At 39.0% G+C, this 230686-nt stretch carries 204 protein-coding genes and 33 pseudogenes (2 of these 237 running past the window's edge); 190 read left to right on the top strand and 47 right to left on the bottom strand.

Annotation, left to right across the window (positions count from 1 at the left end):
• Both QNH10_RS20260 and QNH10_RS20255 read left to right on the top strand, forming a co-directional pair.
• Nucleotides 1–524 carry the 3' portion of a C40 family peptidase gene (locus tag QNH10_RS20260; RefSeq protein WP_283733020.1) on the top strand. The gene continues 508 nt to the left of window position 1, outside the view, so the window shows 524 of its 1032 coding nt (coding positions 509–1032); its start codon lies off the left edge, out of view; its stop codon occupies nucleotides 522–524.
• A 302-nt stretch (nucleotides 525–826) separates the two neighbouring features.
• Nucleotides 827–2872: an S-layer homology domain-containing protein gene (locus QNH10_RS20255; RefSeq protein ID WP_283733019.1), complete on the top strand. Its 2046-nt coding sequence runs from the start codon at nucleotides 827–829 to the stop codon at nucleotides 2870–2872.
• Between the two features lie 386 nt (nucleotides 2873–3258).
• On the opposite strand, the gene murJ is transcribed toward QNH10_RS20255, so the two are convergent.
• From murJ to QNH10_RS20925, 4 genes are all read right to left on the bottom strand, one after another.
• Entirely contained in the window at nucleotides 3259–4770 is a 1512-nt protein-coding gene (gene murJ / locus QNH10_RS20250; RefSeq protein WP_283733018.1) for a murein biosynthesis integral membrane protein MurJ, read from the bottom strand.
• Between the two features lie 679 nt (nucleotides 4771–5449).
• Nucleotides 5450–6628, bottom strand: coding sequence for a glycosyltransferase family 4 protein (locus tag QNH10_RS20245; protein WP_283733017.1), 1179 nt, complete (start codon nucleotides 6626–6628; stop codon nucleotides 5450–5452).
• Nucleotides 6629–6715: 87 nt separating this feature from the next.
• Complete coding sequence (locus QNH10_RS20930) at nucleotides 6716–7435, bottom strand: polysaccharide pyruvyl transferase family protein (protein ID WP_347177940.1); 720 nt, start codon at nucleotides 7433–7435, stop codon at nucleotides 6716–6718.
• Nucleotides 7335–7751 (bottom strand): polysaccharide pyruvyl transferase family protein, encoded by a 417-nt coding sequence (locus QNH10_RS20925; protein ID WP_347177939.1) that lies wholly within the window; start codon nucleotides 7749–7751, stop codon nucleotides 7335–7337. The genes QNH10_RS20930 and QNH10_RS20925 overlap by 101 nt, the downstream gene beginning before the upstream one ends.
• Before the next feature lie 392 nt (nucleotides 7752–8143).
• On the opposite strand from QNH10_RS20925, the gene QNH10_RS20235 reads away from it, so the two are divergent.
• The 41 genes and pseudogenes from QNH10_RS20235 (at nucleotide 8144) to QNH10_RS20035 (ending at nucleotide 65128) form a co-directional block, all read left to right on the top strand.
• Nucleotides 8144–8863: a WecB/TagA/CpsF family glycosyltransferase gene (locus tag QNH10_RS20235; RefSeq protein WP_283733016.1), complete on the top strand. Its 720-nt coding sequence runs from the start codon at nucleotides 8144–8146 to the stop codon at nucleotides 8861–8863.
• A gap of 21 nt (nucleotides 8864–8884) precedes the next feature.
• Entirely contained in the window at nucleotides 8885–10174 is a 1290-nt protein-coding gene (locus tag QNH10_RS20230; protein WP_283733015.1) for a nucleotide sugar dehydrogenase, read from the top strand.
• 321 nt (nucleotides 10175–10495) lie between these two features.
• On the top strand, nucleotides 10496–13348 hold the full coding sequence (locus QNH10_RS20225) for an S-layer homology domain-containing protein (RefSeq protein ID WP_283733014.1): 2853 nt from the start codon (nucleotides 10496–10498) through the stop codon (nucleotides 13346–13348).
• Nucleotides 13349–13480: 132 nt separating this feature from the next.
• Nucleotides 13481–13801, top strand: a complete 321-nt coding sequence (locus QNH10_RS20220) for a hypothetical protein (RefSeq protein ID WP_283733013.1) — start codon at nucleotides 13481–13483, stop codon at nucleotides 13799–13801.
• A 298-nt stretch (nucleotides 13802–14099) separates the two neighbouring features.
• A pseudogene (locus QNH10_RS20215) lies at nucleotides 14100–14384 on the top strand (endonuclease); the annotation flags it as partial.
• A 240-nt stretch (nucleotides 14385–14624) separates the two neighbouring features.
• The gene (locus QNH10_RS20210; protein WP_283733012.1) at nucleotides 14625–18611 is read left to right on the top strand and encodes a S8 family serine peptidase; all 3987 of its coding nucleotides are present in this window, start codon (nucleotides 14625–14627) and stop codon (nucleotides 18609–18611) included.
• 390 nt (nucleotides 18612–19001) lie between these two features.
• Nucleotides 19002–19777 (top strand): annotated as a pseudogene (locus QNH10_RS20205) (S8 family serine peptidase); the annotation flags it as partial.
• Between the two features lie 235 nt (nucleotides 19778–20012).
• A complete protein-coding gene (locus QNH10_RS20200) occupies nucleotides 20013–20726 on the top strand; it encodes a PA domain-containing protein (protein ID WP_283733010.1) in 714 nt (237 codons plus the stop codon).
• On the top strand, nucleotides 20615–22906 hold the full coding sequence (locus QNH10_RS20195) for an S-layer homology domain-containing protein (protein WP_283734706.1): 2292 nt from the start codon (nucleotides 20615–20617) through the stop codon (nucleotides 22904–22906). Before QNH10_RS20200 ends, QNH10_RS20195 begins: the two co-directional genes overlap by 112 nt.
• A 295-nt stretch (nucleotides 22907–23201) precedes the next feature.
• Complete coding sequence (locus QNH10_RS20190) at nucleotides 23202–29027, top strand: carboxypeptidase regulatory-like domain-containing protein (RefSeq protein WP_283733009.1); 5826 nt, start codon at nucleotides 23202–23204, stop codon at nucleotides 29025–29027.
• Nucleotides 29028–29029: 2 nt separating this feature from the next.
• The gene (locus QNH10_RS20185) at nucleotides 29030–31375 is read left to right on the top strand and encodes an S-layer homology domain-containing protein (RefSeq protein ID WP_283733008.1); all 2346 of its coding nucleotides are present in this window, start codon (nucleotides 29030–29032) and stop codon (nucleotides 31373–31375) included.
• Nucleotides 31376–31755: 380 nt separating this feature from the next.
• A complete protein-coding gene (locus QNH10_RS20180) occupies nucleotides 31756–31992 on the top strand; it encodes a hypothetical protein (protein WP_283733007.1) in 237 nt (78 codons plus the stop codon).
• Nucleotides 31982–33715, top strand: a complete 1734-nt coding sequence (locus QNH10_RS20175) for an S-layer homology domain-containing protein (protein ID WP_283733006.1) — start codon at nucleotides 31982–31984, stop codon at nucleotides 33713–33715. The genes QNH10_RS20180 and QNH10_RS20175 overlap by 11 nt, the downstream gene beginning before the upstream one ends.
• A 107-nt stretch (nucleotides 33716–33822) precedes the next feature.
• Nucleotides 33823–35268, top strand: coding sequence for an S-layer homology domain-containing protein (locus QNH10_RS20170; RefSeq protein ID WP_283733005.1), 1446 nt, complete (start codon nucleotides 33823–33825; stop codon nucleotides 35266–35268).
• 84 nt (nucleotides 35269–35352) lie between these two features.
• Nucleotides 35353–35505, top strand: coding sequence for a hypothetical protein (locus QNH10_RS20165; protein WP_283733004.1), 153 nt, complete (start codon nucleotides 35353–35355; stop codon nucleotides 35503–35505).
• Nucleotides 35506–35570: 65 nt separating this feature from the next.
• Nucleotides 35571–37061, top strand: a complete 1491-nt coding sequence (locus QNH10_RS20160) for a DUF4855 domain-containing protein (protein WP_283733003.1) — start codon at nucleotides 35571–35573, stop codon at nucleotides 37059–37061.
• Nucleotides 37062–37199: 138 nt separating this feature from the next.
• Nucleotides 37200–38651 (top strand): O-antigen ligase family protein, encoded by a 1452-nt coding sequence (locus QNH10_RS20155; RefSeq protein ID WP_283733002.1) that lies wholly within the window; start codon nucleotides 37200–37202, stop codon nucleotides 38649–38651.
• Between the two features lie 368 nt (nucleotides 38652–39019).
• The gene (locus QNH10_RS20150) at nucleotides 39020–40042 is read left to right on the top strand and encodes a hypothetical protein (protein ID WP_283733001.1); all 1023 of its coding nucleotides are present in this window, start codon (nucleotides 39020–39022) and stop codon (nucleotides 40040–40042) included.
• Nucleotides 40036–41808 carry an S-layer homology domain-containing protein gene (locus QNH10_RS20145; protein ID WP_283733000.1) on the top strand — a complete coding sequence of 591 codons (1773 nt, stop codon included), beginning with the start codon at nucleotides 40036–40038 and terminating at the stop codon, nucleotides 41806–41808. Before QNH10_RS20150 ends, QNH10_RS20145 begins: the two co-directional genes overlap by 7 nt.
• 399 nt (nucleotides 41809–42207) lie before the next feature.
• The gene (locus tag QNH10_RS20140; RefSeq protein ID WP_283732999.1) at nucleotides 42208–42978 is read left to right on the top strand and encodes a hypothetical protein; all 771 of its coding nucleotides are present in this window, start codon (nucleotides 42208–42210) and stop codon (nucleotides 42976–42978) included.
• 115 nt (nucleotides 42979–43093) lie between these two features.
• Complete coding sequence (locus QNH10_RS20135; RefSeq protein ID WP_283732998.1) at nucleotides 43094–43837, top strand: YveK family protein; 744 nt, start codon at nucleotides 43094–43096, stop codon at nucleotides 43835–43837.
• A complete protein-coding gene (locus QNH10_RS20130; protein WP_283732997.1) occupies nucleotides 43827–44534 on the top strand; it encodes a CpsD/CapB family tyrosine-protein kinase in 708 nt (235 codons plus the stop codon). Before QNH10_RS20135 ends, QNH10_RS20130 begins: the two co-directional genes overlap by 11 nt.
• A 59-nt stretch (nucleotides 44535–44593) precedes the next feature.
• The gene (locus tag QNH10_RS20125) at nucleotides 44594–45358 is read left to right on the top strand and encodes a tyrosine-protein phosphatase (protein WP_283734705.1); all 765 of its coding nucleotides are present in this window, start codon (nucleotides 44594–44596) and stop codon (nucleotides 45356–45358) included.
• A gap of 166 nt (nucleotides 45359–45524) precedes the next feature.
• Nucleotides 45525–47362 (top strand): annotated as a pseudogene (locus QNH10_RS20120) (polysaccharide biosynthesis protein).
• Nucleotides 47363–47396: 34 nt separating this feature from the next.
• Nucleotides 47397–48753: pseudogene (locus QNH10_RS20115) on the top strand (glucose-6-phosphate isomerase).
• 44 nt (nucleotides 48754–48797) lie between these two features.
• Nucleotides 48798–50515, top strand: a pseudogene (locus QNH10_RS20110) (phospho-sugar mutase).
• A gap of 13 nt (nucleotides 50516–50528) precedes the next feature.
• Nucleotides 50529–51414, top strand: a pseudogene (gene galU / locus QNH10_RS20105) (UTP--glucose-1-phosphate uridylyltransferase GalU).
• 144 nt (nucleotides 51415–51558) lie between these two features.
• On the top strand, nucleotides 51559–52203 hold the full coding sequence (locus tag QNH10_RS20100; RefSeq protein ID WP_283732996.1) for a sugar transferase: 645 nt from the start codon (nucleotides 51559–51561) through the stop codon (nucleotides 52201–52203).
• Nucleotides 52200–53063: an NAD-dependent epimerase/dehydratase family protein gene (locus QNH10_RS20095; RefSeq protein WP_283732995.1), complete on the top strand. Its 864-nt coding sequence runs from the start codon at nucleotides 52200–52202 to the stop codon at nucleotides 53061–53063. The genes QNH10_RS20100 and QNH10_RS20095 overlap by 4 nt, the downstream gene beginning before the upstream one ends.
• On the top strand, nucleotides 53060–53896 hold the full coding sequence (locus tag QNH10_RS20090; protein ID WP_283732994.1) for a glycosyltransferase: 837 nt from the start codon (nucleotides 53060–53062) through the stop codon (nucleotides 53894–53896). The genes QNH10_RS20095 and QNH10_RS20090 overlap by 4 nt, the downstream gene beginning before the upstream one ends.
• 208 nt (nucleotides 53897–54104) lie before the next feature.
• On the top strand, nucleotides 54105–55163 hold the full coding sequence (locus QNH10_RS20085) for a sugar-transfer associated ATP-grasp domain-containing protein (RefSeq protein WP_283732993.1): 1059 nt from the start codon (nucleotides 54105–54107) through the stop codon (nucleotides 55161–55163).
• Between the two features lie 102 nt (nucleotides 55164–55265).
• Nucleotides 55266–56159, top strand: coding sequence for an ATP-grasp fold amidoligase family protein (locus tag QNH10_RS20080; RefSeq protein ID WP_283732992.1), 894 nt, complete (start codon nucleotides 55266–55268; stop codon nucleotides 56157–56159).
• A 20-nt stretch (nucleotides 56160–56179) separates the two neighbouring features.
• Complete coding sequence (locus tag QNH10_RS20075) at nucleotides 56180–57313, top strand: glycosyltransferase (RefSeq protein ID WP_283732991.1); 1134 nt, start codon at nucleotides 56180–56182, stop codon at nucleotides 57311–57313.
• Nucleotides 57314–57346: 33 nt separating this feature from the next.
• The gene (locus tag QNH10_RS20070; protein ID WP_283732990.1) at nucleotides 57347–57622 is read left to right on the top strand and encodes a glycosyltransferase; all 276 of its coding nucleotides are present in this window, start codon (nucleotides 57347–57349) and stop codon (nucleotides 57620–57622) included.
• Nucleotides 57601–58421 (top strand): annotated as a pseudogene (locus tag QNH10_RS20065) (glycosyltransferase). The gene QNH10_RS20070 and the pseudogene QNH10_RS20065 overlap by 22 nt, the downstream one beginning before the upstream one ends.
• A gap of 169 nt (nucleotides 58422–58590) precedes the next feature.
• On the top strand, nucleotides 58591–58908 hold the full coding sequence (locus tag QNH10_RS21340) for an EpsG family protein (RefSeq protein WP_430541076.1): 318 nt from the start codon (nucleotides 58591–58593) through the stop codon (nucleotides 58906–58908).
• A 4-nt stretch (nucleotides 58909–58912) separates the two neighbouring features.
• Entirely contained in the window at nucleotides 58913–59653 is a 741-nt protein-coding gene (locus QNH10_RS20055) for an EpsG family protein (RefSeq protein WP_347178076.1), read from the top strand.
• A gap of 184 nt (nucleotides 59654–59837) precedes the next feature.
• Nucleotides 59838–60749, top strand: a complete 912-nt coding sequence (locus tag QNH10_RS20050; RefSeq protein WP_283732988.1) for an ATP-grasp fold amidoligase family protein — start codon at nucleotides 59838–59840, stop codon at nucleotides 60747–60749.
• Between the two features lie 285 nt (nucleotides 60750–61034).
• Complete coding sequence (locus QNH10_RS20045) at nucleotides 61035–62507, top strand: lipopolysaccharide biosynthesis protein (RefSeq protein ID WP_283732987.1); 1473 nt, start codon at nucleotides 61035–61037, stop codon at nucleotides 62505–62507.
• A gap of 418 nt (nucleotides 62508–62925) precedes the next feature.
• Nucleotides 62926–63942 (top strand): annotated as a pseudogene (locus QNH10_RS20040) (NAD-dependent epimerase/dehydratase family protein).
• A 20-nt stretch (nucleotides 63943–63962) separates the two neighbouring features.
• Nucleotides 63963–65128, top strand: a pseudogene (locus QNH10_RS20035) (nucleotide sugar dehydrogenase).
• 188 nt (nucleotides 65129–65316) lie between these two features.
• Here the strand turns inward: QNH10_RS20035 and QNH10_RS20030 are convergent.
• A complete protein-coding gene (locus QNH10_RS20030) occupies nucleotides 65317–65916 on the bottom strand; it encodes a hypothetical protein (RefSeq protein WP_283732986.1) in 600 nt (199 codons plus the stop codon).
• Between the two features lie 175 nt (nucleotides 65917–66091).
• Here QNH10_RS20030 and QNH10_RS20025 point away from each other — a divergent pair, with 175 nt between their 5' ends.
• The 3 genes from QNH10_RS20025 (at nucleotide 66092) to QNH10_RS20015 (ending at nucleotide 68064) form a co-directional block, all read left to right on the top strand.
• Nucleotides 66092–67021 carry a Mu transposase domain-containing protein gene (locus QNH10_RS20025; RefSeq protein ID WP_283732985.1) on the top strand — a complete coding sequence of 310 codons (930 nt, stop codon included), beginning with the start codon at nucleotides 66092–66094 and terminating at the stop codon, nucleotides 67019–67021.
• Nucleotides 67022–67094: 73 nt separating this feature from the next.
• Entirely contained in the window at nucleotides 67095–67850 is a 756-nt protein-coding gene (istB, locus tag QNH10_RS20020; protein WP_283732984.1) for an IS21-like element helper ATPase IstB, read from the top strand.
• A 1-nt stretch (nucleotide 67851) separates the two neighbouring features.
• Nucleotides 67852–68064: a hypothetical protein gene (locus tag QNH10_RS20015; RefSeq protein WP_283732983.1), complete on the top strand. Its 213-nt coding sequence runs from the start codon at nucleotides 67852–67854 to the stop codon at nucleotides 68062–68064.
• Nucleotides 68065–68398: 334 nt separating this feature from the next.
• Here the strand turns inward: QNH10_RS20015 and tnpC are convergent.
• Nucleotides 68399–69094: pseudogene (gene tnpC / locus QNH10_RS20010) on the bottom strand (IS66 family transposase); the annotation flags it as partial.
• 144 nt (nucleotides 69095–69238) lie between these two features.
• Between tnpC and QNH10_RS20005 the strand changes: the two are divergent.
• The 25 genes and pseudogenes from QNH10_RS20005 (at nucleotide 69239) to QNH10_RS19885 (ending at nucleotide 94291) form a co-directional block, all read left to right on the top strand.
• Nucleotides 69239–69787 carry a hypothetical protein gene (locus QNH10_RS20005; RefSeq protein WP_283732981.1) on the top strand — a complete coding sequence of 183 codons (549 nt, stop codon included), beginning with the start codon at nucleotides 69239–69241 and terminating at the stop codon, nucleotides 69785–69787.
• The gene (locus QNH10_RS20000; protein WP_283732980.1) at nucleotides 69784–70143 is read left to right on the top strand and encodes a hypothetical protein; all 360 of its coding nucleotides are present in this window, start codon (nucleotides 69784–69786) and stop codon (nucleotides 70141–70143) included. Before QNH10_RS20005 ends, QNH10_RS20000 begins: the two co-directional genes overlap by 4 nt.
• 231 nt (nucleotides 70144–70374) lie before the next feature.
• The gene (locus QNH10_RS19995; RefSeq protein ID WP_283732979.1) at nucleotides 70375–71154 is read left to right on the top strand and encodes a YveK family protein; all 780 of its coding nucleotides are present in this window, start codon (nucleotides 70375–70377) and stop codon (nucleotides 71152–71154) included.
• The gene (locus QNH10_RS19990) at nucleotides 71111–71752 is read left to right on the top strand and encodes a CpsD/CapB family tyrosine-protein kinase (RefSeq protein ID WP_347177938.1); all 642 of its coding nucleotides are present in this window, start codon (nucleotides 71111–71113) and stop codon (nucleotides 71750–71752) included. The genes QNH10_RS19995 and QNH10_RS19990 overlap by 44 nt, the downstream gene beginning before the upstream one ends.
• 341 nt (nucleotides 71753–72093) lie before the next feature.
• A pseudogene (locus QNH10_RS19985) lies at nucleotides 72094–73919 on the top strand (polysaccharide biosynthesis protein).
• Nucleotides 73920–73940: 21 nt separating this feature from the next.
• Nucleotides 73941–75297 (top strand): annotated as a pseudogene (locus QNH10_RS19980) (glucose-6-phosphate isomerase).
• 30 nt (nucleotides 75298–75327) lie between these two features.
• Nucleotides 75328–77045: pseudogene (locus QNH10_RS19975) on the top strand (phospho-sugar mutase).
• A gap of 13 nt (nucleotides 77046–77058) precedes the next feature.
• Nucleotides 77059–77946, top strand: a complete 888-nt coding sequence (galU, locus tag QNH10_RS19970; protein WP_283732978.1) for a UTP--glucose-1-phosphate uridylyltransferase GalU — start codon at nucleotides 77059–77061, stop codon at nucleotides 77944–77946.
• Between the two features lie 103 nt (nucleotides 77947–78049).
• A pseudogene (locus QNH10_RS19965) lies at nucleotides 78050–79263 on the top strand (DegT/DnrJ/EryC1/StrS family aminotransferase).
• A 46-nt stretch (nucleotides 79264–79309) separates the two neighbouring features.
• Nucleotides 79310–80056, top strand: coding sequence for a sugar transferase (locus QNH10_RS19960; RefSeq protein WP_283732977.1), 747 nt, complete (start codon nucleotides 79310–79312; stop codon nucleotides 80054–80056).
• Nucleotides 80057–80075: 19 nt separating this feature from the next.
• Nucleotides 80076–80501: a glycosyltransferase gene (locus QNH10_RS19955; RefSeq protein WP_283732976.1), complete on the top strand. Its 426-nt coding sequence runs from the start codon at nucleotides 80076–80078 to the stop codon at nucleotides 80499–80501.
• A gap of 37 nt (nucleotides 80502–80538) precedes the next feature.
• Entirely contained in the window at nucleotides 80539–81210 is a 672-nt protein-coding gene (locus QNH10_RS19950) for a glycosyltransferase (RefSeq protein ID WP_283732975.1), read from the top strand.
• A gap of 60 nt (nucleotides 81211–81270) precedes the next feature.
• Nucleotides 81271–82398, top strand: a complete 1128-nt coding sequence (locus tag QNH10_RS19945) for a glycosyltransferase family 1 protein (RefSeq protein WP_283732974.1) — start codon at nucleotides 81271–81273, stop codon at nucleotides 82396–82398.
• A complete protein-coding gene (locus tag QNH10_RS19940; protein ID WP_283732973.1) occupies nucleotides 82395–83492 on the top strand; it encodes a glycosyltransferase in 1098 nt (365 codons plus the stop codon). Before QNH10_RS19945 ends, QNH10_RS19940 begins: the two co-directional genes overlap by 4 nt.
• Before the next feature lie 678 nt (nucleotides 83493–84170).
• Nucleotides 84171–84782, top strand: coding sequence for an O-antigen ligase family protein (locus QNH10_RS19935; protein WP_283732972.1), 612 nt, complete (start codon nucleotides 84171–84173; stop codon nucleotides 84780–84782).
• Nucleotides 84783–84789: 7 nt separating this feature from the next.
• Nucleotides 84790–85347 carry a hypothetical protein gene (locus QNH10_RS19930; RefSeq protein WP_283732971.1) on the top strand — a complete coding sequence of 186 codons (558 nt, stop codon included), beginning with the start codon at nucleotides 84790–84792 and terminating at the stop codon, nucleotides 85345–85347.
• A complete protein-coding gene (locus QNH10_RS19925) occupies nucleotides 85334–86344 on the top strand; it encodes a hypothetical protein (protein ID WP_283732970.1) in 1011 nt (336 codons plus the stop codon). Before QNH10_RS19930 ends, QNH10_RS19925 begins: the two co-directional genes overlap by 14 nt.
• Nucleotides 86320–87045: a hypothetical protein gene (locus QNH10_RS19920; RefSeq protein ID WP_283732969.1), complete on the top strand. Its 726-nt coding sequence runs from the start codon at nucleotides 86320–86322 to the stop codon at nucleotides 87043–87045. The genes QNH10_RS19925 and QNH10_RS19920 overlap by 25 nt, the downstream gene beginning before the upstream one ends.
• Nucleotides 87046–87089: 44 nt before the next feature.
• Nucleotides 87090–87503, top strand: a complete 414-nt coding sequence (locus tag QNH10_RS19915; protein ID WP_283732968.1) for an oligosaccharide flippase family protein — start codon at nucleotides 87090–87092, stop codon at nucleotides 87501–87503.
• An 85-nt stretch (nucleotides 87504–87588) separates the two neighbouring features.
• On the top strand, nucleotides 87589–88566 hold the full coding sequence (locus QNH10_RS19910) for an oligosaccharide flippase family protein (protein ID WP_283732967.1): 978 nt from the start codon (nucleotides 87589–87591) through the stop codon (nucleotides 88564–88566).
• Nucleotides 88567–88936: 370 nt separating this feature from the next.
• Nucleotides 88937–89455, top strand: a complete 519-nt coding sequence (locus tag QNH10_RS19905) for a ParB N-terminal domain-containing protein (RefSeq protein WP_283732966.1) — start codon at nucleotides 88937–88939, stop codon at nucleotides 89453–89455.
• A gap of 107 nt (nucleotides 89456–89562) precedes the next feature.
• Nucleotides 89563–90581: pseudogene (galE, locus tag QNH10_RS19900) on the top strand (UDP-glucose 4-epimerase GalE).
• Between the two features lie 149 nt (nucleotides 90582–90730).
• A complete protein-coding gene (locus QNH10_RS19895) occupies nucleotides 90731–91786 on the top strand; it encodes a GDP-mannose 4,6-dehydratase (RefSeq protein ID WP_283732965.1) in 1056 nt (351 codons plus the stop codon).
• 2 nt (nucleotides 91787–91788) lie between these two features.
• Nucleotides 91789–92953, top strand: a pseudogene (locus QNH10_RS19890) (nucleotide sugar dehydrogenase).
• Nucleotides 92954–93079: 126 nt separating this feature from the next.
• Nucleotides 93080–94291, top strand: a complete 1212-nt coding sequence (locus tag QNH10_RS19885; protein WP_283732964.1) for a nucleotidyltransferase domain-containing protein — start codon at nucleotides 93080–93082, stop codon at nucleotides 94289–94291.
• A 141-nt stretch (nucleotides 94292–94432) separates the two neighbouring features.
• Here QNH10_RS19885 and QNH10_RS19880 read toward each other — a convergent pair whose 3' ends face one another.
• The 3 genes from QNH10_RS19880 to QNH10_RS21335 form a co-directional block, all read right to left on the bottom strand.
• On the bottom strand, nucleotides 94433–94693 hold the full coding sequence (locus tag QNH10_RS19880; protein WP_283732963.1) for a hypothetical protein: 261 nt from the start codon (nucleotides 94691–94693) through the stop codon (nucleotides 94433–94435).
• 276 nt (nucleotides 94694–94969) lie between these two features.
• Nucleotides 94970–95179 carry a hypothetical protein gene (locus QNH10_RS19875; RefSeq protein ID WP_283732962.1) on the bottom strand — a complete coding sequence of 70 codons (210 nt, stop codon included), beginning with the start codon at nucleotides 95177–95179 and terminating at the stop codon, nucleotides 94970–94972.
• 23 nt (nucleotides 95180–95202) lie between these two features.
• A complete protein-coding gene (locus QNH10_RS21335) occupies nucleotides 95203–95367 on the bottom strand; it encodes a helix-turn-helix domain-containing protein (protein ID WP_430541075.1) in 165 nt (54 codons plus the stop codon).
• A 476-nt stretch (nucleotides 95368–95843) separates the two neighbouring features.
• Here QNH10_RS21335 and QNH10_RS19870 point away from each other — a divergent pair.
• The 8 genes and pseudogenes from QNH10_RS19870 (at nucleotide 95844) to QNH10_RS19835 (ending at nucleotide 102589) form a co-directional block, all read left to right on the top strand.
• A pseudogene (locus tag QNH10_RS19870) lies at nucleotides 95844–97779 on the top strand (asparagine synthase-related protein).
• A 16-nt stretch (nucleotides 97780–97795) separates the two neighbouring features.
• A complete protein-coding gene (locus QNH10_RS19865) occupies nucleotides 97796–97927 on the top strand; it encodes a paeninodin family lasso peptide (RefSeq protein WP_283732961.1) in 132 nt (43 codons plus the stop codon).
• Nucleotides 97928–98081: 154 nt separating this feature from the next.
• Nucleotides 98082–99050 carry an HPr kinase/phosphorylase gene (locus QNH10_RS19860; RefSeq protein ID WP_283734702.1) on the top strand — a complete coding sequence of 323 codons (969 nt, stop codon included), beginning with the start codon at nucleotides 98082–98084 and terminating at the stop codon, nucleotides 99048–99050.
• A complete protein-coding gene (locus QNH10_RS19855; RefSeq protein WP_283732960.1) occupies nucleotides 99010–99300 on the top strand; it encodes a lasso peptide biosynthesis PqqD family chaperone in 291 nt (96 codons plus the stop codon). The genes QNH10_RS19860 and QNH10_RS19855 overlap by 41 nt, the downstream gene beginning before the upstream one ends.
• Nucleotides 99301–99313: 13 nt before the next feature.
• Entirely contained in the window at nucleotides 99314–99769 is a 456-nt protein-coding gene (locus QNH10_RS19850; RefSeq protein ID WP_283732959.1) for a lasso peptide biosynthesis B2 protein, read from the top strand.
• 29 nt (nucleotides 99770–99798) lie between these two features.
• Nucleotides 99799–101596: pseudogene (locus QNH10_RS19845) on the top strand (ABC transporter ATP-binding protein).
• Nucleotides 101597–101627: 31 nt separating this feature from the next.
• Complete coding sequence (locus QNH10_RS19840) at nucleotides 101628–102212, top strand: LCP family protein (protein ID WP_283732957.1); 585 nt, start codon at nucleotides 101628–101630, stop codon at nucleotides 102210–102212.
• Nucleotides 102170–102589, top strand: coding sequence for an LCP family protein (locus QNH10_RS19835; protein WP_488199572.1), 420 nt, complete (start codon nucleotides 102170–102172; stop codon nucleotides 102587–102589). The genes QNH10_RS19840 and QNH10_RS19835 overlap by 43 nt, the downstream gene beginning before the upstream one ends.
• Nucleotides 102590–103158: 569 nt before the next feature.
• Here QNH10_RS19835 and QNH10_RS19830 read toward each other — a convergent pair.
• Genes QNH10_RS19830 through QNH10_RS19820 form a run of 3 tightly spaced genes read right to left on the bottom strand, consistent with a single transcriptional unit; the run spans nucleotide 103159 to nucleotide 105278 of the window.
• A complete protein-coding gene (locus QNH10_RS19830; protein WP_283732955.1) occupies nucleotides 103159–103587 on the bottom strand; it encodes a hypothetical protein in 429 nt (142 codons plus the stop codon).
• Entirely contained in the window at nucleotides 103584–104678 is a 1095-nt protein-coding gene (locus QNH10_RS19825) for a hypothetical protein (RefSeq protein ID WP_283732954.1), read from the bottom strand. The genes QNH10_RS19830 and QNH10_RS19825 overlap by 4 nt, the downstream gene beginning before the upstream one ends.
• Before the next feature lie 3 nt (nucleotides 104679–104681).
• Nucleotides 104682–105278 (bottom strand): hypothetical protein, encoded by a 597-nt coding sequence (locus tag QNH10_RS19820; protein WP_283732953.1) that lies wholly within the window; start codon nucleotides 105276–105278, stop codon nucleotides 104682–104684.
• 407 nt (nucleotides 105279–105685) lie between these two features.
• Here QNH10_RS19820 and QNH10_RS19815 point away from each other — a divergent pair, with 407 nt between their 5' ends.
• A complete protein-coding gene (locus QNH10_RS19815; RefSeq protein ID WP_283732952.1) occupies nucleotides 105686–105937 on the top strand; it encodes a hypothetical protein in 252 nt (83 codons plus the stop codon).
• 331 nt (nucleotides 105938–106268) lie between these two features.
• On the opposite strand, the gene QNH10_RS19810 is transcribed toward QNH10_RS19815, so the two are convergent.
• Nucleotides 106269–106397: a hypothetical protein gene (locus tag QNH10_RS19810; protein WP_283732951.1), complete on the bottom strand. Its 129-nt coding sequence runs from the start codon at nucleotides 106395–106397 to the stop codon at nucleotides 106269–106271.
• 976 nt (nucleotides 106398–107373) lie between these two features.
• Between QNH10_RS19810 and QNH10_RS19805 the strand changes: the two genes are divergently transcribed.
• The 8 genes and pseudogenes from QNH10_RS19805 (at nucleotide 107374) to QNH10_RS19770 (ending at nucleotide 112705) form a co-directional block, all read left to right on the top strand.
• Nucleotides 107374–107775, top strand: a complete 402-nt coding sequence (locus QNH10_RS19805; RefSeq protein ID WP_283732950.1) for a DUF6220 domain-containing protein — start codon at nucleotides 107374–107376, stop codon at nucleotides 107773–107775.
• 15 nt (nucleotides 107776–107790) lie between these two features.
• Nucleotides 107791–107973, top strand: coding sequence for a DUF5957 family protein (locus QNH10_RS19800; protein WP_283732949.1), 183 nt, complete (start codon nucleotides 107791–107793; stop codon nucleotides 107971–107973).
• A gap of 14 nt (nucleotides 107974–107987) precedes the next feature.
• Nucleotides 107988–109052, top strand: coding sequence for an ABC transporter permease (locus QNH10_RS19795; protein ID WP_283732948.1), 1065 nt, complete (start codon nucleotides 107988–107990; stop codon nucleotides 109050–109052).
• Nucleotides 109052–109736 (top strand): annotated as a pseudogene (locus tag QNH10_RS19790) (ABC transporter ATP-binding protein). Before QNH10_RS19795 ends, QNH10_RS19790 begins: the two are co-directional and overlap by 1 nt.
• Nucleotides 109737–109849: 113 nt before the next feature.
• A complete protein-coding gene (locus QNH10_RS19785) occupies nucleotides 109850–110932 on the top strand; it encodes a sensor histidine kinase (RefSeq protein WP_283732947.1) in 1083 nt (360 codons plus the stop codon).
• A 5-nt stretch (nucleotides 110933–110937) separates the two neighbouring features.
• Nucleotides 110938–111624 (top strand): response regulator transcription factor, encoded by a 687-nt coding sequence (locus QNH10_RS19780; RefSeq protein ID WP_283732946.1) that lies wholly within the window; start codon nucleotides 110938–110940, stop codon nucleotides 111622–111624.
• A gap of 451 nt (nucleotides 111625–112075) precedes the next feature.
• Nucleotides 112076–112354 carry a hypothetical protein gene (locus QNH10_RS19775; protein ID WP_283732945.1) on the top strand — a complete coding sequence of 93 codons (279 nt, stop codon included), beginning with the start codon at nucleotides 112076–112078 and terminating at the stop codon, nucleotides 112352–112354.
• An 87-nt stretch (nucleotides 112355–112441) separates the two neighbouring features.
• Nucleotides 112442–112705, top strand: a complete 264-nt coding sequence (locus QNH10_RS19770; protein WP_283732944.1) for a hypothetical protein — start codon at nucleotides 112442–112444, stop codon at nucleotides 112703–112705.
• A 510-nt stretch (nucleotides 112706–113215) separates the two neighbouring features.
• Here QNH10_RS19770 and QNH10_RS19765 read toward each other — a convergent pair.
• Nucleotides 113216–113764 (bottom strand): DUF3892 domain-containing protein, encoded by a 549-nt coding sequence (locus QNH10_RS19765; RefSeq protein ID WP_283732943.1) that lies wholly within the window; start codon nucleotides 113762–113764, stop codon nucleotides 113216–113218.
• 409 nt (nucleotides 113765–114173) lie between these two features.
• On the opposite strand from QNH10_RS19765, the pseudogene QNH10_RS19760 reads away from it, so the two are divergent.
• The 4 genes and pseudogenes from QNH10_RS19760 to QNH10_RS19745 all read left to right on the top strand — a co-directional run.
• Nucleotides 114174–114305 (top strand): annotated as a pseudogene (locus tag QNH10_RS19760) (UDP-glucose 6-dehydrogenase); the annotation flags it as partial.
• Nucleotides 114306–114820: 515 nt separating this feature from the next.
• Complete coding sequence (gene resA, locus QNH10_RS19755; protein WP_283732942.1) at nucleotides 114821–115582, top strand: thiol-disulfide oxidoreductase ResA; 762 nt, start codon at nucleotides 114821–114823, stop codon at nucleotides 115580–115582.
• Nucleotides 115583–116385: 803 nt separating this feature from the next.
• The gene (locus tag QNH10_RS19750) at nucleotides 116386–117201 is read left to right on the top strand and encodes a hypothetical protein (protein ID WP_283732941.1); all 816 of its coding nucleotides are present in this window, start codon (nucleotides 116386–116388) and stop codon (nucleotides 117199–117201) included.
• Between the two features lie 34 nt (nucleotides 117202–117235).
• Nucleotides 117236–117874, top strand: coding sequence for a hypothetical protein (locus tag QNH10_RS19745; protein WP_283732940.1), 639 nt, complete (start codon nucleotides 117236–117238; stop codon nucleotides 117872–117874).
• A gap of 150 nt (nucleotides 117875–118024) precedes the next feature.
• On the opposite strand, the gene QNH10_RS19740 is transcribed toward QNH10_RS19745, so the two are convergent.
• Nucleotides 118025–118576, bottom strand: a complete 552-nt coding sequence (locus QNH10_RS19740; protein WP_283732939.1) for a DUF7686 domain-containing protein — start codon at nucleotides 118574–118576, stop codon at nucleotides 118025–118027.
• Nucleotides 118577–118827: 251 nt separating this feature from the next.
• On the opposite strand from QNH10_RS19740, the gene QNH10_RS19735 reads away from it, so the two are divergent.
• The 10 genes from QNH10_RS19735 to QNH10_RS19695 all read left to right on the top strand — a co-directional run bounded on the left by QNH10_RS19735 (nucleotide 118828) and on the right by QNH10_RS19695 (nucleotide 124937).
• Complete coding sequence (locus tag QNH10_RS19735; RefSeq protein ID WP_283732938.1) at nucleotides 118828–119382, top strand: DUF3990 domain-containing protein; 555 nt, start codon at nucleotides 118828–118830, stop codon at nucleotides 119380–119382.
• On the top strand, nucleotides 119376–119627 hold the full coding sequence (locus QNH10_RS19730) for a hypothetical protein (RefSeq protein WP_283732937.1): 252 nt from the start codon (nucleotides 119376–119378) through the stop codon (nucleotides 119625–119627). The genes QNH10_RS19735 and QNH10_RS19730 overlap by 7 nt, the downstream gene beginning before the upstream one ends.
• 178 nt (nucleotides 119628–119805) lie before the next feature.
• On the top strand, nucleotides 119806–119976 hold the full coding sequence (locus QNH10_RS19725) for a hypothetical protein (protein ID WP_283732936.1): 171 nt from the start codon (nucleotides 119806–119808) through the stop codon (nucleotides 119974–119976).
• Between the two features lie 273 nt (nucleotides 119977–120249).
• A complete protein-coding gene (locus QNH10_RS19720; RefSeq protein WP_283732935.1) occupies nucleotides 120250–120459 on the top strand; it encodes a hypothetical protein in 210 nt (69 codons plus the stop codon).
• 79 nt (nucleotides 120460–120538) lie between these two features.
• Nucleotides 120539–120769, top strand: a complete 231-nt coding sequence (locus tag QNH10_RS19715) for a DUF6429 family protein (RefSeq protein WP_283732934.1) — start codon at nucleotides 120539–120541, stop codon at nucleotides 120767–120769.
• A 1241-nt stretch (nucleotides 120770–122010) separates the two neighbouring features.
• The gene (locus QNH10_RS19710) at nucleotides 122011–122172 is read left to right on the top strand and encodes a hypothetical protein (RefSeq protein ID WP_283732933.1); all 162 of its coding nucleotides are present in this window, start codon (nucleotides 122011–122013) and stop codon (nucleotides 122170–122172) included.
• 12 nt (nucleotides 122173–122184) lie between these two features.
• Entirely contained in the window at nucleotides 122185–122742 is a 558-nt protein-coding gene (locus QNH10_RS19705) for a transposase (protein ID WP_283732932.1), read from the top strand.
• A complete protein-coding gene (locus QNH10_RS21330; RefSeq protein WP_381426375.1) occupies nucleotides 122693–122965 on the top strand; it encodes a DUF4160 domain-containing protein in 273 nt (90 codons plus the stop codon). Before QNH10_RS19705 ends, QNH10_RS21330 begins: the two co-directional genes overlap by 50 nt.
• A gap of 87 nt (nucleotides 122966–123052) precedes the next feature.
• Nucleotides 123053–123379, top strand: coding sequence for a DUF2442 domain-containing protein (locus tag QNH10_RS19700; RefSeq protein WP_283732931.1), 327 nt, complete (start codon nucleotides 123053–123055; stop codon nucleotides 123377–123379).
• Nucleotides 123380–123659: 280 nt separating this feature from the next.
• Entirely contained in the window at nucleotides 123660–124937 is a 1278-nt protein-coding gene (locus QNH10_RS19695) for an IS4 family transposase (protein WP_283732930.1), read from the top strand.
• Between the two features lie 160 nt (nucleotides 124938–125097).
• On the opposite strand, the gene QNH10_RS19690 is transcribed toward QNH10_RS19695, so the two are convergent.
• Nucleotides 125098–125709: a hypothetical protein gene (locus QNH10_RS19690; RefSeq protein ID WP_283732929.1), complete on the bottom strand. Its 612-nt coding sequence runs from the start codon at nucleotides 125707–125709 to the stop codon at nucleotides 125098–125100.
• Between the two features lie 681 nt (nucleotides 125710–126390).
• Between QNH10_RS19690 and QNH10_RS19685 the strand changes: the two genes are divergently transcribed.
• A complete protein-coding gene (locus QNH10_RS19685) occupies nucleotides 126391–126636 on the top strand; it encodes a DUF6429 family protein (protein ID WP_283732928.1) in 246 nt (81 codons plus the stop codon).
• A gap of 35 nt (nucleotides 126637–126671) precedes the next feature.
• On the opposite strand, the gene QNH10_RS19680 is transcribed toward QNH10_RS19685, so the two are convergent.
• Nucleotides 126672–127070 carry a hypothetical protein gene (locus tag QNH10_RS19680; RefSeq protein ID WP_283732927.1) on the bottom strand — a complete coding sequence of 133 codons (399 nt, stop codon included), beginning with the start codon at nucleotides 127068–127070 and terminating at the stop codon, nucleotides 126672–126674.
• Between the two features lie 180 nt (nucleotides 127071–127250).
• Between QNH10_RS19680 and QNH10_RS19675 the strand changes: the two genes are divergently transcribed.
• The 6 genes from QNH10_RS19675 to QNH10_RS19650 all read left to right on the top strand — a co-directional run bounded on the left by QNH10_RS19675 (nucleotide 127251) and on the right by QNH10_RS19650 (nucleotide 131369).
• Entirely contained in the window at nucleotides 127251–127493 is a 243-nt protein-coding gene (locus tag QNH10_RS19675; RefSeq protein WP_283732926.1) for a hypothetical protein, read from the top strand.
• 14 nt (nucleotides 127494–127507) lie between these two features.
• The gene (locus QNH10_RS19670; protein ID WP_283732925.1) at nucleotides 127508–127738 is read left to right on the top strand and encodes a DUF6429 family protein; all 231 of its coding nucleotides are present in this window, start codon (nucleotides 127508–127510) and stop codon (nucleotides 127736–127738) included.
• Between the two features lie 294 nt (nucleotides 127739–128032).
• Nucleotides 128033–128551 carry a YfbU family protein gene (locus QNH10_RS19665; RefSeq protein ID WP_283732924.1) on the top strand — a complete coding sequence of 173 codons (519 nt, stop codon included), beginning with the start codon at nucleotides 128033–128035 and terminating at the stop codon, nucleotides 128549–128551.
• Between the two features lie 184 nt (nucleotides 128552–128735).
• Nucleotides 128736–129299: a GNAT family N-acetyltransferase gene (locus QNH10_RS19660; protein WP_283732923.1), complete on the top strand. Its 564-nt coding sequence runs from the start codon at nucleotides 128736–128738 to the stop codon at nucleotides 129297–129299.
• Between the two features lie 673 nt (nucleotides 129300–129972).
• Entirely contained in the window at nucleotides 129973–130542 is a 570-nt protein-coding gene (locus QNH10_RS19655; RefSeq protein WP_283732922.1) for a helix-turn-helix domain-containing protein, read from the top strand.
• Nucleotides 130443–131369 carry an IS3 family transposase gene (locus tag QNH10_RS19650; protein ID WP_283734701.1) on the top strand — a complete coding sequence of 309 codons (927 nt, stop codon included), beginning with the start codon at nucleotides 130443–130445 and terminating at the stop codon, nucleotides 131367–131369. Before QNH10_RS19655 ends, QNH10_RS19650 begins: the two co-directional genes overlap by 100 nt.
• A 161-nt stretch (nucleotides 131370–131530) precedes the next feature.
• Here QNH10_RS19650 and QNH10_RS19645 read toward each other — a convergent pair whose 3' ends face one another.
• Nucleotides 131531–132052 (bottom strand): competence protein ComK, encoded by a 522-nt coding sequence (locus QNH10_RS19645; protein ID WP_283732921.1) that lies wholly within the window; start codon nucleotides 132050–132052, stop codon nucleotides 131531–131533.
• 250 nt (nucleotides 132053–132302) lie between these two features.
• On the opposite strand from QNH10_RS19645, the gene QNH10_RS19640 reads away from it, so the two are divergent.
• The 4 genes from QNH10_RS19640 (at nucleotide 132303) to QNH10_RS19625 (ending at nucleotide 135047) form a co-directional block, all read left to right on the top strand.
• The gene (locus tag QNH10_RS19640) at nucleotides 132303–132497 is read left to right on the top strand and encodes a sigma factor (protein ID WP_283732920.1); all 195 of its coding nucleotides are present in this window, start codon (nucleotides 132303–132305) and stop codon (nucleotides 132495–132497) included.
• On the top strand, nucleotides 132494–132637 hold the full coding sequence (locus QNH10_RS19635) for a hypothetical protein (protein WP_283732919.1): 144 nt from the start codon (nucleotides 132494–132496) through the stop codon (nucleotides 132635–132637). Before QNH10_RS19640 ends, QNH10_RS19635 begins: the two co-directional genes overlap by 4 nt.
• A 561-nt stretch (nucleotides 132638–133198) precedes the next feature.
• Entirely contained in the window at nucleotides 133199–134122 is a 924-nt protein-coding gene (locus QNH10_RS19630) for a hypothetical protein (RefSeq protein WP_283732918.1), read from the top strand.
• Between the two features lie 460 nt (nucleotides 134123–134582).
• A complete protein-coding gene (locus QNH10_RS19625) occupies nucleotides 134583–135047 on the top strand; it encodes a zinc-ribbon domain-containing protein (RefSeq protein ID WP_283732917.1) in 465 nt (154 codons plus the stop codon).
• 421 nt (nucleotides 135048–135468) lie between these two features.
• On the opposite strand, the gene QNH10_RS19620 is transcribed toward QNH10_RS19625, so the two are convergent.
• The 11 genes and pseudogenes from QNH10_RS19620 to nikC form a co-directional block, all read right to left on the bottom strand.
• Nucleotides 135469–135921, bottom strand: a complete 453-nt coding sequence (locus tag QNH10_RS19620; RefSeq protein ID WP_283732916.1) for a hypothetical protein — start codon at nucleotides 135919–135921, stop codon at nucleotides 135469–135471.
• A 65-nt stretch (nucleotides 135922–135986) separates the two neighbouring features.
• Nucleotides 135987–136151, bottom strand: a complete 165-nt coding sequence (locus tag QNH10_RS19615) for a hypothetical protein (protein ID WP_283732915.1) — start codon at nucleotides 136149–136151, stop codon at nucleotides 135987–135989.
• Entirely contained in the window at nucleotides 136129–137373 is a 1245-nt protein-coding gene (locus tag QNH10_RS19610; protein WP_283732914.1) for a hypothetical protein, read from the bottom strand. The genes QNH10_RS19615 and QNH10_RS19610 overlap by 23 nt, the downstream gene beginning before the upstream one ends.
• On the bottom strand, nucleotides 137363–137548 hold the full coding sequence (locus QNH10_RS19605; RefSeq protein WP_283732913.1) for a helix-turn-helix domain-containing protein: 186 nt from the start codon (nucleotides 137546–137548) through the stop codon (nucleotides 137363–137365). The genes QNH10_RS19610 and QNH10_RS19605 overlap by 11 nt, the downstream gene beginning before the upstream one ends.
• Nucleotides 137545–138066: a response regulator transcription factor gene (locus QNH10_RS19600; protein WP_283732912.1), complete on the bottom strand. Its 522-nt coding sequence runs from the start codon at nucleotides 138064–138066 to the stop codon at nucleotides 137545–137547. The genes QNH10_RS19605 and QNH10_RS19600 overlap by 4 nt, the downstream gene beginning before the upstream one ends.
• A gap of 17 nt (nucleotides 138067–138083) precedes the next feature.
• Nucleotides 138084–138830, bottom strand: a complete 747-nt coding sequence (locus tag QNH10_RS19595; RefSeq protein WP_283732911.1) for a sensor histidine kinase — start codon at nucleotides 138828–138830, stop codon at nucleotides 138084–138086.
• A gap of 159 nt (nucleotides 138831–138989) precedes the next feature.
• Nucleotides 138990–139985: an ABC transporter ATP-binding protein gene (locus QNH10_RS19590; protein ID WP_283732910.1), complete on the bottom strand. Its 996-nt coding sequence runs from the start codon at nucleotides 139983–139985 to the stop codon at nucleotides 138990–138992.
• Nucleotides 139969–140990, bottom strand: a pseudogene (locus QNH10_RS19585) (ABC transporter ATP-binding protein). Before QNH10_RS19585 ends, QNH10_RS19590 begins: the two are co-directional and overlap by 17 nt.
• A gap of 19 nt (nucleotides 140991–141009) precedes the next feature.
• Nucleotides 141010–141629, bottom strand: a pseudogene (locus QNH10_RS19580) (ABC transporter permease).
• Between the two features lie 54 nt (nucleotides 141630–141683).
• Nucleotides 141684–141929 (bottom strand): annotated as a pseudogene (locus tag QNH10_RS21325) (ABC transporter permease); the annotation flags it as partial.
• Nucleotides 141930–141941: 12 nt separating this feature from the next.
• Nucleotides 141942–142831 (bottom strand): annotated as a pseudogene (nikC, locus tag QNH10_RS19575) (nickel transporter permease).
• A 181-nt stretch (nucleotides 142832–143012) separates the two neighbouring features.
• On the opposite strand from nikC, the pseudogene QNH10_RS19570 reads away from it, so the two are divergent.
• From QNH10_RS19570 to QNH10_RS19470, 20 genes and pseudogenes are all read left to right on the top strand, one after another.
• Nucleotides 143013–144094: pseudogene (locus QNH10_RS19570) on the top strand (M24 family metallopeptidase).
• A pseudogene (locus QNH10_RS19560) lies at nucleotides 144091–145643 on the top strand (glutathione ABC transporter substrate-binding protein). The pseudogenes QNH10_RS19570 and QNH10_RS19560 overlap by 4 nt, the downstream one beginning before the upstream one ends.
• Nucleotides 145644–146356: 713 nt before the next feature.
• Nucleotides 146357–147355, top strand: coding sequence for a LacI family DNA-binding transcriptional regulator (locus QNH10_RS19555; RefSeq protein WP_283732908.1), 999 nt, complete (start codon nucleotides 146357–146359; stop codon nucleotides 147353–147355).
• A gap of 58 nt (nucleotides 147356–147413) precedes the next feature.
• The gene (locus QNH10_RS19550) at nucleotides 147414–148184 is read left to right on the top strand and encodes an SDR family NAD(P)-dependent oxidoreductase (RefSeq protein WP_283732907.1); all 771 of its coding nucleotides are present in this window, start codon (nucleotides 147414–147416) and stop codon (nucleotides 148182–148184) included.
• 100 nt (nucleotides 148185–148284) lie between these two features.
• Nucleotides 148285–149421 carry an iron-containing alcohol dehydrogenase gene (locus QNH10_RS19545; RefSeq protein ID WP_283732906.1) on the top strand — a complete coding sequence of 379 codons (1137 nt, stop codon included), beginning with the start codon at nucleotides 148285–148287 and terminating at the stop codon, nucleotides 149419–149421.
• A 15-nt stretch (nucleotides 149422–149436) separates the two neighbouring features.
• Nucleotides 149437–150859, top strand: a pseudogene (locus QNH10_RS19540) (aldehyde dehydrogenase family protein).
• 361 nt (nucleotides 150860–151220) lie between these two features.
• Nucleotides 151221–152206 (top strand): annotated as a pseudogene (locus tag QNH10_RS19535) (2-hydroxyacid dehydrogenase).
• 148 nt (nucleotides 152207–152354) lie between these two features.
• The gene (locus tag QNH10_RS19530) at nucleotides 152355–152990 is read left to right on the top strand and encodes an MBL fold metallo-hydrolase (protein ID WP_283732905.1); all 636 of its coding nucleotides are present in this window, start codon (nucleotides 152355–152357) and stop codon (nucleotides 152988–152990) included.
• Between the two features lie 171 nt (nucleotides 152991–153161).
• A complete protein-coding gene (locus tag QNH10_RS19525) occupies nucleotides 153162–153974 on the top strand; it encodes an SDR family NAD(P)-dependent oxidoreductase (RefSeq protein WP_283732904.1) in 813 nt (270 codons plus the stop codon).
• A gap of 111 nt (nucleotides 153975–154085) precedes the next feature.
• On the top strand, nucleotides 154086–155111 hold the full coding sequence (locus tag QNH10_RS19520; RefSeq protein ID WP_283732903.1) for a TRAP transporter substrate-binding protein: 1026 nt from the start codon (nucleotides 154086–154088) through the stop codon (nucleotides 155109–155111).
• Between the two features lie 209 nt (nucleotides 155112–155320).
• Nucleotides 155321–155869: a TRAP transporter small permease gene (locus tag QNH10_RS19515; protein WP_283732902.1), complete on the top strand. Its 549-nt coding sequence runs from the start codon at nucleotides 155321–155323 to the stop codon at nucleotides 155867–155869.
• 22 nt (nucleotides 155870–155891) lie between these two features.
• Nucleotides 155892–157172: a TRAP transporter large permease gene (locus tag QNH10_RS19510; protein WP_283732901.1), complete on the top strand. Its 1281-nt coding sequence runs from the start codon at nucleotides 155892–155894 to the stop codon at nucleotides 157170–157172.
• A gap of 148 nt (nucleotides 157173–157320) precedes the next feature.
• Nucleotides 157321–157974 (top strand): aspartate/glutamate racemase family protein, encoded by a 654-nt coding sequence (locus QNH10_RS19505; RefSeq protein WP_283732900.1) that lies wholly within the window; start codon nucleotides 157321–157323, stop codon nucleotides 157972–157974.
• A gap of 180 nt (nucleotides 157975–158154) precedes the next feature.
• On the top strand, nucleotides 158155–158298 hold the full coding sequence (locus tag QNH10_RS19500; RefSeq protein WP_283732899.1) for a GntR family transcriptional regulator: 144 nt from the start codon (nucleotides 158155–158157) through the stop codon (nucleotides 158296–158298).
• Nucleotides 158270–158548, top strand: coding sequence for an FCD domain-containing protein (locus QNH10_RS19495; RefSeq protein WP_283732898.1), 279 nt, complete (start codon nucleotides 158270–158272; stop codon nucleotides 158546–158548). Before QNH10_RS19500 ends, QNH10_RS19495 begins: the two co-directional genes overlap by 29 nt.
• A gap of 72 nt (nucleotides 158549–158620) precedes the next feature.
• Nucleotides 158621–159075: pseudogene (locus QNH10_RS21320) on the top strand (NAD(P)-dependent oxidoreductase); the annotation flags it as partial.
• Entirely contained in the window at nucleotides 159055–159549 is a 495-nt protein-coding gene (locus QNH10_RS19485) for an NAD(P)-dependent oxidoreductase (RefSeq protein WP_430541133.1), read from the top strand. The pseudogene QNH10_RS21320 and the gene QNH10_RS19485, both read left to right, overlap by 21 nt.
• Nucleotides 159550–159665: 116 nt before the next feature.
• Nucleotides 159666–160898, top strand: coding sequence for a 3-oxo-tetronate kinase (otnK, locus tag QNH10_RS19480; protein WP_283732896.1), 1233 nt, complete (start codon nucleotides 159666–159668; stop codon nucleotides 160896–160898).
• Between the two features lie 17 nt (nucleotides 160899–160915).
• Nucleotides 160916–161500: a class II aldolase/adducin family protein gene (locus QNH10_RS19475; protein ID WP_283732895.1), complete on the top strand. Its 585-nt coding sequence runs from the start codon at nucleotides 160916–160918 to the stop codon at nucleotides 161498–161500.
• Nucleotides 161501–161554: 54 nt separating this feature from the next.
• Nucleotides 161555–162040 carry an aspartate/glutamate racemase family protein gene (locus QNH10_RS19470; protein WP_283732894.1) on the top strand — a complete coding sequence of 162 codons (486 nt, stop codon included), beginning with the start codon at nucleotides 161555–161557 and terminating at the stop codon, nucleotides 162038–162040.
• Nucleotides 162041–162650: 610 nt separating this feature from the next.
• Here the strand turns inward: QNH10_RS19470 and QNH10_RS19465 are convergent.
• Nucleotides 162651–162872 carry a DUF3997 domain-containing protein gene (locus QNH10_RS19465; protein WP_283732893.1) on the bottom strand — a complete coding sequence of 74 codons (222 nt, stop codon included), beginning with the start codon at nucleotides 162870–162872 and terminating at the stop codon, nucleotides 162651–162653.
• Nucleotides 162873–163720: 848 nt separating this feature from the next.
• Here QNH10_RS19465 and QNH10_RS20920 point away from each other — a divergent pair.
• Both QNH10_RS20920 and QNH10_RS20915 read left to right on the top strand, forming a co-directional pair.
• A complete protein-coding gene (locus QNH10_RS20920; RefSeq protein ID WP_347177936.1) occupies nucleotides 163721–164044 on the top strand; it encodes a GNAT family N-acetyltransferase in 324 nt (107 codons plus the stop codon).
• Entirely contained in the window at nucleotides 163990–164283 is a 294-nt protein-coding gene (locus tag QNH10_RS20915) for a GNAT family N-acetyltransferase (RefSeq protein ID WP_347177935.1), read from the top strand. The genes QNH10_RS20920 and QNH10_RS20915 overlap by 55 nt, the downstream gene beginning before the upstream one ends.
• 138 nt (nucleotides 164284–164421) lie before the next feature.
• Here the strand turns inward: QNH10_RS20915 and QNH10_RS19455 are convergent, their stop codons facing one another.
• The 4 genes from QNH10_RS19455 to QNH10_RS19440 form a co-directional block, all read right to left on the bottom strand.
• Nucleotides 164422–164883 (bottom strand): hypothetical protein, encoded by a 462-nt coding sequence (locus QNH10_RS19455; protein ID WP_283732892.1) that lies wholly within the window; start codon nucleotides 164881–164883, stop codon nucleotides 164422–164424.
• Nucleotides 164884–164934: 51 nt separating this feature from the next.
• Nucleotides 164935–165540, bottom strand: a complete 606-nt coding sequence (locus QNH10_RS19450; RefSeq protein ID WP_283732891.1) for a hypothetical protein — start codon at nucleotides 165538–165540, stop codon at nucleotides 164935–164937.
• Nucleotides 165537–165890: a hypothetical protein gene (locus QNH10_RS19445; protein WP_283732890.1), complete on the bottom strand. Its 354-nt coding sequence runs from the start codon at nucleotides 165888–165890 to the stop codon at nucleotides 165537–165539. The genes QNH10_RS19450 and QNH10_RS19445 overlap by 4 nt, the downstream gene beginning before the upstream one ends.
• Before the next feature lie 75 nt (nucleotides 165891–165965).
• Entirely contained in the window at nucleotides 165966–167468 is a 1503-nt protein-coding gene (locus QNH10_RS19440) for an S-layer homology domain-containing protein (protein ID WP_283732889.1), read from the bottom strand.
• A 401-nt stretch (nucleotides 167469–167869) separates the two neighbouring features.
• Here QNH10_RS19440 and QNH10_RS19435 point away from each other — a divergent pair, with 401 nt between their 5' ends.
• From QNH10_RS19435 to QNH10_RS19410, 6 genes are all read left to right on the top strand, one after another.
• On the top strand, nucleotides 167870–168628 hold the full coding sequence (locus tag QNH10_RS19435; protein WP_283732888.1) for an IclR family transcriptional regulator: 759 nt from the start codon (nucleotides 167870–167872) through the stop codon (nucleotides 168626–168628).
• Nucleotides 168629–168644: 16 nt separating this feature from the next.
• The gene (locus tag QNH10_RS19430; RefSeq protein ID WP_283732887.1) at nucleotides 168645–169631 is read left to right on the top strand and encodes a tripartite tricarboxylate transporter substrate binding protein; all 987 of its coding nucleotides are present in this window, start codon (nucleotides 168645–168647) and stop codon (nucleotides 169629–169631) included.
• 117 nt (nucleotides 169632–169748) lie between these two features.
• Complete coding sequence (locus tag QNH10_RS19425; protein WP_283732886.1) at nucleotides 169749–170192, top strand: tripartite tricarboxylate transporter TctB family protein; 444 nt, start codon at nucleotides 169749–169751, stop codon at nucleotides 170190–170192.
• A gap of 14 nt (nucleotides 170193–170206) precedes the next feature.
• On the top strand, nucleotides 170207–171706 hold the full coding sequence (locus tag QNH10_RS19420) for a tripartite tricarboxylate transporter permease (RefSeq protein ID WP_283732885.1): 1500 nt from the start codon (nucleotides 170207–170209) through the stop codon (nucleotides 171704–171706).
• 20 nt (nucleotides 171707–171726) lie between these two features.
• Nucleotides 171727–172686, top strand: coding sequence for a sugar kinase (locus QNH10_RS19415; RefSeq protein WP_283732884.1), 960 nt, complete (start codon nucleotides 171727–171729; stop codon nucleotides 172684–172686).
• A 12-nt stretch (nucleotides 172687–172698) separates the two neighbouring features.
• Nucleotides 172699–173349 carry a bifunctional 4-hydroxy-2-oxoglutarate aldolase/2-dehydro-3-deoxy-phosphogluconate aldolase gene (locus QNH10_RS19410; RefSeq protein WP_381428232.1) on the top strand — a complete coding sequence of 217 codons (651 nt, stop codon included), beginning with the start codon at nucleotides 172699–172701 and terminating at the stop codon, nucleotides 173347–173349.
• Here QNH10_RS19410 and QNH10_RS19405 read toward each other — a convergent pair.
• Nucleotides 173342–173632, bottom strand: coding sequence for a hypothetical protein (locus QNH10_RS19405; protein ID WP_283732882.1), 291 nt, complete (start codon nucleotides 173630–173632; stop codon nucleotides 173342–173344). The genes QNH10_RS19410 and QNH10_RS19405 overlap by 8 nt on opposite strands.
• 189 nt (nucleotides 173633–173821) lie before the next feature.
• Here QNH10_RS19405 and QNH10_RS19400 point away from each other — a divergent pair, with 189 nt between their 5' ends.
• Complete coding sequence (locus QNH10_RS19400) at nucleotides 173822–175048, top strand: hypothetical protein (RefSeq protein ID WP_283732881.1); 1227 nt, start codon at nucleotides 173822–173824, stop codon at nucleotides 175046–175048.
• Nucleotides 175049–175397: 349 nt separating this feature from the next.
• Here the strand turns inward: QNH10_RS19400 and QNH10_RS19395 are convergent, their stop codons facing one another.
• Nucleotides 175398–175925: a hypothetical protein gene (locus tag QNH10_RS19395; protein WP_283732880.1), complete on the bottom strand. Its 528-nt coding sequence runs from the start codon at nucleotides 175923–175925 to the stop codon at nucleotides 175398–175400.
• A gap of 15 nt (nucleotides 175926–175940) precedes the next feature.
• Nucleotides 175941–177338 (bottom strand): TcaA 3rd/4th domain-containing protein, encoded by a 1398-nt coding sequence (locus QNH10_RS19390; protein ID WP_283732879.1) that lies wholly within the window; start codon nucleotides 177336–177338, stop codon nucleotides 175941–175943.
• 608 nt (nucleotides 177339–177946) lie between these two features.
• Between QNH10_RS19390 and QNH10_RS19385 the strand changes: the two genes are divergently transcribed.
• From QNH10_RS19385 to QNH10_RS19345, 9 genes and pseudogenes are all read left to right on the top strand, one after another.
• The gene (locus QNH10_RS19385) at nucleotides 177947–178069 is read left to right on the top strand and encodes a hypothetical protein (protein WP_283732878.1); all 123 of its coding nucleotides are present in this window, start codon (nucleotides 177947–177949) and stop codon (nucleotides 178067–178069) included.
• Nucleotides 178070–178172: 103 nt separating this feature from the next.
• Nucleotides 178173–179102 (top strand): hypothetical protein, encoded by a 930-nt coding sequence (locus tag QNH10_RS19380; RefSeq protein ID WP_283732877.1) that lies wholly within the window; start codon nucleotides 178173–178175, stop codon nucleotides 179100–179102.
• Nucleotides 179103–179829: 727 nt separating this feature from the next.
• A pseudogene (locus QNH10_RS19375) lies at nucleotides 179830–180569 on the top strand (SDR family NAD(P)-dependent oxidoreductase).
• Between the two features lie 25 nt (nucleotides 180570–180594).
• Nucleotides 180595–181332 (top strand): SDR family NAD(P)-dependent oxidoreductase, encoded by a 738-nt coding sequence (locus QNH10_RS19370; RefSeq protein ID WP_283732876.1) that lies wholly within the window; start codon nucleotides 180595–180597, stop codon nucleotides 181330–181332.
• A 294-nt stretch (nucleotides 181333–181626) separates the two neighbouring features.
• Nucleotides 181627–182187: an NADPH-dependent FMN reductase gene (locus QNH10_RS19365; RefSeq protein WP_283732875.1), complete on the top strand. Its 561-nt coding sequence runs from the start codon at nucleotides 181627–181629 to the stop codon at nucleotides 182185–182187.
• A 184-nt stretch (nucleotides 182188–182371) separates the two neighbouring features.
• The gene (locus tag QNH10_RS19360) at nucleotides 182372–184267 is read left to right on the top strand and encodes a DUF2628 domain-containing protein (protein ID WP_283732874.1); all 1896 of its coding nucleotides are present in this window, start codon (nucleotides 182372–182374) and stop codon (nucleotides 184265–184267) included.
• A 276-nt stretch (nucleotides 184268–184543) separates the two neighbouring features.
• Nucleotides 184544–185008 (top strand): DinB family protein, encoded by a 465-nt coding sequence (locus QNH10_RS19355; protein WP_283732873.1) that lies wholly within the window; start codon nucleotides 184544–184546, stop codon nucleotides 185006–185008.
• 53 nt (nucleotides 185009–185061) lie between these two features.
• Complete coding sequence (locus QNH10_RS19350; RefSeq protein ID WP_283732872.1) at nucleotides 185062–185769, top strand: DUF4386 domain-containing protein; 708 nt, start codon at nucleotides 185062–185064, stop codon at nucleotides 185767–185769.
• A 165-nt stretch (nucleotides 185770–185934) separates the two neighbouring features.
• On the top strand, nucleotides 185935–186318 hold the full coding sequence (locus QNH10_RS19345; RefSeq protein WP_283732871.1) for a VOC family protein: 384 nt from the start codon (nucleotides 185935–185937) through the stop codon (nucleotides 186316–186318).
• 87 nt (nucleotides 186319–186405) lie between these two features.
• Here the strand turns inward: QNH10_RS19345 and QNH10_RS19340 are convergent, their stop codons facing one another.
• A complete protein-coding gene (locus QNH10_RS19340) occupies nucleotides 186406–186801 on the bottom strand; it encodes a VOC family protein (RefSeq protein ID WP_283732870.1) in 396 nt (131 codons plus the stop codon).
• Nucleotides 186802–187115: 314 nt separating this feature from the next.
• On the opposite strand from QNH10_RS19340, the gene QNH10_RS19335 reads away from it, so the two are divergent.
• Nucleotides 187116–188012: an HNH endonuclease gene (locus QNH10_RS19335; protein ID WP_283732869.1), complete on the top strand. Its 897-nt coding sequence runs from the start codon at nucleotides 187116–187118 to the stop codon at nucleotides 188010–188012.
• A gap of 337 nt (nucleotides 188013–188349) precedes the next feature.
• Here the strand turns inward: QNH10_RS19335 and QNH10_RS19330 are convergent, their stop codons facing one another.
• Together QNH10_RS19330 and QNH10_RS19325 are read right to left on the bottom strand one after the other, a co-directional pair.
• On the bottom strand, nucleotides 188350–188772 hold the full coding sequence (locus QNH10_RS19330; protein WP_283732868.1) for a hypothetical protein: 423 nt from the start codon (nucleotides 188770–188772) through the stop codon (nucleotides 188350–188352).
• A gap of 339 nt (nucleotides 188773–189111) precedes the next feature.
• Entirely contained in the window at nucleotides 189112–189738 is a 627-nt protein-coding gene (locus QNH10_RS19325; protein WP_283732867.1) for an MjaI family restriction endonuclease, read from the bottom strand.
• Nucleotides 189739–189976: 238 nt separating this feature from the next.
• On the opposite strand from QNH10_RS19325, the gene QNH10_RS19320 reads away from it, so the two are divergent.
• Both QNH10_RS19320 and QNH10_RS19315 read left to right on the top strand, forming a co-directional pair.
• Entirely contained in the window at nucleotides 189977–191233 is a 1257-nt protein-coding gene (locus QNH10_RS19320; RefSeq protein WP_283732866.1) for an IS4 family transposase, read from the top strand.
• A gap of 413 nt (nucleotides 191234–191646) precedes the next feature.
• Nucleotides 191647–191988 carry a winged helix-turn-helix domain-containing protein gene (locus QNH10_RS19315; protein ID WP_283732865.1) on the top strand — a complete coding sequence of 114 codons (342 nt, stop codon included), beginning with the start codon at nucleotides 191647–191649 and terminating at the stop codon, nucleotides 191986–191988.
• A 40-nt stretch (nucleotides 191989–192028) separates the two neighbouring features.
• Here the strand turns inward: QNH10_RS19315 and QNH10_RS19310 are convergent, their stop codons facing one another.
• Complete coding sequence (locus QNH10_RS19310; protein WP_283732864.1) at nucleotides 192029–193129, bottom strand: hypothetical protein; 1101 nt, start codon at nucleotides 193127–193129, stop codon at nucleotides 192029–192031.
• A gap of 116 nt (nucleotides 193130–193245) precedes the next feature.
• Here QNH10_RS19310 and QNH10_RS19305 point away from each other — a divergent pair, with 116 nt between their 5' ends.
• From QNH10_RS19305 to QNH10_RS19285, 5 genes are read left to right on the top strand one after another with little or no spacing between them, the layout of a single operon-like run.
• The gene (locus tag QNH10_RS19305) at nucleotides 193246–194451 is read left to right on the top strand and encodes a hypothetical protein (protein ID WP_283732863.1); all 1206 of its coding nucleotides are present in this window, start codon (nucleotides 193246–193248) and stop codon (nucleotides 194449–194451) included.
• The gene (locus QNH10_RS19300) at nucleotides 194340–194738 is read left to right on the top strand and encodes an AAA family ATPase (protein ID WP_347178074.1); all 399 of its coding nucleotides are present in this window, start codon (nucleotides 194340–194342) and stop codon (nucleotides 194736–194738) included. The genes QNH10_RS19305 and QNH10_RS19300 overlap by 112 nt, the downstream gene beginning before the upstream one ends.
• Nucleotides 194723–195085, top strand: coding sequence for a hypothetical protein (locus QNH10_RS19295; RefSeq protein WP_283732862.1), 363 nt, complete (start codon nucleotides 194723–194725; stop codon nucleotides 195083–195085). Before QNH10_RS19300 ends, QNH10_RS19295 begins: the two co-directional genes overlap by 16 nt.
• A gap of 15 nt (nucleotides 195086–195100) precedes the next feature.
• Nucleotides 195101–195994, top strand: coding sequence for a hypothetical protein (locus QNH10_RS19290; protein ID WP_283732861.1), 894 nt, complete (start codon nucleotides 195101–195103; stop codon nucleotides 195992–195994).
• Between the two features lie 34 nt (nucleotides 195995–196028).
• Entirely contained in the window at nucleotides 196029–196313 is a 285-nt protein-coding gene (locus QNH10_RS19285; RefSeq protein WP_283732860.1) for a hypothetical protein, read from the top strand.
• Between the two features lie 301 nt (nucleotides 196314–196614).
• Here QNH10_RS19285 and QNH10_RS19280 read toward each other — a convergent pair whose 3' ends face one another.
• Entirely contained in the window at nucleotides 196615–197172 is a 558-nt protein-coding gene (locus QNH10_RS19280) for a hypothetical protein (protein ID WP_283732859.1), read from the bottom strand.
• 65 nt (nucleotides 197173–197237) lie between these two features.
• Here QNH10_RS19280 and QNH10_RS19275 point away from each other — a divergent pair.
• From QNH10_RS19275 to murQ, 13 genes and pseudogenes are all read left to right on the top strand, one after another.
• A pseudogene (locus QNH10_RS19275) lies at nucleotides 197238–197404 on the top strand (aldehyde dehydrogenase family protein); the annotation flags it as partial.
• Between the two features lie 328 nt (nucleotides 197405–197732).
• Nucleotides 197733–198722: a tripartite tricarboxylate transporter substrate binding protein gene (locus tag QNH10_RS19270; protein WP_283732858.1), complete on the top strand. Its 990-nt coding sequence runs from the start codon at nucleotides 197733–197735 to the stop codon at nucleotides 198720–198722.
• A gap of 60 nt (nucleotides 198723–198782) precedes the next feature.
• Entirely contained in the window at nucleotides 198783–199235 is a 453-nt protein-coding gene (locus tag QNH10_RS19265; RefSeq protein ID WP_283732857.1) for a tripartite tricarboxylate transporter TctB family protein, read from the top strand.
• 61 nt (nucleotides 199236–199296) lie between these two features.
• A pseudogene (locus tag QNH10_RS19255) lies at nucleotides 199297–200780 on the top strand (tripartite tricarboxylate transporter permease).
• A 103-nt stretch (nucleotides 200781–200883) separates the two neighbouring features.
• Nucleotides 200884–201576: a FadR/GntR family transcriptional regulator gene (locus tag QNH10_RS19250; RefSeq protein WP_283732854.1), complete on the top strand. Its 693-nt coding sequence runs from the start codon at nucleotides 200884–200886 to the stop codon at nucleotides 201574–201576.
• A gap of 140 nt (nucleotides 201577–201716) precedes the next feature.
• A complete protein-coding gene (locus tag QNH10_RS19245) occupies nucleotides 201717–202283 on the top strand; it encodes an aspartate/glutamate racemase family protein (protein WP_283732853.1) in 567 nt (188 codons plus the stop codon).
• A 65-nt stretch (nucleotides 202284–202348) separates the two neighbouring features.
• On the top strand, nucleotides 202349–203098 hold the full coding sequence (locus tag QNH10_RS19240) for an NAD(P)-dependent oxidoreductase (RefSeq protein ID WP_283732852.1): 750 nt from the start codon (nucleotides 202349–202351) through the stop codon (nucleotides 203096–203098).
• Nucleotides 203083–203250: a hypothetical protein gene (locus QNH10_RS19235; protein WP_430541074.1), complete on the top strand. Its 168-nt coding sequence runs from the start codon at nucleotides 203083–203085 to the stop codon at nucleotides 203248–203250. The genes QNH10_RS19240 and QNH10_RS19235 overlap by 16 nt, the downstream gene beginning before the upstream one ends.
• A gap of 32 nt (nucleotides 203251–203282) precedes the next feature.
• A complete protein-coding gene (locus tag QNH10_RS19230) occupies nucleotides 203283–203477 on the top strand; it encodes a four-carbon acid sugar kinase family protein (RefSeq protein ID WP_283732850.1) in 195 nt (64 codons plus the stop codon).
• A 724-nt stretch (nucleotides 203478–204201) separates the two neighbouring features.
• Nucleotides 204202–205017, top strand: coding sequence for a hypothetical protein (locus tag QNH10_RS19225; RefSeq protein ID WP_283732849.1), 816 nt, complete (start codon nucleotides 204202–204204; stop codon nucleotides 205015–205017).
• Nucleotides 205018–205036: 19 nt separating this feature from the next.
• Nucleotides 205037–206032 (top strand): hypothetical protein, encoded by a 996-nt coding sequence (locus QNH10_RS19220; protein ID WP_283732848.1) that lies wholly within the window; start codon nucleotides 205037–205039, stop codon nucleotides 206030–206032.
• 35 nt (nucleotides 206033–206067) lie between these two features.
• Nucleotides 206068–206556 carry a tropomyosin gene (locus QNH10_RS19215; protein ID WP_283732847.1) on the top strand — a complete coding sequence of 163 codons (489 nt, stop codon included), beginning with the start codon at nucleotides 206068–206070 and terminating at the stop codon, nucleotides 206554–206556.
• A gap of 11 nt (nucleotides 206557–206567) precedes the next feature.
• A complete protein-coding gene (gene murQ, locus QNH10_RS19210) occupies nucleotides 206568–207476 on the top strand; it encodes an N-acetylmuramic acid 6-phosphate etherase (RefSeq protein ID WP_283732846.1) in 909 nt (302 codons plus the stop codon).
• A 224-nt stretch (nucleotides 207477–207700) separates the two neighbouring features.
• Here murQ and QNH10_RS19205 read toward each other — a convergent pair whose 3' ends face one another.
• Nucleotides 207701–208342: a metal-dependent hydrolase gene (locus QNH10_RS19205; protein WP_283732845.1), complete on the bottom strand. Its 642-nt coding sequence runs from the start codon at nucleotides 208340–208342 to the stop codon at nucleotides 207701–207703.
• A gap of 483 nt (nucleotides 208343–208825) precedes the next feature.
• On the opposite strand from QNH10_RS19205, the gene QNH10_RS19200 reads away from it, so the two are divergent.
• The 5 genes from QNH10_RS19200 (at nucleotide 208826) to QNH10_RS19180 (ending at nucleotide 215848) form a co-directional block, all read left to right on the top strand.
• Entirely contained in the window at nucleotides 208826–210106 is a 1281-nt protein-coding gene (locus QNH10_RS19200) for an OFA family MFS transporter (RefSeq protein WP_283732844.1), read from the top strand.
• Nucleotides 210107–210202: 96 nt separating this feature from the next.
• On the top strand, nucleotides 210203–210844 hold the full coding sequence (locus QNH10_RS19195) for a VTT domain-containing protein (protein WP_381426415.1): 642 nt from the start codon (nucleotides 210203–210205) through the stop codon (nucleotides 210842–210844).
• A gap of 446 nt (nucleotides 210845–211290) precedes the next feature.
• Nucleotides 211291–211656 carry a hypothetical protein gene (locus tag QNH10_RS19190; RefSeq protein ID WP_283732842.1) on the top strand — a complete coding sequence of 122 codons (366 nt, stop codon included), beginning with the start codon at nucleotides 211291–211293 and terminating at the stop codon, nucleotides 211654–211656.
• On the top strand, nucleotides 211653–214106 hold the full coding sequence (locus QNH10_RS19185) for a beta-glucosidase (protein WP_347177934.1): 2454 nt from the start codon (nucleotides 211653–211655) through the stop codon (nucleotides 214104–214106). Before QNH10_RS19190 ends, QNH10_RS19185 begins: the two co-directional genes overlap by 4 nt.
• A gap of 200 nt (nucleotides 214107–214306) precedes the next feature.
• Nucleotides 214307–215848 carry a right-handed parallel beta-helix repeat-containing protein gene (locus QNH10_RS19180; protein WP_283732841.1) on the top strand — a complete coding sequence of 514 codons (1542 nt, stop codon included), beginning with the start codon at nucleotides 214307–214309 and terminating at the stop codon, nucleotides 215846–215848.
• 168 nt (nucleotides 215849–216016) lie between these two features.
• Here QNH10_RS19180 and QNH10_RS19175 read toward each other — a convergent pair whose 3' ends face one another.
• Both QNH10_RS19175 and QNH10_RS19170 read right to left on the bottom strand, forming a co-directional pair.
• Entirely contained in the window at nucleotides 216017–216709 is a 693-nt protein-coding gene (locus QNH10_RS19175) for an LrgB family protein (RefSeq protein WP_283732840.1), read from the bottom strand.
• Nucleotides 216679–217083, bottom strand: coding sequence for a CidA/LrgA family holin-like protein (locus QNH10_RS19170; protein WP_283732839.1), 405 nt, complete (start codon nucleotides 217081–217083; stop codon nucleotides 216679–216681). Before QNH10_RS19170 ends, QNH10_RS19175 begins: the two co-directional genes overlap by 31 nt.
• Nucleotides 217084–217414: 331 nt before the next feature.
• On the opposite strand from QNH10_RS19170, the gene QNH10_RS19165 reads away from it, so the two are divergent.
• Both QNH10_RS19165 and QNH10_RS19160 read left to right on the top strand, forming a co-directional pair.
• A complete protein-coding gene (locus QNH10_RS19165; protein WP_283732838.1) occupies nucleotides 217415–217957 on the top strand; it encodes an EamA family transporter in 543 nt (180 codons plus the stop codon).
• Entirely contained in the window at nucleotides 217849–218310 is a 462-nt protein-coding gene (locus tag QNH10_RS19160; RefSeq protein ID WP_283734697.1) for an EamA family transporter, read from the top strand. Before QNH10_RS19165 ends, QNH10_RS19160 begins: the two co-directional genes overlap by 109 nt.
• A gap of 38 nt (nucleotides 218311–218348) precedes the next feature.
• Here QNH10_RS19160 and QNH10_RS19155 read toward each other — a convergent pair whose 3' ends face one another.
• Nucleotides 218349–219377, bottom strand: coding sequence for an AI-2E family transporter (locus tag QNH10_RS19155; protein WP_283732837.1), 1029 nt, complete (start codon nucleotides 219375–219377; stop codon nucleotides 218349–218351).
• A 515-nt stretch (nucleotides 219378–219892) separates the two neighbouring features.
• Between QNH10_RS19155 and QNH10_RS19150 the strand changes: the two genes are divergently transcribed.
• The 6 genes from QNH10_RS19150 to QNH10_RS20910 all read left to right on the top strand — a co-directional run bounded on the left by QNH10_RS19150 (nucleotide 219893) and on the right by QNH10_RS20910 (nucleotide 225044).
• Nucleotides 219893–222259, top strand: coding sequence for a bifunctional 2',3'-cyclic-nucleotide 2'-phosphodiesterase/3'-nucleotidase (locus QNH10_RS19150; RefSeq protein WP_283734696.1), 2367 nt, complete (start codon nucleotides 219893–219895; stop codon nucleotides 222257–222259).
• Between the two features lie 124 nt (nucleotides 222260–222383).
• Nucleotides 222384–222536: a hypothetical protein gene (locus QNH10_RS19145; protein WP_283732836.1), complete on the top strand. Its 153-nt coding sequence runs from the start codon at nucleotides 222384–222386 to the stop codon at nucleotides 222534–222536.
• 64 nt (nucleotides 222537–222600) lie between these two features.
• Nucleotides 222601–223713 (top strand): RNA-guided endonuclease TnpB family protein, encoded by a 1113-nt coding sequence (locus tag QNH10_RS19140; RefSeq protein ID WP_283732835.1) that lies wholly within the window; start codon nucleotides 222601–222603, stop codon nucleotides 223711–223713.
• Nucleotides 223714–223817: 104 nt separating this feature from the next.
• Entirely contained in the window at nucleotides 223818–224213 is a 396-nt protein-coding gene (locus tag QNH10_RS19135) for an ABC transporter permease subunit (protein ID WP_283732834.1), read from the top strand.
• 57 nt (nucleotides 224214–224270) lie between these two features.
• Nucleotides 224271–224840, top strand: a complete 570-nt coding sequence (locus QNH10_RS19130; RefSeq protein ID WP_317940287.1) for an HAD-IIA family hydrolase — start codon at nucleotides 224271–224273, stop codon at nucleotides 224838–224840.
• Nucleotides 224841–224843: 3 nt separating this feature from the next.
• Nucleotides 224844–225044 (top strand): HAD hydrolase-like protein, encoded by a 201-nt coding sequence (locus tag QNH10_RS20910; RefSeq protein ID WP_317940286.1) that lies wholly within the window; start codon nucleotides 224844–224846, stop codon nucleotides 225042–225044.
• Here the strand turns inward: QNH10_RS20910 and QNH10_RS19125 are convergent.
• Entirely contained in the window at nucleotides 225039–225485 is a 447-nt protein-coding gene (locus tag QNH10_RS19125) for a glycerol-3-phosphate responsive antiterminator (RefSeq protein WP_283732833.1), read from the bottom strand. The two genes, QNH10_RS20910 and QNH10_RS19125, sit on opposite strands and share 6 nt — an antisense overlap.
• Nucleotides 225486–225575: 90 nt before the next feature.
• Here QNH10_RS19125 and QNH10_RS19120 point away from each other — a divergent pair, with 90 nt between their 5' ends.
• From QNH10_RS19120 to QNH10_RS19095, 5 genes and pseudogenes are all read left to right on the top strand, one after another.
• On the top strand, nucleotides 225576–225746 hold the full coding sequence (locus tag QNH10_RS19120) for a hypothetical protein (protein WP_283732832.1): 171 nt from the start codon (nucleotides 225576–225578) through the stop codon (nucleotides 225744–225746).
• A 30-nt stretch (nucleotides 225747–225776) separates the two neighbouring features.
• Complete coding sequence (locus QNH10_RS19115) at nucleotides 225777–227417, top strand: glycerol-3-phosphate dehydrogenase/oxidase (RefSeq protein WP_283732831.1); 1641 nt, start codon at nucleotides 225777–225779, stop codon at nucleotides 227415–227417.
• A gap of 260 nt (nucleotides 227418–227677) precedes the next feature.
• Nucleotides 227678–228621 (top strand): annotated as a pseudogene (locus QNH10_RS21315) (sugar-binding transcriptional regulator).
• A 14-nt stretch (nucleotides 228622–228635) separates the two neighbouring features.
• On the top strand, nucleotides 228636–230201 hold the full coding sequence (locus QNH10_RS19100; protein WP_283732828.1) for an FGGY-family carbohydrate kinase: 1566 nt from the start codon (nucleotides 228636–228638) through the stop codon (nucleotides 230199–230201).
• Nucleotides 230186–230686, top strand: the 5' portion of a protein-coding gene (locus tag QNH10_RS19095; protein WP_283732827.1) for a 2-hydroxyacid dehydrogenase. The gene runs 552 nt beyond the window's last position; 501 of the gene's 1053 nt are visible here — the first part of the coding sequence; it begins with the start codon at nucleotides 230186–230188; the stop codon falls past the right edge of the window. The genes QNH10_RS19100 and QNH10_RS19095 overlap by 16 nt, the downstream gene beginning before the upstream one ends.

Raw genomic sequence — 230686 nt, 5'->3', positions numbered from 1 at the left:
ACGCAAAGCACCCTGCCTACAATGCTATTCTGGATTTAAGCAGTTCGGGCATCATCAACGGTTTTCCGAATGACGAATTCAAACCGGAAGAAACAATCACACGTGGACAAGCAGCAGCCATGCTAAATCGTGTTTTAAAGCTAACACCGATGAATGATGAAATTGTTTTTAACGATGTCGATAAAAATCATCAATTCGCAGTCCATATTGCAGCAATGAATGAAGCGGACATTTTAAGAGGATATGAGAACGGAAACTTCGGCCTGAACGATAATCTAACGCGCACACAGTTAGCCGTCATCGTCGACCGCGCTTTCAACCTACAAGAGAAAGCAAAAGGACAAGTTCACATCTCATCGCTCTACAACGACATCCCGTCAACGTACTGGGCCATGAACTCAATAAACGCCCTAAAACAGTTAGATAAAACAGGCGTCTTCCAAACGCCAACATACGAATTCACCAAAATCGTCACAAGAGCCGAATTCGCAGCAGCTGTCTACAGCGCGGTCAACACAAATTAATAAAATCTTATTCAAACTCCGTCTCATAGACCGATATAATAATAGAAATTTGGATTTAAGTGCGGACTTAGGATTGAAGTGGAAGGCGGCGACTCCTGCGAAAGCCGTTACGAAGCACGGCTTTTGCGAGTAAAAGCGCAGCGTTACGAGCAGGGAGTAGTTAGCGGATGCCTTAATTTCTGCAAAACCACGCAGAAATACGGCAAATCAAACTCTACGTGGTTCGATTGGTTGAAGCCGTGCCCGCGGAAAGCGTCCGCCTGAAACGGAAATCCGGTAAATAGCTTTTTAGGGGGAAGTAAATGAAACGCAAACTAACAGCGATGATCGTCATCCTGATGCTACTACTACAACTAACACCCTCAGTCTCCCATGCGGACGAACTGACAGGTTTGACATTGGAAAAAGAACTCCGTGAATTGGTCGCAATGGGAATCATCAAAGGCTTCTCAGACGGCAAAATCTATCCAAAATCCGACGTAAGCCGAGGAGACTTTGCCGCATTCTTAGCAAGAACAATGAAACTATCAGCAGAAATACCAGAATTCACCGACGTGAATCCATCTTCAGCTATCGCAGGTGAAATCGGGGCCATCCAAAAAAGCGGAATTATGAAAGGCACATTGGACGGCAGATTCATGCCTGAGAAATTAATGACGAGGGAAGAAATGGCCGTTACTGCGGCCCGCGCAATCGCCTACATTGGCATTTCAGTCGATGCACAGGAAATCGTTCTGACAGATGAATCCATATTCGCATCTACGGAAGGGGTTAACGCAGCGAAAATCGTATTTGCAGCGGGCATCATGAACGGAACGAAAGTCGACCCGACACGCACAATCATCACATTCGACCCGGCAGGACTTTCGAAAAGGGACCAAGTGGCGGCAGTACTTAGCCGATTTCTCGCATTCAGGGCGAAGCATGAACTGCCTGAAATAGATCCGGAAGAGCCAACAGAACCGGAAAAACCAACTCCGCCTGTAGGCGCAGCGGATAAATTCCAACTTGCTATCGTTGAAAATAAAGCAATGAAGCTGTTAGACAAGAAATACGATACGTACGCTGAAGCGGTCAAAGCATTTACTACCAGTCCGATAGCAGAAGGTATCTATAGGGGCAAAGAGTTACTACGCATTAAAAGCGGCATGGCATTTGCCCAAGGTCCTTTAAACAATGCTACAGTCATCTATTCAAGCCCAACATTCGCTACACAACTCACATACATCGAGGCGGGGCGTGAAATGGGCATTCTTGAATACGCGGAAAACTATGTAAAAGTACAAGTAGGGGACACAGTCGGCTATGTGAAACATAACCAAATTGATTTCGTACCCGTTTCTATCTCAGAATCCAAAGACTACTATATTGGTAACAGCGCGGGTGAGCTGCTGCATTATACGTACAACTACCTGACTCACGCTTACGGGGCATACAGCATCGGCCCAGTTCCCGAATTCATGAAGATAGGGACACGCTACTATTCAAGAGATGGCGTCCATTTCCTTGATGGCGCAGGTAAAGCAGTCGGTACGCATCATCCATACTTCCAGTTCCAGTCCATCCGTTCGAAAACAGAGTATACTGCCGAAGAAATGGATGCTTTCATCCTTCAGATTATTGCTGAAAAGGAAAGCACTGGACTACCGAAATACGCTGGAGCAACCGCCAATTCAAAGATTATTGGTCTTGGCTCCTACATTAAGGAAATGGAAGAGTACTACCGAGTTAACGGACTTTTCATCCTATCAGCCGCCATGCACGAAAGTGACTTCGGTATGAGTAAAAACGCATTTGATAAAAACAATCTTTTCGGCATCAAAGTATTCGACAGCACACCTGAAGCAGGGGAGAAATACGCAACCCCTGAACGTAGTATCGAAGCATTCGTATTGGAATATGCCAATAAAAACTACGGCATTCCAGGACGTCCTTACGCGAAAGGCGCAGTGCCTGGTAATAAAACCGTCGGCTTCAACGTCCATTACGCATCCGATCCGACATGGGGAGCAAAAATTTCCGGACATATGTGGAGAACGGACAAAGCGATGGGCAGCAAAGACTTCAACAGATACCGACTTGCCAGAACAAACGTAAAAACATCTTTGAACGTCCGAACTGAACCAGCAGTGTCACCTGAAACACTACTCTTCACATACTCCGAACGCGACCTTGGCCGCAGCGGCGAAAGCGGCTACCCAGTAGCCATCGTCGAACAACAACAAGGCGCAGACGGCTACATCTGGTACAAAGTCTTCGCCGACTCCGTCACCCACGACAAATCCGGCCAACACATCGAATTCGGCTGGATCCGCGGTGACCTCGTCACAGACTTGAATACGAAATAACAAAAAAGTAGAGGGCAAGTCCCTCTACTTTTTCTATTTCAATTAAATAAACCTTTAACACGCGCTCAAGAATGGTGGTAACGCGCTCAAGAAGCATAGCTCTACGCCCAAGAAATCGCCCCTAAAATTAAAACCATTTAGATTGTAAAATGCATTAATCGCGAGTAGGAAAAGCTTAGGTAAAGCAAACTGTCCACGTCCATAGCAAAATTGAAAATCGGACGGAATAAACTTGAATCACGCATAAATCCCAAAACTCACGCATAAAGCCGCCGAATCACGCATAAACTCAAAAACTCACGCATAAAGCCGCCGAATCACGCATAAACTCAAACACCCACGCATAAACCGCAGGATTCACGCATAACCGAAACTTTACCCTCGCCTTACCCGCGCCTCAACATCCCCACAAATCGGTTAAACCCTTCTCGATACATAACCCGGATCATCACCGCATAAACAACCGCCCCAATCGGCACAAGCACTGCCAACTGATAAAGCGAATACCAATCCCCGGCATGCAACAAAACCTTCGCTCCCCACACAACAAGCCCCATCACAACCGCAGGCCCCACAACACGAGAACTCATCCGCGCAAAACGCTTCAACTCGGCTGCCCCCAAATCCTTATAAACTACCATCATTGAGACAGTAAAATAATAAACACTGACAACCGAAGCTGAAATCGCAAGTGCTGGATACCCATACTTATCGACCAATAGCCAGTTCAAGAAGAAATTCACCGCAATCGTTGTCACACTAATCCGGAATACAACCGCCGTCTTGCCCCTCGAATACATCGATTTAGACAAAATAAGCTGCATCCCCTGGAACACAATAATCGGCAAATAAAGCAGCAACGTGACATAAGTATTCGCAGTATCAGCCGCCGTAAATTTCCCTCGTTCATAAATGAATGACACAACCGCATCCCCAACGACTAACAATCCAACTGCAATCGGCAGCAGTGTCACCAACGAAATCTCCATTCCGCGGAATACAGTATCCTTGAATTTATCCAACTGCTCCGTCTGCTCGCTCATCAACGTAAAAATGATCGCGGCAAGCGTCGTAGCATAAATCGCATTCGGAATACTTACGATCAACGACGAGAAATTCAAATATGTAACAGCTGCCTCCTCAGTCCCAGAAGCAAAATATCGGTTCACAAACATATTCACCTGACCGACAACCGAATTCAATAGCGATGGAATGATCAGTACCAAAAACGCCTTTGCAAACGTTTTTTCCATATTGAATACCGGTCGCCACTTATAATCGGAGCGGGCAAGTGCAACAACCTGCACAATAACACCCATCACTGTTCCGGTAATAAACCCGTAAACAAGCGAATAAATGCCCCACACATCACTGAAAAGAATCGCAAAAACTGCCGCCATCAACGTCGCCAACAACTTCGACATTTGTGAAGGAACAAAAATCCTTCGCGACTGCAAATACGAATCAAGCAATCCACTTAACGCAATCATCGTCATGAACGCGAAAAACAATCGTGTCATCTCAACAGCAAGCATCTTCGTTTCAAAAACTGCCTTCTGATAAATAAACGGTACAAACCAATCCGCAAAAAACCATCCGAACAAGCTCACAATCACGAATAATAAAACCGTCCAATTTAAAAGCGCATTCGCATTCCGGTCACTATGATCCGGATTACCCGCACGGCTCTTCACATACATCGGCAAAAACACATTATTAAAGCCTGTCGAAATCATCGCCACCATCAGCGTAATAAACCCGAACGCCAAAACATAAGCATCCGTCTCATGCGACGCTCCAAACTCCTTCGCAACAATCGACTCACGAATAAAGCCCGACACCTTCAAAACAAGAGCAAGCAACGTCGTCCACAAAGCCGCCTTCTTCAATTTGCTCATAACCTCATCCACCTAACCCGCGCTAACGCCCACAAAAGACGCAGCACTTTATGTAAATTTCCACTCAAATACGCATAAACGGTCTTAGTCACGCATAATTTCTACAATTCACGCATAAACACCAAAACTTACGCATAAATCGCCCTAAAAACGCATAAACTCCCCAAATCCAGCAAAACGCCTTCGAAAAACCCTAATTTGTCAATACCATTAGGCGCGATAGGGAAATAGGGGAGCACCATAAACTCCCACGGCACACTTATTCCATCCAGCCTACTACATAACGGGAAGTCCCCGCCATTCTATGGGAACTCGCAATGCTTTCATGGGAACTTCAACGCATTCTATGGGAGATCTTCGACCTCCTTGGGGAAATCATCTCCCTTGAATCAAAAAAAATGCCCCCAACCCGGGCTGGAGGGCACTAAATATCTTTATCTCTAATCTTTAAAATCCCTTAACTTAAAAAGCAGGATAGCATGCACCAGCATACCCGTTGATTGAAGCGAAAGGCGGCGACTCCTGTGGGATTCAGCGCGAATGGTGAGACCCCGCAGGAAAAGCCGTAACGAAGAACGGCTTTTGCGACCAAAAGCGAAGCGTTGGGAGCACCTCCGAGGAGGCTCACCCGCGCCCCACGGAAAGCGTCCGCCTGTAGTGCAAATCAACACCGTATAACTTACTTTTTACCCAACGCCTTCAAATAAATCCCCTCATACTTCTCCGCAGCAGCAAAATGCGAATAATCCGCAACAATCTTTGCCCGCGCCGCATCAGCCAACTGCTGCGCATAAACAGGATCCCCTAACAACCGAATCATCGCATTAGACAAATCCTCAACATTTTGCTCCTCAACAAGCAAACCGTCCACGCCGTGCTCGACAATCTCCTTCAATCCACCAACCGCACAAGCAATCAGAGGAGCACCAGATCCCATCGCCTCAAGCGCAGAAATCGACGTCGCTTCCTCGACACCCGCTGAATAGATCGACGGAACAAGAGCAACATTCGCCAATGCATAATACTCCAGGATATCCGAATGATCAACCGCGCCAACCAACGTAACACGATCCGAAATGCCAAGCTCCTTCGCCTTCGCTTCCATCTGATCCTTCATCTCACCAGTTCCCGCGAACACAACTCGCGCCTTAGGGAACTTTTCAAGAACCGCAGGCAGTGACAAAATCGGATAAATAACACCATTCTTCTTAGTCAAACGACGCGGAACGAAGAAGATCATATCGTCCTTCGCAAAGCCATACTTCTCCCGGAATTCATCCCGACGCTCTACCTCAGGCTTAAACGTCTCAACATCGATGAAATTCTTAATCATATTCCCAACGACGCCGGCTTCCTTCTCAATATAATCCTTAATCCGCGTATCAACCGTAATCACTTCGCGCGTCGACTTATACGACTGACGCTCTGCTTCCATCAGTTCGTCCGCTTCAACAGACCCCTCAAGAACAGTACCTTTCGAAATCCCTTCGAAAGTCAAATAACCATGAACCGTACTGACTACAGGTACATCCGATTCAAGCGCGGCAAGCGTCGTATAAGCATCTTGCGCGTTAATCAAATCATAACCGCCGCCCTTAACCTTCTCCTTTATCAACGACTCCAACTCGTCCCTCCGTCGATTCAACGTCCAGACATACCCGGAACCTTTCTTCATCTTATTCAAAACAAAAGCCGGTCCACGGACAATCCCATCACGCTTCCACTTAGGTACGTCCGAAAAAGAAACGATATCGACAGAATGTCCTCGTGACTCAAGTCCAGACTTCAATGTTGTCAAATGGACTGATAATCCTCCTAAATGGGGATAATCATATGCAGTAGCTAATAATATTTTCAATTCAACGTCCTCCATTCAAAAAACGCTCACGTAATAAATCGACATTGCGCAACGCTTCTCGGCGCAATTCGTCAACATTCGGCGCAATCATCTCTTTCGTCTTTGCACCATTGTCAAGCACGTAAATCGCATTTTCAAGCAGCGCCTCTTCGTGAAATCCCCAAGAGGGAAAGAGCGGTCCCACATTCCGGAGCGCTTCAAAAAGCTTTCGACTTTCTGGTCATAGCTCAAACCGATGTGCGGAACATTCGAAAGCGCTGCAAATATCAATGCATGCAAGCGTAAAGCAATCGTCAATTCAGTCTTCGAGATGAAGTTATAGAACTCATTCGGTGTAAATGAATCACCTAACAAACGAGTCTTACTTGGATTCTTCATCTTCGCCATCACTTTTTTCGACACATTCGTATCATAAGGCGGCTCCATCGGAACGAAAACAGGCAAGACACCACGCTGTTCAATCAGCTCGTCCAACACCCATGCAAGCTTTTCGATATATTCATCTTCATGATCAAACCAAGGACGAGGGGCAACCGCGACTAAGCGCTCATCACCTTTCAAACCAAGTGAAGCATATGCCACATGATCTTCCGTAGGTTTGAAAGCGAACACGATATCAGCAGTAACAACCGTCTCAGGCTTTGTCACTTTCAAATTTTTAAGGTACTTTTTCGAATACTCGTCCCTTACGGTAACGAAATCAGCCTTATTGGCAAGCGCTCGCATAAGGAACTTGCCCCAACGGCTCGTAACCGGGCCAATTCCTTGTGAAAAGAACATGACTTTGGTTCCGCATAGCTTCGCCAACAAAACAATCAGCAAATAATAAGGTAGCGGGCCAAATAAAAAACTTCGTCGGATATGTATCCTGCAGCAAACCGCCGCCACCGGATATCAATAGATCCGCCTTACGCAGTGCAGCAACCTTTTCCTTATTCTCATGTCGCCAGCCACGGTAAACCGATTCGACTCCATGCTCCTTCGAAGTCTTATCAGGAGAGAGCGAAAATACCGTAATATCCGGATTATCAAGCTCAGCACGCAAATTATCAACAATCGCTTTCAAAATGGCCTCATCACCCGTATTACCAAGACCATAAAAGCCCGAAATAACTATTTTCAATACATATCCTCCTCAAAACAAAAGCTTCCACGAAGCCGTGAAAGCATAGTTATAGATAAATTAAAGTCGACTTTTTATATGTGACGAAATCATAACGAAAATGTTGCCGTCATCTCTTAAATGAAGAGTAATATCCGTTGCTTGAAGTGTAAGGCGGCGACTCCAGCGGGAACAGCGCGAGCTGAAGACCCTGGACTGAGCGCAGCGAGGGAAGCGGCTGAAGCCGTGCCCGCGGAAAGCGTCCGCCTGGAACGTAAAGCAACAGTTTATGCAAACAAAGTCGTATATTGCTTATTATTACTTATGATATCATCGTTCCCGTTTGCTATGCAACCACTACGGGATTCTGCTATACTTATACAGTTAAAAGCGAACGAATCGAGGGTCAGTCCATGAAAGAAACTTACCTTGGCGTCCACGTGTCGCCACTTACATATGAAGGAATCATCAACGAAATAAAACCCCGGATGACAGCGGGCCAACAATCGACAATCATCGCCGTCAACCCGGAAAAAGTCATGGCCGCGCAAAAAAATCCCGAAGTGAAGCAACTTATTAACGGGTCAACGTTTCAAATACCAGACGGTGTAGGTATACTACTTGCATCAAAGATGAAGAATGGAAAAATCCATTCCCGCGTAACCGGCGTCGACATGATGGCAAGACTGCTTAAATTCGCAGCAGACGAAAATCACCCCATCTATTTATATGGTGCTAAGAATGAAGTTGTCCAAAAAGCCGCCGAAAATATAAAACAACAAAATCCCGGAATCACCATTGCAGGAATCACGGATGGGTACGAACAGGATGAAGCTGCACTCATCCTACGCATAAATGAAAGTGGTGCTGAAATCATCTTCGTCGCCCTCGGTAGCCCAAAACAAGAACTTTGGATAAAACGAAACATGGACAACCTGAAGAACGTCTTAGTATTTCAAGGGGTCGGTGGAAGCTTCGATGTATTTTCTGGCACAGTCAAACGGGCACCAGCCCTCTTCAGAAATACGGGTACCGAATGGCTTTACAGACTGGCGAGCGATCCAAAACGGATAAAGCGCCAAATGAACTTGCCGCTCTTCCTCATGAACATCCTATTTAATAGAAGAAACTAAAAAAAGTAAGGAGTCACTAAAATGAAAAAGTCAATTTGCATCGTCGGTTTAGGATACATCGGATTACCAACATCAGTTATGTTTGCGAACCACGGACATAAAGTACACGGTGTTGATGTCAATGAAAGCGTTGTGGAAAGCATCCGAAACAAAAAGCTTCATATAGAAGAAAACGGTCTTCAAGAACGATTGGACGCAGCAATCGACTCGAACTCACTAACTGTTTCCACTACACCGGTAAAAGCAGACGTATTCATCCTTGCAGTTCCTTCACCGATCAGAGAAGACAAAACAGCGAACCTTGAATACATTCGTAGCGCATCCAAAGCGATAGCTCCATTTATTGAAAAGGGAAACCTTGTCATTCTTGAGTCAACAGTTCCACCAAGAACAGTTCAAGATGTCGTCATTCCTGAACTCATTCCGTCTGGTCTCGAAATCGGCACGGATCTCTTCGTCTCCCATTCACCTGAACGGGTAATTCCTGGTCGCGTTTTCGAAGAACTGATCACAAATGATCGCATCATCGGAGGCATCAATGAAGAATCAGCTAAAATGACTTCAGAATTATACCGTTCATTTGTCAAAGGCCAAATGCATGAAACAGACGATACAACTGCAGAACTCGTGAAAGTAATGGAGAACACTTACCGTGACGTCAATATCGCATTGGCAAACGAACTGGCAAAACTATGCGCAACAATCGGCGTGAACGTTTGGGAAGCGATCCGACTTGCAAACTTCCACCCGCGCGTCAATATCCATCAGCCAGGACCAGGAGTAGGCGGACATTGCATCGCAGTAGATCCTTGGTTCCTTGTTGAATTAAACCCGGAAATCGCAAAAATCATCAATCTATCACGTACTACGAATGATGGAATGCCTGCCTATACAGCAAATCTACTAACAACAATCCTCCAGGCAAAAGGTATTGAAACGCATTATGCAAAAGTGGCGGCCCTTGGCCTTTCATTCAAAGGAAATATCGATGACATGAGGGAAAGTCCGTCCATCGATGTCGTTGAGGAGCTTCAAAAGAAAGCATTGAATGTAGTAGCATTCGATCCACATATTAAAAAGAACAATCTTGAAGTTCAAACACAAAATATGGAAGAAGCATTGCAAGGCGCAGTAGCCGCTATCATCCTTACAAGCCACGATGAATTCAAGAATCTCGATCCAATCCAAATTGCCGGTATAATGGAAAATAAGATCATTATTGATACTAAGCAATGCATTGATCGAAAAAAATGGCAAGCAGCAGGATTTGAAGTGTATGTTTTGGGAGATTCCAAGAATAACCCGTTTTAAAAATCCTAAAGGCGGGTAAAGCCTTTAGGAATGGCTAAAAATAGTAATTGTTCAGAAGATATATCTAATATATCTTGAAATATTATTTTAGTTTGCTATACTTGTTAAAGAGCTGACGTGCCGTACTTCGTATTTTAATATATTTATACTTTCAACGGCTTCAATTCTACTATCATTTAATAGTAAAATTGAACCCAATTGAAAATTTAAGTAGATTAATATACGTATTGTTGGTATAATTCATATTGAATCTTGTACATAACGAGGTTCACTATGAGAGCTTCAATTAAAAGCATTATACAATAGGGAGGAATTCTACACATGGCTCATCAACCAAAAGCCTACAAAAAGTTTGTTGCAACTGCAGCAACAGCAACACTAGTTGCATCCGCAATCGCACCAGTCGCTTCAGCTGCTGCTGAAACGAAATCTTTCACAGATGTAAGCAGTGCTTACGCTGACGCTGTAAACTACCTTGTAGCACAAGACATCACTTCAGGTAAAACAGCAACAACTTTCGGTACTACTGAAAACATCACTCGTGGAGATGCAGCAGTATTCATCGCACGCGCTCTTAAACTTGATGTTGATAACGCGAAAGACCAAGGTTTCACAGACCTTAACAGCCGTGTTAAAAACGCAGTTAACGCAGTAGTAGCTGCTGAAATTGCTGGCGGTAAATCAGCAACTTCATTTGCTCCAGAAGCAAACATCACTCGTCAAGAAATGGCGAAAATGCTTGCTAACGCTTATGGCCTAACTGCAAAAGAAAATGCTAACTTCACAGACGTGAACAGCAACTGGATCGGATACGTTTCTGCTCTTAAAGAAGCTGGAATCACTCTTGGTAAAACAGACACAACTTTCGCTCCAACAGCTAACCTAACACGTGGAGAGTTCGCTCTATTCATGTTCCGTGCTGAAGGTGCTCCAGCAGCAGTAGGCGAAGTTGCATTGGCTTCTGTTAAAGCTACTTCTGCTAAAACAATTGAAGTAACGTTCAACCAAGCTGTTGATACAGAAAAAGCAAAAGTTGAATTGCTACGCGGTACATTCAAACAAAACGCTACACTTGAATGGGCAGATGACAAAAAATCTGTTAAGTTAATCGGCGCTGGAAACTTCCAAGCTGCTGACTACACTGTAAATGTTACTGGTTTAGGTGAAAAAACTTTAACTGGTTCTGTGAAAATCGAAGCTCAAAGAGTAGCATCTATCCAAATTTTGGATGACGTTGCCGTCGTATCTAAAGCTATGGTTGATGGTAAATTCACTGATACTACTGTAGCTACAGTTGGTTATTCTGTAAAAGACCAATATGGTGTAGATATGAATGCTACATTGAAAACAAATGATGATGCTAACATTACATTAAAAGATGGCGTAGTTACTATTTCCTCTGCACTTGTTAAAGGAAAAACTGTTGGAGATTTAGTACCTGTTGTAATTATTGACACAGCTACAGGAATCTCAACTACAAAAACCGTAAAACTTTCAGCAGAATCAACAGTATCTGATATTTCTGTTGCGGGCGTTTATAATGAAAAAGGCGAAGTTGTTGAATTGAGTGACAAATCTGATGCCTCAAAAGCATTTATTGTTCTTGACTTGAAAGATCAATATGGTAATGCTATCACTGATGCCGCAAAAGCTTCAGGAATAGTTGTTACAAATACTAATACTTCTAACATTGAATTAGAAACCGTAACAGTAGATCAAGTTAAAAAAGTTGTTATCAAAAGTGAAAAAATTGGTGATAAAAACAAACTTGTTATTGGCTTCGATTCAATTAAAAAAGCTGGAAATACTGATGTGTTATTAATTTCGACAACAAATGGTAAGTCAGCAACATACACAGTGAAGGTAGCAGAAACTTCAACAACTGATGTAATTACAGTTGGACAGCCGGAAGTGGCAGTTGTAGGTGAAGATACTTTAATTCCAGTAACAGTAACTGATAAAACTGGCAATGTAATTACAGATGTTAAGTTATTATCAGATGCTAATAAAGGAATTAAACTTGGCGATAAAACTGTAGATGTGAAGAAGTTGTCTGTTAAGGACGGTCAAGTTTACCTAACTCATAAATTTGATTCAAAAGGCACACAAGCATTAGTATTCACTACTTCAACTTACAAAGTAGCTACAATTACAATTGATGTAAAAGCTGCTGCTGAAGCTCAAGCAATCCGTGGATTACAAGAGCCTTTAGTTATTAAATCAGGTGCGGATAACGCTGTTACTGTAACTGCTGTAGATCACTTAGTTATCGAAGACCAATATGGTCGCGTTATGAAAAATGCTAAGGATGCAGTTACTGTTGAGTTAGTAGGTAAATCTGATGTTGTAAGTGTTGATGAAGACACTAACAAAGTAACAGGTCTTAAAAATGGTACTGCGACACTTAAAGTTCAATTGAAATCTGATACTAAAGGTGATTCCGCAGTAGAAGTAAAAGTACGTGTAACTGACGGTACTGAATACAGCGACTACGAAATTGTTACAATTGGTAAAGTTCAAGCTGCTGGTACAGAAGAAGATGCTGGACCAAAAGCATTCACTGTTAACGGTTTGTTGAATGGTGGAAAAGTTGCTCTTGATCCGAGCGAATTTACTGTTAAATTGACAGGCGGTAATTTTGAGCAAAACGAAGTAAATGTTAACAAAGGTAAATTCACTATTGATAAAGATGACTTGAGCAAAAACTCTTCTAGTAAGCCTATTGATACAGAATTTACTTTACGTGTGACAGTTAACGCAACAGGTAAAGTACTTGAACAAAAATTCGTAGTATCTCCTGCTAACAAATTAGTAGAAGACTTCTTCTTCACTGCTTCTTCTCCTAGCACTACCTATGCTAATGCAAAAGGTATTACAGAGGCGATTGTTAAAGGCGGAACATACGCAATTGGAGAGAAAATTGTTGTAGATGATGCGGAAACGGCTCTAAATGTTGCAACAGTTGACCAATACGGCAACAAAAAAGTTGTTGCTGCTACAACTGCAAGCATCTTAACAATTGTTCCTGAAAAAGCAGGCAGTGTTGTAATTTCTGGTAACGGTACGTATAATGCAACAGCTGTTCTTGCTGAAGGAGTTAATGAAGCTGTAATAACTGTTAAAGTTAAAGTTGGAACAGCTACTAAAGAATTGAAAGTTACTTTGAAAAAATAATTAGCAATTGCTAATTAGGCTAACGAAGTCACTTAACAACAATCTATTTTTAAAATAGTATTGAAGTTTATATGAAAAAAGCTCCTGAATCGAGAAATCGATCCAGGGGCTTTTTCAATTTCAGGCTGAGTATTGATCGAAAGTTTAGTGTTCCTTAGAAACACCGAAACCTATAATAGAGTATATACGCTTGCCATAGTTCCCACCTACAGTACTTTACACCAGGTGCAGTTTCTCATTAAATATTCCCAGCACAAAAATCACTTTATAAATATCACAACCGCTTCAAATAACTTAGAGAACTTCTCGAATTATACAAAAACGACTTCTGCCGATAAAGCGAGAAAACTTGCTCGCGCTTTTGCAGTGGAGATGCAGAACCCTGAATTTATAGGGGTAATTGAAGTCCAAGATAATAACGATCCAGACGCTGGAGATACAAAAGCGGAGTAGAGTTATGAAAGACTGATTTAAGCAATTGTGGACGCTGGCAGAGTCAAATATAACTATGTGAAAATAGCCCCAGTAAACGGCAGGGATGGCGGACGACTGGGAGCGAAGATCCATGTCGGATTCCTTTACAAACCTGAACGTGTAACGTTGACCTAAGGCATTCCTCATGGGGATGCAACACTGCAGACGACCCACCTGTCATTTCGGGTGGTGTCCAGTTTACAGGTGCATTTGCAGAACTCCTCGATAAAGGTTTTTAACAACAGAAGTTACAGTGAAACCTGTAGCAGCAAATGGAGGTGACGTCGCAAGAATGCTCTTTTACATGGCAACCCGTTATGAAAAAGGTGACAAAGTCGACTTGGAGTTGAATGAAAGTCTAAACAACGGAAAAAATCCATGCCGGGAAAATTATCCATTCTTCTTGAATGGCATCTTCTCATCCAGTAGGTGAATTTGAAATAAATCGAAACAATGTTATCCATGAAATACAAGGTAACCGCAATCCTTCATTGATCATCCGGATTGGGTTAATTTAATTTGGAAGAAACAAGGCAATTCCTATCAAAAGATTGCTTCTTAATAAATATAGATTAATAGAATGAACTTTAAGGGAGCTTATTAAAAGTTCTCTTTTTTTATTAGCAGGAATTAATTCCTAATTACAATTACCAAGTAAATAATTTAATACTTTATTCAATCAAAGCATACTTTTTTACCTACTCTGTAATTTAACTCTCCCAAAATACCGAATTATATGATATATTCATAGAGACACGCTATTAATACAATTGCGTGAAAAAAGGTAAAAGGGGAGATGAGCTTGAAAAAGCGGGGTATTCTGAAGGCTTTAAGTAGTCTTTTAGCTTTCGTTCTTGTTCTGTCGCTGATGATGCCGTTTTCGGTGAGTGCATCGGCAGACCAAACAAAACCGTTCAAACCGAACACACAAAGCGAAAGCATTATGCAAATGAAAGCCGCGATTGCCGAGCAATTGAATCTGGCAAATGGCGGCCCGAAACTGCATAAGGATTTACAAGGACTTTCAGGTGATGAAGTAGTTGATGTTATTGTCAATCTATCTGAAGTACCTGTAGGACTCCAAAAAGGTATTAATGAGCTGTCTGGAAAGAAGTTTTCCTCAGCTGAATCATTGGCAGTACAAAAGAAAGTTAATGTACAGCAGCTTGATGTCAAAAAGGAAATGAAAGCACTTGAAATTTCCTATGAAGAAGGCTTCACATATGATACAGTACTAAACGGTTTTTCGGCTAAGATTAAAGCATCCGATATTCAAAAGTTACTACAAGTTCAAGGAGTAACTCTTGTTGAACCAGACGCTACTGTTTACGCATATGAAGATGTAGAAGCAAGTGGACAAGTTGAAGCAGCAATGAACACAAGTATTGACCACTTGGGAATCGAAGCTCTTTGGGCGGAAGGTTTTGAAGGACAAGGTATAAAAGTTGCAGTTCTTGACACTGGAATAGATGCTGATCACCCAGAATTTGAAGGCATCTACAAGGGTGGTAAAAACTTCGTTCCGCACACAGGAACCGACTATACACGCCCGCGTGCTGACGACGATGCATCTGAAACATCGCCGGCCGAGCGACCGAATCATAGAGATGAAGTAAACGATTCTGGTCGTACATTTTGGACTGATCACGGTACGCACGTTGCTGGAACCATAGCAGCAATCGGAAAAAACGAATATGGCGTTAAGGGAATAGCACCTAAAGTTGATCTTTATATGTACCGCGTTCTTGGTGCTTACGGTAGTGGATCGAATGCTGGAGTCATCGCGGCAATTGATTATGCTGTAAAACAAGAAATGGATGTCATTAACCTATCATTAGGTGGTGGTGTCAACACTGAAACTGCCAGTGATTCCTATGCGATAAACAACGCGATGCTTGCTGGAACAATTGCTGTTGTTGCAACGGGTAACTCCGGTCCGGGTCGTGGATCGATGGGAACGCCTGCAACAGCGAGACTTGGTATTGCTGTTGGTAACACGACGAATCCGGAATTATCGGCTGTCAAAGCTGAAGTAACGAACGGTGATTTCGAATTCTCCAAAGACGTGAAATTCTTCTTCACGCCACTTGGAATAGATCTTAAACAAGAATTGTCAGAGGAATTGGGTATCGTAGCAATTCCTAATGTAGGTAAAGAATCAGACTATGATGGGTTAGATGTCGAAGGAAAAGTTGTCCATGTTTCTCGTGGAGAAATCACATTCATGGATAAAATAAAATTTGCTACGGAAAAAGGCGCCAAAGCGATCATTATCTACAATACAAAAGATCATGCAGATGGAAACGATAATCCTATGTCAGGTGTAGGTGGCGGCGAGGTTTTCACTGTTGATATCCCTTCATTTAACTTCTCTTACAATGATGGGAAGGCAATCAAGGATGGTTTGGAAAACGGGGAAGGAAAAATCACATTCGATGTAGATAACATTGTTTGGACTGCTGGAGACGAAGTCAACAACTCTAGTTCACGTGGTCCATCCACTCCGAACTTTGATATCAAGCCAGATGTCACTGCACCAGGAACGAACATCTTGTCATCCGTACCGATGTATAAAGCGGACTACCCGGATGCTGAGTATGACAAAGCGTACGATCGCTTCACAGGAACATCAATGGCAGCTCCACATATTGCGGGGATTGTTGCATTGATTAAACAAGCAAACCCTGAATGGAGCCCATTCGATGTCAAGGTTGCGCTTTCTAACACAGCGAAGATTCTTGACACGGACAAGTACGATGTATTTGCACAAGGAGCGGGGCGTGTAAACGCTTATGCTGCTGCGCATCCTGAAATCCTTGCATATGCAATCGACGAGGCATTGCTTGTTGAAACAGGAGAAGTCGTTGAAAACTTGAAAGGTACAGTCACTTTCGGTCCTCAATCCCTTGAAGAAGGGGATATATCTGTTGAAAAGCAAATACTGGTTAAAGATGTTGCAGGAAACGGCGGGAAATATACTGTAACAGTCGATTATACAAAAGAGTTTGGCGATGCAGAAATCACAATAGATAATCCAACATTTACATTAGACGGCGAAATGATGTTAACAGTTACATTGACAGCATCCGCAGCAAGCACGAAAGCCGGCGATGAAATCCTTGGTTACATCTATATTACAGGTGGCGACACTACTATTTCCTTGCCATTCGCAGCCGATTTTGGCGGGGAAGTTGCAATTGAAATTCAAGATATGCGAATTACAGAAACAGATTTGAGCTTCAACGGCGATGGCGTGAAGGACGAAGCGATGCTTTACTTCACAATCACAGGCGATGTTGGCGAAAACTACCTTGAAATTTGGGATATGATGAATCCTGAAGGTGGCGTATTTGAGGATGGTTACATCGGCTACCTGCACGCGGGCGGTGCGCTTAAAGCCGGCTCATATGAATTAGCAATCAAAGGAAGCTATAGACCTTGGGATGGTTCTCCTGCAACAACGATTCCGGACGGTCTTTACACCATCGACTACAATGCATTGTCGGCATCCGGCAAAATCAGTGACTATGTCGGACCAGTTGTTGTAAAATCGACAGCAGGGACAATTGAAGGTTTCGTTGAGGGTACAACTGTCACTGGACAAGTTGATGATGCATATATAGGATATCAAGAAAAGTTGGTTTCTTACGGAATGGGTTATGACATTAATACAAAACTAAAAGCTTCATATGTAGTTTCCAAAGATGGTGTTGCTACAGATTCTGGTCCAATCACTTTAGAACAAGACGGGACATTCACTTTCGAATTACCGGAATTTGACGAAGAAAATGAAATACTTGTTATTAGATACGAGGATGCTGCAGGCAACAAGGCTCAGAGTGTAGTGGGGGGAGATCTTTTCGTGGACGATGCCCAATTGACACTCTACTCTGGCTCTGAGAAACAATTGAAAGTAACAGCAAAAATATTGCAACCTGACGGTACAGCTGTAGTGAATGATGTTACCGAAGCAGCCATTTATTCCTCAGGTGACGAGAAAGTTGTAAAAGTTAAAGAGGGACTATTAAGGGCAGTTGCATTCGGGGAAACTGATATTACAATAACGTATGGCGACAACGGACCGGTTATTGTAACTGTGAATGTAATAAACTCCGAAGTTATTGTTCCAAGTCCAGAAGCGCCAGCCCCTGAAGAGGAAAAGCCAGAGGTTGAAACACCAGAAGGCGAAAAACCAGATGGTGAAACTCCTGAAGGAGAAACACCAACAGTTCCAGATTTCAAGGACACTGCCAACACATTTGCTGCAAATGAAATCAATGCACTTGTAGCAAAAGGCATCCTTCAAGGAAAAACTGAAACTGAGTTTGCACCAAATGCACAAATCACACGTGCGGAATTCGCAGTATTGCTTGCTCGCGCTCTTGACCTTCCATTGGAAGAGTACGAAGGTAAATTCGGGGACGTGAACACAAGCAAGAAATGGGCATTTGCAGGAGTTGAAGCAGCAGCTCGCGCTGGAATCATCAACGGAACTGCAAATGGTAGCTTTAACCCAGACGCACCGATCAAACGCGAAGAAATCGCTGCGATGATCATCCGTGCAATCGAGTACCAAAACAAAGAGAAACTTGCAGGCCTTGAGGCACCAGCTAACTTTGGAGACCACGGATCGATCGGAACTTTCGCAATCGACTCCGTCTACAAAGCAGCATCACTTGGTGTCATCCAAGGAAACAACGGCAATTTCGTACCGAAGAACAATGCAACACGTGCAGAAGCAGCAGTTATGCTTTACCGCGCATTGGAAGTATTGGGATTGTTAGATTAATAGCACTATAAAAAGAGGAGCCCTCGGGTTCCTCTTTTTAAATGCGCGACTATTCAAGTGTTTCAAAGCAAGTATACCAGAAGTACTTTAATGGTTTACTAAAATATCACTGTAATATACCCAAACCTATTAAAAAATGATATATTATTATAGTCATATAAACCTTAATAATGCGATAAGTTGAAACACTCATGAGCTACAAGCAAGAAAGTAACATCATAGAAAGAGTAACGAGGTGAGGGTCTTGGTAAAGAAACAGTTTATAAAAATCTCTAAGAGTATAATAGCTTTTATTTTGGTTCTGTCCATGTTGACGCCGTTTTCATCAATCGTCAACGCAGAAGAAACTAGTCCGTTAAAACAACAACAAATAGCGAAAGCATAGTACAAATGAAAGCCGCTATTGCTGAACAGTTAAACTTGGCAAACAGCGGACCAGTTATACATAAGGACTTAAGTGATCTATCGGGAGATGAACAAATCTCTGTCATCGTTCATCTATCAGAAACGCCTGCAGGGCTACAAAAAGGTATTAATGAATTGGCAGGGAAAAGCTTCACTGCCACACAAGAAACAAAAGCGCTTCAAAAAGTAAAAGCACAACAAAACCATGTCAAAAAGGAAATGAAAGCTCTACAAGTCTCCTTTGAAGAGGGTTATTCATTCGACACTGTCCTTAACGGCTTTGCAGCAAAAGTAAAAGCTGACGATCTTCAAATACTTCTCCAAGTCGAAGGTGTCAAATTAATTGAACCCGATGCAACTGTTTATGCTTTCGAAGATGAAGAAAATGTAATTCCAGCAGATGGTCAAGTTGACGCATTCATGGACACAAGCGTTGATTTCCTTGGTATCGAAAAGCTCTGGGCGGAAGGCTATGAAGGGCAAGGTATCAAGGTTGCCGTCCTCGATACGGGAATCGACGCCGACCATCCCGACTTCAAAGGCATTTATAAAGGAGGCAAAAACTTCGTCCCGCATATCGGTAACGACTATACACGCCCGCGTGCTGACGACGATGCTTCCGAAACATCACCGCTTGATCGTCCAGCAAATCGTCCTATATTCAATAGCAGTGGAAACACATTTTATACTTCACACGGCACGCATGTTGCGGGATTATTGCCGCAATCGGCAACAATGAATATGGCCTGAAAGGAATTGCGCCAAAAGTTGACCTCTATGCATACCGCGTCCTTGGTGCGTACGGCAGCGGTTCTATGTCGGTATCATTAAAGCGATCGACACGGCAGTTGCCGAAAAAATGGATATCATTAACCTGTCGCTTGGCGGCGGCGCAAACACTGAAACGGACGCTGCATCATTTGCCATTAATAATGCGATGCTTGCAGGAACTACTCAGTAATTGCAACAGGGAACACTGGCCCTGACCGCGGAACGATGGGTACGCCATCCACATCCCGCCTCGGCATCGCAGTCGGGAACACGACAAATCCTGAAGCGCATTACGATGGAGAAGTGAATATCAACACTAACAGTTACAACCTGACCAAAAATTTAAACTTGATGGGAACACCATATGGCAAAGACATAGCTACTCAACTTGATGGTGTATTTGACATTGTCGCAGTACCTGGACTTGGTGAAACAAAGGACTATGAAAATCTTGATGTAAAAGGAAAAGTAGCCCTTGTCTCACGTGGCCAGGCCCCGTTCGTCGACAAAATTCAAGCTGCGAAAGACAATGGTGCGGTTGCTATCATCATCCATAACCATAAAGGCGGCTCAAACGCACCCGGCATATCAAAAACATTCCTTGGCGATGATTTTGACTTCATCCCCGCATTCGATATGTCCCAAACGGACGGCGAAGAAATCCGTGCGGCACTTAGCGAATCGGAAGGCACTATTACATTCGGTTCATTCAATAAAACATATATCGCAGGCGACGAAGTGAACAACTCAAGTTCACGTGGTCCTTCAACTCCGAACTTCGACATAAAGCCTGACGTAAGCGCACCGGGACAAATATTATGTCTACAATCCCGATGTACAAAGCGGATAACCCGGATGCGAGTTACGAAAGGGCGTATGCCCGTAAAACGGGAACATCGATGGCTACCCCGCATATTGCGGGAATCGCAGCACTTATGAAACAGGCAAATCCTGATTGGAATGCTTTCGATGTGAAAGTCGCACTTTCCAACACTGCGAAACTATTAGATACGAAAAAGTATGATGTGTTCTCTCAAGGGGCAGGGCGTGTAAATGCTTATGCGGCCGCGCATCCAACCATTCTTGCTTATGCAATAGACGAAGCGGTGCTTGATGAATCAAATAAGATCGTTGAGAACCTAAAGGGAACAGTAACTTTCGGTCCTCAATCACTTGGAACAGATTTGAAAGTTACAAAACAAATTCTTGTTAAAGATATGAAGGGGAATGGCGGGGAGTATGACGTTACAGTAAATGTAACGAAATCGTTTGGCGACGCTAAAATTACCATCGATCAACCGAACTTCACGCTCGAAGACCAGCAACTCTTAAATATCACGCTGACTGCCTCTGCAAATACAAAGGCAAAAATTGGTGATGAACTGTTGGGCTATATCCACATTAAAAGTGGAGATGTAGAGGTGTCATTGCCATTTGCGGCAGACTTCAGTGGAGAAATTCCTGTTGAGCTGAAAGACATGAGCATATCGGAAACCGATCTCAACTTCAGCGGTGACGGTGTAAAAGACGAGGCAACGCTCTACTTCACCATCACGGGCGATGTTGATGCAAACTACTTGGAAATTTACGATATCATGAACCCTGATGGTGGCGAATTTGGTGATGGTTTCATCGGCTTCATGCACGCAAGTCCGTCACTTGACGCAGGCCAGTATGCATTTAAGATTAACGGAACCTATTCTCCATGGGATGATTCAGGAAAAACGATTATTCCAGATGGTCTTTACACATTCGATTTCACAGCAAAACCGAAATCCGGTATTCCGGCTGAAATTAATGACTACGTAGGACCAATTTTTATAAAGTCCACAAAACCCGTTGTCGAAGGTGTATTTAATGAAGGAACTCTAATCGGTAAAGTGACAGATAAGTATATTGAATTTAACGAGGCGTTGGCTCAATATGGACTTGACTATGATTTGAATGAAAAGCTGCATGCCTCTTATATAGTTTCGATAAACGGTGAAAACGCCAATAAATTACCGATTGTATTGGAACAGGATGGTACATTCAATATCAATATTGACTCGGAAGACTTCGACAATATTAGCAACTCTGCGAAAGTGACTATAATGATTGACGACGCAGCAGGTAATTCTTCTGAAACAGTCCTTTTTGAAAGAGATGCTCTTGGAGTAAAACTATCGGTAACTCCAACTGAGTTGAAATTGGTAGAAACACACCAGGCAAAGCTCACAGTAACAGAAACAACAATTACATCAGATGAAAAGACAACCGTGAAAGATGTAACAACGGAAGCGAAATACAAAGTAGCCGACGAAAGCATCATTACTGTTTCTGAAGGTACAGTCAAGGCAAATAAAGCTGGCAAAACAACAATTACAGTCAGCTACGGAAATTCTGAACCTGTAACAATCGATGTCCAAGTGGACAAGGCACCTGTTATTGTAGTTCCGGGACCTTCAATACCGCCAATCGTGATTCCTCCGGCGCCGGGCGGAGGAACACCTGAGGCCGGGAAGCCTTCTCAAGAGAAACCTGCTGAAGAGAAGCCGAAAGAAGAAAAACCAACGACACCACCAGCCTTCACGGATATTGCCAATACATTTGCCGCAAAGGAAATCAATGTATTAGCGGCAAAAGGCATAGTCCAAGGTAAGACGGCGACAGAATTTGGTGCGAACGCACAGATCTCCCGCGCTGAATTCGCGGTATTGCTTGCTCGTGCACTTGACCTTTCATTGAAAGAATATGAAGGTAAATTTAGTGACGTGAATACAAGCAAGAAATGGGCATTCGCAGGTGTTGAAGCTGCAGCTCGTGCAGGTATAGTGAACGGTACAGCAGACGGAAAATTCAACCCAGACGCGCCGATTAAGCGTGAAGAAATCGCAACAATGATTATGCGTGCAATCGATTATCGTGACAAAGCGAAACTAGCTAACGTTGAAAAGTTAGGTAACTTTGGCGACCATGGTTCAATTGGATCATTCGCCATCGAATCAGTTTACAAAGCAGCCGCAATCGGGATCATCAAAGGAAATAATGGATACTTCAATCCTAAAAACAATGCAACCCGTGCGGAAGCGGCAGTTATGCTTTACCGTGCACTAAATGTTTTGCAATTAATAGATTGATAGTGACGAAAAAAAAGGAGCCTTCGGGTTCCTTTTTTTATTACAATGAATCATTAGTACTTCCTGATGAAAGCTCCGAATTTCACACAAAATCCCATAACTCGAAGTAAATATAGGTTTAATTACCTTTTTAATTACATTATTTTTCATATTTTATTCCATTAATTAATTGCGACGTAATATTTTACCTATTTTTTGAGCCAATTCTCCCAAAGTATCAGACTTTATGATATATTCATAGAGACGCTCTATTTATACAATAGTGTGATCAATCAATTTAAAAGGGGAGATGGGGTTGAAAACGCGGGACTTTAGGAAGGCGCTAAATAGTCTATTAGCCTTCGTGCTTGTTCTGTCAATGATGATGCCGTTTTCGGCAAGTGCATCAGCAAAACAAGTAAAACCGTTCAAACCGAACACACAAAGCGAAAGTACCATGCAAATGATTGAAGGGTCCATTAATGGCACTATGGTCACTGGCCAAGTCGATGGTGAGATCACGTACTCCGTTAACTACGAATCACTACGGCTTGAACTCGGAGAAGGGCGGCAATTGACTGTAACTGAAACGACGACAAAGCCAGATGGCACTACAGTGGAGAAGGATGTAACAGCAGACGCAACATTTGCCTCAGCTGACAATACAGTTGCTATTGTATATGAAGGCTTTGTAACATCTGTTTATGCTGGAAAAACGTATATTACAGTTGATTATGGCGATTTCACTACTCTGGTGAACATTGAAGTAACGAGTCCTTCCCACGTAAACATGCATGAAATAAATATCGATGCTAACTCAGATGAAAGAATTATCAACTCTGGAAGAGGCATCCTATTAAGCAAAGTGCGTGATGGACAATATGGTAGATCTATAGACATGTCATGGTCTATAAGTAGTGAAGGAATTCATAAATTGAGTTTCCCTGCAGATTCTATTCAGCCGAATGACGAGTACAAGGTTATTTATTGGATTGAATATGAAGAAGACGGTGAGACCAACACTTATTATAATGAGATGGTTGTAAAAGGTGACGAACTATTGGAGGTCACTGGTAAAACCATCCCATCTGACGAGGATTTATTGAAAACAGCACTTAGTTCGGAAAATAGCGGTCTGGGTATCTATGAAATGCGATTCATACCGGTAGATAGAGAACAATGGAGTGATAACTACAACATACTTTATGTATCAAATGGATTGTTAGTCTCTGAAAACCCAATAATTTTGCAATATGTGATAGAAGGGGAAAAAGACGAAACAAAACATTTCCTTAATGGAAAGGTCACAATCGGTAAACCGATTGACTATGACACACTTTTGGCAGATTCTTCAAAGGTGGAGTTTGATGGAACTTATAATTGGGGTTATTTGAATTTGAAAAACTCCGATATTACTTTCCTTATTAACGAAGGTGAAAATGCAGCAATTCAACTGTCGAATGGAACTTATAATTTAAGTTTTTCAAATAACGCGAATTGGGATGGTGTGTTTGTAATTGATAGTGATCAAACAATACAAATTCCAACAGCGCCAACAAAATTAGAGTTTACAAGTCTAAACACAAATACGAATCATTTTTTGTGGGTGAATTATGAACTCACTTTAGGATCCGGTCAATTTAGGATGAGTGGAATTCCGGTGAACCCAATTGAGTTTGAACTATTCAACGGCTCGGAAAAAGTTTTTGAATGGTCCGACGAATATTTTCATTCATCAATCGAAATTGATGCTTCAACATGGAAAAGTGGTACTTACACAGTAAAGGCAACTTATCTTACCGAAGAAGGAAACGAGCTATCTGCAGAAGAATCATTTGTATTTGATTCGGGAGTTCAAGAATTAAAAGGAACTGTTTTTACTGCTGAAAACTCAAAAGGTGAACTACTACAATCAGGAATTGTCACTTTGTATGAAAAAACAGGTGAAAAAGAAAATCGTTATTACAATCGAGTAATTTCAAAAGAAATCAAATCAGTTAATGGTGTATATGAGGCATTCATTCCGGATGCTTATATTTTGGATGGCTTGAGCTATTACATGACAGTCGTAGATCATACTTCCAAAACAATGTATGCAAAAGAATTTACTGGTCAAGCGGATAAGAATTACCACTTCAGTGCAACCGACCTTGTGGAAATGAAAGTGGATACTGGATTCTTTAATACTGATTCAGTGAATTTCATGCTACTTGGAATGGATAACTCAACAAGTGTATCAGTGAATCTATTCGAATTTGGGTGGCATGTATCCAAGGATGCAAAATTCCTCGTTAACTGGGTTGGAACAAATGCAAACAATGAAAAATACAAATGGTTTGGATTTGTAAATGGGGATAATGAATTCTCATTGGATTTAACAAATGTGGATTGGCAATTATTAAAGCCATCTTCAAAATATGAGAATGCAAGTCTCTCCCTGTACCCATATGGGGAAACTTATTCCAAGCTATATGTTAGCGAAAAGATCATAGGCAATCCTTCTACCTATCTAACGGTAAGGGACGGAGATACGACTTATAAAGGACCAGTTCCTTATGGGAAAGATAAAAAAGAACAGGGGATTGAATTTACTACGTACGACGGTTACGCGTATACCAATTCAAATTCGACTATAGTCTTCACATACTTCGAAAATGACTATGGCCAATTGGATATTATAGGTGAAAACTCATTCACTTATGAAATTTACGATGAAAACGACAAACGTATCGGCGAACCGATTTTAACGCATTATTTCGATTCATTTGCATTAACGGAGCCGTTGAAAAAAGGCATCTATAAGATTAAATTGGTTGAAAGCACAGTTAATAAAGAAATCGTATCCCTCTCAATGGATTCATTCATTTACGTGGATGGGCAAGAAAAGCCATTGGCTATTCCGGTAGAGTTGGATACAAAATACGGTAAGTTCCAACCTCGACAAATGACTATTCAAAATGACGACTTGGACAGTCATGAGTACGGAAGAACATTCAACTTGAACTTGAACTTCTATGATATGCAATTTACTATGCCATATGGTTTGGAGTTGAATCCGGATTCACAGTATAAAATTTTACTGACTGGAACACTGCAAAATAATTTAGGTGTTATTGATATCCAAGCAATGAAAGGTGAGCAATTGCTGAACAGCAGTAAATCTAACCCATTGCAACTATCTGAAGACCTGAAGTCAATTAAAATTACGCATAATTTAAACCCGACAACTATTCAACGTGCGGAACTGAACTTTGGACTTGCTACAGATGGATACTCTCCATTTAGCCCAATACGTGTTAGTGGAAAAGAATCATTCCAAGTATTGGCGTCTCCGAACAACTATCATGGCCGCATAATAGTAGTTGACAATTCACAAAATGCAACGGTGTTAAACGTACCTAAAACAACTATTGCAGATAATATGGGAATCGAAGTCGATGGAAAAGACTTGGCTAAAGTTACTATTAAAGATATGAAGATTTCTGGATACGAGTACTATCCAAATAGATTCTCCCTTCATAGCGAGTCGGATTGGGTTTCATCCATGTCCCAACAAAAGGGGCAATACAGTCCACTAAGGTATTACATTGCTTCAAATGAGGAAAATGATACACCTTGGAGCTATAGTGTCGTTAAATTTGTCGATCTTAATGAAGACAAAGAATTCATTTTCGACAAAAAAGCAATATCAGGAAACATTTTCAATTTCCAATTAGACAAGATTGGAAATAAAAATTACTATTTACAAGCTTTTGTTTCACTCCACTCCGGTGACTTCCAAATAACTAACATTTACCGAGCGTTGGAGAATAATCCACAAATGATGTCGGCTGAAGCATCGGAAGATCCAATCAGGGATTATATTGGAGAATTCAGTGGAGAATACGATGTGCCTGTGGAGTATACAGTAAAAGATCATACAGGCAAGACAGTATGGCAAATGACAGGATCAATCAACGACCGAGAATTTGCCATTAATAAAGAGCTTATTGCAGGAACATACACATTTGAAGTGCATATCCCGACAGCTTTACGTCAATCCATTACTCTTAAAGAGGAATTTACAGTTACGGGAGAAAACACGCCATTCGTACAAATCCATACTCCGCAATCAGGTTTAATCACAAATGCAGAAAGCATTACAGTAATTGGTAAAGCAAATGCGGATGTAGAAGTAACATTGGAATTGCAAAAAGATGGTAAAAAAGTGAGTGGCACGGTTGTCGCGGCCGATTCAGAAGGTGCATACACGCATACATTCCATCCAGAAACTGATGGAGAGTATACGATTGTCGCATCCAATGAAGATGCTACAACAAGCGTTGTTGTAACAATCGACCGTACACCTCCTGAAAAAGCAAGTAATATTCAAATCACAAAAGAAGCAGGAAAACTAATTGTAACTTGGACAGGTGCAGAAGACGCTGTTTCCTATAAAGTTGAAGTTGCTGAAAACGATGGAGAGTTCACAGTTCTTAGCGAATCACAAAAGGGAACAACAGCAGTCATCTCGAACATTAAACCAGGCACAACGTATAAGGTGAAAATCACTTCATCAGATGCAGCTAAAAACACAAGCGTTTCAGATGTAGCCAGTTTCACTGTGGATGCATTCACTGCAACAGAAATTACACTTAAAGACGGTCGAAATGCAGATAAGCTGCTTTCAATCGGTGACGAGCTGGCTGTAACAGTGGATGGCTCTTATGAAGAAGGATTCACGGCGGTAGCGAATGTCTATGTAGACGGCAAAGCACACGAAGTGGTACTTTCTTACAATGAAACGTCTAAATTGTATGAAGGCATATTCATCGTAAAAGAAGGCCAGAAAGTCATTGAAAAAGTGACAGGTCAAATCTTGAATGGTGAAGAGAAAACCGAAGAAATTTCAAATGAACTTAATTGGTCTGTCGGTTCTACAGTTAAAGGACTTGTAAAGGACGGGCAACCTGTAGAGGATGCAACAGTTCGTCTTGTTTCGAATAAAACGTACACAGTGAAGACAGATGCTAATGGAGCTTTCGAGGTTAAAGGGCTTCCTTCAGGCAAGTACAAAATTTCAGTGCTTGTAAATGGAAATACTTATGCTCAACAAGATCTTGAAGTAGGTCAATCCAAGATTGTCGCTGCTCCAGATTACAAAGTACCTGCATTTACGGATGCTTCCATTACAATTTTCGATAAAGTTACTGACAAGCCTGTAACTGATGTACTGTCTGCGAGATTAACAGGTCCAAAAGGATATATTGTATTTGGATCTACAGTGAATGGTAAATTCACAACGAATAACGGGCAATCGGTATTAAAAGATTTGGAAACAGGCGAGTACAAATTGACAGTCTATGGTCAAGGTACTTACCTAACAACAACTGCATCAATCAATTTGGTGAAAGGGACGACGGATTATAAATTCGAAGTCGACAAGCTTACAATCGATGAAAAGACATTGACGATTAAATTTAATGCCGATGTCGAAAAAATTGATTCTATTTATTTGTATAGCTATTCAACTTATCAAAAACATGGTTACACCGGGGTTGGTAACTACTACAAGTACAATGTTAAGCCTGAAAATGGTGCAATTGTATTTGAAAATGTTGCTGCTGCGGATGACTACTGGTTAGACATCTATGCTGAAGGATTTATGTCCTATCATCAAAATGTTGTAGTGGCGGATAATCCCGAAATTAAAATCAATTTGGAGCAAGGACGTGTCATTACTGGTAAAGTAACGGATAGCCAAGGCCAGCCGGTAGCGAATGCGTACGTCTATGCTTACGGTGGATATACGAATGCGTACGCAGAAACAGATGCGACTGGTGAATACAAGCTGAGTGGCCTATCGAAAACAGATGATATTTGGATTGATGTCTATTCACAGCTTTACTTGTCTCATCAGGAAACAATTGTAGTTGGTGATGATGAAGTCGAGAAAAACATTCAATTGGCAAAAGCTGTAATGATGACTGGAAAAGTCGTCGACCCTAATGGCGATCCACTGGCGAATGTTTCAATTTCGGCAGATGGTCAAACAACTTATGGTTGGGGTCGTACTGCTACGGATGGAAGTTTTGCAGTAACTGGTTTGAAGACACTGAGACCTACAATCTATCATTCTATTCTTACGGTTATCCGACTGTAACAATGGAAGGTAAGCAACCTAGCGATGTCGGAGAAGTAACGCTCCAAGCGAAGGGTGACGGAGATTTCGATGGTGACGGAAACTATCTTGCGGTTTCCAAAACTTCTGTCGTCTCTGGTGAAGAAGTCCAGTTCACGCTTGTCTATAAGAATAATGGAACTCAAAAGGCTGAGGATGTCCCTGTGACATTAACAATCCCTACAGGACTCAAGTTAATAGAAGAAACTGTTTCCCTGAATGGAAAATCAGTCAAATCTGATGGCAATAAAGTGGTTATTCCTGAAGTAGCTGCTGGAGAATCCGGTAGGATCACATTCAGTGCAACAGTTGGGGATGTTGAAGCTTCTTCCTTAACCGTAACTGCAAAAGTGACTGAAAAAGGATCAATCCTTTCGTCTACAACATCAGTCGTATTCGTAACACTTGAAGCACCAGCGCTTACGGGTGTAAAAAATATCAAGGTTTACGGTAATGCTAAATATGGTTCAAAAGTAGAACTGTTTGCAGGCAATAAAAAAGTCGGTGAAACAAAGGTCGACGGCAAATGGTGGTTCATCGATGTAGAATTGCCGGTAGCTGACTCTAAGGCGAAAGAAACATTCATACTGTCCGCAAAAGTAACTGACGGTCAGCAAACGACGATGTCCAAGCAACCGGTAACAGTCACTTATCAGCCAGACGTTCCGAAAATGACTGATGTAACAGTCCATGCAGGTTGGAATGGCGATGTAAAACTGAACCCTTATACGGGCGTTGCGACATTTGCAATTGTCGAGCATACACCACTCGATACGACAGTGAAATTCGATATGGATGTGGATTCAGCGAAAATCAGCTTCCTTGGAAAAGAGTATGACCTTGTCAAAGGTACAGATAACACATTCACATTTGACGGTAGCCTGCTTGGTCGTTGGACGTCATACGGTGAGCAATTGCTGGAAATCACGTTCAAAAAAGATGATGTGGAAATCACGCTTCCATTGATGAACATTATCGTCTTGATTGACCCATCTGGTTACGTATTCGAAGGCAGCATGGACAACAGACTTGAAGGAGTTCGTGCAGTTGTCGAAATGCAAGTTGGAGATGACGATGATACAGAGTGGGTACAATGGGATGCGGCAAAATATGGCCAAGTCAACCCACAAATCACTGACGAAGAAGGTCGTTACGGCTGGGATGTCATCGCAGGAAAATGGCGCGTCATCTTCACGAAAGATGGTTATGAGCCATACATTTCACGTATCATGGACGTTCCTCCTCCGGAAACGGAATTGAATGTTCCGATGGTGAGAATTTCGGATCCTGTAATTGTTACAACAGAAGTAACGGGAGACGATCTGACGATTGAATTCGATCGATTGATGAATACAGCTGACAAAGCGACACTTATCCAGCTGTTCGAAGAGGGCAGCGATACACCAATCGAGGGAACTGTTGAAACGATTGATCTAACAGGTTACAAGTCAATTGAAACACCAGATGATAAAAAAGATGGTCACGGCGGAAAAGATAACAACGATGAAGATGGATTCTTCGTTACAGATGACTCGAAGAAACTATCGAAAACGTTTAAATTTGTTCCAAGATCAAAATTGAAAGCTGGAACAACTTACCGCCTTGTTGTTAGTGAAGATATTGAAGATAGTTCAGGAAAGATATTAGGTGCAGATAAGGAATTAACGTTCACAACGGCGAAATCCGATGGCGGAACACCTGGAGGAGGCGGAGTATACATTCCACCAACACCACCAGTAGATCCGAAACCAGAAAAGCCGGAGCCGATCATTCCAGACTTCAAGGATATTAAAAACACATTTGCTGCAAAAGAAATCAATGCACTAGCAGCAAAAGGCATCATCCAAGGTAAGACGGAAACTGAGTTTGCTCCGAATGCACAAATCACTCGAGCGGAATTCGCAGTATTGCTTGCGCGCGCGCTTGACCTTCCATTAAAAGAGTATGAAGGGAAGTTCGGTGACGTGAACAAGAGCAAGAAATGGGCATACGCAGGAGTTGAAGCTGCAGCACGTGCTGGTATCGTTAATGGTACAACTAACGGGAAGTTCAACCCAGACGCGCCGATTAAGCGTGAAGAGATTGCAACAATGATTATGCGTGCGATTCTTTACCAAGACAAAGCAAAGCTTGAAGGCATCGAATTGCCTGCACACTTCAACGACCACGGTTCGATTGGATCATTCGCCATCGAATCAGTCTACAAGGCAGCAGCAATCGGCGTTATCAAAGGTAATACCGACAACTTCATGCCGAAAAACAATGCAACACGCGCAGAAGCGGCAGTCATGCTTTACCGTGCACTGGATGTATTGCGATTGATTGATTGAAAGTGGAGTTGGTCTATTTTAGTGAATAATAAAATAGCTCATTTACGTATAGTAGATAGTTTGGTAGATTATATTTAAGATCTTTTCTGAAGGTTTTACCATAGGAAAAGTACCGGGGGGTGTGCGGAAACACATCACCCGGTCCCATTAAAATCTAAACCCACCCTATCTGCTTGTACTTTGATAGGGTGGGTTTTCATATACTCGTTAGGTGAAGTTATGAAGTAGTTTCAGTATAATAACTTTTTGTGATTATATTTCCAGGAAAGAAGAAAAATGTAAAACCTATTTCGACAAAAAGTTCCAATTGGCTTGTCTTAAATTGTGTTTTATATTAGACTATTAAATATGTAGTAAAAAATATATAGTGGGGTGAAGGAATGACAACGAAAAATACTAGCTCTAAAGTTCTAAAAGCAACAATGATTGGTGCAGTAGCATTGACACCGGTCCTTGCGGTAGGTGCTACTGCAAATGCAGCAGACTCTAAACCATTAGGTGCGGCGGCACAGAAAAAAGTCAATGACTTAATTAGCAATTTGAATAAAGCATTTGACAAGTTAAAATCTAAAGATGCAAACGCAGAAGTGTTGTTGAGAGGCGCACTTGGAAATTAAAAAACAACTTGCAGCAGGGGATTTCACTAAGGATATACTAAATTATCCAAACGATGAAAGCTCCATAAAAGTAGTAAATGCATTATTGGAATTCTTGGCTAATTCAACAACTGCGGTCGAAATGGGAGATGCTTTCGACACATTAACAGAAACTGTATCTGATGCAGATTTAAAAGCGGCTTTCGACCAAGAATCATATAAAGGCGATTTGCGTGATTTATTTGTTGAATACTTAGTTGATGTACAAACTAAAGTATTGTCAACTATGGACACGACAAAAGGATCACAGGCTGATAATTTTATTGATGCTTTATTTGGCGTATACCATGCAAACACTGATTACACTCCTATTAAGGATGGAGTTAATTATGCTGTTAAAAAGCTTCAAGTTGGACTTGCGTTAAATGAGATTGTTTCATCTGAAGAAATCACACAAGCTCACAAAGATGCTTTTAAAGCATTGGCCAAAGAATACAAAACTGTTCTAACTCCTCCTGAAGTAATTACACCTCCGGGAGTAGTAATCCCACCAACACCACCAACAACTGGCGACAATGCAGTTGAGGTTGATGGTTCAACTATCGGCAGCAACCCACAAGCTACTATCGATGCAATCGAGAAAGCAGATAAAGTTGATCAATTAGTTGTTAAAGTACAAGCTGGCACAACAGTTGCTGACATCCCTGCAACAATCTTGAACGCACTTTCCAAGAAAAACAGCAATGCTGTAGTTGTGCTACAATTCGGCGATGTTGCATATGAATTGCCGGCTAACGCATTTGACCTTGCTGCAATTGCAAAAGACTTGGATGTTGCTTCTGCTGAACTGAAACTTAATGTATCAGTTACAAAAGTGGACAACCCACTTGCGGGCAAAGCAGCATACAAAGTACTTGCAGACGCATTTGACTTCAACGTTTCAGTTGTTGCACCAGGCGGTAAGTCACAAGTATTGAACGTATTCCCAACACCAATTAAGCGTTCAGTACCTGCTGCTTCAGAACTAAACCCACTTACAACAGTTGGTGTAACAGTTGATGCAAACGGTAACGTAACTGCAGTACCGACATACGTAACGGAAGGTAAAAAGTCAGCAAACCTATACCGTTCAACAAACTCTGTTTATACATTGATTGAACACTCTAAATCATTTACTGACATCACTGCAGGTACAAGCTGGGCTGAAGAGTACGTTAATCCATTGGCTTCCCGCATGGTAGTCAACGGTGTAACAGCTACTGAGTATGCTCCTACTAAGGTGATCACTCGTGGTGAGTTTGCAGCAATCCTATCTCGCGGACTTGGTATCGTAGCGATGGATAAATCTGCAAATGTCTTCGCAGACGTATCTACAAGCCAAGCATTCAACAAAAACGGCGAAATCGCTGCAGTTGTTGAAGCTGGAATCGTAGCTGGTTTCACTGACGGTTCATTCCGTCCGTACGAAGAAATCACTCGCGACCAAGCGGCAATCATGATCAGCCGTGCAATCGACTATGTTGGTGCTGACAAAGTGACATTCGACACGAAGAAAGCATTGACAGCATTCAAAGATAACAAGGAAATCGGTGCAGCATCACGTAAACACGTTGAGCGCGTTTACCAAGCAGGCCTACTTGACGGCTACCTTGATGACACATTCCGTCCGAACGCTGACGCTAACCGTGCACAAATGGCGAAAATCATTTACAACTTCCTTGCAGAAATCAAATTCATTAACTAATTATGAAACTATCAAGCCCTTCAAAGCGTCTAAGCTTTGGAGGGCTTTTCCTATCTCTTTCAAACAGTACAATATTATAGTAGTCTAATATGAAGGAGGGAAACATAATGAAAAAAATAATAGTATTTATCGCAGCAGCCACTCTTTTCGTTACAGGCGGTGTAAATTCTGCCAAAGCGGAAGGTTTTACGGATGTAAGCGCCACCTACCAATTCTATGAACATATTAATTATTTAGCAGGCCAAGGGGTTATCAAAGGGAAGGAAGGAAACCGTTTCGCACCCGACGATGTAGTAACACGGGCGGAGGCGGCAGTCATGATTGCCAGAGCGTTGGATTTACCGACTGAAAAAAGGGCAACTATCTTTCCAGATGTCAGCAGCCAAAGCTTCGCATCAGGTGCAATCCAATCTGCCAATGATGAAGGGATCATCAAAGGCTATACAGACGGCAATTTTAAGCCTGATGAAACCGTAACAAGAGGGGAAATGGCAATCTTCCTTACAAGGGCATTCAAATTGACCGAGGAAGAACCGATGACATTCACAGATGTGCCGGTCAGCTCTGCGGGATATGCATACATACCCAAAATCATCGCCGCTGGAGTGACACAAGGCTATTCGGAAACTACTTTCGCACCGAATAATCCAGTCACGCGTGCACAATTCTCTGCATTCCTTGCACGTGCAACAAACGAAAACTTGCGCTTGACGGTGCATGCTTGCGGCTACAATCCGGCAAGCAAAGTGAACCCGGATCGCCAAACGTTAAATTGCCTCGTGACAAAAGCAGCAAGAAATGCGAATGTTCCACCTGAAATTGCAAAGGCTATTGTAGAAGTCGAAAGCGGCTGGAAACATTTCCTAAGCAACGGCGAACCGCTTATTAGTGAAGACAACGGAATCGGGCTTATGCAATTAACGAACAGAACTGAGTTCGACACTGAGCGCCTTAAATACGATATTGCTTACAATATCGAATCGGGTATTAAGGTCCTATCAGACAATTTCGTGAGGACAGATCTTCCTATTATCGGCACCAACGACCGCAACGTCCTTGAACATTGGTACTTTGCAGTCATGGCCTATAACGGAACAAAACCAATGAACAGTCCTTTTTACCAGGCGACAGGCGAAAGAAACCTGAAAGCTTACCAGGAAAAAGTCTATAGCAAACTGAGCAATGGCTTCGTCGCAACGAATATCAAATCCATCAACATGTCGATCGACGACTTCACATACGATGGCACAACAACAAGCAACATTGAATTCAATAAAAAAGCCTTCACAATGACAGGCGACAACACAATATCAGCAGAACTTCTCAAAGAAGGCTCAGTTGTAAACTACACCGGAAAAGGCCTTAGATCCAAGCCAAGCTCCGGCACTGACTCAATCCTAACAGAAGTTACCAAAGGCTCATTCACAATAATCGGTGGACCAGTCTACGACATGGACGCCAATTCACCCAACCAGTACATCTGGTACCCGGTAAAGACAACACTTAATGGCAAAGTAAAAACTGGCTTCATTGCGGCACCATATATCCAATAAACCTAACATCACCAAGGGGGAAGTCGATGGCTCCATCGCAATCGATTTCCCCTTGAATTTTTGCAACAAGAAGGAGAACGTGGAATGAATAAACGTTTACTGCAACTCTGCTTCGTCATCACCATCATATGCCTATCCATCATCGGGACATCAACAGCACATGCATCCACATTCAAGGACGTTTCCTACAAATACTGGGCCTACGAGATATTCAATTTGCAGCACAACATAATGTAATCCGTGGATTTTCCGACGGCAATTTCAGACCCGGCTACGACATCAAACGTAAAGACGCAGCAGTCATGCTGACTAGAGTCCTTGATCTCTACGAACTAAACAGTGAACCGACACCAGTCGAAGACCTATTACCAACTTCACCCGGCTACAAGGAAATCATGATTGCACTTGAAAACAATTGGCTTTCACTTGACAAAGGTTACTTCCATCCAGACGAACCACTAACACGTGACGAAATGTCGAAAATGCTCGCAACTGCCTATGGATACGAAGGAAAGGGCGGCAGTCAATTCGTAGATGTGCCTTATGAGGATCCTTATTTCCTTTACATCGACGCCATTGCATTCGAAGAAGTGACAACAGGTTATAAAGACGGGACATTCCGTCCGGGTGAAACCGTGACTCGCGCCCAATTCAGCGCTTTCCTGAACAGGGTATACCAGAAGCCTGTCGCTTACGAAGTGAGAAACGAAGGAGAACTTGTTGAGATCGTGCGGAATGTCGATGACGCGATTGAACTTGCCCTTTATTATCCAAAGGGGACAGTACATCCCCAAAGTAATAAATTCAATAAATACCCACAAACGATCGCCGCTGCAGATAAAACCAATCTCAACAGCGGAGTACTCATTTACAACGGTTTCAATGAAACGGAGAATTTCTCACCTTACTTTTTCAGACAATACCTAAAAACGAAGCCAGTAAACAGTGGTCAAATAGACATGTTCGACACATTCGTTATCCTTGGTCTACGCTATAATGAAAGTGGTGATCAATTCGTAGATGGACCATCGAACCATGCAAACTACTCTGACTGGAGAACCTATATCGAAAGAACCTTCGCTCAAGACGGAGCGATTAATAACCTGAACATGACGGCTGGCTTTGTGAATAGGAATGTTGATGTATATATCGCAATCCCCTATCCAAAGAGAAATGAGCCTATCATTAATTTTAGTGGGGATAGTGTTGGAAGCGACGTCTACGCCCGATACGATCTTGTCAATTGGTATGTAAACGAAGTCATGCAACGCTTCGATAACGGTAAATATGACAATTTGAACTTCAAAGGTTTCTATTGGCTAAGTGAAACAGTCCGTACAGTCGACGATGAAGTCATCATCTCATCCATTTCAAGCATCTTGAAGAAGAATGACAAGTTCTTCATCTACTCACCACACGCAACATCTACAAATTTCTATAAATGGAAAGACTACGGCTTCGACGCCGCATTCCTCCAACCTAATGCATTCAGATCAACCATCAACAACAAAGAAGAACGGCTGCACCGCGCATTCCTGAACGCTCAAATATACGGCACAGGAATTACAATAGAAATCGATTCCTACCATATGGACAAAGCCGAACAAGGTGTTGAAGCATTCGACCTCTACATGGATATGTCAAAACGCTATGGCTTAGATGAAAAAGGCATGATGTTCTACCAAGGAGTAAACATGGTCGAACGAATGGCAACATTTAATCATCCTGTATACAAACGTTGGTATGAGCAGTTGACAGAAACGTTTTTTAATAAAGAAGAAGTGAAGAATTGAGGAGCGGTTTACCGCTCCTTTTTGATGAATCCTTTCCCAGTCCGAATCGTCCACATAATTATGAAATAAACCTGCCGATACATACTAACGCTATGTTATACTATTTAAATGTGAAACAACTACAGAAAGGGTCATTCCATGAATCTTAACCTTAGAGAAATGGCTGTGCCGATCATTGGGGTTCTACTCATCGCTGTGGCGCTCGTCATTCCGAATACTATGATTGCCTATGGCATCTCACTTGTTCTCGCAATCGCTGCATTGTTCAGGCCGAAACAGGCCATTTTATTTTTGCTTATCTACTTCCCGCTTCGCTCATTCCTGATCGAATTAAGCCCAGGATTAAAACTTGTTGGTGATTTAATCATCGTCTTCACTTTCCTTCGCGTACTTTGGGATGCTCGGAAAGACTGGAAGTCGATTTTCCGTTTCGAACTATTCGAATGGGCATTTATCGCATTCATCTTAATGGGAACCGTTTCGGCATTCCTATCAGGCGTCGTCCTAACGGCAATCATTTTCCAAATCCGCGCATTCGTAATCATGTTCCTTCTACTATATATCGTTAAACGATTGGACATTACGAAACGGGATATTATGAATTTCCTTGCTGTGACTTTATTTGTTACGGTTGTCCTTATCATCCAAGGAATCGTCGAAAAGCTATCTGCCCGTTCACTCCTCATGCCGGATCAATGGGTGAACCGTCAGCTTTCGAAAAATAACGCAAGCCGTATTTACGGCCTTGTAAACAACCCGAACGTGTTCGCCGTCTATTTAACGATTTCCGGCATTCTTATTTATTACTTAAAGACGTTGCTTCCGAAGTCGAAGCTTCAATGGTTGCTTAATATCGTTCTTGTAGTGCTTGCAGGTACATGGATTCTTACGTATAGCCGTGGAACATGGATTGCCTTCATCATTGGAATTGTCATCTACTTCCTGTTCACAAGGAATTGGAAGTTCGTCCTGAAAGCAGGACTTGTCGCTGCATTGGGCTTCGCGCTTATTACTGTACCGGTGACAAAGGCAGCACAATGGATCAGTTCGAACACTGAAATCGGTGAAATCGTACGGACAGGTGCACCTGAACCTAATGAAACTTTCGCCATTGAAACGACACGCATTAAAGAGACATTCCAGTCAGATACGTTTGAAAAGAGTAAGACAACTGGACGTTTGTTCATTGTATATAAAGGATTCGAGATCTTTAAAGACTATCCGGTAATCGGAACGGGCTTTGGAACGTTCGGGGATTCTGCTTCGAAAGTGTACTCGTCGCCATACTATAGCCAATACGACATCCGTTTCAATATCTATTCGGACAACCAGTACATCCAGGTCATTACTCAAAATGGTGTTGTAGGCGTATTGCTATTCGCCGTCTTCCTATTAGGCATGTTAGTCGTGTTCTGGAAGAGACGTAAGCAATCGGATAAAGCCATTCCGATGTTAGCTTTACTCATAAGCGTCTACTGGTGCGGGTTTATCTACAATATCTGGGAAGACAAGACGTTCACGATGTACTTCTACATTCTGACAGCTGTCTTCTTGGCTTATACTTCAAAGAAAAATACGCGTTTGCAATAAATAGAACAGCCCCTTTCCGAGTTTGTACTTGGAAAGGGGCGTTTTTTTGTTTAATGAACCCTAATTTGTCAAAAGCACTTCTCGCGACAGGAAAATATATTGCAAGATTGCATACCCGCGATCCATATGTCCCTCCAAATACACATATTCTGACCGAAATGCGCATAAATCCCATAACAAGCTTATAAATGCTTTGAAACACTCATATATCCCTCCAATTACGCATAAAGCGCTTGAATCACGCATAACTGCCCGCTGGGCTTTCTTTTTTTAGTAGTCTATTAGAACGAAAAGCTCCCATAACTATACAAATAAAATAATAAGAGATTATAATAAACATACATCAAATAACAAAGGGGAATGAATCATTGCATAAACGTAAACAACTGTCGAAACTCAGCACCCTACTCCTTGTGATCTTTCTATTAATACCAAATTTTGCATTTGCAGAAACATCAGATACTACCGCAGAAACAAAAGCGGTGGCACCTATTACAGAATCTACAAAAATCTCACAAGGTGTCCACTATGAATATACGAACACAACCATAAATAACGATCCACAAGCATTTAGCCAGTTAGTCGTTGACTTGAATGACCCATTCACAACAGTCGACGTCAGTTACCCGACGCCGCTTAACAAACTTGCAACTACTACAAGCCAAGCAAATGCCTACACAGCATTAGGCCAGCAAGTAGCAGGAGCTATTAACGGCTCGTTCTTCTGGTCATCCGACCAAGGCTATTTACCAATGTATCTCATCGCTTACCGCGATAGACTTATGAATGCCGGCATCATCGCATCCGGAAGAGACCAGTACGTCAACCAACCGATCGCATTTGGTATTGACAGCACTGGCAAAGGAAAGATAGATTCATATAACTTGAGTCTATCATTCAATCATAATGGACAAGAGTATCCGATCACATCGACGGACAAGCACCGTTCGAATGACAACTTGATCCTTTATACACCTCTCTATCCTAAACCGACTACAGAAACAAACGCCCTTGGCATTGAGCTTGTCCTTGAAGGTGTTACAGGCGGAACAGAACTTAACTTTGGTGAAACAGTAACAGGTAAAGTAACGCAAATTCGGGAACACAACAACCCGACAGCATCTACTATCCCTAAGGACGGCTTCGTTCTGTCTGCTCATGGTGAAGCGATGCAACTCATCAAAGACATCGGAATCGGAGAGACAATCTCCATCACAGCAGATATCGATGACAAGTGGAAAGGCGCATCATTCATGCTTACGTCCGGTCCGGAACTTGTCAAAGACGGCAAAGTAAACCTTGGCATCGATCCGAACAGTGATCGTGCAACAGAACGTGCGCCCGTACGGCGATTGCAATCGATAAAACAGGAACGAAAGTATTCATGGTGACGGTGGACGGAAGACAATCTGGTTATAGCCGTGGACAAAGCTTGAAGGAATTTGCTGAATACCTTGTCTCAATTGGCGCTCACCAAGCGCTTAACTTGGATGGCGGGGGCTCCACGACGATGGCTGTTCGTAAGCCTGGTGACTTTAACGTCTCGCTTTTCAATAAACCATCCGATGGCAGAGAACGTTCTGTCTCCACTGCGCTTTTTGCGGTATCAAATGCACCTGTAGGAACGCCTACAACAGTTGGTGCACATCTGTCAAAACCTGGAGTCTATTTAAAAGGGACGAAAGGTTCCGTTTTGGTAGATTACGTTATGGACAACTATTACAACCCGGTTACTTTCGATAAAGCAGCTGTTAAAATAGCATCTCCACAAGGTCTTATCGCAGTGAACGGCCTTGAATTTACGGCTCAAAAAGCAGGAGCTGGCGCAATTACTGCTGAGTTCAGTGGTGCGACAGCGAATATACCATTTGAAGTCGTTGACAGCATTCATACAGTTCAGCCATCAAGCCCGTCATTCGAGGTTAGAAAAGATGGACAAACGACATTAACTGTCAAAGCATTCGATGCTAAAAACAGAGAAGTCATCTTTGACCCTACACTTGTTAAATGGAGTGCTCCTGCAAGTATCGGCACAATCACAGCTTCAGGTGTCTTCACAGCAGCTTCAAAAGAAGGTACAGGCTCTGTAACAGCAACATTAGGTGGCAAAACGATCTCCATCCCAGTAACAATAACAGGTGATTACTCCAGTGTAGATAAAATGGAATTCCTAAATAACTGGACATCTACAACAACGAACGGCAAAGCAACACTTTCAATGAATAGCGACAAAGAGCCGGCGTTTGAAGGCGTTGGCTCCCTAAAATTAACATATGATTTCACTGGAACAACAGGCACTTCAGCTGCGTATATCGAAGCGAAGACACCTGTAAGCCTATCAGGTACTCCGGTTAAGATTTCCGCTCGTGTATATGGGGATGCCGGGGATACATGGCTGCGTGGACGTATCCAAGATGCCCAAGGTAAGGAATACACAGTCGACTTCACGCCTGAAAACGGCTTGAAATGGCTTGGCTGGAACTATGTGACGGCTACTATCCCTGCAGGGGCAACTGGTAATCTAACACTTAAACAAATCTATATCGCACAACCGACAGACAGCCTGAAAACGAAGGGCAGCATCAGAATTGATGACTTGAAAGCGGTATTCGCGAACAACTACAAAGAAGCACTTTTCAAAGACACTGGACTGACGTTCCGTGCGGAAGGTGAAATTACTTCCCTGGTCAATGATGGGGTTATTGCAGGCTTCGCGGACGGCAACTTCGGTCCATATGAAGAATTGACAAGACAGCAAGCGGCAATCCTTTTGGCAAGAGCACTTAAACTTCCACTCGACAATGTAACAGATCCGGGCTTTGAAGACATGGCGCCGACAATGACGTTCTATAAAGAAGTGGCGGCTGTCGCGAATTATGGAATCATCAATGGGAAGGAAAAAGGTAAGAAATTCGACCCGAACGGTAAACTGACTCGTGCAGAAATGGCAGCGATCCTTCAACGAGGATTCAAGCTACAGCTCTCTGAGAAAGATTACTTCACGGACAGCAATGGCAGCTTCGCGAAAGATGCAATCAATTCTTTGGCATTTAACAATATTACCCAAGGTATTGGTGGTGGGAAGTACGGACCTGCGCAAAACATTAGTAGAGCTGATTTCTCGGTGTTCTTACATCGAACAATGGCAATAAAGTAATAGAAAAATAGTCTTTGAGATTGCAGAAAATTATGGTACACTATCTATGTAGAGTTTTTCCTTTTACACTATAGAATCTTAATGGCCTTGGTTGATGGTGCGGCAAAAAATCTGTGAAGATCCCTTCTTCGCGGATTTTTTTGCGTTTTAAACGAAAAGCGAAAGGCGCTTGCTCAGATGCGACAGGCATAAGGCGAAGATGCGGAGTGGCGGTTTTTGCCACATAGCAACTTTGACTTATGACCCGAGCATCTAGCGCCTGTAGCTGGACACGACAATATTCATATAGAAAACTATATTTCTACTACATTCGACTTTTTATATCAAACTTCCAGTTCACTTCCTTTTTCATTCATGGTAGACTTATAGATATATGGATTTTACGAAAAGGAGTAAATTATGAAAAAAAAGCTGATTATCTCATTGTCTGCACTCTTAGTCATTGCACTTTGCGTGGGGGGCTATCTTTTATACATAATGAAATTCAAAGAATACGATATTGCGGACGAATCGGTTGCTGAAATCATAGAAGATCCGTTCGAAATCGAATTACCAGACGGTACAATTATTACCTTGGATGACAGCGGAGAAGACATAGTCCAAAAAGATTCCAATAAAGAATCCGGTAAAGAAGATGGACAAGCGTCATCCGATTCGACTGATGAATCAGAAGATGGTGGATCCATCCCTGTAAGCGGGAAAGGACAATCATCCAAAACACCAACTAATACATCTAACAACAAGCCAAACTCAAACACTGGATCGACTTCAACTTCCAAACCAAATACCGGTTCTTTAACTGCGGGGCCTGGAGCTAAAGTGACAGTGGCATCCATAAAAGAAAAATATAACCCTGCTTTCGCAGCTTTAGAAGGGCAAGCTGAAGATAAGTTGAATGCGCTTATTGGAAGAGCTAAAAACGAGTACTCGACAAAGAAGAATAATGGCGAGAAAATCGATTATGGCTATTTCTACAATAAGTACATGAGCGCTGCTACAGAACTGGAAGGCAGAACGGACAGCGTCTTCAATGGCGTTCTGAAAGCTATAGAAAAAGATCTTGAGAAAAATGGGTATGACAAGTCATACGCAAAGAGCTTTAAAAATGAATACGACGCACAAAAGAAAATTCGTAAAGAAAGCTTAATGAAAAAAGCGGTAGGAAGATAAATAGAAAGAGAAATCCGTCCTACACTAACTAAGAACGGATTTTTCTTTTAATGAAATCTGCCATTCCCGTTATGCTATATTACCTATCAACCTATTAAAAAGGAGACCGACCTTCATGGAAGAGACAATCAGCCTACAAGATTTGTTCAGAACGTTAAAGAAAAGATTCGTTTTGATCATCTCTCTAACAATCATCGCCATGGGCATCGCGGCAGTCGCAAGCTATTACTTCATGACGCCAATCTACCAGGCATCGACACAAATCTTGGTCAATCAAAAAAATGAACAAACAAGCCAGTTCAACACACAAGAAATTCAAATGAACCTTCAGCTTATAAACACATACAATGTGATCATCACAAGCCCTGCAATCCTATCAAAAGTGATTGAGAATTTGGATCTTGACATTACACCAGCACAACTTAAAACTCAATTAACGGTTAACAGTGCGCAAAACTCGCAAGTCGTCAATTTGACTGTACAAGACACGGAGCATTTTAGAGCAGTGGACATCGCAAATACGACAGCAGAAGTTTTTCAAGAAGAAATCCAAAAGCTGATGAACGTCGATAATGTCAATATCCTTTCACCAGCCGTCAATGTAGAATTTCCGTCTCCGGTTAAACCACAGAAACTCTTAAACATTGCAATCGCAGCAGTTGTCGGATTGATGCTTGGAGTAGGAATTGCATTCCTATTAGAGTATCTTGATACAACAGTTAAAACTGAACAGGACATTGAAGATTTAGTCGGTCTGCCGATCTTAGGTATCGTCAGCAAGTTTCCAAATGACGTTATGCAAAATACCTCAAAAAAACCTCTTGCAGATAGAAAGAAGGAGAAAGCACATGTTAATTAAACGTAAAAAGAAAGTCCTTCAAAAAGCTGCAAGAACCCTTATTGCACATAATGACCCAAGATCAGTAAACTCCGAGCAGTTCAGAACGATACGTACAGGTATCGACTTTTCAATGCCAGATAAAGAGCTTGAAACACTTCTCATCACATCCGCAGCACCGAGTGAAGGGAAATCGACTGTCGCAGCGAACATTGCTGTCGTTTATGCCCAAAACGGTAAGAAAGTATTGTTAGTCGATGCCGATTTAAGAAAGCCGACTGTTCATTATACTTTTTCCCTAGTGAATAATGTTGGATTAACGAATTTGCTGGCGAAAAATACGACTCTTCAAGTAGCTGTTAAGAAGAGTGAAGTAGAAGGGCTGGATATCCTTACATGCGGTTCTATCCCACCGAACCCTGCCGAGCTCTTAGGGTCAAAATCCATGGACAACGTGATAGAGATGCTGAAAGAACATTACGACCTTGTCATCTTTGATGCTCCACCACTTCTATCCGTGACAGATGGTCAAATCTTAGGGCAGAAATGCGACGGCATCATCTTGGTAGTAAGTGCCGGCTCCACTGAAAAAGAAAATATAGTCAAAGCGAAAGAAGCATTGGCGTTGACGAAAACAACGATTCTTGGTGTGGTGCTAAACAACTTCACCCTTACGAAGGATCATTATTACTACAACTATTATGGAGCGGAAGAGTAAAGGACGATTAATCCTTCTACTCTTTTTTCCATATTGGAGGTCGATTTCCAGTGATTGATATGCATACCCATATTTTGCACGGGGTAGATGATGGCCCTGATAATCTTGAAGGTTCCATGAAGATCATACATAGTGCAGTAAATGAAGGAATCACTGAAATGATAGCAACGCCCCATACATATAACCCGCATTTTCATGTGACTGCGCAGGAAACTTCAAGCCAAGTGCACATATTAAGGGAACTGCTGAAGCAAGAAGGTATTCCAATTACAATCCACACAGGTCAGGAAGTACGCCTGCACGACACGATTATTGAAAATTATAAAGCGGGCGAAATTCTGACGCTTGCCGAATCCAATTATTTGCTACTTGAATTGCCGTCACAGACAGTTCCATCCTATACGGTAAAAGTCATCGAACAATTAACCGAAATCGGTATTATCCCGATTATTGCCCACCCGGAAAGGAACAAGGCCATCGCAGAAAAACCGGAACGTCTTCAAAGACTTATCCGTCATGGGGCATATGCTCAAATCACTGCAGGAAGCCTTTCAGGTCACTTCGGCAAAGGGGTGCAAGATCTTTCGTTACGGCTAATAGAAGCGAACTGCATCCATACGTATGGTTCGGATGTACATAATATGGAGACAAGACCGTTGGAATACGAGAAAGGCCTTGGCGTGCTGGAGAAGAAGAAGCAGTTGGAAATGATTGATATTCTTTTGGAAAATAACGAAAGAATCATAGCTAATAAGCCTTTGACTCAGTTTGAGTTTGTGGAAGTTAGGAAAAAGAGTTGGTGGAAAATAGGTATGAAGGCATAGCGAGACGAGTGTGAAAGAGTTTTTTGTCAATATTACTCAAAATATTGTTGATAATGTAGTATATTGTCAGAAAAAAGCATAGTATTTAAGCTGGGAACTGGTATAATAGTAATTATTATTAAGGAATAATAGTTTATAAGAATAACTAAAGAGGGACGTGAGTCGCATATCTGTTAAGAATAGGTTGACAATGTTATTTTTAGTGGACTCCTTTATAGTCTTTTTTTCGATTTTCATAGGGTATTTTATCCTAAGTCCTTCAAGCAATCTATTTGCAAATAAAGTCCTGCTAATCAGTGTAGTGGCAATACAGATTGCACACCACTTCTTTGCTTGGTTTTTTGGTTTGTATAGGAAGGCTTGGACATACGCATCAATTGGTGAATTGAAGTTGATATTCAAGGCAGTTACAGTCGCGATTATGGTTGTTGCTTTGGTCCAATTATTTGTTGCCCAAGACATTTACTTCAGGGCATTAGCGATCACTTGGATGTTACATATTTTGCTGATTGGAGGTTCAAGGCTGTCGTGGCGGCTGTACCGTGATACGGTTAATCAGAAACAGAATATAGAAGCGAAACGAACGATGATTGTTGGGGCTGGACAAGCCGGCAGCATGATTGTACGTCAAATTCTACAAAATCCTGATTATGGGATGACCCCGTCATTTTCGTTGATGATGACCGGAAGAAACAAGGACTTGAGATTTATGGTGTGAAGGTTAGTGGTGGAACTAAATATATCCAAGCAATCGCGGAAGACAATGGTATCGAAAAAATCATTATCGCCATTCCATCAATGGACAAACAAGAACAAGCAGAGCTCTTGAAACGTTGTGTAGATACTGGGATAAAGACACAAAAAATCCCGCGCATCGAAGACATTATGACGGGTAAGGTCTCTGTTACTGATATGCAGGACGTCAGAATCGAAGACTTGTTAGGGCGAGATGAAATACAACTTGATATGGAAGCAATAGCGAATAAGCTGACGGGCAAAACGATTATGATTACAGGAGCTGGCGGCTCGATTGGATCGGAAATTTGCCGACAAGTGAATCGGTTTACACCGAAGAAACTTATTTTGTTAGGGCATGGTGAGAACTCGATATACTTAATAGAACGTGAGCTTCGTGAAATAGTTTCGTCTGAAACTGAAATTGTTCCGGTTATCGCGGATGTACAAGACCGACAACGGATCTTTGATATCGTATCGGAGCATCAGCCGGATGTAATTTACCATGCTGCGGCTCATAAGCATGTACCGTTAATGGAAGCTAATCCGATGGAAGCTGTGAAGAATAATATATTTGGTACGAAGAATGTTGCGGAAGCGGCGGATATGTTTGGAGTTCCGCATTTTGTTTTAGTGTCGACGGATAAAGCGGTAAATCCTCCGAATGTGATGGGTGCGACGAAGCGTTTTGCGGAAATGATTGTTCAGAATCTGGCGAAGAACAGTGAAACGAAATTTGCGGCAGTTCGGTTTGGGAATGTTTTAGGGTCCCGTGGTAGTGTTGTACCTTTGTTTAGGAAGCAAATTGCGGCTGGTGGGCCGGTTACTGTTACGGATCCGGAAATGACACGTTACTTCATGACCATTCCTGAAGCATCTAGACTCGTCATTCAAGCAGGGACACTTGCACGCGGCGGCGAAGTGTTCGTTCTTGATATGGGCGAACCCGTTAAGATTGTTGACTTGGCCAAAAACCTTATTAACCTATCGGGCTATAACGAAAATGATATTAAAATAGAATTTAGCGGTATCAGACCTGGTGAAAAATTGTTTGAAGAGTTGTTAAATGAGAATGAACGGCAGAGTGAGTATGTCTTTCCGAAGATTTATGTTGGGAAGGCAACTCCGATATCTGAGTTGGAGCAAGAGTATGTCTTGGACAGGTTGTTAGGTATGGATACAGAGGAATTAAGGACTACCTTGGTTGGGTTGGCGAATCGGAAATTTTTGCAGGAAAATATTGAAACTGTGGTAAGAATGACAGACTAATCATATAGACATAGGTAATATTCTTGGAGGTGAAGTGTTGGCGCATATTACATTTGATTATTCGAAGGCAAGTGGGCATTTCGGGCATTATAAAGTTTCTTTTTTGGAGCATTCGGTTCAATCAATTCATAACCAAATGCATAGTGAAACAAGCGAACACAACAATTATTTAGGTTGGATTGACTTGCCTGAAATGTACGAACGGGAAGAGTTTGAACATATCAAGAAAACAGCAATAAGAATACGAGAGAATAGTGATATACTTGTAGTTGTTGGAATCGGCGGATCTACTTAGGAGCAAGGGCTGCAATCGAGATGCTGAACCATAGTTTCTATAATATGTTGTCGAAAGAGAAAAGAGGCAATCCACAAATCGTTTTTGTTGGACATAATCTTAGCTCAACTTATATGACGCATGTGATGGACCTTCTTGAAGGCAAGAATTTCTCTATCAATGTTATATCGAAATCCGGAACAACAACAGAGCCGGCTATTGCGTTCCGTATCTTCCGTAAACTCCTTGAAGAGAAATATGGCAAGGAAGAAGCGAGGAAACGCATCTTTGCTACAACGGATAAGGAAAAGGGCGCATTGAAACAGTTAGCTGACAGGGAAGGGTATGACACTTTCGTAATACCTGATAATATTGGCGGGCGTTATTCTGTTTTAACGGCGGTCGGTCTATTGCCGATTGCAGTGAGCGGGATTAGTATTAATGAAATCATGGCAGGCGCATTACGAGCGCAACGGGAACTAAATAATCCGGTTCTTGATGAAAATGCTGCCTATCAGTATGCTGTCATTCGTAACATCCTTTTCCAAAAAGGAATGGCTATAGAAATGTTTGTCACGTACGAACCGGGTATGCATTATCTGGCAGAGTGGTGGAAGCAGCTATTTGGTGAGAGTGAAGGGAAGGATCGTAGAGGATTTTTCCAGCGTCTGCGAACTTTACAACTGACTTGCATTCATTCGGTCAGTATATCCAGGAAGGTCAGCGTAATCTTTTTGAAACGATTGTTAAAGTGAAGAATCCGCTTGATGATATCGTAATTGAAGAAGATGAGGAAAATATTGATGGATTGAACTATCTCACAGGAAAAACGGTAGATGTAGTAAACAGCAAGGCGTTCGAAGGGGCGCTTGAGGCCCATGCGGATGGAGAAGTCCCAGGACTTGTTTTTGAAATACCGTCAATGGATGCTTATACATTTGGCTATCTCGTTTACTTCTTTGAAAAAGCTTGTGCGATGAGTGCGTATCTATTTGGTGTCAACCCGTTTGATCAGCCAGGTGTGGAATTATACAAACGAAATATGTTCACATTACTGGACAAGCCTGGTTATGAAAAAGAAGAAATAGCAGAGGTCTTGGAAACTGCAGGAAATTAATAATAATTATTTGACATAAGTTATTCGAGAAAGGATGTCGCAGCATGACGTGGAGAACGAGTTTGGATCAATGGCTCTCACAGCTAACAGATGAGGATTTGGTCAAACAGGATATATATAATATGACTGATGAAAAACAGCTGGAAGATTGTTTTTATAAGGAGCTGGAATTCGGTACAGGCGGCATGCGCGGCATTATCGGACCTGGTACGAATCGTATTAATATTATACGGTGAGGAAGGTGGCATTCGGCCTTTCTCAATACATAAAAGAACAAGGTGAAGAAGCGATGGCGCGCGGGATTGCCATTGCTTATGATTCGAGGCATATGTCGAAGGAGTTTGCGTTGGAAGTTGCGAAGACGGTAGGTGGTGAAGGCATTCAAGTTTATTTGTTTGAGGACTTGCGACCTACTCCATTACTTTCCTTTGCGGTACGTTATATGTACGCCTTTGCAGGAGTTATGATTACGGCAAGCCATAATCCACCGGAATATAACGGATTGAAGGTTTATGGGCAGGATGGTGCGCAATTGCCTCCTGAGGATGCAGATGTTGTTCTTGGATTTATGAAGAGCGCTGGTACCAGGCTGATTACCGAGGTTGCGGGTGAAAGGGAACTATTGGCTAATAGAATACTTGTTTATATTGGGGAAAAGATTGATATGGCATATAAGCAAGCGTTGCAAGCAATTCAGTTGAATGAGGAGAAGCCAGAAAGGGATTTGTCGATTATTTTTACTCCTTTGCATGGAACTGGGAATATACCTGTACGCGAAGGACTTGAAAACTTTGGTTTTACCAATGTGACTGTTGTAAAGGAACAGGAAAATCCGGATCCTAATTTTTCTACAGTGAAATCACCAAATCCGGAAGAGTCCGCAGCGTTTGAGATTGCTATAGAGTATGGGTTGCGAGTGGATGCGGATGTCTTGCTTGCGACTGATCCTGATGCAGATCGACTTGGAGTCGCGGTCAAAAATGATTCAGGTGAGTATGTCGTTTTGACGGGTAATCAAATTGGTGCTTTGATGCTTCACTTTTTACTGGAGCAGAAAGAGAAGAATGGATGGCTACCACGGAATGGGGTAGTCATGAAGACGATTGTTACTTCGGAGTTAGGCCGTGCGATTGCTTCATCGTTTGGTGTGGAAACAATAGATACTCTTACGGGTTTTAAGTTTATCGCAGAGAAGATCAATGAATTCGAAGAGACTAAAGAGAAGAGTTTCCTTTTTGGTTATGAGGAGAGCTATGGATATTTGCTTGGTAATTTTGTTCGGGATAAAGATTCGGTTCAATCAGCTGTTTTTGTAGCTGAAGTGGCAGCTTATTACAAGTCACAGGGCAAATCGCTATACGATGGTTTACAGGAATTATATAAGAAGTTTGGTTATTACAAAGAAATTACATGTTCTATCACGTTGGAAGGTAAGGATGGAGCAGAACAAATTGATGCGATTGTGGAAGGGTTCAGAAATGAACAGCCTTCGGCATTAAATGACATTAGTGTTACAAACGTAGAGGACTATGCGAAAAATGAATCGTTGGATATATTGTCAGGTACTAAAACAAGTTTAGATTTACCGATATCTAATGTGCTTAAGTATAAACTTGAAGATGGATCATGGGTTTGTATTCGCCCTTCTGGCACCGAACCAAAATGTAAGTTTTATTTTGCGGTGAAGGGTGAAAGTGTGGAAGATGCTAATATAAAACTCGCTGCATTGCAGGACGTTGTCCTGCATGGAGTTAAATCATAAGGAGGAAGTAAATATGTATAAAAAGGTGCGTAAAGCTATTATACCGGCAGCTGGATTAGGGACACGTTTTTTACCGGTTACTAAGGCGATGCCAAAAGAAATGTTGCCGATTGTTGATAAGCCAACCATTCAATATATTGTCGAAGAGGCGATTGCATCAGGTATAGAAGATATAATTATTGTTACTGGAAAAGGTAAAAGAGCGATTGAGGATCATTTTGATAATAATTTTGAGTTGGAAGAAAATCTAATACAAAAAGAGAAATATGATATTTTGGAGAAGGTTAGACAGTCTTCGAATGTAGATATCCATTATATTCGTCAGAAGGAGCCAAAAGGACTTGGACATGCAGTTTGGTGTGCGCGGAAGTTCATTGGTGATGAGCCTTTTGCTGTTTTGCTTGGTGATGATATTGTACAAAGTGAAACACCTGGATTGAAGCAGTTGATTGAGCAGTATGATGATGACTCATGCTTCGGTAATTGGTGTGCAGACTGTTGCGGATGACGAGACGGATAGGTATGGGATTGTTGAACCTTCGGCTCAAATTGGTAGAAGGTATGCCGTGGAGAACTTTGTTGAGAAGCCGGCATTGGGAACAGCGCCCTCTAATCTTGCGATTATGGGCAGGTATGTGTTAACTCCGGAAATCTTTATGCTATTAGAAAAGCAGGAAAAGGGCGCAGGTGGTGAGATCCAGTTAACTGATGCCATTCAGCAGTTGAATCAGATTCAACGGGTGTTTGCTTACGATTTTGAGGGTAAGCGGTATGATGTTGGGGAGAAATTAGGGTTTATTACAACGACGATTGAGTTTGCTTTGCAGAATAAGGACATTAGTGCTCAATTGTTGGAGTATATGGCTGAGATAGTGGAAAAGAGTAAAGTGGGAAATTAATTTTTCCAATAAACCACGTAGTCTTTTCATCGGGAAATTTCAACTTTCTGACATAGGTTGCACAGTGCTTCACCTACAATATAAATGTTTCAATTAAGTCACCTAAACTACTAAAGAACATGTTTTGAGGAGTGAATCCGTATTATGTTTATGAAGGTTAAAAGATTGATTGACATTATTCTTTCTTTAGTTGGGCTTATTGTCTTATCGCCTATTTTAGTAATCCTAATTATTGCTATTAAGATTGATTCAAAAGGGCCAGTTCTATTTAAACAAAAGCGAGTTGGAATAAACAAGACACATTTCTATATATTAAAATTCCGAACTATGAAAATAGATGCACCGATTGATACTCCGACCCATTTATTAGACAAACCTGAACAGTATATTACTAGAATGGGAAAATTCTTAAGGAAGACTTCACTTGATGAACTCCCACAGATTTGGAACATACTTGTCGGTCAAATGAGTATTATCGGTCCAAGACCTGCATTGTGGAACCAATATGATTTAATAGCGGAAAGAGAGAAATATCATGCAAATGCTATAAGGCCGGGCTTAACAGGGTGGGCTCAAATAAATGGTAGAGATGAAGTTCCAATTGAAATAAAATCTAAATTCGATGGTGAATACGTCGAAAAGATGGGCCCGTGGATGGATATAAAATGCTTCTTCGCCACAATAATTAGTGTGTTTAAAAGTAAAGGTGTTTTAGAAGGTGGGACAGGTGCGATTGGAAAAACAAGATCTTCTGTAGGTTCAGTGACTGGAGAGAATTTCTCAAAATGAAAAAAGTACTGATTACTGGGAAAAACAGCTACGTAGGTAATTCATTAGAAAAATGGTTGTTGAATGATCCCAAGAAGTATTCCATTGATAAAATTAGTATGCGTGAAGATGATTGGATGAATACGGATTTTTCCCTATATGATGTTGTTGTTCATGTTGCCGGAATCGCCCATGTATCCACAGATCCAAATTTGGAAGAAAAGTATTATAAAGTAAACCGTGATTTAACTATAGAAGTTGCAAGGAAAGCAAAAAGTGAAGGCGTAAAGCACTTTTTATTCTTAAGTAGCATTATTGTGTATGGTGAAAATATATCTAACGGTGTAATAACTAAGGATACTGTACCTACACCTAGTAACTTTTACGGCTATAGTAAGTTGCAGGCAGAACAAGAAATTGTAACTTTAAATGATTATAATTTTAAGGTTGTTATTATAAGACCACCGATGATTTATGGCAAGGAATCTAAAGGCAATTATCCCAAATTAGCAATGGTTGCTAAAAGGTTTCCAGTTTTCCCGATTTTCGAAAATCAACGTAGTATGTTACATATAGACAATCTTTGTGAATTTATGAAGCTTATGATTGAGAATGAAGAAAACGGATTTTTTTTCCCGCAAAACAGTGAATATGTAAAAACTAGTGAAATGGTTAAAATGATAGCTATGTTTCACGGGAGGAAAGTTAAGTTTACAAAAAAAATAAATCCAATTATTAGAGTAATCATGAAGAAGTCAAATATTATTAATAAAGTATTTGGTAATTTAGTATACGACAAAAGTATGAGTAGTTATAAAGAAAACTACCAAATTAGGAGTTTAAGTGAATCAATAAAACTGACAGAAGGTAGTGACCAATGATGGATAGAAAATATAGTGTATTAATGTCAGTTTATCATAAAGAAAACCCTTCTTTTTTAAAAGCGAGTATAGACAGTATGATAAAACAAACACTTAAGCCAAACGACTTCGTTATTGTCAAGGACGGTAAATTAACTAAGGATTTAGATGAAATCATTAATGAATATAATGAAAGGGAACCAGACTTATTTAATATAGTGTCACTTGAGAAGAATATAGGCTTAGGGCGGGCATTAGATGAAGGATTGAAGTATTGTAAAAATGAATTAGTGGCCCGTATGGATAGTGATGATATATCTCTGCCAGCAAGATGTATGACTCAAGTTGAACTATTTATGAGCAATCCAAAGTTAAGTATTGTTGGTACAATAATAGATGAATTCCATGATTCACCAGATAATATTGTATCTTCAAGAGTTGTGCCAACAACGCATGATGATATTGTGAAATTTATAAAAAGAAGAAGCCCATTTAACCACCCAACAGTTATGTTTAAAAAATCTGAAGTAATTCGTTGTGGTGGTTATGGAAATTTTAGAAGAAAACAAGATTTGGACTTGTTTTCCAGAATGATAAACAATGATTGTAAAAGTGCGAATATTGATATTCCACTTCTGCTTTTTAGATCGAATGAGGGTAATTTTAAAAGAAGAAAAAGTTGGTCTTATTGTAAAAGTTATATTGAAGTTGAATACGCAATATGGAAAAGAGGACATTGCACTTTATTTGATTTAATTTATGTGGTAATTGGTCAATTTATAATGTACCTATCACCAATGTGGTTTTTGAAAATTCTTTCTAATAAATATTTGAGAAAAGAATATAGTAAATAACTATCAACTATAAACATTTTTTTATTTGACAAGAACAATGAAAAGGAACATTGGGGAACAGTTTATCCAAAGTAGGCGATTTTTCTTAAGTCCTATCAACTATTAAAGCTTGTTTTTTTATATGAATTCAAACTCACCTTTTATATTAGAGGAGATTATTATGAGGAAATCCTATAGGGAATTTATTATCCACTTAGAAAGGTGGATTTTGAAGATTGATGTTTTTAAGACATGGATTCTTGAATGGATCAATATTTATAAGAAAAGGAAGTTGTATTCACAAGTACAATTAACCCATGAACAGAAAAATGCGATTGATAAGGTTTGGAAACGTATATACGGTAAAAAGGTTTCTAAAAAATGGCATAGGCTTTATCAAAGCTATGCAGGGGTATATAATAAATACTATTTCCCAGAGATAATTTATTCCACAAAGTTAGAACCTCTTTTTAGTCCACCACATTTGGCTAAAGTATTGGAAGATAAAGCATTGACAGAAATACTTTTTTTTGAAAGCTCGATTAAAGTCCCAAAAACATTTGTTGTTAATAGTAGTGGAGTTTTTTATGATAGTAAACGGATTGTTAAAAACAGAAAAGACATAATTGAAAGTCTCCGGAATATTGGTAAAGTAGTAATTAAAGCCACAATTGGTTCCAATTCTGGTCGGGGAGTTGCTATGTTAGATATTGTTAATGGAGTAGATTTAATATCAGGTAAGACTCTTGAACAGATAATGGATAAATTCAAAACGAATTATATAATTCAAGAGCGTATGAAAGCCCATCCAAAATATGCCTCACTTTACGACAAGTCTATTAACACAATTCGTGTAATTACTTATATACTGGATGGAGTTATTTACAATGCTCCTTTGTCCATGAGAATTGGAAGATCCGGTAATGAAGTTGACAATATTCATGCAGGTGGAATAGTAATTGGTTTTAATGACAAGGGTATATTAAATAAAGAAGCATATAGCGAGATGCAGGAAAGATTCCGTCAGCATCCGGATAGTGGGATTAAATTTGAAGGATATGTTATCCCATATGTCAAGGATATCATTAAGGTAGCAAAGGAAAGTCATTCTAGGATTCCGCATATTAAAATGATTTCTTGGGACTTTATGGTGAATGAAAGTTCAGAAATTATATTAATTGAAGTGAATTTAAGATCCCAGAGTATTTGGTTCCCTCAAATGGTAAATGGCGAAAGTTTCTTTGGCAAAAACACAGAAAAAATAATTGAAATAATTTCAAAAAAATAATTGCTTTTAAAGTAATTACTTATTGAAAAGTACAACATAGAAGATATCCAACAGAACTCGAACGAATGTTGTCCGCTTAATAAAATTACTGAGGGGTATAAAATGAGTTTAAAAAAATATATTAAGCCTTCTTTTTTAAGAAGGATATACGGAATCCTTGATCTATTACCTGATGAGATAGTACTCAAACTTCAATATCGGGTGGCACTTGGCAGAAGGTTAAATATAAAGAATCCAGAACGATTCACGGAGAAGATACAGTGGTATAAAATGAATTACCGAATCCCGCTAATGACACAGTGTGCAGACAAATATAGGATGAGAGACTATGTCTTACAAAAAGGTTTTTCTGAATATCTTCCTACATTGTATCAAGTTTGCGATAAGTTTGAAGAGATTGAATTTATGAGTTTGCCTGAGAGTTTTGCAATAAAGTGTAATAATGGGTCGGGGACTAATATATTTATTGAAGATAAATCAAACATGGATATTTCATTCATTAAGAATACAATAAATTCTTGGTCAAAGGTTAACACATTAAGTATAGGAAGGGAATGGGCCTATAAGGATATTCCACAGAAGATTGTTATTGAAGAATTGCTTGATTCTAATGACAACGAAGACGGTAGTTTAAATGATTATAAAATCCTTTGCTTTAATAAGAAAGCTAAACTAGGATGGGTGGATACTACAAGACATGTTGATCATAGAAGGAATTTTTATGATTTGGAGTGGAATCAACTACAAGTTGTAAGTGATTGTCCAACAACTGAAAATACAATATCGAAACCATATGGGTTTGAAAAGATGATAGAAATAGCAGAGTGTTTCGCAGCTGATTTCCCATTTGTTAGAGTAGATTTTTATAGTGTAAATGGTAAAGTATATATAGGGGAAATTACGTTTTACCCGTGGAGTGGATGTGTTCAATTTACACCAGACAAGTTTGATTATGAATTGGGTAAATCGTTTAATCTTCCACCTATAACAAATTAATAAGAAGGTGATGTAAAGATATGAATGGTGAAAGGGTAAATCGAAATTTAAAGTGTTTACTGTTGGTTCCGAGAATGGGAGGTGGAGGGGCTGAACGTGTTTTAGCAACATTGGCAAATGAACTTAGCCAAAGAGGTTATGACATTGTTATTCTTACTCTTACATCAAATGAATCTTTTTATCAATTAGATCCAAAAGTGAAAATAATTGGGGCAGGGTACAAAATAAACCGTAGCAACAAATTATATGCGTTTTTAAATATTGCTGGTTATGGGGTTAAAAGTTTGTTCTTTGTAAAAAATTACATAAAAGAATGGAAGCCAGATATAATATTATCCTTTTTAACGCATACAAACATAATAGCCTTAATGGCACATTTGTTCAATCCACGGATTCCCCTTATCATATCGGAACGTACTGAGCCAAAGGTAAGAAAACTCCCTTTACGAATGGTCACTAAATATTTATATCCGACCGCAAATTGTATAGTGTGTCAAAGTAAAAAGGTTACCGAATTTTTCCCGAAATATGCTAATAAAAAAATGCGGGTTATACCCAATCCAATCAATTTAGGATGTATAGTCCGTGATGATCCAATAGTTCGAAGAAAAGCCATTATAGGTGTTGGCCGGTTATTTCCAGAAAAGAACTTCTCGCTATTGATTGAAAGTTTTAATGATTTGAAGGATGAATTTCCGGAACATGTATTAGAGATATACGGGGATGGGTACCTTAGAAATGAGTTGCAAGAGAAAATCAATCTTTTAGGATTACGAAATCGTGCCTTTTTAATGGGGCTTAAAAAGGATGTAATGAAATACGTTTATGATGCTGAGTTATTTGTTATGCCATCGAATTACGAAGGATTTCCTAATGCATTGGTCGAAGCTATGTCCTCAGGGGTTCCGGTTATTTCAACGGACTTTTCTACAGGTATTGCACGAGAACTGATAAAAGAAGAAAATGGCATCTTAGTTCCAGTTGATGACAAAGAACACATGAGAAACGCTATTAGAAGAATTTTGTCAGATAATAATTTGCGTAATAGCATGAGTAGGAAAAACCGCGAAATTCTGGATGTCCTTTCAGCTGATAAAATAGTCGACATGTGGATACATATTTTTGATGAATTACTTATGGAAAATAAAGTGTAATACTGTTTATCATATATAGGTTGGTGGATTAATTTGAAGACTATAGTATTTGTAATACCAAAATTAGGTGGTGGTGGAGCGGAAAGGGTTATTTCTACACTTGTCCGTCACATTGATAAAAAAAAGTTCAAAGTTCATTTAATAATTGTTCATGATGGTGGAGATTACCAAACTGACTTACCAGTAGATGTTAATCTAATAAAGTTACCTGTATCACAGGTGAGATATGCTATACCATCTTTATACTTAGAAATAAGAAGAATTAAACCTGACATTGTTTTCTCGTCATTCGCGGTTTTTCAGCCCTAATCGCACTTTTTAAAACATTTTTACCAAGAAAAACCAAACTCGTTATTAGAGAAAACAATACGCCGAGTGAATCGATCTCCGAAAGCAAATACCCCCTTGTATGGAAGATTGTTTATAATACAATCTTTAAAAAAGTGGACAAAATTATATGTCAATCAGATTATATGGTCGAGGATTTCAAAAATGAATTCGGTTTTGATGAGAGTAAGTTAATCAGGATTTACAATCCCGTCGATATCGAAATGGTAAGACAAATGAGCATGCAAGACCCATCTCCTTTTGGTAAGGAAGGCTACAAGAATGTTGTTGTTGTTGGAAAGATGATGCCTCAAAAAGGTATTGATATCCTATTAAACTCAGTTGCAAAAAACAAAAATAAATTAAAGAATGTTAAGATTTGGATATTGGGAAATGGAAAGTACTTCAGGGATTATGTTAAGTTATCGGAAAACCTGGGTATTACTAATTATGTTAATTTTGTTGGCCGCCAAGCAAACCCGTTCATTTGGATGAAAAACGCTGATCTTTTTTACTACCATCGAGGTATGAAGGTCTTCCGAACGTAGTATTGGAAGCAATTGCTTGTGGTTGTCCTGTGGTTAGCACAAGTCATCCTGGAGGAACTAAAGAAATTATGGAGTTAACAGGTAATATTCAAGGTGTTGTTGAAGAACTAACATGGGACAACAGCTGGTTTAATCAAAATAAAATAAAAGTAACTGAACTTGAAAATGTATTTGGCGTTAAAAGTATATTAATGCAATATGAAGACCTTCTTTATAATTTGAAAAATGTATAACTATTTAAGGTTAAAACATTCAGTGTTATTTAATTATTCCTTAATAATGAATATGCGTTTATAACTGTAATAATATAATATATAAAAAGTTGGCCCTAAAGAGAAGACCGTTTTTTCTAGTGATATACTTAATTCGATAATCTGCAGTGCATAGGAGAAAGAGATTATTATGTTTATATATATATTGAATTTAGTCATGATTTTTTTGTGGGCTCTATTTATAACTACTACAATTAAAAAAAACAAAGATCTTATTTTTATAATATTAATCTCTACTCAATTAATTTTATTGTCCTTATTAAGGGATTTAAATGTTGGGGCGGATACTGCAGTTTATGTAAATAGGTTTCATATAATAGCACAGACAGCTTGGGAAAGGATATTTCAACTTTCTGATATAGTTGATTTTGAAATTGGGTTTATAATTTTAAATAAATTAATAGGAATCGTATGGGAAAACGAAAGTTTTTTTTTTAGCGGTCACTAGTTCAATTATCATTTTAAGTATTTCGAAATACATATATAAAAACTCAAAAATAGTATGGTTAAGCTTTGTTATATTTATTGCTTTTGGTTTTTGGGGTATGTCCTTAAATACTCTTAGACAGTTTATTGCAATTGCATTAATACTCCCCTCAATAAAGTATATAAAAAGTAGGGATTTGATTAAATTTGTTATTCATATTCTGATAGCATCTTTTTTTCATATATCCGCACTTTCTTTTTTGATTATTTACCCTTTATTTAAAATGAAAATAAACAAGTTCTATATTACTTTAGTAATTTGTATTGGTGTTGCAGTAAATTTGTTTTCAACCAAAATTATTTATTTCCTTATGGGGATATTTGGATACCATCTTTACGTTGGTAGGGTGGGAAATGGAAGTGGAACAGGAATGCTTTTAATGCTTTCTCTAATTGCAATTGCTGCACTGCTTTATAGGCGTTCAGCCATTAGAAATGGTGAAGATTACGATTTATATATCCATATTTTAATTGTTTCTATTTTATTAAATATATTAGCTTTAGATTTTAATTTAGCAGGCAGGGCGATGATTTACTTCACGATACACTGTATAATATTAATACCAAATATTATATATACGATTAAACCGAAAATGGATAGATCAGTAGGTATTTATATTGTACTTTTAGGAGCGATGTTTTATTATTTAATAATTTTAACTACAGATGTTGGCTCTGTTGTACCTTATCAAATAATGAGTCGTTAAAAGGATCGGTAGATATGTGATGGGATTTGCTGTGTAAATAAACAGTGAAAAGTCGTTAAGTAAAGCAAAGCGTTTGACGTTGAACAGTCCATTTGATAAAGCTGGTGTAGTTCAAATGCCTCATAAAATAGACTACTAATAGTTTGTTAGTTAGCACTATATTAAAGAAACAAGGAGAATATAAATGGAGTTTTATGAGAAAGTTAAAAAGGTGATTTCAAATCCCTTTTTGATAATTCCTTATATAGCATCGAAGAATGATTTTAAATGGGTTCCAGAAAAAATATATATTAAATTATTATATCGCGCAAGAGTTGGTAAGAGATTGAATATTGATGATCCGAAGACATTCAATGAAAAACTGCAATGGTTAAAACTTAATGATAGGAAACCGCATTATACAAAGTTAGTGGATAAATTTGAAGTCAGAGAATATATCTCTGAAAAAATAGGTGAAAAATATCTAATTCCATTGATAGGGATTTGGGATAACTTTGACGATATCGAGTTTTCGGAATTACCTAATGAATTTGTGCTGAAATGTACTCACGACTCCGGTAGCGTCTTTATTTGCACTAATAAAAGTAATTTCAATATTGAGAAGGTAAAACTTAGAATTAATAAAGCACTTAAAAGAAACTACTATTATCATACCAGGGAGTGGCCTTATAAGAATGTGAAACCAAGAATAGTTTGTGAGAGTTATATTGCAGATGCAGATATAGCACCTGATGATTATAAAGTAATATGTTTTAATGGTAAGGCTAAGCTTGTCCAACTGCACACCGATAGGCATGAAAATCATAAGCAGGATTTTTATGATTTAAATTGGAACAAAACAACAATTTCTCAAGGAATGCCATGTTCAGATAAAGTACATAAAAAACCTAAACAGTTTGAAGAAATGATAAAGTTATCCGAAAGACTAGCAAGTAACACATATCAAGTTAGAATAGATTGGTTTATTGTTCGTGACAGGCTTTATTTTGGCGAAATTACATTTTTTGATGGTTCTGGATTTATACCTTTCGATAAAGAAGAAGATGATTACTTACTCGGTAGTTGGATTAAAATACCTGGAAAGAATTCCGAATAAGAAAGGTAAATTAACTGTCGGGTAAAGGCATTTTGATTATTTAATCCTCTTTTAGTGTCATCAGCTTTAGGACAAAAAAACGAAAAGGTTATCCAGTTCTTGGTGAATTTATTCATTGAACTTCTATAGGTAGTAAAGCAGTTTAACTTAGCTTGTTATGAAATTGTAAAAAAAATCTATAAAGATGTTGGCGTTGAATTTTTTTTGCACTTGGAATACGAGCGATAGCGGGACCGTTTTATTTGACTTATAGAAAAATAATATAAATTTGATGGAGTTTTGACTTTGAATAATGCAATCCTGAAAAATAAAATGTTGAATGCGGCAAAATGGTCTTCAATTACAGAAATTACTGTAAAAATAATTGCACCCTTTACAAATATGGTATTAGCCAGAATACTTGCACCGGAGGCTTTTGGTATTGTTGCAACTGTTACTATGATTACAAGCTTTGCGGATATGTTTACAGATGCAGGTTTTCAAAAATACTTAGTTCAACATGAGTTTAGAGATAATAAAGAAAAGTATAAAAATGCAAATGTGGCTTTTTTAACCAATCTATTTTTATCTTTTTTAATATGGGGTATTATCGTTTCCTTTAGTGAGCGGATTGCTATCCTAATTGGCAATCCAGGTTTAGGAATTGTGATTTCAGTTTCTTGCTTACAATTGCCAATAACTGCATTTTCAAGTATACAGATGGCTCTTTATAGACGCGAATTTGATTTTAAGACCCTTTTTTTAGTAAGAGTAATTTCTATCTTCATACCCGTTTTGATTACTATTCCACTTGCGCTTTTGGGTTTTAGTTACTGGTCTTTGATTATCGGCAACATTTTTATGACTTTATCAAATGCAATATTTTTAACAATTAAGTCCAAGTGGAAACCGAAATTATTTTTCAGGCTTAAGATCTTGAAAGAAATGTTGTCATTTAGTATATGGTCACTTATTGAAGCGATCTCCATTTGGCTAACAATTTGGATTGATACCTTTATTATAGCTAGTGCTTTAAGTGAACATTACCTGGGAATATATAAAACTTCAACAACAATGGTTAATGCCCTTATGGCCACCGTTACAGCTTCGATAGTACCGGTTTTGTTTTCTACACTATCCCGGTTGCAAAATAATAACGAAGAGTTTAACAAGACATTTTTCCAAATGCAAAGGTTGGTATCTATTTTAGTTTTCCCGATGGGGGTTGGTGTATTTTTATTTAGTGATTTAGCAACTCGAATTTTATTGGGAAGTCAATGGACAGAGGCAGGGAGAGTAATAGGTATATGGGCATTGACCAGTGCAATTGTTATTGTGTTAAGTCATTTTTGTAGTGAGGTGTTTAGAGCAAAAGGAAAACCAAGGTTATCTTTTTTAGCTCAAATGCTGCATTTAATAGTTTTAGTTCCAGTCTGTATTATTAGTTCGAAATTCGGATTTTGGGCGTTGGTTTATGCACGTTCTTGGGTAAGATTGCAGGGGGTTTTAGTTGATTTTCTATTAATGTATTTCGTTATAAAGTTTCCGATATTTAAATCTATTACAAATATACTTCCGACCGCGACCGCTGCACTACTTATGGGTGTATTTGGTTATATTCTAAAGCAATTGAATGACAGTGTAGTGTGGGACTCTTTATCAATTTCTTTTTGTATATTTTTTTACTTTGGAATACTATACATATACCCAGTTACACGAAAGGAAATAAATGTAGTTATGAATAAGTTATTCCCGTCTCGATTTAGGAAGTCTAGTTAATTATTTTTAATATTAATATTATACATTTTTATTTAAAGTGTTTTTAGTGTTTTATATAATACGTTGATACTATTGGTTTTATCATTAGTTTTTGATTTTTTTATGCTTTTAATATTAGATGAATAGGAAAAAATAATCTAATCATTACACTCACCGATCATAAGGCTAAGGAAATTTGAATGGCCATAATATCTATTGATTTTCTCAATCTCCATTTTGTGCATGGAACGTTTGAAATGTTTACCTATTCATTAGGAGACTTGCAATAGAGATAAAATGGGAAGCCTATCATGAGATGCTTCTGGCTTATAATTGGATTGTTATTTCTTCTTCATTTATGTATAAAAGTATAATGTTAATAAAAGCCGAAATAAATCATATTTGCTTTACCAATAAAATTGTCAAGGAGATGAAACATATGAACACTAAACTGAATGATTGTACATATCTAGTCACTGGTTCGGCTGGTTTTATAGGCTTTTATTTAACTAAAAGACTACTTCAAAATGGGGTTCGTGTAATAGGCATTGATAATGTAAACGATTATTATGATTTGAACCTTAAAAAATCTCGTTTGGAACTACTTATGCAATATGATGGTTTCAAGTTCATTGAAGGCGATATTTCTGATAAGAACATGATAATGAAGACTTTTGAAAAGTACCGGCCCAAATTGTGGTAAACCTGGCAGCACAGGCAGGAGTTAGGTATTCGATAGAGAATCCGGATGTCTACATACAAAGTAATATCATTGGCTTCTATAATATCCTTGAAGCTTGCAGACATTTTCCAGTAGATCACCTAATTTATGCTTCATCCAGTTCTGTATATGGCGCGAATAAAAAAGTTCCATTTGAAGAGACGGATTTTGTAGACAGCCCTGTATCACTTTATGCCGCTACGAAAAAGTCCAATGAATTAATGGCCCATACATATAGCCATCTGTATAAAATACCTGCTACAGGCCTCCGTTTCTTACCGTTTACGGACCAATGGGTCGACCAGATATGGCATACTTTGGATTTGCGGACAAGTATTTTTCAGGAGAATCGATTAAAATCTTTAATAATGGTGATTTTAAAAATGATCTATACCGTGACTTCACCTATATCGATGATATTGTCGCTGGCATTGAAGGATTGATTGGCCATCCGCCTACTGAAACTGTTCCACACAAAGTTTACAATATTGGCAACAATAGTCCTGAAAAATTGATGACGTTTATAGAAACATTGGAGCAATGCTTAAGTAATGCTACGGGTAGAGAGGTTGTCTTCAAAAGGAATTTGAACCAATTAAGCCAGGAGATGTTCCTGCGACTTATGCTTCCACTGATTTATTGCAAGAGGCAATTGGCTTTAAACCGGAAACACCGATTGCTGAAGGCTTGCAGAAGTTTGCCGATTGGTATGTTGATTATTACAACGTTAAGTGAGAAAGAAGGAAGTGGAATAGATGAAAATCACTATTGCAGGCACAGGCTATGTCGGTCTTTCCAATGCAGTCCTGTTAGCTCAACATAATGAGGTCATTGCTTATGATATTGTACAAGAAAAAGTAGATTTGATTAATAGCGGGCAATCGCCTATTCAGGATAAGGAGATTGAGTCTTATCTTGCTACGAAAGAATTGAACTTGTCTGCTACAACGGATGCTCAAGAAGCATTTCAGGAAGCGGAGTTTGTTATTATTTCTACACCGACGAACTATGATCCGGAGCGAAATTATTTTGATACAAGTTCAGTGGAAGCGGTTATTGATGCAGTGCAATCGATTAACCCTGATACAGTCATGGTGATTAAGTCGACTATACCTGTTGGTTACACGGAATCAGTACGTCAGCGTTTTAATACGGATAATATTCTGTTCTCCCAGAGTTTCTTCGGGAGGGTCGAGCTCTCTATGATAATCTTTATCCATCAAGAGTCATTGTAGGGGAGCAGTCTAAACGTGCTCGGAAGTTTGCGGATTTGTTGGTGCAGGGGGCTAATAAAGAGGATGTCCCTGTCTTGTTTACGAATTCTACAGAGGCAGAAGCGATTAAGCTATTTGCTAATACATATTTGGCAATGCGGGTGTCGTTCTTTAATGAGTTGGATAGCTATGCGGAAGTGAAAGGGTTGAATGCCCAACAGATTATTGAAGGAATTGGGTTGGATCCTCGAATAGGGGGGCACTATAATAATCCTTCATTTGGTTATGGGGGGTATTGCCTACCTAAGGATACGAAGCAGCTATTGGCCAACTTTGAAGGCGTGCCGAATGCGATTATTAAGGCGATTGTAGACTCGAATGATACGAGGAAGGATCATATCGCTGATATGATTATGGAACGAAAGCCGAAAGTGGTTGGGATTTATCGTTTAACGATGAAGACTGATTCGGATAACTTTAGACAGTCGGCCATACAGGGTGTTATGCAGCGGTTGCAGGATGCTGGGGTAGAGTTGGTTGTTTATGAACCGGCGCTGGAGGATGCTGAGTTCGTTGGATGTAGGGTTTTTCGGGAGTTTGAGGAGTTTAAGGAGATTAGTGAAGTGATTGTGGCTAATCGCTTGTCGGAAGAGTTGGATGGTGTGAAAGAGAAAGTTTATACAAGGGATTTATTTGCTAGAGATTAAGTACTAAATAGCCTCAGCCATTGGCTGGGCTATTTTTTTTATTGTACCTTTGATTACGGCCAACGGAATGTACCACCTCTGCCATCTTTTTTACCACCGAATGACAACAAATGTACCAGAAAACGTCACGCGTTTACCACTACATACCTTTGTATACTTAATGGGCACACCAACAGGTGTGACATTTTTTATACGGAGGTATTTTTGGACATTCCCTCAAAGTAATGGAAGGCGTTCTCATGCATTCGTATAAGATCATTTGCACGAAATGGTCGGTCGAGCCACTCTACATACTTATATCTTGAATGGGCTAGTATAAACCCAATAAAGTATAGGCGTATGTAAGTCCCATCCAGCTTGGGAACCTTTGTCTGCCCGAAATCCACCTGAATCTGCTGCCCCATTGGAAGTTCAGGTACTGCACTAAACTCTCTTTCAGAAATCACTTTTGGAATGTGGTAGGACTCCCGCAACTCATTCACGTAATTCCTCACAGTCCCCTCAGAGACAGAGCTAAATTCTAATTTTTCCTCCAACCAATCAAATACCTGGGCTCCTGAAAGGTCAGGGTGTTCCTTTAGCCATTCAAGGATTTTTTCCCGAAAGGGATCAAGCTTTTTACCTCTGCTTTGTAGAGAGATGGCAAACAGGTAAAATTCATCTGGAGTCATTTTCCCGTATTCTATCACCCTATTTCTTGAAATCTTTAATTTCTTGGCAATCGCACTATTAGAAAATCCTTCTTTGCGAAGCCTATGAATCTCGTTGTAGGTTATCAACTTTTCCACTTCCTGTTCCTCACTTTCCATAGACTATTTCAAGTATATAGATTGTGAGATATTTAAGGTAAACTGTTGAATCTTATTTATCGATTTCTGTTTAACCTTATTTGTGGAAAACTGTTGATTATAGTTTAACGTTTACACTTGTAGCCAACTTTCTTACGCAGAGGCAACCTTATCAATGAATTTGCATTCATGGATAACTGCCCATAACAATGCGTATGCGTATTTTGGAGGCTCTACGCAGATAATAGTGCCGGACAATCTGAAAGCGAGTGTGACTAAACATACATCCAAGGAATTGGTCTTGAATTCAACCTACAGAGAAATGGCAGACCATTATAATACTGTGGTGATGCCCGCCCGGGTTCGATCTCCTAAGGACAAGTCTAGTGTTGAGGGAGCCGTTGGTGCCATTTCCACATGGATTATTGCAGCTTTACGAAATACGCACTGCTTTAGTATCGATGAATTAAACGAAGAAGTATGGAGGAAGTTGGAGGAATTCAATCGACGTCCCTTTACCCGCAAAAAAGGGTCTCGTCTGTCGGCATTTGAGGAAGAGGAGAAATTTGCGCTTTCTCCTCTCCCATCCACGCCATATCAAATATCCGTATGGAAAACGGCTAAGGTGCGCCCTGACTATCACATATCCGTCGAAAGCATGTTTTATTCCGTTCCATATGAATATATAAACCGCGATGTTGAAGTAAGGCTTTCAGACAGCCTCATTGAGATTTATTTTAATCATATGCGGGTCGCTACTCATAAACGATTATATGGGAAGTACGGTCAGTTATCCACCGTACGCGATCATATGCCAGATAATCATAAGCTATATGTTGATCAAACGCCAGACGCTGCAATTGAGTGGGCTGAAAACATAGGACCGTCCACCTTGAAAGTGGTTCGATATATCTTGGATGCATCGACGAATGAAAAACAAGGATTACAGTCCATATTCTCATTGAAAAAATCGGAGCGTAGCTACACGAAATATGAAATAGAACGTGCGTGTAAAATGATCGCATCCATGACAAATAGACCTACGGTCAAAAGTATACAAACTATCCCAAGAACAATAAAAAGAATGATGCCGAGCAGGAACTGAAACGTAAGACAGAAATCAGCAAGAATAACTATGGCTTCACACGTGGGGCTTCATATTACGGGGGTAAAGATAAATGATGAACGAACAGACGCTGTCCAAATTACATGAAATGAAATTAAGTGGAATGGCAGAAGCCTACCAGGAACAGGCAAGAAACAAAGATTTCCAGAAGATGAGTTTTGAAGACCGCTTTTCACTTCTAGTCGATCTGGAACATTCTCGACGTAAAAGCAATAAGCTTCAACGCTTGATCAAAACAGCAACTTTTTTAAACCCAAGTGCTAGTATTGAAGACATAGAATATCACGAAGATCGAAAAACTAATAAAGACTTGATCTTGAAGCTCGCAAGCGGTGCCTATATTCTCGACAGTCACAATATCATATTGAAGGGACCCACTGGGTCCGGCAAGTCATATTTGGCCAGTGCATTCGGCATATCTGCCTGCCGTCAATTTCACACTGTTAAATACATCCGTCTACCGGAGTTACTTGATGAATTGACACTTGCGAAATTAGCCGCGGATGGGAGCTATCGCAAATTGATTAAGAAATATACGAATGTCGATCTTCTTATCTTAGATGAATGGCTACTGACCGATTTAACAACAGATGAGGCCGCAATCCTACTTGAAATCACTGAAGCACGCCATAAGGCAGCTTCAACTATCTTCTGTTCACAGATCGATCCTAGCGGATGGCATTTAAAATTGGGGAATGAAACGATTGCGGAGGCAATTTTAGACCGTATTATCCATGACTCCTATCAGATTCTCATAGATGGAGATGTTTCAATGCGAGAGCGCCATGGGTTAGGCGTGGAAGGTTGATATGGTTGTACTAACAAAAAAGGATCTTCGAAAAATGGAGGAAAACTATTACTGGTCTGGTTACAAAAGTTGGTACCCCTTCCCGAAAGAGCTGAAGAAGAAACTCTTGGAGGTCTATGGAGAAGAACCTTTCCCTTACAGCTATTTTGAGCAGGATATATATGAAGGCAGCAGAAAAATATTCATAGAGTACTCTGAGAACAAAAATAAATAAATAATCGAAGCCAAGCCCCTACAATTCAGCAATTCTGTAGGGGTTTTTAATTCATTGGTAAACACCTTGGCACTCTGTGGTAAATTCTTTGGCGTTTAGTGGTAAAAAAGATGTCACGAGTGGTAAAATCGGGTGGCCGTAATCATACCTTGACTGGAAATTGGGACTTTTTAATATTTAGTACAGTCATTGCAAAAATTTTCATAAAGTTTTCTGTAGGTGTGTTTGTTGAATGACTGTAAGCCCGAAATATAAAAAATCACACCTTTACGGCGTGCATCACGAATAGCCCTGACATTCGATTATTTTTTTCGAATGTAGGGCTATCTTTGCTTCCGCATGAAAGCAGGATGTTTTTTGACCATGGAAGAAAGTCGTCCAATATCTCTGGCATCTGCTGAAAATTCAGGTTCGGCAAATCCGTCAACAGCTTTTTGAGATAGGCATAGAAATCAACCCCCTGAATTTTAGCCGTTTCTGCGAGGCTTAAACAAATGGCGTTCGCTTGCGCGCCCGCTTCACTGACCGAGAATAGCCAATTTCTTCGACCAATCACATTGGGGCGGATGGCATTTTCAGCGGGATTATTATCGATTTCAATTCGGCCGTCATTTAAGAAAGCCTTCAATCCTTCCCCACGGTTCAGCGTGTAGTCCGCTGCAGTGGCAAGCGCACTTTTCCCATAGAAGGGGGACTGTTCCACCCATTGAAGGAATTCCTCAACAATCGGCTTCGAATACTTTCTTCTCATTTTTCGCCGTTTGCCGGGAGGCAAATGTTTGAACTTCCGTTCAAGCCGGTAAAGCTTATCGCAATATTCTACGCCAATCCGACCATTCTTGCTGTCAGCTTTAAGCCAGTATCGGCGTACATGCGCATAGCAGTTGGCAAAAGTAACGCCCTCCAGATTGCCATAAGCAGAATAGCCATCGCAAATGATGATTCCTTTGAAGCCGTGTGTGAAGTTTTTCAATACTTCACGGGAACGCGATAGGGAACTTTAAAAAAGGACCATTTCAGGTCCTTGTGTGTAGTGCAAAATAGAAGTACAGAGTTTTGAAAAGGAAAAGTACATAACGTTGCAACTTAAGTTTCAATAAAAAAGGCTTGCCAGCCTTCCAATATTTCTCTACTGTAATTGGTGTCGAATCAAATGCAGTGGAGGTTGAAAGGAATGCTGGCAATGCCTGAAATCAATTGTATCAAATTAATGAGGAATCAGAAATCCTTATCCATAAATAAAATATCAAAAACACTAGGAATTAATTGGAGAACAGCAAAAAAGTATGCCGATGGAGATCAGCTCCCCGTAGAAAATAAAAAGAAGAAATCTGGAATGATGTACGACGAACAATGGGGAGAAATTGTAGGAGATTGGCTTTGGAAAGATCTTAAACTTAAGAAGAAAGATAGAAGAACTAACAAGGGCATATTTACTGCACTTCAGAAGATGGGCTTCAAGGGGTCCTATCGGACCGTCTCATACTTTATTAAAGAGTGGCGTGAAGGAAAAGAAGATATCGAGGAAGAAACTAAGGATAAAAACTCAGAGCGTTTAATTCATCCTCCCGCCGAAGCACAATTGGATTTTGGTTTAATGGGGGCCGTTAAAGATGGAATGTATGTTGACATCCATTGTTTAGTTATGACTCTACCTTTTAGTAATAGCGCATATGCAATTCCCTTACCAGGGAAAACCAAGAATGTCTTCTACATGGAATGAAAGTGATATTTAAGCAATTGGGTGGAGTCCCTAAAAAAATTCGTATCGACAATATGAAGACTGCCGTAGTCAAACCAAGAAATAAGCATGAAGAGGCTGTTTTTATAGACGAATTCCTTCAATTTGCAAATCATTATGGATTTAAACCACAAGCGTGCAATCCCTATGCAGGTAATGAAAAAGGAAATGTAGAAAATAAAGTTGGCTACGTTCGTTACAATTTTATAACTCCTGCGCCTGTCATAAAAGATTTAAATCACTTTACCCAATTACTTGAACAGCAGCTGAAGGAAGACCGACAACGCATTCATTATAAAAAACATGCGTTGTTTGATTGGGGGCTTACGAATGACTAATAGAAAGGGTGGAATATGGTGTACAAGGATTATTTGAAAGAAGTTTTTAGCCCCCTCGGCGAAATATTAATACAGCCATAGCAAACCACCTAACACCAATAAGTAAATCCTCCTACAATATATTAACTATTAAAATATATCGAATTAGTACAAAATTATTAGAATATTTTCAATAGCATGTGCTATAATGTGAGTTATCTGAAGATAGTTATAAAGGGGGAGATGGATTTTATGGTAGAAACTGTAAGTCTTCAGGATTTATTCAAGACGTTGAAAAAGAGGACTTTACTCATTTTTCTAACGACACTGTTAGCTGTAACAGCAGCGGGGGTCATCAGTTACCAACTATTAACACCGGTTTATCAGGCATCGACACAAATCCTTGTCAATCAGCAAAAGGGTGTGCAGAACCAGTTCAATACGCAGGATATACAAACCAATCTTCAGCTGATCAATACGTACAATGTCATCATTAAAAGCCCGGCGATTTTGTCCAAGGTGATTGAGGACTTGGATCTTTCAACGACGCTTGCGACATTGAATGGAAAAATCACGGTGAACAGCGCGCAAAATTCTCAAGTTGTTAACGTGAGTGTGCAAGATTCTAGTCCGAACATGGCGGTCGAAATTGCTAATACGACGGCGGAGGTTTTTCGGGTAGAAATCCAGAAATTGATGAATGTTGATAATGTCACTATCCTTTCACCTGCCGTATTGTCAAACAACCCGTCGCCAATAAAGCCCGATCCGTTCCTCAATATGGCGATTGCAGCGGTCATTGGTCTCATGCTTGGTGTCGGGATTGCCTTCCTACTTGAGTACTTGGATACAACATTGAAAACTGAACAGGATGTTGAGGAACTATTGGGCTTGCCCATTATAGGCCTTGTCAGCAAGATTACAGTTAAAGACATGCCCGACGATAAGAAAAAAACAAAACGAAAAAGAAGGAAGAGGGGTGACGGTCTTGTTCAGAAAAAGGAAACGGCAAATGTTAGCCACCTCACGTAAATTAGTGACAAGCGTCAATCCAAAATCATTTATCTCGGAGCAATTCCGCACAATCCGTACGAACATCAATTTCTCAACGCCTGACAAAGAGTTGAAGACATTATTGTTCACCTCCTCTTCACCCGGAGAAGGAAAATCAACAAGTGCTGCGAATGTCGCAATCGTCTTTGCGCAAGAAGGGAAGAAGGTGTTGCTTGTCGACGCAGATATGCGAAAACCGACGATGCACTTCACTTTCAAGACATCGAACAGTATAGGTTTATCCAACTTGCTGACTAAACAATTTTCACTTGAGGAAGTAACAAGAATCACAAATATTGAAAACCTGTATTTAATCACATGCGGACAGATTCCACCTAATCCCGCCGAGTTAATCAGTTCGAGTTCGATGGAAGCATTAATTGAAGAGCTTGCGTTAATGTACGATATAGTCATATTCGATGCTCCGCCACTACTTTCAGTGGCAGACGCACAAATCCTATCGAATAAATGTGACGGGACAATCCTTGTGATCAATTCCGTACCACGGAAAAAGAAAGTGCAATTAAGGCGAAAGAATCTCTTATATCGGCTAAAGCGAACATACTTGGAATTCTAATGAACAATTTTGTGTTAGAGAAGGAAAATTCCTATTACCAATATTATGGGACAGAGTGAAGGGGCATTTAGCCCTTTTACTCTTTTTTTATTTTAAAGAATAAAATCTACAAATTCATTCAAAAATAGCCAAAATGATTTAAAAAATCATGAGAAATATAGGAGAAAAGGAATGTTTCTGGTAGGCAAAACCGACATTTCGCCAAAAAATTCACTTCTTACGCGAAAAATGCACTAAATTGACTGAAAATAGTGTTATCTTTTTAATGACAGATTAGTATAATAGTAATTGTTGAGTAGTAGTTATAGACTGGTCCAATCATTAAGGAGGATGTGAGAGGTATTTCAATTAAGAACAGATTGACAGTGCTCTTTTTCGTAGACTCTACTATTGTCTTGTTTTCGTTATACATTGGGTATTATATCCTGAGTCCTACGATCAATCTATTTGCAAACAAATTGCTAATTGTTAGTGTCTTAACGATTCAAATTGCACATCACTTATTTGCATGGTATTTCGGATTATATCGAAAGGCATGGATGTATGCCTCAATAGGTGAGTTGAAGTCAATTTGCAAAGCCGTATCGTTGACGATTGTGGTAGTAGCATTGGTACAACTGATTATCGCCCAGAATATTAATTATAGGGCACTTGCAATTACATGGATGCTACATATTCTACTCATTGGTGGATCGCGTCTTTCATGGCGGATTTATCGGGATACGTTCCTTCATTATGAAGACTCGGCTGCAAAACGAACGATGATAATCGGGGCTGGACAAGCCGGATGTATGATTGTTAGACAAATCCATCAGAATCCCGATTGCGGTATAAGGCCGATTCTTTTCCTCGACGATGATACGAAAAAGCGTGGTCTTGAGATTTACGGTGTAAAAATAGTGGGAGATACGAAGAATATCCCAGCATTCGTAAAAGACAATGAAATTGAAAAAATCATTATTGCAATGCCTTCCGTTAGTAGGCAGCGGATGGCGGAGTTAGTAAAAATATGTATGGACACAGGTGCGAGAACCCAAACGATTCCTCGCATCGAGGATATCATGACGGGAAAAGTGTCCGTCACTGATATCCATGATGTCAAAATCGAGGATTTACTTGGACGCGATGAAGTGCAACTTGACATGGAAGCAATCGCGAACAAGTTGACAGGCAAGACAATCATGATCACAGGAGCGGGCGGCTCCATCGGATCAGAAATTTGCCGTCAAGTTAATCGGTTTACACCAAAAAAGCTTATTTTGCTTGGACATGGTGAAAATTCGATCTACTTAATAGAACGTGAACTAAGAGAAAAAGTTTCACCCGAGACTGAACTCGTTCCAGTTATCGCGGATGTCCAAGATCGACAACGCATCTTCGACATTGTATCCGAGCACCAACCGGACGTGATTTACCATGCGGCAGCGCATAAACACGTCCCACTTATGGAAGCTAACCCGATGGAAGCAGTGAAGAACAATATATTCGGTACGAAAAATGTGGCAGAGGCCGCCAACATGTTCGGCGTCCCACATTTCGTCCTCGTTTCGACAGATAAAGCGGTGAATCCACCGAATGTAATGGGCGCTACGAAGCGTTTTGCAGAAATGGTCGTTCAAAACATCGCAAAGAACAGCAAAACAAAATTTGCGGCCGTTCGTTTTGGCAATGTGTTGGGATCAAGAGGAAGCGTCGTTCCTCTTTTCAAGAAACAGATTGCAGCAGGTGGTCCAGTGACGGTGACGGATCCGAAATGACCCGCTATTTTATGACAATTCCTGAGGCATCCAGACTTGTCATTCAAGCAGGGACACTGGCACGCGGCGGTGAGGTGTTTGTCCTTGACATGGGCGAACCAGTAAAGATTGTAGATTTGGCTAAAAACCTCATCCACCTTTCAGGTTACAACGAAAATGAAATTAAGATCGAATTCAGTGGAATCAGACCTGGCGAGAAGTTGTACGAGGAATTATTGGATGAAAGTGAACGGCAGAGCGAATATGTATTTCCGAAGATTTATATCGGGAAGGCAACACCCATTAGTGAGCTTGAGCAACAGGATGTGTTGGACAGGCTACTTGATATGAAAGTCGATGAGTTGAGGGAGACGCTTGTGGGATTAGCGAATCGAAAAGTTGTTGAGCCTCAAATGGGGATGACAGTTTAAGAATAATAGACAGGATGTGAATTGTTGGCACATATTACTTTTGACTATTCGAAGGCGAGCCAGTATTTTTGGCCATTATAAAGTATCTTTTTTAGAACATTCCGTACGCTCGATTCATGAACAAATCCACAGTGAGTCAAGCACCCATCGTGATTACCTCGGATGGGTTGACCTACCAGAAAATCATGACTGTGATGAATTCAAAAACATTCAACATACTGCCGCAAGAATAAGAGAAACCAGTGATATTTTGCTTGTAATCGGAATCGGTGGATCCTATCTTGGTGCGCGTGCTGCAATCGAAATGTTGAACCATAGTTTCTATAATTTATTGTCAGAGGGGAAGAGGGGGAACCCCCAAGTGATTTTCGTCGGCCATAACTTGAGTTCGACTTATATGTCACATGTCATCGAGTTGCTTGAGGGCAAAGACTTCTCCATCAATGTCATTTCGAAGTCAGGGACGACGACCGAACCGGCAATCGCATTCCGGATTTTCCGTAAGCTGCTTGAAGTGAAATATGGAAAAGAAGAATCGAAGAGCCGGATTTTCGCAACGACTGATATGCGGAACGGAGAGTTGAAAGCGCTTTCAGATAAAGAAGGGTACACAACCTTCGTCATTCCAAACAATATAGGTGGGCGATACTCTGTCTTGACGGCTGTCGGACTCCTTCCGATTGCGGTTAGTGGTATCAATATCGATGAAATCATGGAAGGTGCATTGCGCGCCCAGCTTGAATTGAATAACCCGATGCTTGAGAAGAATGCCGCTTACCAATACGCGGTTATTCGCAACATCCTATTTCAAAAAGGGATGGCAATTGAAATGTTTGTCACGTATGAACCGGGGCTGCATTATCTCGCGGAATGGTGGAAACAGTTATTTGGCGAAAGTGAAGGGAAGGACCGAAGAGGAATCTTCCCTGCATCCGGTAATTTTTCGACGGACTTGCATTCGTTCGGCCAATATATCCAGGAAGGTCAACGGAATCTTTTCGAAACAATAGTAAAAGTGATAGAGCCAAACTGCGATATCCGCATTGATAAAGATGAAGACGATATCGATGGGCTGAATTATCTTGCAGGGAGAACAGTTGACGACGTGAATAGCAAAGCGTTTGAAGGGGCGCTAAAAGCCCACGTAGATGGCGGCGTGCCTGGTCTCGTATTTGAAATCCCTCGAATGGAAGCTTACACATTTGGTTATCTTGTTTACTTCTTCGAAAAAGCATGCGCAATGAGTGCCTACCTATTCGGCGTAAACCCGTTCGATCAGCCGGGTGTCGAGCAGTATAAGACGAATATGTTTAAGTTGTTAAATAAACCAGGATATGAAACGGAAGTGGTTGTGGGGGCTGAAAGCCGTAACTTATAGTCAACTATCCAACAGAAAGGATCTACTGACATGCAATGGAAACGAAGGCGGGATCAATGGCTAAAACAATTGCCTGAAAGTGATTCGTTAAAAATTGAACTATATAGTAACCTATCAAATGCAAAATTGATGGAAGATTGTTTTTATAAAGAACTGGAGTTTGGGACTGGCGGTATGCGTGGACTAATGGGACCGGGAACTAACCGATTGAACATTTACACAGTGAGAAAGGCAGCATACGGCCTTTCCATGTTCATAAAAGATCAAGGTGAACAAGCGATGTCAAGAGGAATCGTCATTGCATACGATTCAAGGTATATGTCCCGTGAATTTGCACTTGAGATTGCGAAGACAATTGGGCATCAAGGCATCCAAGTATATTTATATGAGGACTTGCGCCCAACGCCATTATTATCATTCGCAGTCAGACACTTACGAACATTTGCGGGAGTGATGATTACCGCGAGCCATAACCCACCTCAATATAATGGGTTGAAAGTGTATGGGGAAGACGGGGCCCAATTACCTCCGGAAGACGCAGATATCGTAGTCGACTATGTGAAGCAAGCCGAGTCGGAATTCCTTATTGAAGTAGCGGATCATGAACAACTTGTGGAAGAAGGGCTTCTTACTTATATCGGAGATGAAGTTGACCAGTCATATATAAATGCGCTACAGACGATTCAACTTAATACGACTGCTGATAAAGGAGATCTTTCGATTGTATTTACTGCGCTTCACGGAACGGGGACATTCCCGCACAACAGGCATTTTCCGCGTTCGGTTTTACAGATGTGGTATTTGTTGAAGAACAATGCATACCGGATCCCAATTTCACTACAGTTAAATCTCCTAATCCGGAAGAAGCAGCTGCATTCGAATTAGCCATTCAATATGGAAAAAAGAATCATTCGGATCTTTTATTGGCTACTGATCCCGATGCAGATCGTTTGGGCGTCGCTGTGAAGGACGGGAAGGGAGAATACATTCTCCTTTCAGGCAACCAAATTGGCGCAATCATGATCAATTATTTGTTAGAACAGAGGCTAAATGCAGGTACATTGCCAAGGAACGGTGTCGTCATGAAAACAATCGTCACGACGGAATTGGCTCGGGCAATTGCTGAAAAATATATGCTTGAAACGTTGGATACGTTAACCGGATTCAAATTCATCGCAGAAAAGATTAAAGAGTTTGGAGAATCAAAAGAACATACATTCCTTTTCGGCTTCGAGGAAAGTTACGGCTTCCTTGTAAGTGATTTCGTCCGGGATAAAGATGCTATACAAGCGGCAGTTTTAATCGCGGAGGCGGCAGCCTTTTATAAATCACAAGGAAAATCGTTGCTGAAAATAATAACCAAGCTATATGAGGAGTTTGGCTATTATATAGAAGAAACTCGTTCAGTTACATTTGAAGGAAAAGAAGGCACTGAACAGATTGACCGGATAATGGGCAGTTTTAGAGAAAGCTTTCCATTAATATTAGGCGGCATCCGAGTTGAGATGATTGAAGATTACAAAATTGGAATAGCTACTGAACTACCTTCGGGCATGAAAAGCCAGATTGAATTGCCAGAAGCCGATGTCCTAAAATACAAGCTTGAAGACGGTTCATGGGTATGTATTCGGCCTTCAGGAACAGAACCAAAATGTAAATTCTACTTTGCAGCAAAGGGTAAAACTGAGGAAGAGGCTAAAGAAAGGCTTGCTGACTTGGAAGATGCCATCCTGCAAGGGGTTAAGTAATAAGGGGGAATAAATGATGAACAAAAAAGTGCGTAAAGCGATCATTCCGGCAGCTGGTCTTGGAACACGTTTCCTGCCTGCAACGAAAGCAATGCCGAAAGAAATGCTACCTATCGTTGATAAGCCGACAATCCAATATATTGTTGAGGAAGCGATTGCATCTGGTATCGAAGATATCATCATCGTAACCGGAAAAGGTAAACGTGCAATTGAAGATCACTTTGACAACAATTTTGAACTGGAAGAGAACCTTATCCAAAAAGAGAAATTCGATATCCTTGAAAAGGTGAGACAATCATCCAACGTAGACATCCATTACATTCGCCAAAAAGAACCAAAGGGGCTTGGTCACGCAGTTTGGTGTGCAAGGAAATTCATTGGAGATGAACCGTTTGCTGTTCTACTTGGTGACGATATTGTAACTGCTGACACGCCTGGACTTAAACAACTAATTGAACAATATGAAGAAACACACGCATCTGTTATAGGTGTTCAAACGGTTTCAGATGAAGAAACAGATCGCTACGGAATTATTGAACCATCCAGTCAAATCGGTAGAAGATATGCAGTGGAAAACTTTGTAGAGAAACCGGCTTTAGGAACTGCCCCTTCGAATCTCGCAATTATGGGTAGATACGTGCTTACTCCCGAAATCTTTAAGTATTTAGGAGAACATGAAAAAGGCGCAGGCGGAGAGATCCAGTTAACAGATGCAATCCAAAAATTAAATCAAGTCCAACGCGTATTCGCTTATGATTTTGAAGGAAAGCGGTTTGATGTTGGTGAAAAGTTAGGGTTTATAACAACGACTATTGAATTTGCATTGCTGAATGAGGAAATGCGGGGGCAGTTGTTGGAGTATATGGCCGAGAAAGTGAAGGAAAGTACAGTGAAGATATAAATTTCATTTTTTTTGGTGGGTCTTTTATATGCTTTGTTTTTTCTGATTAGCCCAAGATATTTAATGCTTTAAAACTAAAACCAAATAAAGCGAGGGTATGAACATGATTGAAACTAAATTAAGAGTTATTCCTTTCTCCCCACCAGATATTACAGATATGGAAATTGAAGAGGTAACAAAAGCATTAAAATCAGGTTGGATTACAACCGGATATAGAACGAAAGAATTCGAAAAAAGAATAGCGGATTATGTAGGTACGAATAAAGCCATATGTTTAAATTCTGCAACTGCTGCAATGGAACTGACTCTTCGAATCTTAGGGATTGGACCAGGTGATGAGGTGATTACTTCAGCCTATACCTATACGGCCTCCGCTTCCGTTATCGAACATGTTGGGGCAAAAATTATCTTGGTCGATACAGCTCCAGATTCTTTTGAAATGGATTATTCAAAATTAGCCGCTGCAATTACTGAGAAGACGAAAGCAATCATCCCTGTTGATATAGCCGGGAAGATGTGTGATTACGATACTTTATATGAGATTGTCGAAAGCAAAAGAGATCTGTTTTATCCTAAAAACGAAATTCAACGCATATATAATAGGGTCATTATTATGGCTGATGCTGCACACTCTTTTGGCGGAGAGCGAAAAGGAATGAAAAGTGGGCAAGTTGCCGATTTTACTTGTTTTTCTTTTCACGCAGTAAAGAATCTCACAACAGCAGAGGGGGAGCAGTTGTATGGCGTAATGACCGTAATGTAGATGATGAATGGCTTTATAAGCAATACATGTTGTATAGCCTTCATGGACAATCGAAAGATGCGCTAGCAAAAACACAAAAAGGTGCATGGGAATATGACATTGTGTACACCGCCTACAAATGTAATATGACGGATATTATGTCGAGTATTGGTTTAATGCAACTGGATAGATATGAAGAAATGTTAGAGAGGCGTAAGGAAATTATTGAAATGTACGATAAAGCACTTTTGCCGTTAGGTATTCAAAGTCTACAGCATTATGGTGAGGACTTTTCTTCTTCAGGTCATCTTTATTTAATAAGAATCCCTGAAATCATTGAAGAAAAAAGAAATGATATTGTTATTGAAATGGCAGAAGCCGGAGTTTCCTGTAATGTCCACTATAAGCCATTGCCTATGTTTACAGCATATAAGAATTTAGGGTTTGATATTAGGGATTATCCGAATGCTTACAAACAGTATGCAAATGGAATTTCGCTTCCGCTTCATACTTTGTTGAGTGATGAGGATGTGGAGTATGTGATCAAGAATTTCATTTCCATAATTGAAGATTAAGGAAGGTAATGGTTGCTGAATAGAATAGCAGAGGGGGGAAGCAAAATTGGTTTTTAGGAAATGGAATGACTTACCGGATATCTTGCAAAACGATAAGGTTAAAAAGTATTATGACGTTTTAGATGAAAAAAGATTTGATTTATTCATTAAAAGGATTTTTGATTTTACTGTTGCTGTTTTTTTGCTTATTATCCTATCCCCTCTATTTATAATAATAAGCATTGCAATAAAATTAGACTCAAAAGGTCCTGTAATGTTTCGTCAAATAAGAGTCACTCAGTATTGTAATCAATTCAAAATCTGGAAATTCAGAACAATGGTAAACAATGCTGACATAATAGGGACACAAGTAACTACCAAAAATGATGTTAGGGTTACAAATGTTGGTAGGTTGTTAAGAAAGTCCAGGTTAGATGAGATTCCACAACTAATAAATATTATTTTAGGCGATATGAGCTTTGTCGGAACAAGGCCTGAGGTAGTAAAATACGTTGAAATGTATACAGATGAGATGAAAGCTACTTTATTACTTCCAGCAGGTGTAACTTCAAAGGCTAGTATTCTGTATAAGAACGAAGAAAGTCTAATGGCTAACGTCAATAACGCTGATGATATTTATATCAATGAGGTATTACCTCAAAAAATGAAATATAACCTTAGAAGTATATTGAGTTTCAGTATCTTTAGCGAGATTAAGACTATGATCGAAACGGTAATATCAGTAATAAAAAAAGATGGCAGTTCCGATTTAGTTGTTAAGGTTGAGTCGAGTAGGAATTCGAAGCCTATATAAATATCATATTGGAGGGCATATGGGGAACGTTGGAAAATTAATAGCATTGTTTACAAACCATGATGATGATGTGTATTGCTTTAGGAAAGAACTAATTGAAGGGTTAATTGACGAGGGATACGAATTATTAATCTCTTGCCCAAATGGGGAAAAACTAGAATTAATGAAAGATATAAGGTTTAAATATATTGACACACAGATTGATCGAAGGGGAACTAATGTTATTACTGATTTTAAATTGTTTGTTAATTATTATAAACTACTTAAAAAGCACAGACCTGACGTGATTTTAACTTATACTGCCAAGCCTAATATATATGCTGGCATAGCGGCGTCGGTACTAAAAATTCCATATATAAGTAATGTTACCGGTTTGGGTAGTGTTATAAAAAAGAAAGGTTTTACGAAACGGTTTATTCTCTATTTGTTTTTAAAAATCATTTAAGAAATCTAGTTGCGTCTTCTTTCAGAATCAGGAAAACATGAAACTTGCTAAAGAAAGTAATTTAGTTACAGGGAAATGTGAACTAATTCCAGGATCGGGTGTTAATATCACCCCATTTCCTCTACAACCTTTTCCAAGTAATGAGGAAAAAATAGTTTTCAATTATATTGGAAGAGTATTAAAGGACAAAGGGATAGATGACTATATTGAAGCAGCAAAAATAATCAAGAAAAAATACGAGTATACAGAGTTCAATATCATAGGCTTTATTGAACCAACAGAAATGTCTTACAAAAAAGTACTTCAGGAACTGCAGGAAGAAAGTATTATTAATTACCATGGAAGTCAAAGAGATGTAAAGCCTTTCATTAAACGATCCCATTGTACCATTCATCCTTCGACATACGGGGAGGGTATGTCAAATGTTCTACTGGAAAGTGCATCTTCTGGTAGACCAATAATAACTACCGATGTTTCAGGTTGTAAAGAAACTGTTGAGGATGGTATCACGGGATATGTGTATAAAGCTGGTGAGATGGAAGATTTAGTTTCGAAAATTGAACTGTTCATAAAGCTAAATAATGAAGAGAGAAAGAAAATGGGTGCCCTTGGAAGAAGTAGGGTTAAGAATTCATTCTCACGAGATATAGTCGTAAATGCTTATGTTAAAGAAATAGATAATCTGTTGAAGGGAAGTAGTAGTGGATAGTCTGCGACGAGTTTTAACAGAGTATATCATAATAATTAGATGGAAAGAAGAAGATTAGATATGGAAACAAAACCTGTTAGAATACTCCATGTTTTAGGCGAATTGAATCGTGGGGGAGCTGAAACTATGGTTATGAACCTGTATAGATCGATAGACCGTAATAGATTACAATTTGATTTCATAATTCATGGAGATGGTGTATATGATTATACCCAAGAAATTCTTTCGTTAGGGGGACGCATTTATAAAGTAAAGCGATATAACGGAAAAAATCATATTGGCTATGTGAAAGCGTGGAAATCATTTTTCGGAAAATATCCTGAATATAAGATTATTCACGGTCATGTCAGGAGTACAGCATCTATTTATTTGAGCTTAGCAAAAAAAAATGGATTACTAACAATATCACACAGTCATAGTACTTCATCGGGGATTGGCTTGTCATCGGTGGTAAAAAACTTATTGCAATACCCAATTAGATATATTGCTGACTATTTTTTTGCTTGTTCAAATTCAGCGGGAATTTGGTTGTTTGGAAAAAAGACATCTAAAAAGGATAACTTTTTTGTTATCAATAATGCGATTAATACAAAAGAATTCATAATTGATTTTGAAAAAAGAAAGATGAAGAGAAAAGAGTTGGGAGTAAGCGAGAAGTTTGTAATTGGACATGTAGGGAGATTCGGTACAGAGAAAAATCATGAATTTTTAATTGATATATTTAATGAAGTATATCTTCGAAACAGGAATTCTGTATTAGTACTAGTTGGTGATGGAGAACAAAAACAACGAATACAGCAAAAGGTTAAAAAATTAGACTTGTCAAGTAATGTAATTTTTACAGGTGTTCGTTCTGACATACCCGATTTACTACGAGCAATGGATGTATTTGTTTTTCCTTCGTTATTTGAAGGTTTACCTGTTACCTTAGTTGAAGCTCAAGCTTCCGGACTACCATGTATTGTATCAAATAATATTACAGAGGAAATTAAGATAACATCATTAATAAAAAGTATATCCCTTAATAACGATGCCGGATATTGGGCCGAAAATATATTGAAATTTGCTAAGTCTAAAAAGAGAGGGAATACTTATTCTGATATAGTGAATTCAAATTATGATATCTCATTATCTGCTATAAGTTATCAAAATTTCATGCTGAATAAGTACGAGGAGTTGAAGGTATGAAACGGAAAATCGCTTTTCTAATTCCTTCTTTAAGGGGGGGCGGAGCGGAACGAGTAACAGTAAATATTATTAGAAATTTGGATCCAAATAAATTCGATATAAAATTGATTTTGTTGAAAAAAGAAGGACCATATTTACGTGATTTGCCTGAAAATATAGAAGTGGTCGACTTAAATACTACAAGAGTTAGAAATTCTTTGATTCCCCTAATAAAAGTATTAAATATAATTAGGCCTGACGTGATTTTCTCAACTATGGGGCACCTAAATATAGCCGTTTTAGCTATTAAGTATTTTATCAAAGGGAATCCGAAAATTATTGTTAGGGAAGCCAACACACCCTCCAAAGATATTAGAAGAAATAAAAAAATGTTTACTTTCTTATATAAGTATTTATATCCAAAAGCTGATTTAATAATAGCACAATGTGATGAAATGAAAAATGACATCATGCATTTTTCAAATGTTAAAGGAGAAAATATTCAATATATATATAATCCATTAGACATAAATAACATAAGGGAAATGTCAGTGGGAATAAGTCCATACTACGGTAAAATGGTTAATTTTCTTTCAGTAGGAAGGCTTACTCAACAAAAAGGATTTGATACGCTAATAAATGCCTTTACTATAGTTTCTAAAAATATCCCAAATGCTCACCTAACTATATTGGGAGAGGGTGAATTGAAAAGTACTCTACAAACTCAAGTTAATGTGTTAGGAATGAGGGAAAAGGTTTCGTTTGTTGGGTTTAAAAACAACCCATATCCCTATTACAAGAATGCGGATGTATTTGTTCTCTGGTCAAGATGGGAAGGTTTTCCTAATACATTATTAGAAGCACTAGCATGTGGTGTGAAAGTAGTTTCGACAAATTGTAAAAGTGGACCATATGAAATTTTAGGAGGAAATGAGTATGGGAATCTTTCTGAAGAGGGCGACTACAAATCTTTAGCGAAGGAAATGATTGCATCCCATATTGAAGTAAATAAAACAGGGAATAGGGCGGACGTTTTTGATATAAAACATATTATTAAGAAATACGAATCTATTTTTTTAACCGGAGGAAATTTTGCACTTAAAAATAATGAATAATTTAACTGCGGCTGCACGGTTTACTGATCCTTCTGGCTGGATACTCATGATTTTAAGGAATAATATTATTTTGGTAAGGAATGGAGTCAGTTATGAATGAAATTAGATTAGATAAAATCATTGATTCTATAATATTCTTTTATATTCTTAGTATCTATATATTTACATACCAGGAGGGGTTAAATGTAATTAGTAATGGGATAGCCGTGTTATTGCTTGCATTAATATGGGCGGCTTTCTTATTGAATAAGAAAAGATTGAGGTTTAAGTTTTACTTATTGGTGTATTTATTATTCATTTTCTCTTGTTTATTCTCGGCTTTCTATGCTATTAACCAGGGTACTGCTATTACTAAATTCACAACAATTTTTCTTGTTTTCACGCTAATGTTTTCGCTAATTAACTACTTGGATTCACAAGTGAAAATAAAAAGGATTTCGGGCTAGCTTTGTTTACTCGGGTGTAATTGCAAGTATCTATATTTTATCCAACACCGACTTTACACAAATAACCAGGTCAGGTAGTGAACTTGGTAATGAAAATTCGGTAGGTATTATTTTAGGTATTAGTGCTGTTCTTTGTTTTTATTTTATTTTAATTGAGAAAAGGAAAGTACATTTATTCTTTTTTCCAATTCTTTTTTTAGTAATTTTGCTAACGGGCTATAGAACAGCTTTATTGTTTACATTAATTAATATTATTTTATTTCTTTATTTTACAAATCAAAATAATGTTTTAGGGAAAATTAAGTTCATAACTATAGGTGTTACCTTTACATTAATTAGCTTCTATTTAGTATTCAATATTCCATTTCTTTATGATGTTATGGGGAGTCGTATTGGAAACATTTCTACTTTTATAGGCGAAGGATCAACTACTGAAGGATCTATAAATAACAGGGCCTATATGGTAAAGTTTGGACTTGAAATGTTTAGGGACAATCCTTTATTTGGTTATGGTATAGATAATTACAGGTATTTATTGGGTGAATCCTTAATCGGAAGAATAACCTATTCACATAACAACTTTATAGAGCTATTAGTAGGTGTTGGATTGGTTGGCACTATTTTATTTTACCTTGTACAAATAATAGTAATAAAAGATTTATATAAGGCTTCTAAACATAGTAATAATAAACCCTTAAATTTTGTTTTTATGGTATTTATAATAACCTATATGGTTTTATCGGTTTCACAAATATATTATTTTAGTAAACATTTTAGCATCATTCTTGTCATTGGTGCGATTCTTGGGAAAATGGTCGATAACTTAGATTTTAAGAAAGGATAGATTATCCATGTTATTAATTTCAGATGTAATTTATGAAGAAGAAGTATCTTTTTTAAAGAAATCAAAAAAGCTATTTGATGAATGGAATAATAAAAATATTAACTACTGTCATTGGAAAAGCAATGAACATTTACATGAGGGGTTAAACGGTATAACCGATGTAGATGTTTTAGTTTCCTCTGATGATAGACTTAGTTGTGAAAGTATACTAACGAATGAGGGGTACAAGAAATTTATTTCCCAGTCGGGTTCTAAATATAACAATGTGGATGAATGGTTAGGGTTTGATGAAGATACCGGGAAACTAATTCACATACATTTGCATTATGAGTTAATAACTGGAACAAAGTATTTAAAAGAATACTCTTTTCCCTGGTGCAGCTTAGCTTTGGATACCCGCATTTTAGATTTGGATACTAATGTTTATGTTATTTCACCTAATTTAGAACTAATATTATTATATTCACGTATAGTTCTTAAGTCTGCTGAAAACAGAAGAATTATTGTCTCTGATGACTATCTAAAGGAAATCGAGTACCTAAAAAAAAAGAATGGATCCAACTAAGGTAAAATACTTGTGCTTAAGTTTATTTAACAAACATGGAGAAAAAATATTTGAATTAATTAACAAAGAGATTCTAACGAATAAAGATGCTATTATATTGCGTGAAATTATACAAAAAGAATTATCCCATTGTAAAAAAATGAATGGATTATTAGTATTTCTACACCATAAGTACTTTAAATATACAATAAGAATGAAAAAGATACTCAATTTATATTTTGGTTCTTTATACATTTTAAAGAAGGTAGTGGGAAATGAAGGTTTTTCGGTTTGTTTTATTGGGGCTGATGGTTCAGGGAAAAGTACGCTTAGCAAAGATATACAAAAATGGTTGTCATGGAAAATAGATTCAAAAAGTTTTTATCTTGGCAGTGGAGACCAATATAACAGTCTTTTAAAAGTGATGAAAAAGAATTTTCAACGGTTGCGTAAACCCGTAGAAAATAATGTGGATAAGGCTGAGAAGGATAGATTTAATAATAAGAATACTGGATCTATTAGATCGTCGGGTAAGATAAGTTTAATTAAATATATTTTCACCGTTGCGTATTCCTTTGAATTGTTAAGGATAGCTAAAACTAAACTGAAAACCCTGAAAAAAATAAATAAGTATCAAAAAAAAGGTGGAATTGCCATACTTGATCGTTTCCCACAAGTGGAGTTTGAAGGAATATATGACGGGCCAAAGATAGGATATATTTATAAAGATTATTTAAGGTTACCATTAATGAATTATTTAGCGAGTAAAGAAAAAAAGATTTTAGCAAACGCGATTAAATATTCACCCACTATTGTTTTCAAGTTGAATTTACCACCTAATGTCTCAATAAAAAGAAAGCCGGATCACAATTTAGAGGAGATTAAAGTGAAAGCTGAAATCACAAAAAAACTAAGTTTTACGGAGTCAGCAGTTTATAATATCGATGCCACTCAACTATATGATAACGAGTTGCTGGAGGTAAAAAGACAATTATGGGAAAAAATAAGTGTCCACTAATAATAGAGTTTAACGGCTTACCTGGAAGTGGGAAATCAACTTTATCAAATAGATTACTTAATAAGCTTCAAATAATGGGAATAAAAGCCGAGCAATCTGATTACTTTATTAATAGTTTAAATGCAGGGAAATATACTAAGTATCTAAGATTGTTTAAATATGGTGGTGTTAAGGTTCCTATATATCTATTGTCTTTCTTAATTTCGATAAAACCAATTAGTATAGCAAGAATTAAGTATATAAAAAGTATTTATTTATTTTATCTAATATACAAAAAGTACAGTATTAATGGTGATTATGATGCTATCGTTGTGGATCAGGGAATAATACAAGCGATTGTATCATCAGTGTACCTCGACAAAATGGATGCAGGGAAACTGGCCGAATTATTGAATAAATTAAACTTGAAAGAACTGAATTATTTAGTTGTGGATTGTATATCGGATGAACTAATGTCAAGCAAAAGAATTAACAGTCGAAAACTGGAACAAGGAAGGTTTGACTTCATGGAGATAGATTGCTTAAGAAAAAACCTGGAAATACAATCCAGTATTTTTGCAGAAGTTCGTTCCTGTTTAAATATTAAAGATATTGACCGTGTTGGATTGGATATGCGTACCCCAATAAATACAAATACAAATATTTTATATGAGATTGTTATCAAAAGAATTAGCAACAAAACAAATACTGCAATAGGATGATGAATAAATGGTACTATGAATTCCTTATAAGGTGTGAATTATAGTTGAAAAAAAATGAATCGTTAACTCATAGTACATTTAAAGGTTTATTTTGGATGTTTTGCGGAACTGGTTCGCAAGCCATACTACAATTTTTAGTTATGATATTACTAGCAAGGCTTTTATCTCCGTCAGACTTCGGGATAGTGAATGCTGCAATGGTTGTTATTTCATTTACAACAGTATTTTCAATGATTGGAGTAGGTCCGGCTTTAATCCAGCGTCCAAAATTAACTGATTCGCATATTCGAAGTGGCTTCACACTTACGATACTTTTAAGTATATTCTTTACAACCCTGTTATATTTTAGTTCATCTAGTATTGCTGTTTTTTTTAGAATGAATGATTTAAAAATCATTCTGCAGACTATGTCTTTGGTTTTTTTACTCAAAGGATTTTCCGTTGTGCTGAGTCACTAATACAACGAAAAATGAAATTCAAATTGTTTATAGTATTGAGGTAATTTCATATATAGCGTATGGATCTATAGGATCATTATGTGCAATGGTCGGTTTGGGATATTGGGCGCTAGTGTATGCAGTTTTAGGTCAGAATATTACAAAAACCATCCTTTTGTTTACTTTTGAAAGACACAATATGAAACCCCAAATTCACTGGGATTCTGTTAAAGAATTGCTATTCTTTGGGGGAGGATTTACAATTGCCCGGCTAAGTAATCAATTTGCTTTACAGGCAGACAATCTTGTAGTTGGTAGATGGCTTGGTTCATATTCCTTAGGTTTATACGGTAGAGCCTATCAATTAATGATAATGCCGGCAAATTTATTTGGACAAGTGATGGATAAAGTGCTATTTCCTGCCATGGCTCGTATTCAAAAAGAGCAGAACCAATTGTCATTGGCTTATCGTATCGGGATTACAGCAGTAAGTTTTGTTACAATCCCTGTTGGTATCTTTATTTGTTTATTATCAAGGGATATCGTTATTATCCTGTTTGGGAAAGACTGGCTCAGCCTAGTCCCTGCGTTACAAGTATTAGCGGTTGGTTTAGTTTTTCGAACCAGTTATAAGATAAGTGATTCTTTGGTGCGAGCAACAGGTGCTGTATATCGCAGAGCTTGGAGGCAAATTATATATGCATTAGCTGTATTTAGTGGAGCTTGGATTGGACAACATTGGGGAATTATTGGTGTTTCATATGGAGTACTATTTGCAATTATTATTAACTATTGTTTAATGACTCACCTAAGTATGCAATTTATCAACCTATCAGTTAAGGATATTTTGCAATCACATGTCCCAGGGTTGTTATTAGGTATGTTAGCGGTTATAAGTGTTTGGTTGATTGATTGGATTTCTATTGAGGTATCCATCTTAAGGATCTTTTTGTCAGGGATTCTATTTATCACCATTGTATCTATTCTGATTAGAATAAATACTGGTAGGATACTTGGTAAAGAAATGATATGGATAATGGATCAAGTGGTCGACATGATAAAATCCAGAAGGTTAAAAAAGTGATACAAGAAAGCATTTACTAACTAAATATGCAAGGTGCTTCCAAAAATAATAAGAAATAGTGAAAGTAACTATTTAAAGGCTGAATCAACCGGAGATTATATTGGAAGAGTCACTTTTACTTTTAAATTTGAGGGTAATAAATTGTGAAGCGTCTTACCGTATTTAAGGCCAAGTTGTTATTAAAAAGAATTTTATTGAAAGTAAGCCCTAAAAGTGTTTACAACAAATTGTATTAAATCTCGTGTATTTATAGGTATAAATCTATAGCCGATAGTGAAAAGATTATTTGGATTAAAGTAGATGAAATACAATGGAGAATTGTTGATGAAGAAAACAAAAAAGTATACTTTAGCAAAATTATGAGGGGGGATTGGGATGGGATGTTAGTTCGGTAATTGGCACGAAATACTCTTCAATAATACAACATTTTGAGAATAAGGTTGCATGGGAAGATACTATGCTATTTAACAAATACAAAGAACGATTAATGAAAGAAAAGAAAATAAAAGGTTGTACAAGCATCAATGCCTTAAGAAGAAAATATGAAGAAGAAGTAGATGTGTTATTTAATAGAATAAAAAAGGAAGGTTTTTTATTGCCAACAGCCAATAATTCAAATATAGATGTTATTCATGTCTACATTGATAGGAATGGGAATTACCTTTACACAGCTAATGGTAATCATAGATTAGCTTTTGCCAAAGTTTTAGGTATAGAAAAAATACCGGTAAAAGTTAGGGCTAGGCACACAAATTGGGAAGAGATTCGTGAAGACATTTGGACAATGAGTAAGTATGAAGTAAAAAGGTTAGATAGGAAGCTTATTGAACACCCTGACTTAGAAGACATTATTAAGTATAAAATGTTAAAGGAAGGAAGCATTACTTAAGAAATTATTACTAATTGGTATTCCTTCTTGCGTACCGAACTTTTAAGAGGGGTGTAGGAATTGATCTACTATTTTCTATATTTATTTAAACGGGGGATATCATTCAAATGAATATCCTAGTCACAGGTGGGGCTGGATATATTGGCTCACATACTTCTATAGCCTTAATTGAATCGGGATACAACGTAATAATTGCTGATAATCTTTGCAACAGTAGTCGAAAGACTGTTGAGCAGATAATGAAGATAACAAATAAGGAATTGACCTTTTTCCAAATTGACGTAACGGATCCTGAATCAGTTGAGACGATTTTTGAAAATTGCGAAATTGACAGTGTGATTCATTTTGCTGGACTAAAAGCAGTGGGAGAATCTGTAGTAAATCCTTTAGCCTATTATTATAATAATATTGTAAGCACGCTGGTTCTTGTTAATGCTTGCCGGAAATATGACGTGAATCGATTTGTCTTTAGTTCTTCAGCAACGGTATACGGTAATAATAAAATTCCTTTTACAGAGTCAATGGATCTTTTATCAACGACGAATCCATATGGCGAAACGAAAGCAATGAGTGAACGTATTTTAACTGACATTGCCAAAGCAAACCCAGACTTTTCAGTTACACTTCTAAGGTACTTTAACCCCGTGGGGGCCCATGAAAGTGGATTAATAGGCGATGACCCTAATGGAATACCGACTAACCTTATGCCATATATAACTCAAGTAGTAAAAGGTAAACTTAAAGAATTACAAGTTTTTGGGAATGATTATCCTACATCGGACGGGACGGGCATTCGTGATTATATCCACGTGGTAGATCTTGCTGCTGGGCATGTAGCTGCATTAGAAAACCTATCAGAAGGAGTTCATGTCTATAACTTGGGTACCGGAAAGGGTATAGTGTTTTGGAGTTAGTAAAAGCCTTTGAGGAAGCTAATGATATTCGGGTTCCATACAAAATCGTAGAACGGAGACACGGAGATATTGCCGAGTGCTTTGCTGACGTTACAAAAGCGAAACGAGAACTTGGCTGGGCAACAAAACGGGATATAAAATCAATGTGTCAGGATTCTTGGAGATTCGCGAATAGGTACAAAGATAAAGTAGCTTTACGAAACGGTAACTAAGTGTAATTGAATATAAAGTAAGTGGAAAGCAAATCATTTTAGATTATGATAAGCATACTGCACGATTTAATAACTGAATATTCTTAATGTTATGGAGATATATTAAGACTCATCTTGGCGTCACAAAATAAAAATCAGGAGTTGAAACTATGAACTTCCCCCAATTGCCCAAATCAACGACATACCTAATCACCGGTACAGCAGGTTTTATAGGTTTTTATTTATCTAAACAATTACTTCAAAATGGTTTGCATGTAATAGGTGTTGATAATATAAATGACTATTATGATGTGAATCTTAAATATTCCCGTTTGGAACAACTTAAACAATATGAAAACTTCACGTTCATTAATGGGGATATTTCCGACAAAAATATGATAATAGAAACGTTTGAAAAATACAAGCCTAAAATCGTGGTAAACCTGGCGGCGCAAGCTGGTGTAAGATATTCGATTGAGAACCCGGATGTCTATATTCAAAGCAATCTTATTGGCTTTTATTATATCCTTGAGGCTTGCAGGCATTATCCGGTGGATCATTTGATCTATGCTTCATCTAGTTCTGTATACGGAGCCAATAAAAAGGTTCCTTTTGAGGAGACAGACTTTGTAGATAGCCCCGTATCCCTTTATGCGGCAACAAAGAAATCTAATGAGTTAATGGCCCATACCTATAGTCACTTGTATAAAATTCCTTCAACGGGGTTGCGTTTCTTTACTGTTTATGGTCCGATGGGACGGCCGGATATGGCTTATTTCGGATTTGCAGATAAGTATTTTGCTGGAGAACCGATAAAGATTTTTAATAATGGCGATTTTGAGAATGACTTGTACCGCGATTTTACTTATGTTGATGATATTGTTACTGGAATCGAGCGCTTGATACACCATCCACCTACTGACGAGGTTCCCCACAAGGTCTATAATATCGGAAACAACAATCCTGAAAAGTTGATGACATTCATCGAGACATTGGAACGCTGTTTGAGCAACGCTATGGGTAAGCAGGTTGTTTTTAAGAAAGAATTTGAACCAATTAAATTAGGGGATGTGCCTGCGACTTATGCTTCTACGGATGCTTTGCAACAAATGGTAGGATTCAAACCAGGGACACCGATTGAAGAAGGATTGCAGAGATTTGCTGATTGGTATGTAGATTACTATAAAGTGAAAGAAATCAACACCCTAACGCAAGGAAGTGTTTGAATATGAAAATAACAGTTGCGGAACCGGTTATGTAGGGCTATCGAATGCAGTGTTATTATCTCAACACAATGAAGTAATTGCTTATGATATTGTTCAGGAAAAAGTAGATATGATCAACAAACGGAAATCACCGATACAAGATTCAGAGATTGAGGAATTTTTTGCGGAAAAGAAATTGAATTTAACTGCAACGACGGATGCCGAATTTGCGTTTCAAAATGCACAGTTTGTGATCATCTCAACTCCGACGAATTATGATCCGGAGAAAAATGCTTTTGATACGAGTACGGTTGAGGCAGTGATTTCAACTGTGTTGTCAATTAATCCTGATGCCGTGATGGTGATTAAGTCAACGATACCGGTCGGTTATACAGAAGCGGCGAGGAAGAAGTTTAGCACAGAGAATATTGTTTTTTCCCAGAATTTCTGCGTGAGGGCCGTGCGCTGTATGATAATTTATATCCTTCCCGAATAATTGTTGGGGAGCAGTCAGAGAGGGCAAAGATTTTTGCGGGTTTGTTAGTTGAGGGTGCTGTAAAGGAAGATATTCCAGTTTTATTTACAAATTCAACGGAAGCGGAAGCTACCAAGCTGTTTGCAAATACGTATTTGGCTATGCGGGTTGCCTTCTTTAATGAGTTGGATACTTATGCTGAAGTGAAAGGATTGAACACGCAACAGATTGTGAATGGGATTGGCTTGGATCCTCGGATTGGGGAGCATTATAATAATCCTTCTTTTGGATATGGGGGGTACTGCCTACCGAAGGATACAAGGCAGCTACTGGCTAATTTTGAGGATGTGCCGAATGATATTATTGGGGCAATTGTCAGATCGAATAGTACGAGGAAGGATCATATTGCTGATATGATTTTGAGGTACAACCCGAAGGTAGTTGGGATCTATCGACTAACTATGAAGACTGGTTCGGATAATTTTAGACAATCGGCTATTCAGGGCGTTATGAAACGAATTCGGGCAGTTGGGGTTGAGGTTTTAGTATATGAGCCGGAGATCGATGGTGAGAAGTTTGATGGATTTAGGGTTATTAGTGATTTAAATAAGTTTAAAATCTTGAGTGATGTTATAATAGCGAACCGATTATCTGATGATATTAGGGATACGAAGGCAAAAGTTTATACTCGGGATTTGTTTGGGAGGGATTGATCTACTTACTTGAATTTAGGTCCAATTTGGTGCCCCGAATAAAGGATCTGCATCTAAGAGAAAGATGCAGATCCTTTTATTCATATAGTTAATGGATTGTGGAATACGACGGAACAGGAGAAATATATGATGGATACTAAGTTTCAAATTGACCATTCATGCATGTCAAATGAATTGAAATTATTACTTCAAATTATGCATACAGAGAACATAGGATACGTTGTGACGTACAAAGATGATTTACTTTCGGAAGTTGATTGGGAGTTGTTCCTTGCGTTAGCAAGGCATCATCGAATCTTTCCATTACTTCATGCAAAACTAAGCAAAATGGATGGAACGTTAATTCCATCACACGTGCTCCATGCCTTGAATCAGGATTACAAAGAAAATACGTTTCAAATGCTAAAATTAAGTGGTGAAATGGAACGGATTAGCTTGTTGTTAAGAGAAAATGGGATTCGGTCCCTATTCTTAAAAGGTCCTGTAATTGCAAATGCAATTTTTGGTGATATTTCTCTCAGATTCTCTAAGGATTTGGATATACTAATTCCCAAATCTGATTTTGATAGAACAGAAGAAATATTAGTAGACAATGGGTATAAGAAAGAAGATATCTGTGTACTATCTAAATTGGAGAGATGGAAAAGTCATCATGTCATTTATTATCATCCCGTAAGGAATGTAGAAATTGAAATTCATTGGAGACTTTATGATCGTCCTTCGAAGGAACCTAATTTTGATGAATTATGGGAGCGGAAAAGGATAAGTGAACTGACAAGCAACCCTGTCCATTTCTTAGGTGAAAAAGATCTATTTGTTTACCTTGTTCGCCATGGGGCAAAGCATGGATGGTTCCGTCTTCGGTGGTTAGCCGATATTGATCAATTGATAAGTAATGGGACAATTCCATTAGAAGCGAGAGAGCAACGTCGTTTAATGGGGCAAGTATACCTTTTATCTTCTCAGCTATTCAAAACCAAAATTCCTGAGGAGTTATTACCATTAACAACAAAAAGAGGGGCAAGGAAATTTGCGAAAGCGGTAGTGTTTTACCTAATGAAAAATGATGTCTTGGATGTTAATCAAACACACACTGAAAAAGTGGATAGTAAAGCTAAAATTATTCTTAAATTAAGGCTGTTATATTGTCAATATACATTTAAGTCCAATATACAAAAAGCTATTTTTTTATTGTTGTTATTCCAACCGAATTATTTGGATATAGAGACACTAAAATTACCGAAGAATCTTTATTTCTTATACTATCCGTTAAAACCTTTTATATGGCTATGGAGGAATTCCGTCGGGGGTGTGAAAACTAAGAAAATAATTCAATGAACGAAAAATATAGGAACAGTAGTCACAATGATAGATTAGTTACACCCAATAACGTTGAAAGGCATGTGCTCGGTAATTACACCGGACACATGCTATTTGATTTTTACAAATACAGAAAAACTGCACCTTGTATTGTTAGCTTTATCTAACAACTTCCGGGCAGCTTAATGCCGAATAATAAAGATCTTCATGTTCATATGTTAGCGGAATAATTTCTCCATTATCGTTTACAAAAACCATTTTATCATGATCTATTCTTCCGGTAATAATCGAGAGGAAATGTGTCCTATCTTGGGACATTGGCATTGTAAAATGAATAATATCATGAATATGCGTAGATAAATCATGATAATTTGTAAAAACGTAATAGTCGTTCATCATATAAGCCTTTATTACCATCACCTACTTTTATCAAATATAAAGCTTTCCGTTTGCTTGAATATAGATTTATATTGCTTTTAATAATCGTTTTTGAGCGGTATCTGAGTAGTGGTAATAGTCTGTTACTATAATTAAACTATAACTTCTGTACTTTTTCAACAATACTTTATACCTATTAATAATGTATGGGAAATAGATTAGATTAATGGTCTTTAGTATTTCGACAATAGGTATTTTCACACTTAAAAAACCTTTCCTGTACATTGAAAGTCCTCAACCATGTACAAAAAAGGTTTTTTATTTCCCCTTTAAATCAGAAAAAGTTTGTAGAAAAGCTACTAACGCTGTTTTATCGGCTTTTTTAAGTTCTCGACCTTGGAAGGTTACTGGCATCATCATAATATTCTCTAATGCAAATTGTTTGTCCGAATTAACGTATTCAACAAAATGACTTTCCTCCTGCGACCCTTTCATTCCAGTATGTTCCGGTAAAAATCCAGCAAGCATTAGCAACTCATTCACGTCCGCGTCTAAAGGGGGGCGAGAGAATGAATGGATTCCCTTGAAGGATTGTATCTCCCTTTTTCCAAAGAAGCGATAAATGAATAGCTTAAGTTGGACTGAGTCGCTAAACTTCGTAAGGTTAACCCTTTATTCTCCCGTAATTTACGTATACGAATTCCGAATTTGTTCATATAATCACTCACCTATTTTTATCTATTAGATTGCCATACAAAACAAGAAGGATGCTGTGCAGTGTAACTCTACAAATATAATAACCTAAATTGGCGAATAATAGTAGGACAAAACATCAGATAATGAGGAAAATTGTCAAATTAAGTCGTATGACCTATTTGGAGGTTTTTTAGTGTGTTTATCACTCATAAACCATGCGAAAAGTCATGAATGTGTGTTGACAAAATAAACAAAAAGAGGTATCATGTGTTGTACAGCGAAACAAATGGCGTTGATCGAAAGAGGAAATATAGTATTTCTTTTTTGGGAAAGATGTTTTGAAAGACGACACACTGGACATGCTTGGAAAGAATGGTTAATCAAATGGAAAGAGTAATGTTCTTAGGTTTCTATACATATCTTTTAACTATAATTGGACAAACAACTTTGGATAGTTTGGAACTGCGAGTTGTGAAGACAAGGGGGAGGAGGAATTATGAGTGCCATAGCAGGAATTTATCAATTAAATGGTGAGCCGGTGAAAATCGAGTATGGTCATGATGTGATGAAGGTCTTGAGGAGATATCCAGCGGATAAAGTTCAAACATGGCACTCAGATAATGTTTTTCTTGGTTGCCATGCACAGTGGATCACCCCCGAATCGGTCGGTGAGCAACTTCCGTTTTACGACTATGAAAGACAGTGTGCAATCACGGCAGATGCAATCATTGATAACAGGAAAGAGTTATTTGAAAAACTGCAAATTGAACCTGCGCATCAAAAACATATTACGGATAGTGAATTGATTTTGCGAGCTTACTATAAATGGAATGTTGATGCTCCGAAGTTTTTAGTTGGTGATTTCGCATTTATGATTTGGGATCGGAAACATCAGAGGTTATTTGGTGCAAGGGATTTCTCGGCAGTCGTACGCTGTATTACTACAGCGACAATGAAAAGTTTACTTTCTGTACAGTTATTGAGCCTTTGTTCTCTTTTCCTTTTATAGAAAAGAAGCCGAATGAAGATTGGTTGGCAGAGTATTTGGCAATTCCGGGGATGGTTGATTGGTAGATGCATCTTCCACGCCTTATAGGAATATAAGACAAGTACCTCCTTCACATAGCATTTTAATAGAAAAGAATAACGTTACGATGAGAAGATATTCTTTTATTATGCAAGGAAAAAGGCTGAAACTAAATAATGATGAATATGTTGAAGCATTTCAAGGTGTCTTTCATGAGTCTGTGTCCTCCCGTTTAAGGACGCATCGAAATGTTGGGTCGCATTTGAGTGGGGGACTGGATTCGGGGGCGGTTGTTGGATTTGCAGCAAAGCATTTACAAGTGGAAAACAAACAACTTCATTCATTTAGCATGATCCCAGCCAGTGATTTTGTTGACTTTTCACCAAACTATTTATTGGCAGATGAATCACCCTATATACAGTCCACTGCGAAATACGTAGGAGGTATAACCGAACATTATTGTAACTTTGACGGGAAAGATTCCTATTCAGAGATTGATGAATTTCTAGACATGTTGGAAATGCCTTATAAGTTTTTCGAGAATTCTTTTTGGCTCAGAGGGATATTTGAAAAAGCTCAAGAAAATGGCGTTGGTGTTTTGCTTAGTGGCGGTCGAGGGAACTTCTCGATTTCTTGGGGGGATGCCTATGAGTACTATGCTCTCCTATTAAAACAACTCAAATGGATTCGTTTATATCGTGAATTAACTAACTTTAATAATAGGGTCGGTGGGTCTAGAAAACGCAAACTGCGTATTATTACAAAGATTGGTTTTCCGATGATTAGTCAGGCACTTTCAGAAGGTACTGAATTTACACTGCCGACGTTGATTAATCCTTCGTTTGCAGCAAAGACTGATGTGTTTACAAGGCTAAACGAAGCTGGTATTAGTCATTTGGGAATGTACTCCAAAACCGATATTTTTGGGATAAGAAAAAAACATTTTGAAGATGTTTTTCATTGGAATGCGAGTAATACAGTATCGACAAAACTTTCGCTGCATACATCAGTATGGGAGCGTGATCCTACTAATGATATTCGAGTAATTCGCTTCTGCTTGTCATTGCCGGAAGAGCAATATGTACAAAATGGATTGGATCGTGCGCTTATTCGGAGGGCAACTCAAAACTACTTGCCGGATAATGTACGTTTAAATCAGAGGATTCATGGTGTTCAAGGAGCGGATTGGGTACACCGAATGATGCCACATTGGGATAGGTTCACTGATGAGCTCGTGGAAATGGGTAATGACGAGCATGCGAATAATGTTTTCCATCCTGAGGTTATTAGATTGGCAATAGAAAAGGCAAAACAACCACCCAAACCAGAGTTTTCAATAGATCCACATTATAAAGTTTTAATGCGCAGTCTAATTGTCTATCGATTTATGAAAAGATTCACTTGAAGGAGGTGATATACATATGAAAATGGAATGGAAAAAACCTGAATTGGAAGTTCTTGATGTGAATCAAACAATGCTTGGAAGAGGTGGACAATTCACGGATAAAGCTTTTGATGCGAAAACTCCTATTAGTGAAATCACTACAAGCTGACCAGTGTGGGACATCGTTTATAAGAAATCGGTGTATTGAAAAATAATAATTGCCCCCCTTTATTGTGGAATTAAAAGGGGGTTCGCCTTTAATGCTGGAAGAAATATATAGGGCATTAATCGTTCAGCAAGAAGAAGGGTGCTGTCTAATAAATATGCTAAAGAATTTTAAAAAAACAACTTACAAAGCATTTGGGTTAACAATTTCCAGTGATATTTTCCTTCGCGAATTACCTTTAATAAGTATAAATGAAAATGAAACTGATGTAGTGATTGAAAAATCTGAGGACTCTACATTCCTGGTTGAATTAGATCTAAAAGATGTCTATATCAGTGAGGAAGATAAGGTCATATTTCGTGTGCCTGAAGTCGGGGTTTTCTTGATACATGATGGTAAAAGAATTGTCTTTAGGAAGTATGAGGGGGCCGATGAAGATCAAATACGACTCTTTCTGTTAGGAACATGTATGGGTGCAATTTTATTACAACGAAAAATCCTTCCTCTTCATGGAAGTGCAATAGTTATAGATGGAAAGGCTTATGCCATTGTGGGTGAATCTGGCGCGGGGAAATCTACTCTTGCTTCCGCTTTTTTACAAAGGGGCTATCAATTGTTGAGCGATGATGTGATACCGGTTACCTTAGATCGGGCGAATACGCCAATTGTTACACCCGCTTATCCCCAGCAGAAACTATGGCTGGAAAGCCTGCAGCATTTCGGAATGGAGTCTTCCAATTTTGAGCCGCTCTTTGTTAGGGAAACAAAATTTGCCATTCCAGTAGAGTCACAGTTTGCTACCGAACCTCTTCCGCTTGCGGGGATATTTGAATTGGTGAAAGGGGGCTTTGAGGAGATTGCCATTCACCCAATCGAAAAGATGGAACGTTTTTTTACATTGTATTCCCATACGTACCGCAATTTTTTCATGCACGGTTCCGGTCTGATGGAATGGCATTTCGACATGTCTTCTAAAATGATGAATAAACTGCAATTCCAACGAATTTGTCGCCCGATTACTCATTTTACAGCAAATGAGTTAGTCGACCTTATCTTAACAACCCTAAGAGCGGAGGAGAACAGAGATGATCAAAACACAGATAGAGTTAAAGAATTCAGTATTTAATCGAAATCAAGGAAATATTGTTAGTGATATGGATGGGGAAACAGTGATGTTAAGTATTGAAAGCGGGAAATATTATAATCTTGGAAATTTAGGCGGAGTGATTTGGGATCTAATGGGTGAGCCTATATCATTTGAGAAATTGATTGAAAACCTATTATCAAACTATGACGTTGAACAATCGGAGTGTGAAGCACAAGTTAGTGCCTTTTTGAAGCAATTGCTTGGAGAAGGCTTGATAATCGCGAATTAGGTGGAGGGCCACAATGCGTATATTAAAACGCGTCCGTACGTTTTTGAGATTAAATTGGGAGAGCAAAATGCTTCTGTTGGAGGCGTACTTGCAATTGGCAAGAGGGCGGTATTTGAAGAGCATTCCGTTTTCAAAAGTGGCTTCCGGCCTTGGTGATGAAATGAAAGAGACCTCTTTTTCTCCTACTGCTTCAAATAATGCAGAGTTGGCACGAGTATCGAAAGCCATTCATCTCATGAGCCGCTATACATTGTGGGAAAGCCAATGTCTTGTCAAAGCGATTGCCGGGATGAAAATGCTTGAGAAACGAAATATCAGTAGCACCCTTTACTTAGGTACCGCAAAAGACACGGATGGAAAAATGGTCGCGCATGCTTGGTTACGTAGTGGTCCCTATTATGTATCGGGTGCTGAAGTGATGGACAGGTTCACGGTTGTTGCGAAGTTTGCTAAAGAAATGAAACATTGAAACACGGCTGTCGAATGGAGGATTTGGTCTTGAAGCATTTCTTGCACTTTACAAAGCAAATACATGGCTACTCTGGAAAAATACTATATATCAATCTGATTTGTATGATGTTAATCGGCCTATAGATAGTGCAAGTATTTTTTTGGTGATTCCTTTAATTGGATTGACAGGAATTATGGATCTAAATACGGACGGTCTTTCGTTTTTAAATTGGATGACGGACGTGTTTACGGGAATCCGAAAACGGCTAGCCTACTGATCATATTGGGAATCTACGTCCTTTTGATGGTTGGACAAGGTGTATTCAAACGTAGTCAAACAATTTTAGGCGCTAAAATCCAACAAGGGTTCATTCGAAAACTAAAAGAGGATACGTATAAGGGTTTGCTTCATGCGAATTGGGGATTTTACCTTAAGAAGAGGAAATCCGACATTATTAATATAATGACGAATGAAATGTATAACGTTAGTGCAGGCATTTATTTATTTCTGCAGTTTATGTCTTCGATTATTCTTACTTTCATTCAAATCGCGATAGCGTTTTATCTATCTGTAAAGATGACAAGTTTCATATTGTTTTTCGGACTCATACTTATTCTTTTTTCGAAAAAGTTTATACGAAAATCCCATTCGTTAGGTAAAGAAACATTTGGGTTGACGGAGACATACATGGCGGACGTCACGGATCACTTGAATGGGATGAAGGATATCAAAAGTAATTCGTTGGAGGAAAACCATTTACGGAAGTTTTTCTCACTTACCGAAAAGATGGAGAAAAATCGAATCAAATTAGTGACTGTCAATTCGACCTCACAAATGCTCTTTAAAATGGTTTCAGCTATACTCATTGCCGCTTTTATATTCTTTTCGATTGAAATGGTGCAAGCTCAAACGGCGCAAGTCATGTTGGTCGTCATTATTTTCGCCAAGCTATGGCCAAGGATTACAGGCATTCAATCCAATCTGGAGCAACTTGGATCCACGATGCCATCACTAAAAGCACTACTGGATTTGCAAAATGAATGTGCGGATTCAAGGGAGTTGCAAAGTCTGGAAGTTAACGATGTGAAGCCGATAGTGATGAAATTTGGATTGAATTGCCTGAATGTTCACTTTAAATATGATTCGCAAAAGGATACGTATGCGCTCCGGAAAGTGGATGTGCATATTCCATTTAATCGGATGACCGCGATAGTAGGGGCATCTGGGGCTGGAAAGAGTACATTAATTGACTTGCTAATGGGCCTAAACAAAGCGGATCGAGGGATGGTAACTATTGATAATGAACCGCTCACAAATGAGAATGTAACTTCGTTGAGGAGATCAATCAGTTATATTCCGCAGGACCCATTTTTGTTCAACGCAACGGTTAGGGAGAATTTGCTGATCATTGACCCGGATGCAACAGAAGATAGGATTTGGGAGGCCTTAGAATTTGCGGCAGCAGCGGAATTCATAAGAAAGCTTCCGCAAGGTCTTGATACACGTATAGGAGACCGGGGAATCCGACTGTCCGGTGGGGAAAGGCAGCGTCTTGTATTGGCCCGGGCTATTTTACGGCAACCATCTATTCTCATATTAGATGAAGCGACGAGTGCATTGGATGTGGAAAATGAAGCGAAAATCCAGGAGGCAATCGAAAGGTTAAAAGGAAAGATGACGATTATCGTAATTGCCCACCGCTTATCAACGATTCGTAATGCGGATCAAATAGTGGTAATGGACGCTGGAGAAATCATTCAAACCGGTGATTATAACCGATTGGCGAAAGAAAAGGAGGGGGTATTTGGAAACTTACTTGATATCCAAATGCAAACCATTGCTTAATGAATAAAAAAACGGGGGGAGGAGGCCATTCATGAAAAGGGGCTTAAAAATACTGATAATTTTTTCTCTGGTATTTTTAGCTATTATTGCGTCTGGCGCATTATATTGGCATGTCCAGTATAAGAGCGGATTAGCTGTCGCGACTGAAGATTTTGCCCAGATTGAATTGTTAGTGCCCCAAACAACATTTAAGCCATTCGAAGGTGTGAAGTCGGAAGATGATGATGTCTTGAATATTCTTTTGGTAGGAAGCGACGCCCGTGATAATGAAGTCGGAAGATCGGATGCGTTAATGATCCTTCATTATAATCAGTCAAAAAATGATTTGAAGTTAGTATCCATCATGCGCGACACATACGTCGATATACCGGAACACGGAAAACAAAAGATAAATGCCGCATTCGCTTTCGGCGGACCGGAGCTTGTCCGGGAAACATTAAAGCAAAACTTTGACATCGACATTCAATACTACGCAACCGTCAACTTATCCGGCTTTTCAAAGATAATGGATGTCGTTGCTCCTGACGGGATAGAAATCGACGTATCCCAGTCGATTCCTTATAGGGGGGCAAAATTCAACCTGGTAAACAACTTTTACATGGGGATGAGTTATTAGGATATGTCCGTTTCCGTAATGACAATCAAAATGACTTTGGTCGTGTGAAAAGGCAACAAGAAGTCATATCAAGAGTGAAGGAACAGGCTGTCGGCATGCATACACTTGTAAATTTCCCGAAGATACTTGGCATGGCAGACCCTTATATCGACACGAATATGAGCAAGAAAAAAATCTTCCAAATCGGGGAGGGAATATTTCGCGGGAAATCCGAAATGCAGACATTACGGATCCCACTTGAAGATTCCTATGAGCATAAACGCGTGGCAGCAGGAGCTGTTCTTAGTATTGATTTTGAGAAAAATAAACAGGCGCTGCAGGAGTTCCTATCACCCAATTTCAATGAAGAAATCGAAGAGGAAGCTGGGGAGCAGTAAAGCGTGACTTGTACTTTAGGTACTACTATAAATGACATAAAGGTGGAACCGGTTAAAAGAATAATAATGTGAGGAGAAAGCTTATGAGAAAATTATTCGGGAGATTGGTGTGTAAGCTAACGGGGTATCATCGCATTGGTTACTATTCTAGTTCATGTAGTCGTTGCGGCTATGTACGAAGGGGAGCACGTGAGCAGGTTAGGTTATAGGAGGTTGGAAGGAATTTAGGTTGCAAGGTTCTTGTTGAATTCCGAGTTGCCCAGGAACCTTGCACTCTAAATTGGATGGGGTATATCAATTTGCGCCCTTACTACAGTCATGGTGATTGTAGTTGGGGTGTTTTTGTTGCGAGCTGCGTTTGTTTGAATGCTCCGTTTGTTAAGGTACCTGTACATGGTTGAATTCAGTTTATTCACTATAATTGTATAAATGTAGAATTTAAAATATCTTTGATCGCAAGGAAATGTAATTTATTTATGACAACAGTTTATGAATATCAAGAGATGAATTGACAGGGAGGCAATCCATTTTTCAATTTCCTTAATTGTAATGTGTGTAAATCATACTTTTTATAAGTATCCTACTTGGTTCACACCAATGACGCCTCTTCGTAATAATGTAATCCCAAGAGTTTCGTAGGCAAATTGTTCATATTCAAAGGTGTGAAATTCAAAAGTAGAAGTTTCAAATAATTCTAATTGCGTTTGTTCGTATTCAAACGTAGATAATCCAATCTCATTTAGTAACTCATGTGGCATCTGATAATCTTGGTCGACGATACCAAACATGGTGAATCCAGAATCAATACAGAATGAGATATACGTTTTATATGAAGCGGTATAAGCAAAAGATCCGATGCTGGATCCGATAAAACTCCCTAACATAAATCCGAATACTGGGATTGCAATAAAACTTTGAGTAATGCCCCCAACAATTAGAGAACCTGCAGATACATACATGCCCCTAACCAAGTTGTCAATGAGTTCTCCTCTTGTCATTTTTTGTTGGCGACTAAAAATGAATTCTTCATCACATCTAAAACTATTACTGTGACAACACCAATTACAGCGGGATTGACAGATTTTAATGCTTCGCCCCATAATCCTGCTTTACAGGCAGTTGTCAGTGCGGCAGAGATTGTACCACGAACGAACCCTTCTGATCCACCTTCCAAAGCAGCAAACCCTATTTTTTGAAATTGTTTTTCATCTAGTTCTCCAGTTTTAATTAAGTAGTCGATTGCTCTATATATTTCTGGGGCGGCCTTTAAGACGATGGATATAGTTGCTGCAGTTAGGCCTGCTTTAAAAGCTTGCTCCATAACATATTTGTATTTTACGAGTTCTTCTGTAGCAAAACCGTGTTCGCCAGAGTCAAATTCACCTTTTTTGGCTAACCGCGCAAGTAATTCTGACTCTTCTCTTGAGAGAGGGGTGGATTCTGTTCCTTGCGGTGTTTCTATTTTATCTTTTAACATCTTTAACGTATCTTCATACCGTTTAACTTGGTCAGGTCTGATGATGCTTTCCTTAGCGATTTTACTCTCAAGCCAGTTAATTGCTTCTTGCATTTGATCCTTTGGAATGACCCGTACTTGCCCAGAATATATAGGGTCATTTAGGAGTTGTATGTCATCGTAACCTCGTACTTTCATAAACTCCTCTAATGAATCAAATGGCTTGCCTACATTGAGCGACCTAACTTTGTATTTGACATACCGTTCAAAGATACTTTCAGCTTGGGCTTTAGCACTCTTTATCCCAGTCTGGTAGTATTTCAAACCATATTCGGTTCCATTACTATCGATAACGTCAGCGGATGCAAAATCATGACTTCTATCCACTGTTGTTCGGACCGATTTTCCTTTTAAAACGGCATCAATATTATGCGTACCTGAATGCCAAAATTCTGCGACATCGCCTTGTAAATTGGAGGTGTTTGTTTCAAAGCCTTGGAACCGATTGATTTCCGATTGAAATTTTTCAATTTCACTACTAATTGAAGAAATATATTCATTGCCAGCATGAGCGCCTACAAACGCTGAGGCATTTTTCCCAAAGAAGTCGTATCCCTTTTTAAAAGAATCCATGTATTAATCCTCCAAAAATGGAGTTAATGCATTCATATAGAAATGGTACACGCCAGTGTGGTATTGTTGTTTCATTATTTTTTTCTTTGCCTTCATGCTTGATACAATACTGAAAATGGCAACTGGGTATACATAAGGTAATAATAAGGCGAAGCCTTTCACTATATTTGGGGTTGCGTGTAATAGGTTGAGCTCTACTTTTTCTTTAAATTCTCTTTGTTGCTGTTCACAAAAAGTAGTGAAACTGTCATACTCTTCCTTTTTGAGTAATCTATCTTCAATATAAATTACACCCTGATTCCCAAGCCATCCATAATGAATTCCATGCTCATTGAATTTCTCTGAGACATTCGGAATTACTGATTTTGCAGATTTGCTACTACCAATAAATAAAATATTCTGGTCAGAAGAGATATTCGCCTCATTCGCAAGAAAGTGCTTTTCCTCCCAAACACTGGCTATAACAGAACCATCCTTACTTCCAATAACTTCGTTTTCACTATCATCTTTGGCACTAATAAGCTGAGATAATAGATTTGCATATACCTTCGTTTTGTTATCACATACAATAAGTAGCTTCTTTTTTTCTTCTTTAAACATTTATTTAATCCTCCCATAGAACTCAGTTCATTTGTTGTATACTTCATTCTACCAAACTATCGTCAGAGTCATTTGATTTTTTAAAGCTATTTTAAATATTGTTTACCACCTGGTGTATTTCGCAATTGAAAACTGAGCAATTTGTCAAATTACCTCGAGTACCAGGTACTCATTGAATTCGGAATTGTTCCAGAACCCGGTACCGCTTTTAGCTTGCAGGTCGTCCGGTTAATTAGTTGCGGAAATGGAGAAGGGGAATGGAATATTCAGAAATCTATGATATAATTTAGAAAACTGGATTGGATATCAACGAATTTTAAGGATATAAAAGCATATAATAAGAAGAATCAGTTAGCAGTATTAACGGATGAAGCTGCACAGCATTTAGAACTATTGGAGGTGATAAAATGTTAAATACAAATAATACAAGCAGACTTCGCTATGAAGTTGATTTAATGGTTCAGCATATCACTACGGAATTGATAAATGAGTTTGGTAAAAGCAAAGAAGAAGCGATGAGAATAATTAAAGACTCTGACGTGGAGGATTCTTTAAGTAAAGATAAAATGGGTTTTCATGAATCCCCCTATAATTGGGCAATCAGCATATTAACTGATCAAAATGATTATGAAGCATTGGAAAAACATTTTTATCAATAGGAAAGGAGAGACCATGTTAAAATTGGTTATATCTCCTTTCCTTTTTTAAATCCAAGATTTAGCATATCCAGGTTCTCATTGAATTCTGAATTGTCCTGGAAACCAAGTCAACTCATTATGCCGCTGCTTAATGTCCAATGCTACCTATATTACCTGTCCCAATTCTGACGGATTGAGTGTCTAAATTCGGGCGGACTCTATTAACCTAATGATGAAAAAGAGAAGAGCTTACTGATTGTCCAGAAGGTTTTTTCTCCTCTTTTCGCATCGATTTTGAATCTGACGTATGACAAGCAGTTCGGCAGGTGGCACTAGAAGTATACATACAAATTCATTCATCCCACTCATAGTCATCATTTTCTTTATCGCCGTATCTTTCAACAATCTTTTTTAAATCTACAAATGCTTGGTTAAATTCAAGAATTTTATACGGTGTTATTGACTCTCCTTTGCTTATCATCGCATTAATGGCCCACTTTCTCTTTCTTATACCCGATACGAAAGCAATCTATATCCTCTTTTGCTTCAAGCAAAAAATTATTGGTATTTTTCAGCTTCTTATTATTAAACCAGTTCCCAAACCCCAGTGTGTCTTTAACACTTCTAGTAGTTACTCTAATGGGCTTTCCATCTCTTTGAAGGATTGTTTCTATAGCCTTCTTTGCAAGTGTCAGACATTCCATATCCCATTGTTCCCAATCAATGAAATCCGCACTCCTTTTTCTGGTTTGTTTCTTGGCGTAACCTTTTCATACCAATTACGATCATGTCTAAATATCCATTTGTGAAGACCCTTGGGACATTGGATGCTTCAATTCTTCTCTCTGTCCCCTTTTCTCCATTCAGGAAACCAACCAATCTCCATTAGGGAAGTTGAAAGTATCCATGAAATAAAAGCTATTCATCTGCAAAAAGTCGGTATCCACCCAATCTCACTCCCACACCTACCCCAAATCCTTGCAGCTCTAAGCCCCCCTTTTTCCACCCTGAATTGTATTGAGCATTCTATCAACATTAAATAGATTTTACCTACGAGGGAAAAAAATTAAGAGATAAGCAAGAGAAAGAAGCAACAATTATATAAATTAGAAAAATGAATAAAGAAGAAATATGTCACCCAATTCAAATCCCTTATTATGATTCAACTTAGGAACGGAACTCGCATTTTCAATTTTCACCTTTTGTCAAACCGTTTATCCACAACAGTGAAATAATTAGTTTCTTTCCAACTTCAAATCTACGTAACTTACATACATAATAGCCAAGAACCACAATTCAATTCCATTATTATATCGGGATAGAAACTGGCAATGGTAATAAAAGTTTCAGTTGATACTAAGATTTAATAATTATTTAAGAATTTTATAAGAAGTAATTTAGAATGCCCTTGTATTATGAATTTGTAAACACGATTTGAAATACAGGAGGTGAACAAATTGGAAGTAAATAATAGTAGAATTCGTGTTGGAAGAATCATTTTTTTCATCTTAACAATTCTTTTTACCCTATGTATTTTTGTACAGTTTTATCTAGGAGGAAAAGCAATTTTTGAGTATCCAGTTTATTGGTCAAAGCATATTAAGTTTGTTCATTTGTTTGGATTTAATTTACCAGTATTAATGCTTATCTTCGCTATATTAGGTTCCTTACCACGTTGGGCTTATTGGCAGTTAAGTGGAATTTTTCTTTCAATTTATTTGATGTATTTTACCGCAAATATTAGGTCTGTATTACCATGGGTGGGATCTATACATCCGGTAGTTGGCATTCTGCTTTTTGTCCTATCATTTTTATTACTTTCAAAATCATGGAAATTAATTTTTCGCAAGAATCTATGAAAGGAAGATTGATGAATGAAACTATTATTAGGCATATTAGCGGGAATATTTGGCGGCTTTATTCTCGGAATCATCTTATCTGAGTTCATTGGTATATTGGGAATGCTTATATTCCAGAAACCAATAGGCATCAAATTTTTACCATTTTATACTGCCATCCTTTGTACATTAGTCGTGCTGATTTATAATAAAAAATAAGGAGTAGAGTAAATATGTTTTTAGCATTTAAAGAGATGAAACAATCAAAATTACGATACACGTTAATTAGTGTCATCACAATTGCAGTCTTGTTTTTAGTGTTTTTCGTCACAGGATTAGCCAATGGATTGGGCTTCAGTGATAGTTCTGCCATTAAAAATATTCAAGCAGATTATATTGTGCTGAACAAAGAGGCTGATGGTGCCATTATAAAATCGAATTTAACCTTGAAAGACGTGGAAAATATTAGTGAACAGCTGGAACAAAACGCTACACCATTAGCTATTAACATGTCCACTTTAGAAAGAGAGAATGAAAAAGATGTGGATGTTGTTTATTTTTCAGTGAATGCTAATCAATATTCAGATTTAGAAATAGTAAAAGGAAAAGACTTTAGTGGGCTAAACAAAAATGAAGTAATTGCTGATGAAAGTATTCAAATATTTGGAATCAAATTAAATGATGAGATTACAGACAAGAATACAGGCAAAAAAATCGTTATTGCTGGTTTTACGAAAGATCATACTTATTCGATGATGCCTGTTGTCTATGCAGATTTTGAACTGGGTATGAATGCTTTATATCAAGATAAACTTTCTTATAATGCAGTTGTTTATACAGGTGATAAAGCCCCTATAACTGGGTACGATACAATGGAATCTAATGAAGCGGTAAAGACTATACCCGGGTACAAGGAAACACAAGGTTCATTAACGATGATTGTTGTCTTTCTATTTATCATCTCTGCTTTTGTTTCAACAGTATTTTTTTACGTTATTACATTACAAAAAACAAATCAATTTGGGATTTTAAAGGCAATAGGAGCAACTACATCTTATATTGCAAAGGGGATTATTATTCAAGTTACGTTGATTACAATGATTGGTGTCGTATTTAGTAGTTTATTCGTTTACGGTATGACTCAAGTAATCCCAGAAGGAGTGCCTTTTAGAACTTCACCTACTTTAGTATTAAGTACAGCGGCGTTATTTTTAGTTTTAAATTTATTAGGTTCGTTATTATCTGTCAATAAAGTTGCAAAAGTTGATGCACTAGAAGCAATTGGGAGGGTTGAATAATGGCAAAGGAAATATTGAGACTTGAGCATATTCAAAAAAGATTTGGTGACGGTGATTCGTCTATCACTATATTGAAAGACATTTCATTAACATTAAAAAAAGGAGAGTTTATTGCCATCGTTGGACCATCGGGTTCTGGTAAAAGTACACTTTTATCCATTATTGGTGCATTATTATCACCAAGCAGTGGAAATGTGATACCTAGATCAAGAGAATATAGCAGCCTATAAACCGTCTAAGTTAACTTCTGTAAGAAAGAACAAAATAGGATTTATTTTTCAATCATCCAACTTAGTATCTTATTTAACAGTTAAGGAACAATTAATGTTAATAAGTGATATTTCTAAAACAGGCAAAAAAGAAAATGTGAAAAAGGCTACTGATTTAATAAATCATTTGGGGCTAAGTCATAGATCAAAGTCTTATCCTGCTAAGTTATCTGGTGGGGAAAAGCAAAGGGTTGCTATTGCAAGGGCATTTATGAATGATCCTGATATCGTATTGGCAGATGAGCCGACTGCTAGTTTAGATTCGGAACGTGGAAAACAGGTTGTTGAAATGATATCTCATGAAGTAAAGACAAGGAATAAAGCAGCAATTATGGTGACACACGATGAAAGAATATTGCACCTCTGTGATCGGGTCTTGCGTATAGAAGATGGACAGATATTTGAAAAGATATAATTTAGTCAAATTGTGAGGGGCTGTTGATTTTGGCAGTCCCATTTGTTTCATTAAACGAGTCATTATGTCATGATTAAAAATAGCATAGCGAATTTCGCTAATGGGGGTGAGTGGTGTTGTCTATAAAAAAACGATTGATTTTATCCAATATAGGAATGATTATTATTCCAATTACTGGATTCTTACTAGCGGAAATAGTTTTGGGTTATTTACTCTTTTACGTTTTTAGAGGTAATTTACAAGATTCGGGCATGGGGTTGTTTTTAAGTTATCGTTTTATTGCTATGGTTTTTATTATCATCATAACAAATGGCCTACTAACTTATTATGTGTCAAAAAGCATCATATCTCCAATCAAGGAGCTATCTGTTGCTGCAAAGAAAATCAGTAATGGTAATTTGGAATACAGCATCAAGTCTGATCAAAAGGATGAATTAGGCGAGCTAACCAATACATTTGAAGCGATGCGTATAAAACTAAAAGAAGCCCAGTCCGCCCAACTTCAATATGAGCAAAACCGACAAGAGCTGATTGCAAGTATTTCTCATGATTTGAAAACACCACTGACATCCATCAAAGGTTATATAAAAGGCATTCAAGATGGCGTGGCTAATACTCCGGAAAAGTTAGAGCGATATATGGACACGATATATAAGACAGCAAATCATATGGATGGACTGATTGATGATTTGTTTTTATTCTCTAAGTTGGATTTACAACAAACCCCTTTTTACATCGAAGAAGTGAATTTATATACGTTTTTTGTTGATTTTGTTGAGGAATTATCGTTTGAATTGGCAAAAGAGCAAGGTTCAATAATTCTTTTGGCCAACAAGGAAGATTCCTATTTAGTAAAAGCAGACAGAGAAAAATTGCGACGTGTTGTAACAAACATTACCCAAAACAATTTGAAATATATGAATAAAAAACATAAGGAAATCCAAGTCCGTTTATCAGCTGGAATAGATGAAGTAACTGTAGAAATTAAAGATAATGGTAGTGGCATCGAAAAAAAAGATATCCCTTATATTTTCAATAGTTTTTATCGAACAGATCTTTCAAGAAATTCTTCTACAGGTGGGAGTGGACTTGGATTATCCATCGTTAAAAAGATTATTAATGAACATGGTGGCAATGTTTGGGTTGATAGTAAATTAGATGCGGGTACAAGTATTTATTTTAATATGAAAAGGTGATGTAAATGCAAAGAATTTTAATCATAGAAGATGAGATGAATATTGCAGTATTGGAACAGGATTATTTAGAGGTTAATGGGTTTGAAAGTGATATTGCAACAACCGGTGAAGAAGGTCTAAGACTCGCCACAACTAATTTATATAATCTTATTCTTTTAGATTTAATGCTTCCTGGGATGGATGGTTTCGAAATATGCAAAAAACTCAGGGAAACATTAGTCATACCTATCCTAATGGTAACAGCCCGAAAAGAAGACATAGATAAAATTCGGGGCTTTGACCGAGGTGCCGACGATTATATTTTGAAGCCGTTTAACCCCAATGAATTAGTTGCTAGGGTAAAAGCTCATATATCAAGATATGACCGCCTAATGAACCGTAAACATAAACAAAATGACATTCAAGCTGGGGGGCTACTTATACAAAGTGACTCAAGGCGTGTGTTTGTAAATGATGAAGAGAAAACACTTACTGCCAAGGAGTTTGATCTTTTAAAATTTTTAGCCACAAATCCAAACATCGTTTTTACCAAAGAACATTTGATGGAGCGAATCTGGGGCTATGATTCAATTGGGGATGTAAATACAGTTACCGTTCATATAAGGAAGATTAGGGAAAAGATTGAAAGGGACCCATCGAATCCACAATTTGTCGAAACAATTTGGGGAGTGGGTTATAGATTTAAAAAATGAGGGATGGATTAAACTTGAATGTCCACCCCTTAAACCCTTTATTTCCTCACCACATATCACTCTTACAGAATGGTATCCTCATGAAAAAATGAACCCCTATTCTATTCACTAATTCCGTTAAAGCCCCCGTTAGCTATATTCCTCCAACGCTTCCAAAATTAATTTTCTTACTTCTTTGTTGCTTCCGCCAAACCCCGCATACAATTGAATTTTATACGGTGTTAATTTCTGGTACCAGGTTCTCGTTGAATTCTGAATTGTCCCAGAACCTGAGTCAATTCATTATGCCGCTGCTTAATGTCCAATGCTGCCGATATTAATTTCGAGTACCAGGTTCTCATTGAATTCTGAATTGTTTTAGAACCTGGTACCTTTCACTATCTGACGTATGACAAGCAGTTCGGCAGGTGGCACTAGAAGTATACTTACAATTTTGGGTACCAGGTTCTCATTGAATTCGGAATTGTTCCAGAACCTGGTACCTTTTCTGGTTCAAAAAGCTCAGTACAAAGGAAAGACAGAACTTACATATACTCTCCAAAATCGTCCCAAAAGAGAAAAGACAGCAATTAGCTTTAAAGGGCATGAGATCGAGGAGGGCTTTGAAATTTCGGTTGTTACAATTACTTTAGAAAACGTTAAAAAAGACTTAATGCAACCTCTCTTCCCAGATGACTTAAGAGAACAAATGTTGAAGATAGCAAAGTCCAAACAAAACAATAATGATTGAATAAGTTACTAATAGGGTATAAAATGCAACATAATAGTTAAACTGTAACTTAGACGTACAAATATACATATTTAGGGGTGAAAAAGAATGGTATCATCTACATTGGGGGTTAGTGCTATGGTTGGCAATAAACCTGTATACACACAAGACTATGAGTTTTTGGATAGTGATCAGAAATACGTTGTAAAGAACGTACCTTGTAAAGTTTTTAATAATAACTTTGAAGAGCCAGTTTTTAGTGCTAAAGTTTCCATGAAAGTAGCCACTCTAATTGACCTTATGAGATCTCGTGAAATTGACGTAAATGAACTCGACTATCAAGACTTTGCACATATAGAAGTTTCTTTGTAACAACTAAGAGAGTCCTCATTTGAGGGCCCTTTTTCATAGATTTCGGATACCAGGTTCTCATTGAATTCGGAATTGTTCCCGAACCCTGGTACCGTTTTTAATTTTAAATACTTTTGTTGAAGGAGTTCCACTTTAAAGAAGCACTTATTAAGACATACATCATAACAACCGCTCCTGGCGCGAAAGCTAAGAAAACTAATAAAGATTCGGAAACACCCGCTCATTGGTAAAATGTGAATAAGTATCATTGTAGTAAACTTGGGTTAAATACATACAACTTATATAAGCGGACAGAAGTGTTTTGTATTGTGATTTACTAATTAATTTTATATGATTCTGTACTTCCAATTTATTTAAAGAGTCTAATGAAAAAAGGCCGATGAGTAAGACGATAAAGGAAATGACAGCTAATATTGTTACAATATGGCTTGAAATAAATATTAATATAGATATTAATACAATACCTATTATAATAATAAAGAATAAATTTTTCATAACATATAAATCCCCCTAAGAATTTAAATTATTTGACGGGTCTCCGTCCGGATTCGTTCTTATGTATCCTCCGCCATCTTCTTTTGATAAATTGATGTCAGTATTACCGTCTCCGTCCCTGTAATAGCCCTCAACAACAGTTCCATCACCTCGAGTGTAGCCACTTACATCGTGTGGATTAACGAAATGGCTGTTTACTATATCGTCTTCCCCTACACTGATTCCAAGATCAGCACTCTCACCAAAAATTATATCACCCATTAATGCGTCAATAGCTAAAGTAAAAGGAATTAATATAATGGCGAATCTTAGTATGAATAAAGGTATGTACCTAATAGTACGGTTCCAAATTAGTAGATTGAGCCATAAAAGGTTCCAAACCGTTGAAATCCACCCATCTAAATTCATAATTAAAGTGAAAGCTAATGTAGTAAATACTATGCTGATGATTAAACCTAATCTATTAACACTCCATATTTTTGCAAAATCTTCTATTATCTTTGTAGCTCGATAAAATTTAAATATTATACCCAATACAATTAATATTGATATGCCAGCAAACATCTTGTGTCACCTCTTTTTCTTTGTTAGTTCCTAACATTTTTCTATACTATCAAAATCTTACCATAAAAGTCCCAACCTTAAATTATATTATTTTTCTAAATTCTTCGGGTACCAGCGTATAATGTAATATAAGTCAAGCCATCTAATTCAAGAAAAATGGCCGCACGAAACCAAAGCTTTCAAAGTTATTTTTTAAAAACTTCACCATCACAGAACGTTATAGGCGCGTGTTTCCGCGACGCGAAAGGATCTTGCGTTTCATCCTGCAGGGATACAGCCTATTCAATATAAACTCGTGATCGTTTCACGTATGATTTTCGGGTAACAGGTTCTCATTGAATTCGGAATTGTTCCGGAAACTGGTAGCCTACACTAAACTTATTGCTGTCATGGTGATTAAGTCTACTATGTTGGCTACACGGAATCGGTACGTCAGCGTTTTAAGACGGATAATATCCTTTTCTCTCCTGAGTTTCTTCGGGAGGGACGAGCTATCTATGATAATCTTTATCCGTCAAGAGTTATTGTAGGGAGCGTAAGCGTCAAATAGCCCCCAACTTACAATAGATGGGGGCTTGTATTATCATTTTGATAACTTATTAAAAACTATGCATGTAACGGGCAACGTAATTTCAAGTACCAGGTTCTCGTTGAATTCAGAATTGTTCCGGAACCTGGTACCGTTTTTTCTTAAAAAAGTTGCGGGCTTTTCAGATGGATCCGGATGCCTATCTAGAAAAAGCACAAGCAGCGTTATCATTCGAACTCAAGAAGAATTCCAATTAATTTCGGTACCAGGTTCTCGTTGAATTCTGAATTGTTCCAGAACCTGGTACCGTTTTTTACGTAACCCGATCGAAACGAAGAGGCCAATGGTCGTAGCAATGGATTACTACCCGTTTCATACCGTTTGTAATACTATGGACAGAAATTAATTTTTTTTTGTTCTATGGTAAAATAAAGCAAAGTGCCAACGTAAGGGCATTTTGCTTTATTTTGTTTAATTGATAGTGTTATATTTTTAAAGTTGTGTTTTTTAAAAAAGGGGGAGATTCGATGGAAGCACAAAATAGAGAAACCATCATTATTCAAAATCAATCAAATGGTGCAGCCACAACGGCATTGGTATTAGGAATTATCGGATTTATTGTAGGCTTAATACCCTATTTAGGCTGGTTTATGGCACCTGTTTGGTTACTCGCAGTTATTTTCGGATTAATAGGGATGAGAAAGAAATACAAAAGAGGCACGGCGATTATCGGACTTATATTTGGGTTACTAGGTGCAGCATATAAAATTGGTTTTTGGATTGTAGCTGCAGGGGGTATTCTAGCTGCCTCTTACACGCTTTCGGGCGGAACTGACGATGCAGATAGTGGAACTGTAAATTCTACTGAAGTAAAAGTCGGTGATGTCGCTCCCGATTTTACCCTTACGGATATCGACGGGAATCAACATCGTTTATCTGATTATAATGGCAAAGCTGTGTATCTGTATTTTTGGGGAACTTGGGCTGCGCCCAGCAAAAGTGAGATGCCTGATCTTAATAAACAATACCACCAATTTAAAGACCAGGGCGTTCAAGTTTTTGCTGTTAATATTGGACAATCGGAGTCTGCTGTCAATGAATTTGCCAGCAACTACAAGCTGGATTTCCCGATAATGATCGATACGGGCCGAGAAGTCATGGACTTATATAATATAGTCCCACTTCCGACGACGGTCTTGATTAACCCAGACGGAATAATTGTGGACATTGTTACAGGCCAATTAACAGAAAAGACGATTAAAGAACATATGAATGAAATAAAACCTTGATAAGAAATACCGAAGACATTTGTTCTTCATCGTATGGACTAAATACACCTCAGCAACTCTAAGTTCGGTGCCTGGCACCAACACAATTCAGATTACTTCTTTGCTATAGCTTCGTAGAGAGGAATCTCTGCGGGGCTTTTTCTGTGCGCCAGGCATGCGCTATAACTTGGTGGTGAAAGTCCACTACAGGCTTGGCAGTAGGAACTGTTAGCTGAAGGCAAGGGTGTCCACCGCCATCGCAGCACTATAGCAATCCATACAAAGCGGCTGTCCGTCGAACTGTACGCGCACCGGGCCGATTCCACAAATTGTACATTCCATCCAAATCACTCCGTTTTTATCTTCATCTTATCACATGACTTAGAGTGGATATAGGATACCAGGTTCACATTGAATTCGGAATTGTTTTAGAACCTGGTACCTGTTTTCACCTTCGGAATCTAGTTTGACGGTGGAGGAGCGGGATAGGGTAATAGGGGTTGTTAGTGGGGGTTTGTGTGGGCAGGGTGTTGTTGGAGATATGGGAATAGAATAGGATGATTTTGCCTCAGCTTTTATAGCTGGGGTTTTTCTTGGGGCCTGCTGTCATACTATTCGAATTTTCGATTCATTAAAAGATTAATACTTCGCGGAGCCAGCGCCGAAGAGTATCAATAGAAGTTTTATTCCCCTATCTTCCAAGACCCGCTATGGGCGAATGGCTAATTCTTACCTGAACGAATCCCCCTCGTTATATGCTGTTGATTAAAACGCTTATGCTTGTTAAGATTGTTATAGTATTTCCAAATATAGGGGGAATTGGAATGAAGGGAACATTCAGTTTAATAATGTCACTTGCTTTGGTAATTTCTATGTTTACGGTATCGGTTTTTGCAGAAGAATACACAACCGAAAAGAATGAACAAAGTTTGCAGAAAGGGACAGATTCAGGTTTAGAGACAACTTTTGAAGAGATTGTATATGAAGCAGCAGGAATAGTAAAAGATTTTTCTAAAAAGACTGTAACGACAGGGGTACATACAGTTATTAGGATACCTTACTACCAAGATGGTTTAACATATATCCCAACTTTCACTTTAGTTCACAGAACTAAAACAGGGAAAGATATAAGCCTTATTGAAATCGGGCCTAAACAATTCGATAGAGAGACTGGGGAATATCATGTAATCTTTAAAAACCCAGGATTCAAACTAGGAGAAGAGTATCAGATTTACCTTTCAAAAGCGGATAGCTCTGTGAATGAGCTTTCTTTGGAAGAGCGATATTTTCAAGGAGATAATTTAATTTATAACACTACAAAACTCAAAGTAGGTAACTATGCTTCCTTTAAAGTACGTAAAGTAGAATACAGCGAAGGAGAGTATAGTGAGATAGGGGTATTAGACCTACAACCATCTGAGTATTTCCCAATAAGAGGTGATTTGATAACTGATAGTTCCAAAATTGCTATCAAACTTCAGAATGAAGCAGGAGTACCTTTAAAGAACGAAAAAGTTATATTAAAGTTTACAAATGACAAAAAGATGTCAGTAACATCCGACAATACAGGTATTGCGTGGGTAGACAAAAAGGATATAACCCAAGAATTCCAAATATACTCTGAAACAAGAGACGGTTGACAATAATGGGGAAGCGATTTTCAGAGATCCGGGGATGACATTAGGAACAATGGAATTTACGGTTCTATTTAAAGGTAAAGAAAAGGAACAGCTTACGTACAATGATTATCAGGAGAATCAATATTGGTCACAAGACATGTTATGGTCTATAGAAAAAGGCTATATACGGGGGTATAATAACACGACACACCCGACAAACGGGATTATTATGACGATTGGTAACTGGTTAGACCCACAAGGGAACCTGACTGAAGCTCAGATGCTAACTATTTTATTGAGACATTCAAAACCGCAGGAACTAAACACAACAAAACCCACACAACCAAACTACTTTGCATCTGTCCCGTATCAAATAGCTGAAAAGTACAAAATACCAGTAAAAGGTTCGCTTACAAATAAAGCGCTTGCCGACCAAGTAGTGACAAGGGGCGACTTAGCAAGAGCGATGGCTTCACTCCACTATGGTAAGTCGGTATCTTTACAAGAAGCGGTCAAATTCATGTATGATGCCAACATCTCATCAGGTTTAGTAGTAAACGGCAAATCACCGAAAACTTATCAATCTTATGGGGTAAACGACCCATTAAAGCGAGCTCACATCGTATCTTTCGTAAAACGCTACGATGACTTTTTAAACAGTGGAGGGCAAGTACAAAATCCATCCAATCCGTAGTTCAAAAATCATTTCGGGTACCAGGTTCTCATTGAATTCGGAATTGTTCCAGGACCTGGTACCTTTCAATTTTCTCCTCTTTCGCATCGATTTTGAATCTGACGTATGACAAGCAGTTCGGCAGGTTGCACTAGAAGTATACATACAATTTCATTCCTCCCACTCATCCGCCAAATCCTTCATTTCGATCTTCACCTGAAAGCCTTCAAATGCCTGCAAAAGACGGCCGACTTCTTTCCATGTATATGGTTTGCCGTCTATGATGACGAGCGGTGCTTCGCTGTTAGTTTCACTATAGGACAGCACGCCTTTCAAGTGATCGCCTTTGACAGTGATGTACGGCTCGCCACTTGGATACTCTCCTGTTTCGAGATAAGTCTTCGACAGCCCCCGTTTGGTCTTTTCTTTGAGTTGGTTGAACAGTGTATGTTGATCGGCAACTAACTCTCCATCCACTGCAAATTCATAGCAGTGCTCCCATCGTTCGCGGGCTGTCAGCAAAATTCCTGTACCCATGATCCGGCGTTCGACTTCAAAAATTCGATGAATACCATTTTCATCGTCCACGGAAAATGTTGTGGGTAGTTTGGGAAGGTCCACCCCGAACTCCTCCGCCATTGCAGCATTATAGCAATCCATACAAAACGGCTGTCCGTCGAACTGTACGCGCACCGGGGCGATTCCACAAATTGTACATTCCATCCAAATCACTCCGTTTTATCTTCATCTTATCACAAGGTCTTTGATTCACTAATCATAGTTTTAACAAGCAAATCTAAAGTTACTTTCAAAATAAGTATTTCGGGTTCTCATTGAACTCGGAATTTTCCTGTGCCCTGTACCGATTTTAGCATGTTGGTCGTCCGGTTAAATAGTTGCGTAAATGGAGAAGAGAAATGAAATATTCAGAAACTCATGATATAATTTAGAAAACTGGAATGGAGTCAATATGATTGTTAATTAATTATGATCCTAATTTACCCTTATATCATGGGACGATAGATTTATACTCTGATAGCGTTATTAAACATGGGGTGAAGATATTTCCAAGGAAAAAAGGCGGAGTTGATTTTGGACCAGGTTTTTACTTGACAAGTAATTTTGTACAAGCCGAGAATTGGGCAAAACGGCGTACAGAAAAACCGATTCCTATTAAATCAATTCTGGAATTGTCTAGTATAACAATCGGTGATTTTCTCGGCATGAAAAAGGATTTTCAACCCACTGTTCTCAAGTTTAGGATTAAGGATGCTGCCGAATGGGAAGAGTTAAACTATAAGGTATTCGGGGCTGAAGATTCGGTGTGGAAAGAATTTGTATGGAATATGCGCCAAGGGAATCAAGATCCCGTAAAATCTAAAGATTGGATTTATGGCCCTGTTGCTGACGGTGGTTTATTGTCAACGAATTTTAAGGATATAAAAGCATATCATAATAAGAATCAGTTAGCGGTATTAACGGATGAAGATGCACAGCAGTTAGAACTATTGGAGGTGATAAAATGTTAAATACAAATAATACAAATAAACTTCGCTATGAAGTTGATTTAATGGTTCAGCATATCACTACGGAATTGATAAATGAGTTTGGTAAAAGCAAAGAGGAAGCGATGCGAATAATTATAGACTCTCACGTGGAGGATTCTTTAATTAAAGATAAACTGGGTTTTCATGAATCCCCCTATAATTGGGCACTCAGCATATTAACTGATCAAAATGATTATGAAGCGTTGGAAAAACATTTTTATCAATAGGAAAGGAGAGGCCATGTGAAATATGGTTATATCTCCTTTCCTTTTTTGATACCGGTTTCTGAACTTCAAGTACCAGGTTCTCATTAAATTCGGAATTGTTCCGGAACCTAACACCTTTTTACTACTGAATACGAAATTGGACAAGAACCGAAAAAGAAAAGTCTTCGACAGCCCCCGTTTGGAAGCGAGTCAGATCTTTCGTGATAAAGTGAAATATGCTTCGTTCCGAGAGCGATTAATCCAACAGGAAATGGATATCGGAAACTATGATGAGGTCATCAGGTTGGCTTTCGATGGTGAAAGAATGGATAGGGATTATTTAGGTTTGTTGACGGGTTGGATAAAATAGCGCTACGATGCGTACAAGAAATTTAATTCACCGAATGTGCAATCGAAGTTAGGACGCGAATTGCTCATGGAAGGGCATTTTGAATATTATTGGGACTTGAAAGAACTTGCTATGGAAGATTACACAGTATTTTACAACCAATTGAAACGGGAATTAGAGGTTGGAAATAGAAGTATGTACCTCTAACTTATTGAGGCTGAAAAAGATGTTGATGCTTTACTTTCATACGTAAGAGCAAATCCTTCGCAGATCGAGAAGTACTTGGAGTACATAGTGGTTTCTCATAAAGATGAAGCCTCCCTCTTATTTAAAAGCCATATAAAAACAATGGCGGATGCTACTTCCAACAGAAATCGGTATAGGGATGTGTTAGGACGATTCCGTAAGATTGCTGGTCGAGAAGACGAAATGCTTTTGTTGGATGAGTTGAAAGTAACATACCATAGACGCCCCGCCTTTATGGATGAATTAAGCAAGTTTTAACTTCGTGGGATGTCTGCCCATACAACCTCCCTCATAAGTCTGATTACTTATCAAGAGATTACTGAAAGGGGCTATTTTTATGGAGAAACAGATCAAGGAATTGACATTATTGCTGCTTTATTTGACATCATGGGAAGAGGATGAATATCCAGACGGGATAAGAAGGAGCTGGAAAAGCTATCCTTTTGACGCGTTGGATGCATTGTCCGAGGAAGATTGGTTACGAAGAAGCAAGCGCTCCAAATCCGTCTATTTGACCGATACAGGAATAAAAGAGGCTGAAGCATTGATGAAGAAATATAGATTATAGAAGAATTTTGATGCCAGGTTCTCATTGAATTCGGAATTGTTCCGAAACTGGTTTCGTCTTTAAAAAATCCTATTCCAATGACTGTAAATGAGAAAAAAAGCCTTCTAACCGCTGTCGGTTAGAAGGCTTTTGCCATATCAGGAAACAAAATTGAATCGAATATAAAAAAGTATTCAACACATTGTGTATTAGTAGTTAATCTATAAGTTACAACGTGGGTTGAACTAACTTAATGAAAAATAACCCTATTAAAAAATAGGAGTATAAGAGTACAATAGGAATGGTTCCTGCAAGTCTGGTATGGTTCTAAGTCACATCCCGGCCTTAATTGTATTCGGGATTGTTCTTATTACCTTTTTAAATGTTTTTTATTATTTAAGCGACAAGTTTAAGTTTGGCCGGATGATTTGTTTTCTGGAACTAAAGGAACATAGAACCTTCTGCCATAATATCTTAAACACAATAGAAAACTGTGTATACGTTTGTGGTATAAACTCACCAGTAGCACCAATAATGAAAATCAATAGATCCATTTTTATCATATCCTCTCTAAGCTATCTTTCCAAACATAGAGCGACAGAACTTCTAAATAAATAGTACCCTAAAATCCTTTCTGCCCAACTTCTTAAATTAGCCCCCCTTCACCTTTAAGATAATCAAAAAGAGATCCAATCCTTTCTGAAATTGATGTTTTATAACCATCATCGTATCTGTCCTTAAAGTAAACCTCATATTTGTCCCGTATCTCGACAGTCAATATTTTCATATTCTCAATCTCGCCGCTTGATAAAAAATAATATAAGATAAGTAAATACATTTGTTCATACATATCGCTTTCCTATCATTCTATTCAAGCTAATGGTTGTCTTATGTTTCTAAAGGAATTTAGGATACCAGGTTCTCGCTGAATTCCGAATTGCTCCATAATACGGTGCCGTTTTTACCGTTTTTAATATGAAAAAGATTCCGGGGCGAATTACGCTTATGGAATCTTTTTTTGATGCTAAGTTCAGAATGAATATGGAAAAATACAAAAAACCTTCTACCCAAAAAAGAAATTTTGCATAACCCTCATTTAATTCAATAAACCGCATGTTTATTGGATTTGTCGTTAATTTTGAATCTGTCGATATAAATAATTATTCCCCAAAACCCCTCAAATCCTCATTATTCTCCTTTTTAGAAAGTTTACGTAAAAGTCAGTTTACTGTATGGTGTGGGAAAAGATATGGGGTGAGGTTGTGGGCTATGTATTGAGCGTTGGGCTGGAGGGGATGAAAGGGCATAGAGTGATGGTGGAGGCGAATGTACGGGATGAGAAAGAGGCTTGTGTTATTATCGGATTGCCGGATGCTCCGATGAAAGAATCGAAGGACCGGATATTGATGGTTGTTGGTGGCTAATAAGAAGAGGGATTGGCATCCGAACGGCTTTTATCACATCATTGTCCGGGCAACAATCGACAGAACATATTCAATACTGAACGAGATATGTATGAATATTTTAGGAACCTGAACTTTGTAAATAGCAAATACCCATTCGAATTGTATGCGTATTGTATCATGTCCAACCACGTCCACTTGCTGATGCGTTCACCTATCGTTCCACTTGGGAAAATCATGATGCGTCTTAATCGTCGGTACAGTGACTATTACCGTAAAAAATACAACTATGTTGGTCAAATCTATCAAAACAGGTATTACTCAAAAGAGATTGTCGATCCAATTGGTTTATTGAATGTTGGATCGTATATACATAGGAACCCGATTGAAACGAAAGAGCCGATGGTTGATTCGATGGAACAATATCGCTACTCATCTTATCAATATTATTTTTATGAACAGAAAAGCCCCCATGCGTTTTTGGATCTGAAGTTATTGCCGTCCTTATTGCCTGTTGGTTGGGAAAAGACGGGGAGGGAGTATGCGAGGTATTGTAGGGAAAGGGGGGAGGAGTTGTCAGAGTCTCGCTGAATTTTTGTCATATACTAGAAGGTGGTGTATGTTGTTGCCTAGAATAAGTAAATTTGGTGGCATTATAATAGTGCTATATTACAACGATCATGACCCGCCACATTTTCATATTGTTGGGGAGTATAAAACGAGAATTGAAATTGCAACTGGGCAATACCTAAAGGGGGATAGCCCACTACCTTCAAGTAAGGAAAAAGATGTGATAAAGTGGCTGGAAAAATAGCGAGATGATATTATGAAAGGGTGGAACGATTGCCGTGATGGGAAAGCACCCAACAAAATTCCACCACTCTACTGAGGAGGTGTTAAAATGGTTTTAGTCAAATCGGTAAAACCACTTCCTGACGGCTGGCTATATATCACCTTTGACAACGAAGAACAGAAAATTGTTGATATTAAGCCTCATATGAAAGGTATACTGGAAAAACTTAAGGACTCTGAGTTCTTTAAACAGGTGTTTGTTGACCCGGAGCTTGAAACAGTTAGCTGGCCAGAAGAACTTGACCTCGACCCGGACAATTTTTACAAGCAAGGTATTAACATAGGTGTAATTGAAAATTTATCTAAGATCTTGTCTAAAGAAAAATTGGCCGGAAAGATAAAGTTTGATGAAAATAATCATCGAGAAAAAGCATAATTATTTTATGGCTTGGGAGTCCTTTGTGTGCTGAAAGGGCTTTTTTGTTGGGTACCGGGCTCTTAGTAAACTTAGAATGAATTTCAAGTGCTAGGTTCTCATTGAATTCTGAATTGTTCCAGAACCTGGTACCGTTCACTGGCGTTGCATAGCTGTAAAAAATAGTAAAATAGCATAATAACTTGAAATTGAAAACTTGCAGAAAAACAAAAAAGCTCCTAATGTAGGTAAGGAAACGACGACTAAATCAGTTCCCTACACTATCAAAAGGAGCACTCTCATGAAAAGTGTAAACCAGAATTTAGTCTTTCGTCAACTATTATCAAATTTACCCGAAAATATTTTAGCATGTCCGATAATGAACTACGATGCAAAAAAGATTACTGATTTCTCGATTGTGAAAGTCTTTATCATGGCAAATGTTGCGCAGTGGAAAAGCCACCGCCAAATTGAGGCTGGGATTCAAGCAGAGCCAGAATTCCAAAAAGAAATTGAAACGGATTTCATTAGTCACTCCCAAATTAGTCGGCGACTTATTCAATTAAATACAGCACATTTAGTGGAACTTTTCTCTCGTTTGGCTGTACTATTTTGGCGGATAAAGGGCGATACCAAAGGTTTAAATGCGAATGTCGGACCAATTCGTATCATCGATGGTACCTATGTGAAACTGCCTTCAGATGCATTAAGTTGGACTGCAGTTTCCAAAGATTCCGCCGGAATCAAGTTACATGTCCGGATCGTTGTGGCATCAGCCAATAGCGTTTATCCCGAAAAAATGATTCCATCCACAGGAAATGTAGCGGACTCAGATGCAGTAAACCACATTATTGATGCGGATGGCGCTTTATACATCATGGATCGTGGCTATGCGCACAAAACGAAGATGGGCGGATGGATGGAAAGGAAAGTTCATTTCCTTGTTCGTGCAGGGAAGAATTTCAGTATGGAAACTTTGAAATCCTACGCACCAACCCAGGAAAACGTGTTGAGAAATGAATTGGTATCCATCTTGACTAGGGAAGAGCCTCTTCGATATATCGAGTTCGTTGATGACAAAGGAACACACTTTCATCTTCTAACAAATCGTTTGGATTTGTCTGAGGAAGAAATCATGGAAGCCTATAGAAACCGTTGTTATATCGAGCTTTTCTTCAAGTGGTTGAAGCAACATGTTAAGATAGATCATCTATTCAGCAAATCGCCTATAGGCATCTGGAACCAAATGTATATTGCGTTAATTACAGTCGCATTGACTGAAATTATGCGGCTTATCCATTTGCCGAAAAGGACCCTTTGGACCCTTTTCAGTAATTTAAAACCGTATCTTTTCAAATCGATAAGAAAGATTTTAAGCTACCTAAATCGAAAGAAAAGGAAGAGTAAAGGGCGTCAGAAAGTGCCTAAAACAAAGGAAAAATTACTTCAATATGGAGACGTTGCAATTGCCAGCCCAATAGATAAAGACCATTTCATTGAAAAAGAAGAAGAAAAAGGCATTAGAAAAGAACAAGAAACAACAACCAATAAAATAGTAAAAAAATGGGAACTGGTTTAGCTTAGGCTCCTGTTCCCTTTTTTAATTTTAGTTCGAAGACCAATATGGTAAAAAAAGTAATAAATGGAAGTCTTTGTATTCCACGCAACACCAGTGGGTACCGTTCACTGTGAACACATTCTTGACAAAAGATCATTAGCATTGAATTCGTATCGAATAACTATTCTAAAGTGATACCCGCACTTGCACTACCAAAAAAACTATTGGTTAAATCACCAGCTCCTGTTGCGCTAGCCGAGAACACCATTACTAATAGATCACCAGCTTCCACTAGGACTGGTGGAGTAACGATCTTAAGTGCTCTAGCAATAGTTCCCATAGCTATTGGGACTATATCAACAAATGCGTTTGTTGGGGTGAATACATTACTACCTTTAGCTGCACGGTAAACTTGTGCTCTAACTGTAACTGTTCCTGCAAGCGGCACGAAAATTGACACTGTAGTGAAGGCTGCAGAAATCGCTGTAATACTACCTGCTCGTGTTACAGAAAAAGCTTCTGTTATTAGATTTGAGGGAATATCACCGTCTGGAAGGGCCAATGTAAAATTCGAGTTACCAAATCCTATCTCATATAACTCGCCACTCACTCCTGCAGCGGTTGTTGTTAAAAAAACCCCTGTAACGCCGGAAGCGAATGGGATCATGGGTAATGAACCTGTGTTAACTGTTGGTGCGGGAATATTTTCTACGTCAATCGCTTCAAAAGGCCCAAGTGTGCCTTTTTTATTAAATTTTAAACAACCGCAATTTATATGATTATTGCTACACATTTTTACACCTCCTTTTTTTCAGTTTATTCAAGGACGGTAAGCATTAAAGGGCAATCATCTTTAAGTCGCAGTCAATTGAAAGTCTATTGATAAAATACACCTCGCAAGTATGGGTCAACTGCACGAAGAAAAAAAGACGCCTTACTAAGGGCATTGAAAAAGTTTATAAAGTAGTAGAGGGGACGTCCAATAAGTCTCCAAGTTATTGTTATTGTCACGGATTTTATACTTATCATATTTGCCGCAATACTATTTCATTTTGAAGACCTCCGAAACGGATAAAATCCACGGTATTGATTTTTATGCCTAACTACAGAAACTGTTGGAGGAACTTCCAAACCTGAACTTCCAGCAGGGTCCGACTCTACTCGACGACTACCTGCCATGATACAAAAACATCCGTCTCTCTTGAGAAAAAAAGTTAGCCTTACGACTCGATGAAAAAATTCGAACATCATTTAGGGTACCAGGTTCTCATTGGACTCGGAATTGTTCCGGAACCTGGTACCTTTTATAATTCAGCCTCATTGCTGCCTCTTTTTTAAATGGACCCGACATAATTTCAAGTACCAGGTTCTCATTGAATTCTAAATTGTTCCAGAACCTGGTATGGTACAGTTCACTCGGCCTCCCTCATATGTCTAACCACCCGCCAAGAGATTACTGAAAGGGGCTATTTTTATGGATAAACAAATCAAGGAATTGACATTATTGCTGCTTTATTTGACATCATGGGAAGAGGATGAATTTCCCGATGGGATGAGAAGGAGCTGGAAAGGCTATCCTTTTGACGCGTTGGATGCATTGTCCGAGGAAGATTGGTTACGAGGAAGCAAGCGCTCCAAATCCGTCTATTTGACGGATACAGGAATAAAAGAGGCTGAAGCGTTGATGAAGAAATATAATTTGATACCAGGTTCTCATTGAATTCGGAATTGATTTAGAACCTGGTACCGTTTTTTTTATTTCTGAACTATCTTCTGATGGTCATAACAATAGATCTTCCCTTTGAATCTATCGTTTGATAAACAATACGCTTTAACCTTATCTGAAACAGGTTTATTACAAACTAAACAAGTAGAGCTTGTGATAGTCTTTTTTTCTGAAACATGTGTAATTAATAGACGGTTATGATCCTCTCTCGCTTTTGGATCAGTAATATTTCCTTTTGAAAAGGCGTTGAAAATTGTTAAAATGTCACTTTCAGAGAGCAGAGGTTCTTTATGATGAATTTTCAACACCGAGACTTTCCGATGGATAAACTCTGATAACTCGATGTCATAAACAATAATTTCGTTAGATGCGATTTTACGATAATCTAAGTCGACTTTAAATGTGCTGCGTTTTGTAAAAGATACCATGGAAATAATTTCGGTACCAGGTTCTCATTGAATTCGGAATTGTTCCAGAACCTGGCACCTTTTTTTATTGAATTCGGAATCGTTCCGGAACCTGTTACTTTAAAAAACATCAGCTTAAATCCAGTGCTTCTTTCTTTCTTTTTAAAAAAATTTATACTTACCCTAATAGGGGTGATTCGGATGGACAAAGAACTGATGGATTTCTTAACAATGATGAAAAATAACATGGAAAAGGGTTTTGCAGATGTGAAAAAGCAACTTTCAGAAGTAAATAGAAAGTTGGATGTTTTAGAAGGACGGGTAACCCGTGGCTTCGATGAAACAGCTACTCTTTTTGAATCAGCAGATTGTCGGTACCAGATTCTCATTGAACTCCGAATTGTTCTGGACCCTGGTACCATTTTTTTACCAAGGGATTACTGAAAGGGGCTAATTTTATGGAGAAAAAGATTAAGGAATTGACATTATTGCTGCTTTATTTGACATCATGGGAAGAGGATGAATATCCGGATGGGTTGAGAAGGAGCTGGAAAGGCTATCCTTTTTACGCGATGGATGCATTGTCCGAGGAAGATTGGTTACGTAGAAGCAAGCGCTCCAAATCCGTCTATTTGACGGATGCAGGAATAAAAGAGGCTGAAGCGTTGATGAAGAAATATAATTTATAGAATAACCACGATCGATTTTGCAGTAATTTTACTTCCCGGAATTTCGGTACCATGTTCTCATTGAATTCGGAATTGCTCCAGAACCTGGTACCTTTCACAACGTAACCCTAAAGGGAACAAATATCAGAGGAACACTTACGTTTATGGGGTATTCGGAAACAAAAGATGCACCAGATAGTGGGCTATTGATAATGAGGATGGAGTTTAAGTTCTAATCCGGGTTAGTCATTTGCACCATAGTATGCAGGAGGATTTTCACCTTTTTTGGCGAAGTATATCAGATAGGGAGTGAAAATGATGAAATTGACGAAATTTGAAAGATTAATGCTGTCGAATCAATTTAAAATTTTAGAGGGGCTTTATCCAAAAGAGAAAAAGAACTACGAATTAAATCGAAAAGCTTTAGAGGAAGGGTATAGCCTTCATTATAACGGTGCATTTGAAAGTTTAAGCCCAGTTGAATTGACCGAAGATGAGTGCCGGGAAGTATTGGACATACTTAGCATGTACCGCGCACTAACCTACTCATTTGAAAAGTTAGAGGATAAAAGTGGAATAACTATGGAATCAATAAAATTTAATGGTTTCAGTGAGAATGATGAGGAAGAAAGTAAAAGATTATCTTACACTCATTATTTCATTATGGATTTGAACAGATTCGAAGAATTAAAATATGGCGAGGAGTGGGCTTTTTTCAATAGCTTCATACCAATGTTGGATTCCTATAGACGCATGCTGTCCGCCTGGACTACAGTAAACAGAAAACAAGAATTAAATCGTGATGAAATAATCCGTATTGTGGAAGAACGATAAAATGAATCTTGCCATTGGGATATGATTTCGGTACCAGGCTCTCACTGAGTTCGGAATTGCCTTAGAACCGTTTTATAGAAACGTTATAGCAGCATCGGTATTTAAGAAACGACCCAATGCGTAAAACATTGGGTTGTTTTTTTGATATAGTAAAAGGACAAATGACCAAAAGGAGATTTTGAAATTGAGTATCCAAATTAGACCCGCCTTACCGACAGATGCGGATAAAGTCGTCCCGCTAATTGTCGATGCAATTGGTGACATCGCCAATCGGCTAACAGGGGCAACTGAGGTAGAAATGGTTACAGATAGATTACGTGAGCTATTCATGCGAAATGACAACCGGCACTCCTATCTGTATACATATATTGCGGAGATTAACGCAGACATGGTGGGCATTATCGTCTTGTATCCAGGTGATGATGCTCCTGTCCTTGATCGTAATTTGACGAATTGGCTGATGGAAAAAGGTGCCCTAAATCCTGAAATCGATGCAGAATCATTACCGGGGGAATTGTATATCGACACCGTTTGTATCTCTCCAACTTTTCGTGGCAAAGGAATCGGAACTCAATTATTCATTTTCGTAGAAGAACTTGCGAAGCAGCAAGGTTACACCCGATTAGCCTTAAATGTCGAAACACAAAAAGATCCAGCAATCCGGCTTTACAAACGACTTGGCTACGAAATTGTTTCTCCCTGGACAATCATCGGCGAACCATTCCATCATATGGTGAAACATATCTGATTGGGTCTTATGCACTCAATGAATTCGAGGTTCTCCTTGAACCTGGGACCATTCACTATCAATATTCAGTAGGTACGAACCGGCAAAACGACATAGATATTAGCTTCAATTCCACTGTTTATAGGATGGAAATAATAAAACTTTTGAATTTAAGTTTTACCAGTGTCCTGATTGCCGGCTCACCGTTGCATTGATCTCCCTGTAGCTTCCTCAATCATCTTAAATCTCAATTTTGCACCCCCATATACCTATGAGTACCAGAGTTCTCATTGAATTCGGAGTGTTTGGGAACTTGGTACACTTATCCGCGCTCAAGAACACGTTATCCACGCTCAAGAAAATGGTCTTGCGCTCAAGAATTTCGAGTACCAAATCCATATATGTTTACTACTGCCATTTTAGACAGGCATCTCCATCGAAGCGAAGTAATCTAATACTGTCCGATCCAAGTCATCGTATGAAATATAGACAGACCCTATTTACCTAAAGGGTGGTCAAGCTAATTGTGGAAAATTGATCAATTCTACTTGACCGTTACAGTGTGAGGAAATTTGTTATTAGAAAGTTGATTTATTGGAGAATTATAACGTAAAAAGGCATTACAGACATACGTGGACTGTGAAGTGCACCCCAAAAGTTAGAGTCAAAAATCTAACTTTCGGGGTGTTTTATTATGGTTAAATATACAGATGATTTTAAGGCGATGGTGGTGCGGGAATATCTCGAAGGAACAATTGGATATGAGAGATTGGCGAAAAAACATGGTGTAAAGTCAAATAGACAGGTTAGGGATTGGGTAAACGCATATAAGAAGTTTGGTATGGAGGGATTGGTTCGTAAGAAAAGGGACGCGATTTATTCTGTTCAATTCAAGTTGGATGTATTAAACTTTATGAAAAGGACAGGCGCTTCACTGGCAGATACCGCTCTTCACTTCGGATTGACGAACACTCCGATGGTCGCTGTTTGGAAGAAGAAATTCCTCAATGGCGGTGCGGAAGCCCTGGACAATCCGAAAGGACGGCCGGTCATGTCTGATAAAGCGAAGAATGTTAAGAAGAACCAGAAGCCAACACAAGAGAATGAAATGACGCGTGAACAGAAACTAGAACGGGAAAATGAACTCCTCCGTTTGGAGGTGGAATACCTAAAAAAGTTGCGAGCTTTTCAGATGGATCCGGACGGCTATCTCGAAAAGCACAAGCAGCGTTATCATTCGAACTCAAAGAAGAATTCACACTGAAGGATGTGCTTCTAATTGTCGGAATTCCTGAGTCATCTTATCACTATCATGTAAAACAAATGAAACGGGAGAATCCCAACGAAGAGTTGGAGGAAACGATTCAAACCATTTTTGATAAGAACAATGAAAACTATGGATATCGCAGGATTCAACTTGAATTGAAGAATCGTGGTATCATAGTCAATCATAAAAAGGTGCAGCGCATTATGCGAAAGTTAGGATTAAAAGGCAGTAAGTTCACCAGAAAATCTCGTCGCTACAGTTCGTACAAGGGAAATATCGGCAAAGTGGCGAAAAACCGTATTCACCGCCGTTTCAAGACTACAATCCCGTATCAGAAGCTGACTACGGATATTACAGAATTCAAGTGTTCAGATGGCCTAAAACTCTATCTTAGTCCAATGATGGATATGTATAATGGGGAGATTCTTTCGTTTGGCATCGGTATGCGTCCGACGCTCGACTTTGTGATGAAACCTTTGGAGGAAGCCCTTGAAATCGTAAAGAACGCAAAATATCGGACTACCATCCATTCAGATCAAGGCTGGCACTATCAGCACGGAAAATGGGTTGCGACCTTAAAAACACATAAAGTGTTCCAGAGCATGTCTCGGAAGGGAAACTGTCTGGATAACGCCCCAATGGAAAATTTCTTTGGATTACTTAAGCAGGAGATGTATTATGGCGAACCACTGCGCACATACGAGGAACTTAAACGTGATATCGAGGCTTACATTCAGTATTACAACAACAAACGGATCAAACAGAAACTGGCTGGTATGAGTCCGGTTCAATACCGTCTTCACACCAGCCAATTAGCTGCGTAATATAAAACTCTAACTTTTAGGGGTCACATCACTGTAATGCCTTTTTTATATCTGTAATTACTTGATGTTGGGTATTTTTGTTGTCGGAGAAGAAAGAATTGGGGTCTCATATGATCTGTGTTTAACTACTTTTGTAATCTCCTCAAATCATGATGTAATGTTTAATCGGTGGATTCGGTATCATATTTTGTGTGTTCTTCCTTCACGCCGAACAAAGACTGTTCGGATATGTATTGGTTTTTGGAATATTGAACATGGCTGAGTAGCGTATGTAGACGCGTTTTCTGTTTAGTGACTGTGTAAAGAGATACCGGTACGTTAATGGTAATTTCATTGTTAAAGGTAAGTAATGTGTTCTTACTGTCCAGTCGTTTTGCATCGAAGAAGTGACTGAAAATCCAGATGCAATCGGGATTTTTTGAACCATTCGTTGGAAACACACCCACTTCATCAGAGATAAGAAATGGCGTTTTCTGACGGTACTTTAGAAGTTCCTTGGCTGCCTCCTTTCGCCCGGCTTTTGATGAGTGATGACGTAGGCATGCTTTGTTCAGTAAATCGATAGGTTTTAGTGTTGAAAAGTAGATTCCGTCCATTGTAATAATTTTGGAAAAGTACTTTCCTGAATGAACAGATTTCAAAGCTAAAGTTCGACTAATGAATAGAGAAATTTCGTCCTTCATGCAATATCCTCCTTTATAATCACTTCACATTCTATTTTATATCATTGTTTCTTAAAATAATAGTCTAAAAATAACGAAAAAACATATTTGTTTTAAAAATTGACTACAAAAGGTCATCTTTCTCCTACTCATATGCCATGTATAGTAAGCCAAACGTCATAAATGCGCATTGGTGTCTATAGTTCGTTCCCTCTATGATGAAATTACCCGGGAATAAACTGAATCGTGCACGATCGGAAAGGTCAACCAAGTGTTGAATTTTGAAGACGTGTTAGTTAAGTATGAAACAATGATTTTTGCATGTATGCGTCAATTGAATATTTATCGCGATTATGAGCAATTCCGGCAAACAGGTAGGGTGGCTCTCTGGCTTGCGTGGGAACGATTTGAATATGAAAAAGGGGATTTCGCACCGTTCGCTTATCGGTACATCCGGGTGCGATGATGGATGAAATGAAGAGGGCAAACCGCTTTGAGCAGCGTTTCATGCCAATTGAGGATGAGATTTTGACAAAATTAATCGAGGTAGATGACGCAGGAGACAAAGGGGAAGTGAACGTCTTCGATATGCGGTTGAATCGTTAACTGAAGATGATAGGAAATTGTTGCAATGGCTGTTGATAATGAGTAGGGAAAGAACAGGTGTTGAAATTGAATATAGTGGTTTGATATATCGGGATATTATTGAGGATGATAAAAAAACAAGTTTCACGATAACTATTAAGTAGTTTAAATTTAGGTGTTTCCGGACAGCGTTTCTTGACATTCCCGGATTAGATGCAATACCTCTTTGTGATCGTCCTTCAACCACTTTTTAATATTTTATACGATTGTTTTGAGCCATGTCGATTATCCTTTTATCTTCCCTGATAATTGGAAATCGCGTGGCTCATTTTATATGTTGGACCTATCCTTATTTTTCAAGATGTATAGTGTTTCTATTAGTTAATTACATAAAAGAAGTTATGAAGAAATTTAAATATTTTAGTTTGTATAACTTTGTAGCTTATTATCTGATAAAGTATTAGAATTTAACTGGTAGACTTTATAATTATTGGAAGATAGGGGAACGGCATATGGCATTGGCATTATTTTTCATATTTTTCCTACTATGGTGTGTGTCATTCGTTATGAATATAGTAGGACTTGTTAAACCGAAGTTGGTTTTGTATTGGGGCAGTCAAGAAAAAGAAAACTCGAGGAAAGGTCTTCCTTTACTATGGGGTATCGTCTTTTGTATTTTTCATTGTATTCATGGTCTCCTTAGGTACCTATGGAGCTTCGCTTCCTGACCCAACACCAAGTGAGGTGGCAGCTGCTCAGGCAGAACAAAAAGCCAAGAAGGAAGAGAAAGCTAAGAAAGAGGCTGAAGAGAAAGCGGAAAAAGAAGCCAAGGAAAAGGCTAAGAAAGAAGCCAAAGAAAAGGCAAAGCAAGAAGAAAAAGAAGCCGCAGAAAACGCGAAAGCAAAAGAAAAGGCTGAAGAAGCAGTAACAGAAAAGGAGAAGGCTGAATCCAAAGTTAGGAAGGAAGCAGAAGAAAAGGCTAAGAAAGAGGCCAAAGAAAAGGCGAAGCGAGAAGAAAAAGAAGCTGCAGAAAATGCGAAAGCAAATGAAAAGGCCGAAAAAGAAGCCCAAGCTAAAAAAGCAGCAGTAGAAAAAGCAGAAAAAGAAGCTCAAGCGAAGAAAGAAGCTGCAGAAAACGCTGCTTTAGCCGAAGAGAAATTTAAAACATCGGCTGTAGAAATAGATTATATCGAATTGGCAAGAGATCCTGACTCTTTTATAGGAACAAAAGTGTTGTTACATGCCAAGGTTATGCAAAATTTAGAGGATGGAAAAAAACTTACCCTTCTATTAAACGTAACGGATGTAGGATATGGTATTTGGGATGATACTATTTTAGTAAATTACACGATGACCGAAAAAGATAAAAGAATACTCGAAGATGATATCATTTTTTTATGGGGAACAGTTAAAGGATTGAGAACATACGGATCCATATTAGGAGAGCGAATTACCGTTCCGGAAGTGGACGGCGCCTACGTGGATATTCTATGGAACGATAAATAATAGTGTCAAGTACCAGGTTCTCATTGAATTCGGAATTGTTTTAGAACCTGGTACCTTTTCCAATTTATGAAGAATCCGGGGGGGTTACCCGTCTATTCTATAGTTGATGATGGGTTTATTACCAGACAACCCTGATTAGCTTTGAAGGATCTGATTATGAGGTTCAAATAGAAAATCATCCTTTTAAATACTGTTAACGGATGGATAGTCGGTGAGTTTCAGTATTTGTAAATCGAGTAAGGGCAAGTAATTAGCACCGACCTCTCGCACCACAGCGGTTGGTTTATTTTATAAATACTGGTGTTAAATTGGCATGCACAAGCACCGATACTAATAATTCGTACATAAGCAGTTAAAAATCGTACTGAGTCGTTGTCATAAATTGTCTGGTCATGGAAGGGGATGTATGTGAAGATAGTACCTATTATTAAACTAATTAATATGAGTTTGGGAGACTATTATGATAACAACCTATTGCACTAATTGCGGAGAAGAAGTAATTGCTAACTCGAATTTTTGTGGTAATTGTGGTAAACCAATTAAAGTAATAACAGACATTAATGATTCAAAAACTAAGCCGAAAACAAAGTCCAGATTATTGAAACAAGAAAAGCGCAAATTACTTTATGTTTTGCTTATTGTGTTTGGTGTTTTTATTATAGCTTTTTATTTAAATAATACGCCATCTAATGCAGTTGGAAAATACATGAAGTATGCGCGTGTATCAAATACTGGGGAAGCAATGAAGTACTTGAGTGTTGATGCAGATATTAGTTCGATTGAAGTTACACTAAGAAATGCAAGATACTATACACGAAATGAAATTAGATATGAGATTGATTCATTTACAATTATTTCCGAAGAGAGAGAGATGGGAACAAGGCAACAGTTCTTACACATGCTACTTACGAAAATGGTGGAGTAAAAAAAACCAAATACACTTTATCCAAAATAGAGGGAAAGTGGAAAATTACTGGTATCGAACGATTAAATTAAATTTAGGTAAAGTTAGTCACAAGTTGAACATGGATAAAAAAATGAATAGAAATTGGCATGCGAGGGCGATTACCATATAATCATGGGCAACAACCGACAATATCTTTTGCGGAAAAGAAGAAATGGATGAATACCTTTGATGAAGCAAGGGATATTCTTGGTTTAAAAAATCATTCTTATCAATAATCATCATCTAAAAAACCCAACCTTTAATTTAAAAATTAAGGGTTGGGTTAGTTTTTGGGTACCAGGCTCTCATTGAATTCGGAATTGTTTTAGAACCTTTTTTCTTTCCTACACAGGCACCTTTAAAAACGACAGGAAACTGCTTTTCCATTCAACACATCACTTTAGGCGAGTGAGTATGCAAGTTGTATGCTAATTTCTTTTAGTTGATCATTTCCTAAATCTGTAGGTGATTCTTCAATGGTCCAGTTTTTTGAGAGAATCTGATTCAGCGTTGTTAATTCTGTTTTTGTAACTTTTAACTGTTCCATGCCCTTGTCTGTCAAAGTATAATCTTCTTCAGCTATTTTTTTGAATTTCATTTCCAAAAGGGATTGTAGCCCTCTTATGGTAATGAATTTAACTTTATATCCATCCGTAAGAATAGATTTGAATGCACTTTTATCTTGATTGTAAAGTGCGATTAAATCATCATAATTATAATTCTTATTGATGGATTCCCAAGCACTTTTATTCTCTTTCTCAAGTTGGGTCAACAATTCCTGATTTGAAATGCCATTGCTTCGGATTGTTTCAATCATATACGCTTCCATTAATGTAACTTTATTAATGCCCATCGTGAACCCTCCAGTGTTAATGTAATTGGTGCGCCTCTCAAAAACGATTTTACAGGCATTGCCACTCAGTGCCCTTTTGAAATCTCTACAAACTCAGATTGTTGTAATCGGTATTTATCTGTCTCGTTTTGTTCTTCCATGGATTTAGGATACCATGTTCTCATTGAATTCGGAACTGTTCCAAAACCTGGTGCCGTTTTTAACTTTTTAGGCAGCCCCTCTTTCTCCATCCAACCAAATACCATCCCCCACGACAATCACCGTACCAACAAAACAAACTAAAATATGCAGTGGCGCGTGTCCAAGGCCCATAAGAATCCACCCGAATACCGCCATGCAACCGGCAATGATAAATGGAGGCACTCCAATTTTTATTTTCGATAAAAAGACCAATAGTATTACGGGCGCAACCGCTGCAAAAAAGGTTCCGAAGACGAAAAATAACTCCAATAGAGTAATTTGGGTTAAATGCAACGTAAACGGGACTCCGATAATGACTAAAATCGCGATGGCTTCCTTTATGTACGTTGCCTTTGCCTGAAGATCAGATGCAATCTTGAAAAGTGTCGTTACTTGACTTGAGAGGGATAGTAAAAATAGGAATAAAAATATCAAAGTCAACATAATACGAATGACTTCATTATCGTAGTTGGTAAATATTCCTGTGAACATCGTAATGGTTGTGTCGAACTTTCTGTTTTGAATGGCAGATAGTGTAATCATTGTAAAGGAAAGCGGAATCGTACTTAAAATAATTCCGCTAGTGAATAGCCCGATTTTTAACTTTTTTTTATCACTGAATAAAAGAATATCCCATGTTTTTCGATCCGAGAGTAGATGACCCAAAATGGCAAGCATAAAAGAGACGATTAATGTTGGTAACATACTTTTACCCATATAAATGATATATGGATGATAAAGGCGAACGCCTTGATAAACTGATTCTGTTCCTTTAATAAAGTATCCGTTAACTAACAGCATAATAATGGTAAGAAACAACAAGCCAACCTTAATCGTATCAATTTTTTCTGTGTAGCCCAATCGGATAAGAAAGTGGCTTGAAAAACCGGCTAATAGGAAGAATCCACAACCAATTGGAAAAGGGATATTGAATACATAAAGTACAATTGCTGCGGAATATGAAAGAATGACTAAACTTGCAAGTGTGCCGACAAATAAGACAATGTTAAATAGCCTGCGGGCACTCGTAGACAATTTCAATTCCAAAATATAATTAAAGGAGTGGTTGAAATGATTTTCGCGGACAATCAAAATAATAGGAACTAATAGTGTAAATGCTAATACAACCGCAATCGAGAAACTAATTGGGCCAACTATACCATAGGGAATGAAGCTTGATGGGGCGGTAAAAATGGCATTGCCCAACGCCCACCTAGATACAATAGATATCGCTAACAATCCCATACCGAAAGACAAATATCTAGTTTGCATAAAGCGTCATCTCTCTGAATTGTTTTGGGGTTATCTGTTCCTTCTTTTTAAACTGTGTTGAAAAGTAATGCAAACTGTTGAATCCGATTTGTTCCGCGATTTCAGAGATATTTTCATTTGTTGATGTCAATAGATATTTCGCCTTTTCAATTCGATAATCATTCAAGTAATTCATAATGGACGTCTAGCCTCATCACTGAACTTCCGGCTTAAATACGAGGGGCTTACATGGATCCCTTCGGCAATATCATTTAACGAGATTCGACTCCTGTAATTTTCTTGGATGTACGTAATGGCTGCATTCACAACACGGGAGTAGTTCCTTAAAAAGGTGTCGGGCGTTAACTTTAAAACAACGTCTATTAGTTCAGATTCGATAATGGGCTTCGTTAAATATTCTTTAACGCCAATTTGAATGGCTTTTTGTGCAAAGGAAAAGTCTTGGTGAGCGGATAAAATGACCACTTGCGTATGAGGTTGTTTAGAGATAATATCTTTGGCAAGTTCCAACCCGGATTTACCCGGCATTTCAATATCTAAAAACGCCAAATGTAAATAGGTTGAGTTCATAAAGGACTTTGCTTGTATACTGTCATTTGCTAAAAAAAGATTCCAAGACGGAAAAGCAGGTTTTAATATAAACTCCAATTGTTCGATGACAATCGGTTCATCATCCACGCATAATATATTCAATGCCGTCAATTCCTTTCTTAGTGAGACTTCGGAATTTGGATTCGAATAGATGTCTCCCCGCTTCTTCCCTTTACCAATTCCATTAAGCTGTTCGTAAAAAGCAAGTCCAAACGTTGTTTCAAGTTAAGTAAGCCATGTCCATTCTCCATAGCTTTTTCGAGACTGAGATGTTCAAACCCTAACCCATTATCCGTTATCGTAATAGAGAAATGGTCGTTCTCATTTTTGGTTTCAAGTTGTAACAAAAGTTGTCCTACTTTCTTCTCCAATCCATGTTTGAACGCGTTCTCTGTCAATGTTTGAATGAGATACGGGGGTATTAAGTAATCCAATGTGCTTGCATCAATTGACCATTCAATCGTTAAGCGATTGGAAAAGCGTAAACCTTGTATTCGTAAATAGGATTTTGTATATTCAATTTCGCTATGTAAAGGGATGAGTGGATCTTTATTCTGATACTTGAATTTCAATAATAGTGAAAGTGATTCCAATGACTTGATGAGCGTATCAAGGCGGTTTAAGCGGGCTAAACCGATTAATAAGGAAATCGTATTGAAAAGAAAATGAGGGTGTATTTGCTGATTCAACTGCATATAAGTACTTTGCTGCAGTGAATTTGTCAGTTCCATTTCCCTTTTTTCATGGGATAGGTCCGAGATTTGTTTCTCGAAGGAGATGACCATTAGCAATAGGAGCAATGCCGCCATTGTAACGAAAACGGACATAATGGAAAGAAATGAAAAGGTTTCGGATGAAATGATCATTTTTTGCTCATCCTTTCAAATGCTAGGTAAGTATAGTAAAAACATAGTGGGTAGATAGTAATAGTTTGATTGTTTAGAACCTTTAAAGTAGTATAGCATAATTCGAAATAAAAAAAGAGCAAAGATGAATATCTTTGCCCTTAAAAATGATAGTCGATTTTACATGAAGTCCGAACTAAAATGGCATGCGGATTGGTGGTCGGTAGCGATTTCGAGTAAAGGTGGTTCCGTAGTTCTACAAATTTCCTGTGCAAATGGGCACCTTGTTTGAAAGCGGCAACCTGTAGGCGGGTCGATAGGGGAGGGAATATCTCCTTGAAGAATGATGCGCTCCCGTTTTAATGCCCGATTTGTTTCAGGGATTGCTGACAGTAAAGCCCTTGTATACGGATGATTGGGTTTGTCGAATAACGTTTTTTTAGATGCGGTTTCAACAATTTTTCCAAGGTACATGACAATTATTCTGTCCGATATATGGCGAACAACGGCCAAATCATGCGAGATGAATAAATACGTAAGACCGTAAACTTTTTGCAGATGTTTAAGCAAATTTAATACTTGGGCCTGTACAGAAACATCCAAGGCAGAAACTGCTTCGTCACAAATGATTAATTTTGGTTCAACTGCCAACGCACGTGCAATTCCAATTCGCTGGCGTTGTCCGCCGCTAAATTCATGTGGATACCGGTCAATATGTTCTTTTCGCATCCCTACTTGCTCCAATAATTCGATTGCTCTCTCTTTTCGTTCATTCTTCGGAACAACATTTAAAAGCCTCATTGCTTCCTCAAGTGTTTCCCCAATTTTTTGTCTCGGATTTAGTGAGGCGTATGGATCTTGGAAAATGGCTTGTATATCTTTTCGAATGAGACGCATCTCTTTTTTACTTTTTCGTAACAAATTTGAATTTCGGAACAGTACTTCTCCATCTGTAGCCATCTCCAACCGTAAAATCGACCGGCCTGTCGTTGATTTCCCACACCCGGATTCCCCGACAAGGCTTACTGTTTCACCCTCGTTGATTTTAAAGCTAATGCCATCCACGGCTTTTACATGATTGACGGTTCTTCCGAATATGCCCCCTTTTATGGGGAAGTATTGTTTTAAGTTGTTTACTTCAAGAAGGACGTTGTCTTCATCATACAGGTATGTCAATTTTCATAGCCTCCTCACGTGATGAATGATCATATCTGTCCGAATACATCCAACATCTTATTTTATCGTCATTTTCCACTAGTAAAGGCGGTGCTTCCTGTATGCATAGTTCTTTCGCGAAAGGGCAACGTGGTGCAAAATTACACCCAACGGGAAGGTCTGTCGGACTTGGTACCGTACCTAAAATCGTTTCCAGCTCGTCCACGTCTTCGTGGATCGTTGGGATGCTTTTCAGTAAGCCTTGTGTATAAGGATGCTTTGGATTATTGAACAATGTGTCGACGTCTGTATGCTCCACAACTTGTCCACAATACATGACAACAACTTCATCACAAGTTTCCGCTACAACCCCTAAATCATGGGTGATGAGCATGACAGCCAATCCAAGATTATTCTGTAATTCTTTTAGTAAAGATAAAATTTGTGCTTGAATCGTTACATCAAGAGCTGTCGTAGGCTCATCGGCAATGAGTAGTTCGGGATTACAAGCAATTGCCATCGCAATCATACTCGTTGCCTCATGCCTCCACTTAATTCGTGCGGCTCTTGTTTTGCCCGTTTTTCGGGTGAAGGGATGCCGACTAATTTTAGCATTTCAATTGCTTTTGCCCATGCTTGTTTCCGAGGGAGTTTTTCGTGAATCCGGTATGCTTCAGCGATTTGTTCACCTACTGAAAAAACAGGATTGAGTGATGTCATTGGTTCTTGGAAGATCATTGAGATTTTATTCCCCCGGATTTTCCGCATGCTTTCTTCGGACTTTTGAAGGAGGTCATCTCCGTGCAGCAATATTTGTCCGTCCACAACTTTTCCGGCAGTTGGATCTACAAGGCGCATGATGGACAGGGAAGTTACGCTTTTTCCACTTCCAGACTCCCCGACGATTCCGATCGTTTGTCCCTTCCGTAAGTCAAAATCCACTCCATCTACCGCTTTTATAACTTGCGAACCCGAAAAGAAATGTGTTTTCAAGTTCCGTACTTGCAAAACGATCTCGTTACCCATTGCCCTACCTCCTTTTTGATTAATTCAAATCAACCTTTTTATTGAGCATCCGATAGGAAATGTCGACGACTAAATTGACTAAGACGAAAATAACGGAAACAAATAAAATCGTCCCTTGCACTAACGGAATATCACGTGACCGGATGGCGTCAATGATGAGACGGCCGACTCCGTTTATGGCAAATACTGATTCGATGAGGACAGTTCCCCTAACAATGCCCCGAATTGCAACCCTACGACTGTGACGACTGGAATAAGTGCATTTTTTAGCGCATGTTTATAAATAATAATGCTCCGCTTAACCCCTTTGGCCTTCGCCGTTCGGATATAATCTTGGTTTAAAACGTCCAACATACTGGAACGTGTCATCCTCGCTACAATTGCTGCGCCACCGATTCCAAGCGCAATTGACGGCAATACGACATGCTTGAATGTCCCCCATCCAGCGACCGGAAACCATCCAAACCCGACAGAGAAATAAATGATTAAGAGAAGTCCGAGCCAAAAACTTGGAAGGGAAACGCCAATCAGTGCAATGATCATGAGCCCCAAGTCGATGAAGGAGTTTTGTTTATTCGCTGCCGTGATGCCGATGAAAATCCCAAGGATGATCGTGATTAATATACTCCAAAATGCCAATTCGATTGTTATAGGCAGCCGTACTAAGATTTCCTCCAATACGGGTCTGCCCGTGCGAAGGGAAATGCCCAAATCCCCCTGTACGATCTTGCCAACATAGTCGACGTATTGGACGATGACGGACCGATCCAATCCAAGTTCGCTGCGAATACTATTGATTTTCTCATCACTGGCCCCTTCGCCTGCAATTAAGAGCGCAGGATCACCCGGTACCATTTGCATAATGAGAAATACAACGAGGCTGACGCCCAAAAGTACTGGAATGATTTGGATGAACCTTCTTAAGATAAATATGATCATACAATCCCCTCCTTATCGTTTCATTTTAGGATCCAACACATCTCGTAGGCCATCGCCAAAAATATTGAATGCCAATACGATGATTGCGATTGCCATGCCGGGGTAGAGCGCGAGGTGTGGTGCTGTCATGATGAAATCCCGCCCTTTGCTTAACATTGCCCCCATTCGGGTGAAGGTGGCTGCGCTCCCATTCCTAAAAATGAAAGCCCGGCAACCGAAAGGATAGAGGTAGCTAATCGCAACGTCCCTTGTACGATAATCGGACTGAGAATGTTCGGCAGTATATGTCTAAAAATGATTGTTGAATCATGAGCCCCTAATACTTTTACCGCATCGATGTATTCGCTTTTTTTGATGTCTAGCGTAGAGCCTCTCACAATCCTTGCGAACGTAGGGATGGAAAAGATTCCGACTGCAATAACGACATTAATGAGGTTTGGTCCTAAGGCACTTACGATTGCCAACGCCAACAATAGCCCTGGAAACGCTAATAGAACATCGACAAATCGCATGATGACCGTGTCAATCATTTTGCCGTAGTAACCTGAGATCAGGCCTAAAATAATTCCGAAAAATGCTCCGATAAAAACAGAAAGAAAGCCGACCCCTAACGAAATTCTTGCGCCATAAAGAATTCTGGTGAAAACATCCCGCCCTTTGTCGTCGGTTCCCATGAAATGTTCAAATGAAGGCGGTTTTAGCTTATCTTGAAGCATGACCTCATATGGGTCGTAGGGGGCAATGACTGGCGCAAATAGTGCAATGAGAATGTACAAAAGTACGACGATGCCACCAAATAAAGACATTTTATTGGCGAGCAGTCTTCTTAAAATGGTCGCTCCCTTGTCTGGTTTTATTTTGGCTTCTTTTTCAGTTAACGTTATCCCAATTGGCGATTTCATTTGATCACTCCTTGGCTTTAATTTCGATAAACTTACCTTAACAAAAATCCGATGAATATTTAATTGAATATTGCGAAATGGTAAAAATCCAGTAAACAATGAACAATATTTTATAAACATGCCATCTGATATTTTTCTATAATTGAGGTAGAAATAAGAGAAAAGGGGTTGGTAAAGATGAATGAGCGTCTCTAAATTGACGGATAGGTTGATAGGTAGAGAGTGGCAAGGGGTAATCATTTATTCACCAGAGAACAGATACTACTTTTCAAAGTATCGTGGGACGGCGGGGATGTTAGTTATCCAATCGGGTAGTCAAAAACTGATTACAGATTTTCGCTATGTAGACCAAGCCAAGGCCCAAGCTTCAGACTTTGACGTATTGCAACATCAACAAAACATGGTAGAGCTAGTTTGCGATCAATTTTCACATCTGAAGCGTGGAGTGGTGGGGCTCGAATTTGGCGCTGTACCTGTCGAAATCTATTTGGAGCTGAAAGAAAGGCTCCCGCAAATTGAATTTGTAGATTGCAGTGAAGTTACAAATGCAATTCGTTCGATTAAGGACGAGGAAGAAATCGAAAGTATCGCAAAAGGAATTGAAATTTGCGATCAGGCGTTTGCACATATTTTGACCTTCATCGAACCAGGAAAAACAGAGAAAGAAATCGGGCTTGAGCTTGAATTATTCATGAAAAAAGCGGGGGCGGAAGGAATTAAGGCAAATCACGTGATCGCCTCGGGTCCTCGTGCCAGTTTGCCCCATGGACAGGCAACCGACAGAGTACTCGAAGTAGGGACTTTCTCAAAATGGATTATGGGGCAATCGTTAACGGGTACATTTCGGATTTTACCCGTACAGTTGTATTGGGACCTCCAACTGAAAAGCAACTAAAAATCTATTCGATTGTTAGGAAAGCCCAGGAAGAAAGCTTGAAAATCATTGGTCCAGGCGTAAGATGCTGCGATGTTGACGATGTTGGACGAAGTATCATTGCGGACGCAGGGTACGGTCCTAATTTTGGCCATAGTTTAGGGCATTCATTAGGCTTATTTATCCATGAAAGTCCGGCCCTACGCTTAACCGATCAAACGATTTTACAACCGGGCATGGTCATTACAGTAGAACCAGGAATTTATATTCCGGGCTGGGGTGGCGTGCGTATTGAAGATCTACTCGTCATTACGGAAGATGGGTATCGAAATTTAACAACTTCCACTAAAGATTTGCAAATTATCAATGTAAGGGAGGAAGTTCATTGAAAAAGAATAGTTTGCTTGTCATAATTATCGGGCTTGTATTGGTGTTAAGCGCATGTATGAGTGGAAATGCGGGTGACACAGGCAAAAGCGAAGGCGGCGGAAAGTCCAGCGAAACAAAGGATCTGATTGTCGCGACTTTATCGGACGCAACGAAGTTAGACCCACATTTGGGGACGGACATCCCTTCAGCAAATATTTACCATGGAAGAATCTATGAAGGACTTGTCTATCAAGATAAAAACATGGAAATTCAGCCATTGTTAGCAACATCATGGGAGAAACTTGACGATTTAACTTGGGAATTTACACTTAGGGAAAATGTTAAATTCCATGATGGCACAGATTTTACTGCAGAAGCTGTAAAACGAACGATTGAACGTGTATTAGATGAAAAGACAGCATCCGCACGCGCAAATCTTTTTGAAATGATTACGGAAGTTAAAGTGATTAACGACCATAAAGTACAGTTAATAACTGAATATCCGTATGCTCCATTGTTGGCGAACCTATCGCATTACGCTTCAGGAATTATCAGTCCAACTGCAATTGACTCAGGAAAAGAAATCGCGCAAAATCCAGTTGGTACAGGACCATACAAATTGGCAAACTGGAAAATCGGACAAGAGATTAAGTTAGAACAATTCGATAAGTACTGGGGCAAACAATCGGGACTAAAAACAATTACATTTAAAGTGATTCCGGAAGATTCAACGCGAGTGGCAATGGTTGAAACGGGGAGGCCCACATTGCAGACCCGGTTCCAGTGACAGAAGTTGACCGTATCACGAATAGCGATTCGATGAAGTTAGTTCGAAGTGACTCATTAGGCAATGACTATATCGGATTCAACTTAAATAAGGAACCATTCAACAATGTCAAAGTGAGACAGGCAATCAGCTACGCCATCGACACGGAATCAATCATTTCAGGCGTCTATAATAACGTCGGCACATTGGCCACCTCAACAATGGGACCAGCCATTTGGGGATTCAATGACAAGCTGAAAGGCTATTCATACGACCTTGAAAAAGCAAAAGCATTGATGGCCGAAGCAGGCTATAAAGATGGATTCAAAACAACAATCTGGACAAACGACAACAAAGCAAGAATGGACGTCGCAGAAGTCGTCCAGTCCCAACTGAAAGGGCTTGGCATAGACCTTGAGATTAAAGTTGTGGAATGGGGCGCCTACCTCGAAGGCACTGGAAAAGGGGAACACGACATGTTCATCTTAGGCTGGTCCAACATGACCGGCGACGCGGATTACAACCAATACTTCCTGTTCCATTCCGCTGCCCATGGCAATACAGGGAACCGCGCATTTTACAGCAACCCTAAGGTCGATGATCTGATCAACAAAGGACGCCAAGAAACAGATCCTGAAAAACGCCTCGCCATTTACGCAGAAGCACAAGAAATAGAAATGAACGACGCACCGATGATTTTCTTTAGGAATAGTGAATATATCTCAGCAATCGGGAAAAATGTTCAAGGATTCTGGATCCATCCGTCGGGTGTTTATATGTTGGATGATGTGACGGTGAAGTGAGTAAATAAAGTCGAATGAAAACAGCGATTTATTTCCTTTTTAAGAGGGAATGGGTCGCTGTTTTGCTAAAAATAGTCATAGGTATGAACCGGCAAAACGACATAAATATTAGCTTCAATTCCACCGTTGATAGGATGGAAATAATAAAAAAAGTGATGTTCGTTTGCTTTATGCCCCTAATTCAATTGATCCATAGGCTTTTTTTATTTCTGCCTCCCAATAATTTTTATTAACACATTTAAAAATGAAAGATTATAGAATTATCCCACTAAGATTGCTAAATGCTGAACGCACATGTACAATAAACAACAAATACGTGCTATTACTATCCATATAAGAAAGGGGGTTCCCAAGATAAAGTAACAAAAGCGTAATAAATCGTTAAACACAGGTGCAATCGGCTTCGTGCTATAATTGGAATCCTTTTTATTTAATTCCTGTATTTGGGATGAATACATAGTAAATAATTCAGAAGTTGTCGCATTAAATGTTGTAGAAGGGCCGCTGGGCGTGGGATATGTCATAAGGGAAAATTAGGAGGTAGCAATAATCTTCAAACAGCGAACCTATTCATTTGAAGATTTTTTATACAAATATTATTGAAATCGTTTTCAATGTGAGAGATAATAAAGTGGAAATCAGGAGCTATTATATTATTTTTTTTACAAAAATAATTGAAATCGTTTTCAAAGAAGGAGGAATATATCCAACAAATGAAAAATAAAGTGACAATCAAGGACGTAGCGAAGTATGCAGGGGTTTCGCCTTCAACTGTTTCACGGGTCCTTAATAATTATCTCCATATTAAGCCAGACAAAAGACAAAAGGTAGAAGAAGCAATTAAGGAACTTAATTTTGAGCCTAATGAGATTGCCAGAAGTTTGATAACAAACAAATCAAAGACAATTGGCTTAGTAGTTGACGATATTTCAAATCCCTTTTTCTCAGAAACTTCCAAGGTAATCATATTGAAAGCTAGGCAATTAGGTTATGAAATTCTTATCTATGACACTAGTGGAGAAGAAGACTTAAAGAAAACGTTGAAGTTTTTATTGAGTAGAAATTTATCAGGTATCATTGTTGGTTCAGTGAGTAGGTACGATCAGAACTTTGAGGAATTAGTAGGTGAGAGTATTCCAGTAGTGTATTTTAATCGAAAACCAGAGAAATCAAATTTTTTCTCTGTCACGATGGATAATAAAAAAGGTTCTAAAATGACCATTAGTCACCTAATTCAAAAGGGTCATTCCAGGATAGCATTTATTGGAGGACCATTTGAATACTCTACTTATTACGATCGCTACTTAGGATATTATGAATCTATAAACGAATTCGGTCTAACCATCGATGAAGAATTGATCTTAAAAGGAAAACCCACAAATGATTATATCCAAAATTTTGTAACAAGAATTCTTAGTAAACCAGATAGACCGACAGCAATTGTTGCTTCAACGGATCAGATTGCTATTACAGTTTTAGATGCTATCGAAAAGAATAATTTCAGGGTTCCAAATGATGTTGCTGTAATAGGTTTCGATAATATCCAGGTTTCTAGTAATCCCTATATTGGATTAACAACAATCTCTCAGCAGAAAAGTAAAATGGCGGAATTAGCATTGAATACATTGATACTTTTGATTGAAAAGAATCTAAAAGAGACTCCTGAAGATGTGGTAATATCGCCCAAGTTGATCACTAGAAAAACAACCTAACAAACTGGTTTATTAGTTTTTGTGAAATGAGTAAACAAGAAAGAAAGGAAAGTGGAGAATGGAATTTCTTACAGAACTATTTGGATTAAATGGTAAAGTTGCCATTGTCACTGGTTCGAGTAGAGGTATAGGTAAAGAGGTAGCCATATCTTTAGCTAAAGCTGGAGCAGACATAGCTTTGATTGCTAGAAATGAAGAGGATTTAAATGAAGTTGCTCGTGAAATCGAGAAACATGGAAGAAAAGCACTCAGTGTTCCAATGGACTTACTAAATATTAATGAGATGGAAGATAAAATAAAAAAAATCCATACGCATTTCGGGAAAATCGATATATTAGTAAATAATGCTGGTATTAATATTCCTAAACCTGCTTTAGAAGTAACGGAGGAAGACTGGGATAAAGTATTAGACATTAATCTGAAAAGTGTTTTCTTTCTATGTAAAACAGTAGCTAAATATATGATTCCAAATAATGAGGGTAAAATCATCAATATGTCTTCGCAGATGGCCTTTGTCGGTTATTATAAACGAGCTGCTTATAGTTCCAGTAAAGGTGGATTATTACAACTTACTAAAAGTTTAGCAATCGAATGGTCAAAATATAATATCAATGTGAATTCGATTGCACCGACATTTATAGAGACTCCAATGACAAAACCGATGTTTGAAGACAAGGCGTTCCTAGAAGAAGTTTTAAACAGAATTCCACTGGGGAGATTAGGGAAAATAGAAGATTTATTCGGAGCTGTAATTTATCTATCTTCATCGTCTTCTGATATGGTAACAGGTCATACAGTAATGGTTGATGGTGGATGGACAGTTTGGTAATCCAAAATTAGATTAATAGGAGTGATGACAATGATAGGAGCATTAAATTATAAAACAGTAGCAAAAACTCACGATTTTAGAATGCCTGAAAATGTAAAAATTGGTCGCAATTCTTTTTTTTTCGATTCATGAAGATATTAGAAATCTAAATCCTACCAAAATTATTTTTGTAAGTGATAAGGGTTTAAAGAATGCTGGAGTAGTTGAAGAGGTTATTAATGAGTTAAGTATTCATAATATCCCAATTGAAGAATTCACAAATATTGTTGGTGAACCAGATTTTGAAATTGTTCAAGAAGCCATTGATTTCATACAGAAACATCATGGTGATCTTGTGATTGGACTAGGTGGTGGCAGTGCATTAGATGTCGCCAAAGCCTCTGCAGCATTAGTTAATAAGGAGCCTATTATTGTTGAGAAGATCTTAGCTGGAGAAGCGGTTCCTGAAGCAAAAGGGGTAACCTGTATTTTAGTTCCTACGACTTCAGGTACAGGGTCAGAAGTTACCATGAATGCCATATTTGGGGACCATAAAAATGATGTAAAAAGGGGGATTGTAAGTCCATATTATTTGCCTGATATTGCAATTATAGACCCGGTACTAACTGTAAGTTGTCCGCCAATGGTAAGTGCTGCATCGGGAGTAGATGCCTTTACACATGCCATTGAATCTTATGTTTCTAAGAAAGCTACTCCTTTAACGAAAATGTATGCTGAAGCTGCGATGAAACGATTCTCCAAAAATATTTCTAAAGTTGTTTTTAATGGAAGTGACCTAGATGCAAGAGAGGAAATGAGTTGGGTTAGTTTCTTAGCGGGAGTATCGCTTGCTAATGCAGGGGTTGGTGCAGTTCATGCTTTGGCTTATCCACTTGGTGGAAAGTATAACATTGCTCATGGAGTAGCAAATGCATTGTTGCTACCTTATGTATTTAACGTAACAGGAAAAACATGTATCGATGAAATGGTACAAATTGCAGACTTCTTACATTTAGGAGACTTTAGAGATGAGCCACATCAAGCGCAAAATGCCGTTGTTGATTATCTGTACGGGTTATTAGAAGCTTTAAATCTACCAAAAAGCTTAAAAGAATTACATGTGGTTGAAGATGATCTTAGGAATCTAGCAATTGAAGCATCGAAAGTGAGTCGTTTACTGGACAATACACCGTTTAAATTAAACATGGAGTCTATTCATGAGATTTACCAAAATGCTTATGATGGAACATTAAACTAAGGGAGGATGAAATAGATGAAAAAAAAGCTATATATTGGTGGCAACTGGGTGGAGACAAGTGAATATTATGAGTTGCGCTCCCCTTATAGTCAAGAAGTTATCGCTGAAGTACCATTAGCAGACAAGACTCACGTGGAAGAGGCTATTCGTGCTGCGAGTGAAAATGTACATGTGATGAGAACTATGCCTGCCCATGAAAGAGCTGATATCCTATTACGAGTAGCCACTCTATTAGAAGAGAATCTTGAGGAAGCTGTTAGAATACTAGTGTTTAGAAAATGCCAAGCCTATTAAAGCTGCAAGGGCAGAAATTGGTAGAACAGTACAGACATATCGATTTGCTTCAGAAGAGGCCAAGAGACTATATGGAGAAACTATTCCAATGGATGCGGCTATCGGTTCTGAAGAAAAATTTGGATTTACCGTTAGAGAACCATTAGGGGTTATTGCAGCAATTACGCCATTTAATTTTCCTTATAATTTAGCTGCACATAAACTTGGTCCTGCCATTGCAGCAGGGAATACAATTGTTTTAAAACCAGCTAGTCAAACACCATTAAGCTCTTTGTTTATTGCTGAGTTATTCGAAAAAGCTGGATTACCGAAGGGTGTACTTAATGTCATTACAGGTAGTGGGGCAGTTATAGGGGATTTACTAGTAACAGATGAAAGAGTTAAGATGGTAACCTTTACAGGTAGTTTAGAAGTCGGACAGAGAATTAAGAAATTAGCAGGATTAAAACGGGTTACATTAGAATTAGGTTCCAATTCACCCGTTATTATTGATAAAGTTCAAGATTTAGATAGAGCGGTCAACAAATGTGTTATGGGATCATTTGCTTATTCTGGACAAGTATGTATCTCTGTTCAACGAATTTATGTTCATGAAGATATATACGATGCCTTCTTAGAAAAGTTTACCCAAGTAGCACAAACATTGAAAATCGGAGATCCGTTAAATGAAGGCACAGATATTTCAGCTTTAATTCATCCAAATGAAATTACAAGAATACAGGAATGGATTGAAGAAGCAGAAAGTGAAGGAGCAACAAAGGTTTTGGGTGGCGATTTATTCAATGAAACTATACTCTCGCCTACTATTTTAACAAATGTACCCCATCATGTATCTTTATGTACATTAGAGGCATTTGCTCCAGTTGTGTTTGTTAATAAATTTAAAGATATTGATGAGGCGATTAAAGATGCAAACAACTCCCAATACGGGCTACAGGCTGGTATTTTTACAGATTCTATCCAAACGGCACTAAAAGCAGTAAAAGAAATTGAATCCGGTGGTATTAATGTAAATGATGTACCTACTTTTAGAGTGGATCATATGCCATATGGCGGTGTGAAAAATAGTGGTACAGGTAAAGAAGGTATAAAATATTCTACGGAAGAAATGACGGAGATAAAATTTATTTCATTCTCATCTTAAAAGTAAGAATAATAGACTGCTAAACAACCTTTTATTGGTGATAGAAATCTAAAAATTTAAAACATCAGTTGACTTAATAATTCATATGATGTATATTCTGGGTATCAAAATATTCCATTTAGGTAATATAATTTCAACATTTAATATTTACTAAATGCAGTATCACAAAGAAATGCCCTTTGGATTTACAAGTAATTATTGAAGTAATATAACTTCTGTACTCTGTTACTTATTTTTTTTACCAGGATTGAAATCGATTTCAAAGGGCGATTAGTTTAGAGGGTATATGCAGTAGGTAACCTTACTCTCTTTTTTTACAAGACTTGAAAACGCTTACTATCTAAGGGGTTAGGAGGGAACTATGAAAAAAAAGGTTATTTTATATAGAGCAATAGCAGATGATCTTTTACAAATCTTAAAAGAACAATTTGAAGTGAAGTATCATTTGTTTGCTTCTGAAATGACCCCTGAGTTTTATAAGGATTTAGAAAGTGCAGAGGGGTTAATAGGTAACAAGTTAAGTATAGACCGTACTTTACTAAAAAAAGCACCGAATTTAAAAATAGTAACTAACATTTCGGCGGGGTATGACAATTTAGATTTAAATGCCCTTGCTGAACGTGGGATTATGGCAACAAATACACCTGATGTATTAACAGATACGGTTGCCGATACTATGTTTGGATTAATATTATCTACAGCTAGACGAATTCCTGAGCTACATAATTATGTAAGGTCTGGACAATGGAATGAGAAAAATATTGGTGAAGAATTATTTGGAGTAGATGTTCATCACAAAACCTTGGGGATTATTGGAATGGGAAGAATCGGGACAGCGGTAGCTGAAATTGCCCACTATGGATTTAAAATGGATATACTTTACAATAATCGTTCAAACAATGCTTTTGCTGATGAAAAACTACACGCAAAAAATGTATCACTAAATCATCTTCTTGGAGAATCTGATTTTGTATAGTATTGGTACCACTATCTGATTCAACCTATAAACTTATTGGAGAGTCGGAATTTAACTTAATGAAAAAATCAGCAATATTTATCAATGGCTCCCGTGGTGAGGTAGTAGATGAACAAGCATTAATTTCTTCATTAAAAAACAAAGAAATTTTAGCGGCAGGGCTTGATGTCTATGAGAAAGAGCCAATTTCAAAAGACAGTCCCCTATTAAGTTTAGACAATGTTGTTACACTCCCTCACGTCGGCTCAGCAACTAGGGATACAAGATATCAAATGGCGAAGCTGGCAGTGAAAAATTTGATCATGGGGTTGAATGGGGAGGTTCCACCATCACTAATAAATCGTGAAGTACTTACACACCAAGGGAAATAAAATATATTTGGTGCTCATCTTCTATTGAGTATATTGAAAACGATTTCAATAAAATTGAGTTGATCCTACGTAACATTGGTGTGTATCGAAAATGGAAGTTTGTTGCTACATGAGAATTATTAATACTAAAGTGAAAGTAGGGATAATATTGTTTGAGTACGACATATTTGTCCAAGGGTTTCCTGGTAAGTCCCCAACCCATGGAGGACTTGGTTGGAGTTCGATAGCCCTGTTGTCCCAGAATGACCAAAATATCATTATTGATGTTGGTAGTTTTGGTGTCAGGAAACTTCTATTTCAAAAACTTCATGAAAAAGGATTAACGCCAAATGACATAACGATGGTTTTGTTGACCCATACTCATTGGGATCATAGTGTGAACTGGAATTTGTTCCCTAATGCCACTATTGTTGTGGGTGAAGTGGATATGAATTGGGCATTAAACGAACCAACCGGACATTCAGATGTGCCAGAACTATATATTAAGGAATTAGATCGTTCTCCGCAAAAAAGGTTAGTTGGCCATTTAGAAGAAATTGTTCCAGGAATTGTTGCTCATCAAACGAAGGGCCATACACCGGGGCATTTAGCTTACAGTGTAGACAATGGTGATTTCGATATAATTTTCAGTGGGGATGCAGCAAAAAATAGGGCAGAACTTTTATCCCGCAATGTAGATATGACATTAAGTCTATCAGATAGCCTGGATTCCATTGATTATTTATGGAATTTATGGAGAAGAAGAAAGACAACATCATGGTACCTGGGCACGATATTCCTATGAAACTTGTTGATGGGAAGCCAGTATATCTTCAAAAAAGAGAAGCTGAATTGCAATGTTGGTTTTCTGATAATCTGGAAGATCTCACCGACGTCAAATTGGTAGATTAATAGACTTTAAATAAAAACCTAACCAAACACATTAATTACAGAAGAAAATGGAGTGTGAATTCAATTGAGTAACAGACAAAAGCAACGGGTTATCGTAACAGGTGGCTCAAAGGGACTTGGACGGGGTATTTCACTAGCTTTCGCTAAGTCAGGTGCCTCAGTAGTCATTGCTGATGTAGACTCGGATGCCGGTGAGAGATGCGCGAGAGAGATCAACGACTTAGGAGGAAATGCACTCTTCGTATATACCGATGTGTCGTCTATTGATGATGTGAAAAATCTATTTGAGCAATCTCATCAGTTCCATGGTGGCGTTGATGTACTAGTTAACAATGCGGGCATCGCCCACGGGCCTAATTCGGAACGACACTTTCTTAAAACGGACTATGTAATGTGGGATAACCTTATGAAAGTGCATCTCTATGGCCTTTACTACTGCAGTCAGGAGGCTGCCAAATCCATGGTTCGCCAAGGCGATGGAGGAGTAATTATTAATATGAGTTCAGGAGGGGCAACAAAAGCTCATCGAAACCGCGTAGCTTATGATGCAACAAAGGGTGCGATTGAGGCTGCTACTCGAGCAATGGCACTTGACCTTGCTCCACGAAAAATCCGTGTTAATGCTGTGATGCCAGGAGCTATGGAAGTTGAAAGCCGTACTTCTGTCGGGGAAGAAACATCTCCTGCAGATGTAATCCCACTAGGGAGGTTAGGGACCCCACAAGATGTAGGTCAAGCTGTTCATTTCTTGGCTTCACCAGAAGCTTCCTATATTACAGGGCATGTACTAGTTGTTGACGGGGGGCTTACCTCACAACTTCGACCACCAAAAATGGATGCGAATGTTGAAGTACACTTTGATGAGGTTGAACTATAGGCGCTTGAATAAATCCAATAAACTTGGATCCAAGGGACAGTAATACGATAAGACGCTAAGTTAACTTTTTTTAAAAAAATTATATGAAACTACTAATAAGGGGTGCAAGACATGTTAAATAAAAAAATACTATTTTTATTAATTTCAATACTTACTTTAGGAGTAATTCTTGCTGGTTGTGGAGACACAAAAGCTTCAAAGTCTTCTGACGGAGATAAAGTTATCGAATTCAATGCAGGTCATACGCTATCACCAGGTAGTGCTAGAGATGAAATATTACACAAATTTAAAGAGGCATTAGAAGAAAAATCTGACGGTAAAATGACAATCAATATTTTCCCTCAATCACAACTAGGTGGGGAAGTACAAATGCAAGAAGCTGCGCAATCCGGAAATCAGGACATTGTTTTTACATCATCATCAACTCTTGCAAATCTTGCACCGGAATTTGGAATTATTGATTTACCATTTCTATTTGACAGTTTGGATGAAGCAAATCAAGTATTAAGATCTGATGCGGGAACTCAACTGTTAGAATTGCTTCCTGAAAAAGGTCTAATTGGATTAGGATATTCCGAAACTGTAGATAGAAACGTCTTTGCAAATAAACCTATTCATACAGCAAAAGATTTAGCTGGGCTTAAGATTCGTATTATTGAGGCTCCGGGTTATGTTGAAACATATAAGGCAGTAAAGGCCCAGCCAACACCAATGGCTTACTCTGAATTGTATACTTCTTTACAGCAAGGAGTGATTGATGGAGGAGATACTTCTGCTGACCAATTTGTAATGGATAAGTTCATGGAAGTATCTGATTACTTCAGTCTAACTCAAATGAACTATATTGCTATTGTTGCTATCATGTCAAAAGATGTTTGGGATGGATTAACTCCCGAGCAACAAACTATCGTTCAGGAAGCTTTTAATGAAGCTTCAGATTTTGCACCGGAAGAATTTAAGAGACAGAGAGCACAATACTTAGAAGAAATGAAAGCAAAAGGTATAGAAGTTGTAGAGCCAGATTTAGATTCGTTAAAAGAAGCAACGAAAGGCGTACAATCGAAAATTATAGGAAGCATTCCGAATGGACAAAAATTGTTTGATACCTTCCAAAAGGAAAAGGAAAATTTAAAATAACCTACTAATAATTAATGGTAAGGTTGTAAAATTATGTGGAATCTCGGTTGGTATCGGGATTCCATATTGTTTCCATTAGTTATCTACTAAATAAATAAGACTATATTGTCTATAGCTCGGATTATATAGATTCATGAAAGTGATAACTTTTTGACGAAATATCAATGATTCAAATTGGGTTTTGAAAATTTGAATAAGGAGGTAAAAATATGTTTTTTTTAAAGTGGATAGACAGAATAAATAAGTTTTTTGAAGTGTTAGTAGCAATAGCATTTTTACTGATGACTGTTTTTATAGCTTTACAGGTAATAGTACGATTTGTTTTTACAAGTTTTGATCTTAATATTTCTGTACCTTGGACAGAAGAACTCTCAAGATACCTTATGATATGGGCTGTTTTTCTTGGAGGGGCTTTAGCCATGCGTAGAGATAGTATGATTCAAGTGGATCCTTTTGTAAATGCACTTCCTGGGGCTATAGGAAAAACAATAAAAGTTGTTTCCTTACTATTGACCGCTTCCTTCTTTATGTTTTTATTTATCTTAGGCTATCAATATGTCATACAAGGAATGGGGCAGATGTCTCCTGTTATGAGAATTCCTATGGCGGTAACCTATTTAGCAATTCCAGTCGGATCATTTGTAATGATACTGAATATAATTGCTTTATTCATTGAAGCCCATGTAACTAAAAAAGACATTCGCTATTTGTCTACTGTTGACGAAGAAAAATATTTAGATGATATAAAAGAAAATTAAGCGTTAGTAGGAGGCTTCAAAGATGATAGTATACTTATTTATTTTTATGGGTGTATTAATTTTAATTAGTGCCCCGATTGCTGTGGCTCTTGGATTTTCATCCTTGCTTGTTTTAGAAATAGGAGGAGTGCCTCTAGGAATCGTTGTCCAAAGAGCATTTTCAGGTATAAATAGCTTTTCTCTAATGGCCGTTCCATTCTTTATTTTAGCAGGAAATATTATGCAAGGAGGAGGTATAGCCAAGCGATTAATGAGTTTTGCTAATGTACTTGTTGGGTGGTTTAAGGGCGGGATCGCAGCTGCCACTGTATTAGGTACCATGTTTTTTTCTACCATGTCTGGATCATCAGCAGCTACTACAGCAGCAATTGGTTCGATAACTATACCTAATATGACCAAAAAAGGATACCCCAAACCATTTGCGGCTGCGGTAATAGCATCCTCGGGGGAACTTGGTGTTATTCTACCACCATCGCTTGCCCTGATTATGTATGGCCTAGCAGCTAACGTGTCCATTGGGGATTTGTTTTTAGCTGGAATTCTCCCTGGCATCTTTGTTGCTTTATCGATGCTAGCGACTGTCATTATTGTGGTTAAAAGAAAAGGATATGATGAAGGTGAAGGTATAGCCAAGGGACAATGGTTGAGACAAGCATGGCTTACCTTTAAGAGTGCGATATGGACTCTTATCATGCCTTTAATTATTCTTGGGGGAATTTATTCCGGTTATTTCACACCTACAGAGGCAGCAGTAGTGGCTGTTGTTTACGGTATTTTTATTGGTTTTGTCGTACACAAAGAGTTAACGTTCAAAAAATTAATGAATATTTTTGCTGAGTCCGCTATTACATCGGGAATTATATTATTAATTGTAGCGTTTTCTACCGTTTTTGGACATATTTTGACTATTAATCGCGTGCCCCATATGATAGCTGATTTTATGTTAAACATCACTGAGAGTGCTATTGTATTCCTGATTATTGTGAATATCATGATACTCATCACTGGTATGTTTATGGAAGCGCTTGCGGCTATTATTATTTTGGCTCCTATTTTAGTTCCAGTTGCTATGCAATTTGGGGTTGACCCGGTTCATTTCGGTATTATTATGACTGTGAACTTTGCTATTGGGATGATTACCCCTCCATTAGCAGTTAATCTGTTCGTTGCCTGTCAGATTGCTAGAATACGGTTAGCGGAAATCATACCGCCTGTATTGATCTTTTTATTTGTTTTACTTGTTGACCTTGTAATAATCACATACGTACCTGCTATGTCTACTTGGATTCCTTCACTTCAGTGATAACCATGCTTAATACATGATTGATATCGATAAGGAAGGAATATTCTCAAAGAAAACAAGTGGAGTAAAAGTATAGATTCTATGTTTTTCATTTTTTGGGAAATAAGTTTATCTACTTTTCTATTAAGTTATATAAGGAGAGAACAAATTGAAAATTGGTATTATCCATGCAACATGTAATGCGGTGCCACCATTAAATGATGCTTTTAAAGAACTGGCTCCTGATGTAACCGTTCTCAATTTTGTTGATGAACATCTTCAATACTATGCCAATCAAATCAAAGGTATTGATGATAAAATATTTCGAGATTTTGTCAATATGGCTACTACGGCACAAGAAGCAAATGTTGATGCCATTATTGTAGCATGTACTGTTTTAACACCTGTTGTTGATACTGTTAAGCCATTCATAAAGGTTCCGATATTAGCGGTGGATGGGCCTATGTTAGAAAAAGCTGTTAAAGACTATAAGAAGATAGGTGTTGTTGCAACGAATGCACCATCTGGTCCAGCTACAAAAGCCCAATTGGAAAAAATAGCCAAAGAATTCGGTAAGGAAATTGAGGTAGAGACAGAAATAAATACAGAGGCAATGACAAAACTGAAAGCTGGGAATGTAGAAGAACATAATCGTTTGAATGCTCTTGCAGCAGAGCAATTAAAAAATAGAGGCTGTGAGGTCATCGTTCTAGCGCAAATTACACAGGCATCTGCAAAAGAGCAAACAGAAAAAATAGGACTTCCTGTTTTAACTAGTCCGAACGAAGCCGTAAAAACAATCTTAGAGTTAACAACTATTTAATAGATGAAGTCGAAAAAATAATTTCATTATACTAACCCAAAAAACTATTCCATTTATGGAGATAACGAATACTTAAAATAATGTGTATCAGTGGTCAGGTGTATCTCGTAGATATACTTGACCCAATAAGTACAAATTCATCAGATGAATTTGTAAGGTACCATATTATGGAGGAATTTAATGTCTAAGATTCAATACCACGAGCTTTTAGAAATAATGGAAAATAAGATTAAAAGTGAAGAATGGAAAATTGGCTCTAGGCTACCAACCATGAATGAATTAGCTGCAAAATACGATGTGGCAAATTGTAGAGGCAACACATAATGAATATGCCTTAATAGTATATGACAATTTACAAATAGAATTAAAAAGAATGCGTGCTTATACGAGACGCCCAGACATGATTGAAAAGGCAGTTCATTACCATGAAATGATAGCGAATGCAATTGCCAATAGAGATTCTCATAATGCAAAAATGCTAATGGAGTCTCATCTTCAAAATAATAGTGAACTAGCAATGTATGAATGGCTGTATTGTCTACTAGTAAGCAAGATTGAAATATTACTGGATTAAAGCTATAGAGGTAATAACATAGTTAAATAGTGTACTAAAAAAATATATAAATGGTAATTAAAATAAAAAGATATGTCTAACAAGGAGAGATTGATAATGAAGGTAAGCTATATTGGATTAGGTGTAATGGGTGCAGGGATGGCATTAAATCTTGGGAATGGTGAAGCAGAAGGACTCTATGAGTTTCTTGCGTGTGATGCAAATGAAGCCTCTCTAGAACAGTTCAAAGAAAGAGGGCTGAAAACATCAACAATATTGTAGATACAACAGACAGTGATTATATCTTCTTATGTCTACCAAACTTAGAAATCGTAAAATCGGTTGTTTTAGGAGAAAATGGACTACTTAACCATTTGAAGCCAGGTCAAACAATTGTTGACTTCAGTACGATTAGTTATTTAGGTGCGGTAGAAATTGCAGAAGCATGTAAGTCAGAGGGAATTGAATTCCTGGATTGCCCTATTTCTGGTCAACAAGCAAAAGCTTTAGATGGAACACTAAGCATTATGTGTGGTGGTAATGAAGAAGTATTCCATACGATAAAGCCTATGCTGGATCGAATGGGCACCCAAGTTCTTTATATGGGTGAAAATGGGGCTGGACAGTTAACGAAAATGATTAATAACTGTGCATTAAATATTTGTGTTGCAAGCTTTAGTGAACTATTACCAGTTGGTGTGAAACTTGGATTAGATGCAGAAAAATTAGGTGATGTATTAATGACAGCTACTGGATCAAGCTTTGCATCGAAAACATTAATTCCTAAAGTATTAGAAGGAAACTTTGAACATGGATTTTCACTAGGTAGAGCGTACAAAGATATGGAAAGTATGTATGAAGTATTAATTAAATCTGAGATTCCACTACCAACATTAAATGGAACCATGCAATCCTACCAATTAGCACTACAAAGTGGACATCGTGATGATTATAAGCAAGGAATGATCAAATTCTATGAAGACATGCTTGATGTTAAAGTTCGTAAAGAAGGATTTAAATAAACAAAACAAAAGTAATGGGCTGAGCAATATTCCCATTACTTTTGTTGTTAATCAATTTTCAAAAAATAATGCGTTCTATAGGAATTAGTGAATTATGTCGTAAGGGGGAATAACTAGTGATTTTTGGTTGTATTGCAGACGATTTTACAGGTGGTAGTGACATAGCATCTTTTTTTGTTAAAGGCGGACTTCGAACGGTTTTATTCAATGGAGTGCCTAGTGACCAAACTATTCCAGAAGTAGATGTTTGTGTAATCGCCTTAAAAACCCGTACACAGGATACACAAGAAGCTGTAAAGGTTTCTCTGGATGCCATCAAATGGTTGAAAGAACAGGGGGCACAGCAGTTTTATGTAAAATATTGTTCGACGTTCGATTCCACTCCTGAGGGAAATATTGGACCAATTAGTGATGCAGTGATGGAAGAATTAGATGCGCCTTATACGATTCTTTGCCCAGCTCTTCCTGTGAATGGACGTACTGTAAAAAATGGCTGTTTATATGTCCACGGTGTTCCTTTACATGAAAGTTCGATGAAAGATCACCCGTTAACACCAATGTGGGATTATGATTTAGCACGTATAATGGAACCGCAAAGTAAGTTCACTAGCATGAAATTACCGAAAGGGCTAACAAAGGAAGAGGCAGAGGAATTTATCGTAAAGGTTCAACAAGAAAACGCTTCTTCTCCTTTTTATATCATTCCAGATTTTGAAAAGGAAGAAGATGCGGAACAAATCGTTCAGTTATTTGGCAATCTGATACTACTTACCGGAGGCAGTGGGTTGGCAGAACCCCTTGCTAAAATGTATCAACAAAATGTAGAAACGGATGAATTTGGACGTTCTAATTCGAAGGTTATACTCTTATCGGGGAGTTGTAGTGAAACAACCCGAAAACAGATTGAAGCCTATTCACAATCTGGAGGAGAAAGCTACTTCATTGATCCAATGAAATTGTTATCTGGTGAGGAGTCGGTTGAAAAGATTTGGAATGTCATTAAAAACACAGATGAATCAATCTTAGTCTATAGTAGTGATACACCAGAAAATGTGAAACTAATCCAAGAGCAAGGAAAAGAAGAGGTTGCTGAGTTGTTAGAAAAAACAACGGCAGAACTAGCTGCACTTGCTGCAGAAGCAGGTTATCATCGCATAATTGTTGCTGGTGGGGAAACAAGTGGCGCCGTAACAAAAAGACTAGGCTTTACCAGTTATCATATTGGAGAAAGTATTGCACCTGGAGTTCCTATTATGATTCCTACACAGGATACTAGCATCAGACTTGTATTAAAGAGTGGAAACTTTGGAGATACAGACTTTTTCTTACAGGCATTGTCAAGAACATAATAGAAAGTAGGGTTACATTGAATAAAACATTAGATGAAAAGTTTGATGATGCAATTTGGGTCGCCCACAGCCTCTTTAATCGTGGAAAGGCAAGTGGCAGTATTGCTAATCTAAGCTTCAAGCATGAGGATAAAATTTATATTACAGCTACTGGAACATGTTTCGGCACCCTGAAACGAGATGAGTTTGCTGTAATTGATTTGGAAGGCAATCCGTTTAATGAATTAAAACCTAGTAAAGAATTGCCGATGCATTTAGCAATATTTAAAGCAAAGCCTGATGTTGAAGCTGTCGTTCATGTACATAGTACGTACAGTGTACTTTGGAGTTTTGTTCCTGGTTTAGATGAGGAAGATTGTATTCCAGATCACACCCCATACTTGAAAATGAAGTTAGGCACAGTTGGACTTGTTCCTTATGAAAAACCAGGAAGTAAAGAATTATTTCATGAGTTTGACAAACGTGTAAACACAAGTGATGGGTGGCTCTTGGCACAACATGGTCCCGTTGCACCAGGTAAGAGTATCCTGGAAGCCTTTTTTGCATTAGAAGAATTGGAAGAGAGTGCACAGATAGCTTGGGAGTTACGAAATAGATTGTAATGAATTAGTTAAAAAGTTTACCAATAAATAATTGTTATTTTAGGAGGGAATTGAATGAGTAAGAAGATTGGCCTTGTGCATGCTACAATGAATTCCGTCGAACCAATATTACACGCATTTCGAACACTTCATCCAGAAGTAGATTTAATAAACGTGATGGATGAGGGACTAATTTGGGAATTAAATGAAACCAATCAAATAACACATAGTATGACTCGTAGATTAATAGATATTGCATCCAAAGCAGAGGAAGCAGGTGCGGATGCCATTTTACTGACATGCTCTTCCTTTTCTCCATACGTTCCTGGATTTAAGCATTTATTCAAAGTACCTATATTAAGTTCAGATGAAAGCATGTTAAATGAAGCAGTGAAATTCGGTGGGAAGATTGGTGTGATTGCAACTGTGGAAAAGGCAGGCCCAACTACGACGAATTTACTTTATGAAACTGCAAAAGAGCAAGGGAAAACAATAGAAGTGGAAACGGTTGTCATCAAAGAGGTTCCAAGCATTACAGAAAGGAAATCAAACGGAACATAATGAATTGATTCATGCAGAGATTAATAGGTTATCTAATTCTTGTGATGTTATTCTACTAGCCCAGTATTCTATGGCACGTGCACTTGATACATATGAAAGAGGAGAAATTCCAATTTTGACAGGTCCAGAAGTCAGTGCGAATGCAATAGTTGCGTTAGCGGGGGAATAGCATATAGAGTGCTTGGTACTTCCCTAATAAATAAAATTACTAAATAGAAATCCGGGTGAAGTGACCAGTGAAAAAAATTAACGGGTTCGGTTGATGGGGAGAAAACCGTCATTAACAAGTCAAATAACAAACATTTTCGCATAATGTTTTAGACACGAATTGACGATAGAAAAAGCAAGCAAAAACGCACAGTATGCGTGTTTTTGCTTGCTTTACTTTTTCAATAAGGTTTCGTATTAAGCTAGTGATACAGCTTCGAAACCGTTGATTTCCGTTCCAGGCGGACGCTTTCCGCGGGGCGCGGGTGAGCCTCCTCGTCGCTTCGCTCCTGCGGGGTCTCACCATTCGCGCTTAATCCCGCAGGAGTCGCCGCCTTCCACTCCAATCAACTTAAAGTGTGTTATTCCATTAAAGCGCCCGATTGCTTGAATTTCATTTCAATTAATTCTTGTCCAAACCATCTACCTCAATCAATTTAATATCTTTGATAAAATCATACTTTTGCTTATTAAAATCTGATTGATTTAGAGGACCCGTCACTTCCCAATTATCGACTTGGATTATCCAGAAATAATTCTTTCCATTATCAATTTGCTTCGCAACGATATATTCCTCATTCCAACCGACCTCTACGACTTCAGAAGGAACGATATTAGCCCCCAATGACCCTCTTCAAATTTTGGAGCAATTGTTATATTATACGCCGATGTCCTAACAACAGACATACTACCTGGCAAATCTATATCATAGTCAGACGCTCCTGCGCATCCAGCTAAAAGTAATAAATTTGTAATTACTAAATATATAAATGTTTTTTTAATCATAACATCCTTGTCACCTCACGAATTTCATAATAGGCTCCGTTTGTTGAATAATCAATTTAACTGTAATCTATTTTACCATAAAAAACTCTTTTCCCTTCAGTAGTTTCAATACTTTGAAATTCGTTTTTATACGATTTCCCTTCAATAAATTAACAGGTGTTTTAACAGCGCAATTAGCACTGCAATCCCAATGCCACATAAATTTATGTGATGTTGTGAATTATTATGCTAAAAGCTGTACCAATTCATTCACATTACGTGTCATAAGGTTGATATAACAACGAAAACAGGGACACCAATTCATATGCGAATTGAGTCCCCAGTTGGTATGTTATTTAATGTTTTCTCCCCACGTTCCGAACCCGTTAGAAAAAAATATATGTCTCTTTATTTCTCATTATGATGGTTTGGGGCTTTAATGTGTCAGCTGACTGTTGGGTAAGCATACACCTGTAGGTAAAAGTTATACGTCATTCGAATTTACTTCATTAAGGCAATTAGGCTATATATCATCTTCTTTTGCTGTTAAGTCTATACTCAACAGTTTGGTCCTTCTGTTGTATGGCGGTTAGTCTACTTCAAACTAATACTTGCTGTCAGATGACACGAAGTACAGTAATGAACTCCAAACTTGGATTGTTTTTTTGATATAATAAAAGGAACAATGACTAAAAGGAGATTTTATAATTGAGTATCCAAATTAGACCCGCACAACCGACAGATGCGGATAAAGCCGTCCCGCTAATTATCGACGCAATTGGTGACATCGCCAATCGGCTAACAGGAGCAACCGAAGAAGAAATTGTCACAGAAAGATTGCGCGAGCTATTCATGCGAACCGACAACCGGCACTCCTATCTGTATACATATATTGCGGAGATAAACGACGACATGGTGGGCGTTATCGTCTTGTATCCAGGGGAAGATGCCCCTGACCTTGATCGTAATTTGACGAATTGGCTGATGGAAAAGGTGTTCCAACTCCAGAAATCGATGCAGAATCATTATTAGGTGAATTGTATATCGACACAGTTTGTATCGATCCAACTTTCCGTGGCAAAGGAATCGGAACTCAATTATTCACTTTCGTAGAAGAGCTTGCAAAGCGAAAAGGGTACACACAATTAGCCTTAAATGTCGAAACTCAAAAAGATTCAGCAATCCGACTTTACAAACGACTCGGCTACGAAATTGTCTCTCCCTGGACAATCATCGGCGAACCATTCCATCATATGGTGAAACATATCTGATTTTAAGAGTCTGAGTGTCTTAGGTTCTCATTGATATAACATGAGGAAATTTATTTTTAGAAAGCTGTTTTCCGGACCTTATAACACGAATTTCAAAATGAAAGCAGTTTCCCTTTGACAGGAAACTGCTTATCCATTTCAATTCATCACTTTAGGCAAGTTGGCAAGTTGTATGCTAATTTCTTTTAGTTGATCATTGTCTATATCTGTAGGTAATTCTTCAATTGTCCAGTTTTTTGAGAGAAGCTGATTCAGCATTGTTAATTCTTTTTCTGTAACTGTTAAATGTTCCATGCCCTTATCTGTCGAAATGTAATCTTCTCCAGCCGTTTTTTTGAATTTCATTTCCAAAAGCGCTTGTAGCCCTCTTATGGTAATGAATTTCACTTTATATCCATCCGTAAGGATTGATTTGAATGCACTTTTATCTTGATTGTAAAGTACGATTAAATCATCGTAATTATAATTTGGGTTAATGGATTCCCAAGCCCTTTTATTCCCTTGCTCAAGTTGGGTCAACAATTCCTGAATTGAAATGCCATTGCTTCGGATTGTTTCAATCATATACGCTTCCATTAATGTAACTTTATTAATGCCCATCGTGAACCCTCCAAAGTTATAGTAATAACTGCGGGACCTAACACCGTATGGTTATCTTCGGAAAATAGAATCGCCAAGTTTAAGGACATTGGTTTGTCCTTCATCAGGTATTGTCAAAGCATAAGTAGTCTCATCCGAGATGAATGTGAAAGGATTGTCTTGTGATACCTCGGCTGTCCATGAGTTTTTTACATCCAATCCAGACAAAATAGAGGCATTGATCTGATTGGAATCTATTCGAATAGTAATTTGACCGTTTTGGTCAACTTCCGAAACATGTAATTTTACAGTAACATAATAACCATCGGCGGAGGTAGTCTTGTAAGTCCAACTTCCAGCAATATCATATGTACGTTTCCAATCATCCATCCTAACTTCTTCCGTCTGTTCCCATTTACTCGTATCTTTGTTAAATATGAAAGTATATTTAACTGTACCGCTTTCCTCTAACATCCTATTTTCGGCTTCTTTATAAATGAATATAGTATGAATTCCATTTTCAAGATCCAAATTTTCTTCAACCATTTCATTTTTCCAAGTTCTTACCTTTGGCGCACCTTCAACGTATACTTTCCCTGGAGGGTGTACAAGAGCTGAAGCGTTTATTCCTTCTTTTGGGGTGACACTACTATCATTGACTTTTAATAAGTCTGTCAATCTCCATTGTTTATCCTCATACAAAAATTCTCCCGGTAAACGGAATCCATTCGCAAAGGAGGTCTATCTTGAAGATTTACACCAAAACTTAGTCCCTCGACTTGTTCATCAATCAGTACGCTCACTTCTACAGTATCGGAATTGCCATCTGTTTCTCGGTTAGTGAGTTCTTGGACAGTAATTTCTGTGTCTGCACCGAACTCTTGCTTGAGTCTTTCTTCGATTTGCAATTTTATGCTTTGTTCATCCTGAGGTTCGGGAGAACTTAGCGAGCAACCGGCCAGTAGAATGGTAAGAATGAAAACTGTGAACTTTACTACAGGATAATTACTCGTAATACTTTTTATCATATGGTTACCCCTCTCAAAATCAACCTTTATATCAATACTTGTTCTCAAATTTAACGGAATTCATCACTCAGTACTCTAGCCATAAATACAGAGAACTGAGCTCTGTTCAAACTTACCGTTGGGATCGAAAGCTCCCTTGCCTACACCGACAGTTATTTTATTAGCTGCCAAAGCTTGAATGTGACTATAGGCAATGTGTTTTTTGGGCACGTCCGAAAATTCAATTCCCGAATGTCCTTTAAGTTTATACGCCTTTTGAAGCATCATTGCCATTTCGGAACGTAGCAAAGTTGCATCCGGATTGAATTTAGATCCGCCACTTACTATTCCTTCATCTACTAACGCTGCAACTTCCTTATAGGCCCTATGAGATTTCGGTAGATCGCTATATTTGGGATCGGGACGGTTTGAAACGTCTAACTTTAACGCTCTTACTAACATCATCGCAGCTTGGGCTTTTGTCACTTCTGCATCCGGCTTGAAATCCCCACCTTCGAATCCGTTAATTATTCCTAAGTTTGCAAGGAAACCAATTTCCTTTGCTGCCCAGAAATTAGTAGCAACGTCCTTGAATTCTTTATCCGGGTTAGCTGAGGATTCCGTATAGGCAAGAATATGCCTGGCTAAGATTTCGGATTGATCATTAAATAAGTAATTCGCTTGTTTAGCAAATAATGCTTGTTTGCTTGTTTTAGTAATCATACTTTTCGAATTGGATGTGCGGTAAAGATTGGGCATGATGTCCATGAGTATTAATTCTCTAACCCTGATAACTGAGGTGATAACACTTCCATATTCTTCAAAATTGTACTCTACGATAATTGTGGCTAACTCGTTTGCAAGCTCGTTAGAAAGTTCTTTGCTGGATATATAGGAGGAAAAGTATCCGCTAAATTCATTTTCAATCGATTTTATAAGGAGTGCCCTAGGAATTATGGAAAGATCGATCGGCTTCTTCTCTACAAAGATTTTTTTTAGATCCTCAGCAGTGCTAACTTGCGCAAAAAAGGTATCTACTGCATAGGTTAAAGATTTCAATTCGTCTTCTTCTTTAAGAAATAAAAAATAGTTACCCGTTTGCATATTTACAAATTGAGTACCTAACGCCTTAAACTCTGCATTCACTTTTACTAACATTGAGTCATCCGCGTTTTTCTTATAAAAATCTTTCAGATTATCAATGATTGAGTTATGACTTTTGGCCACGAAGGATAAATAGTCTTCGAATTGCTCTTTATTCTTTTTATTAACACAAGTACCTAATTCTTTTAAGTTACCAAATAGCTTTTCATTAGCATCAGCCAATTTAGCCTTTGTACCATTTCCCTGATCAAACATATTCATGACCGATTGTAGACTAATTGTTTTTGGCCACGTTAAGCCGCCACTTTCATCTAATTCCCCAAGCAATTCCGGTATTACTTTAGTCTGTAATCTTGTAATCTCATCTTTTAGCGCTTGATAAGAACATGTTGTCTCACTCTGGGCTTGTCCTTGTGCATGCACTTGAAAAGGTGAAAAAAGTGTTGAGGAAAATAGTAGGGCAAGAATGCAGCATATCAGCGCCTTTTTACACATCCAAATCTCTCCTTATTTACTGTATTTTTACTATTTTGGCTACACCTAATAGTAGGTAAAAAGTGGAATGTTGTCAAACTACCGACACATCGTTTGAGTACCTGTGCAATATTGAATTTCTTTTGTAAAGGTACCTGTGCGAGAATGAATTCAGTTAACTCACTACAATTGCATAAATATAAATGAGAATTGTATAGATTCAAGGTTTGTGTTGAAAAAATGTATATATATTCAAATTGTATGAATTGTCATGAATGTTTGCTGCACAGGTACCCTCAAAAAGAACCAGGCACCTTCAAGAAAAACATATTGACAACGCTTTCAATGGAGATTAAAGTTAGATTAGAAATAAGGAACACTGTTCCGTAATGCGGAACAGATAGAGAGGAGGAATAATACAGGTGGTTCAGTCCGTTGATCGTGCTTTACGCATACTTGAACTACTAAAGGAGAACCCGAGTGGCCAGGGAGTTACTGAAGTCGCGAATGCTTTGGAAGTCGCAAAAAGTACTGCCCATCGGCTTTTGCTTTCATTAGAAAGGCACGGGTATGTCCAGAAGGTAGGTAGAGAAAGTACTTATCGCTTGGGCTTGAAATTTATTGAAATGAATTATTTTGTTGTTAAGCATTTAAATATTGTTGAGATTGCTAAACCGATTATCGAAAAGCTTAGTAAGGATACTGGTGAGATTGTTCATCTGGTCATGCTTGATAACCAACAGGTTGTTTACATAGACAAAGTGGACAACCAATCATCTATTCGAATTTATTCACAAGTTGGCAGAAGGGCTCCATTGTATTGCACAGCAGTAGGTAAAAGTATTTTAGCTTATAGAAATGAAGAAGAGGTTCTTGAATATATTGATCAAGTTTCTTTCAAAAGGTTTACTGAACATACTTTTGTTAACGGTGAGGACCTAATTAAGGAACTTCATGCGATTAAAAAAAGAGGATTTTCCTATGATAATGAAGAGCATGAATTAGGAATCCGTTGCGTTGCGGCGCCTATCTTTGACTATACGGGTGAGGTTCAATACGCAATCAGCGTTACGGGTCCAGAAAATAGAATGACTGATGAAATATTGAAGAGCACAATTCCCAAACTGCTTGAAACCGTTGAAGAGATTTCTATCAAAATGGGTTTTCAAAAAAACATATAAATGAGGAGGATTTATTGTGAAGAAATTTAAGGGATTAAACGTATTGGCCATGTTAACTGTTCTCGTTTTAGTATTAGCTGCTTGTGGTTCAAAAGAGGGGGACAAAGGTGCTTCATCGTCCGCTGACTTTCCTAACAAGAAATTTGAGTTAATCGTTCCTTACTCCGCAGGTGGTGGTACGGATACAGTTGCCCGATCTTTTGCAGATTTAGCTAAAGATGATTTAGGCCAACCAATCGGAGTCGTTAACCGTGAAGGCGGTGGTGGAGCCGTAGGCATGCAAAATGGTGCAAATGCAAAGGCTGATGGTTATACTCTATCAATGGTAACAGTTGAATTACTAACATTACCGCATACAGGTTTAGCGCAATTTACATATGAAGATTTCAAATTGGTTTCCCTTTTGAATGAGGATCCAGCTGCTATTACAGTTCGCGCAGATGCTCCTTGGAATACAATTGAAGAATTTATTGAAGCCGCAAAAACAGAAAAATTAAAGGTTGGTAACTCGGGAACTGGCGCTATCTGGCACCTCGCTGCAGCTGCTTTTGAAAAAGAAACGGGTACTACGTTAAACCACGTGCCATTTGAGGGGGCTGCTCCAGCAGTAACTGCTCTTTTAGGTGGACATATTGATGCTGTATCAGTAAGTCCTGCTGAAGTTCAAACTCATGTAGAATCTGGCGATTTTAAGGTTCTTGCTGTAATGGCAGACGAGAGAGTAGAAAAGTTGTCTGACGTTCCAACTCTTAAAGAACAAGGTATTGATCTATCAATCGGTACATGGAGAGGTATAGCTGTACCGAAAGAGACTCCTGACGAAATCGTAAAAGTGTTGGAAGAAAAATTCGCTACAACGATTCAAAGTGAAGAATTCAAGGCTACCCTTGAGAAATTAAACTTAGGCCATCGTTATGAAAACGGAGAAGGTTTCTTGAATTTAGTTAAATCACAAGATGAATTGTTTACAGACCTGATTCCCGCAATCGGCTTGGGAAAATAATAAAATAAGTTGGTAAAAGGCTAACGATGTTTAGCCTTTTCCTACATTCATTTATAAGTTTAGTAAGCCCACGTGGGATGCTCTCACACCACAAACTTTATTATCGGAGGTGTCATCATGACGCTGGCGAATCGGATCATCGGTATTGGTTTACTTCTATTTTCCATTTACGTTTGGTTGTCCGCAAACGCATTCCCACCATCAAATTCAATCGGCCCCGGAGCTGACTTTTTCCCTAAGGTAACAGCGACTATTCTTGGCATTTTATCAGTTTTCTTAGCATTTAAAAAAGAAGAAGATGCTGAAGGTATTTTCACTTTACAACGTAGCAACGTTCCTAAATTTATCGGTGGGTTTATCTCATTAATTATTTACGTGATCTTAGTGCCTTTTCTCGGATTTTTCGTTTCAACGGTACTTGTAGCATTTGTATGGATGCTGTTAATGGGAATCCGTAAATGGGTTGTCCTAATTTCTGTATCAATAGTATTTAGTGTACTCGTTGTGATTCTTTTTGAATATGTCATGAATGTTCCAATTCCACACGGAGTTTTATATTAAAGGAGGTCTAAAAAATGGATTTACTCCTGAATGGTTTTGCCCAAGTATTTCATCCTAGTATTTTCATCTTAATTATGCTTGGGGTTATCGCCGGTATCGTCATTGGTGCCTTACCCGGTTTGACAGCAACTATGGGTGTAGCCCTCTTCTTGCCGATAACATTTGGTATGGATCCAGTCGCGGGTCTCTTACTTTTAGTAGGCGTTTACTTCGGAGGGGTTTATGGTGGTTCGATTGCATCGATTTTGCTGAACACTCCAGGAACACCTGCATCCGCAGCAACAGCTCTTGACGGTTATCCATTTACGAAACAAGGAAAAGCGGGCAAGGCTTTAGGCATTTCCGTTATTGCTGCAAGTACTGGTGGAATATTTAGTGTAATCATGCTGATCTTCATATCTCCACAGCTTGCACAAATCGCATTGGATTTTAGTGCGCCTGAAATGTTCGGATTAGCCCTCTTCGGTTTAAGTATTATCTCGAGTATTTCAGGAGGTTCCGTCCTGAAAGGGTTAATTTCCGGAGTGTTTGGTCTTGTCATTTGTACAGTCGGTATGGACCCGATGACAAGCTACCCGCGTTTTACATATGACAATATTTCATTATTAAACGGATTGAACTTTATCCCAGTTATGATTGGTTTATTCGCAATTTCAGAAGCACTTGTCATTATGGAAGAACAATTAACGGGTGGACAAGGGTTCAAAAAAATCATTGCAAGCTACGCACTTCCAAAGTGGAATGAGTTAAAGAAGCTTTGGGGAACGATTCTTCGTTCAAGTGGTATCGGAACGTTCATCGGGATTATTCCTGGTGCCGGAGCCGATATAGCAGCATTCGTTGCTTACAATGAAGCAAAGCGCTTTTCGAAGAAAGAAGAAAAAGAGACGTTTGGTAAAGGTAATCCGAAAGGGATTGCAGCACCGGAAGCAGCAGGTAACGCTTTAACAGGCGGTGCATTTGTACCGTTATTAACGCTTGGTATTCCTGGGGATGCCGTTACTGCGATCATGTTAGGGGCTTTAGTCGTCCAAGGGATTCAACCTGGACCACAATTATTCGAAACAAGCGGCGATTTAGTGTATACACTTTTTAGTGGTATGTTAGTGGCCAACGTTTTGATGTTGATCTTTGGATTACTTGGTATCCGCCTATTTACAACAATCCTAAAGGTGCCTAAAAATATAATTGCACCTGTCATCATTGTATTATCAGTTGTTGGATCTTTTGCAATTGCGAACAACTACTTTGATGTATTTACAATGCTTGGTGCGGGTATTATCGGTTACTTTATGAAGAAGTTTGGTTTCCCTGCATCACCAATTGTCCTTGCACTTATCCTTGGTCCAATGGCAGAAAGTGAAATGAGACGTGCACTTGTCATGTCAGAAGGAAGCTATATGATTTTCCTGCAAAGACCGATTTCTTTAACATTTATCATTTTAGCGATCGTTTCACTGGTAGTGCCGCTAATAATGGGGAAAATTAAGTCTAAAAAAGCAATGAGCAAGTAATTATTTGGAGGTCATTCGTCATGTTTCCTGAACTTGTGACAATTGGAGAAACAATGGTTGTATTAGAAGCAGCAGAAGAAGGCCGCTTGAGATATGTTCCTCGGTTCAATAAAAAGCAAGGAGGAGCAGAATCCAATGTGGCTATTGGTGTAGCACGGCTTGGTCATACCTCTGGATGGATCAGTAAGGTAGGAGATGACGAGCTTGGTAAGTACATCGTTTCTTCTATTCGCGGGGAGGGTGTTGATACCTCTCGTGTTCTGTACAATCAGGATTATCCAACAGGACTTTATATTAAAGAACGAGTCACTCCTGAAAAAACGCAAGTGTATTACTACCGCAGCAATTCAGCTGCAAGCCAACTGACAAAAGAGGATATCGATTGGAATTATTTGAAGGAAGCTAAAATAATCCATATCTCAGGAATTACACCTTTCTTAAGTGAAAGTTGTCTTGAAGTCACTCAAGCAGTTGCGGATTTTGCTAAGAAGAATAATATATTCCTATCATTTGATCCGAATCTCCGTTTCAAATTAATGGCTAATGTAGAGAACGCTAAAGAAATTCTATTACAACTTGCTAAACAAGCGGATCTTTTCATGCCGGGTATTGACGAGGCGGAATATTTAGTCGGTACGAGAGACTATGAGGAAATCGCCGAGTATTTCCTGAGTGCGGGCGTTTCTAAAATTGTCATTAAAAATGGAGAAAAAGAGACGTTTTATGCTTCTAAAAACGGAGTGGCCGGCACTGTTCCAAGCTTTAAAGTAGAGCGTGTAGTCGATCCGGTCGGTGCAGGTGATGGTTTTGCAGCAGGTTTATTAACAGGTTTATTAGAAGATAAATCATTGCAGGAATCTGTTGAAATCGGCGCGAAGGTTGGCGCTATGGTCGTTACCGCAAGAGGAGATATTGAGGGATTACCAGAAAGAAGCGAATTGGAAAACTTCCATAACAAGATTTTAGATGTACTAAGATAGGAGATGGTTAACGTGAAACAGGAATTACTAAGTAAAACATTGGAGTCTGGTGCAGTCGCTGTTGTCCGTCGAATTGAAGAAGAAAAAGTCATCAAAGCAATCGAAGCACTTGTAGAAGGCGGCATTACTGGGATAGAAGTAACCTTAGATTCCCCTAATGCACTTCAAACCATCAAAGAAGCAAAACGATTATTTGGCGACAAAGCCGTTATCGGTGCTGGAACAGTATTGGATGGAAATGCTGCAAATTTAGCCATTCAACACGGAGCAGATTTCATCTTCGCACCTACTCTAAGTCAAGAAACAATTGCTGTTGCCAACCGTTACGGAAAAATTGCTATTCCAGGAGTATTCACTCCTACAGAAATTTTGCAAGCATACGAATGGGGTGCCGACGTAGTAAAAGTATTCCCAGCGAGCGTATTAGGCAGCCAATTTATCAAAGATGTTAGAGGTCCACTCGGCCACATCCCAATGATGCCAACTGGTGGCATTAATCTCGATAACGTCAGCGAATATATCAAAGCCGGCGCAGTAGCTGCCGGAATCGGCGGTTCCCTTTTAGACAAAAACTTCATCGCCAATAACGAATGGGACAAGCTTGCCGATTTGGCGCGCCAGTATGTTGCGAAAATAGCAGAAGCACGAAATTCTGTTAGTTGATGTGAAGTTCCCTTTTTGGAGTAAACGAGAACTCTTTGCGCCAGAACGAGAACTCTTTACGCAAAAAAGAGAACTCTTCTATTAAGAATGAGAACTCATTTGGTGTAAACGAGAACTCTTTGCGCAAGAATGAGAACTCTTCTATCAAGAATGAGAACTCGTTTGGTGTAAACGAGAACTTTTTGCGCAAGATCGAGAACTCTTCTATTAAGAATGAGAACTCATTTGGTCTAAACGAGAACTCTATGAACATAATCGATTCACTACACAATGAAACCAGCATAAAAGACAGAGTCACGTCATCACAAAAAAGGGTATCCACGTAAAACATTAAAAATTGTTTTACGTGGATACCCTTATCTTTTTTATTTCACTACAATTGCACAGTTACCTTCAAACAGAATAGACGATTGTCCAAGGAAATGAAAAATGATAGAATGGTCTTAATTAACTATAAAATTGAGGTGTAGTGATGACGTCAGTCATGTCAGAATCAACCTATAAATCCACCCACTCAAAATCAGGTCTTCATAGAGGGGCTGTATTGGGGTTTGCTTTATTAGTCTTATTATCCTATCAAAGCCCTATATTTTTGGTAGGTGGTTTTATCTTGTTTTTGTTAGTAACCTCGCTTCATATGGTATGGAAGATGCTTATTTTCATTGCCTTGTTAAGTATCGTATTATTTATCCTTCCATTTCTTGCTCCGTTGGCTATTATATTAATGATCATTTTATTTATTCTTAGAATCGGTTATGTCATAAATAACTGGCGGCCGATCGTTCTTGGGCTCCTTCTATACGGTTCGTCCATTCCGTTGTTTTTCAGTACACAAGCGTATAGTTACCTCTATTCGAATACGATGGAACCGTTCATTGTTTCTATTATCGGTGCTGCATTTTTGCATTTTGGACTAAAATGGGTGTACGGCTATGGATATAGTACGAAAATGGCACTCGGAATCATGGGAAGTGTACCGCTCGTTATATTGGCATTCATCTTACCATTTTTGAAATTGCATCTACCTACTCCAGAAGTATTCTTCGAAGCAGCACCCAATGCAGTACCAGCCGGAGAGCCGGTTATCATTGCAAACGAAGTTAGGCCAGTGCCCGTTGGACAGATTGTGTCTACAGAACCTGTCATAAGTGCGGTCGAACCAAGGTTGGCATTAACAGGGCATACGGCACCTGCTGAACCGGTGCTATATCAGCCAGCTGAAGTACGTTCTGTAATTGGAGCACACACACAGACTGATCTTAATGACCAGCCTAAACCAGTCCAATATCCAATTGTCAACCAGCCGGTACATGAAGTACCTACTGGAATATTGCCGATGCTCAATGGATTCGTGCAAATTAATCCGAATATTTTCGCGGGAATTGATGTCGTGCAAGATGGGGTTGTCCAAATGAAAACCCATTCTAATATATTTGGTGGACAAGATATATACGGCACATCTGGACAAAAAATGGCATTCACCCAGCCAAATCTGTTCGGTGGGGAAACACTCGTCAATACTGAAAACCAAACCCTACTAAATACGCAGAAAAATGTATTAGGAGGCCATGATATTTTCGATACTCACAATCAGAAGTTAGGATACACCACGTCCACAGTAAATGGAACCATAGAAATGTACGATAAAAATGGAAAACATATCGGAACAATGCGAGATAATACACTAAGCATGAAATGATATAAAACTATTCACAACCAGGGTACCTGTGTAAAACATAATTCATTTGAGGAAAGATGCTATGAAGTTGTCGAACTTTATGTGAAATAAAAAAACCGCTCAAAGCAATGAGCGGTTTTTACATTTGCTTATAAGTAATCCATTAGTTCTCCTATAGCGGAGTCTGCGATAAGGAGTCCAATGATAACGCCAAAAATTACATTCAGAACCAAATAGAACATATATGCATAGAAGCTATCAATACCCTTGGATTTAAGGCTAAGTTCCCTGATAAGAACAAATACCGGGATCAGACCGAATGCAATGATTAAGCCTAAATAGATGCTTATTGTTGCAATATTTATGGATTTCAGCAGTCCAAGTAGTATTCCAAGCACCGAAAGGACAATTGGTACAACAAAGTAGCCCCCAATTTAGTTAGTACTTCAGAGAACTTAAGGTTTTCCGAAAAAAATTTCGACGTCAAGAAAACGGCCGTAGTGTTGACTCCAATTAATATGAGGAAGAAAATGGTTGCATAGAAGAATATCTGGAAAAATGACGGTCCGATATAACTAATATAGGGATTACTTAAAAATCCTTTTAGCAAGATATATACCGCCAAAACTGTAAGCAGTATATACAACCCTATGCTAATAAGGCTGTTTCTACTATCTGATTGAACAGATGGAGATTTCAATTGCTTGGCGAAATAACTGAGATACATTTTCGATTGTTCTTTGACTTTCTCTAATTGTTCACTCTTCTCTATAACGGGTTGGACTGATTGAGTTGTAGCCGCTGTCTGTCCTCCCGCCTGACCATCAAGCTTTCCACCGCATTTTCCGCAAAAGTTCCCTTCACTTTGCGCATTTCCACAAACTGTACAAGTTTTCATTTCCAACACTCCTTACTATTCATTTTTAGTCTTTTTTGTATCCAAATCTGTTATCTCGGTGATATAAAACTTGTCATCTATATAAGAGAAGACATATTTCTTTTTTCGTTCATAATATAGACTCTCGTTATCCGTCTGGAAATTAAATGTCTCGAAAGTATAAAGCTCGAATTCTGTTTCTGAGATTACTTTTATATCCGTGATGTCATTTAGAATGAACTCATAATAGTAGTATCCTTCAATATCATCATGATCTGTTACAAACTTTGCATAGTCCTGTTTTATTTTACTTCCATCTATGAAATAGTCTTCTATATAACTGAAATTAGTATAGTAAATAGCAGTTGAATAATCGGATCGGAAACTTTTGTATAGATCTTGAATTTCCCATTCCCTTTCGGCAATTCTTTGTTCTCTTTGGTAATGTTCAAAAGGTAAATAAACATAGGTACTATCCAATGTAAGAATATCTGACTTCACTTCATTGCCGTCTTTATCCTTTGCCACTGCGAAAACCTCAACAGTTGGATTCAGTTGTGCCGGGTAAAGGGAATATAACTCACTTACCTTTTTGCCTGTTGATTTACCACCAACATAGACAATTGCATCTTCCAAATCAGATTCCAATGTTATGTACCTAAAATCCCAGTCAACATCAACCATTTCTGTATTGTCCCAATAATTATGTAGTGAATAAGCCCCTTTTCCGGACAATGGCATAATCCCCTCGTCATATTCATAAGACCATTCGTAAGTTCCTGGGATGAAATTCCCAATAATTATCTGTTCCTCATTCGCTTTACTAATTACTTCCTTGCCGCCGAAATTAAATTTCATATTCTCATATGGTGCCCACACACTAACCTCGACAGGAATGATTGTAAATTCGATGTCATTGTATAATCCCAACAAAACAGGTTTCTTTTGTACATTGATAAATTCACCATCGTTATAAATGATATCTGTATGTTCTTTTCGTTTAATTTTCTCGATTTCATTAGTTAGGTCATTACGTAGATTTATCCACCCATACTCACTGACCGTAGCGTAGAAATTTTGCGGATTTGCAACCGTTCCTTCTTTAAAATGAAATGCATTAAAGAACGTGTCTTTATCCTTGTTATTATAGGCAATATTCATTGCCTCAATTTTTTTAATAGGATCATACACGTTTGTTAAAACTATGTTAGCAACAATGCATGCAAAAATGATAATGGCAATAATGAAGATGAGAGCCTTTTGCATTTTGCTCATTGGCTTTCTTGAAGTTGGCGGCGATGGTGGATTTGTAACTGCTTTGGGTAGTTCTACAGTATTAGGAGTACTAACTTCATTTTCAAATCCCTGTCCACAGCTCGTACAAAAAACAACTTCATTACTCATTTCCTTTCCACAGTTTTTACAAAATTTCATGAATCCAGCTCCTTCCAAATTGTTCAGTAATAGTATACCTGTTTGAATTCTGAAAAAATAGACTGGGTATATTCACATATTTGTCAATAGTTATTTTTAATTCTAATTAACTATATAAACAAGTAAAGGTACCTATGAAAGGTACCTGGGCAAGGGGTATTCAGTTAATTCACTACAGATGTATTTGTTTTCTCTTAGAGTCATGCGAGCTTCAAACTATTCCAAGATAGATAAATACATAAGATCATTAGAGCAAAGAAGAGGACGGAAACCTTTGTGTTATTCCGAAATTTGAATCCATACGTACAAAAAAAGATTGCGGCGGCTAATTTGGCACAGGATTGATAATAACCATTGTTAAAACTGCTAAATATAATCGAAATAAGCAAAGTAGTTAAGGTAAGGATTTTAAACCACAAAGGCTCGGACAAGTAATGTTTATACATAAATTTCATTTGCTTCATTAAAGGCACCTCCTTATGAATAGTAATAATATGCATGATTGAAGATTGATATCCCGATTGCAAGAATTATAAAAAGCTCTATTATAAATAAGTGGGAAGTAAAGAAAAGAGAGTGAGTATTCATCCAAAGTTAAGGAGGACTTCATGGGATTTAAAGATGAAATTAAGCGTGAAATGCGCAACGTGATGAAAGATGTAGAAAAAGAGTACGAAAATCGTGGGAGTTTGATTATAAAGGGCATCGTATTGAAATTAGAAACGAGATGAAAGAAGAGCTGCTGATCATTGACGGGATGATAGTGGCTCGGAATAAACGAAAGTCAATACTCTCCATATTATTCCGTATTCTAAATTATCGGGAACACTTGAAATGAAAGATGGAAAAAAGCATAAGGTTTCCGTTAAACTTGGTGGGTACGTACAGCTAAATTGTATTGTAAAAATCGACAACAAAAAGATCTTAGATGACTCATTGAAGCTGGAATTTCTTCCATGGGATCATAAAGAAAAGATTGTTCCCTTTATTCAGCAACAAGTTCAAGAGCATAATAAAATAATCGATGAACGTTTACCGGATGAAGAATACTTATATGATGAAAATCAACCGCGATTGGCTGCAGGTTTGGCCGATAACTTCGCGGATGGCATACCCACCCCATTTTACGTGAAAAAACTGCTGAAACTTTTTGAAGAACAATTATCAAATCCAACGATCAAAACGCGGAAAGCGACATACGAAAAAATTATCTTTGACACTATCGCGAGCTATGGCGACGAATTTATTGTTCAATTCAGGCAAGCTCAATTGGACGAAAACCTTGTACAGGAAGAGGCAATTTGGCTTCTTAATCATGCGGCACATAGAGAGGTTGTGAAATTCGCAATCACAATACTTGGTTGTACTAATTGTGAAAAATATAAAGAGCTCTTATATACATTAGGTTTGCATGAGGAATTCACGTCATATGTCATATTCGCCATGAAAAATGGTACAATTCGGGCAAATGATCAAATTTGGCAACTTGCACAGTCAGTTCGTGGATGGGGGAAAATCAACGCGGTTGAACAACTGGACGCGACAACGCCAGAGATTAAACATTGGCTACTCACAAAAGGCTGTGAGAATAACATTGGAAACGAATATTTAGCTTATACATGTGCCGTAAAAGGTGAATTGGACGTAGCCCTATACGAAGAAACAATTTCAAAAGAACTATATGATGGAGCGGGTCTAATCATCCAAGCACTGCTCAATGAAGATGCTCCCCAGGAATCGATGATTATCCGTATGCAAGCGTAGTTCTCTCCCGTTTCGTTCACCATGCTCAGAAATACTGTCAAACACTAAAAGATTTTTATCCACTTTTGGCAATAAATGAGTTTATAAATGCTGATCCAAAAGTTTGGGAAGAGCGCTTTACAAACCAATGGAAACAACATGAATACAAATCTATTCAGGAAACGGTTCAACTGTTCATAAATGACCCTAAATGGTCTTTGGCAACAACAAAAAAGTTTTCGAATTGATAAAGCCTAAGAGACTGTCCCTAAATGAGATTCAGTATATTCACTACAATTGTATAATAGTAGGTGGAAATATTGTAAGGCCAGCGTGTGTGATAGCTGGTCTTTGTTTTGGGTTGTAAGGAGCCCATTGTAAAGGTACCTGTGCAAGGTTGGATTCAGTTTATTCACTACAATTACATAAATATAAATTTGTAGAGTTGAGGTTTGTTTTATAATGATGTATTTATATTCAAATTGGTTGAATAATCATGAATGTTTCTTGCACAGGTACCTTCATAATTTGCACAGGTACCTTCAAAATTGAAGTTTGATATCCCGATTGAAGCGCATAATAAAGGAGGTGGTTCTTATCTGTGTTGCATTTCACTTCTTGGACCCCATCAACCTCTACTATTCCGAGTTCTTTAGTTTGACTTGAAATTGTTATAGGGGTATACTTTATTTAAAGGTATCTCGAATTCGAGATGTCTTAAGTTAAAATAATAGGGAGGCAATGTCGTATGAAATTACAAGACAAAGTAGCCATTATTACTGGTGCAGCTCAAGGAATGGGTGCAATGCATGCACGGAAATTCGTTGAAGAAGGTGCGAAGTAGCTATTACAGATATTAACTTAGAGGCAGCTCAACAATTGGCTGATGAACTTGGAGAGAATGCAATCGCATTGAAATTAGATGTTTCCAAAGAAGACAACTGGAAAGAAGTCGTGAACAAAACAGAAGAGGCTTTTGGAGACATAACAGTATTAGTGAATAATGCGGGTATTGGTATATTTAAACCTTTAGAGGAATTGACGGAAAAAGATTTCCGTTTAACATTTGAAATTGATGAGCTTGGGGTATTCTTTGGTATGAAGACCGTTCTACCATCAATGAAGAGAGCTGGCGTTGGTTCCATTGTAAACATTTCATCTGTAGATGGATTAGTCAGTGCTCCAACTGCAATTGCTTACAGTGCATCAAAACATGCTGTTACGGGAATGACAAAAGGTGCTGCTGCAGAACTTGGCCAATATAATATTCGTGTGAACTCAGTTCATCCGGGTGTAATTGAATCTCCAATGGCTGAACAAGGTGATGTCGCAGAGTTCATTAAAAAACTTGAACAAGACATTCCTTTACGTCGTCGTGCAAAAACAGAGGAAGTTTCAAACCTTGTCATTTACCTGGCATCAGATGACTCCAGCTATTCGACAGGTTCTCAGTTCGTTGTAGATGGCGGTATGATTTCAGATCTTTAATACAAAAAGAGAGGAAGTAGTCATCATGGGAAAACTACAAGATAAAGTAGCAGTCATCACAGGCGGGGCATCAGGAATTGGTGCAGCGACAGCTGAACTTTTCGTTAAAGAAGGCGCGAAAGTTGTACTTGTCGACTTGAATGAAGAAAAAGGGAAAGCTTTTGAAGCGGAACTAAAAGGACAAAATGCGGAAGCTTTGTTTGTAAAAGCAAATATTACAAGTGAAGAAGATGTACAAAACGTCTTCAAAGAAGCCGTCAAAGCGTTCGGAAAAGTCGATGTCGTCTTTAACAACGCAGGTATCGGCCGCGTTCATCCAACTGAAACATTGGAGTACTCTGAATGGCGCAATACAGTCAATGTCGACTTAGACGGCGTATTTTTAGTCGCACGTGAAGCACTCCGTGAAATGTTGAAATCGGGTGGCGGAACGATTGTAAACACTGCTTCAATGTATGGTTGGGTAGGATCACCAGGCTCAGCTGCATACAATGCTGCAAAAGGTGGCGTTATTAACTTGACGCGCTCACTTGCATTGGAATATGCAACGAAAAATATTCGTGTAAATGCATTGGCTCCTGGTTTCATTGACACACCTATCATTCCTGAAGAAAGCAAAGATGTTTTAAAATCTATGACACCAATGCAACGTCTTGGACAAGCTGAAGAGATGGCAAAAGCAGTATTGTTCATGGCTTCGGATGATTCTTCATTCATGACAGGGAACGTACTTACTGTTGATGGTGGGTATACTGCGCAGTAATTAGGGTGCAGGGGATTGTAAAGGTACCTGTGTGTGGTTGAATACAGTTAACTCGCTACAATTATAAATTAGAATAGATCATTTGTGAGGTCGGTGCTTTTCATAGCCGACCTTATTTTTATGCATTTTATTTACCCCACTACTTTTTAAACAGTTTCCTCAATCTGTTGTATAAGCAACGAAATCAATTTTCTATTGGTTTTTCCTCTGTCAATCATGGTCTACAATTTAGTTGTAAAGCAAATCAAACAAGTTTGCAAAAATCAAAGTAGACATCATTGGGAGGAATGGGAAATGGTTAAAATCGGTATTATTACAGGAAGTACTCGTGATTCACGGGTGAATTTACAAGTTGCAGAATGGGTGAAATCTATTGCAGATCGAAGAACGGACGTTGAATTTGAGTTGGTGGATATTAAGGATTACAACTTACCAAAATTCAATGAACCGATTCCAGCAATTATGTCACAGGATTATCAAGCGCCCGAAGCAAGAGTTTGGTCAGAAAAAATCAGTGAGCTTGACGGGTTTGTATTTGTCACTCCTGAATATAACAAATCAATTACTTCCGGGTTGAAAGATGCGATCGACTACCTATATATTGAGTGGAATAATAAAGCGGCAGGTATTGTAAGTTATGGTTCAACTCTCGGAGTCTCAGCAGCAAATAATTTACGACTGATTTTAACAGTACCGAAAGTCGCTACGGTAGGGACGCATCCCGCATTAAGTCTGTTTACTGATTTTGAAGAAATGAGAACGTTTAACCCAGCACCGTTCCATGAAGAAACTGTTCAAACGATGTTGAATGAAGTTGTTGCTTGGTCGACAGCGTTGAAGACGATTCGGGAGTAAGTTTTCTAAGAGGGAAAGAGCATCTGAGCTCTTTTCCTTTTTTTTGTATGTTCACTGTTCACAGGTATTACCCAAGTAATAAAAAGTAGTCATTTTATATCAGATGCTTCTATAGTATATTATTCATATGACTATATTGGAAAAGTTGGTACTTTAGTGACGAATAATCCTGTGGGGTGACTGAATGTATTGCAAACAGTGTGGCAGTGGAGTTAAAGAAACTGATAATTTTTGTGGGGCGTGTGGTAATTCATTGGAAGAGAAAAGTGGTGATTTATCCTCGGCTAAAGAGATAAACAATCATACCAATTACAATGAAGAGGAATTATTGGCAGGTTTCGTTGGAGGTGGAAAGAGTGACTTCTATTTGGGTAAATGGAAATCAGGCAAGATGCGTTCTTGGAATTGGCCGGCTGCTCTTTTTCCACCATTCTGGCTTGGCTATCGGAAAATGTATAAAACAGTGTTCTTATTGTTTGGAGCGTTTCTGTTAATTGATGTAATCGTGGCCTTCCTTGGTTTTGATAGTTTGAGAATCGACAGTTCACTGGGTATTGCAATGGGGGTTGCCTTTGGAATAAGTGGGAACCTTTTGTATAAAAACTATGCTCAAAGCGAAATCAAGCGGATTCTTGATTCGAATAAACATGGAAATGTTATGGATCGTATCAAACAAAGGGGTGGAACAAGCCAAAAGGGAATATGGATAGTCATTGCGGTGGTCATTTCTTACGCGATTATCAGCACCATCCTCACGGAATACATAATAGATCGCGAGGAAATCGTTGCAATCACTCCTATATCCGATGTCGAAGGGGTGCAGTCCGAGGAAACAATTAAACAGTCGATACTGGACTTAATCGCCCTTAATTTTCAAGCCCTTGAAGAAGAGGATCTGGAAATGTACATGACTATGATCTATATGGATGACGCAAATGAAATATATGAAGAAACACGAAATTTAGTAGAGATGTTGTTTACAGAATACGACTTGGAATATGAGTGGTATGATCCGAAATTTATCTTCATCAAACAGGATGAGGTAATCCTAAGTTTACGCCAAATTAGTAGAGTGGTTGAAGGGTCAGCTTACCGTGACAATGAAACAACGATTGTTCATACGTTTAAGTTTGATAATGGAGTATGGAAATTTGCGGAAAGTGAAGTTGAATCAGTTATCTATTTGGATGAAGTTGCGCTTGATATAAATGTCGAACGACGTAATGACCAGTTCTATATAAACGGGATAACGTTGGGGATGGAAGATGACATCGTATCAATTTTGGGAGATCCGGACGATGAAGGCTACAATACGGATACATGGTATTTGGATGGAAATGTGACTATGACAGCGTATTATGACGGCGAAAGGGACTTTTTGTTAGATGCTATACACGTAGACTTTCTTGATGAAATGATTGTGGAACAATTAATAAATATGCTTGGGCCTAATTTTACAAGGACTCAAGATGGCGTTGAATTTGCAACTTCAGATCAAGTAATTGGTATTTATAAACACGAAGGCGGATTTGAAGTCTTCTTACGGAGTGCATTAGTGTATGTCGAGGAGACGGAGTTAACCGAGGAATTCATTCCATCCTTAAATATAGATCTCGATGGATTCAGTCATTTATTTGTACAATCCTATAATGAAACGTTGGCAGCTTTAAGTAATGAAAATACCATTGATGAACTTGACTTTACGGTACTTCAAGACGGATATTTCTTTACCAAACTTTACAAAGGAATTCAGCTCATTGGTACACTAAATCCCAATAAAGAAATAAGGTGGATTGGTGTTCGTTCAGAAAATGGAAAATCCAGCGGGGATATGGAAGAGTCGTTTGTTGAAGTGGAAATAGGTATGGCTGCAAATATCGCATTGATTACCGCCTTGGGGGATGAAGATGTGCAGGAAGAGATTTTCCAAAACATTGTTCATCAACAATACAATCAGTTCAAAGAAATTGGTGAATATTCAACAGGGATAGTTCGATATATTGACTCAGATTCTGAATACTATTCCATTTTACATGCGGAATCGGTCGACGATAGTGTGGATTTGGGGGATTATTACTGAGTTGTAAAGGTACCTGTGCGTGGTTGAATTCAGTTAATTTACTACATATAAATAATGATATTTCTGTGAACGGATCCGTGAGCACTCTAAAAGTTAAAAACTTTTGGGGTGTTTTATTTATCTCCTTTAAATCAAACGGGTCTCCTCGGAGAATACATTCATCATAGAGAACATATATAGAAAAGAAATCTACAAAAGCAGTGTCTCAGAAAGGGAGAAACCTAATGGATAAGTCGGTATTTTGAACATTTGCATGAAACGAGAAGTAACCTCGAAATGGAAATTGCATTCTTAACCGATGCTCAATTTAATAGTAAGCCTGATATGAATTGTTGGAGTATCTCACAAGTTTGTCATCATTTAGTGCTTGTAGAACAGTCGACTATAAAGGCTATTGCATGGGGATTAAAAGGGGAGGATAATTCTTCGAAAGAACGCAAGAAAATCGAGCTTTTCATTTTGGACAGAACGAGGAAAATAAAAGCTCCCCAAATTGTTGAACCAGGAATAGAGCCATTTGAAGTTCAAGAAATCATTGATTTGTTAAACGAATCGAGAAAGAAATTAATGATATTCCTTAATGGAATCGAAGACCAATCCATTTTGAAGGAGAAATCAGTTAAACATCCTGCTTTAGGTGATTTGCCCCTTGATCAATGGATTGAACAGATCTATTTGCATGAACAGCGACATATTGAACAAGTAAAAGAGATTAAAAACCTATTAGATGTGAGGCAATAGCTTGCTGTACCGGCACCAAATAAGAGGAGGTTAAGATACTGACACAGGATAGAATGAATGGATTGATAATAGGGATTTTATATATAGTAGCTGCGGTCACATCAATCATCGCTGTTGTCTTTTATCAGCCAGTACTGTCAGAACAATGGTATATGGCCGTGGCTAACGGACTTGAGACGAAGGTTTTGATCGGAGTTCTAAATGATATTCTTCTTGTCTCCGCGGCTGTTGGAACAGCAGTCATGCTGTTTCCGTATATCCGTCGTTGGAATGAACAAATAGCATTAGGATATCTATGTTTTCGATTTATGGAAGCAGTTATTATTGCAATAGGTTTGGTAAGTATTTTAGGTCTATTGCATCTCAGTATGAATTTTGAAAGGGGCAGCTTAGGAGATGGGGATCTCCATGCTGCAGGTTTACTATTGCAAGCTTTTCATCGTTGGACCTTTATGTTAGGTCCAAATTTAATGTTAGGTTTAAATACTCTCATGTACAGTTATTTACTATTTAGGACTGGATTGGTGCCGAAAAAATTAGCGCTATTTGGGATGGTTACAGCAGTTATGGTATTCATAGCTGGTTTAATAGACATGTTTGGTATCGTGGAACCTAACTCTACAGCAAAAGGACTCATTGCTTTGCCTGTAGGCGTTTATGAGATGAGTTTGGCTGTCTGGTTAATTGTGAAGGGATTTCATATGCAAAATCTTGAAAAACTAAATAGAGGTAATCTTGTAAAGGTACGTGTGCGTGGTTGAATTCAGTTAATTCAAGACAATTTCATACTTGGTCAGCTTTTATAATGGCTGACCTTTTCTATGTTTGATTCATCGTACTGCTCTAATAAATATTTCAATATTATAAAGGAATTTCTCCATTTTGATAGAATTCTATTAATAAATACAATGAAAGGTGGAATGTTTATGAATTCAGTTTCTTCTCCCCTCGCTTGTAAAGTAAATAATGTTTTTATCCATGTTAGTAACTTAGAGAAATCGTCTGAATGGTATAGTGAGCTACTTGGACTCCCATTCAAGAAGGACAAGGTTCAATCACCTGTTTACAACATTCCTGTTACTTCTAAGACTGGACTTACTTTGGACGACCACACTTTTGATCCGGAGTTCATACTAAATCCTTCTGACCATGTTTTATTTAACTTTTTAGTTGAGGATATTGACGAAGCGTATGATTTTATTAAAAGCAAAGGGATTACAATTGTTCGAGAAATAGAGCGCATTGCCGATTTCGCTTATTTTAACTTTGAAGATTTGGATGGAAATGTATTAATGATTTGTAATTGTTAAAAGTATGTAGATGGTCATAGAAAAGGAAAGGCTGTCCAGAAAGATGTCGGAAACCGACTTTCTGTGACAGCCATTAATTCCTTTATTTTACTTGGCATTCTCGTCAGGTTGATGAATCCCAATCACATTGCCTTCTGTGTCGATATAATATCCTTGCCAAGCCATGCCTGGCAGGGCGTATTTAGGCAAAGCGACGGTACCGCCATTTGCTAAAATCTTCTCTTCCGTTACATCGTAATTCTCCACACCCATTGTACAAGCGAAACCGTTCATGGCTTGTCCTGGTATAGGTGGAGCACTTTGCCTTTGCATTAACGCGCCATTAATGCCAAGTTCACTATCATCGCCTGTCACTGCTCCGAAGTAAGGCATACCGGCAAAATCACTCCAATCCTGGAAGGACCACCCAAAAACTTCCCCATAAAACCCCTTTGCCCGCTCCATGTCATCAACATGGATTTCGAAATGAACTAATCTCCCCATAACTTCCTCCCGTTTCTTGTGGATTTTTATAAAAAATTTTACCTATTCGATTAATTATAGCATTACTGTTTTGGTTGTGTAAATAATGATTAGTTTGTTACTAACTATGCATCAAAAAGTAGTGAGTAGTTCCTCTGAACACTTTCTGGTTAATTTTTACTATTAAAAAGAAGGATTAGGTAAAGAACTGTCGAATAAAGTAATTAATATCGTTTTATTATAGGGAAAATCAACTAAAATCCTGATAACAAAATCCAAGAACGAAACATCCTGGTTGAATACAGTCTACACTCTAATGATGAAGGAGGATCCAAATGAAAGTATTTCGTACTGTCGGAAACGGAGTCAACTTAATAGCGGGAGGCATCGTCAAGGGCGGGGTTCATGTTACAAGTTCCATTGTATCTACAAAATTCCCCAAGACAGGGGCTTATCTAAAAGAAGTGGGAAATAGCGTCGTAGACTCGTCTGCGAAGGTCATCTCCAACACCGCTCATTTTGCGGACGGTGCAGCTAATGGGATATATGGCGCAGTAACTAAAGATCCGAGGCGGCTTGAGGAGGGCTGGGACGATATCAAATCTTCATCCAAAAATACGGTGAAGGGAATCGGCAGTGGAATTGTCTATACTGGTTCGGCACTAGGTCAGACACTCAAAGGCGCGGCTTTTCAGGACAAGGAATTAGTCATTGAAGGTATAAAAAAGGTTGGTAAGGTGGCAACTGTTGGTGCATTAGGTTTGGGCATAATTGATGTCCTTGTAGACGAAAATACCGTTCAAGCTGAGGAGTTAGTTACCCGAAATGGACATTTGGATGGTTCCGTACACGAATTATCAAATGTCCAGTTCGAGAAGAATATCTCTGTTCAGACAGATGGCACCGAGATTGAAGGCGTCTTCCCAGTCTTTGATACTCACTTTGAGGCAACCTTGCCGGAAGAAACTTATCTTATGTCAGATACAGTGCATATCGGAATTGCAAATATGCAACTTTATGAAGCGATTCAGGATAATCCTTCATTAGCCGATCAATTGGGATTCAATGAACAAGATATTGTGAACTTGAAATCCTCCGTCACCCCAGAAGGTTATGACTGGCATCATCATGAAGAACCCGGTCGGATTCAGCTTGTAAAGGAAGAGATTCATGGGATGACTGGTCACACTGGAGGAAGGGTAATTTGGGGTGGGGGTAGTGAGTTTAGGTAAGATATTCTGTGCCAAAAGAGTTTGTCCCGCTACCTATAGATGATATTAGAAATTGTTTGGATATACTCAACGTTCATAGGACTAATACCATTTTGGATAATTCTAAATGAGGGCAAATCGATTTATGGTTTTGATCCATCTGCGATGATGGTTGGCATAATTATAGGGGGCATATTTAAGTATATTTCACTTATTTTTTTGGCAAGAAAATATGGTAAAAGTTAATTTGTTAGCGATGGTTTATCGGTTTAAAAAGATAATGCACATAACAAATGGCCGTTTCTGCCGATTTAGAAAATCGGAGAAACGGCTTTACTTATGGATTTAAGGGTTAGGGTTAGGATCTAATAAATCTGCTCTTCGGAATATAGGAGGAATTCATAACTGCTTCGGAACAAGGGTGTTCCTCCAACCAAGTATGGTTCTTCTCTATAAATCGATAAGCTCTGCTCCAAGCTGGATAGGAAATGACACTATTTTCAAGGATTACTTTATCCATGAAGCTGCTAAATTCAATTGGGCCCCAACTGCCTCTAAAGACTTGGTCTAAACCATGATTTATATAAGGTAACGTTGAATTATCGAAGTCCGATAAGATTAAAGCTGCGACAAACTCCTTGCACCCGTTTATGCCAAAGCTGACTATTTTGTTATACTTTTCGCGTAGGGAGTTGAAGATACTATCTACAATGGCTGCAAGTTCATGCTGGTTGTATTTCATTACCTCCTCCAAAAAAGCAATGTCAATTGCCGACTTCAAATTCGCTCACTCCATTTGATATGTTTTTATTAGTAGTATTTATTTCATTAGTGTAATGTGAACAATTCGTATGAATTGATGTTATTGTACCATGACAATGATACTGAATCATAGAAAAGTAATGTGGAAATAATAAGATATTTAGTTCGAAAGTTATTTTATATGTATATTTATTACAAGTGAAAGACAGAGAGTATGATGTCTTGGATTTCCGGTGAGTAATTCATTGCTAATATAAACCGTCATGCAAAATTAAAAAGCCCAATTTCCATAGAGGGAATTGGACTACGTTTTTAAGCTCCTTGCACATTGCATTTTATATAGGGTATAAGATGAATATCAGTCATTATTAGAAGGATTTAGGTCAGTTGGAATAAACACTTCAAAGTTTTTACTGTTTTTATTCTTTTTATAAAAAACAATTGGAACGTCTATTTTTTCTCCTGACTTTACCATCTTATAGGTATCAGGTTTAATGGATATAGGCGTTTCTCCGATATATCCATCAATTCCTTTACTTTCATCCAAGGCTGAAGAAACCTTATAAGAGACATTAAAATGCGCACTAACCTTTTGTAAGACAGCTTTTTGTACATATAAGCCGTTGTAAGTCTTGTCTATTAATAAATCATCCAACCACTCATCCACAAGCGCATCATCGATTAACTGAATTGCCTCTTTTAACCGTTCGATTTGAGGAAGAATCTTTGCCTTTGCACGTGCTTTTGCCTCGGGTTCACGATCCGTATACCACTTTTCCCAATCATCAACGGTATGCTCTGGTACCTCAACCAAAAATTCGGGAAAGTACAATGTTGCCAGGGAACCAACGACATCTGGAACGGTTCCTTTTGCATTTCGATTTGCCAGATTTATGAGTTGTCTTGTATATTTCGGAAACTTCCTTTTCGCGGTTTTATTTGCTGATTCAATATACTTATTACTAATGTTCCCTATACTTTTCATTCAAACACTATCCCCTTCCACTTTTTAACTGCATACGACTATAATAATAAATGTTACTAAATTATACCAATTAAACTATCGTAAATTGGGTACCCACTGGCGTTGCATAGCTGTAAAAAATAGTAAAATAGCATAATAACTTGAAATTGAAAACTTGCAGAAAAACAAAAAAGCTCCTAATGTAGGTAAGGAAACGACGACTAAATCAGTTCCCTACACTATCAAAAGGAGCACTCTCATGAAAAGTGTAAACCAGAATTTAGTCTTTCGTCAACTATTATCAAATTTACCCGAAAATATTTTAGCATGTCCGATAATGAACTACGATGCAAAAAAGATTACTGATTTCTCGATTGTGAAAGTCTTTATCATGGCAAATGTTGCGCAGTGGAAAAGCCACCGCCAAATTGAGGCTGGGATTCAAGCAGAGCCAGAATTCCAAAAAGAAATTGAAACGGATTTCATTAGTCACTCCCAAATTAGTCGGCGACTTATTCAATTAAATACAGCACATTTAGTGGAACTTTTCTCGCGTTTGGCTGTACTATTTTGGCGGATAAAGGGCGATACCAAAGGTTTAAATGCGAATGTCGGACCAATTCGTATCATCGATGGTACCTATGTGAAACTGCCTTCAGATGCATTAAGTTGGACTGCAGTTTCCAAAGATTCCGCCGGAATCAAGTTACATGTCCGGATCGTTGTGGCATCAGCCAATAGCGTTTATCCCGAAAAAATGATTCCATCCACAGGAAATGTAGCGGACTCAGATGCAGTAAACCACATTATTGATGCGGATGGCGCTTTATACATCATGGATCGTGGCTATGCGCACAAAACGAAGATGGGCGGATGGATGGAAAGGAAAGTTCATTTCCTTGTTCGTGCAAGGAAGAATTTCAGTATGGAAACTTTGAAATCCTACGCACCAACCCAGGAAAACGTGTTGAGAAATGAATTGGTATCCATCTTGACTAGGGAAGAGCCTCTTCGATATATCGAGTTCGTTGATGACAAAGGAACACACTTTCATCTTCTAACAAATCGTTTGGATTTGTCTGAGGAAGAAATCATGGAAGCCTATAGAAACCGTTGGTATATCGAGCTTTTCTTCAAGTGGTTGAAGCAACATGTTAAGATAGATCATCTATTCAGCAAATCGCCTATAGGCATCTGGAACCAAATGTATATTGCGTTAATTACAGTCGCATTGACTGAAATTATGCGGCGTATCCATTTGCCGAAAAGGACCCTTTGGACCCTTTTCAGTAATTTAAAACCGTATCTTTTCAAATCGATAAGAAAGATTTTAAGCTACCTAAATCGAAAGAAAAGGAAGAGTAAAGGGCGTCAGAAAGTGCCTAAAACAAAGGAAAAATTACTTCAATATGGAGACGTTGCAATTGCCAGCCCAATAGATAAAGACCATTTCATTGAAAAAGAGAAGAAGAAAAAGGCATTAGAAAAGAACAAGAAACAACAACCAATAAAATAGTAAAAAAATGGGAACTGGTTTAGCTTAGGCTCCTGTTCCCTTTTTTAATTTTAGTTCGAAGACCAATATGGTAAAAAAAGTAACAAATGGAAGTCCTTGTATTCTATGCAACGCCAGTGTTGGGTACCTGTGCTGTAAACGATTCAGTAAATACGCTATAATTGAATAAATATACAATATCGACGCTGTAATTTGAAGTTTATTTTAAAATAATGTATTTATATTCATATTGGCTGAATAATCGTGAATGTTTCTTGCACAGGTACCTTTACAATTCCTGGACACAAAAAATTACTTTTGGATTTTCTCCGTCCAGCTTTCAGCAGGGGGTAGGATGGTATTAAGAAAAGGAACTGGATAGCAACTGACATTCAGTTTTGTTTCTAAACTAATCCGAAGAGGGGTCATTTATTATGAAAACAAAACAAATTATTCACCGCGATGCGATTGTGTACCATCTTGTCCAGGAATTGATGAGAAGAAAGGACCTGAATTTACCTGCTTTGCCATTGCAAGAAGCCTATCGTCTGCTTGCGAATCGATTTAATCTTTCAGATGCTGATCTATCGAAAGCGAACAAGTCGGATGGTAGTAATAAGTGGGAAACTGAAGTGCGCTTTGCTTGTGCATTTTTACGGGAACAACGGATTGTGCGTAAGTTGTATGGCAAGTTGGAGTTGACGGATGAGGGTTATGAAAAAATGGGAAAGTTGTTTTGGGTTTTGAAGGGACCGTCTAACAAACAGAATCAGTAAATTAGAAAGGGCTAATCTCTTTTGGGATTAGCCCTTTTGCTTAATCAATCAGTCTTTCTAACACTTTTAACACATCGTTTATCGTGGAAATTATGACACCGTCATCTTCATCTGCCTCGTCGTTGCCAACGCTTGGCAATTCGTATAGATTGATCAATTGACTGAAGAAATTAGTAAAGTCCAAAGTGCCATCAAAGGTTTCCATCAACACTTCAGGGGCTAGTCCTTCTTCTTCATCAACAGTAAAGACATGATAGGAATTATTTATATCCTTCACGAATACTGAAACGGAATAGTTCCCTTCGTCTGATAGGAATGTCAACGTTTGCGGATGGGCTTTCGATATGAAATATCGTTGTCCCGATACGAATTCCACGTCTTCCAATTCAATGTTATCGGACAGTTGGTAAGGCAGGTTTACGATTAGGGCCTCAAGTATATCGTCCGCTGTGACCAAATTATAGTTAGCTTCCATTGTTGTTTCGGAAGTTGAATCGAGAGCTTGTAGTTGTTCACCAACAGTTTTTCCCATTTTTTCTCTCGCAATCCTTTCTTGTTCCTCAAGCATATTGAAATTCTGAATAAGCGTTTTTCCTGTGGAAAATAGTTTTTGAATAAACTCTTCCTTTCGGGAAACGTCGATATGTGTAAAGAAATCATCTCTCATAATGCAATAGTTCAATAGAAAATAATACTCTCCGAAGAATTGAATATGGCCATGTAGAGAAGGGGATTTGTATCGGTCCCCTTGACGTTTCCTAAGCGAAAGCTGTTCATTTAATTCATAGTGTTTACGGTAGGATAAACTTCTAAGTCGGTCACCAATATAAAATGTATGTGGGTTAAAATACTTTTTCGGATTCTCTTTCTTTTTCTCGATTATTAACTTTGCATGGCCAAAAAATCCTTTATCTTCATGAACGAACTTATTGAACTCCAATAACACCTTTTCATCCTGTTTAACAGCGGGATAAATTATTTCAGCCATTCCCTCATAAAACTTCTTCTTCGATTCTTTCTCCTGAAATTTTATTAGATCCGACAGTGAATTATAGGCATTACGAAGAGCCGCTACGGCCTTCTCGGAAGGTGTCAGCTGCAATCCGACGAGATACTCCATGAACTTAACTCCATCTAACATTTTAGGTTTGGTCTCATACTAGTCACTAAATCCCCTCCATAAAATAGTTGGAATAAAAAAATCCAGCAGATTATTCCATTTATACTGATTGTAATACAAAGAGGAGGGATTTCAAATTGAATATTTTGAAACCAGAAATTAAATATACGGAAATGCGCCAAGGGGAGCGGGGAAGGATCGTTACCATTCCGGACAATAGTTATGAGGTCTTACAAAATGACTTTACCTTGGCAACGCATCTCAAAAGTATCACGGAACTAAATCTGAAGAAAGTCAAGGGCATCTATATTCAGGCGGATAGTGAAATCGATGCAGTGATTGCGGCGCTCTATTCCTATAAGAAATTTTCTTATGATAATGAAATGGGTAGTGAAAATGAAATCTACGATTATGATGATGATTTTGATTACGATGACTATGAAGATTATGAGGATATTGAATGGTTGCAGGAAAAGTGGGCGGACGGCACATTCTGCCACGTGCCAATTTTAACCGGAACTGAGTTTGTTCATGGCCATATTAAATCCCCTAACCCGTTTATGATGGATGCTCAATATGCTCAAAAAATACAGCTGACACCAAGTGAGCAGGATCCCTATTGGAAGAGTATTTTAAGTCCTCTCATTATCAACATCCATAACACTGGGTTGGAAGAGTTGAAGCGTGTGATGGAAATGGAAGATCGATTTTACATTCTTTTCGAAGCAAGGGCTGATCTGCTTAACGCCTTCTCGCTTTTCATGGATGTCGGGGATGGCGACGACAGGCAGGAGACCGTGTTGAATCAATTTCAGAAAGACTTTATTTTCGAGGCGGATATTGAATTTATCCAAGTATCAAAGGCGCCAATGCCTTATTTAACTGCACTTTTTAATCAAACTGCAAGTGAATTGGGCAAAAAAATCGCTCCGTCGGTCAATTGTGAGGAAGTTATTACGCAATTGGTTAATTACCGAAAGCAAAAGTTTGAAAGCATCCGTGATATTGAACGGATTATCCATAAGGCGTTACGTTATTCTGTCGGAAATTCAATCGGGAAAAGCGAATTCGAGAGAATCTTTTTAAAGGATAAAGTATCAATGGAAGATAAAGATCTTACAGGCAAAGCGATTAAAGAGTTGAATAAGCTGATTGGGTTAAAAGAGGTCAAACAGCAACTGCTGCGTATCGTCGATCGGATGAAACTCGCGGAAATGCGGAAACAAGCAGGATATCCCACTATCGATCATCATATGGCTGCAGTATTCATGGGCAATCCGGGACAGCGAAGACAACGGTTGCGAGGATTTTCGGGCAGTTATTATTTGATTCAAAAGTATTGACGAATAATGTTTTCATTGAAGTTAGCCGTAAAGATCTAATTGGACAATACGTCGGTTGGACTTCCCATAAGGTGCAGGAGGTTTTCGATAAGGGGAAAGGCGGCACGATTTTCGTTGATGAAGCTTACAGTTTGGTTAATAAAAAGGACGGATACTCGGACGAAGCGTTTTCAGCCATTATTCAACATATGGAGAATAATCCCGATACACTCGTTATTTTCGCCGGGTATACGGACGAAATGCTGATTTCATTCAAAGTGCTAACCCAGGGTTGCAGTCGCGTTTAACAAATATTATCCAGTTTGAGGATTACGAAGAGAAACAGTTACAGGAAATCTTCTATTACCATGTGGAGCGATCGGGCTATGAGTTGGAGAGTAAAAAAGCGGCAAGTAAGATTGTAGGTCTGTTCATAAAGAATTTGAACCGCTTGGACGGGCGTCAGTTTGGGAATGGCCGTATGATGCGTAAATTATTATCTTCATCTGTTGGTTATATGGCACAGCGAAAGCCGAAAAACATCAATTTATTGTTGGCGGAAGATATTCAATCCGCGAGTGACGAGTTGCTTGAAACGGAAGCGATCTTACAAATGAAGCAAAAGGAAAAAAGAGTAGGCTTTAAAACATATTAATTGGAGGGAAAATCAATGTTTATACCAAAAGTGGCTCATGCATACCGAAAGGAAAATGTACCATCTGTTGCATTGTTGCAAAACGATTGCGCAGTTGACGGCTTGAAATTCACTGTTTTAGGAAACGATTTATATTTCATCGAGGGGAACGAGATTTATTACGTAAATTGGAATGAGGGGAAGTCGGAGAAAACCCTCATATATGAGTCGGATCGCCCGCTTCGCCATTTGACGAGTAACAATCATTTCATCGCGGTCATTGAGGAAGGGAGCGGGTTAGTCTTCTTCGATTCGGAGAATAAAAGTAGAATGTATTCCTTCGAGGGAATTAAAGAGCATTATAGTTTTTGGGATAAAGTGATTCTGTACAATGAAGACCAAGATGTGTATTTCGTCAATATAGATGAGGATATGTCGGGCTATTACCTGACTGCAGACAAGCCTATCACACAATTGATACAGGATGAGCAAATGGTTGTCGTGCAATTGGAGGAGCCTCATTTCCACAATGCGTCAAAATTGCTTTATCACGAACTGGCTGATGTCACTGAACTGGTCGGAAAAGAAGTGAAGTTTGTCGCTGACTTTTTATCCAGTAAAGTGGTGCAGGAGGAAGATTCAAAGTTCATCAGAACAGACGCAATGGATGCTTTGGATTATGGGAATTACGGTAAAGCGTGGAGTGAACTGCAGCAAGAATCAATCGAAGTGTTGTCTTATTATCATGAAGATGATCATCATTTTGGATGCTTTTATGAGGAAGACGAATACAGGATTGCACTTTTGGATGATTCATTTAAGCATATTACAAAACTTGAAGTTGAAAGGGTTCCGGATTGGTTCGCGGTGATCGGCCAACTTGTCGTTTATTACGATGGCGAGGTCAAATGGACGAAGATTGCCGCTTGATAGGCTGGAGGAAAAAAATCGGAGGTTGGAAGATATGACAGTGAATTGGTACAAGGATAATCCGGCAATCGTTTTTGAATTTGAGGTCGTAGGTGAAATTGGTGGTGTAAAATCAATGAAACCGATGGATAGTGGATTGATAGGGAGAGATAAAATCCATCTTGAAATAATCGGAGATGAAAGGATTTCGTTAATCGCGGCGAACGAGGTGGTGGAATGGTTCGAGCACCAACTTCCGGATGCAGAGATTGAGTGGAATATTACACAATCGACAGTTATAAAACCGGGAATGATTATGGTGTGTTGTGTGAGGTTGTAGGTTGAGTGGATTGGGGTGCCTTTTTGGGTACCTCTTTTTGGTGCCTGTGCAGCGAACTATTCAGTAAATACACTACGATTGCATAAATATAAATGTACACGATTGTAGGTGTGGTTTTTACTTAAAATTTATGTATTTTTATTCAAAATGTATGAATTAACATGAATGTTTCCTGCACAGGTACCTTTACAAATCTTTTGCACAGGCACCTTTACAATTCTTTATTCCAAAGCGGAATGAACAATTTCACTCCTCTGCGGTTCATTGGTAAGAGCTTCATGTCTGCAATGAGGTGGCTGGCTTACCCGACTGTTCCCGAAACGAGCAGAACTTCGAACTCCCACTCTTGTTGTAGATGACTCAAAATGAATGCATAAAAAGCGTGCCCTAAAAGTAAATGGGTGTAAGATCGGTGCGGCAGGAACGAGGCGATGACGATATAGCTTCCGGCTAATAGGATACCGGTTGATTGATGCACCTCAATGCCAAGCCACATCACCATGACGCCGGTTAGCGTCAACATTCTTCGTTGTGTGATGAAACGCGATACGATGAAAAAGAGCAAGCCTATTCCCGCGTACAGAATAATGGAAGGGGTAAATCCGGTTGTGAAAAACTGGTATGCGATGGCGACTAAAATGCCAATTCCAACGAACTGCATCAGCCATAGAGTGAACTTCTTGGAAATGGTGATTCGATTGCTTGCCAACCCGTTCGTATCCAGGTCGGGGACGAGCGCTGACGCACCGCCAATTAATGAGGCATCTACAACTGTGTATAAATCAGGCTGAACTTGATATCCTGCAATTGCTCCGGCTGCGTGTGAACTTCCTGTTGCACAGGCTCCTTTACAATCCAACAACCAATGTCTCATAAATAATATAGTTTTGAATATTTACAAACAAAGGACGATAACTTATAATTGCAGCGAGAGAAATTGAATCAGGCGGGGTTAACGTGAATGACGTACCTACATTTAGAGTTGACCATATGCCATATGGCGGTGTGAAAAAAGTGATACTGGTAAAGAGGGAATTAGATATTCTACCGAAGAAATGACTGAAATTAAGTTTGTATCATTTATGTCCTAATGACTATAAACTATGGAATCATCTGTTGACTTGTAAAATCATATGATGTATATTCATTAATATCGGAATATTTAGCCTTACTAATTAAGTTTGAATATATTAAAAGGATTAAGAGGAATAGTGTTACAAATTGAAATCGATTTTAAAGGTATCGCTCGTTTTGAAATCGATTTCAATATCTGCAAGAATTAATGAAACCGCTTTCAATGGATGATTCTATTAAACTATTATTTCATTGAACAGTAGTTATTTAACTTGAAAGGGGTGAAGGAAGTATTAAATTTTTCACGGTGTTGTAAAAATAATGAACTAAGGGGATGGGAGTAAGATGAGAAAGTTATCTATCACGGCGCTGATTTGTGCACTTATGTTGGTGTTAGGGGCTTGTAGTGAAAAGGCTAGTGGGGAAGTCGATAAAAATTATCCAAGTAAACCAATTACAGTAATCCAAGGCTTTAACCCGGGAGGTGGAAGTGATCAACTGGCACAGTTAACACAGCCATATCTCAGTAAAATTCTTGATGCAACATTTACAAGTGAATATATTCCAGGTGCTGCAGGTGCAATTGGTTGGACTCGGGTAGCACAAAAGGAAAAAGCGGATGGTTATTCCATTAGTATTACAAATTCCCCGATGCTAATGACAAATTACATTATGAACTCTGATATTAGTTATACATTAGAAGATTTTGATCCGATTGCGAACATTGTTACGGATCCAGGAATCATTGTGGTTCCAAAAGATAGTAAATTAAATACTTATGAAGACTTTGCTAAATATTTAGAAGACAATCCCAATGGGTTGAACGTCTCCCACTCTGGTGTGGGTGGGGATGATTTCTTTACGGCACTTAAATGGATGAATGAAACAGGGTTATCAATCGAATTAATTCCTTATGATGGAGATGGGCCATCTTGGCAGGCAGCTGCTGGCGGGGATGTTGAGGTTAGCTTTAATAACTTAGGAGTTGTGTTTGCACAAGTAAAAGCCGGTAATTTAAAGGCATTGGCTGTATTTAGTGAAGAAAGAATAGAATTATTGCCTGATGTCCCAACTGCAAAGGAATTAGGTGTGAATGTAGTATCGGGATCATCACGAGGATATAGTGCACCAAAAGGTTTACCAGAAGAGATAAAACAAAAATTATATGATGCATTTAAACAATTGGAAAATGACCCGGAATTTGTAGCAGGTTTGGAGAAAGTAGCCCTTCCTATGGATATCAAAATTGGCGAGGATTATGCTGAATTCCTTAAAGAGGATGAGAAATTATCTGAAAAGCTGTGGGAAGAAGTAAAAGACCAGTATAAAGAGTAACCAAAATGTTAGGAGGAAGGTTTTTCATCCCCTTCCTCCTGATCTTAAGGAGGGATAAAAATGTCATCGATTGTAAAACATTCAATTGCGAGCGGGCTAGTTTTAATAATGTGCGTTGTTTTTTATATGCAATCTTTAAATTATCCAGTTAGTGCTGCGAGATTACCACAAATTTTAATTTTCATAATCGCTGGTTTGAGTCTTATGATGTTGATAGAAGCATTTAAAAAACGAAATGAAGCTAGTGCAAAGAGTGAAGGGGAAGCAGAAAATGGAAAACTACATATAAAGCGTGTGTCCATTTTCATTGCAATGATAGCGTTGTATATACTCCTAATGGATATCATTGGTTACTTCATCGTAACTCCACTTTTTGTTTTTGCGAGCTTGATGTATATGAAAGCAACGAATGTACTTACAGCCATTATCTTAGCAGTTGGTTTTACTGCCTTTATATATGGTTTATTTAGTTTGTTTCTGCACGTTCCTGTCCCAAAAGGGATCTTCTTTTAAAAAGATTTTGATATGGCAAGTGGAATCGTAAAATCGACGCTATATAATCGGAGGGAATTGAATGGAGGAAATGTTGACTGGTTTACTAAATGTTATGTCATTTAGTAACTTATTTTTTATTGCTGTAGGCATGACCTTAGGTATATTCATCGGTTCAATGCCGGGATTATCAGCTACCATGGGAATTGCAATCCTTCTTCCACTTACATATGGTATGGACCCAGCAACTGGGATTGCTATGCTTGCTGCTTTGTATATGGGTGCATCGTATGGGGGTCCATTACTGCGGTATTGATTAACACACCTGGAACACCTGCCGCGGCAGCAACTGTATTAGATGGATATCCAATGTCACAAAATGGTGAAGCGGGAAAGGCGTTAGGTATTTCTCTGGTCTCATCTTTTATTGGGGGGGTCGCTGGTGCAATTGTCCTTTTAACCATCGCGCCGTTTTTGGGGGAAGTAGCACTTAAAATAGGAGTAGTAGAGTTATTTGCAATTGCTGTTTTAGGGATTACGATTATCTCTTCTCTTTCAACTGGATCAGTTATTAAGGGTCTATTGTCCGGTACATTAGGCTTGTTAATTTCATTGATTGGAATGGATGCAATAACTGGTACTCCTAGGTTTACTTTTGGAAGTATTTATTTATTTGATGGTATTTCTTTTGTTGTTGCGTTAATCGGGCTTTTTTCTATACCTCAGGCTTTGAAATTAATTGAGCGAGACACTCAGGAAATAAAGGTAAGTAAGATAAATGACAAAATATTACCAAGTTGGAAAGAAATATTTAGACTTAGGTATACCTTACTCCGTTCAAGTGTAATTGGAGTCATTGTTGGGCTTATCCCGGGGACCGGTGGAGATACGGCCAGTTGGTTTAGTTACAATGAAGCCAAAAGGTTTTCTAAGGAAAAGGAAAAGTTTGGAACTGGACATGCGGAGGGAGTAGCTGCTCCTGAATCCGCAAATAACGCTGTAGTAGGAGGCGCGCTTGTTCCAACAATTACTTTAGGAGTTCCAGGGAGCTCTTCAACAGCAGTGCTTTTGGGTGGGCTGATGATTCATGGAATTATGCCAGGACCGACCTTAATGACAGAGCATGCAGATGTTGCTTACACATTACTTTGGGCAGTTCTAATTTCATGTTTCTTCATGTTAGGTCTTGGTATTTTGTACACAAGGGTAGCAGTAGGTGTTACGAAGGTTCCACCAAAAGTATTGGCACCGATTATTATCCTGTTATGTGTGATAGGAACCTTTGCGGTCCATAATAGTATGGTGGATGTCATGATCATGTTTGGCTTTGGGATTGCCGGTTATTTTATGGATAAATTAAAAATCCCCGTGGCACCAATGGTTGTAGGATTAATTCTTGGAATCATGTTGGACACCACTATGAATCAATCACTTAAAATTGGTCGCGGAGATTGGATGATCTTCCTCTCAAAACCTGTTGCTGCGATTCTTTTATTCATTGCATTAATTACAATTCTTCAATCAACACCTTTATTTGGTAAGTTGAAATCGTTAATTAAGAGGTAATTCCATTTGGTCAAGTGTATCTAAAGTGATTATACTTGACCAAAAAAATAAATAAATTCATCTGATGAATTTATCAGCGGTTTGTATATATTGGAGGTATTTTATGTCTAAGGTTCAATTTCACGATTTGTTGGGTGAAATGGAGAGAAAGATTGAAAGTGAAGTTTGGAAAAAGGGATCCAGGCTTCCAACTATGAATGAATTGGCCGCTCAATACAATGTTGCAATCTCAACTGTACGTGAAGTGTATCGTGCTTTAGAATCCAAAGGTTACGTTACTATCCAACAAGGTAGAGGAACATTTATAGAATATAATCGCTCAATGCAATTTACTAATGTAAGTCGTACATCCTTCATAGAACTATTAAAAATAACTGAATTTCGTACGATTATAGAGCCTTCATTTGCAGGATTAGCAGCCAGGGAGGCCTTCAATAACGAAATCGATTTAATAACAGAATCAGCTGAAATTATGCGTGGGATGGCCGAAAACAACCAGGTGACAATTAGTGAGGATTTACGTTTCCATAGATTAATAGTGGAAGCAACCCACAATGAGTATGCACTTAAAGTGTATGATAATTTACAAGAAGAGTTAAAGCGAATGCGTGCATATACGAGAAAGCCAGGAATGGTTGAGAAAGCGGTTCATTATCATCAAATGATTGCGAATGCGATTGCTAACAGAGATCCTCAAACTGCCAAATATTTAATGGAGTCACACTTGCAATCGAATAGTGAACTAGCAATGTATGAGTTATCTGGACTGGCTCTTGCTAATGGTGTATTAGAATAGTCCACTACAAAGAAGGATTTTAAAATATGTTGGAGGGATTTAAATATGAAAATTGGCGTTATCCATGCAACATGTAATGCTGTTCCCCACTTAATGATGCATTCAAAGAATTGGCACCCAAGGTTATAGTTCTAAACTTTGTGGATGAGCACATCCAATATTATGCGAATCAAGTAAAAAAAATAGATGATAAGATTCATCGTGATTTTGTTAATATGTCGATAAAAGCTCAGGAGGCTGGGGTTGATGCAATAATCGTGGCTTGTACGGTGCTAACCCCTATTGTAGACGCTGTAAAACCTTTTATAACTGTACCTATTACAGCTGTAGACAGGCCTGTGTTAGAGATGGCAGTAAAGAATTTTACCAAAATAGGCGTTGTAGTAACTAACGCCCCAACTGGTCCGGCAACAAAAGAACAATTAGAAAAAATTGCATTAGAACTTGGCAAGGGCATTGAAGTGGATATAGAAATTGAAACAAAAGCTATGACGGAATTGAAAGCTGGAAATGTAGAGAAGCATAATCGCCTTAATGCTAGTGCAGCAAGGAAATTGAAGGACAGAGGTTCTGAGGTTATTATACTTGCTCAGATTACTCAGGCATCGGCCGAGAAAGAAGTCAAAGAATTAGGATTGCCGGTACTAACAACTCCGAGAGAAGCAGTAAAAACTATTTTAGAACTTAGTAAGAACAAAAATCAGTAGAGTTTATAACAATATAACTGATAGTCTATCAAGAATAATTCATATTTGGATAGGGAGAGATTAATATGAAGGTAAGTTTTATCGGATTAGGCGTAATGGGAATGGGTATGGCTTTAAATTTATCAAAAGGTGAAGGTGAAGGACATTACGAATTTATAGCATGTGATCCAAACAAACAGGCTTTAGAACAATTTAAAAACAAGGGATTAAAAACAACGACAAATATTTTAGATACTACTGACAGCGATTATATTTTCTTATGCCTGCCAAATTTAGATATCGTTAAAACCGTGGTATTGGGGGAAAATGGTCTTCTAAAACACTTGAAGCCTGGTCAATCCATTGTGGACTTCAGTACGATTAGTTATTTAGGTGCTATGGAAATTGCTGAAGCATGCAAAGCGGATGGAATTGAATTTTTAGATTGCCCTATATCTGGTCAACAATCAAAGAGTTTGGATGGCACTCTTAGCTTAATGTGTGGTGGAAGCGAGGATATATTTAATACAATCAAACCGCTGCTTGATAGAATGGGTTCGCAGGTTATTTATATGGGTAATAATGGGGCTGGACAGTTAACGAAAATGATTAATAACTGTGCATTGAACATTTGTGTTGCAAGCTTTAGTGAACTATTGCCTGTTGGCGTTAAACTTGGTTTAGACCCTGAAAAGCTTGGTGACGTATTAATGACAGCCACTGGGTCCAGTTTTGCTTCCAAGGCATTATTCCAAAGATTTTGGAAGGGAATTTTGAACATGGATTTTCACTTGGAAGAGCATACAAAGATATGGAAAGCATGTATGAAGTCTTAATTAAATCTGAAATCCCATTACCGACTTTAAGTGGAACGATGCAATCTTACCAACTTGCATTACAAAGCGGACATCGTGATGACTACAAACATGCAATGGTCAAATTCTATGAAGATATGTTAGATGTAAGGGTTCGTAAAGAGGGTTTTTGAGAAAGTAAATAGTACATCAGGGGGAGATTACTTTGCTCATTGGTTGTATTGCAGACGACTTTACTGGTGGTAGTGACATTGCCTCTTTTTTTGCGAAAGGAGGCTTACGTACGATTTTATATAACGGAGTACCAATAGAAAATAGTACTCCAGAAGTTGATGTATGTGTAATTGCCTTGAAAACCCGTACACAAAATACAAAAGAAGCAATTAATATTGTGACGTAGTACTACTTGCACAATTTTCTATGGCACGTGCATTGGATAGTTATGACCGAGGATCAAAACCAATTTTAACTGGTCCAGAGGTAAGCGCAAACGCAATCGTATCACTTGTGATGTAGGCTACCCAGGTTCCTATACATGGTTGATTTCATTCAATTCACTAAAACTTTATAGTTATAGATTGAAAGTATGGTAGGGCTGGCATTTGTGATAGCTGGCCTTATTTTTTATTCATTTTTATTGAATAAACGGATACTTTTGTTGCGCATGCGGATATAATCAAAGCGCCGGACAGTGAGTCTGAGGGAATAGCTACACTCATTTCGAGGTACCCATTAGCGTTACATAACTTCCGTAAAAGGTAATTACTTTTTTACGAATAGGATTACTATAAATAAATTAAAAAAGGAAACAGGACTGTAAAAAATGACGAATTCAGTTCGCTCTTTTTTACATTTATTTCACTTTACTTGTTTTTTCATTTATTGATTAAATGCATGCTATTAATCGGTCTCACAATCGCAAAATCTTCTCCATAACGAAGTTGTATGAATATACAACCGTTATTCTGTAAATAAAAGGTTTACTTTTAAATCCTGTATTTTTATTCAAATTGCATGAATTATCATGAATGTTTCTTGCACAGGTACCTTTACAATGGACCTTCACAATATAAATTCGAATTATGGTAATATATAAATAGATAGTCTTGAGAAAAGGTGAGTATATGGGGAAAATTGCACTTATTCAAAGCCAGGTTTATATGTCCTACTCTACTAAATCGGATATTCGCCCATTGTTGGAGAGCTTTGATTTCATTGAATCTGAAGATATCATTTTATATACCGCTCATAATATTCCAAGATTGAAGTTCGATCTTACAGACATTGATATATCTATGGTTCTTTTCACTTCTAACTCATTAAGTGAAAAAACGATTAAGGAGGAAGTGGAATCCGAGTCATTTAAGCGATCCTTTGAAGAATTTCTTTCGAGAGGTAAGGGCTGCTTGATTCTACATCAATTAAATTCGATTCCCAAGGAGTTTTTCGAACCATTCACTGCCTATAATTTCTTACCAATCGAAGCACCAATGGCCGTTCGTCGAAAAGAGAATCCTTTAATTGGTGATCTTCGAAATTCCAAGTTGTCAGAAGCCCATCCACTTTTTCATTATCCTAATAATGTCTCCCTGAATGAACTGAAGCAATATTGTATGAAGAAAAAGGGTTTATACTGGCACTATTTAGATGACTCTTATTCTTCTGCTGAGTGGGAAACGTTATTACATGATGAAGACGAAACGCAAACAAGAAAAGCGTTGCTGATGGCTACAAGGGAAACATCCAAGTATCGTGTGGTCATTTCATCCCTTAATCTTGATTGGCAAAAAGAAACCGTTCTGCTTGAGAATATTATCAAATTTGTTATTGATGGGAAATGCAATACCGCCGTTTTATGGGATTCAACCTATAAAAGTATGGCATTTGAATTCTTCCTGGAAACATTAAATTCTCTAAATTACCGATACCAGGAAATATGACTTATCAACTATCGATCAGATGGATGAATTCAAAAAACAAATCATGCAAGGTACCCATTCGATTGTTGTTTTAGGTCCAACGCATTCAGACAGTGAGAATAAAAAACAGGGAAAGTTAGAGGAGATTGAAGAATTTCTTCAAAATTACATAGTTTCTGGGAATGTAAAGTATATTGGTATTGAGTCAAACGATCTCCGTTTAAAACAATTTTTTGTGGCAGGTCGGGAGAAATCTGCACTTAGGATTCTACAGGACACGGAACTTAAGATTCATGGCATTCTCAAAGAAGGAAAGTATATTGATGACAGCTTTTGGAGCACCTTCGATACGTTAAAGACCCACAAAGCGTTAGAAAAAAGCGATGTCAGCTATACAGAATTCACATCGGAATTAGTCAAACCAATCTTGGACAAGGAAAAGGAAAAAGACTCCTTTAACGGATTACTTGTACCCACTTCCGCTTTATTATGGTTGCGGGCTACCTATGGGGACGATCCGGAAAAACTTCAAAAAACAGTCGACTGGATGAAAAAGGCGCTGTTAAGCGGTGAAGAGGCAGAATCGGAATGTATTGTAGCCTATAATGCTTTTTTAGAATTAGGAATTGAGACGTCTTTTGCAACAAAGCAATTAAAAAGGTTAATTAAAGGTAAAGACTTAACTAAGAGTAATGAAATCGAAATCATTCATTACATTAAAGCCTCAATTCTCTTAAAGGATGTCCAACTAATTAAGCAATTTGTGATCACCTTGGAAGCAAAGAAGAATTCAGAAAATCTATGGATTGATATTTCTGTCTCAGCAAATATCTTGAACCTACTGTTGGAAGCATTAGTGATTTTAAAGCAAACAGAAGAGGATACAAAGGATATTGAAAATACGATAGAGGATTTAGTTTTTCCAACCATCATTTACATTCAAAAGCTTTCTAATCGAAATAATGGCGTACTGGAAAACTACTTCCACTGGGATAATAAAGCAAATACTACTTTGAATGCATCAGTGCGATATTAAATTTAGAGGATTTAATGGATATTCCCGTTACAGAAATGGTCCAATCGCTAATTAGCTACTCGCAAACAAGTAATCAAATCATAGATAATAAAACAGCTTTTAAGGTCATTGATGATTATAAAAATGATATTTCCGTTTTAACTGAGAAAAATAAACAGTTAGAGGATCAGGTCAAGACAGAGTTACAAAAGCAACAAGGTCTTGAGGAAGAAAAGGAAATTCTTCTGAAATCGAACAAAAAACTAACTGATACGAACATGGATTATGAAGAGCAAATAAGTAAAAGTGACTTCCAATTAAATTTCTGGAAGGGTGTTATCATTCTTGGGGTAACCTCCTTAATAACGTTAACGTTTACCGTGATCTACATGTTTAATTATCCTGAAGTTTATGTGGATATCATCAATTTTTATAAAAAATATGATATTAATTTACCGACAGTTATCGGAACCGTATTCACTTTATTAGTTGGTGTAACTACCACAAATTATTTTAGGAAGAAGCGAAAAATTACAGGCGTATAGGAGGGGAAACAATGAATTTAGGGAAACTGAATACTGAAAAAATCAATCCAAAAACCGTTGGCATTGATATGTGCTCTTCTCTTGAAATAGCCTGTTTAATGAATAAGGAAGATGAAACCGTTGCAAATGCAATCAGGCCAGAACTCCCGCAAATCTCTAAGTTGGTTGATGCTGCCTATCCTATCGTTCAGAAAAATGGGCGGATATTCTACATGGGAACAGGATCAAGTGGCCGTTTGGGTGTGTTAGATGCTTCAGAAATTCCTCCAACCTTCAATCTGATGCCGAACCAATTCATCGGAATCATTGCTGGTGGAGATGAGGCACTTCGGACTTCCAAGCCAACCGTTGAGGACAGTGAGTCTGAGGGAATGGCCGCACTAAAAGCCTATTCGATCACCTCGAATGACCTTGTGATCGGATTAACCGCAAGCGGAAGAACACCATTTGTAAAGGGGGCACTCCAATATGCCGCATCCCAACAAGCATTTACAGGATTAATCTGTTGTAATAAAAATGCGGAAATATCTCCGTTTGTCAATGTGGCCGTAGAGATTGATACGGGACCTGAAGTGATTGCAGGTTCAACCCGCTTAAAAGCAGGCACTGCCCAAAAGATGGCATTGAATATTTTCTCAACCGCCACGATGATTAAAGCAGGAAAAGTATATAAGAATTTAATGGTGGATTTAGTGGTAAGTAACGAAAAACTACAAGATCGGGCCATTCGGATTATCGTTGAGGCAACAGGTGCTACATATGAAGAAGCGGCGGAAGCCTTTAGAATCTCAAAGGAACAAGTCAAGACCGCTATTGTCTACCTGTTAACGGGTGAGCCAGTTGAAGAAATACTTGTAAAACTGGAAGAAAACAAAGGTAAAGTTCGAGATGTTTTGGACGGGCTTGGGTATGGTGGTTGATGAGGGGAACGGGACCTGTGAAGGGTACCCGTTTTTTGTGTCGGATTTTTTTGGTACCTGTGCAGCGGACTATTCAGTTTATACACTACAATTGAATAAATATAAAAACATGAAGCTGTAGGTTTAAGGTTAATTTCAAATCAGTGTATTTTTATTCAAATCGTTTGAATTATCATGAATGTTTCTTGCACAGGTACCTTCACAATTCTCTTGCACAGGCAACTTTACAATTCTTTATTCCATAGCGGAGCAAACCATTTTACGCCTCTGCGGTTCATTGGTAAGAGCTTCATGTCAGCGATGAGGTGGCTGGCGTACCCGGCTATTCCTGCAACGAACAGACCTTCGAATGCCCACTCTTGTTGTAGATGACTCAAAATGAATGCATAAAAAGCGAGCCCTAAAAGTGAATGGGTGTAAGAGCGGTGCGGCAGGAACGAGGCGATGACGATATAGCTTCCGGCTAACAGGATGCCGGTTGATTGGTGCATCACAATGCCGAGCCACATTACCATGATGCCGGTTAGCGTCAACATTCTTCGTTGTGTGATGAAACGCGATACGATGAAAAAGAGCAAGCCGATTCCCGCGTACAGAATAATGGAAGGGGTAAATCCTGTTGTGAAAAACTGGTATGCGATCGCGACTAAAATGCCAATTCCAACGAACTGCATCAGCCATTGAGTGAACTTTTTAGAAATGGTGATTCGATTGCTTGCCAACCCGTTCGTATCCAAGTCGGGGACTAATGCTGACGCACCGCCGACTAAAGATGAGACTATGACTGTGTATAGATCAGGCTGAACCTGATATCCTGCAATTGCACCGGCTGCGGCGCCGATAGCTGCGTGTGAACTTCCTTTCATCTGTAAACCTCTCTTGTTGTGTAATCTTCTTATTATCTCTTATTGGGAAGGGGCGTGGCAATGGGTGGATGTTAGCACTTGGGGGAGCTTTGGTGGGCATATGGGTAGAGGATGTTTTGATTCTTAAGGTACCTGTGCGTAGTTGAATTCAGTTTATACACTACAATTGCATGAATACAAATTCACGTAGTTATAGGTGTAACGTTTATTTTGAGTGAGTGTATTTTTATTCAAATTGGTTGAATTGTCATGAATGTTTCTTGCACAGGTACCTTTACAATTACTCCATTCTATAAATTTCTATTTGCTTATTTCTCGATATGATATATAATTACTTTATTAATTTTCGTAAATAGACCTAAAATAACTTTGAAGACAGATAAAAACTTTAAAGTTTACTCCTAAACACGAACTAATAATTTTTATTCAAATTAATTATTCGTGTTTCGGGTTTTGGTCGATAGATATTGGAGGAGGAGCGAAATGGAAAAGATTAATAATAAATGGATGCGTGCTGTGCTTCCAGCTTTGTTAATTCATTGTAGTATCGGTACGGTTTACTGTTGGTCGTTGTTTAAGGGTGATATTGCCACTTATATGGGGAGATCTGTCGGGGAAGTGGAGTGGGCGTTTAGTATAGCAATTTTTGTTCTTGGGATGTCGGCAGCTTTCGGTGGGAAGTTTGTTGAAAAGGATATACATAAGTCATCCCTGCTTTCGGCATTATTTTTTGTTGCTGGGATGGCGGGAACGGGTTTCTTTATTTACCAAAAGTCATTGCTTGGTGTTTATATTTCTTATGGCGTTGTCATGGGTATTGGGCTTGGAATTGGTTATTTAACGCCGGTCAAGACTTTGATGCTTTGGTTTGATAAGCAAAAGGGATTGGCAACGGGGCTTGCGGTTGCAGGTTTCGGATTAGCGAAGGTCATTGCAAGTCCATTAATGGTAAAGCTTTTAGGGGAAAGAAACGGCGAGGGGATTTTGGTGAATCCCTCCAACATTTTTACGATGTTTTATATTTTAGCTGGAATTTATTTAGTGATGATGTTTATTGGGCATGTACTTTTAAAGAAACCAGAGGGATATGAGGAAGAAAGCGTCCAAACGCAAAAATTTAGTTATAGATTGGCATTGAAAAATAAAACGTTCATCGGTATTTGGTTAATGTTTTATATTAATATTACTTGTGGATTGGCTTTGATTTCCCAGGAAAAAGGGATATTGGCGTTCATTGGATTTGGAGCGATTGGTTTGGTGAGTTCGTTAACCGCGATTTTCAATGCGGGCGGCCGGATCTTTTTCTCTTCATTGGGTGACCGAATGAAGGATCGTAACTCCATTTATAAGATCATCTTTATTTCATCTATTTCAGCCTTTTTATTAACGATTGTGTTTGATGGACTTAATAATTCGATCGTAATTCTTGTTATTGCTTTACTTTGTATCATAAATGCAGGTTATGGCGGAGGTTTTTCGTCTTTACCACCCCTTTTATCGGACCGCTTCGGTTTGGACAGTATTTCGACTGTGCATGGATTGGCGTTATCCGCTTGGGCAATTGCGGGACTGACAGGCAATCAGCTAAGTGCTTTTGTTTTGGACAAGACGCAATCGTATGACATGGTGTTGTATGTCATCATGGGGCTCTTTGCGGTTGCGACTTTGATAAGTATTTTCCTTGTGAAACCTGAGAAAGTCAGACTCCAAAGTGAAGCAAAAGAGCAGATTGTAGTAGACGTGAAGAAGGATGCGTTGATTTAAATGGTATCTTTTTATCCTTCATGGGTTGTTACTTGAATCTTATCTATGTATTTTGTGATAACATAGGGTGAGAAAACTATGAAGGCAGGTACAACCTTGACACTAATTTACGCTATAATTGATTTCATCCTGCATATTGATGAACATTTAGTTGAAATCATCAAAACTTTTGAAGGATGGTCATACGGTATCCTCTTTTTAATCGTATTTGTTGAAACAGGACTTGTGATTTTCCCTTTCTTACCCGGAGATTCTCTATTGTTTGCCAGTGGTGCGCTTGCCACGAGGGGGGCATTTAACTTTGCTCTCTTAGTCATTGTCTTTTTAACCGCAGCGGTACTTGGCGATACTGTGAATTACCATATCGGTAAGAAAGTGGGAACTACCATTTCTTCAAGGAGTTTCATGGGGAAATTAATTAACCAAGAAAAGATGGCGAAAGCTGAGGGCTTCTTTAATAAGCATGGTGGAAAAACGATTGTGATCGCTCGTTTTATGCCATTCATTCGCACGTTCATTCCTTTTGTCGCAGGTGCAAGCAGGATGAACTACCGTTATTTCTTAATCTATAACGTGGTTGGTGCAGTAATCTGGGTCGGGGTTTGTACAACTTTAGGCTATTTTTTCGGCAATATCCCGATTATCAAAGACAATTTTTCAACCGTACTTCTACTCATTATCTTCATTTCTGTGTTGCCGGCTATTATTGGTGTAGTCCGGGGGCGGATGGGGAAATGATTAAAGGCCAGCGTTTATTATAGCTGGCCTATTTTTTTGCGCTTTTATCGATCGATTAGTAAGGTACCTTTACACACTCCATATACATTTTATCTGCTATCTTAGATATCCTCATCGATCGAATTGCTAAATGTTATATAATAAATAACTTCTATAATAGGTAGAGATTCTTCTACTATTTTTATTTGTGATAGAATAATAAAGTATTATTCTTATTTAAATCTAATTATTCTAATTGTATTTATTGAACTAAAATCGCTTTATATAGCTATTAAATGAAGTTTTCACGAGGGTCAGTTTTATTACTGAACTCGTTTTTTTTGTTACCGTTTTGTAACTTACCGTTCATACCACTGTAATAATTCTTCTTTATACTAAGACACTTAGTGATAGCGATTTTGCTATACTAATATAATTTATTAGTGAAATATAGGAGTGATATTGAGTTGGAAAAACGTATTAGTTTACTATTTATGACAGCATTAATCTTCATGTCTTCGTTAGTTCCTGCTAATGCGATGACTGGTGGAACCGAAGGGGATCGTCCTTGGATGAACACCGAGCTCTCTGCTGAAGAACGCACAGAGCTACTAATCGATGCGATGACGATGGAGCAGAAAATCCAGCAAATTGCTATTTCGCGTTTCAATGAAAATGATACTGGCGAGACGGTTGTTATCAAGAAAGGTGGTATCGCAAGTACCAGAACGGAGAGTTCGCACCCCAAGGCACCCTGCCTGGATGTGAGTGGCAAGACACAGGCCGCCAGATCCAAGGGATCGATGAACTGGGAATCCCTACAATCCGCATGACCAATGGTGGTACGGGCGTTAAGGGAGGATCATGTGGTAATGACCCAGAAGCGACTGGCCTGCCATCCTCCCTGTCTATGGCCGCAACCTTCAACAGCGAGTTAAACTATGAAGCCGGCCGAATCCTCGGCGAGGAGACACGGGCGTTCGCGCATCACGTGTTGCTTGGACCGGGCATGAACCTCGTACGTCACCCGTACAATGGCCGGAACTATGAGTATTTCAGTGAAGACCCGTACTTGACGGGTATCATGGCGTCTGAGCAAGTTAAAGGTATCCAGGATCAAGGAGTTCAAGCACAACTTAAGCACCTTGCCGGCAACGAGCAAGAGACTGAACGTTGGACGATGGGGGTACAGGTTCCATCACAAGCTATGAACGAGTTGTACATGCTGCCATTCGAGATGGTCGTCAAGGATGCTAACCCGGCATCGGTGATGTGTTCATTCCCGGATGTTAACGGTACTTATGCATGTGACAGTTCTGAATTGCTCCAAGATGCCCTACGGAGAAACTGGGGCTTTGAAGGTTATGTCATGAGTGACCGTCGTGCAATTCACGACACAGTTGCTGCAATCAAAGCGGGCATGAATGTTGAGCTCGACTGGGCACCGCAATACTACACTCAAGAGAAAATTCAAGATGCTCTCGACTCTGGTCAAGTGACTGAGGACGACATCGACAATCTACTTCGTCCACGTTATATCAAGATGATTGAGTTCGGCCACATGGACGAGCCTTACGACAAGTTCATGCCGGAGATCGTAGATCCTATGCTTAACGGCGCTAGTGCACGGAAGATGGCTGAGGAAGGGTCCGTACTATTGAAGAACGAAGACGGCTTCCTACCACTTAACGGCGAGCCGAAGTCAATTGCGTTGATCGGCCTCGAGTGGTTCGCAAGTGAGGCTAAAATGTCCCCGCGTTCCGTACGTGATAACAATGAGAACGTTAATACACCTTACACTGTCACACCACAGCAAGGCTTAGAGAATGTTATCAAAGAATTGGGCTACGACACTAAAGTAACTTACAACAATGGCCGTGACCCGGAGGCTGCTGCGAAGCTTGCCGCTGAATCGGACGTCGTGCTTCTTATGGTCGGCGACAACCCACATGAGACCGCAGACCGTGATACGCTCGGATTCCCAGCAATCGACCTCGACAAGCACCCAGATCGAAAGAACTTGGTTGAGCAGGAGCCGCTAATCGACGCAGTTATGGAAGCTAACGCGGAGAATACTGTTGTGGTACTGAAAACATCCGGTACGGTGCTTATGCCGTGGTTGGATGATGTCCCTGCAGTTCTTCAGGCATGGTTCCCAGGAATGGAAGATGGCAATGCAGTTGCTAACTTGCTTTATGGTAAGGTTAATCCTTCAGGTAAGTTGCCAATGACGTTCGGCGCGACTGAGCGTGAAGCTGCATTCGCAACAGAGGAGCAGTACCCTGGAACACGTCAAGACACTGGCAAGGTAGGTGGCCCTGGCCCGTACGGTAACGGTTCCGATCAATTAATTGCCAAGTACACTGAAGGTCTTGAAATGGGTTACCGCTGGTACGAAGCAAACAACATGAAGCCGGTCTTCCCATTCGGGTACGGCTTATCATACACAACTTTTGAATATGACAAACTTAAAGTGAAGAAGATACAAGATAAAGGCTCAGTGTCCGGTATTGACGTGTCCTTCACAATCACGAACACTGGTGACGTTGCCGGTAAAGAAGCGGCACAGGTCTACCTAACACTTCCGGATGAAGCAGGACAGCCGACTAAGCGTCTTGTCAACTTCGAGAAGGTTTACCTTGAGATAGGTGAGAGCGAGCGTGTGACTGTACGTATTAACCACGATGACTCTAACCACCCGTTCTCCTATTTCGTTCCGGAAGAACCGGACAACCTTGCGAACTGGGCAGACGGCGAATGGAAAACTGCTAAAGGAAAGTACCGCGTACATGTCGGTGGTTCCTCAGCAGACACTCCGTTGGAAACAGATGTCCCGTTGAACTTCAAGCTCAGCAAGGACGACACAATTGGCAATACTAATGGCAACAACAATAGCAACAACGAGGACGAGAACGAAGGTAATATCAAAGGCAACAAGGACGACAACAAAGATAATAACAAAGGCAATAAAGACGAGAAAAAAGATAACAACAAAGGTAACAAAGACGACAACAAAGGTAACAAAGACGAGAAAAAAGATAACAACAAAGGTAACAACAAAGGTAACAACAAAGGCAATAATAAGGGTGACAACCAATGGCAATCCCAATGGCGATACCAATTGCGATACCAATTGCAATCCCAATGGCGATACCAATGGAAAAACCAATTGAAAAACCAATGGCAATACCAACAACTAGGACAACGCCAATGGCAATACCAACAACTAGGACAACGCCAATGGCAATACCAACAACAAGGACAACACCAATGGCAAAGGTAACTTCGAGTGGGAACTCAAAATAAACCTGCGGCCAAAAGATGACGGATGCGACTCGATAGAGGTCGTCCAGTCATCCCGAACATAGTGAGCCCGCGAGCCTCGGTGTGAATTTCCGAGCTCGCGGGCTCACTGCTTTTTTTCAACGACTTTAGAGCGACGATAGGGGAAGAAAAGCATCAAGAAAGGATGTGAGAAGTCTAATGAAAAAATCCATTCGTAACAATGAGCGCGTTTCAGCGCGTTTGTGGTGGGTAACCCTTGGCTTGGTGGTCCTCTTGACCGCATGCACTGTCAAGGAAAACGAGGTGCCGTTCGAGAAAGATGACGCAATTGAGGAATCTGATGGGATAGTCAAGAGAGATGACGCCGTGATCCCAAACCAGTCTGAGCACGGTGACTGGCAGGATCCTGGCTTAGTAGACCGTACCGGCGCGCCGATCGAAGTCCCGACGCCAGATCCAACCACGGGTAAGACCCTTGACGTCACGGACTTCGGGGCAGATCCAGATCCTGACTCACAAGACGATGCAGCAGCCATCAGAGCGGCCTTAGACGCAGCCGAATTAGGTGACGAGGTCTTCCTGCCGGCTGGCACGTATGACCTACACTCTACTGACCCGAACGATAAATCAGCGAATATCGTATTGCGCAGTGGCGTGGACTTGCGCGGAGAGGGCCAGGAACGCACTGTGTTGCTGACCTCACTCGACGGCGAGGATGACAGCCGGGTGATCCGCGGTTCCGGCATCCAGGACGTCATTATTGCTGACTTTACCATCACCTCCCGCCACGAGGGTCCACTCGGCGACGACCCCAAAGACGGCGACGCGGGTGGCGGGCCAATGTACGGGATCTATCTCGGAGCTCATAAAGGGCAGGCGAGCTCCAGGATCATAGTGGAGAATCTAAGCATCCGCAAGTTCGAGCGCCACGGCATCTCCGTCAAGGCCAGTCGTGAAGTGACTATCTCTGAAAACTACATCAGTGAAGCAACCGCCGTAGGTCCAGGTGGACAGGGCTATGGCATCGCTATCGAGGGCACAGTGGACCAGCACGACCCGAATGCCACTAATGATTCCCGGCACAATGTCGTCACCGGTAATACTTTCGACGGCAGGCATCTGCGGCACGCCATTCTGTTGCAGTTCCGCACGCATAATAATTTAGTAGCGGAAAACACCATCGTCGGCAGCATTCTCGACGCCATCGACTTGCACGGTGAGGGTGAATATTTGAATGAAATCAGGGACAACACGGTCATTGGTGGTCAACGGGCAGGCATCGCGCTCGGCAATCCCGGTGGCTCCAAGAACAAACACGACGCCTCAGGAACCGGAAACTGGGTACATTCCAATCACCTGATTGGGAACCGTGAAGGTATCCTCGTAATGTTAGGAACTCCCGACACCCTTATCGAGGACAATCGGATCACTGCGAAGGGAGATTCGAAAACAGGCATCGAGATCCGCAATGCGCCGGGCACGAAGTTATTCCGTAATTATATAACTGGAGGAAATAGTGGATTCTGGTCCATTAAGCTCGGTGAGGACCGAGGTAATAATGGGCGGGGGATCGGTATCCCAAAAGGTATCAGGATTGAGCACAATGTCATTCGACAAGCCGCAAATGGAATCAAAATCAATGCCGGGGAAGACCTTAGCGTGATTGAAAACGTCATGGATGGCATCGGCGGGGACAAGCTGAAGGTGGACGATGGGATAAAGTTGAGATTGGTTCCATAAGGTGCAGGAGACTATTCGTTTTTGTGACGATTGTTTGAAATTTATGTATTTTTATACGAATTGATTGAATTAACATGAATGTTTCTTGCACAGGTACCTTAACAACCACATATCCACAAAAAAAGTCCAATTTCCAGTAGAGGAAATTGGACTTTATTTTATTCACTCCTAAATATGAAACACCCATACAACAATTGGGCCAAGGACGGAGCCGATGATTGCACATAATGCCATTGTGATGGAACTCATTGAAAAGGCAAGTTCACCGTATTCGGCAGCTTTTGATGTCCCGATGGCGTGAGATGCACTGCCAAGAGCGATGCCTCTGCCGAGGGGGCTATGGATGCGTAATAGTTTAAAAATAGTAGGTGCGATGATTGCGCCGAAAACTCCAGCAATCATAACTCCGACGATCGCGAGTGACGGATTTCCGTTCAACCCTTTCGCTACTTCAATCGCGACGGGGGTAGTTAGGGATTTGGGGATAAGGGAAAGACTTAAGTTTTGATTGAGCCCGAATAGTTTAGCGATGAGTACAACGCTGACCATTCCGGAACTGACACCAACCAACACCCCTCCAATTATAGGAAGCAAGTGATCACGTAAGAAAAGGCGTTGCTTGTACAAAGGGTAGGCAAGTGCGACGACGGATGGACCTAATAGGGAACTGATCCATTGTCCCCCAACCATATACTTATCGTATGGAATTTGGATTAAAGACAACACAATTATAATCATTGTAGTTGCGGTTAAAACAGGTATTAAAAAAGAGTGTGAATACCGTTTATATAGTTTTGCCGCAGCAAGATAAGCAACGACGGTTAATAAAATCATGAAGAATGCGAGTGTTGCTTGCTGCATTCTTGATCATCCTCTCTTTTAATAGCCTTTTTCCCGAAAAATTGACCAACTGTTCCTGTAATTGCAATGGAAATAATCGTACTTGTGATGACGGCAAGGATGAACAATGCACCGTGAAAAGAAAGTAACGAAGCATAATTCATGATACCGACAGCTGCTGGAATGAAAAACAGCATCAATATACTGAGTACAAACCCCGCGCCATTTTCAATCCATTTTACGGGAACTATTTTGAAACATAGACAAGTGAAAAGTAATAAAAGTCCAATGATGCTTCCCGGGATGATCAAATGGAAAAAGTTCTGAATAACCGTTCCGATATATGAAAAAATGTATAGAAGACAAATCTGTAAAATAATGATGAGAATCCTCATGATGTGTTGTTCCTCCTTTATTTAGAAACAACTTCCCCAAGTTGCCAGACAACTAAGTTATTATATCATAATTGGATTGTGAAGGTACCTGTGTGCCGAACAATCGAGATTATTCATTGGATATGCACGAGACGTCTATAAGGATACACTAAAATTGGCGATTGATGAGATACTATTGTATTTATATACAACACTTCGAATTGTCATAAATGTGTTGCGCACAGGTACCTTTACAATGAGATACCCCACCAAAACACCGAGTCTTCAAGCATTTCGTCATTTATGCTATAATAGTACAGTTAGTTTTGTGCATCAAGGAGGTATTATCATAATGAAATTTAATAAGGGGATTGTGTTTGTTTTATTGGGTGCTGCGTGTTTTGGGTTTACGCCGATATTTGCCAAGTTGGGGTTTAGCTATGGCTATTCACTTGGCCAAATTACAATCGCTCAAATGTTAATTTCCTTTATATTAATATGGTCTATTACGTTATTTAGACGGTCGAGCTTCAAGGGGCTTACGAAAAAGAATATTTTACAAATCATGATGACAGGTTGCTTTATCGGTTTGACGACGGTATTTTATTACGCCTCGATGCAATATTTACCGGCCTCATTGGCGATCATTTTAATGTTCCAATTCATATGGATTGGCATCATTTTGGAATGGATTTTCAGCAAAGTAACACCAGCACCAGTGACGATTTTATCTATACTATTAATTCTGGTAGGGTCTTTTTCGCTTCGAATATCATTAACGGAGACATTCAGGGGCTTCCGATTAAAGGTTTTGTATTCGGTATTCTTTCTGCGTTCACGTATGCAGGTTTTATTTTCTTCAGTGGAAAAGTGGCGGTCAATGTGGATGCGTTGACTCGAAGTTCGGTGATGGTGACGGGTTCAACCATCATGGTTTTTATCCTATTCATGCGTGATATTCCGACTGTATTTCCATTGGAAGGAAACTTGATAACGGTAGGGATTGGGGTTTCATTATTCGGAGCGGTACTTCCACCTCTGTTTTACGCGGTAGGTGCCCCACTAATTTCGGGAGGAATCGCCAATATATTAACTTCTATTGAATTGCCGATCACCATCCTATTGGCGAGCGCCATCTTGTCGGAATTAGTGACACCGCTTCAATGGGTAGGGACCGTGATTATTTTAGTAGCAATCATTTTGAATGAACTTGGTTCAAATTTATTCCGGATAAAAAAGCATATATAAAACACCAGCCACACGTGGCTGGTGTTTATTAATTATCGTTAAATCTCGTCACTATTAGTTGGAACGGGCTCTTTATCGGTCACATCCAAAATGTCGAGCAGGAATATGAAAATTGGAATCCCGATGATCAGGCCCCATACGCCAAAGAAGTTTTGCGAAAAAATAAGAACGACGAATGTGTAAAAGATAGGCAGATCCGTTTTTGAAGACATCAGTTTAGGATTTAAAATGTATGCTTCAATCGCATGGATGATCATAATAGCAATTAGTAAGTAGAAGACCGTCAGGAATCCGCCGATTGTGAAGCCTATAATCGTAAGGGGAATCAGTGAAATGGCGACTCCTGCGACAGGTATCAGTCCCATGAAGAAAATCATGATGGCCAACCCGACAATCTGAGGATAGCCTAAAATCATTAAAACAATGACGGACAAAAACGTATTGACAAGTGCAATGATGAATTGCGCTTCAATTACTTTACCGAATGTACGTGAAAATTTCTTTCCGAAAAATTCAATTTCATGATAGAACGGGGCAATCTTACTGTTTTTAAATTTATTTGTAAACTCGACAAGTCGCGGTTTTTCAATAAGGAAAAACAAACTTAAAATCAATGCAAGCAGTACATGTATACTCACTTTACTTATATCTGAAAATGATTTAAGTAGGAACGATACGCCATTATCGATATAGGCCTTTATCTGTTCAGCGGAAATAAATGAATCAATAACGCCTAAAAGCGGATTATCTTGCGGGTGGGTGAAGAAATTTGTTATTTGCCTAATGAGCTGAGTGATTTCATAGGAGATAAGCGGCAAATATTTGACAAGAGCAACCGTCAAAATGCCGACAATCAATGTGTACAGCATAATGACAATAAGTTTATGATTCAAACGAACACGCTTCGCCGTAAATTCAACGAGTCGATTCATCAAGAATGAAAAAATAAAGGTGAGTAAGATTAAGTTCATCATACTTTTCACGCTAAATAGAACCACGATCATTAATGCGAAAATTATGACCCGTTTCACTTCTTTTCTTTGTAATAGCCGAATTATCGTTTCCATTTTAAACCCATACCCCTCATAACCTATTTTCTATTAAATTCCTTAAGTTTAGTATCCTCTTGTTTGCCATAGATTTCAAACAAGAACTTTTTATCTACTATCTTACTTTATTTTACACAAATAAGTGAATAGATATACTTAAATTGTTTAGGTATCTCTGATTAAGGGTGGAGGGTGGATTTTAGGAAAGAATTGTGAAGGTACCTGTGTGACAAACAATCGAGAATATTCATTGGATATGTATGAATTAATAATAGTAAATGCATAAGTGTCGGTATTTTGTTTCGATGTTATGTATTTATATTCATTTATTTGAATTACCATAAAAGTGTCTTGCACAGGCACCTTCACAAAATCTTTACAAATCATACCGTTACAATTCCCTATGAACATATGATACTAATGGTTTACAGAAAATATAGAGAACGCTTACATAGGCTTATTAATTAATCATAGTGCGGTTGTTATAATAGAGATGATTTGAAAAACCATATATTGGAGGTTCGTATATGCGGATGTGGAAAAATGTTTCGGCGTCGGTTCTTGCGCTATCTTTGGTAGCAGGCGGGTTAACCGGTGAAGGACAAGTTTCGGCTAACGGGAAAGCGAAGGCGGATACGGGTGTTACGCGTGGCGAGTTTGTGAAATCATTGATTGAACAGATGGACGTTGAATTAGGGTCTGGGAAGTCGGTCAAGTTCAAGGATGTGCCGGAGTCATTGAAGCCGTATATTGAAAAGGCGATTGAGCTGAAACTGATTGCCGGGAAGACGCCGACGAAGTTTGCTCCGAATGAAAAGATTTCACGTGAGCATGCGATTGTCATCGTAACACGTGGAATTGACACGGACAAAACGTTTTCCGATAAGGTGCTGAATCAATTCAAAGACGGCCATAAGATTGGCAAGTCAAGCCGTGAGATGCTGTCAAAGGCAGTCGGTTTAGGTCTTTTGAAAGGGCATCCAAACAAGACGATCCAACCTCAAAATATTATTAGCAAACATGAAATGCAAAAGGTGTTGGAGCGTTTCCTCTCAGAGTATCTTGCGTCGCAGTCCTTTGTTTCGCTGCGTATTTTGGGGACTTCTGATATCCATACGAATCTGATGAACTATGACTATTATAAGGACACGGAAACGAATAGCTTGGGACTTGCAAAAACGGCGACGTTGATTAAACAAGCCCGGAAAGAGAATCCGAATACGCTGCTGTTCGACAATGGCGATTCCATCCAAGGCACGCCACTTGGGTCCTATAAGCAAGCAGTTGATAAATTGAAGAAGGGTGAAACGCATCCATCCATTGGGGCGATGAACCTATTGGGCTACAATGCTGCGACACTTGGGAACCATGAGTTTAACTATGGTCTACCGTATTTGGACGAAGTCATTGACGATGCGGACTTCCCATATGTGAACGCGAATATCCGCGATGCAAAAAGCGGTAAATTGAAGTATGAACCATTTGTGATAATCAATAAAGAAGTGGTTGACTCGAAAGGGAAGAAGTCGACGATTAAGGTCGGCGTGACGGGGATTGTTCCGCCACAGATCCTGAAATGGGACAAGTCCCACTTGGAAGGGAAAGTGACGGTTGACGATTCCGTGAATGCTGTCAAAGCGGTCGTTCCACAAATGGAAAAAGCGGGGGCGGACGTGATCGTCGTACTGTCCCACTCCGGTTTTGGCGATGCGAAACATGAGGTCGGGGAAGAGGATGTTACTTATTTATTGTCCAAAGTGAAGGGCGTAGATGCAATCATCACGGGCCATGCGCACGCTGTATTCCCGGGTAAATTGGATGCGTCACTTACGGGAGTTGACTTGGAAAAAGGTACAGTGAATGGAGTTCCGATAGTGATGCCTGGCAAATATGGCAGCCATTTGGGAGTCATTGACCTGCGACTTGAGTTGAAGGGCAAACAGTGGAAGATTGTGAAGTCGAATGCGGAAGTTCGCGAAATTGTGAAGACAAGCAATTCCGACGTCGACCAATCTGTCGTGAAAGCGGTGAAGGAAGCGCATGAAGGCACGATCAAGTACGTCCGTCAGCCGGTCGGAGAAACGACTGCCGACATTCATAGCTACTTCTCGCAAGTCCAAGATGATCCTTCGATTCAAATCGTCACGAACGCGCAGACCATCTATGTGAAGGATAAATTGAAGGGCACTGTAAATGAAAAACTTCCAGTCCTATCAGCTGGTGCGCCGTTCAAAGCAGGGACGCGCAGCGATCCGGAGTACTATACCTTTGTTCCAAAAGGGCAATTGGCAATCAAAAACGTAGCGGACCTGTACTTATATGACAACACAGTGGCGATTGTGAAAGTGACGGGCGCCGATGTGAAAGAATGGCTTGAAATGTCTGCGGGACAATTCAACCAGATCGTTGCAGGGAAATCCGGTGAACAGCAATTGATCAATACAGATTTCCGTTCCTACAATTATGACGCGATTGATGGCGTCACGTACGAAATCGACGTCACGCAACCGGCGAAATACGATCCCGACGGCAACTTGGTCAACGGCAATGCATCGCGCATCAAAAACCTGACGTACAATGGAAAGCCGATTGACCTAAAACAGGAATTCATCGTCGCGACAAACAACTATCGGGCAAATGGAACATTCCCGGGTGTCCGTAACGCTTCCTATATTGAAGTGTACCCGGACGAAAACCGCCAAGCGATCATCGATTTCATACTTGCCGAGAAAGTGATTGATCCATCAGCGGACGGCAACTGGAAGTTCTCCACACTTCCAGCGAACGCGACTGTTGTCTTTGAAACATCGAAAAAAGCGGTCAACGTTTTGTCTGCCAATAGCAATATTAAGTATATTGGCGATGGAGCGGATGGGTTTGGGAAGTATTTGTTGAAGTGATCTTAGATAAAAATTCTGAAAGCCAATGACGCTTGGGTGTCATTGGCTTTTCATGTTTTTCGGGAAATGTATCAGGTACCTTCACAAACAAGTTGACCGTTGAACACGAGAGGGTGCTGTTAATATGAATCGTTTAAAAAACAGCATTAATGGATTAACGGTAGTTAAAGTTCTCATCTTTGCATTCTTTGGTCTATTCATGTTACTACCGCTCCTATCAGTTTTTGTTGTCGGCTTTACTGGAGAACCGACGGAGATGAATTTCGGTTGGCGATAGCCAACACCTCTTTTTTGATATAATAGGAACAGGTATTCCTGATTTTCTGAAATGAGGTGATTGAGTGGCAAATAAAGCATACAAATTTCGAATCTACCCGACAAAGGACCAGGAAGACTTTTTGGTCAAGACATTCGGATGTGTTCGCTTTGTCTACAATAAAATGCTTGCGGAACGCAAGGAAACCTATGAAAAACTAAAACACGACATGGTATTACTGAAGAAACAGAAGCTACCGACGCCCGCTAAATACAAGAAAGAATTTGAGTGGCTCAAGGAGGTTGATAGCCTTGCACTTGCTAACGCCCAGTTGAATCTGCAAACGGCGTTTTCCAATTTCTTCTCTGGCAAGACAAAGTATCCAAAGTTCAAGAATCGTAAGTCGAAACAATCCTACACGACAAATATGGTCAACGGAAACATCAAGATTCTGGATGCCCACATCAAACTACCGAAACTCAAACCCCTTAAAATGAAACAACATCGCGAAATCCCATCCCATCATGTCATCAAGTCATGCACCATTTCCCGTTCAGCCACTGGAAAGTACCATATTTCCATTCTCACAGAATACGAACACAATCCCGTCAAAAAAGAAATCAATCATGTAGTCGGATTGGATTTTGCCATGAATGGACTTTTTGTTGAGAGCGAAAAGGGTAAGAAAGCCAATTATCCACGATTCTATCGACAGACAGAAGAAAAACTGGCAAAGGAACAAAGAAAATTGTCCAAAATGATGAATGGCTCCTCCCGCTGGGAAAAACAACGGACCAAAGTCGCCAAACTCCACGAAAGAGTGGCAAACCAACGAAAGAACTACCTTCATCAAGAGTCAAGAAAATTGGTAAATAAATACGATTGTGTCGTCATCGAAGATCTTAATATGAAGGGGATGTCGAAGGCCTTCCGTTTCGGCAAAAGCGTTGCCGACAACGGATGGGGGATGTTCACGACATTCTTGCGGTATAAATTGGATGAACAAGGTAAGCGACTTATCAAAATTGACAAATGGTTCCCCTCGTCGAAAACGTGTTCGGCCTGTGGGCATGTCAATGCTGCCTTACGCCTCTCCGAACGGACTTTTGATTGCGATTGCGGATTCGTTATCGACCGAGATTGGAATGCCGCTATCAACATCAAGAATGAGGGACAGTTGATGCTGGACTTGTCCTGATGAAACGGAACTCTTGGAACAAGAGAGATAGCTCGGTCTGTTTTCGCCGGCTACTAGAAGCGGCGATAAGTCGAGAAGCCCCCACTTCAAACGCAAAGCGTTAAGTGGTGGGTAGTTCACTCATCGCTTATACAATTCGCCGACTTCCTTATATGGTCCGTTCGACTATGGGATCGATGCGGGCTATAAAAGCGGATATCGAAGAAGCAGCGGTGAACTTAGGGGCTACCCCATTGACAGCGGCGATTACAATCGTAGGCCCGTTGATGCTTCCGGGGATTGCTGCCGGATCCGTACTTGTTTTCATCACGGTTATTAAAGAGGCGAGTGTGTCCATCTTGCTTGCACCACCTGAATGGGCTCCAATGAGTTTGGCGATTTTCCAAAACATCCTGCGGGCAGAATATTATTCAGCAGCAGCGATGTCAGTTATCCTCGTTGCGCTGGTGTTGATATTGCAAGGGATTGCTAGCTTAATGGGTAAGAAACAACAGCTTTAATCCTTTGACAGCATACTGCAACCGGGCATCTAACATAACTGATTTGGAGTGAGCGTTTTGAAAGGTTTTATCTTTGATTTGGATGGAACGATTTATCTTGACGACCATATAATAGATGGTGCGGCGGATGGTATCAAAGCCCTTAAGGATCGCGGGGATAAAGTCGTGTTCCTTACGAATAAATCGATTGCAAGCCGTAAAGATTATGTCGTGAAGTTGAATGCGTTAGGGATTGAAGTGGAACTTGACGAGGTCATTAATTCCAATTATATTACAGCGCATTACTTGAAAACTGTTATGAAAACTGATGATACTGTTTACGTCATTGGTGAGGGGCCGTTATTCGACGAATTGGCGAGTGAAAACATAAAGCTGGCGGAAAATCCCGCCAGCGCATCTCATGTTGTATTAGGTTGGGATCGTGAATTCAATTATGAGAAATTGAACAATGCTTTCCAAGCTTGGCGAAATGGTGCAGAAATCATTGCAACGAACCCCAATCGGACTTGTCCAGTCAAAGACGGTGAAATCCCTGATTGTGGAGCCATGATTGGCGCGCTTGAAGGGGCGACTGGTGAACCGGTGAAGATGATTACTGGCAAGCCTTCACTTTTGATGGCCGAATAAGTCTTGAAAAATGTATTGGGCATGGAAGCTGGCCAATGCTATATGGTCGGTGACCGTTTGGAAACGGACATTAAAATGGCGAATGACGCAGGAATCCATTCCGTCTTAGTCATGTCAGGCATTACGAATGAAGAGATGTTGAAGGTAAGTGTTCATCAACCGGAATATGTACTTGATAGTGTAAAGGACATCGCAACCTTATAAATCAAATTTCCACATTTCCGGATCACCGGATGAAACGGCCAACGCGCCAACTTGAAGCGCTTCATAGACTTCTGAAAGATCAGTGATCAAACCGCCTGCGATGATGGGATAGTCAAGTTCCCTTGAAAGTTGATCAATCACTTTCGGGATAATGCCAGGCAGAATTTCAACAGCATCTGGTTGGCAGGATTTGACCATTTCAATCCCTTTCGTAATGGCGGCTTGGTCCAACAGAAAGATACGTTGAATCGTTCTTAGACCCAATTCCTTTGCAGCTTTAACAACATTGGTTTTTGTTGTAATGATGCCGGTCGGCTTCCAATATTCTGCAACATAGCTAAGTGCGCTTCGTGAATTGGATATTCCGTCAATAAAATCCATGTGAAGGAACACATGTTTATCGGCCTTGCGCAACTGTTCAATATAGTTGGCAATGGTCATCAGATAAAATTAATTCTTTCCAAAATTTCATCTCTTGGACTATTATAGTAGAGAGTAACCATTCCGTATTTATCGAAAGGATGAATAAACTTGAAATTAGTTGACATGGTGGAATCCCAAATGATTGCCTCCGTAAAAAGTGAGGAGGATTTACAACACGCACTTACTTCGAATGTCAATATTGTCTTCCTTCAAACCGGGAAGGTCAGAGATTATGAGAAAAGACCATTACAATTCCTGCACTCGGCGGGGTTATTGTAATGTTCTTTTCATTATAGGAGCGTGTAAAAAATGAAATCATTTTCATTTAAAGGCAGACAAGAATTATTAAGCGGGATTGAAAACGAGCACTATGACGTGATAATTATCGGGGGCGGAATTACCGGAACAGGAATTGCCCTTGATAGTGTAACAAGGGGTTTGAAGACTCTTTTGGTTGAAATGCAAGATTTTGCTGCTGGGACATCAAGCCGTTCCACGAAACTTGTCCACGGTGGATTGCGCTATTTAAAGCAATTTGAAGTGGGAATGGTTGCGGAAGTTGGGAAGGAAAGGGAAGTCGTCTATCGAAATGCGCCTCATGTTACTCACCCGGAGTGGATGTTACTGCCGATTTATCGTAAAGGGACATTCGGGAAGTATTCCACGTCGCTTGGTTTAAAAGTCTATGATTTTTTGGCTGGAGTTAAAAGAAACGAGCGGCGTAAAATGCTGACAATGGAAGAAAGTTTACGGAAAGAGCCTTTATTAAAAAAGAAAGATCTCCAAGGTGCAGGCTATTACGTTGAATATCGGACAGACGACGCACGATTGACAATTGAAGTGGCGAAAACTGCTTATGCAAATGGCGTCGACTTGCTTAACTATGTGAAAGCTGAGTCGTTTAAATATGACGCGCACGGAAAGGTTGCAGGACTATATTTCCGGGATGTTTTGGATGAAGAGCGATATCTTGTTATGGGCAAAAAAATTATTAACGCCACTGGTCCATGGGTTGAAGAGACAATCGGTCAAGACCGGAAGATTGAAGGGAAAAGTCTTTTTCATTCAAAAGGCGTTCATATCGTCATCGACGGTTCGAAATTCCCATTACGTCAAGCAGTCTATTTCGACACACCTGACGGACGAATGGTATTTGCCATTCCGAGGAATGGGAAAACGTATGTAGGAACGACCGATACCGAGTACCACGGTGATTTGGTGAATCCCGAAATCACCGAGGAAGACAAACAATATATATTGAAAAGCATTGCATTCATGTTTCCGGACTTGCAACTTAGCATGCAGGATATCGAATCTGCGTGGGCAGGCGTGCGGCCGTTAATCCGCCAGGAAGGGAAAGGACCATCCGAAATTTCACGGAAAGATGAGATCTGGACATCTGAAACAGGTTTGATCACAATCGCTGGCGGCAAATTGACCGGCTACCGGAAAATGGCTGAAACCGTCACAGACATGATTTGCGAGCAATTAAAACAAGAAGGCAAGAATTGCACAGAGTCTGTAACTAAGCAAATGAAGTTATCAGGTGGGAATTTCAATAATCCTGAAGACTATGGGCGTTTCATAAACGATAGAGCTCAGGCTATTGCCGTAGAAACAGGCATTTCACTCGGTGACGCAACAAGCATCCTTGCAACATACGGTACAAACACGGATTCAGTATTAAGATATGCGGGCAAAGAATTACAAGAAACGAACTTGCCGCTGTCCATTAAGCTGACCCTCCACTACGCAATCGAAGAAGAAATGGCCATCACACCCGCCGACTACTTCATCAGAAGAACCGGCGCAGTCCTATTCGACATCGACTGGGTGAATAAATGGAAATACGAAGTTGTTGCGTATATGGCTATTGTAATGAAGTGGAGTTTTGAGGAAACGCAGAAGCGTATGGATGATTTGAATCAGCGGATTGAAGAGATAGTATGAGTCTTGATTGGAAATTAATGGGAGGACAACGATAATTTCGTTGTCCTCCTTTTTGTGTGAGGCCAAATTGTAAACGTGCCTGTGCAGCAAACAATCGAGAATTTTCATTTCGATGAATTGTCATAAACGTGTAATGCACAGGTACCTTCACAATGACCCCAAAAACTTCTCGTAAACTATTTACATATTCAGATTACTGTGATTAAATTGAAGATAGTTACATATGTAATATATATGAGCAAATGTAACGATGAAAAGAGGTGGCCTTTTGCCTAGAGGATAAGAGAGAACTCATTAAAATTGCGCATTATTATTATAAAGATGGGTTGACGCAACAGGAGATTGCGCAAAAGCTGTCCATTTCGCGTCAAAAAGTGAATCGATCTATTAAGAGATTGCATGAGGAAGGTATTGTGAAAATCGAGATTATGAAATTAGAGGACTCTTTCGAAGAATTGGAGAGTGCTTTGGAAAAGAAATTTAATCTTAGGCGTGTAATTGTTGCTCATGCAGATAGTAAAGAGGATATTACGAGGCAACTTGGTGTTGCGGGTGCAGAATTCCTGATGAGTCAACTGAATGATGATGTTAAAATCGGGGTTTCTTGGGGAAGACGCTGCATGAAGTGGGGGCTAATTTACGCAATGGCCAAAAAGGAAATGTTGAAGTCATTCAACTTGTTGGTGGGGTGAATTCTAATATAGCTGCCGATATGACGAATGAAATTACACGGCAATTCGCGTCAAGCCTTGGTGGAGTTCCACATTATATCTACGCTCCTGCCATTGTGAAAAGCAGGGAATTGAAGGAATCAATATTACAGGAGGACAGCATCCGTGTGGTGATGGAAGAAATCGACCATTGCGACATTGCCTTTGTCGGGATCGGTGAACTGAGTAGTGTATCGACGATTTACGAACAGAAGTATTTGGATAGTGATTACCTAAATTATTTGCATGGCAATAATGCGGTCGGCGATATTTGTCTGCATGTATTTGATAAGACAGGTAATTTCATCGAAGAAAATGTTGAGCATTTTTCAATTGGGCTGGATAGAGCTCAGCTTCTTAACATCCCGAATGTCGTGGCAATCGCAGGTGGAGCGGAAAAAGTGAATGCAATCATCGGGGCATTACGAACAGGGGCGGTTGACGTATTAATTACCGATTCCATCACTGCACATATGATTTCATCGGAAATATAGTAGGGGGGCTGGGTGTGAAGAAAAACTATATCGTAACGATTGACGCCGGTACGACTAACCTGAAAGTTTCCTTGTTCCATATCAATGGAACAATTATCAACTCAATTGTCCGGTCGGTACATATGATCCAATCCGGAAATGAACGGTTTGAATTAGATATGACACTGCTTTGGGAAAAGGTCGCTTCATCCATCCGCGAATTAATTGAACAAACTGCCATTCATCCGAGCTCGATTCTAAATATAGGAATCACGGGGCAGGGGGAAGGATGTTGGCTAGTCGATAGTCAATATATGCCTGTTCGGAATGCTATTCTTTGGATGGATAAAAGAGCAGCCAAACTACTCAGTGAAATTCCGATTGACGAACAATTGAACTACGAAGCCATCACTTATTCAGGCCTGGTTCCAGGTTCAACTATTGCTTTGCTCAAATGGTTGGATAAAAATGAGCCATCCTCGTTGAGCAAGGCGAAGTGGTGCCTAACGTGCAAGGATTGGATTCGGTTGAAATTAACAAGCGTAGCCCGTACCGATTATTCGGATATCTCAACTTCAATGTTAGATATGAAATTTGGAAAAGTATCATCGGAAGTATTCGATCTACTTGAAATTCCCCATTTAGGCCGGCTCATCCCGCCAATTCATTATGCGGGCGAAAATGGTGGAACAATTACGGAGGAGGCTGCCAGTCTCACGGGTCTCCTTGAAGGTACGCCTGTCGTGATTGGTTCACTCGATATCATAGCAAACGCATTAGGCAGCGGAGCTATAAATGAAGGGGAAATAAGTATTACGATTGGAACAACATGCAGCATTCAGAGGTTGATTGCCACACTACCACCGAATCATGATGGTAAAGGCAGCACCCAATTTGGTGCAAGCCCTGGTCAATACTTGAAAATGGCAGGTAGTATGGCAGGTACGCCAAATATCGATTGGATCACGAATGTTCTCTATGAGACGGATTTTAGAGACCAACAGGAAAAAGACGATTTCTTTGCTTTATTGGACGATGAAATGAAAGCGGTTCCAATTGGCGCAGGAGGTGTACTTTACCATCCATATATTATGGTGGGCGAAAGGGCTCCCTTCTATAATCCATACGCTTCAGCCCAGTTTTTCGGGATTCAACAGTCTACATCCAAAGCGCATCTAAGCCGCGCAGTATATGAAGGGATTGCTCTTTCGATAAGGGATTGTCTCGATTCTGCAATAGGGGTTAAACGGATCGTCTTGAATGGTGGCGGTTCAAACAGTGTTCTTCTGCCGCAAATTATTGCGGATTGTACCGGGACGGAAGTCGTTAAGTTGGTAGGCAAGGAAATCACCTCTAAAGGAGCATTTTTTCTGGCAGCAGTTCAATCGGGGGTTTATGAGTCCCTTGATAAGGCTGTACAGACAACAACAACAGTGGAGAAGTCTTATCTTCCCATTAAGGAGAATGCGGAACTGTATGATGACTTGTTCAAGCTATATAAGCAAATTCGAACGTCGAATATTGAAAACTGGGAACTAAGGCATCAGTTTATGAATAAGGTCAAAAACAGAGTGGAGGAAAAGGTATGCGAGCCCTACTGACAGCTGAAATGGATAAGACGCTTATAGAAGAAATAGAAGAGTTTCTTGAGGTGGAAAAGGGGGGATGGTTTACGTCAAATCGTTTGTTAGATGAGGATGAATTAATTGACAGATTGCGAGACAAAGAGGTTTTGATAACGAGCTACGATAAAGTTACACGGAAAGTCATTGAAAGCTGCCCTAATCTGAAACTGATCGCATGCACAAGATCGAATCCTGTAAATATCGACTATGATGCAGCTTTTGAGCATGGCATTCCAATAATTCATACGCCAGGAAGAAATGCGGACAGCGCTGCGGAGTATACCTTTTCGTTAATGTTGAATATTTCCCGTAATACTCCATTTGCGTATATGGCACTTAAGAATGGCAAGTATGTCCAGGAATCTGTGGAAAAGGGTAAGACTTCCGATATTGGTAAGGCGGATGTGACATGGGCACTTGGCGAGGGAAGCCCCTATTTGGTTTTCAAAGGATTTGAATTG

Origin of the sequence: Sporosarcina thermotolerans (genome assembly GCF_030067815.1) — a bacterium.
Taxonomy (GTDB): domain Bacteria; phylum Bacillota; class Bacilli; order Bacillales_A; family Planococcaceae; genus Sporosarcina; species Sporosarcina thermotolerans.
This window is presented reverse-complemented; position numbering and strand designations above follow the sequence as displayed.

Excerpts from the sequence above, each read along its gene's own strand:
- QNH10_RS20255 (WP_283733019.1), top strand. The coding sequence starts at position 827 with ATGAAACGCAAACTAACAGCGATGATCGTCATCCTGATGCTACTACTA.
- murJ (WP_283733018.1), bottom strand. The coding sequence starts at position 4,770 with ATGAGCAAATTGAAGAAGGCGGCTTTGTGGACGACGTTGCTTGCTCTT.
- QNH10_RS20235 (WP_283733016.1), top strand. The coding sequence starts at position 8,144 with ATGAAAGAAACTTACCTTGGCGTCCACGTGTCGCCACTTACATATGAA.
- QNH10_RS20230 (WP_283733015.1), top strand. The coding sequence starts at position 8,885 with ATGAAAAAGTCAATTTGCATCGTCGGTTTAGGATACATCGGATTACCA.
- QNH10_RS20225 (WP_283733014.1), top strand. The coding sequence starts at position 10,496 with ATGGCTCATCAACCAAAAGCCTACAAAAAGTTTGTTGCAACTGCAGCA.
- QNH10_RS20200 (WP_283733010.1), top strand. The coding sequence starts at position 20,013 with ATGGGTACGCCATCCACATCCCGCCTCGGCATCGCAGTCGGGAACACG.
- QNH10_RS20185 (WP_283733008.1), top strand. The coding sequence starts at position 29,030 with ATGGAAGGTAAGCAACCTAGCGATGTCGGAGAAGTAACGCTCCAAGCG.
- QNH10_RS20180 (WP_283733007.1), top strand. The coding sequence starts at position 31,756 with ATGACAACGAAAAATACTAGCTCTAAAGTTCTAAAAGCAACAATGATT.
- QNH10_RS20170 (WP_283733005.1), top strand. The coding sequence starts at position 33,823 with ATGAAAAAAATAATAGTATTTATCGCAGCAGCCACTCTTTTCGTTACA.
- QNH10_RS20165 (WP_283733004.1), top strand. The coding sequence starts at position 35,353 with ATGAATAAACGTTTACTGCAACTCTGCTTCGTCATCACCATCATATGC.
- QNH10_RS20160 (WP_283733003.1), top strand. The coding sequence starts at position 35,571 with ATGCTGACTAGAGTCCTTGATCTCTACGAACTAAACAGTGAACCGACA.
- QNH10_RS20155 (WP_283733002.1), top strand. The coding sequence starts at position 37,200 with ATGAATCTTAACCTTAGAGAAATGGCTGTGCCGATCATTGGGGTTCTA.
- QNH10_RS20145 (WP_283733000.1), top strand. The coding sequence starts at position 40,036 with ATGGTGACGGTGGACGGAAGACAATCTGGTTATAGCCGTGGACAAAGC.
- QNH10_RS20140 (WP_283732999.1), top strand. The coding sequence starts at position 42,208 with ATGAAAAAAAAGCTGATTATCTCATTGTCTGCACTCTTAGTCATTGCA.
- QNH10_RS20135 (WP_283732998.1), top strand. The coding sequence starts at position 43,094 with ATGGAAGAGACAATCAGCCTACAAGATTTGTTCAGAACGTTAAAGAAA.
- QNH10_RS20130 (WP_283732997.1), top strand. The coding sequence starts at position 43,827 with ATGTTAATTAAACGTAAAAAGAAAGTCCTTCAAAAAGCTGCAAGAACC.
- QNH10_RS20125 (WP_283734705.1), top strand. The coding sequence starts at position 44,594 with ATGCATACCCATATTTTGCACGGGGTAGATGATGGCCCTGATAATCTT.
- QNH10_RS20100 (WP_283732996.1), top strand. The coding sequence starts at position 51,559 with ATGTTTATGAAGGTTAAAAGATTGATTGACATTATTCTTTCTTTAGTT.
- QNH10_RS20095 (WP_283732995.1), top strand. The coding sequence starts at position 52,200 with ATGAAAAAAGTACTGATTACTGGGAAAAACAGCTACGTAGGTAATTCA.
- QNH10_RS20090 (WP_283732994.1), top strand. The coding sequence starts at position 53,060 with ATGATGGATAGAAAATATAGTGTATTAATGTCAGTTTATCATAAAGAA.
- QNH10_RS20080 (WP_283732992.1), top strand. The coding sequence starts at position 55,266 with ATGAGTTTAAAAAAATATATTAAGCCTTCTTTTTTAAGAAGGATATAC.
- QNH10_RS20075 (WP_283732991.1), top strand. The coding sequence starts at position 56,180 with ATGAATGGTGAAAGGGTAAATCGAAATTTAAAGTGTTTACTGTTGGTT.
- QNH10_RS21340 (WP_430541076.1), top strand. The coding sequence starts at position 58,591 with ATGTTTATATATATATTGAATTTAGTCATGATTTTTTTGTGGGCTCTA.
- QNH10_RS20050 (WP_283732988.1), top strand. The coding sequence starts at position 59,838 with ATGGAGTTTTATGAGAAAGTTAAAAAGGTGATTTCAAATCCCTTTTTG.
- QNH10_RS20025 (WP_283732985.1), top strand. The coding sequence starts at position 66,092 with ATGAATTTGCATTCATGGATAACTGCCCATAACAATGCGTATGCGTAT.
- istB (WP_283732984.1), top strand. The coding sequence starts at position 67,095 with ATGATGAACGAACAGACGCTGTCCAAATTACATGAAATGAAATTAAGT.
- QNH10_RS20015 (WP_283732983.1), top strand. The coding sequence starts at position 67,852 with ATGGTTGTACTAACAAAAAAGGATCTTCGAAAAATGGAGGAAAACTAT.
- QNH10_RS20005 (WP_283732981.1), top strand. The coding sequence starts at position 69,239 with ATGCTGGCAATGCCTGAAATCAATTGTATCAAATTAATGAGGAATCAG.
- QNH10_RS20000 (WP_283732980.1), top strand. The coding sequence starts at position 69,784 with ATGAAAGTGATATTTAAGCAATTGGGTGGAGTCCCTAAAAAAATTCGT.
- QNH10_RS19995 (WP_283732979.1), top strand. The coding sequence starts at position 70,375 with ATGGTAGAAACTGTAAGTCTTCAGGATTTATTCAAGACGTTGAAAAAG.
- galU (WP_283732978.1), top strand. The coding sequence starts at position 77,059 with ATGATGAACAAAAAAGTGCGTAAAGCGATCATTCCGGCAGCTGGTCTT.
- QNH10_RS19955 (WP_283732976.1), top strand. The coding sequence starts at position 80,076 with ATGGGGAACGTTGGAAAATTAATAGCATTGTTTACAAACCATGATGAT.
- QNH10_RS19950 (WP_283732975.1), top strand. The coding sequence starts at position 80,539 with ATGAAACTTGCTAAAGAAAGTAATTTAGTTACAGGGAAATGTGAACTA.
- QNH10_RS19945 (WP_283732974.1), top strand. The coding sequence starts at position 81,271 with ATGGAAACAAAACCTGTTAGAATACTCCATGTTTTAGGCGAATTGAAT.
- QNH10_RS19940 (WP_283732973.1), top strand. The coding sequence starts at position 82,395 with ATGAAACGGAAAATCGCTTTTCTAATTCCTTCTTTAAGGGGGGGCGGA.
- QNH10_RS19930 (WP_283732971.1), top strand. The coding sequence starts at position 84,790 with ATGTTATTAATTTCAGATGTAATTTATGAAGAAGAAGTATCTTTTTTA.
- QNH10_RS19925 (WP_283732970.1), top strand. The coding sequence starts at position 85,334 with ATGGATCCAACTAAGGTAAAATACTTGTGCTTAAGTTTATTTAACAAA.
- QNH10_RS19920 (WP_283732969.1), top strand. The coding sequence starts at position 86,320 with ATGGGAAAAAATAAGTGTCCACTAATAATAGAGTTTAACGGCTTACCT.
- QNH10_RS19910 (WP_283732967.1), top strand. The coding sequence starts at position 87,589 with ATGGTCGGTTTGGGATATTGGGCGCTAGTGTATGCAGTTTTAGGTCAG.
- QNH10_RS19895 (WP_283732965.1), top strand. The coding sequence starts at position 90,731 with ATGAACTTCCCCCAATTGCCCAAATCAACGACATACCTAATCACCGGT.
- QNH10_RS19885 (WP_283732964.1), top strand. The coding sequence starts at position 93,080 with ATGATGGATACTAAGTTTCAAATTGACCATTCATGCATGTCAAATGAA.
- QNH10_RS19875 (WP_283732962.1), bottom strand. The coding sequence starts at position 95,179 with ATGCTTGCTGGATTTTTACCGGAACATACTGGAATGAAAGGGTCGCAG.
- QNH10_RS21335 (WP_430541075.1), bottom strand. The coding sequence starts at position 95,367 with ATGAACAAATTCGGAATTCGTATACGTAAATTACGGGAGAATAAAGGG.
- QNH10_RS19865 (WP_283732961.1), top strand. The coding sequence starts at position 97,796 with ATGAAAATGGAATGGAAAAAACCTGAATTGGAAGTTCTTGATGTGAAT.
- QNH10_RS19860 (WP_283734702.1), top strand. The coding sequence starts at position 98,082 with ATGCTAAAGAATTTTAAAAAAACAACTTACAAAGCATTTGGGTTAACA.
- QNH10_RS19855 (WP_283732960.1), top strand. The coding sequence starts at position 99,010 with ATGATCAAAACACAGATAGAGTTAAAGAATTCAGTATTTAATCGAAAT.
- QNH10_RS19850 (WP_283732959.1), top strand. The coding sequence starts at position 99,314 with ATGCGTATATTAAAACGCGTCCGTACGTTTTTGAGATTAAATTGGGAG.
- QNH10_RS19840 (WP_283732957.1), top strand. The coding sequence starts at position 101,628 with ATGAAAAGGGGCTTAAAAATACTGATAATTTTTTCTCTGGTATTTTTA.
- QNH10_RS19830 (WP_283732955.1), bottom strand. The coding sequence starts at position 103,587 with ATGACAAGAGGAGAACTCATTGACAACTTGGTTAGGGGCATGTATGTA.
- QNH10_RS19825 (WP_283732954.1), bottom strand. The coding sequence starts at position 104,678 with ATGGATTCTTTTAAAAAGGGATACGACTTCTTTGGGAAAAATGCCTCA.
- QNH10_RS19820 (WP_283732953.1), bottom strand. The coding sequence starts at position 105,278 with ATGTTTAAAGAAGAAAAAAAGAAGCTACTTATTGTATGTGATAACAAA.
- QNH10_RS19815 (WP_283732952.1), top strand. The coding sequence starts at position 105,686 with ATGTTAAATACAAATAATACAAGCAGACTTCGCTATGAAGTTGATTTA.
- QNH10_RS19810 (WP_283732951.1), bottom strand. The coding sequence starts at position 106,397 with ATGATAAGCAAAGGAGAGTCAATAACACCGTATAAAATTCTTGAATTT.
- QNH10_RS19800 (WP_283732949.1), top strand. The coding sequence starts at position 107,791 with ATGAAACTATTATTAGGCATATTAGCGGGAATATTTGGCGGCTTTATT.
- QNH10_RS19795 (WP_283732948.1), top strand. The coding sequence starts at position 107,988 with ATGTTTTTAGCATTTAAAGAGATGAAACAATCAAAATTACGATACACG.
- QNH10_RS19780 (WP_283732946.1), top strand. The coding sequence starts at position 110,938 with ATGCAAAGAATTTTAATCATAGAAGATGAGATGAATATTGCAGTATTG.
- QNH10_RS19770 (WP_283732944.1), top strand. The coding sequence starts at position 112,442 with ATGGTATCATCTACATTGGGGGTTAGTGCTATGGTTGGCAATAAACCT.
- QNH10_RS19765 (WP_283732943.1), bottom strand. The coding sequence starts at position 113,764 with ATGTTTGCTGGCATATCAATATTAATTGTATTGGGTATAATATTTAAA.
- resA (WP_283732942.1), top strand. The coding sequence starts at position 114,821 with ATGGAAGCACAAAATAGAGAAACCATCATTATTCAAAATCAATCAAAT.
- QNH10_RS19750 (WP_283732941.1), top strand. The coding sequence starts at position 116,386 with ATGAAGGGAACATTCAGTTTAATAATGTCACTTGCTTTGGTAATTTCT.
- QNH10_RS19745 (WP_283732940.1), top strand. The coding sequence starts at position 117,236 with ATGACATTAGGAACAATGGAATTTACGGTTCTATTTAAAGGTAAAGAA.
- QNH10_RS19740 (WP_283732939.1), bottom strand. The coding sequence starts at position 118,576 with ATGGAATGTACAATTTGTGGAATCGCCCCGGTGCGCGTACAGTTCGAC.
- QNH10_RS19730 (WP_283732937.1), top strand. The coding sequence starts at position 119,376 with ATGTTAAATACAAATAATACAAATAAACTTCGCTATGAAGTTGATTTA.
- QNH10_RS19715 (WP_283732934.1), top strand. The coding sequence starts at position 120,539 with ATGGAGAAACAGATCAAGGAATTGACATTATTGCTGCTTTATTTGACA.
- QNH10_RS21330 (WP_381426375.1), top strand. The coding sequence starts at position 122,693 with ATGCGAGGTATTGTAGGGAAAGGGGGGAGGAGTTGTCAGAGTCTCGCT.
- QNH10_RS19700 (WP_283732931.1), top strand. The coding sequence starts at position 123,053 with ATGGTTTTAGTCAAATCGGTAAAACCACTTCCTGACGGCTGGCTATAT.
- QNH10_RS19695 (WP_283732930.1), top strand. The coding sequence starts at position 123,660 with ATGAAAAGTGTAAACCAGAATTTAGTCTTTCGTCAACTATTATCAAAT.
- QNH10_RS19690 (WP_283732929.1), bottom strand. The coding sequence starts at position 125,709 with ATGTGTAGCAATAATCATATAAATTGCGGTTGTTTAAAATTTAATAAA.
- QNH10_RS19685 (WP_283732928.1), top strand. The coding sequence starts at position 126,391 with ATGGATAAACAAATCAAGGAATTGACATTATTGCTGCTTTATTTGACA.
- QNH10_RS19680 (WP_283732927.1), bottom strand. The coding sequence starts at position 127,070 with ATGGTATCTTTTACAAAACGCAGCACATTTAAAGTCGACTTAGATTAT.
- QNH10_RS19675 (WP_283732926.1), top strand. The coding sequence starts at position 127,251 with ATGGACAAAGAACTGATGGATTTCTTAACAATGATGAAAAATAACATG.
- QNH10_RS19670 (WP_283732925.1), top strand. The coding sequence starts at position 127,508 with ATGGAGAAAAAGATTAAGGAATTGACATTATTGCTGCTTTATTTGACA.
- QNH10_RS19665 (WP_283732924.1), top strand. The coding sequence starts at position 128,033 with ATGATGAAATTGACGAAATTTGAAAGATTAATGCTGTCGAATCAATTT.
- QNH10_RS19655 (WP_283732922.1), top strand. The coding sequence starts at position 129,973 with ATGGTTAAATATACAGATGATTTTAAGGCGATGGTGGTGCGGGAATAT.
- QNH10_RS19645 (WP_283732921.1), bottom strand. The coding sequence starts at position 132,052 with ATGAAGGACGAAATTTCTCTATTCATTAGTCGAACTTTAGCTTTGAAA.
- QNH10_RS19635 (WP_283732919.1), top strand. The coding sequence starts at position 132,494 with ATGATGGATGAAATGAAGAGGGCAAACCGCTTTGAGCAGCGTTTCATG.
- QNH10_RS19625 (WP_283732917.1), top strand. The coding sequence starts at position 134,583 with ATGATAACAACCTATTGCACTAATTGCGGAGAAGAAGTAATTGCTAAC.
- QNH10_RS19620 (WP_283732916.1), bottom strand. The coding sequence starts at position 135,921 with ATGGGCATTAATAAAGTTACATTAATGGAAGCGTATATGATTGAAACA.
- QNH10_RS19615 (WP_283732915.1), bottom strand. The coding sequence starts at position 136,151 with ATGGAGAAAGAGGGGCTGCCTAAAAAGTTAAAAACGGCACCAGGTTTT.
- QNH10_RS19610 (WP_283732914.1), bottom strand. The coding sequence starts at position 137,373 with ATGCAAACTAGATATTTGTCTTTCGGTATGGGATTGTTAGCGATATCT.
- QNH10_RS19605 (WP_283732913.1), bottom strand. The coding sequence starts at position 137,548 with ATGAATTACTTGAATGATTATCGAATTGAAAAGGCGAAATATCTATTG.
- QNH10_RS19595 (WP_283732911.1), bottom strand. The coding sequence starts at position 138,830 with ATGATCATTTCATCCGAAACCTTTTCATTTCTTTCCATTATGTCCGTT.
- QNH10_RS19555 (WP_283732908.1), top strand. The coding sequence starts at position 146,357 with ATGAAAAATAAAGTGACAATCAAGGACGTAGCGAAGTATGCAGGGGTT.
- QNH10_RS19550 (WP_283732907.1), top strand. The coding sequence starts at position 147,414 with ATGGAATTTCTTACAGAACTATTTGGATTAAATGGTAAAGTTGCCATT.
- QNH10_RS19520 (WP_283732903.1), top strand. The coding sequence starts at position 154,086 with ATGTTAAATAAAAAAATACTATTTTTATTAATTTCAATACTTACTTTA.
- QNH10_RS19515 (WP_283732902.1), top strand. The coding sequence starts at position 155,321 with ATGTTTTTTTTAAAGTGGATAGACAGAATAAATAAGTTTTTTGAAGTG.
- QNH10_RS19510 (WP_283732901.1), top strand. The coding sequence starts at position 155,892 with ATGATAGTATACTTATTTATTTTTATGGGTGTATTAATTTTAATTAGT.
- QNH10_RS19500 (WP_283732899.1), top strand. The coding sequence starts at position 158,155 with ATGTCTAAGATTCAATACCACGAGCTTTTAGAAATAATGGAAAATAAG.
- QNH10_RS19495 (WP_283732898.1), top strand. The coding sequence starts at position 158,270 with ATGTGGCAAATTGTAGAGGCAACACATAATGAATATGCCTTAATAGTA.
- QNH10_RS19485 (WP_430541133.1), top strand. The coding sequence starts at position 159,055 with ATGTGTGGTGGTAATGAAGAAGTATTCCATACGATAAAGCCTATGCTG.
- QNH10_RS19470 (WP_283732894.1), top strand. The coding sequence starts at position 161,555 with ATGAGTAAGAAGATTGGCCTTGTGCATGCTACAATGAATTCCGTCGAA.
- QNH10_RS19455 (WP_283732892.1), bottom strand. The coding sequence starts at position 164,883 with ATGGGCATTAATAAAGTTACATTAATGGAAGCGTATATGATTGAAACA.
- QNH10_RS19445 (WP_283732890.1), bottom strand. The coding sequence starts at position 165,890 with ATGATAAAAAGTATTACGAGTAATTATCCTGTAGTAAAGTTCACAGTT.
- QNH10_RS19440 (WP_283732889.1), bottom strand. The coding sequence starts at position 167,468 with ATGTGTAAAAAGGCGCTGATATGCTGCATTCTTGCCCTACTATTTTCC.
- QNH10_RS19425 (WP_283732886.1), top strand. The coding sequence starts at position 169,749 with ATGACGCTGGCGAATCGGATCATCGGTATTGGTTTACTTCTATTTTCC.
- QNH10_RS19420 (WP_283732885.1), top strand. The coding sequence starts at position 170,207 with ATGGATTTACTCCTGAATGGTTTTGCCCAAGTATTTCATCCTAGTATT.
- QNH10_RS19415 (WP_283732884.1), top strand. The coding sequence starts at position 171,727 with ATGTTTCCTGAACTTGTGACAATTGGAGAAACAATGGTTGTATTAGAA.
- QNH10_RS19405 (WP_283732882.1), bottom strand. The coding sequence starts at position 173,632 with ATGCTGGTTTCATTGTGTAGTGAATCGATTATGTTCATAGAGTTCTCG.
- QNH10_RS19400 (WP_283732881.1), top strand. The coding sequence starts at position 173,822 with ATGACGTCAGTCATGTCAGAATCAACCTATAAATCCACCCACTCAAAA.
- QNH10_RS19395 (WP_283732880.1), bottom strand. The coding sequence starts at position 175,925 with ATGAAAACTTGTACAGTTTGTGGAAATGCGCAAAGTGAAGGGAACTTT.
- QNH10_RS19390 (WP_283732879.1), bottom strand. The coding sequence starts at position 177,338 with ATGAAATTTTGTAAAAACTGTGGAAAGGAAATGAGTAATGAAGTTGTT.
- QNH10_RS19385 (WP_283732878.1), top strand. The coding sequence starts at position 177,947 with ATGGGATTTAAAGATGAAATTAAGCGTGAAATGCGCAACGTGATGAAA.
- QNH10_RS19380 (WP_283732877.1), top strand. The coding sequence starts at position 178,173 with ATGAAAGATGGAAAAAAGCATAAGGTTTCCGTTAAACTTGGTGGGTAC.
- QNH10_RS19370 (WP_283732876.1), top strand. The coding sequence starts at position 180,595 with ATGGGAAAACTACAAGATAAAGTAGCAGTCATCACAGGCGGGGCATCA.
- QNH10_RS19365 (WP_283732875.1), top strand. The coding sequence starts at position 181,627 with ATGGTTAAAATCGGTATTATTACAGGAAGTACTCGTGATTCACGGGTG.
- QNH10_RS19360 (WP_283732874.1), top strand. The coding sequence starts at position 182,372 with ATGTATTGCAAACAGTGTGGCAGTGGAGTTAAAGAAACTGATAATTTT.
- QNH10_RS19355 (WP_283732873.1), top strand. The coding sequence starts at position 184,544 with ATGGAAATTGCATTCTTAACCGATGCTCAATTTAATAGTAAGCCTGAT.
- QNH10_RS19350 (WP_283732872.1), top strand. The coding sequence starts at position 185,062 with ATGAATGGATTGATAATAGGGATTTTATATATAGTAGCTGCGGTCACA.
- QNH10_RS19345 (WP_283732871.1), top strand. The coding sequence starts at position 185,935 with ATGAATTCAGTTTCTTCTCCCCTCGCTTGTAAAGTAAATAATGTTTTT.
- QNH10_RS19340 (WP_283732870.1), bottom strand. The coding sequence starts at position 186,801 with ATGGGGAGATTAGTTCATTTCGAAATCCATGTTGATGACATGGAGCGG.
- QNH10_RS19335 (WP_283732869.1), top strand. The coding sequence starts at position 187,116 with ATGAAAGTATTTCGTACTGTCGGAAACGGAGTCAACTTAATAGCGGGA.
- QNH10_RS19325 (WP_283732867.1), bottom strand. The coding sequence starts at position 189,738 with ATGAAAAGTATAGGGAACATTAGTAATAAGTATATTGAATCAGCAAAT.
- QNH10_RS19320 (WP_283732866.1), top strand. The coding sequence starts at position 189,977 with ATGAAAAGTGTAAACCAGAATTTAGTCTTTCGTCAACTATTATCAAAT.
- QNH10_RS19315 (WP_283732865.1), top strand. The coding sequence starts at position 191,647 with ATGAAAACAAAACAAATTATTCACCGCGATGCGATTGTGTACCATCTT.
- QNH10_RS19310 (WP_283732864.1), bottom strand. The coding sequence starts at position 193,129 with ATGTTAGATGGAGTTAAGTTCATGGAGTATCTCGTCGGATTGCAGCTG.
- QNH10_RS19290 (WP_283732861.1), top strand. The coding sequence starts at position 195,101 with ATGTTTATACCAAAAGTGGCTCATGCATACCGAAAGGAAAATGTACCA.
- QNH10_RS19285 (WP_283732860.1), top strand. The coding sequence starts at position 196,029 with ATGACAGTGAATTGGTACAAGGATAATCCGGCAATCGTTTTTGAATTT.
- QNH10_RS19270 (WP_283732858.1), top strand. The coding sequence starts at position 197,733 with ATGAGAAAGTTATCTATCACGGCGCTGATTTGTGCACTTATGTTGGTG.
- QNH10_RS19265 (WP_283732857.1), top strand. The coding sequence starts at position 198,783 with ATGTCATCGATTGTAAAACATTCAATTGCGAGCGGGCTAGTTTTAATA.
- QNH10_RS19250 (WP_283732854.1), top strand. The coding sequence starts at position 200,884 with ATGTCTAAGGTTCAATTTCACGATTTGTTGGGTGAAATGGAGAGAAAG.
- QNH10_RS19240 (WP_283732852.1), top strand. The coding sequence starts at position 202,349 with ATGAAGGTAAGTTTTATCGGATTAGGCGTAATGGGAATGGGTATGGCT.
- QNH10_RS19235 (WP_430541074.1), top strand. The coding sequence starts at position 203,083 with ATGTATGAAGTCTTAATTAAATCTGAAATCCCATTACCGACTTTAAGT.
- QNH10_RS19225 (WP_283732849.1), top strand. The coding sequence starts at position 204,202 with ATGGGGAAAATTGCACTTATTCAAAGCCAGGTTTATATGTCCTACTCT.
- QNH10_RS19220 (WP_283732848.1), top strand. The coding sequence starts at position 205,037 with ATGGATGAATTCAAAAAACAAATCATGCAAGGTACCCATTCGATTGTT.
- QNH10_RS19215 (WP_283732847.1), top strand. The coding sequence starts at position 206,068 with ATGGTCCAATCGCTAATTAGCTACTCGCAAACAAGTAATCAAATCATA.
- murQ (WP_283732846.1), top strand. The coding sequence starts at position 206,568 with ATGAATTTAGGGAAACTGAATACTGAAAAAATCAATCCAAAAACCGTT.
- QNH10_RS19205 (WP_283732845.1), bottom strand. The coding sequence starts at position 208,342 with ATGAAAGGAAGTTCACACGCAGCTATCGGCGCCGCAGCCGGTGCAATT.
- QNH10_RS19200 (WP_283732844.1), top strand. The coding sequence starts at position 208,826 with ATGGAAAAGATTAATAATAAATGGATGCGTGCTGTGCTTCCAGCTTTG.
- QNH10_RS19185 (WP_347177934.1), top strand. The coding sequence starts at position 211,653 with ATGACCAATGGTGGTACGGGCGTTAAGGGAGGATCATGTGGTAATGAC.
- QNH10_RS19180 (WP_283732841.1), top strand. The coding sequence starts at position 214,307 with ATGAAAAAATCCATTCGTAACAATGAGCGCGTTTCAGCGCGTTTGTGG.
- QNH10_RS19175 (WP_283732840.1), bottom strand. The coding sequence starts at position 216,709 with ATGCAGCAAGCAACACTCGCATTCTTCATGATTTTATTAACCGTCGTT.
- QNH10_RS19170 (WP_283732839.1), bottom strand. The coding sequence starts at position 217,083 with ATGAGGATTCTCATCATTATTTTACAGATTTGTCTTCTATACATTTTT.
- QNH10_RS19165 (WP_283732838.1), top strand. The coding sequence starts at position 217,415 with ATGAAATTTAATAAGGGGATTGTGTTTGTTTTATTGGGTGCTGCGTGT.
- QNH10_RS19155 (WP_283732837.1), bottom strand. The coding sequence starts at position 219,377 with ATGGAAACGATAATTCGGCTATTACAAAGAAAAGAAGTGAAACGGGTC.
- QNH10_RS19150 (WP_283734696.1), top strand. The coding sequence starts at position 219,893 with ATGTGGAAAAATGTTTCGGCGTCGGTTCTTGCGCTATCTTTGGTAGCA.
- QNH10_RS19145 (WP_283732836.1), top strand. The coding sequence starts at position 222,384 with ATGAATCGTTTAAAAAACAGCATTAATGGATTAACGGTAGTTAAAGTT.
- QNH10_RS19125 (WP_283732833.1), bottom strand. The coding sequence starts at position 225,485 with ATGACCATTGCCAACTATATTGAACAGTTGCGCAAGGCCGATAAACAT.
- QNH10_RS19115 (WP_283732831.1), top strand. The coding sequence starts at position 225,777 with ATGAAATCATTTTCATTTAAAGGCAGACAAGAATTATTAAGCGGGATT.